This is a genomic window from Maricaulis sp. (assembly GCF_034670125.1).
In the GTDB taxonomy this organism is placed as follows: Bacteria; Pseudomonadota; Alphaproteobacteria; order Caulobacterales; family Maricaulaceae; genus Maricaulis.
Map to the genome: position 1 here is coordinate 1 of NZ_JAXMOC010000004.1, position 227,444 is coordinate 227,444.

At 63.7% G+C, this 227,444-nt stretch carries 218 protein-coding genes, 2 tRNA genes and 1 riboswitch (1 of these 221 running past the window's edge); of the genes, 114 read left to right on the forward strand and 106 right to left on the reverse strand.

The features are described 5' to 3' along the window. Positions 1-643: 643 nt before the first annotated feature. From VOI18_RS08655 to rpmH, 7 genes are all read right to left on the reverse strand, one after another. A complete protein-coding gene (locus VOI18_RS08655; protein WP_323762002.1) occupies positions 644-2,020 on the reverse strand; it encodes a serine hydrolase domain-containing protein in 1,377 nt (458 codons plus the stop codon). 147 nt (positions 2,021-2,167) lie between these two features. Beyond that, positions 2,168-2,875: a pyrimidine 5'-nucleotidase gene (locus tag VOI18_RS08660; protein ID WP_323762003.1), complete on the reverse strand. Its 708-nt coding sequence runs from the start codon at positions 2,873-2,875 to the stop codon at positions 2,168-2,170. Position 2,876: 1 nt separating this feature from the next. Continuing rightward, a complete protein-coding gene (locus tag VOI18_RS08665) occupies positions 2,877-3,872 on the reverse strand; it encodes a DUF1036 domain-containing protein (protein WP_323762004.1) in 996 nt (331 codons plus the stop codon). A 6-nt stretch (positions 3,873-3,878) separates the two neighbouring features. After that, the gene (yihA, locus tag VOI18_RS08670; RefSeq protein ID WP_323762005.1) at positions 3,879-4,454 is read right to left on the reverse strand and encodes a ribosome biogenesis GTP-binding protein YihA/YsxC; all 576 of its coding nucleotides are present in this window, start codon (positions 4,452-4,454) and stop codon (positions 3,879-3,881) included. Positions 4,455-4,528: 74 nt separating this feature from the next. Further along, positions 4,529-6,307 (reverse strand): membrane protein insertase YidC, encoded by a 1,779-nt coding sequence (gene yidC / locus VOI18_RS08675; RefSeq protein ID WP_323762006.1) that lies wholly within the window; start codon positions 6,305-6,307, stop codon positions 4,529-4,531. A 6-nt stretch (positions 6,308-6,313) separates the two neighbouring features. Further along, a complete protein-coding gene (locus VOI18_RS08680) occupies positions 6,314-6,730 on the reverse strand; it encodes a ribonuclease P protein component (RefSeq protein WP_323762007.1) in 417 nt (138 codons plus the stop codon). 5 nt (positions 6,731-6,735) lie between these two features. Next, positions 6,736-6,870, reverse strand: coding sequence for a 50S ribosomal protein L34 (gene rpmH, locus VOI18_RS08685; protein ID WP_041636704.1), 135 nt, complete (start codon positions 6,868-6,870; stop codon positions 6,736-6,738). Between the two features lie 99 nt (positions 6,871-6,969). Between rpmH and VOI18_RS08690 the strand changes: the two genes are divergently transcribed. After that, positions 6,970-7,746, forward strand: coding sequence for a TVP38/TMEM64 family protein (locus tag VOI18_RS08690; protein WP_323762008.1), 777 nt, complete (start codon positions 6,970-6,972; stop codon positions 7,744-7,746). A gap of 17 nt (positions 7,747-7,763) precedes the next feature. Then, a complete protein-coding gene (locus VOI18_RS08695; RefSeq protein ID WP_323762009.1) occupies positions 7,764-9,242 on the forward strand; it encodes a HAMP domain-containing sensor histidine kinase in 1,479 nt (492 codons plus the stop codon). Here VOI18_RS08695 and ggt read toward each other — a convergent pair. Continuing rightward, complete coding sequence (gene ggt / locus VOI18_RS08700) at positions 9,233-10,948, reverse strand: gamma-glutamyltransferase (protein ID WP_323762010.1); 1,716 nt, start codon at positions 10,946-10,948, stop codon at positions 9,233-9,235. The two genes, VOI18_RS08695 and ggt, sit on opposite strands and share 10 nt — an antisense overlap. Before the next feature lie 64 nt (positions 10,949-11,012). Between ggt and VOI18_RS08705 the strand changes: the two genes are divergently transcribed. Both VOI18_RS08705 and VOI18_RS08710 read left to right on the forward strand, forming a co-directional pair. Further along, positions 11,013-12,008, forward strand: a complete 996-nt coding sequence (locus VOI18_RS08705) for a P1 family peptidase (RefSeq protein ID WP_323762011.1) — start codon at positions 11,013-11,015, stop codon at positions 12,006-12,008. Between the two features lie 111 nt (positions 12,009-12,119). After that, positions 12,120-12,196: transfer RNA gene (locus VOI18_RS08710), tRNA-Arg, on the forward strand. Between the two features lie 259 nt (positions 12,197-12,455). Here the strand turns inward: VOI18_RS08710 and VOI18_RS08715 are convergent. From VOI18_RS08715 to VOI18_RS08725, 3 genes are all read right to left on the reverse strand, one after another. Then, positions 12,456-12,944, reverse strand: coding sequence for a DJ-1/PfpI family protein (locus VOI18_RS08715; RefSeq protein WP_323762012.1), 489 nt, complete (start codon positions 12,942-12,944; stop codon positions 12,456-12,458). A gap of 317 nt (positions 12,945-13,261) precedes the next feature. Next, complete coding sequence (locus VOI18_RS08720) at positions 13,262-14,584, reverse strand: MFS transporter (RefSeq protein WP_323762013.1); 1,323 nt, start codon at positions 14,582-14,584, stop codon at positions 13,262-13,264. A gap of 114 nt (positions 14,585-14,698) precedes the next feature. Further along, the gene (locus tag VOI18_RS08725) at positions 14,699-15,154 is read right to left on the reverse strand and encodes an Lrp/AsnC family transcriptional regulator (RefSeq protein ID WP_323762014.1); all 456 of its coding nucleotides are present in this window, start codon (positions 15,152-15,154) and stop codon (positions 14,699-14,701) included. A 115-nt stretch (positions 15,155-15,269) separates the two neighbouring features. Between VOI18_RS08725 and VOI18_RS08730 the strand changes: the two genes are divergently transcribed. Next, positions 15,270-16,925: an aminotransferase class V-fold PLP-dependent enzyme gene (locus VOI18_RS08730; RefSeq protein ID WP_323762015.1), complete on the forward strand. Its 1,656-nt coding sequence runs from the start codon at positions 15,270-15,272 to the stop codon at positions 16,923-16,925. Between the two features lie 10 nt (positions 16,926-16,935). Here the strand turns inward: VOI18_RS08730 and VOI18_RS08735 are convergent, their stop codons facing one another. The 8 genes from VOI18_RS08735 to VOI18_RS08770 form a co-directional block, all read right to left on the reverse strand. Then, positions 16,936-17,535: a hypothetical protein gene (locus tag VOI18_RS08735; RefSeq protein ID WP_323762016.1), complete on the reverse strand. Its 600-nt coding sequence runs from the start codon at positions 17,533-17,535 to the stop codon at positions 16,936-16,938. Positions 17,536-17,628: 93 nt separating this feature from the next. Continuing rightward, positions 17,629-18,615 carry a hypothetical protein gene (locus tag VOI18_RS08740; protein ID WP_323762017.1) on the reverse strand — a complete coding sequence of 329 codons (987 nt, stop codon included), beginning with the start codon at positions 18,613-18,615 and terminating at the stop codon, positions 17,629-17,631. Positions 18,616-18,765: 150 nt separating this feature from the next. Further along, positions 18,766-20,034: a DUF819 domain-containing protein gene (locus VOI18_RS08745; protein WP_323762018.1), complete on the reverse strand. Its 1,269-nt coding sequence runs from the start codon at positions 20,032-20,034 to the stop codon at positions 18,766-18,768. Positions 20,035-20,152: 118 nt separating this feature from the next. Further along, a complete protein-coding gene (locus tag VOI18_RS08750) occupies positions 20,153-22,279 on the reverse strand; it encodes a M13 family metallopeptidase (protein WP_323762019.1) in 2,127 nt (708 codons plus the stop codon). A 145-nt stretch (positions 22,280-22,424) separates the two neighbouring features. Next, the gene (locus VOI18_RS08755) at positions 22,425-24,488 is read right to left on the reverse strand and encodes a M13 family metallopeptidase (protein ID WP_323762020.1); all 2,064 of its coding nucleotides are present in this window, start codon (positions 24,486-24,488) and stop codon (positions 22,425-22,427) included. A 77-nt stretch (positions 24,489-24,565) separates the two neighbouring features. Further along, positions 24,566-27,784, reverse strand: a complete 3,219-nt coding sequence (locus tag VOI18_RS08760; protein ID WP_323762021.1) for an efflux RND transporter permease subunit — start codon at positions 27,782-27,784, stop codon at positions 24,566-24,568. Between the two features lie 29 nt (positions 27,785-27,813). After that, positions 27,814-29,082, reverse strand: coding sequence for an efflux RND transporter periplasmic adaptor subunit (locus VOI18_RS08765; RefSeq protein WP_323762022.1), 1,269 nt, complete (start codon positions 29,080-29,082; stop codon positions 27,814-27,816). 2 nt (positions 29,083-29,084) lie between these two features. Next, complete coding sequence (locus VOI18_RS08770; protein ID WP_323762023.1) at positions 29,085-30,500, reverse strand: efflux transporter outer membrane subunit; 1,416 nt, start codon at positions 30,498-30,500, stop codon at positions 29,085-29,087. Positions 30,501-30,773: 273 nt separating this feature from the next. On the opposite strand from VOI18_RS08770, the gene VOI18_RS08775 reads away from it, so the two are divergent. The 6 genes from VOI18_RS08775 to phoB all read left to right on the forward strand — a co-directional run bounded on the left by VOI18_RS08775 (position 30,774) and on the right by phoB (position 37,987). After that, a complete protein-coding gene (locus VOI18_RS08775) occupies positions 30,774-32,171 on the forward strand; it encodes an ATP-binding protein (protein WP_323762024.1) in 1,398 nt (465 codons plus the stop codon). A gap of 147 nt (positions 32,172-32,318) precedes the next feature. Beyond that, positions 32,319-34,019 (forward strand): phosphate ABC transporter permease subunit PstC, encoded by a 1,701-nt coding sequence (pstC, locus tag VOI18_RS08780; protein WP_323762025.1) that lies wholly within the window; start codon positions 32,319-32,321, stop codon positions 34,017-34,019. Next, entirely contained in the window at positions 34,012-35,754 is a 1,743-nt protein-coding gene (gene pstA / locus VOI18_RS08785) for a phosphate ABC transporter permease PstA (protein ID WP_323762026.1), read from the forward strand. The genes pstC and pstA overlap by 8 nt, the downstream gene beginning before the upstream one ends. Before the next feature lie 4 nt (positions 35,755-35,758). Further along, positions 35,759-36,550 carry a phosphate ABC transporter ATP-binding protein PstB gene (gene pstB, locus VOI18_RS08790; protein WP_323762027.1) on the forward strand — a complete coding sequence of 264 codons (792 nt, stop codon included), beginning with the start codon at positions 35,759-35,761 and terminating at the stop codon, positions 36,548-36,550. Between the two features lie 31 nt (positions 36,551-36,581). Then, positions 36,582-37,265, forward strand: a complete 684-nt coding sequence (phoU, locus tag VOI18_RS08795) for a phosphate signaling complex protein PhoU (RefSeq protein WP_323762028.1) — start codon at positions 36,582-36,584, stop codon at positions 37,263-37,265. A 32-nt stretch (positions 37,266-37,297) separates the two neighbouring features. Continuing rightward, complete coding sequence (gene phoB, locus VOI18_RS08800; protein WP_323762029.1) at positions 37,298-37,987, forward strand: phosphate regulon transcriptional regulator PhoB; 690 nt, start codon at positions 37,298-37,300, stop codon at positions 37,985-37,987. Positions 37,988-38,029: 42 nt separating this feature from the next. Here phoB and VOI18_RS08805 read toward each other — a convergent pair whose 3' ends face one another. Beyond that, positions 38,030-38,941, reverse strand: coding sequence for a hydrogen peroxide-inducible genes activator (locus VOI18_RS08805; protein WP_323762030.1), 912 nt, complete (start codon positions 38,939-38,941; stop codon positions 38,030-38,032). 188 nt (positions 38,942-39,129) lie between these two features. Here VOI18_RS08805 and VOI18_RS08810 point away from each other — a divergent pair, with 188 nt between their 5' ends. Beyond that, positions 39,130-40,116: a sodium-dependent bicarbonate transport family permease gene (locus VOI18_RS08810; RefSeq protein ID WP_323762031.1), complete on the forward strand. Its 987-nt coding sequence runs from the start codon at positions 39,130-39,132 to the stop codon at positions 40,114-40,116. A 2-nt stretch (positions 40,117-40,118) separates the two neighbouring features. Continuing rightward, the gene (locus VOI18_RS08815) at positions 40,119-40,436 is read left to right on the forward strand and encodes a hypothetical protein (RefSeq protein ID WP_323762032.1); all 318 of its coding nucleotides are present in this window, start codon (positions 40,119-40,121) and stop codon (positions 40,434-40,436) included. 76 nt (positions 40,437-40,512) lie between these two features. Here VOI18_RS08815 and VOI18_RS08820 read toward each other — a convergent pair whose 3' ends face one another. Both VOI18_RS08820 and VOI18_RS08825 read right to left on the reverse strand, forming a co-directional pair. Beyond that, positions 40,513-41,250, reverse strand: a complete 738-nt coding sequence (locus tag VOI18_RS08820) for a carbonic anhydrase family protein (RefSeq protein WP_323762033.1) — start codon at positions 41,248-41,250, stop codon at positions 40,513-40,515. A 189-nt stretch (positions 41,251-41,439) separates the two neighbouring features. Continuing rightward, positions 41,440-41,973: a GcrA family cell cycle regulator gene (locus VOI18_RS08825; protein ID WP_323762034.1), complete on the reverse strand. Its 534-nt coding sequence runs from the start codon at positions 41,971-41,973 to the stop codon at positions 41,440-41,442. Between the two features lie 204 nt (positions 41,974-42,177). Between VOI18_RS08825 and VOI18_RS08830 the strand changes: the two genes are divergently transcribed. From VOI18_RS08830 to VOI18_RS08845, 4 genes are all read left to right on the forward strand, one after another. Further along, the gene (locus VOI18_RS08830; protein ID WP_323762035.1) at positions 42,178-42,990 is read left to right on the forward strand and encodes an ABC transporter permease; all 813 of its coding nucleotides are present in this window, start codon (positions 42,178-42,180) and stop codon (positions 42,988-42,990) included. Positions 42,991-43,072: 82 nt separating this feature from the next. Further along, on the forward strand, positions 43,073-44,260 hold the full coding sequence (locus VOI18_RS08835) for an aspartate aminotransferase family protein (RefSeq protein WP_323762036.1): 1,188 nt from the start codon (positions 43,073-43,075) through the stop codon (positions 44,258-44,260). Between the two features lie 28 nt (positions 44,261-44,288). After that, positions 44,289-45,218 (forward strand): Hsp33 family molecular chaperone, encoded by a 930-nt coding sequence (locus tag VOI18_RS08840; protein ID WP_323762037.1) that lies wholly within the window; start codon positions 44,289-44,291, stop codon positions 45,216-45,218. A 143-nt stretch (positions 45,219-45,361) separates the two neighbouring features. After that, positions 45,362-46,516 (forward strand): GGDEF domain-containing protein, encoded by a 1,155-nt coding sequence (locus VOI18_RS08845; RefSeq protein ID WP_323762038.1) that lies wholly within the window; start codon positions 45,362-45,364, stop codon positions 46,514-46,516. Here VOI18_RS08845 and VOI18_RS08850 read toward each other — a convergent pair. Both VOI18_RS08850 and apaG read right to left on the reverse strand, forming a co-directional pair. Continuing rightward, the gene (locus VOI18_RS08850) at positions 46,513-47,970 is read right to left on the reverse strand and encodes a TrkH family potassium uptake protein (protein ID WP_323762039.1); all 1,458 of its coding nucleotides are present in this window, start codon (positions 47,968-47,970) and stop codon (positions 46,513-46,515) included. The genes VOI18_RS08845 and VOI18_RS08850 overlap by 4 nt on opposite strands. 50 nt (positions 47,971-48,020) lie before the next feature. Continuing rightward, complete coding sequence (apaG, locus tag VOI18_RS08855) at positions 48,021-48,413, reverse strand: Co2+/Mg2+ efflux protein ApaG (RefSeq protein ID WP_323762040.1); 393 nt, start codon at positions 48,411-48,413, stop codon at positions 48,021-48,023. Positions 48,414-48,577: 164 nt separating this feature from the next. Between apaG and VOI18_RS08860 the strand changes: the two genes are divergently transcribed. From VOI18_RS08860 to VOI18_RS08875, 4 genes are all read left to right on the forward strand, one after another. Beyond that, the gene (locus tag VOI18_RS08860) at positions 48,578-49,597 is read left to right on the forward strand and encodes a 2'-deoxycytidine 5'-triphosphate deaminase (RefSeq protein ID WP_323762041.1); all 1,020 of its coding nucleotides are present in this window, start codon (positions 48,578-48,580) and stop codon (positions 49,595-49,597) included. Positions 49,598-49,693: 96 nt separating this feature from the next. Further along, on the forward strand, positions 49,694-51,682 hold the full coding sequence (locus VOI18_RS08865) for a S9 family peptidase (protein WP_323762042.1): 1,989 nt from the start codon (positions 49,694-49,696) through the stop codon (positions 51,680-51,682). Between the two features lie 141 nt (positions 51,683-51,823). Further along, positions 51,824-51,897 (forward strand) — tRNA-Gly (locus VOI18_RS08870). Between the two features lie 109 nt (positions 51,898-52,006). After that, positions 52,007-54,091, forward strand: a complete 2,085-nt coding sequence (locus tag VOI18_RS08875) for an alpha/beta hydrolase family protein (protein ID WP_323762043.1) — start codon at positions 52,007-52,009, stop codon at positions 54,089-54,091. A 197-nt stretch (positions 54,092-54,288) separates the two neighbouring features. On the opposite strand, the gene VOI18_RS08880 is transcribed toward VOI18_RS08875, so the two are convergent. Then, positions 54,289-55,914 (reverse strand): glycosyltransferase family 2 protein, encoded by a 1,626-nt coding sequence (locus VOI18_RS08880; RefSeq protein ID WP_323762044.1) that lies wholly within the window; start codon positions 55,912-55,914, stop codon positions 54,289-54,291. A 70-nt stretch (positions 55,915-55,984) separates the two neighbouring features. Then, a complete protein-coding gene (locus VOI18_RS08885; protein WP_323762045.1) occupies positions 55,985-56,473 on the reverse strand; it encodes a SixA phosphatase family protein in 489 nt (162 codons plus the stop codon). Positions 56,474-56,609: 136 nt separating this feature from the next. Here VOI18_RS08885 and VOI18_RS08890 point away from each other — a divergent pair, with 136 nt between their 5' ends. The 4 genes from VOI18_RS08890 (at position 56,610) to VOI18_RS08905 (ending at position 58,275) form a co-directional block, all read left to right on the forward strand. Then, entirely contained in the window at positions 56,610-57,263 is a 654-nt protein-coding gene (locus tag VOI18_RS08890) for a peroxiredoxin (RefSeq protein ID WP_323762046.1), read from the forward strand. A 141-nt stretch (positions 57,264-57,404) separates the two neighbouring features. After that, positions 57,405-57,671: a hypothetical protein gene (locus tag VOI18_RS08895; protein WP_323762047.1), complete on the forward strand. Its 267-nt coding sequence runs from the start codon at positions 57,405-57,407 to the stop codon at positions 57,669-57,671. Continuing rightward, positions 57,668-58,078 carry a hypothetical protein gene (locus VOI18_RS08900; protein WP_323762048.1) on the forward strand — a complete coding sequence of 137 codons (411 nt, stop codon included), beginning with the start codon at positions 57,668-57,670 and terminating at the stop codon, positions 58,076-58,078. The genes VOI18_RS08895 and VOI18_RS08900 overlap by 4 nt, the downstream gene beginning before the upstream one ends. Beyond that, positions 58,075-58,275: a helix-turn-helix transcriptional regulator gene (locus VOI18_RS08905; protein WP_323762049.1), complete on the forward strand. Its 201-nt coding sequence runs from the start codon at positions 58,075-58,077 to the stop codon at positions 58,273-58,275. The genes VOI18_RS08900 and VOI18_RS08905 overlap by 4 nt, the downstream gene beginning before the upstream one ends. Here VOI18_RS08905 and VOI18_RS08910 read toward each other — a convergent pair. Genes VOI18_RS08910 through VOI18_RS08925 form a run of 4 tightly spaced genes read right to left on the reverse strand, consistent with a single transcriptional unit; the run spans position 58,272 to position 61,883 of the window. Continuing rightward, entirely contained in the window at positions 58,272-59,378 is a 1,107-nt protein-coding gene (locus VOI18_RS08910; RefSeq protein ID WP_323762050.1) for an ABC transporter permease, read from the reverse strand. The genes VOI18_RS08905 and VOI18_RS08910 overlap by 4 nt on opposite strands. After that, positions 59,375-60,301 (reverse strand): ABC transporter ATP-binding protein, encoded by a 927-nt coding sequence (locus tag VOI18_RS08915; protein ID WP_323762051.1) that lies wholly within the window; start codon positions 60,299-60,301, stop codon positions 59,375-59,377. The genes VOI18_RS08910 and VOI18_RS08915 overlap by 4 nt, the downstream gene beginning before the upstream one ends. Then, positions 60,298-61,248, reverse strand: coding sequence for an HlyD family secretion protein (locus VOI18_RS08920; RefSeq protein WP_323762052.1), 951 nt, complete (start codon positions 61,246-61,248; stop codon positions 60,298-60,300). Before VOI18_RS08920 ends, VOI18_RS08915 begins: the two co-directional genes overlap by 4 nt. After that, complete coding sequence (locus VOI18_RS08925) at positions 61,245-61,883, reverse strand: TetR/AcrR family transcriptional regulator (protein WP_323762053.1); 639 nt, start codon at positions 61,881-61,883, stop codon at positions 61,245-61,247. Before VOI18_RS08925 ends, VOI18_RS08920 begins: the two co-directional genes overlap by 4 nt. Before the next feature lie 128 nt (positions 61,884-62,011). Between VOI18_RS08925 and VOI18_RS08930 the strand changes: the two genes are divergently transcribed. Then, positions 62,012-62,467, forward strand: coding sequence for an ABA4-like family protein (locus VOI18_RS08930; protein WP_323762054.1), 456 nt, complete (start codon positions 62,012-62,014; stop codon positions 62,465-62,467). Positions 62,468-62,519: 52 nt separating this feature from the next. Here VOI18_RS08930 and VOI18_RS08935 read toward each other — a convergent pair whose 3' ends face one another. Then, complete coding sequence (locus tag VOI18_RS08935) at positions 62,520-63,731, reverse strand: RtcB family protein (RefSeq protein ID WP_323762055.1); 1,212 nt, start codon at positions 63,729-63,731, stop codon at positions 62,520-62,522. Between the two features lie 687 nt (positions 63,732-64,418). On the opposite strand from VOI18_RS08935, the gene VOI18_RS08940 reads away from it, so the two are divergent. The 5 genes from VOI18_RS08940 to VOI18_RS08960 all read left to right on the forward strand — a co-directional run bounded on the left by VOI18_RS08940 (position 64,419) and on the right by VOI18_RS08960 (position 69,524). Next, a complete protein-coding gene (locus VOI18_RS08940) occupies positions 64,419-66,008 on the forward strand; it encodes a lysine--tRNA ligase (protein ID WP_323762056.1) in 1,590 nt (529 codons plus the stop codon). A 130-nt stretch (positions 66,009-66,138) separates the two neighbouring features. Next, positions 66,139-66,573: a hypothetical protein gene (locus tag VOI18_RS08945; RefSeq protein WP_323762057.1), complete on the forward strand. Its 435-nt coding sequence runs from the start codon at positions 66,139-66,141 to the stop codon at positions 66,571-66,573. Further along, positions 66,573-67,007, forward strand: a complete 435-nt coding sequence (locus tag VOI18_RS08950) for a hypothetical protein (RefSeq protein ID WP_323762058.1) — start codon at positions 66,573-66,575, stop codon at positions 67,005-67,007. The genes VOI18_RS08945 and VOI18_RS08950 overlap by 1 nt, the downstream gene beginning before the upstream one ends. Positions 67,008-67,009: 2 nt before the next feature. Beyond that, entirely contained in the window at positions 67,010-67,228 is a 219-nt protein-coding gene (locus VOI18_RS08955) for a helix-turn-helix transcriptional regulator (protein WP_323762059.1), read from the forward strand. Positions 67,229-67,340: 112 nt separating this feature from the next. Further along, positions 67,341-69,524 (forward strand): TonB-dependent receptor plug domain-containing protein, encoded by a 2,184-nt coding sequence (locus VOI18_RS08960; RefSeq protein WP_323762060.1) that lies wholly within the window; start codon positions 67,341-67,343, stop codon positions 69,522-69,524. Here the strand turns inward: VOI18_RS08960 and VOI18_RS08965 are convergent. Next, positions 69,521-70,894, reverse strand: coding sequence for a cytochrome P450 (locus VOI18_RS08965; protein WP_323762061.1), 1,374 nt, complete (start codon positions 70,892-70,894; stop codon positions 69,521-69,523). The genes VOI18_RS08960 and VOI18_RS08965 overlap by 4 nt on opposite strands. A gap of 110 nt (positions 70,895-71,004) precedes the next feature. Here VOI18_RS08965 and VOI18_RS08970 point away from each other — a divergent pair, with 110 nt between their 5' ends. Beyond that, on the forward strand, positions 71,005-71,763 hold the full coding sequence (locus VOI18_RS08970) for a hypothetical protein (protein WP_323762062.1): 759 nt from the start codon (positions 71,005-71,007) through the stop codon (positions 71,761-71,763). 2 nt (positions 71,764-71,765) lie between these two features. Here VOI18_RS08970 and VOI18_RS08975 read toward each other — a convergent pair whose 3' ends face one another. Then, positions 71,766-72,392: a helix-turn-helix transcriptional regulator gene (locus VOI18_RS08975; protein ID WP_323762063.1), complete on the reverse strand. Its 627-nt coding sequence runs from the start codon at positions 72,390-72,392 to the stop codon at positions 71,766-71,768. Between the two features lie 80 nt (positions 72,393-72,472). Between VOI18_RS08975 and VOI18_RS08980 the strand changes: the two genes are divergently transcribed. Together VOI18_RS08980 and VOI18_RS08985 are read left to right on the forward strand one after the other, a co-directional pair. Continuing rightward, positions 72,473-72,832 (forward strand): DUF952 domain-containing protein, encoded by a 360-nt coding sequence (locus tag VOI18_RS08980; RefSeq protein ID WP_323762064.1) that lies wholly within the window; start codon positions 72,473-72,475, stop codon positions 72,830-72,832. Further along, positions 72,829-73,860, forward strand: a complete 1,032-nt coding sequence (locus VOI18_RS08985) for a quinone-dependent dihydroorotate dehydrogenase (protein WP_323762065.1) — start codon at positions 72,829-72,831, stop codon at positions 73,858-73,860. The genes VOI18_RS08980 and VOI18_RS08985 overlap by 4 nt, the downstream gene beginning before the upstream one ends. Here VOI18_RS08985 and VOI18_RS08990 read toward each other — a convergent pair. The 11 genes from VOI18_RS08990 to VOI18_RS09040 all read right to left on the reverse strand — a co-directional run bounded on the left by VOI18_RS08990 (position 73,812) and on the right by VOI18_RS09040 (position 81,631). Further along, on the reverse strand, positions 73,812-75,179 hold the full coding sequence (locus VOI18_RS08990) for an MATE family efflux transporter (protein WP_323762066.1): 1,368 nt from the start codon (positions 75,177-75,179) through the stop codon (positions 73,812-73,814). The two genes, VOI18_RS08985 and VOI18_RS08990, sit on opposite strands and share 49 nt — an antisense overlap. A 47-nt stretch (positions 75,180-75,226) precedes the next feature. After that, the gene (locus VOI18_RS08995; RefSeq protein ID WP_323762067.1) at positions 75,227-75,583 is read right to left on the reverse strand and encodes a UrcA family protein; all 357 of its coding nucleotides are present in this window, start codon (positions 75,581-75,583) and stop codon (positions 75,227-75,229) included. A 137-nt stretch (positions 75,584-75,720) separates the two neighbouring features. Beyond that, a complete protein-coding gene (locus VOI18_RS09000) occupies positions 75,721-76,092 on the reverse strand; it encodes a thiol-disulfide oxidoreductase DCC family protein (protein ID WP_323762068.1) in 372 nt (123 codons plus the stop codon). A 102-nt stretch (positions 76,093-76,194) separates the two neighbouring features. Beyond that, complete coding sequence (locus VOI18_RS09005; RefSeq protein WP_323762069.1) at positions 76,195-76,518, reverse strand: UrcA family protein; 324 nt, start codon at positions 76,516-76,518, stop codon at positions 76,195-76,197. A 177-nt stretch (positions 76,519-76,695) separates the two neighbouring features. Then, positions 76,696-77,121 (reverse strand): PaaI family thioesterase, encoded by a 426-nt coding sequence (locus tag VOI18_RS09010; protein WP_323762070.1) that lies wholly within the window; start codon positions 77,119-77,121, stop codon positions 76,696-76,698. Beyond that, positions 77,118-77,606 carry a PaaI family thioesterase gene (locus VOI18_RS09015; protein WP_323762071.1) on the reverse strand — a complete coding sequence of 163 codons (489 nt, stop codon included), beginning with the start codon at positions 77,604-77,606 and terminating at the stop codon, positions 77,118-77,120. Before VOI18_RS09015 ends, VOI18_RS09010 begins: the two co-directional genes overlap by 4 nt. A gap of 61 nt (positions 77,607-77,667) precedes the next feature. Further along, entirely contained in the window at positions 77,668-78,420 is a 753-nt protein-coding gene (locus VOI18_RS09020) for a response regulator (RefSeq protein WP_323762072.1), read from the reverse strand. 165 nt (positions 78,421-78,585) lie between these two features. Further along, positions 78,586-78,906, reverse strand: a complete 321-nt coding sequence (locus VOI18_RS09025) for a DUF6460 domain-containing protein (RefSeq protein ID WP_323762073.1) — start codon at positions 78,904-78,906, stop codon at positions 78,586-78,588. 60 nt (positions 78,907-78,966) lie between these two features. After that, positions 78,967-79,797: a mechanosensitive ion channel family protein gene (locus VOI18_RS09030; protein ID WP_323762074.1), complete on the reverse strand. Its 831-nt coding sequence runs from the start codon at positions 79,795-79,797 to the stop codon at positions 78,967-78,969. A 74-nt stretch (positions 79,798-79,871) separates the two neighbouring features. Continuing rightward, positions 79,872-80,606 (reverse strand): hypothetical protein, encoded by a 735-nt coding sequence (locus VOI18_RS09035; RefSeq protein ID WP_323762075.1) that lies wholly within the window; start codon positions 80,604-80,606, stop codon positions 79,872-79,874. Between the two features lie 77 nt (positions 80,607-80,683). Then, positions 80,684-81,631, reverse strand: a complete 948-nt coding sequence (locus tag VOI18_RS09040) for a hypothetical protein (RefSeq protein WP_323762076.1) — start codon at positions 81,629-81,631, stop codon at positions 80,684-80,686. A gap of 136 nt (positions 81,632-81,767) precedes the next feature. Between VOI18_RS09040 and VOI18_RS09045 the strand changes: the two genes are divergently transcribed. Together VOI18_RS09045 and pdeM are read left to right on the forward strand one after the other, a co-directional pair. Next, positions 81,768-84,245, forward strand: a complete 2,478-nt coding sequence (locus tag VOI18_RS09045; RefSeq protein ID WP_323762077.1) for a ligase-associated DNA damage response DEXH box helicase — start codon at positions 81,768-81,770, stop codon at positions 84,243-84,245. Next, a complete protein-coding gene (gene pdeM, locus VOI18_RS09050) occupies positions 84,238-84,942 on the forward strand; it encodes a ligase-associated DNA damage response endonuclease PdeM (RefSeq protein ID WP_323762078.1) in 705 nt (234 codons plus the stop codon). The genes VOI18_RS09045 and pdeM overlap by 8 nt, the downstream gene beginning before the upstream one ends. A gap of 42 nt (positions 84,943-84,984) precedes the next feature. On the opposite strand, the gene VOI18_RS09055 is transcribed toward pdeM, so the two are convergent. The 5 genes from VOI18_RS09055 to VOI18_RS09075 all read right to left on the reverse strand — a co-directional run bounded on the left by VOI18_RS09055 (position 84,985) and on the right by VOI18_RS09075 (position 92,322). Further along, the gene (locus tag VOI18_RS09055) at positions 84,985-85,452 is read right to left on the reverse strand and encodes a DUF3429 domain-containing protein (protein WP_323762079.1); all 468 of its coding nucleotides are present in this window, start codon (positions 85,450-85,452) and stop codon (positions 84,985-84,987) included. Between the two features lie 37 nt (positions 85,453-85,489). Then, entirely contained in the window at positions 85,490-86,248 is a 759-nt protein-coding gene (locus tag VOI18_RS09060) for a TIGR02186 family protein (RefSeq protein ID WP_323762080.1), read from the reverse strand. Then, positions 86,249-87,181: a sulfite exporter TauE/SafE family protein gene (locus tag VOI18_RS09065; protein WP_323762081.1), complete on the reverse strand. Its 933-nt coding sequence runs from the start codon at positions 87,179-87,181 to the stop codon at positions 86,249-86,251. A 6-nt stretch (positions 87,182-87,187) separates the two neighbouring features. Continuing rightward, complete coding sequence (locus tag VOI18_RS09070; RefSeq protein WP_323762082.1) at positions 87,188-90,388, reverse strand: peptidoglycan-binding protein; 3,201 nt, start codon at positions 90,386-90,388, stop codon at positions 87,188-87,190. A gap of 284 nt (positions 90,389-90,672) precedes the next feature. After that, the gene (locus VOI18_RS09075; protein WP_323762083.1) at positions 90,673-92,322 is read right to left on the reverse strand and encodes a hypothetical protein; all 1,650 of its coding nucleotides are present in this window, start codon (positions 92,320-92,322) and stop codon (positions 90,673-90,675) included. A gap of 190 nt (positions 92,323-92,512) precedes the next feature. On the opposite strand from VOI18_RS09075, the gene VOI18_RS09080 reads away from it, so the two are divergent. The 10 genes from VOI18_RS09080 (at position 92,513) to VOI18_RS09125 (ending at position 102,089) form a co-directional block, all read left to right on the forward strand. Next, the gene (locus VOI18_RS09080; RefSeq protein WP_323762084.1) at positions 92,513-92,995 is read left to right on the forward strand and encodes a MerR family DNA-binding transcriptional regulator; all 483 of its coding nucleotides are present in this window, start codon (positions 92,513-92,515) and stop codon (positions 92,993-92,995) included. A gap of 71 nt (positions 92,996-93,066) precedes the next feature. Next, positions 93,067-94,857, forward strand: a complete 1,791-nt coding sequence (locus VOI18_RS09085; RefSeq protein ID WP_323762085.1) for an acyl-CoA dehydrogenase C-terminal domain-containing protein — start codon at positions 93,067-93,069, stop codon at positions 94,855-94,857. 135 nt (positions 94,858-94,992) lie between these two features. After that, entirely contained in the window at positions 94,993-96,159 is a 1,167-nt protein-coding gene (locus VOI18_RS09090) for an acyl-CoA dehydrogenase family protein (RefSeq protein ID WP_323762086.1), read from the forward strand. Between the two features lie 4 nt (positions 96,160-96,163). Further along, positions 96,164-96,634, forward strand: a complete 471-nt coding sequence (locus VOI18_RS09095) for a hypothetical protein (RefSeq protein ID WP_323762087.1) — start codon at positions 96,164-96,166, stop codon at positions 96,632-96,634. Further along, positions 96,631-97,056 carry a hypothetical protein gene (locus VOI18_RS09100; RefSeq protein ID WP_323762088.1) on the forward strand — a complete coding sequence of 142 codons (426 nt, stop codon included), beginning with the start codon at positions 96,631-96,633 and terminating at the stop codon, positions 97,054-97,056. Before VOI18_RS09095 ends, VOI18_RS09100 begins: the two co-directional genes overlap by 4 nt. Then, complete coding sequence (locus tag VOI18_RS09105) at positions 97,056-97,661, forward strand: FMN-binding negative transcriptional regulator (RefSeq protein ID WP_323762089.1); 606 nt, start codon at positions 97,056-97,058, stop codon at positions 97,659-97,661. The genes VOI18_RS09100 and VOI18_RS09105 overlap by 1 nt, the downstream gene beginning before the upstream one ends. 72 nt (positions 97,662-97,733) lie before the next feature. After that, the gene (locus VOI18_RS09110; protein ID WP_011642482.1) at positions 97,734-98,939 is read left to right on the forward strand and encodes an acetyl-CoA C-acetyltransferase; all 1,206 of its coding nucleotides are present in this window, start codon (positions 97,734-97,736) and stop codon (positions 98,937-98,939) included. Between the two features lie 149 nt (positions 98,940-99,088). Beyond that, positions 99,089-99,337 (forward strand): hypothetical protein, encoded by a 249-nt coding sequence (locus VOI18_RS09115; RefSeq protein ID WP_323762090.1) that lies wholly within the window; start codon positions 99,089-99,091, stop codon positions 99,335-99,337. A gap of 13 nt (positions 99,338-99,350) precedes the next feature. After that, positions 99,351-101,561 (forward strand): 3-hydroxyacyl-CoA dehydrogenase NAD-binding domain-containing protein, encoded by a 2,211-nt coding sequence (locus VOI18_RS09120; RefSeq protein WP_323762091.1) that lies wholly within the window; start codon positions 99,351-99,353, stop codon positions 101,559-101,561. A gap of 117 nt (positions 101,562-101,678) precedes the next feature. After that, on the forward strand, positions 101,679-102,089 hold the full coding sequence (locus tag VOI18_RS09125; protein ID WP_323762092.1) for a hypothetical protein: 411 nt from the start codon (positions 101,679-101,681) through the stop codon (positions 102,087-102,089). Positions 102,090-102,665: 576 nt separating this feature from the next. Here VOI18_RS09125 and VOI18_RS09130 read toward each other — a convergent pair. After that, complete coding sequence (locus VOI18_RS09130; RefSeq protein WP_323762093.1) at positions 102,666-102,956, reverse strand: hypothetical protein; 291 nt, start codon at positions 102,954-102,956, stop codon at positions 102,666-102,668. 608 nt (positions 102,957-103,564) lie between these two features. Between VOI18_RS09130 and VOI18_RS09135 the strand changes: the two genes are divergently transcribed. The 7 genes from VOI18_RS09135 to thiD all read left to right on the forward strand — a co-directional run bounded on the left by VOI18_RS09135 (position 103,565) and on the right by thiD (position 109,859). After that, a complete protein-coding gene (locus VOI18_RS09135) occupies positions 103,565-103,702 on the forward strand; it encodes a hypothetical protein (RefSeq protein ID WP_323762094.1) in 138 nt (45 codons plus the stop codon). Positions 103,703-103,810: 108 nt separating this feature from the next. After that, a complete protein-coding gene (locus VOI18_RS09140; RefSeq protein WP_323762095.1) occupies positions 103,811-104,926 on the forward strand; it encodes a glutathione S-transferase in 1,116 nt (371 codons plus the stop codon). A gap of 69 nt (positions 104,927-104,995) precedes the next feature. Beyond that, positions 104,996-106,036 (forward strand): ankyrin repeat domain-containing protein, encoded by a 1,041-nt coding sequence (locus VOI18_RS09145; protein WP_323762096.1) that lies wholly within the window; start codon positions 104,996-104,998, stop codon positions 106,034-106,036. Positions 106,037-106,129: 93 nt separating this feature from the next. Beyond that, positions 106,130-107,020, forward strand: coding sequence for a LysR family transcriptional regulator (locus tag VOI18_RS09150; RefSeq protein ID WP_323762097.1), 891 nt, complete (start codon positions 106,130-106,132; stop codon positions 107,018-107,020). 147 nt (positions 107,021-107,167) lie between these two features. Beyond that, positions 107,168-108,025, forward strand: a complete 858-nt coding sequence (locus VOI18_RS09155) for a hypothetical protein (RefSeq protein WP_323762098.1) — start codon at positions 107,168-107,170, stop codon at positions 108,023-108,025. 48 nt (positions 108,026-108,073) lie between these two features. Continuing rightward, positions 108,074-109,018 carry a tetratricopeptide repeat protein gene (locus VOI18_RS09160; RefSeq protein WP_323762099.1) on the forward strand — a complete coding sequence of 315 codons (945 nt, stop codon included), beginning with the start codon at positions 108,074-108,076 and terminating at the stop codon, positions 109,016-109,018. 31 nt (positions 109,019-109,049) lie between these two features. After that, complete coding sequence (gene thiD / locus VOI18_RS09165; RefSeq protein WP_323762100.1) at positions 109,050-109,859, forward strand: bifunctional hydroxymethylpyrimidine kinase/phosphomethylpyrimidine kinase; 810 nt, start codon at positions 109,050-109,052, stop codon at positions 109,857-109,859. Here the strand turns inward: thiD and VOI18_RS09170 are convergent. The 3 genes from VOI18_RS09170 to VOI18_RS09180 form a co-directional block, all read right to left on the reverse strand. Beyond that, the gene (locus tag VOI18_RS09170; protein ID WP_323762101.1) at positions 109,856-111,349 is read right to left on the reverse strand and encodes a hypothetical protein; all 1,494 of its coding nucleotides are present in this window, start codon (positions 111,347-111,349) and stop codon (positions 109,856-109,858) included. The genes thiD and VOI18_RS09170 overlap by 4 nt on opposite strands. Positions 111,350-111,431: 82 nt before the next feature. After that, a complete protein-coding gene (locus VOI18_RS09175) occupies positions 111,432-112,346 on the reverse strand; it encodes a DMT family transporter (RefSeq protein ID WP_323762102.1) in 915 nt (304 codons plus the stop codon). Beyond that, positions 112,343-113,491 (reverse strand): aminotransferase class V-fold PLP-dependent enzyme, encoded by a 1,149-nt coding sequence (locus tag VOI18_RS09180; protein WP_323762103.1) that lies wholly within the window; start codon positions 113,489-113,491, stop codon positions 112,343-112,345. The genes VOI18_RS09175 and VOI18_RS09180 overlap by 4 nt, the downstream gene beginning before the upstream one ends. Before the next feature lie 89 nt (positions 113,492-113,580). Between VOI18_RS09180 and VOI18_RS09185 the strand changes: the two genes are divergently transcribed. After that, positions 113,581-114,774: a phosphoserine transaminase gene (locus tag VOI18_RS09185; protein WP_323762104.1), complete on the forward strand. Its 1,194-nt coding sequence runs from the start codon at positions 113,581-113,583 to the stop codon at positions 114,772-114,774. A 64-nt stretch (positions 114,775-114,838) separates the two neighbouring features. After that, entirely contained in the window at positions 114,839-115,408 is a 570-nt protein-coding gene (locus VOI18_RS09190; RefSeq protein WP_323762105.1) for an acyloxyacyl hydrolase, read from the forward strand. Between the two features lie 194 nt (positions 115,409-115,602). Here VOI18_RS09190 and VOI18_RS09195 read toward each other — a convergent pair whose 3' ends face one another. Next, positions 115,603-116,184, reverse strand: a complete 582-nt coding sequence (locus tag VOI18_RS09195) for a hypothetical protein (protein ID WP_323762106.1) — start codon at positions 116,182-116,184, stop codon at positions 115,603-115,605. A 165-nt stretch (positions 116,185-116,349) separates the two neighbouring features. Here VOI18_RS09195 and VOI18_RS09200 point away from each other — a divergent pair, with 165 nt between their 5' ends. Then, on the forward strand, positions 116,350-117,639 hold the full coding sequence (locus tag VOI18_RS09200; protein WP_323762107.1) for an adenylosuccinate synthase: 1,290 nt from the start codon (positions 116,350-116,352) through the stop codon (positions 117,637-117,639). A gap of 30 nt (positions 117,640-117,669) precedes the next feature. Here the strand turns inward: VOI18_RS09200 and VOI18_RS09205 are convergent, their stop codons facing one another. After that, a complete protein-coding gene (locus tag VOI18_RS09205) occupies positions 117,670-119,190 on the reverse strand; it encodes a UbiD family decarboxylase (RefSeq protein WP_323762108.1) in 1,521 nt (506 codons plus the stop codon). A gap of 205 nt (positions 119,191-119,395) precedes the next feature. Between VOI18_RS09205 and VOI18_RS09210 the strand changes: the two genes are divergently transcribed. Continuing rightward, complete coding sequence (locus VOI18_RS09210) at positions 119,396-119,833, forward strand: BLUF domain-containing protein (protein ID WP_323762109.1); 438 nt, start codon at positions 119,396-119,398, stop codon at positions 119,831-119,833. A gap of 6 nt (positions 119,834-119,839) precedes the next feature. Here the strand turns inward: VOI18_RS09210 and VOI18_RS09215 are convergent, their stop codons facing one another. The 4 genes from VOI18_RS09215 to VOI18_RS09230 form a co-directional block, all read right to left on the reverse strand. Beyond that, positions 119,840-121,255, reverse strand: a complete 1,416-nt coding sequence (locus VOI18_RS09215) for a serine hydrolase (RefSeq protein WP_323762110.1) — start codon at positions 121,253-121,255, stop codon at positions 119,840-119,842. A 34-nt stretch (positions 121,256-121,289) separates the two neighbouring features. Continuing rightward, a complete protein-coding gene (locus VOI18_RS09220; RefSeq protein WP_323762111.1) occupies positions 121,290-122,069 on the reverse strand; it encodes an enoyl-CoA hydratase in 780 nt (259 codons plus the stop codon). Positions 122,070-122,196: 127 nt separating this feature from the next. Then, entirely contained in the window at positions 122,197-122,628 is a 432-nt protein-coding gene (locus VOI18_RS09225; RefSeq protein WP_323762112.1) for a MarR family winged helix-turn-helix transcriptional regulator, read from the reverse strand. Positions 122,629-122,667: 39 nt separating this feature from the next. Next, complete coding sequence (locus tag VOI18_RS09230; protein WP_323762113.1) at positions 122,668-123,327, reverse strand: methyltransferase; 660 nt, start codon at positions 123,325-123,327, stop codon at positions 122,668-122,670. Positions 123,328-123,389: 62 nt separating this feature from the next. Between VOI18_RS09230 and VOI18_RS09235 the strand changes: the two genes are divergently transcribed. Further along, positions 123,390-123,758: a VOC family protein gene (locus tag VOI18_RS09235; RefSeq protein WP_323762114.1), complete on the forward strand. Its 369-nt coding sequence runs from the start codon at positions 123,390-123,392 to the stop codon at positions 123,756-123,758. Between the two features lie 27 nt (positions 123,759-123,785). Here the strand turns inward: VOI18_RS09235 and VOI18_RS09240 are convergent, their stop codons facing one another. The 4 genes from VOI18_RS09240 to ubiA form a co-directional block, all read right to left on the reverse strand. Beyond that, a complete protein-coding gene (locus tag VOI18_RS09240) occupies positions 123,786-124,427 on the reverse strand; it encodes a hypothetical protein (RefSeq protein ID WP_323762115.1) in 642 nt (213 codons plus the stop codon). Between the two features lie 74 nt (positions 124,428-124,501). After that, positions 124,502-125,941, reverse strand: coding sequence for a pitrilysin family protein (locus VOI18_RS09245; protein ID WP_323762116.1), 1,440 nt, complete (start codon positions 125,939-125,941; stop codon positions 124,502-124,504). After that, positions 125,938-127,344: a pitrilysin family protein gene (locus VOI18_RS09250; RefSeq protein ID WP_323762117.1), complete on the reverse strand. Its 1,407-nt coding sequence runs from the start codon at positions 127,342-127,344 to the stop codon at positions 125,938-125,940. Before VOI18_RS09250 ends, VOI18_RS09245 begins: the two co-directional genes overlap by 4 nt. 120 nt (positions 127,345-127,464) lie before the next feature. Further along, entirely contained in the window at positions 127,465-128,391 is a 927-nt protein-coding gene (ubiA, locus tag VOI18_RS09255) for a 4-hydroxybenzoate octaprenyltransferase (RefSeq protein ID WP_323762118.1), read from the reverse strand. 98 nt (positions 128,392-128,489) lie between these two features. Here ubiA and VOI18_RS09260 point away from each other — a divergent pair, with 98 nt between their 5' ends. The 3 genes from VOI18_RS09260 to VOI18_RS09270 all read left to right on the forward strand — a co-directional run bounded on the left by VOI18_RS09260 (position 128,490) and on the right by VOI18_RS09270 (position 133,034). Next, a complete protein-coding gene (locus VOI18_RS09260) occupies positions 128,490-129,254 on the forward strand; it encodes a 16S rRNA (uracil(1498)-N(3))-methyltransferase (protein WP_323762119.1) in 765 nt (254 codons plus the stop codon). Between the two features lie 108 nt (positions 129,255-129,362). Then, positions 129,363-130,736: a glutamate--cysteine ligase gene (locus VOI18_RS09265; protein WP_323762120.1), complete on the forward strand. Its 1,374-nt coding sequence runs from the start codon at positions 129,363-129,365 to the stop codon at positions 130,734-130,736. 159 nt (positions 130,737-130,895) lie between these two features. Continuing rightward, positions 130,896-133,034 carry a peptide MFS transporter gene (locus tag VOI18_RS09270; protein WP_323762121.1) on the forward strand — a complete coding sequence of 713 codons (2,139 nt, stop codon included), beginning with the start codon at positions 130,896-130,898 and terminating at the stop codon, positions 133,032-133,034. 77 nt (positions 133,035-133,111) lie between these two features. On the opposite strand, the gene VOI18_RS09275 is transcribed toward VOI18_RS09270, so the two are convergent. From VOI18_RS09275 to VOI18_RS09290, 4 genes are all read right to left on the reverse strand, one after another. Further along, complete coding sequence (locus VOI18_RS09275; RefSeq protein ID WP_323762122.1) at positions 133,112-134,062, reverse strand: retroviral-like aspartic protease family protein; 951 nt, start codon at positions 134,060-134,062, stop codon at positions 133,112-133,114. A gap of 229 nt (positions 134,063-134,291) precedes the next feature. Then, entirely contained in the window at positions 134,292-136,412 is a 2,121-nt protein-coding gene (locus VOI18_RS09280; RefSeq protein WP_323762123.1) for a TonB-dependent receptor plug domain-containing protein, read from the reverse strand. Between the two features lie 252 nt (positions 136,413-136,664). Next, the gene (tldD, locus tag VOI18_RS09285) at positions 136,665-138,080 is read right to left on the reverse strand and encodes a metalloprotease TldD (RefSeq protein ID WP_323762124.1); all 1,416 of its coding nucleotides are present in this window, start codon (positions 138,078-138,080) and stop codon (positions 136,665-136,667) included. Between the two features lie 117 nt (positions 138,081-138,197). After that, positions 138,198-138,713, reverse strand: a complete 516-nt coding sequence (locus VOI18_RS09290; RefSeq protein WP_323762125.1) for a hypothetical protein — start codon at positions 138,711-138,713, stop codon at positions 138,198-138,200. A gap of 288 nt (positions 138,714-139,001) precedes the next feature. Between VOI18_RS09290 and coxB the strand changes: the two genes are divergently transcribed. The 10 genes from coxB (at position 139,002) to VOI18_RS09340 (ending at position 147,062) form a co-directional block, all read left to right on the forward strand. Next, positions 139,002-139,853, forward strand: coding sequence for a cytochrome c oxidase subunit II (gene coxB, locus VOI18_RS09295; protein WP_323762126.1), 852 nt, complete (start codon positions 139,002-139,004; stop codon positions 139,851-139,853). Positions 139,854-139,867: 14 nt separating this feature from the next. Next, the gene (gene ctaD, locus VOI18_RS09300) at positions 139,868-141,502 is read left to right on the forward strand and encodes a cytochrome c oxidase subunit I (RefSeq protein ID WP_323762127.1); all 1,635 of its coding nucleotides are present in this window, start codon (positions 139,868-139,870) and stop codon (positions 141,500-141,502) included. A 9-nt stretch (positions 141,503-141,511) separates the two neighbouring features. Further along, positions 141,512-142,504, forward strand: coding sequence for a heme o synthase (locus VOI18_RS09305; RefSeq protein ID WP_416374871.1), 993 nt, complete (start codon positions 141,512-141,514; stop codon positions 142,502-142,504). Next, positions 142,501-142,701, forward strand: a complete 201-nt coding sequence (locus VOI18_RS09310) for a protoheme IX farnesyltransferase (RefSeq protein ID WP_323762129.1) — start codon at positions 142,501-142,503, stop codon at positions 142,699-142,701. The genes VOI18_RS09305 and VOI18_RS09310 overlap by 4 nt, the downstream gene beginning before the upstream one ends. Further along, on the forward strand, positions 142,698-143,264 hold the full coding sequence (locus VOI18_RS09315; RefSeq protein ID WP_323762130.1) for a cytochrome c oxidase assembly protein: 567 nt from the start codon (positions 142,698-142,700) through the stop codon (positions 143,262-143,264). The genes VOI18_RS09310 and VOI18_RS09315 overlap by 4 nt, the downstream gene beginning before the upstream one ends. Positions 143,265-143,334: 70 nt before the next feature. Next, entirely contained in the window at positions 143,335-144,189 is an 855-nt protein-coding gene (locus tag VOI18_RS09320; protein ID WP_323762131.1) for a cytochrome c oxidase subunit 3, read from the forward strand. Positions 144,190-144,263: 74 nt separating this feature from the next. After that, on the forward strand, positions 144,264-144,557 hold the full coding sequence (locus tag VOI18_RS09325) for a DUF983 domain-containing protein (protein WP_323762132.1): 294 nt from the start codon (positions 144,264-144,266) through the stop codon (positions 144,555-144,557). 50 nt (positions 144,558-144,607) lie between these two features. Further along, complete coding sequence (locus VOI18_RS09330; RefSeq protein ID WP_323762133.1) at positions 144,608-145,321, forward strand: SURF1 family protein; 714 nt, start codon at positions 144,608-144,610, stop codon at positions 145,319-145,321. Positions 145,322-145,347: 26 nt separating this feature from the next. Then, positions 145,348-145,926: a GNAT family protein gene (locus VOI18_RS09335; protein WP_323762134.1), complete on the forward strand. Its 579-nt coding sequence runs from the start codon at positions 145,348-145,350 to the stop codon at positions 145,924-145,926. Continuing rightward, positions 145,923-147,062 (forward strand): EAL domain-containing protein, encoded by a 1,140-nt coding sequence (locus VOI18_RS09340; RefSeq protein WP_323762135.1) that lies wholly within the window; start codon positions 145,923-145,925, stop codon positions 147,060-147,062. The genes VOI18_RS09335 and VOI18_RS09340 overlap by 4 nt, the downstream gene beginning before the upstream one ends. A 27-nt stretch (positions 147,063-147,089) precedes the next feature. On the opposite strand, the gene VOI18_RS09345 is transcribed toward VOI18_RS09340, so the two are convergent. Then, a complete protein-coding gene (locus VOI18_RS09345) occupies positions 147,090-147,512 on the reverse strand; it encodes a PaaI family thioesterase (protein ID WP_323762136.1) in 423 nt (140 codons plus the stop codon). A 24-nt stretch (positions 147,513-147,536) separates the two neighbouring features. Beyond that, entirely contained in the window at positions 147,537-148,124 is a 588-nt protein-coding gene (locus tag VOI18_RS09350; RefSeq protein ID WP_323762137.1) for a YqgE/AlgH family protein, read from the reverse strand. A 98-nt stretch (positions 148,125-148,222) separates the two neighbouring features. Here VOI18_RS09350 and VOI18_RS09355 point away from each other — a divergent pair, with 98 nt between their 5' ends. From VOI18_RS09355 to VOI18_RS09375, 5 genes are all read left to right on the forward strand, one after another. Next, positions 148,223-148,705: a peroxiredoxin gene (locus VOI18_RS09355; protein WP_011644159.1), complete on the forward strand. Its 483-nt coding sequence runs from the start codon at positions 148,223-148,225 to the stop codon at positions 148,703-148,705. Positions 148,706-148,753: 48 nt separating this feature from the next. Next, positions 148,754-149,692 carry an SPFH domain-containing protein gene (locus tag VOI18_RS09360; RefSeq protein WP_323762138.1) on the forward strand — a complete coding sequence of 313 codons (939 nt, stop codon included), beginning with the start codon at positions 148,754-148,756 and terminating at the stop codon, positions 149,690-149,692. Between the two features lie 27 nt (positions 149,693-149,719). Further along, the gene (locus VOI18_RS09365; protein WP_323762139.1) at positions 149,720-150,184 is read left to right on the forward strand and encodes an NfeD family protein; all 465 of its coding nucleotides are present in this window, start codon (positions 149,720-149,722) and stop codon (positions 150,182-150,184) included. A gap of 136 nt (positions 150,185-150,320) precedes the next feature. Continuing rightward, positions 150,321-150,668: an energy transducer TonB gene (locus VOI18_RS09370; protein ID WP_323762140.1), complete on the forward strand. Its 348-nt coding sequence runs from the start codon at positions 150,321-150,323 to the stop codon at positions 150,666-150,668. 123 nt (positions 150,669-150,791) lie between these two features. Continuing rightward, positions 150,792-154,004, forward strand: coding sequence for a PAS domain S-box protein (locus VOI18_RS09375; RefSeq protein ID WP_323762141.1), 3,213 nt, complete (start codon positions 150,792-150,794; stop codon positions 154,002-154,004). Here VOI18_RS09375 and rnhA read toward each other — a convergent pair. From rnhA to ispH, 3 genes are read right to left on the reverse strand one after another with little or no spacing between them, the layout of a single operon-like run. Further along, positions 154,001-154,444: a ribonuclease HI gene (gene rnhA / locus VOI18_RS09380; RefSeq protein ID WP_323762142.1), complete on the reverse strand. Its 444-nt coding sequence runs from the start codon at positions 154,442-154,444 to the stop codon at positions 154,001-154,003. The genes VOI18_RS09375 and rnhA overlap by 4 nt on opposite strands. Further along, the gene (locus VOI18_RS09385; RefSeq protein ID WP_323762143.1) at positions 154,441-154,860 is read right to left on the reverse strand and encodes a DUF1801 domain-containing protein; all 420 of its coding nucleotides are present in this window, start codon (positions 154,858-154,860) and stop codon (positions 154,441-154,443) included. Before VOI18_RS09385 ends, rnhA begins: the two co-directional genes overlap by 4 nt. Positions 154,861-154,871: 11 nt before the next feature. After that, positions 154,872-155,822: a 4-hydroxy-3-methylbut-2-enyl diphosphate reductase gene (gene ispH / locus VOI18_RS09390; RefSeq protein WP_323762144.1), complete on the reverse strand. Its 951-nt coding sequence runs from the start codon at positions 155,820-155,822 to the stop codon at positions 154,872-154,874. Between the two features lie 119 nt (positions 155,823-155,941). Between ispH and VOI18_RS09395 the strand changes: the two genes are divergently transcribed. From VOI18_RS09395 to VOI18_RS09430, 8 genes are all read left to right on the forward strand, one after another. Further along, positions 155,942-156,520, forward strand: coding sequence for a hypothetical protein (locus tag VOI18_RS09395; protein ID WP_323762145.1), 579 nt, complete (start codon positions 155,942-155,944; stop codon positions 156,518-156,520). Between the two features lie 4 nt (positions 156,521-156,524). Further along, complete coding sequence (gene argS, locus VOI18_RS09400) at positions 156,525-158,291, forward strand: arginine--tRNA ligase (protein ID WP_323762146.1); 1,767 nt, start codon at positions 156,525-156,527, stop codon at positions 158,289-158,291. 185 nt (positions 158,292-158,476) lie between these two features. Further along, on the forward strand, positions 158,477-158,863 hold the full coding sequence (locus VOI18_RS09405) for a hypothetical protein (RefSeq protein ID WP_323762147.1): 387 nt from the start codon (positions 158,477-158,479) through the stop codon (positions 158,861-158,863). Positions 158,864-158,959: 96 nt separating this feature from the next. Next, positions 158,960-159,049: riboswitch (glycine riboswitch) on the forward strand. Positions 159,050-159,230: 181 nt separating this feature from the next. Continuing rightward, the gene (gcvT, locus tag VOI18_RS09410; protein ID WP_323762148.1) at positions 159,231-160,328 is read left to right on the forward strand and encodes a glycine cleavage system aminomethyltransferase GcvT; all 1,098 of its coding nucleotides are present in this window, start codon (positions 159,231-159,233) and stop codon (positions 160,326-160,328) included. Positions 160,329-160,364: 36 nt separating this feature from the next. Further along, on the forward strand, positions 160,365-160,730 hold the full coding sequence (gene gcvH / locus VOI18_RS09415; RefSeq protein ID WP_323762149.1) for a glycine cleavage system protein GcvH: 366 nt from the start codon (positions 160,365-160,367) through the stop codon (positions 160,728-160,730). A 13-nt stretch (positions 160,731-160,743) separates the two neighbouring features. Further along, a complete protein-coding gene (gene gcvPA / locus VOI18_RS09420) occupies positions 160,744-162,087 on the forward strand; it encodes an aminomethyl-transferring glycine dehydrogenase subunit GcvPA (RefSeq protein WP_323762150.1) in 1,344 nt (447 codons plus the stop codon). Positions 162,088-162,089: 2 nt separating this feature from the next. Then, positions 162,090-163,670, forward strand: a complete 1,581-nt coding sequence (gene gcvPB, locus VOI18_RS09425) for an aminomethyl-transferring glycine dehydrogenase subunit GcvPB (RefSeq protein WP_323762151.1) — start codon at positions 162,090-162,092, stop codon at positions 163,668-163,670. Between the two features lie 316 nt (positions 163,671-163,986). Then, positions 163,987-164,292 (forward strand): hypothetical protein, encoded by a 306-nt coding sequence (locus VOI18_RS09430; protein ID WP_323762152.1) that lies wholly within the window; start codon positions 163,987-163,989, stop codon positions 164,290-164,292. An 11-nt stretch (positions 164,293-164,303) separates the two neighbouring features. Here the strand turns inward: VOI18_RS09430 and VOI18_RS09435 are convergent, their stop codons facing one another. The 11 genes from VOI18_RS09435 to VOI18_RS09485 all read right to left on the reverse strand — a co-directional run bounded on the left by VOI18_RS09435 (position 164,304) and on the right by VOI18_RS09485 (position 174,564). Beyond that, entirely contained in the window at positions 164,304-165,608 is a 1,305-nt protein-coding gene (locus tag VOI18_RS09435) for a type II toxin-antitoxin system HipA family toxin (protein ID WP_323762153.1), read from the reverse strand. Continuing rightward, positions 165,605-165,964, reverse strand: coding sequence for a helix-turn-helix transcriptional regulator (locus VOI18_RS09440; RefSeq protein WP_323762154.1), 360 nt, complete (start codon positions 165,962-165,964; stop codon positions 165,605-165,607). The genes VOI18_RS09435 and VOI18_RS09440 overlap by 4 nt, the downstream gene beginning before the upstream one ends. A gap of 197 nt (positions 165,965-166,161) precedes the next feature. Beyond that, on the reverse strand, positions 166,162-166,713 hold the full coding sequence (locus VOI18_RS09445) for a F0F1 ATP synthase subunit B (RefSeq protein ID WP_323762155.1): 552 nt from the start codon (positions 166,711-166,713) through the stop codon (positions 166,162-166,164). A 3-nt stretch (positions 166,714-166,716) separates the two neighbouring features. Next, entirely contained in the window at positions 166,717-167,286 is a 570-nt protein-coding gene (locus VOI18_RS09450; RefSeq protein ID WP_323762156.1) for a F0F1 ATP synthase subunit B', read from the reverse strand. A gap of 74 nt (positions 167,287-167,360) precedes the next feature. Then, complete coding sequence (locus VOI18_RS09455; RefSeq protein ID WP_323762157.1) at positions 167,361-167,585, reverse strand: F0F1 ATP synthase subunit C; 225 nt, start codon at positions 167,583-167,585, stop codon at positions 167,361-167,363. A gap of 58 nt (positions 167,586-167,643) precedes the next feature. Beyond that, positions 167,644-168,438 (reverse strand): F0F1 ATP synthase subunit A, encoded by a 795-nt coding sequence (locus tag VOI18_RS09460; protein ID WP_323762158.1) that lies wholly within the window; start codon positions 168,436-168,438, stop codon positions 167,644-167,646. Between the two features lie 53 nt (positions 168,439-168,491). Then, on the reverse strand, positions 168,492-168,818 hold the full coding sequence (locus VOI18_RS09465) for an AtpZ/AtpI family protein (protein ID WP_323762159.1): 327 nt from the start codon (positions 168,816-168,818) through the stop codon (positions 168,492-168,494). A gap of 124 nt (positions 168,819-168,942) precedes the next feature. After that, positions 168,943-172,389: a chromosome segregation protein SMC gene (gene smc / locus VOI18_RS09470; RefSeq protein WP_323762160.1), complete on the reverse strand. Its 3,447-nt coding sequence runs from the start codon at positions 172,387-172,389 to the stop codon at positions 168,943-168,945. Between the two features lie 66 nt (positions 172,390-172,455). After that, positions 172,456-173,214: a thioredoxin domain-containing protein gene (locus tag VOI18_RS09475; protein WP_323762161.1), complete on the reverse strand. Its 759-nt coding sequence runs from the start codon at positions 173,212-173,214 to the stop codon at positions 172,456-172,458. A gap of 8 nt (positions 173,215-173,222) precedes the next feature. Continuing rightward, the gene (locus VOI18_RS09480) at positions 173,223-174,002 is read right to left on the reverse strand and encodes a thioredoxin domain-containing protein (RefSeq protein ID WP_323762162.1); all 780 of its coding nucleotides are present in this window, start codon (positions 174,000-174,002) and stop codon (positions 173,223-173,225) included. 22 nt (positions 174,003-174,024) lie between these two features. Further along, on the reverse strand, positions 174,025-174,564 hold the full coding sequence (locus VOI18_RS09485; protein ID WP_323762163.1) for a DUF721 domain-containing protein: 540 nt from the start codon (positions 174,562-174,564) through the stop codon (positions 174,025-174,027). Between the two features lie 57 nt (positions 174,565-174,621). On the opposite strand from VOI18_RS09485, the gene mutY reads away from it, so the two are divergent. After that, a complete protein-coding gene (gene mutY, locus VOI18_RS09490; RefSeq protein WP_323762164.1) occupies positions 174,622-175,674 on the forward strand; it encodes an A/G-specific adenine glycosylase in 1,053 nt (350 codons plus the stop codon). Here mutY and VOI18_RS09495 read toward each other — a convergent pair. The 3 genes from VOI18_RS09495 to VOI18_RS09505 all read right to left on the reverse strand — a co-directional run bounded on the left by VOI18_RS09495 (position 175,671) and on the right by VOI18_RS09505 (position 180,071). Next, entirely contained in the window at positions 175,671-178,247 is a 2,577-nt protein-coding gene (locus VOI18_RS09495) for an ATP-binding protein (protein WP_323762165.1), read from the reverse strand. The genes mutY and VOI18_RS09495 overlap by 4 nt on opposite strands. 10 nt (positions 178,248-178,257) lie before the next feature. After that, entirely contained in the window at positions 178,258-179,337 is a 1,080-nt protein-coding gene (locus VOI18_RS09500) for a site-specific DNA-methyltransferase (protein ID WP_323762166.1), read from the reverse strand. Positions 179,338-179,414: 77 nt separating this feature from the next. Beyond that, positions 179,415-180,071, reverse strand: a complete 657-nt coding sequence (locus tag VOI18_RS09505; protein WP_323762167.1) for a ribonuclease HII — start codon at positions 180,069-180,071, stop codon at positions 179,415-179,417. Between the two features lie 22 nt (positions 180,072-180,093). Between VOI18_RS09505 and VOI18_RS09510 the strand changes: the two genes are divergently transcribed. Then, positions 180,094-182,523, forward strand: a complete 2,430-nt coding sequence (locus tag VOI18_RS09510; RefSeq protein WP_323762168.1) for an EAL domain-containing protein — start codon at positions 180,094-180,096, stop codon at positions 182,521-182,523. Here the strand turns inward: VOI18_RS09510 and VOI18_RS09515 are convergent. From VOI18_RS09515 to VOI18_RS09525, 3 genes are all read right to left on the reverse strand, one after another. Continuing rightward, positions 182,520-183,371 (reverse strand): hypothetical protein, encoded by an 852-nt coding sequence (locus tag VOI18_RS09515; protein WP_323762169.1) that lies wholly within the window; start codon positions 183,369-183,371, stop codon positions 182,520-182,522. The genes VOI18_RS09510 and VOI18_RS09515 overlap by 4 nt on opposite strands. Positions 183,372-183,440: 69 nt before the next feature. Then, positions 183,441-184,562, reverse strand: a complete 1,122-nt coding sequence (locus tag VOI18_RS09520) for a PA0069 family radical SAM protein (protein ID WP_323762170.1) — start codon at positions 184,560-184,562, stop codon at positions 183,441-183,443. 87 nt (positions 184,563-184,649) lie between these two features. Further along, positions 184,650-185,504, reverse strand: a complete 855-nt coding sequence (locus VOI18_RS09525) for a uracil-DNA glycosylase (protein ID WP_323762171.1) — start codon at positions 185,502-185,504, stop codon at positions 184,650-184,652. Between the two features lie 148 nt (positions 185,505-185,652). Between VOI18_RS09525 and VOI18_RS09530 the strand changes: the two genes are divergently transcribed. From VOI18_RS09530 to VOI18_RS09545, 4 genes are read left to right on the forward strand one after another with little or no spacing between them, the layout of a single operon-like run. Then, positions 185,653-187,326, forward strand: a complete 1,674-nt coding sequence (locus VOI18_RS09530; RefSeq protein WP_323762172.1) for an electron transfer flavoprotein-ubiquinone oxidoreductase — start codon at positions 185,653-185,655, stop codon at positions 187,324-187,326. Between the two features lie 54 nt (positions 187,327-187,380). Then, the gene (locus VOI18_RS09535; protein ID WP_323762173.1) at positions 187,381-189,129 is read left to right on the forward strand and encodes a tetratricopeptide repeat protein; all 1,749 of its coding nucleotides are present in this window, start codon (positions 187,381-187,383) and stop codon (positions 189,127-189,129) included. After that, complete coding sequence (locus VOI18_RS09540) at positions 189,126-189,980, forward strand: 4-(cytidine 5'-diphospho)-2-C-methyl-D-erythritol kinase (RefSeq protein ID WP_323762174.1); 855 nt, start codon at positions 189,126-189,128, stop codon at positions 189,978-189,980. The genes VOI18_RS09535 and VOI18_RS09540 overlap by 4 nt, the downstream gene beginning before the upstream one ends. After that, positions 189,977-190,990, forward strand: coding sequence for a hypothetical protein (locus VOI18_RS09545; protein WP_323762175.1), 1,014 nt, complete (start codon positions 189,977-189,979; stop codon positions 190,988-190,990). Before VOI18_RS09540 ends, VOI18_RS09545 begins: the two co-directional genes overlap by 4 nt. A gap of 19 nt (positions 190,991-191,009) precedes the next feature. On the opposite strand, the gene VOI18_RS09550 is transcribed toward VOI18_RS09545, so the two are convergent. Beyond that, positions 191,010-192,032 carry a polyprenyl synthetase family protein gene (locus VOI18_RS09550; protein ID WP_323762176.1) on the reverse strand — a complete coding sequence of 341 codons (1,023 nt, stop codon included), beginning with the start codon at positions 192,030-192,032 and terminating at the stop codon, positions 191,010-191,012. A gap of 164 nt (positions 192,033-192,196) precedes the next feature. Between VOI18_RS09550 and VOI18_RS09555 the strand changes: the two genes are divergently transcribed. The 8 genes from VOI18_RS09555 to VOI18_RS09590 all read left to right on the forward strand — a co-directional run bounded on the left by VOI18_RS09555 (position 192,197) and on the right by VOI18_RS09590 (position 200,960). Next, positions 192,197-192,412: a DUF2007 domain-containing protein gene (locus VOI18_RS09555; RefSeq protein ID WP_323762177.1), complete on the forward strand. Its 216-nt coding sequence runs from the start codon at positions 192,197-192,199 to the stop codon at positions 192,410-192,412. Continuing rightward, the gene (locus VOI18_RS09560) at positions 192,409-193,137 is read left to right on the forward strand and encodes a tRNA1(Val) (adenine(37)-N6)-methyltransferase (protein WP_323762178.1); all 729 of its coding nucleotides are present in this window, start codon (positions 192,409-192,411) and stop codon (positions 193,135-193,137) included. Before VOI18_RS09555 ends, VOI18_RS09560 begins: the two co-directional genes overlap by 4 nt. Continuing rightward, positions 193,134-193,310, forward strand: a complete 177-nt coding sequence (locus VOI18_RS09565; RefSeq protein WP_323762179.1) for a hypothetical protein — start codon at positions 193,134-193,136, stop codon at positions 193,308-193,310. The genes VOI18_RS09560 and VOI18_RS09565 overlap by 4 nt, the downstream gene beginning before the upstream one ends. A gap of 70 nt (positions 193,311-193,380) precedes the next feature. After that, a complete protein-coding gene (locus VOI18_RS09570; RefSeq protein WP_323762180.1) occupies positions 193,381-194,271 on the forward strand; it encodes a glycine--tRNA ligase subunit alpha in 891 nt (296 codons plus the stop codon). Between the two features lie 223 nt (positions 194,272-194,494). Beyond that, positions 194,495-194,953 (forward strand): GFA family protein, encoded by a 459-nt coding sequence (locus tag VOI18_RS09575; protein ID WP_323762181.1) that lies wholly within the window; start codon positions 194,495-194,497, stop codon positions 194,951-194,953. A 24-nt stretch (positions 194,954-194,977) separates the two neighbouring features. Then, the gene (glyS, locus tag VOI18_RS09580; RefSeq protein WP_323762182.1) at positions 194,978-197,074 is read left to right on the forward strand and encodes a glycine--tRNA ligase subunit beta; all 2,097 of its coding nucleotides are present in this window, start codon (positions 194,978-194,980) and stop codon (positions 197,072-197,074) included. A gap of 221 nt (positions 197,075-197,295) precedes the next feature. Further along, on the forward strand, positions 197,296-199,968 hold the full coding sequence (gene ppdK, locus VOI18_RS09585; protein ID WP_323762183.1) for a pyruvate, phosphate dikinase: 2,673 nt from the start codon (positions 197,296-197,298) through the stop codon (positions 199,966-199,968). Positions 199,969-200,192: 224 nt separating this feature from the next. After that, positions 200,193-200,960 (forward strand): cell wall hydrolase, encoded by a 768-nt coding sequence (locus VOI18_RS09590; protein WP_323762184.1) that lies wholly within the window; start codon positions 200,193-200,195, stop codon positions 200,958-200,960. Positions 200,961-200,998: 38 nt separating this feature from the next. Here the strand turns inward: VOI18_RS09590 and VOI18_RS09595 are convergent, their stop codons facing one another. Beyond that, on the reverse strand, positions 200,999-201,625 hold the full coding sequence (locus VOI18_RS09595) for a glutathione S-transferase family protein (protein WP_323762185.1): 627 nt from the start codon (positions 201,623-201,625) through the stop codon (positions 200,999-201,001). A 192-nt stretch (positions 201,626-201,817) separates the two neighbouring features. On the opposite strand from VOI18_RS09595, the gene VOI18_RS09600 reads away from it, so the two are divergent. From VOI18_RS09600 to VOI18_RS09625, 6 genes are all read left to right on the forward strand, one after another. After that, positions 201,818-202,711: a hypothetical protein gene (locus VOI18_RS09600; RefSeq protein ID WP_323762186.1), complete on the forward strand. Its 894-nt coding sequence runs from the start codon at positions 201,818-201,820 to the stop codon at positions 202,709-202,711. 109 nt (positions 202,712-202,820) lie between these two features. Then, positions 202,821-203,489 carry a hypothetical protein gene (locus tag VOI18_RS09605; protein ID WP_323762187.1) on the forward strand — a complete coding sequence of 223 codons (669 nt, stop codon included), beginning with the start codon at positions 202,821-202,823 and terminating at the stop codon, positions 203,487-203,489. Positions 203,490-203,704: 215 nt separating this feature from the next. Next, positions 203,705-204,217 (forward strand): curlin-associated protein, encoded by a 513-nt coding sequence (locus tag VOI18_RS09610; RefSeq protein ID WP_323762188.1) that lies wholly within the window; start codon positions 203,705-203,707, stop codon positions 204,215-204,217. Positions 204,218-204,288: 71 nt separating this feature from the next. After that, a complete protein-coding gene (csgH, locus tag VOI18_RS09615; RefSeq protein WP_323762189.1) occupies positions 204,289-204,678 on the forward strand; it encodes a curli-like amyloid fiber formation chaperone CsgH in 390 nt (129 codons plus the stop codon). 177 nt (positions 204,679-204,855) lie between these two features. Beyond that, positions 204,856-205,371 (forward strand): DUF1993 domain-containing protein, encoded by a 516-nt coding sequence (locus VOI18_RS09620; RefSeq protein ID WP_323762190.1) that lies wholly within the window; start codon positions 204,856-204,858, stop codon positions 205,369-205,371. A gap of 104 nt (positions 205,372-205,475) precedes the next feature. Beyond that, positions 205,476-206,111, forward strand: a complete 636-nt coding sequence (locus VOI18_RS09625; RefSeq protein WP_323762191.1) for an LON peptidase substrate-binding domain-containing protein — start codon at positions 205,476-205,478, stop codon at positions 206,109-206,111. A 22-nt stretch (positions 206,112-206,133) separates the two neighbouring features. Here VOI18_RS09625 and VOI18_RS09630 read toward each other — a convergent pair whose 3' ends face one another. From VOI18_RS09630 to VOI18_RS09645, 4 genes are all read right to left on the reverse strand, one after another. Beyond that, positions 206,134-206,532: a hypothetical protein gene (locus tag VOI18_RS09630; RefSeq protein WP_323762192.1), complete on the reverse strand. Its 399-nt coding sequence runs from the start codon at positions 206,530-206,532 to the stop codon at positions 206,134-206,136. Between the two features lie 116 nt (positions 206,533-206,648). Next, a complete protein-coding gene (locus VOI18_RS09635) occupies positions 206,649-207,431 on the reverse strand; it encodes a class I SAM-dependent methyltransferase (RefSeq protein ID WP_323762193.1) in 783 nt (260 codons plus the stop codon). Between the two features lie 54 nt (positions 207,432-207,485). Beyond that, positions 207,486-207,989, reverse strand: a complete 504-nt coding sequence (locus VOI18_RS09640) for a hypothetical protein (RefSeq protein ID WP_323762194.1) — start codon at positions 207,987-207,989, stop codon at positions 207,486-207,488. A 20-nt stretch (positions 207,990-208,009) separates the two neighbouring features. After that, positions 208,010-208,939 (reverse strand): ParA family protein, encoded by a 930-nt coding sequence (locus VOI18_RS09645; protein WP_323762195.1) that lies wholly within the window; start codon positions 208,937-208,939, stop codon positions 208,010-208,012. Between the two features lie 231 nt (positions 208,940-209,170). On the opposite strand from VOI18_RS09645, the gene VOI18_RS09650 reads away from it, so the two are divergent. After that, the gene (locus tag VOI18_RS09650) at positions 209,171-210,139 is read left to right on the forward strand and encodes a hypothetical protein (protein ID WP_323762196.1); all 969 of its coding nucleotides are present in this window, start codon (positions 209,171-209,173) and stop codon (positions 210,137-210,139) included. Here the strand turns inward: VOI18_RS09650 and VOI18_RS09655 are convergent. Both VOI18_RS09655 and VOI18_RS09660 read right to left on the reverse strand, forming a co-directional pair. Then, on the reverse strand, positions 210,136-210,564 hold the full coding sequence (locus VOI18_RS09655; protein ID WP_323762197.1) for a DUF6691 family protein: 429 nt from the start codon (positions 210,562-210,564) through the stop codon (positions 210,136-210,138). The genes VOI18_RS09650 and VOI18_RS09655 overlap by 4 nt on opposite strands. After that, a complete protein-coding gene (locus VOI18_RS09660; protein ID WP_323762198.1) occupies positions 210,561-211,016 on the reverse strand; it encodes a YeeE/YedE family protein in 456 nt (151 codons plus the stop codon). Before VOI18_RS09660 ends, VOI18_RS09655 begins: the two co-directional genes overlap by 4 nt. Positions 211,017-211,180: 164 nt before the next feature. Between VOI18_RS09660 and VOI18_RS09665 the strand changes: the two genes are divergently transcribed. From VOI18_RS09665 to VOI18_RS09680, 4 genes are all read left to right on the forward strand, one after another. Further along, positions 211,181-211,567, forward strand: a complete 387-nt coding sequence (locus VOI18_RS09665; protein WP_323762199.1) for a hypothetical protein — start codon at positions 211,181-211,183, stop codon at positions 211,565-211,567. A 148-nt stretch (positions 211,568-211,715) separates the two neighbouring features. After that, positions 211,716-212,267, forward strand: a complete 552-nt coding sequence (locus tag VOI18_RS09670) for a hypothetical protein (RefSeq protein WP_323762200.1) — start codon at positions 211,716-211,718, stop codon at positions 212,265-212,267. Between the two features lie 1,104 nt (positions 212,268-213,371). Beyond that, positions 213,372-214,460, forward strand: a complete 1,089-nt coding sequence (locus VOI18_RS09675) for a type I restriction endonuclease (RefSeq protein ID WP_323762201.1) — start codon at positions 213,372-213,374, stop codon at positions 214,458-214,460. Next, entirely contained in the window at positions 214,461-215,255 is a 795-nt protein-coding gene (locus tag VOI18_RS09680; protein ID WP_323762202.1) for a hypothetical protein, read from the forward strand. A 147-nt stretch (positions 215,256-215,402) separates the two neighbouring features. Here VOI18_RS09680 and uvrB read toward each other — a convergent pair whose 3' ends face one another. After that, positions 215,403-217,568, reverse strand: coding sequence for an excinuclease ABC subunit UvrB (gene uvrB, locus VOI18_RS09685; RefSeq protein ID WP_323762203.1), 2,166 nt, complete (start codon positions 217,566-217,568; stop codon positions 215,403-215,405). Positions 217,569-217,716: 148 nt separating this feature from the next. Between uvrB and VOI18_RS09690 the strand changes: the two genes are divergently transcribed. Together VOI18_RS09690 and VOI18_RS09695 are read left to right on the forward strand one after the other, a co-directional pair. Next, complete coding sequence (locus VOI18_RS09690; protein ID WP_323762204.1) at positions 217,717-218,175, forward strand: response regulator; 459 nt, start codon at positions 217,717-217,719, stop codon at positions 218,173-218,175. 3 nt (positions 218,176-218,178) lie between these two features. Then, entirely contained in the window at positions 218,179-218,628 is a 450-nt protein-coding gene (locus VOI18_RS09695; protein ID WP_323762205.1) for a response regulator, read from the forward strand. On the opposite strand, the gene VOI18_RS09700 is transcribed toward VOI18_RS09695, so the two are convergent. Both VOI18_RS09700 and VOI18_RS09705 read right to left on the reverse strand, forming a co-directional pair. Next, positions 218,629-219,207: a lipocalin family protein gene (locus VOI18_RS09700; RefSeq protein ID WP_323762206.1), complete on the reverse strand. Its 579-nt coding sequence runs from the start codon at positions 219,205-219,207 to the stop codon at positions 218,629-218,631. A 96-nt stretch (positions 219,208-219,303) separates the two neighbouring features. Next, positions 219,304-219,696, reverse strand: a complete 393-nt coding sequence (locus VOI18_RS09705; protein ID WP_323762207.1) for a DUF3775 domain-containing protein — start codon at positions 219,694-219,696, stop codon at positions 219,304-219,306. A gap of 204 nt (positions 219,697-219,900) precedes the next feature. Between VOI18_RS09705 and VOI18_RS09710 the strand changes: the two genes are divergently transcribed. The 3 genes from VOI18_RS09710 to VOI18_RS09720 all read left to right on the forward strand — a co-directional run bounded on the left by VOI18_RS09710 (position 219,901) and on the right by VOI18_RS09720 (position 222,301). Then, entirely contained in the window at positions 219,901-220,410 is a 510-nt protein-coding gene (locus VOI18_RS09710; RefSeq protein WP_323762208.1) for a response regulator, read from the forward strand. Positions 220,411-220,570: 160 nt separating this feature from the next. Further along, entirely contained in the window at positions 220,571-221,479 is a 909-nt protein-coding gene (locus VOI18_RS09715; protein WP_323762209.1) for a hypothetical protein, read from the forward strand. A 60-nt stretch (positions 221,480-221,539) separates the two neighbouring features. Next, on the forward strand, positions 221,540-222,301 hold the full coding sequence (locus tag VOI18_RS09720; RefSeq protein ID WP_323762210.1) for a hypothetical protein: 762 nt from the start codon (positions 221,540-221,542) through the stop codon (positions 222,299-222,301). A gap of 238 nt (positions 222,302-222,539) precedes the next feature. Here VOI18_RS09720 and VOI18_RS09725 read toward each other — a convergent pair whose 3' ends face one another. The 6 genes from VOI18_RS09725 to VOI18_RS09750 all read right to left on the reverse strand — a co-directional run. Next, positions 222,540-222,953, reverse strand: coding sequence for a hypothetical protein (locus VOI18_RS09725; protein ID WP_323762211.1), 414 nt, complete (start codon positions 222,951-222,953; stop codon positions 222,540-222,542). A gap of 93 nt (positions 222,954-223,046) precedes the next feature. Beyond that, positions 223,047-223,391 (reverse strand): hypothetical protein, encoded by a 345-nt coding sequence (locus tag VOI18_RS09730; protein ID WP_323762212.1) that lies wholly within the window; start codon positions 223,389-223,391, stop codon positions 223,047-223,049. Positions 223,392-223,464: 73 nt separating this feature from the next. Beyond that, positions 223,465-224,481: a threonine aldolase family protein gene (locus tag VOI18_RS09735; protein ID WP_323762213.1), complete on the reverse strand. Its 1,017-nt coding sequence runs from the start codon at positions 224,479-224,481 to the stop codon at positions 223,465-223,467. 32 nt (positions 224,482-224,513) lie between these two features. Further along, positions 224,514-225,284, reverse strand: a complete 771-nt coding sequence (locus VOI18_RS09740) for a hypothetical protein (RefSeq protein ID WP_323762214.1) — start codon at positions 225,282-225,284, stop codon at positions 224,514-224,516. Positions 225,285-225,381: 97 nt separating this feature from the next. Beyond that, the gene (locus VOI18_RS09745; RefSeq protein ID WP_323762215.1) at positions 225,382-225,975 is read right to left on the reverse strand and encodes a class GN sortase; all 594 of its coding nucleotides are present in this window, start codon (positions 225,973-225,975) and stop codon (positions 225,382-225,384) included. Continuing rightward, positions 225,972-227,444 carry the 3' portion of a marine proteobacterial sortase target protein gene (locus tag VOI18_RS09750; protein WP_323762216.1) on the reverse strand. It continues 750 nt past the right edge of the window, so the window shows 1,473 of its 2,223 coding nt (coding positions 751-2,223); its start codon lies beyond the right edge, outside the window; its stop codon occupies positions 225,972-225,974. Before VOI18_RS09750 ends, VOI18_RS09745 begins: the two co-directional genes overlap by 4 nt.

Consider the following 227,444-nt stretch of genomic DNA (forward strand, 5'->3'; position numbering starts at 1 on the left):
CACCTGTCCCCCCTAATTCACACCTGTCCCCCCTAATTCACACCTGTCCCCCCTAATTCACACCTGTCCCCCCTAATTCACACCTGTCCCCCCTAATTCCCGGGGAGACGCGCCTTGTCCCCGCCCACGCACCCCCTTCCTTCTCCCTTGGGAGAAGGTGGCCGGAGGCCGGATGAGGGGGGATTTTCCTGCTTTCACCGGGATTTACCCCTCACCCTGACCCTCTCCCCGGGGAGAGGGAAAGTTCTTCCCAGAAAAAAATTCCGAAAACTTGTCCTCCCTCCTTTCCACCAGGCGATAATGGCCTTGGTTTTCGGGACGGGAGGCACGGGCCCTGTCACTTGTGCCCGGAGACGTGCGGAGCCTGTCCGCGTGTCGGGGATGACATCCCGATGCTCCGGCAGGGCGTGCGATCAGGTCCAGGGGCACTAAACGACCGACCCTCAGTACCTGGCGCATTGGAATCGGGGTGGAGACAGCCCGGGAAATCTCCGCGAGCGGGATGTCGGCGATGTCACGTTTTTCAAATCAAACCGGTTATCGGCATTGGCCGACATCCCGTTCCCTCCCATCCCTCCGGCGCCTGGCGCGTGCGGAGACGAGAGTGCATGCGTTCCCTGGAGCCCATGTCCCCATTGGCCGCCTACCGCGTGTCCTCTTCCACCCGTGTCGCCACATGGTCCATGCCGTAGCGATAGCTGACCTGCAGGCCGTCTTCGGTGAAGGTGATCCGGGTGTCGGCGTCTTCGGCGAAGGCGAAGGTGGTTTCAGTGAGGGCGGTAAGGTCGTACCAGGTGCCGCCGCCGCGGCGGGACTGGAGGCGGTTGTCGCTGACGCGGATGACGCGCTCATCGCCCGGGCCATGCCGGTAGAGGCCGGCAAGTCGGGCGAGGCTGTCCACATCGAGCGAGACCGCTGTGTCGGACGACCCGGCCAGGTCGAGCCCGAGCGCGGCTTTCACCAGGTTTGAGGCGATTGTGCCCTCATCGCGATCGGTGGCATTGGCGAGGACGGCGACGAAGGTGTCGGTCTGGGGCACCATGATGACATAGGCACGCCAACCGCCGACATTGCCGCCATGCTCATAGGTGCTGTACTCGCCGACCCGGCCGTGGAACAGGCCCATCCCATAGCGGGTATCGCGCCCGTCCGGCAGGGTCTGGGAGCTGAGAAAGGTCTGCCGTGCGGCGGGGCTCAGGATCCGGTCACTCCACAGCGCCTGGTACCAGGCCAGCAGATCGCCGGTTGTCGCATGGATTTCGCCATCGCCATGCCCGGAAATCCCGGCGTGCGGCGCGGGATAGAAGCCGTTTTCATTATGCCAATAGGTGCTGGGCGATGCCGCCATGACCGCGTGCGGGCGTTGCAGCTGCGAGCGGGACATGCCCGCCGGCGCAAACAGCCGGGTTTCAACGAAGTTTGCGAATGTGTCGCCGGTCACCGTCTCGATGATCAGGGTGGCGAGGGCGTAGCCGGAATTGGAATAGGACCAGTCGGTGCCGACGGGAAAGTCCAGGGTCTCGTCCCGGAAATAGGTCAGGGTCCGGGCCAGGTCGATATCGGTATGGCTGATCGCTTCGTAGTCATCGTGATTGGTATAGTTGTACAGGCCGGATGTGTGGCCGAGCAGATGGCGCAGCGTGATGGTGGCGCCGTGGTCCGGGAAATCGGGCAGATAGGTGCGGATGTCGGCGTCCGGATCGAGCACCCCGTCCTCGACCAGCCGCATCACGGCGGCGCCGGTGAACTGTTTGGTGACGGAGGCAACCCGGAAGCGGTGGTCGGTGGCCATCGGCACGTCGAGTTCCAGGCTGGCCATGCCGAAGGCCTCGTGCAGGAGGACCTCGCCGTCATGGAAGACCAGGATGCTGGCACCCGGACGGTCGCCGTCATAGGCCTGCGCAGCGATGTCGTGCAGCCGCTCGCGATCTGTCCCATCGGAGTCCGATGCCGATGCCGACACGGCCGCGACGGTAGCCGCGGCAATCATCGCCCCAACAATAACAAACGACCTGAGCATTGCAGTCTCCGCGCGTACCTGAATTGGTGACACGAACACGTTGGCGTGGCTTGAACAATTTACGTTTTCGTTAGGCGACGAACGCCGCCGGGATCCGTGCGCTGCCGGGTGCCGGGTGGCCCAACGGCTGGAGAGACCCCGGCCCGGTCAGCTCTCCCTGACCCGCACGTCGCCGAGAAAGGTCGGCAGGCAGTCGATGGCGTGGTGGATGTGGTCGGGGTGTTCGTCGGCCATGGCGACATCTTCGCTGCGCGTCCCGGCCTTTGCCCGAACCAGCACCGTGGTGAACCCCATCGCGTGCGCGGTCTTCAGGTTCCGCAGGCTGTCCTCGAAGAACACCGCCTCGTGTGCCGGAAGGGCATGATGGCCGATAAAGCGGTCAAAACCGGCCTGCAGCGGCTTGGGTTGGAAGCCGGACGCCTCGACGTCGAAAATGTCGTTGAACAGATGGGTCAGTCCCATGTGATCGAGGATGTTCTCGGCGTGCTTCAGCGAGCCGTTGGTGTAGACCAGTCGCTTGCCGGGCAGCGCCGCGATATGGCGGGCCAGGTCCGGATCGGGCTTGATCACCGTGGCGTCGACATCATGCACGAAGTCGAGGAATTCATGGACGTCGATCGTGTGGTTGGCCATCAGCCCGTTCAGCGTCGTGCCATAGTCGCGCCAATAGGATTTCTGCACCACCTTCGCCTCAGTCTCGGGCAGGTCCATCAGACGGGCGACATACTGGGTCATGCGTCGCTCGACCTGAGCCATGATAGGCGCATCGGACGGGTACAGCGTATCGTCCAGGTCAAACACCCAGTGGGTGATGTGGCGCATGTCGGCGCGGCTGTCAGCGCGATCGTCCGTCATGTCACGGCCTCCGGAAATCGCCTTCGTCGAGCGTGATGCGGACCCCACCCTCGCTCGGCTCGGTGATGCGGCGGAAGTCGGCTGCGGTATAGCCCCGGTCGGCGCAATTGCTGCGACCCTCGGCGACGAAGCGGGCCGGCGCGACGCAGAAGCTTTCATTGCCAGAAAGCAGGCCGCGGCGGCTTCCGGTGTTGATCCGCTCGGCGTAGTAGAATGCATTGTTGGTCGCGAGGCGCGTGGCCAGGACCCGGGCGCATTCGCCGGCGTGAATCCGCCACCAGCCGCGCGACTGCCAGATCGACCCGACCTGGTGGCCGATAGCGACCGCGATGTCGCCGTCAGCCTCATTGCACATGGTCAGTCCGCTGGCCGCATTGCGGCTGAGCGCGCGGGCTTCAAGTGCATCAATGAGCGCGTCATCATCCGGGCGGCTCGACAGGCCCGCATCGCGCAGGAAATTGTTCACGGCGAGCCGGGTCGAGCGTCCGTCCAGCCCGTCCACGGCCGTGACCGGGTAGCCGCTTGACTGGAGCAGGCGCTGGATCCCGGCGACGGTGGCGCGGCTGGCGAAGTTAACCGGCTCGACCAATACCGTGCGTTCGCGCTCATCACCCTCGCGGATGAAAAAGTCGCGCGATGCCATGCCCAGCGACGAACATCGTGTGTTGGCAACAACCTCGAAGTCCGCTTCGTCGACGCACAGAGGGATGGTGCCGCGCCATTCGCGTACGCCGCCCAGATAGGCGATCGAGGATTTGGCGTAATAGAAAATCGGCTGGTCGCCGTTCAGATCGACATCGGTGGCGACTGTCGCGCAATCGCCCGGGCGCAGCCGTAACCAGCCCTCGATGGCGACCCCGCCCTCGACCGGCCAGCCAGCGGCGGTCTGGACGATATAGCTGGTTTCGTTGCAGAGCTCCGCCGCGTCAGCGCGCGATGTGGTGACCAGGAGCAGGGCGGGCAGGGCCAGGGCGGCCAGGGCAAGACGACACAACATGCCCCGTCATCCCATGTCGGGCAGGAGGGCGACAATCTCCGCCCGCAGCTGGTCGACCCCGTCCTGCTTGGCGCTGGAGGTAGCGATGACGCGCGGGAAGGCGGCCGGACGCCTGGCGATCTTCTCGCCGGTCTCGGCGATCAGGCGTTTGACGGCCGGTGGCTTGATCTTGTCGGTCTTGGTCAGCACGACCTGATAGCTCACGGCGGCTTCGTCGAAGACATCCATGATCTTCAGGTCGACATCTTTCAGGCCGTGGCGACTGTCGATGAGCAGATAGACCCGCTTGAGATTGACCCGGCCACGCAGGAAAGCCTTGGTCAGGCGGGTCCATTTCTCGACCACCGGCTTGGGAGCTTTCGCATAGCCATAGCCGGGCAGGTCGACAATGCGCAGGTCACCGCCTTCGACATTGAAGAAATTCAGCTCGCGCGTGCGTCCCGGCTCACCGGAGGCGCGGGCCAGACCCTTCTGGTTGGTCAGGGCATTGATCAGCGATGACTTGCCGACATTCGACCGACCGGCAAAAGCGATCTCGAGCCGGTCCGGATCGGGCAGATGATCCAGCGCCACCGCTCCCATCAGGAAGGTGCAGGGGCGCGAGAAGAAGCGCCGCCCGAGGCCGATGTCGAGGTCGTCGCTACCGTCGGTCAGGGTCAGTCTCCGCTATCCCGCTTCATCAGTCGGGCAATCAGCTTGTCGACCTGGGTCTCGTTCCCGTGGCGACGCATGATGATGTATTGCTGCAGCACGGAGAGGAAGTTGTTCCAGGCCCAGTAAATCACCAGGCCGGCCGCGAACGGGGCCAGGATGAAGGTGAAGACGATCGGCAGGAAGGCGAAGATGCGCGCCTGCATCGGGTCCGGTGGCGGCGGGTTGAGCGCCTGCTGCGCGGCCATGGTGACGCCCATGATGATGGGCCAGGCGCCGATGCCGAGAATGCCGCCGATCAGCCAGATGCCGGACGGGTCGTAGGGGATCAGACCGAACAGGTTCCAGATATTGGTCGGATCGGCTGCGGACAGGTCGCGGATCCAGCCGAAGAAGGGCGCATGGCGCATTTCGATGGCATTGAACAGGGTCTGGTAGAGCGCGAAGAAGATCGGGATCTGCGGCAGGATCGGCAGACAACCGGCCAGCGGGTTGATCTTCTCGGTCTTGTACAGCTCCATCAGCGCTTGTTGCTGCTTTTGCTGATCGGCGCCGTAGCGTTCCTTGATCTCGGCCATTTTCGGCTGGACCGCCTTCATCTTCGCCATCGAGGCGTAGGCGCGGTTGGCCAGCGGGAACATCACGATCTTGACCATCAGCGTCAGCGCCAGGATGGCGAGACCGAACTGTCCCAGGGCGCCTTCCAGCATGGTCAGCAGCCACACGAAGGGGCGGGTGAGGAACCACAGCCAGCCCCAGTTGATGGCCATGTCGAAACGCTCGATGCCGACCTCGTTCTGGACCTGTTGCAGCACGTCCAGTTCCTTGGCGCCGGCAAAAATCCGGGTGGTGGAGGTCAGGCTCTCGCCAGCCGGAACCGCAATGGCCTGTTCGACATAGCTGGCCTCGAAGGCGTCGATCTCGCCGCGTTCGATGGTGCGGAAGCGGGCGGTGAAAGGCCGGTCCTGGTCGGGGACGGCTGCGGCCATCCAGTAGCGTTGGGTAATGCCGACCCAGCCGCCGGTGCCGCTGTCTTCAGTCTGGTTGCCGTCTTCCAGCTTGCCGAAACTGCTGCGCACCATGGCACCGTCGACAACCGCCAACGCGCCTTCAAAGATGGCCATGTTCTTGGTTTCTTCAGCCGGGCGTCCCTCATGACGCACCAGGCCGTAGCGGGACAGCTCGACTTCCTGGCCGGAATTGTTGGTAACCGTGTCATCGAGGGTAAAAAGGTAGTTCTCATCGACCGATATAACGCGCTCGAAATGCAGGCCGGACGGGCTGTCATAGGTCAGGGTGACCGGCGTGTCCGGCGTCAGGGTCGAGCCCGAAGCCAGCGTCCACTCGGTCGATCCACCCGGAAGGTCGGTGAATCCGGAGGTTGCCGATGTCCAGCCGTCGCGGGCGTAGAAGACATGGTCGCTGCCGATCGGATTGAGCAGGGCGATCGGCGTATCATCGTCGATGGTTTCGGTGTGGCGACGCAGGCGGATGTCGTCGAGGCGGGCGCCGGTGAGCGACAAGGAGCCCAGAACAGCCGGGGCGTCGATGGTGACGCGCTGGTTGCCGCCAAGGGCCGTCTCACGATCAACGGTGGTCGCAGCAGCCGGTTCGAGCGAGGAGGCGGGCAGATCGGGGTCCGCAATCTCCTGCGCGGCCTCGATGGCGGCCTGCTCGGCGCGGCGCTCTTCTTCGGCCGGGCCCATGACGAACATCTGGTATCCGGTCAGGATCACCAGGATCAGTCCCAGTGCGATAAACAGGTTGCGTTGATCTTCGCCCATGAAAACTCAGGCCTCTTGCGCTTTATGTTCGCGATCACCCGAAGTCCTGCCGCTTGCAAGACTCACCAAGGCGCTTTCGACATCCCCCACCAAGCGTGACCAATCCCGGGCGGGCGTTGTCGCGCGTGCGATGAATACATAGTCAATGCCGGGCTGTCCGTGGAGGGGGAGAAGCAGCCGGGCAATCTCCCGCAAACGGCGCTTGGCCCGATTGCGGACGACGGCACCGCCGATCTTGCGGGTCGCGGTGAAGCCGGCGCCGATATGTCCGGTCGGCAATTCGTCCGCCCCCAAAAGCAAAGAGCCGTCTCGCGAGCGGGCCTGAATGACCACGCCCGACCGGACGGCTTTTCTACCTTTTGCGGCTTGCAAAAATTCACGCCGCGTTTTCAACCGTTTGACGGCAGGAAGCGGCGTTGACATCGTCCTTAGGCGGACAGACGCTTGCGGCCCTTGGCCCGGCGACGAGCCAGGATAATACGTCCGGATTTCGTCGCCATACGCGCACGGAAGCCGTGCCGGCGCTTGCGGACGATCTTTGACGGCTGAAAAGTACGTTTCACGGTCGCGCTCCATCGGCGTTCAATTCGAGAGCGGCGGCAATTACGCGCTTGAAGCGGCGGCGTCAAGCGTTCATGCCCCCTGTAGCGCAGGAGAATGACATGCCGGACGTCGCAAACCAACCACCTCCGGACCCGTCTGACGGACCGAAAAGCACGCCCCGCTGGCTGCGCCCGGTCGTGGCCCTGGTCCTGCTGTGTTTTCTCGCGGCTTTGCTGCTGACCGGGACCGGACCGCAGGAGGTTCTCACCTGGCTGCGCGACAGTGGCGGCCTGACCCGTGACGTGACCCGCCAAAACATGCTGTTGGCGGCGCTGTTCTACACGCTGGTCTATGTCGGGCTCGCCAGTCTCGCCCTTCCCGGCGCGCTGTGGCTGACAATCGGGGCAGGGTTTCTGCTCGGGCCGGTCTGGGCGGTTCCCGTCTCTCTGGCGGGTCTGACCCTGGGTGCGGTGAATACAGTGCTGCTGGTCCGCTTCTTTGCTGGCGAGGACCGGCGATCCCGGCTGCGGGCGCGCTATAGAAGGATCGCCGCGGGGTTCGAGCGCGACCAGCTGAGCTATGTGATCTTGCTGAGATTGCTGCCGCTGCCCTATTTCGGTGTAAACGTGGCGGCCGGGCTGTCGACCGTGCGCCTGTGGGCCTTTGTGGCGGGCACGATGATCGGGTCCCTTCCGTCGATCATTCTCTATGCCGGTTTTGGCGCCGGCATCGGCTCGCTGTCCGAGATGGACCGCCTGCCGGGGCTGGAGGCGTTGATGCAACCGGCCGTACTCATCCCGCTTGTCATGATCGTGCCGCTCGCCGTGGCTCCGCTTGTCATGCGGCGACGGGCCCGACGGGCAAAAGCGCGAGCCTTGTCGGGCAAGTCCGGCTAGGCTATCCGCGATCATCCATGTCGACCGACCCGTCTCCTTCTGACGATGATGCCCATCGTCCTGTCAACGCGCCGCTGGCGGGCGCGCTCGCCAATTTGCGGGCGCAATTATTGATAGTGACCCTGTCGCTGATGGCCGTCGGCCTCGTCCTTGTCTATTTCCCGGCGGCTGCGAGTTTCCGCCTGCAATGGATGACCGACCGGGCTGAGGCGGCGCACCTGGCGGCCCTGGCGGCCGATGTCGCCCGCGGAGGGGCATTGGGGGAGGAAGAGGTCCGTGCCCTCCTGATGGGCGCTGACGCCGTCGCAGTGGCCCGTGTACGCGATGGCATGAACGAGCTTGTGCTGTATTCCGGCCCGATCGGTGAGGGGCTGGTTGAAAGCGACCTGCGTTCGGCGACCTGGCTGACCCATATCCGGGACACGGTGGATACGCTGAACGCGTCGGACAACCGGCTGTTGCGGATCCGCGCCCATCCGGCCGGGGCGCCCGGCGAGTTGATCGACGTGATCGTCCGCGAAGGGCCGCTGCACGAAGCACTCCGGAGTTTTTCCCGCCGCCTGCTGCTCTATGCCAGCATCGCCGCAATCGTGGTCGGTGCGGTCCTGTACTGCGCCTTGTTCTTCCTGTTCGTCCGACCGATGCGGCGGCTGGCCGGCGCGATGACCCATTTCCGGGAAGATCCGGCGGATCCGGCCCGCATGATCCGGCCCGGGGCAGCGCGCAACGAGATTGGCCAGGCCGAGCACGAGCTGGCCCGCATGCAGGCCGATGTGCGCCAGGCCCTGCTGCAGCGCGAGCGGCTGGCGGCGCTGGGCGGGGCGGTCGCCCGGATCAATCACGACCTGCGCAATGTGCTCGCCAGCGCCCAGCTCGTCTCAGACCGGTTGGCGATGGACGATGATGACAGGGTGCGGGGCATGGGGGAGCGCCTGGTTCGGGCCGTTGATCGCGGGGTGCGCCTGTGTGAGGCGACACTTCAGTTCGGTCGCGCCGAGGAAAGCGCTCCGGTCCGCCAGCCGATCAACCTGCAGACCCTGCTCGACGAGGTCGCCGGTGATGCGATCCTCGCAGAGGGAGAGGTGATCTGGAGCAATGAGGTCGGCGCGGACATCCGCATTGATGCGGACCCGGACCAGGCCCATCGCCTGCTGCTCAACCTGTGCCGCAATGCGATCCAGGCGATGCAGGTGATAGAGGGCGAGCGTCGCCTGACCGCTCGGGCCACGCCGGTCCCCCCGGTCGGCGCCGGTTCCGGACAAGGTGCTGGCGAGGTCTGGCTGGAGATATCCGATACCGGGCCGGGCGTGCCGGCCAAGGCCCGTGAGCGCTTGTTCCAGGCATTCAGCGGTTCGACCCGGCGCGGCGGCACCGGTCTTGGTCTGTCGATCGCCCGCGAGCTCGCGCGCGCCCATGGCGGTGATGTGGACCTGGTCTCGACCGGTGCGGCCGGAACCATCTTTTCCGTGAGACTGCCGGCCGCGGCTCAGGGCTGACGCGCCTGACCTTCCCGGCGCGGGTCGGCGCCGCCGATCAGGGTCCCGTCCTCCAGCCTGCGGACGATATGTAATCCGGAATTCTCACCCCGATTGGCATCGAGCGTGAAGCCGAGGCCGGAAAGCCCGGCCAGGATTGCCGGATCCATGCCATCCTCCACCCGAACCACATCGCCGCGCGCCACCACGTTCGGCAGCTCGATGGCCTGCTGGGGCGTAAGGCCCCAATCCAGCATCGCGACCAGCGTCTTGGCCGTGTAGGCGATGATTGAAGAGCCGCCGGGCGAGCCGGTCGCCAGTACGAATTCTCCATCCCGGTCGAAGACGATGGTCGGTGACATGGACGAGCGCGGTCGCTTGCCACCTGCCGGTGCGTTCGGCACGAGGGCGCCATTGGCGTCCGTTGGCGTGCGTGAAAAATCGGTCAGCTGGTTGTTGAGGAAGAAGCCCCCGGCCATGCGGTGGCTGCCAAATACGCTTTCCACCGTGGTAGTCATCGAGACCACATCGCCATCGCTGTCGACGATCACGAAGTGGCTGGTTCCGGGCGAGTCCGGGGTCGCATCGGCGCCGGGTGCGTCAATCCCGTCCGGGATGCCCGGGGTTGCTGTCGGCAGGGCGGTGGTGCGCTGGATGCTGCGAGACCGCTCGGCGATGTAGTCCGCGTCGAGCAGGCCTTCGACCGGAACGGTCACGAAATCCGCATCGGCGACATAAGCGTCGCGGTCGGCATAGGCGAGGCGGCTGGCTTCGATGAAACGGCGCCAGCCTTCCAGTGTCTCCGGTCCGGTCGCCGACATGTCATAGGGTTCCAGCAAGCCGAGTATCTCGTTGACCGTCACCCCGCCCGATGAGGGGGGCGGCGCACTGCAAACCGTCCATTCGCGATAGTCACGGCAGAGTGCATCACGGCGCACCGCTTGATAGGTGGCCAGATCGGTCAGGGTGAGGCCGCCCGGTCGCGGTTCGTCCTGCACCGCGGCGATGATCGCGGCGGCCAGCGGACCCTCGTAGAGCGCCCGCCAGTCGGCGGCGAGCGCCCGTGTGCTATCGGCATAGGCCGGATTGCGCAGCCGATGGCCGGCGGGCAGGGGGGTGCCGTCATCGGTAAAGAAATAGGCGCGGGACGCCGGCCATTCATCCAGCGGTCCTCGCGGCGCCATGCCGGCAATGAACCGGGCCAGTCGCGGCGAGATCTCGAACCCGTCCTGGGCAAGTCCGGTCGCGGCGTCAAATCCGTCCGCCCAGTCCAGCGCCCCGTGATCGGCATGGGCCATGGCCAGCATGGCGACAGCCCCGGGGACTCCGATGGAATGCCCGGAGAAAACCGATTCGCCAAAGCCCAGCGCTTGGCCGTTTGCATCGAGAAAAAGGGCCGACGTGGCGCTGGCCGGGGCGGTCTCGCGACCATCATAAACAGTCAGGTCACCGGTCTGGGCATCAAAATACAAAAGGAAGGCGCCGCCGCCGAGGCCAGAACTCTGTGGCTCCACCAGTCCCAGAACGCTTTGTACGGCGATGGCCGCATCGATGGCATCGCCGCCAGCCCGCAGCGCCTCCAGCCCGGCTTCGACCGCGTGCGGATTGGCAGCCGCCACCATGGCTGGACCGGCAACGGCGTCGTCGGGAGTCTCCTGCGCGTTCGAGCAACTGGCGAGAAACAGGCCGCCGGCGAGCGCGGTGGTGGCGAACAGGAAACGCAGCATCTAACTTGCCCCTCAGCAATGTCCGGTCAGACTGGACCGTGAAGTGACAGATAAGAGGTCGGTCATGTCAATGCCAGCACCGCGAAACAGCCTCACCGATATTGCCGGCCTGCGGGTCGGCCAGGTCCACGACGCCGTCGTGCGGACCGGCGTGACCGTCATCCTGCCGGACGAACGGGCCGTTTGTGCGGTTGATGTCCGCGGTGGCGGACCCGGTACGCGAGAGACCGATGCGCTGGCCAGCCACACCCTGGTCGACGCAGTCGATGCAATCGTCCTGTCCGGAGGCTCGTCCTACGGGCTGGCGGCAGCGGACGGTGTCGCGGCGGCGCTGGGCGCGCGCGGTGACGGGTTCGCCCTGTTCGACATGCCCGGCGTTCCGAGATCCCCGGTCGTGCCGTCGGCCATTCTCTATGACTTGGCCAATGGTGGCGACAAGGCCTGGGGCGAGGAGCCTCCCTACCGGGCCCTTGGCAAGGCTGCGCTGGCCGCCGTTACCGATACGGTCGAGCTGGGGGCGTTCGGCGCCGGTCATGGTGCTCGCGCAGGTCTCCATGCCGGTGGCACCGGCACGGCGAGCCTGGAGCTGTCCGGCGATGGCGGGCGTGTCGCGGCTTTGGTCTGCGTCAACAGTTTCGGCTCGGTCACCCTGCCGGGCGATGACGATGTCTACTGGGCCTGGCCCCATGAAATCGATGGCGAATTTGGTGGCGGACGCCCGGCCCCGGACTGGCGACCCGCCCCGGAGGACTGGGGTGCGGCGAAGATGCAGCCCGGACCTCGGGAGAACACGACGATCGCCGTTGTCGCAACCGATATCGCCCTGACGCGGGCCCAGGCCAAACGTCTCGCCATCATGGCCCAGGACGGGCTGGCCCGTGCAATCCGGCCGGTCCACACCCCGTTTGACGGGGATGTCGTTTTCGCGATCTCGACGGGGGCGCAGCCTCTGGGCGAGGGCGGTGAAGCCCGTCTCGCCCGACTCGGATCCGCCGCAGCCGACTGTCTCGCCCGGGCTGTCGCCCGCGGCGTTCACGCGGCCCGCCAGGCAGGTCGTTGAGGCGCGCTGCACAAGCGGGTGCAATTGCCGTCATCCGGGACTTGCCATCGCCAAAGGCCGGGGCTAGGTTCCGCGCCTCTTCGGGGCCAAGACCCTGGAGCCATACGGCCTGCACCGGTAGCTCAGTTGGATAGAGCACTAGACTACGAATCTAGGGGTCGGGGGTTCGAATCCTCCCCGGTGCGCCATTTTTCTTATCTCGCGACAGTCCGCTGCGCGGACGTCTCCGATGGGGCGGCCTGACCGGCCGACGCGCGGTCGCGCTTGCGAACCCATTGGGTTCGAATTGGCGCTTCTGAAGCGCGCCATTTTTCTCTTTGTTCCCGTTCGGCTCGATCCGAGCCTGATGCCAATTTCGGTGCCGGGAGCGGTGCCTTTCCTGGAAGGCTCACAAAAAGGGCCGGACAATTGCGCCCGGCCCTCTTCAGATTTGACTGACCGTCAGGATCAGGCGGCCGGTGCGGCTTCGCGTTGCAGGCGGCCGATCACGGCGTCGATGATCTTCCACTCACAATCGGCTTCGTCACTGGCGTAGAGATGGCCGTCAATCAGGGCGGCTGACGTTGCCTGCGACGGCGTATCTGTACCGGCAAGCGTGGCGATGATCGACGCGCTTCCGGAGAGCGCGATTACCGGCTTGCCCTTGCTTGCAAAAAGCTTGGCCAGTGCCGTGGCACTCTCCGCCTGGGTCGCAGCATCTTCGAGCAGCACCAGTGCGTCATACTGGCTCTCATCGATGTCGGCGACGGTTTCCGCCACGGCAAAATTGATCTCCGTTCCACCATTCTTTCCGCGCAACAGGGCCTGCTGACCGGAGACCAGGACGGCGCGCCGGTTGTGGCGGGCAAGCGCGTCATTGGCGGTTTGCAATTGCTGGACATTGACGGACTCGGCGACAAATGCAGCAACGCGGCTCGGACGGGGACCATGTTTCATCAAGCGGGTATTCTCCATTTTGCGGGCGCAGTTCATCCGGCGCCTAAGAATTATCAGGTAGACGAATAATGATCGCAGGCGGAGAATCAAGTCCGCCTTGTGTTATTAAAATATATCTACGGCCGAGACGGAAATATTCGGACGAAGAGTATAGGCAATATTCTGTTTAACAAGTTGGGCTTGGCCGGTGCGGATGCCATGTGAAGGCATTTTTGCTCAAATACTGATTTGTGCAGTTTGGCCCTGTTGGTCGGGTGGACAGCGTCGCTGGTGAGTTTGCGGACTGCAGCCAAGGTCCCGAGAGAACTTGTCCGGGTTCAGTCGCGCCAGCTCGAATCGTCGAATCCGCTGTCGAACCCGTCGTCGGGGTCTGCGCTGTCCTCGTCGGCATGTTCCATCAACTCGACAACAGAGACCGAGGTCGTCGCCGTTGGTTCGAAATCCGACTTGTCCTCATCCCGGACCGGGGCCGTTCCAGTGCGGCGCACAAGCATCATGCCGGTCAGGCTGAACAGCGCGACCGCAGCAAACAGGAACAGCCCGGCCGGGCCAATGAAGCTCATGACGGTACTGGCGGCTAGCGGTCCGATCATCGAGCCCAGGGCCCAGACCATCAGGATGCCGGACATCATGCTGGTCGCCTGGCCTTCCGGAGCCCGGTCGGCGGCATGGGCGACAGCGACACCGTAATAGGACAGCGCGCCGGCACCCCAGATGGCAGCGATGGCGAAAATCGCGATGGGGGGCAGAATGCCGCTGAACAGGGCCATGACCAGGGCCGCCGCACCCGCCGTGAACGCCAGGCCGGCAATCACCAGGCGGCGGTCCACGCGGTCCGAAAGCATGCCTGCGGGCCAGGTTGCGATGACCGATCCACCAATCATGGCCGCGTTGAACAGGGCGGCCGTCTGCGTGACGCTGCTGGCGGCGAAGTCCTGGATATAGACGGCGTAGAGTTGGAGCACGGCGCCGGAAACCATGCCGGAGATCAAGGCCGCGATAATCGCCGATGGAGCGATTTTCCAGATTTTCAACGGGCTGAACGGGGTCGTCGTCGGCGCTGCGGGTTCGGCGCGGCGGGTGGCGCAGACCGGAATGAGGCTTGCTGTCAGAAGGGCGGCGACGATCAGGAAGCCGGTCGCGGTGCCCGCCGGTGCGCCGGCCACCAGGAAGGGACCGGCCATGAAGCCAAGCTTGGATGTGACAAGATAGAAGCCAAGGATGGCGCCGCGGCTCTGGCTCGGCGCGGCGTCGGCGATCCAGCTCTCGCCCGAGGCCAGGAAGCCGGCGACCGAGACACCGATGATGAACTGAACCAGCATCCACCAGGCCATCGCGCCGCTGATGTACAGTGCCGCCGCCCCCAAGGAGGCGGCCGCCGCGAAACCGGCGATGGCCCGGATATGGCCGATCTGCATGATTTCGCGCGGTGCCAGCCGGGCTCCCAGCATGAAGCCAAGTGCGTAGGCCGATACGATCGCCCCGATCTTGAGCGGCGCGGCGCCCTGGGAAACCAGCGTCAGCGGACCGACCACGGACAGTGCCCCGGTCGCCATTTGCAGGATGGCAAGGGCAATGACGATGGCCGCGACATTGCGATAGCTGTCGGTTCCGGAGGCGAGGGTTTGGGGGCGGGTCATTTTGGCTCGTCGGCAGGAGGCGAAAGAAGAGCGGCGGGTCGCGGTCGTGGCGTGCCGGGCGATTGCTGCCGGCCAATTTCATGCAGAGCTGTCAGCCATGCAAGGTCTGTCACATCAGACCGGCAATTCCGTGGTGTTCTTGATTGCTTCCATGGCGAAACTGGCGCTGACATCGGACAGCGGCGCAATGGCGATCAGCTTCTTGTAGGCTTCGTCATAGGCGCGGACATCGGGCAGGCACAGCTTGATCAGATAGTCGATATCACCGCTGAGGCGGTAGAATTCGACGACTTCGGGCATACGCGCGACCCCGTCGGCGAAGCGTTTCAGCCATTCCGCGTCGTGATGGCTGGTGCGCACGGTGACGAAGAGCGTGGCCTGCAGGTCCAGGGCTTCCGGGTCCAACAAGGCAACGTGCTTGCGGATGATGCCCGCCTCGGCGAGGCGCTTCAGACGGCGCGCCGTCGGGGTGGCGCTAAGGCCGATCAGGTCGGCCAGTTCCTGCACCGTCCGGTCAGAATCCTTTTGCACGGCCCGCAACAGGCGTCGATCATGTTCGTCCAGAACCATGAATCTGCCCCTTCTTGGTGATTATCCCTACACCTGAACCGTACCACAGCCGAGATTTGGTGAAAATCGCCGCGTCAAAGATGGTTTCATGCCGCGATATTGATGCGAGGTGACCATGTCCGCCAGACCCAATCATGCCGACTGCCTGGCCGCTGTCCGTGACGGGCTGATCGGCGCCAACCGGATGCTGGCGACACCGTTCGGGCTGAAGCCCTTTCTTTATGCCGATTATACGGCGTCGGGCCGGGCCTTGCGGCAGATCGAGCGTCAGATTGACAAGCTGATGCTGGATTATGCCAATCCGCACAGTGAGGACAGTGCCACCGGGCGTGCGAGCAATCGCTGGATGCGCGATGCCGAAGCCGTCATACGCAAGGCCGTCAATGCCGGTCCCGGCGATTGCCTGTTGCCTTGTGCCGCCGGCGCGACGGGAGCGATCCACAAGCTTCAGGAGATCCTCGGGCTCGCCGTTGCGCCGGCCAGCCGCGATGCGCTGGGTGTGGCACCGGGCGCGGCCGTGAGGACGGTCGTGTTTGTCGGACCCTATGAGCACCACTCCAACGAGCTGAGCTGGCGCGACAGTCTCGCCGAAGTGGTCTCGATCCCGCTTGATGCGACCGGCGGGATTGATCTGCGCGCGCTTGAAGCAGCACTGTCCGAGCCTCGCTTTGAGGGCTGGCGCAAGATTGGCGCCTTCTCGGCCGCCTCAAACGTGACCGGCATTCGAACCGACATTGTCAGCCTCGCGCATCGCCTGCACGCACACGGGGCCATCCTGTGCCTCGATTGTGCGGCGAGCGCGCCCTACCAGCGCATCGACATGCATCCGGATCAGGATCCGGCGAGCGCGATCGATGCGGTCTATTTCTCGCCCCACAAATTCATCGGCGGTCCGGGGTCTTGCGGGATACTCGTCTTCAACGACCGTCTCTATCGCCGCGACCTCGCGCCCACCCAGAGTGCCGGCGGCACGGTCCGCTATGTCTGGCAGGACGGGCATGACTTTCTCGAGGGCATAGAAGCACGGGAACGGGCCGGCACGCCGGGGCTGCCGCAGCTGGTTCGCGCCGCCCTGGCCTTGCAGGTCCAGAGCGAAATCGGACCCGAGGTGATTGGAGAGCGCGAGCACGGCGCGCTCGAGCGCGCTTTCCAGCGCTGGTGCCAGCATCCGCGGATTGAAGTTCTGGGTCCGCAGGCACCGTCGCGGCGGCTGGGGATTGTTGCCTTCAACCTGCGCAAGGCCGATGGCGCGGTGGTTGAGCCAAGACTGGTCACGCTGTTGCTCAATGACCTGTTCGGTATCCAGTCCCGCGCCGGCTGTTCCTGTGCCGGACCCTATGGACATCACCTGCTCGGGATCGATGCCGATTCCACCCGTTCAATCCGGTCTCGTGTGCTGGACGGCGATGTCGGTGCCCGCCCGGGCTGGTGTCGGGTCAGTCTGCACTGGGTCATGTCCGACGACGAGATCGACTATCTGATTGACGCCGTCTGTTTCCTGGCCGACCACGCCGGGCTGTTCTCCGGTTTCTATGACCGCGACGCCCGGACCGGTAGCTGGCGTTGGGCCGGAGACCCGGTCGGCGAGGAGACCGGCTGGCCTGACAGCCTGCTGGATGGCGGCGAGGCCGGGCCGGACTGTCATGCCGGGGGGGCTGGCGGCGATGAGTCCGAGCGCTACGAAACGCCCTTCCGGGAAGCGCGGGACCTGGTTCGCGTCTTCCAGGACCCGGACCTGCATCCCGTTGACGTTCAGTTGCTGGAAAGCTGACGCAGGGGGCTCATCCCGGGCGCCGATAGCGCAATACGCCGCAATCCGCCAGGATCCGGTCAATGGTCGCGCGCTCATCCGCGTTGGCCGGAGCGCGGCGTGGATAGAGCGGAGACGGGCTGTCGCGGTCATTGATCCACGGCGCGTCCCAGAGCTCGGTTGCGGTGACGAAGTCGCGCGCCCGTGCCTCGCCGCCAGTTTCAAGGCAGCCTGTCAGGCAGGTGTCGACATAGGTCTGCGGAATCGGATGGGCGTCATCGGCCCGCACCTGTTCGCGATTGACCACAATCCAGTAACGCCCGACCGGCAGGGCTGAGCGGTCTTCACCATCCGGGTGTACCCGCGCCGGGTCCACTTCCGTGAAGACATAACCGCGTTCGCGGTGACGCAGTTCAGGGGTGATCGCGGTGGGAACAAGCGCCGCGTGCAGGCTGGGGCCGGCCGAGGGGCGCACGCCGGCATAGGTCGCCGCCTCGTCGCCATAGCGCACCGTCCAGCCACGCCGCCATCCGCTCGCAAGGACCGGACGTGCCACGGTCTCTATGCCGGAATAGGTTCGGCGGCTGTAATCGCTGAGCAGGCTGCCATAGCCGATCATGTAGTCGTTCAACAGGCGCGCTCCCGGCGAAAGTCACGAAAAAGGCGGCGCGGATGGATCCGCGCCGCCTCATTCTGGATGGCTGGGACGAAGTGTCCAGCCTGACTACTGGCGATAGCGCCGGGTCGAACGCGACGAGGACGAAGACGAGCCGCTGTAGGACGCCTGGGCGACCGGGACTTCTTCGGAATAGGCGTTGTTGTCGACCGGCATTTCGGTGCCGTACAGATAGGTGTTGCCCTGGCTGGACGGAGCCGTCTGACGCGACGCGACCGGCGGGATTTCCGAGCTCATTGGCGGGTTGTGGCCCGGCAGGTTGATCTCTTCGCAATCCACCAGACGCCACTCCCAACGCTCTTCCGAACGCAGCGAGTAACGGGTCACGGTCTGGCTCTCGGCCGGGACCACATGACTGTCGACAGTCGCGTGCTGGTCGAGAACGCGGACCTGATAGGTGTCACGCTCCTCGGCAATCGGGATTTCCTCGATGCGGGCTTCCTGGACCAGTACGTCGCGAGTGACCTGGGCATACTCGGCGGGGTGATTGACCTCGCGGATGCTGGCAGGCTGGACCACGATGTTGCGGGTCACGGTCTGGTACTCGCCGGCTTCTTCCACCAGGCACCAGACTTCACCGGTCTCGTTGTCGAAACGCGTCATCGACGCGCCCGGCACATAACCGCGGCGCCACACCATGCGCGGCTCGCGCACAAGAATGGTTTCGGTGACGGTGTCGTGCGTGGCCGGAATGACCTCGTACTCGACATAGGCCGGGCTGACCTGCACGGTTTCGGTGCGGGTCTCGTAGACCGGCTCGTGCACAATGTAGCGCATGCCGGCTTCGCGGGAGATGTACTCGCGGTACTCGTCACGCAGGCGCGGCGGCGCAACGTCGTAGCGCTCGTAGGAGTCCTGGGTGGTGACCTGCTCGGAGTAGGTGTCGTATTCCGGCGCGATGCGAACGCGCGCATAGCATTCACCGGTCGCCGCCGTGGTGGGTGGATCCGGCGGGAACCATTCGGTGTCACCGGCGAATGCGGTGGAAGCGGTGAGCAGTGCGACAGCAGTGGCGCACAGGAGTTGTTGTTTCATCGTGATTCCCCCCTTGGAAATGGCGTGAGGGCACGGTGACCCGCTTCCTCGATAACACAATGTTAACGGAAGCAAGCGGTATCGTTAAGAAATAATCGCTCCTTGATGTCGCTTTCAACCCACAGGGGATTTTCTGGTCCCGCTTTCAACTCAAGGGGTTACGCTGGCACCCATCATGAACATCATCATGTATCCGGTCATCATCGCGGCCCAGGTACCGACAATATAACCGACCACCGCCAACAGCACGCCGACCGGCGCGAGGGAGGGATGGAAGGCCGCGGCCACGACCGGCGCCGACGCCGCGCCACCGATATTGGCCTTTGATCCGACGGCAATGAAGAAGGTCGGCGCCTTGATCAGCCAGGCGACCAGCAGCAGCAGTGCGACGTGGACCGCCATCCAGATCAGGCCGATCACGAAAAACTCCGTGTTGCGGAAGATGGCAGTGATGTCCATGCGCATGCCGATCGTTGCGACCAGCACATAAATGAAGACCGAGCCGACCTTCATCGATCCGGCGCCGGACAGCTGCCGGGCCTTGGTGAAGGACAGGGCGACGCCGATGATGGTCGCCGACAGCATCAACCAGAAGAAGCCGGACCCCAGACCCAGCTCCGCCAGGTCCGGTGCGTTGGCGCTGATCCACGGGCCCATGAAATCGGCGACGATATGGGACAGGCCCATCGCACCAAGGCCGAAGCCGAGAATGATCATCAGATCCTTCAGCTCGGGAATCCGCGCATTGGTCTGTTCGAAACTCTCGGCCTTCGCGCGCAGGGCATCGACGGCGCGGGTGTCGGCGTTGAGGGCCTTGTCGATCCGCTTGGCATTGGCCACGCCGAGCAGGAGGAAGGCCATCCAGATGTTGGCGACGATGATGTCGACCGCGATCCAGGCCGAGTAGACCTCGCCGCCGACCCCGAAGAATTCATACATCGCCGCCTGGTTGGCTCCGCCACCGATCCAGGTGCCGGCAACGGTCGCCATGCCCCGCCATACGGCGTCAGGGCCGGTCACGCCGATTGCTTCGGGGAAGAGGTAACCGGCGATCAGCAAGGCGACCGGTCCGCCCAGAACAACGCCGGCGGTTCCGGTGAAGAACATGATCAGGGCTTTCGGCCCGAGCCGGAAGGTGGCTGGCAGGTCGGCCGACATGGTCAGCAGGACAAGCGCGGCTGGCAGCAGGAAGCGCGAGGCGATGAAATAGGTCCGCGATTGCTCCGGATCGACAATGTTGAACAGGGTCAGGAGCGACGGCAGGAAGTAGCACAACAACAGCGGCGGGAAGATGCGGTAAAAGCCCTTGGCCAGCTTGCTGTCGAGGCTGGAGGTCCAGAATACGGCTCCCAGCAATACGGCCAGCAGTCCCATGACGATCGCGTCATTGCTGAAAAGTGGTCCGACTTCGGCTTCCATGGATATCCCCCGGCGTTTCCCGCGCGGATAGGACGGGTTTTGCCGGGACTTGGCAAGGCGCGCCATGCAAAACGGCCCGACGTTTCCGCCGGGCCGTTTCATCAGTGTGCAGGCTGGTCTACCAGATCGAGACGCGATCTTCCGGGGCCAGATAGAGTTCATGGTCCTCGGTCACGCCGAAGGCCTCATACCAGGCGTCCTGGTTACGCAGGGCACCATTGATCCGGTACTGCGCCGGCGAGTGCGGTCCCTGACGGAGTTGCCGGACAAGCGCCTGTTCGGTGTACAGGTTGCGCCACACTTGGCCCCAGGCCATGTAGAAGCGCTGGTCGCCGGTAAAACCGTCGAGGACTGGCGCTTCACCACCATGGTCGGCGAGATAAAGCTGATAGGCCCGATGGGCCATCGACAGGCCACCGACATCGCCGATGTTCTCGCCCAGAGACAGGCGACCATTCACGAACTCACCTTCGATCGGGGAAAACTCGCTGTACTGTGCGGCCAGCTGGTCGGTCCGGGCGTCGAAATTGCCGCGGCTGAGTTCGCTCCACCAATCCCGGAGGACACCGTCGCCGTCAGAGCGGCTTCCCTGATCGTCGAAGCCGTGACCCATTTCGTGACCGATCACGGCACCAATTCCGCCGAAATTGACTGCCGGGTCCGCATAGGGGTCGAAGAACGGACCTTGCAGGATGGCCGCCGGGAAGACGATCTCGTTCGCTGTCGGGGAATAATAGGCGTTCACCGTTTGCGGAGACATGCCCCATTCCCACTCCCGGATCGGCCCGCGCAGGCGGGCACGGCTGTCAGCACGGAACCAGGCCGCGATCCGTTCGGAATTGCCGAACAGGTCATCGGCACGAATTTCGATCGAGGAATAGTCAGGCCATTGATCCGGGTAACCGATCTTCGGCGTGAAGTTTTCGAACTTGTCGATGGCGCCAGCCCGGGTTTCCTCGTCCATCCACTCCAGCGTTTCCAGGCGCTCCCGAAGCGCCATGCCGAGGTAATCGACCAGGACCTCCATCTGCGCCTTGTATTCCGGCGGGAAGTAGCGCTCGACATAGATTTGGCCAAGCGCCATGCCCATGGAACCATTGACGAACTGGATGGCCCGGGACTCAAGGGGCCGGGGTTCCTCAACACCGGACAGGGTGCGGTTGTAGAAGTCAAAGGAGCGCTCATAGAACTCCGGCGTCAGCGACCCGCGATTGCTCGAAAGGTAGCGGAAGGTCAACCAGTCTTGCCAGGTTTCCACCGGCACTTCCGAGAACAGGGTTGCAAGGGACTGGATCGCCGTATCCTGACGGATCACCACCTCGGTCTGGTCCGCGAAGTCGAGCGCCTCCATGAAGGCGGTCCAGTTGAAGCCCGGTGCGCTGGACATCAGCTCTTCGGTCGACATGAGGTTATAGGTGCGGGTCCGGTCGCGACTGTCCTGGCGCGTCCAGTGGACCTCGGCAAAGGCCGTTTCCAGATCCAGGATGCGCTGGGCGCGCTCGGCGCCGCCATCGACATCGATAAAGCCGAACGTGTCGGCGATGTATTCCAGATAGGCGTCGCGGAATGCCTGGTAGCGCTCTGTTTCTTCAAGATAATAGTCGCGGGTCGGCAGGCCGAGACCACTCTGGCTCACGCCCACGATGTAGCGGTCCGGGTTGCCCTGGTCGCGGGTCACGCCTGCGCCGAAAATCGAAGCCGTACCAGGGACGCCCATCAGCGTTGCGATATCATCATGGGACGAGGCCGCAGCGATGCGGTCGATCATCGGCTGGGCCGGGCCAAACCCACGCGCCTCCAGCGTCTCTTGGTCCATATAGGCGGCGTAAAGGTCGCCAATCTGCTGCATCGGTTCGCCAGCAGCGGCGTCCGAGGCACTGGCTTCCTCGATGATGCCGTTGATGCGCTCTTCTGAAAGAAGGAAGAGCTCGGTGAATGAGCCATAGCGCGAAAATCCTTGCGGCATCTCGACCGAGTCAAGCCAGCCACCGTTCACATAGCGGTTGAAGTCGTCACCGGGATGAACGCTTGAATCGACATGCTGGGTCTCAATGCCCCAACTGCCCAAGCGCGGGTCACCGGCCGACGGATCGCCGACAATGGTTGCAGACGCTTCGGTCGCAGGCGCCTGTGCGTCGCCCATGGCCGCCTCGGTCGAGGTGGTGTCGGTCTCAGGTGTCTCGGCTGCAGGTGAGCAGGCCGCCATCAGCGCGACGCAGGCGCTGGTCAGCAGAAGCTTCTTCATGATGTTTCCCCTCTCAATGACAAAGTTGGGCGAAACACTAGTGCGCCGGGGCCAACAGGCAATACATGCAAGCCGTCTCTTACAGCCCTGTAATGAAAACGGCCCGACGTTTCCGCCGGGCCGTGTCCTTGGAATGTCTCTCTGACTACCAGATCGAGACGCGCTCTTCCGGCGGCAGGTAGAGGTCATTGTCCTCGGTCACACCGAAGGCCTCGTACCAGACGTCCAGATTGCGGACGACGCCATTGGTCCGGTATTGCGACGGGCTGTGCGGGTCGGTTGTCAGGCGGTTGATCAGGTTCTCCTCCCGATACAGGCGGCGCCAGACCTGGGCCCAGGCGAGGAAGAAACGCTGCTCGCCGGTAAAGCCGTCGATCACCGGGGCTTCGCCGTCACAACAGGCGTCAAGATGACGCTGATAGGCCGTGTAGGCCATCTGCAGGCCACCAAGGTCGCCAATGTTCTCGCCCATGGTGAACTCACCATTCACGAAGCGGCCTTCGACCGGCTCATAGCTGTCATACTGGGCTTCCAGCATGCCGGCCCGGGCCTCGAAACGCTCATTCGTTTCTTCGCTCCACCAATCGCGGATCGACCCGTCATAGTCGAAGCGCCGACCCTGATCGTCAAAACCGTGGCCGATTTCGTGACCGATCACGGCACCGATGGCACCGTAGTTGATCGCTGCATCGGCATTCGGATCGAAGAAGGGCGCCTGCAGGATGCCGGCCGGGAAGGTGATCTGGTTCATCAGCGGGTTGTAGGACGCGTTGACGGTCTGCGGCGGGTAGGGCCAGGCATTGCGATCCACCGGACCGGCCAGATCGGCGACCTGTTCGTTCCACTGGAACTCGGTCAGGCGCACAAGATTGCCGAACAGGTCGTCGGCGCGGACTTCGAGGGCGGAATAGTCCTGCCACTCGTCCGGATAGCCGATACGAGGTTCGAAGGTCGAGAGCTTCTGGAGCGCATTGGCCCGGGTCTCGTCATCCATCCACTCGAGCGCGGCGAGGCGGCCTTCAAAGGCAGTGATCAGGTTGGCGACCAGGGCTTCCATGTCGGTTTTGGATTCCGGCGGGAAGTGGCGGTCGACATAGACCTGGCCAACGGCCTCGCCCAGCTGGCCACCGACAAGGTTGACGCCCCGGCGATCGCGCGGACGCTGGTCTTCAATGCCGTTCAGCGTCGTGCCGAACATGCCGAAATTGGCGGCGTCAAAGGCTTCCGGCAGGGCGCCGGCATTCGAGCGGATGTAGTGGAAGGTCATGTAGTCCTTCCAAACGTCGACCGGGGTCTCCTCGAAGATCGCGCCGGCGGTCTCGATGGCGCTCGGCTGGGCGACGAGATAGGTCGCAACACCGTTGAGGCCGAGCTGCTCCATGCCGGCTTCGAAGTTCAGCTGTGGTGCCAGCGCGCTCAGCTGGTCCAGCGGCATCGGGTTGTAGATCATCTGGATGTTGCGGCTGTCAGCCTGGGTCCAGTGGCTTTCGGCGATGCGCATTTCCAGATCGAAGATTGCTTGCGCCTTGCTGGCGCTGTCCTCGATGCCGGCGAGGTCGAAAATCTGTGCGATGAAGGCCAGGTAGGCGTCACGGGCGCCCTGATTGTCGTCTTCCAGGTAGTAATCACGGTCCGGCAGGCCCAGGCCTCCCTGTCCGACGAACACCGTATAGCGTGTCGTGTCGGCCGGATCGGGGATGATGCCGACGCCATAGGGCGACTGGTGGTGGATGGTCGCAAACAGGGCATTGATGTCGGCATGCGTCTCGGCGGCCGCGATTTCGTCGAGATAGGGCTGGGCCGGCGTCAGGCCGAGCTGGTCGATGGTCGAGGTGTCCATCCAGCTGCCATAAAGATCGCCAACCTTCTGTTCGATCGAGCCGTCAGCCGCGTCCATGGCGGCCAGCTCAAGGATGATCTCTTGAACCTGCTCTTCGGCTTCGATCGCCAGCTCGGTGAACATGCCGTAGTTCGAGCGGTCGGACGGGATCTCCGTCGTGTCGAGCCAGGTGCCATTGGCATAGCGATAGAAGTCGTTGCCGGCGACGACACTGGTGTCCATGCCGGACATGTCAAAGCCCCAGCTGCCGATTTCCGGGCTGGCGGTTGCGGCGGCGTGCGTCTCCGTGGTGACGGTGTCCGTTGAAGTGGCCGGCTGACAGGCAGCGGTGAGCGCCAGTACGGCAGTGCTCAGCAAGAGCTTTTTCATGCGAGGATCCCCTTGTTTTTCAATCGAAGACGCGAAACGCCCCGCGCTTGATACAACGCGGGGCGTTCCGGCGCCAATTATTCGGCAGGCGCGTGGTCGAGATGGCCGGCCTGTTCACCATGGGCGAAGTCGGTGTCGGCGTAGTGCTCGCCCAGCGATGGCTGTTTCTTGCCCGTCCACAGCATCCGGAAGAAGCGGGCGATGTCGACCCCGATGGCATACATGGCCGGAACCAGCAGCAGGGTCAGGAACAGGGCGAAGATGACGGCGAAGCCCAGGGCGACGACCATCGGTTTGAGGAATTCCGCCTGGGTCGAGCGCTCGGCCATCATCGGGAAAATCCCGAGGAAGGTGGTGACCGAGGTCAGCAGGATCGGGCGGAAACGCTGGACACCGGCATCAACCAGCGCCTGGAAAGCCCCGACACCATTGCTGCGCAGCCGGTTGACGAAGTCGATCAGGACCAGGTTGTCGTTGATCACGACGCCGGCTGCGGCCCCCACTCCGAAGTAGGAGAACAGGGCGATCGGCATGCCGAACAGGTAATGTCCGAAAATGGCGCCGGTCAGCGAGAACGGAATGGCGATCATGATGACAATCGGCTGGAAGTAGCTGCGGAAGGCGATCGCCAGCAACAGGTACATCGAGATCAGCGCGAAGAGCAGCAGGATCAGGACTTCCGACATGAATTCGCGTTCACCCTCGGCCTGGCCGATCTCGTCGCGGGAGACATGCGGGAACAGGGTTTCGAAAGTCTCCCAGTAATCCTCGTCGAGACTGTCATTGACATCGCCACGAGCGGCCGGGTCTGACAGTTCCGCGCTGACCGTGATCGTGCGCATGCCATTGCGGCGGTTGATGCGGTTGAGGCCGGGCGCGAAATCGGCTTCGGCGACCGTCTCAAGCGGCACTTCGCGACCGTCTGTGGTGCGGATCCGGATATCACGGAACGTGTCGAGGGACCGACGCGACGCCTCGTCCATGCGGATCATGACCCGCACGTCCTGGCCGTCACGCGGCAGGCGCTGGGCTTCGACACCATAGAAAGCCTGACGCACCTGGTTGGTGACGTCGGCAAGCGTCAGACCGAGGGCCTGGGCGTTCGGACGCAGACGGACCTGCAATTCCTCGGTCGAGGTCTGCATCGAGTCGACCACGTCATAGAGCGTGTCATAACTGCGCAACTGGGTCTTCAAATCGTCGGCCGCAGCGCGCAGCTCGTCGAGATTCTGACCCGACAGGGCGAAGTTCATGGAGTTGCCGCCATCATTGATGGTGGAGTCGAGGCGGATCTCCTCGGCATCCGGGATCGGACCCAGATACTCCCGGATCTGCGCCGCAACTTCGGCCGTCGGCAGTCCGCCCGGGCGATTTTCCGGATCGGCCAGGGTGATCCAGGCACGGATCCGGCCGTCGGTTGCCAGCGTGGACCGGCTTTCGATCATGTCGATCTCACCGGGATACTCGCCCCGATAATACTGCAGGGCTTGATCCTGGGCCCGGTCCAGTTGCTGGCGGACCTGCTCGGTCCGGTTCCAGGGGGTGCCTTCGGCGAGTTGGATGGTGGTCTGGATCGTCTCGTTCTCGATCTGGGGCATGAAGACCGATCCGACACGGTTGGTCATCATCAGCGCAATCGAGGCGAAAAAGATCAGGAAGAAGCCGAAGAAGGTGGCGTAGCGATTGCGGATGCACGCCTTTGCGACGGGGCGGTAAACGCCGCGGGCGAAGCTCAAAAGCGTCCCGGCAATCGCCCGCTGGACCGCGATCAGCGGCCCGAAGAAGCCGGTATTGCTCTGCGGTTTCATGTGCGAGAGGTGGGCCGGCAGGATCAGCAGGGATTCGATCAGCGAGAACGCCAGGGCGGCGATCACCACCAGAGAGATCTGTCGCGTGAACTGCACCTCGGGGCCGGTCAGCAGCATCCAGGGCGAGAACATCATGATGGTGGTGATGACGGCGAAGATCACCGGCTTGGCCACCATCTGGGTGCCGACAATCGAGGCCGTCAGGCCCGGCTCGCCGCGTTCCACCCGGTCATGGATGTTTTCCCCGACCACGATGGCATCATCGACCACGATGCCGATCACCAGAAGGAAGGCGAACAGCGACAGCATGTTCAGTGTGACACCGAGCATCGGCAGGAGCAGGAAGGCGCCGCCGAAAGCGACAAAAATTCCGACCGTGACCCAGAAAGCGACGATGGGGCGCAGGAACAGGAACAGGACGATCAGGACCAGTATGCCGCCGAACAGCGCCGAGCTGGCAATGGTTTCCATCCGGCCGGTATACATTTCCGAATTGTCCCACCACAGCGACAGGTGGGTACCGTCGGGCAGCTCGGCCCGCTTGCGCTCGATATAATCGCGAACCTGCTGCGAGGTGTCGACGACATCGATATTGGGTGAGGTCTCAACAACGACCAGCACCATGGGCTCGCCGTTATAGGTGGCTTCCAGGTTGAAATCGACGAAGCCGTCGGTCACCCGGGCCACGTCGCGGACCCGCAAGGTGCCGCCGTCCGCAGTCTGCCGGATGATGATGTCCTCGAACTCCGGTGCGGTGTCAGCGAGCTGGCGGGAGGTGATGTTCACATCGCCCAGCTCGGTACGCACGCTGCCGGCCGAGGCGTTCAGCGAAGTGGAGCGAATGGCGCGGACAATCTCGTCAAAGGTCAGGTCATAGCGACGCAGGTTTTCCTCGGACACCTCGATCGAGACTTCTTCGCCCCGGGATGCCCACATGTTGACGATCGACGCGCCCGGGAGTTGGGCCACCTCGTCCCGGATTTCGCGGGCGATCGCCTGCAGGTCACGACGGTCGGCGCTGCCATGCACGGCAAATCCGACCACCTGGTCCTGCGAGCGCCACGGGGTCACAACCGGCCGGAAGGCCGATTGGGGCAGGTTGTTGACCGAGTCGACCTCCAGCTTGATGGCGTCGATGAACTCGCCCACATCAACCGAGCGTTTGCCCTCGATATTGATGTTGCCGCCGCCTTCGCGCGCCGTCGACGTGATCGTCTCGATGCCGTCCATGTCGGACAGGGCTTCCTCGATCCGTACGATGATCTGTTCTTCGACTTCCTGCGGCGAGGCGCCGGGCCACGCCACCGAGACACTGGCGCCGTTCACGGAAATTGTCGGAAAGACTTCCCGGTTCAGTGAGTTATAGCCAAGGAAACCGCCGATGACGGCGATGATCATGACCAGGTTGGCGGCGACGGAGTTGCGCGCCCACCAGCCGACAATACCGCCCCTCGGGGCCTCTTCATGAGTGGTGTTGGGGTCGGTCATTGCCGTTTTCCTTCCTCGCAGCTGGATGCTTAGCCGTTGCTTGCGACGGCTTCGCTTTCGGCGTCGCCGGTTTCGGTTTCAGCCAGGCCTTCGGCCGGTTCGTCGTCATAGGTCGCCGAGTAGGCGGCGATCATTTCGCCGGCCGCGTCGAACGTCTGGATACGCATGCCATCGCTGGCGCCACGGATCGGCGAGGTGACAACCATTTCGCCGCCACGGACGCCGGAGGACACCACGACCCGCTCGGACGTGGAGTCGATGACCTCGACCGTCCGCACAGACAGGGTTCCACCCTCTTCAGCCACATAGACGCTGTTCTGGCCGCGCAGGGCCGAACGCGGGAGAATGTAGGCATTCTCCACGTCCCGGCCGGTTATGCTGGCGGTCACGAACAGGCCGACCGCGAGCGGGGCGCCACCCTCGGCGGCGCTGCCGTAGGGATCTGCGACTTCCGCAATCGCGTAGAGCACGCGGGTCTGCGGGTCGATGGCGCTGTCGGTCCGCGTGATGCGGCCCTGCCAGCTGTGCTGGCGACCGGCCAGGGTTGCGCTCAGTTCGACCGGCATGCCTTCGCCGCCGGCGGCATTGTAGGCAATCGGAATGCCCAACAGGCCGAGTTCATGGTCGGTCAGCGGCAGGCGAACCAGAATGGCATCGGTCGAAAACACCGTGCCCAGCTGGGTGCCCGGCGCCACATACTGGCCGAGATCGGCATTCTTGACGCGGACCCGACCGCTGAACGGGGCCGAGATGCGGGTGCGCTGCAGGTCCAGACGGGCTGATTGCAGGCTGGCATTGGCGGCGGCCAGTTGAGCGCGCGCGTCGGCCAGCTGGGGTTCGCGCAGGGTGAGGGACGAGGCTTCGCCGTCACCCAGTTCGGCCCATTCGCTGGCGGCCAGTTCAGATTCGGCCTGTTCGCGGGCAAGGGCCTGTTGCGCCTGGGCAACCTGGGCCGATGCCCGGGTCACTGCGAGGCGGTAGTCGGCGTCCTCGATCTGGATCAGGGTTTCACCAGCCTCGAAGAATCCGCCTTCGATGAAGTCGGGGTTCACGAAGGTGATCCGACCGGCGACTTGCGGAACCAGGTTGATCTGGGTGCGCGGACGCGCCTCGCCCTGCGACGTGACATGCAGGGCAATGGTGTCCAGCTGGGCCTCGTCAACGAAAACCGCGACCGGGCGCGGTGCCGCATTGGCCCGTTCCGGCTGCTGCTGTGAGGCAAACAGCATGCCGATGATGCCGACGCCCACAACGCCGACAACGGCGAAAATCAAAAAACGTCCCAAGAAACTACCCATGATTATTCTCCTGTCTGCGCGGCCGGGTCTGCGGACTGGGCCGCGGAGAAATCGCCGGCGAGGGCGAGGTAAAGGTCGACACGGTTGGTCGCCCGTTCGCGACGCGCCGAAATGTACTGGCTTTCTGCGCTGATCCGGCGCGACTGCGCGGTCAGCAATTCAAAGATGGTGGATACGCCGCGGGCGTATTCGCGGATGACCAGGTCTTCCGCTGCCGCAGCTTCCTCATAGGCCTGGCGCAGGTTTTCGACCCGCTGGGCGAGGATGGCGTCACCGTGAATGGCGTTTTCCGCTTCCTGCCAGGCCGTCAGTACCGTTGCGACATAGCTTGCCACCAGGCCTTCGGCATTGGCGTAGACCTGGTCGCGCTGGGCCAGCAGGCTGCCGCCGTCAAAGATCGGCGCGACCAGCGATGCGGTCAGGCTGGAGACCAGCGTGTCGAGGTCGAACATGTCTGCGACGTCGATCCCGCCCGTACCGGACGAACCGCGCAGCGACAGGCTCGGGATGAGGGCTTTGGCGGCGGCTTGCGACTGCAGGCCGGCGGCGTCGAGGCGATCTTCGGCGGCACGGACATCCGGGCGCCGGGTCAGCAGGTCGACCGGCGAACCGAGGCCGCCGAGCGCATCGAAGGCCGGAAAGTCGGTCTCGGGTGTCAGCGAGGCCGACGGATAGCGTCCGAGCAGTGTTTCCAGGCTGCGGGCCGACGCCGCTTCCGCGCGTTGGCGGGAGGCCAGTGCGGCTTCCGAGGAGGACAGGGCACTGCGCGCGGTCCGGACATCGGAACTGCGAACCAGGCCGCGGGCAAAGCGCCGCTCGGTGAGATCAAGCGAGCTCTGGCGCGTCGCCACGTCGCGTTCGGCAAGTTCCGTCTGCAGGCGGGCCTCGATCAGCGAGAACCACCCTTTGGCCACAAGCCCGGCAATGGACAACTGGGCAGCGCGAAGGTCTTCGGCCGCCGCATCAGCAGTGAGATGACTGGCGTTGGCATTGTCGCGCAGGGCACCCCACAAATCCGTTTCCCACGACGCCGACAGGCCGAGCCCGTAACTGTTCGAACCCGATCCGACATTGGGCTGGGTCCGTTGGTAGCTCGTACTGGCGTCGAGTTGCGGCATGTAGCGGGCATCGCTCACCCGGGCCGCAGCCTGCGCACCGTGGAAGCGGGCAAGCGACTGGGCGAGTGAGGGATTGCCGGCAAAGGCTTCGTCAATCAGCGCTGACAGGCGCTCATCCTGCATCGAGGCGACCCAGTCGCGGGCCAGCTCTGCGCCGGCCTCGCCGGTGCCGGCCGACCAGGTCACCGGTGCGGTTGGCAATGTGCCTTCGGTGCCGAACTCCCGCGTTTCAAATGCCTGCAGCGTGCTGCAGGAGGCGGTGGCCAGCGCGGTGGCGACTACTAACAAACGTTTTGCCATGCGGGGTTCCTGCACGTCTTGTTCTCGATTGGATTGGCATCCTAGAAAGGGCATAGCGAAAGTCAACATTTTTTTATCGAAAAACACTAAATGCATAGCGAATGGCATGAAAACTCTCTCGAAATTCGTGATGTCATTGGCCTGCGTACACAAGTCTGATGCCGCAGGCTCGTCATTTGGATGCAAATCGGGCTAGAAGGCTTGCAGGCGGCAGGACAATGGGCCCGGTTCGTCGGTTACATGACGCAGGGCGAGCTCAAAGGCGACTAAAACTTGAGCAATAAAAGGGACTCCGACGCACCCCACAGTCGCATCCGGCGCCGGGATACCGCGGCGGTCGCATCGATCGGCTGCATGGTGTTGGTGCTGTTCTGGCTGTTTAACGAGCTGGGTTCGCTGGAGACGCTTGTCGCGATTGCGACCATCGCTGCCCTGTCGACATTCTACTATCTGACAATCAGCACGACCCTGAAACCGTCGCCGGAGGCGCGGCCGGTGCGCGATACCGATGACGCGGACGGGATCACCAAGGCCCGCGCCAAGACCATGCTTGAGAACCTGCCTATTCCGGTCCTGCTGGTGGGTGGCGGCGGCCGTATCGAGATCGCCAACCCGGCAGCGACGGCCTTTCTGGGGCTGGGCCCGGCAACCGGTCACCTGTCCGCCGTCCTGCGCCAGCCGCAAGTGCTCGAGGCCGTCAGCGCGGCGTTGCGTGGCCAGACCGTTGACCCGGTCGAGTATTCATTGATGGCTCCCGTGGAGAGCCATGTTCGCGCCTTCGTTGCTCCTCTCGCCAGCGCGGAAGACCCGTCGCTGCCCTGGCGTGCCATGTTGGTGTTGTCGGACGAAACATCGATCAAGCGAGCCGACCGCATGCGCGCCGATTTCCTGGCCAATGCGAGTCATGAATTGCGGACCCCGCTGGCCTCTTTGGCCGGCTTCATCGAGACCGTGCGGGGCCATGCCAAGGACGACCCGGAGGCGCGGGAACGCTTTCTTGGTATCATGTTTGACCAGACCGAGCGGATGCAGCGGCTGATCAATGACCTCCTCTCCCTGTCCCGGGTCGAAATGGACGAGCATGTGCGGCCGGGCGGCCGGGCGGACCTGGCGGCGATCATCGACGATGTTGTTGATGTCCTGCGCCCGCAGATTGCCGAGAAGTCGATCGAGCTGACGCTTGAAATCGCCCCGGCCGAGGTCGTCGGCGATCGCGATCAAGTGCTGGAAGTCGTGATGAACCTGGTCGAAAACGCGATCAAATACTCTGTCGCCGGTTCGACCGTCGTCATCAGCCTGACCGGCGAGCTGTCACGTGACCAGGCCGAGCGGCCCGGGCTGATGCTGGGCGATGGGGCCAGTCGCCTGACCCTGGCGGCGCCGGCTTCGGAAGCCGGAGACCGTTTTGCCGCCGTGCGCGTCCGCGATGGCGGCAAGGGTATCGAGCGCCGCAACCTGCCCAGGCTCGCGGAACGTTTCTATCGGGTGGACGGCCAGAAAAGCGGACCGCGCGAAGGCACCGGTCTTGGCCTGGCGATCGTCAAGCATATCGTCAACCGGCACCGCGGCGGCTTCACCGTCGAGAGCCGACCCGACGCCGGATCGGTGTTCAGCGTGTTTTTCCCGATGCCGCAAGCGATGCCAAAAATGCAAGCTAAACCAAAAGGTTGAGAGAGTTCGCGAAATTTGTTTGCGGGCCGGCCGCCGGTTGTCACAAAACTGTAGCCAAGCTGTCATAAACGGAGCCCGAACCCGGCGTAAACGACGAGTCGGGGCGTAAAGGTCCGGGCCACCGATCGGCGAGCCGAGGGGAACAGCATGTCCATTATCGCCATCGTCGCCCTTGCGATCATCGTGATGCTGGCCGGCGGCTTCTATGTCGGCCGCTCCCGTGCCATCGCCTCCGTGTCCGGTGCGACGGCGGGACTGCACTCCCTGCCGAACTATCACGGCTATTACATCGCGATATGGACGGGGCTGCCGGCATTCCTGATGCTGGCGGCTTTCGGCATGTTCGGGTCCACCCTGGTTGACCGGCTCGCCGCTGCCGAACTGCGTCGTGATGCGCAGGAACTGTCCGCCAGTTTCGAAAGTGCGCTGGACCGGGACAGTCGATACCAGTCGCTGGTCGAGGCACTGGCGGTGCTGCGGGAGCGGGCCGATGCGACCAACGATGAAATCGCCGCCCTGCGCGGCGCTGACGGCGTGGATCGCGACCCGGCCCGCCTCGAGGTGCTCGGCGTGGAGCAGACCGACCTGGTCAACCAGTTGGCCACGGCCGAGGAGGCCCGTATCAATCGCCGGGCCGCACTGCGCGACGGTGTCGCGGAGGCGGCAGTCGCCGGCGGGGCCAGCGTCCAGGCTCTGGCCGGGTTCGAACTGGTTCATGCGCCGCGTGAACGCCGCCAGCTTTTCCTGTCGGATGCCCGGCGCATCGCCGATGGTGGTCTGGCCAGTCGCGCCAGCCCGGAGCTGGACGCGGCGGCCGAGGTCGTGGGCCATCACAAGACACAGCTCCGCCGTTTGGCCGCAGGCCTGGCGCTGGTATTGGCGATCGGTGGCCTGATCCGCACACGCAGCCAGGTCGCTGCCGGTTTCCGCGCTCGCAACCATGTCGAGAATCTGGTCACCGCCATGCTGTTCCTGTCGTCGGTGATCGCGATCATGACGACGGTCGGGATCGTGTTCTCATTATTGTTCGAGAGTATCCGCTTTTTCTCGACCGTGCCGCTGACCGAATTCCTGTTCGGGCTCCAATGGTCGCCGCAGATTGCCTTGCGCGCCGACCAGGTCGGGCAGTCCGGGGCCTTCGGTGCCGTGCCGCTGTTCGCCGGTACCGCCATGATCACCTTCATCGCCATGGTCGTTGCGGTCCCGATCGGCCTTCTGTCGGCCATCTACCTGTCCGAATACGCTGGTCCGCGCTTCCGCCTGACCGCCAAGCCGGTGCTGGAGATCCTCGCCGGTGTTCCGACGGTGGTCTACGGCTTCTTTGCCCTGTTGACCGTCGGTCCCGCGATCCGCGGCTTTTTTGCGATGATCGGGTTCGAGGATGTGGTCACGCAGAGCGCCTTGTCGGCCGGACTGGTGATGGGCGTGATGATCATCCCCTTCATTTCCTCGCTCAGCGACGACGTCATCAATTCTGTGCCGCAATCCCTGCGTGACGGGTCTTACGCGATGGGCGCCACAAAGTCGGAAACCATCGGCCGGGTGATCATGCCGGCGGCACTGCCGGGCATAGTCGGTGCCATCCTGCTGGCTGTGTCGCGCGCCGTGGGCGAGACCATGATCGTCGTCATGGCCGCGGGCCAGGGTGCCAACCTGACCGCAAACCCGCTGGAATCCGTCACGACCATCACGGTGCAGATCGTGATGCTGCTGACCGGCGACCAGGAATTCGACAGCCCGAAAACCCTGTCGGCCTTCGCCCTGGGTCTGGTCCTCTTTGTCATCACGCTGGTGATGAACGTCATCGCCCTGCGCGTCGTGCAACGATACCGGGAAAAATATGACTGACACGCCCGACATCTCGCCGATCCGGACCGCGGTCCGCAAGAATCTGGGTGCGCGCTATCGTGCCGAGCTGCGCTTTCGCGCGGCCGGGCTGGGCGCTGTCGCTGCTGCGGTGGGCATCCTGATCATCCTGCTCAGCTCGATCGTTTCCGGTGGCTTGCCCGCCTTTACCGCCCACGAACTCGCCCTGACCGTCGATCTCGATCGCGAAGCCGTCGACCCGATGGGCGATGGCAGCGAGGACTCGCTGCGGCGGGGCGGATACAGCCGGATCCTGCAATCCGCCATGCGGGCTGAATTTCCCGAGGTCCAGGCCCGCCGTGACCTGCGAAACCTGTTCAGCCTTTATACGGCCCTCAATGCCACGCGCTTGATGGATGATGTGCTTGAGGACCCCTCCCTGATCGGTACCCGGCATGTCTTCACCATGCCCTTGGCGGATGATCTCGACCTCTATCTGAAGGGGCATCTGGTCGATGACCGGACGCTGTCCACCAATGGACGCCTGACCCTGACCGACGAGGACAGGGACGTGTTGGTGCGATCCAGCGCGACCGATTTCCGCGATCTGGCTGCCGAAGTGTCCCGTACCCTTCGGGCCCGTGCGACGGTGCTCGAGGTGGAGGCTGACGCGCTCGAGCTTCGTGCCGAAGGGCTGACCGGCACCGAGGCCGAGGACATGCTCTACGAAGCGCAAGTCAATCGGCGTCAGGCTGCGGATATCCGCGCGACGCTGGACGCCGGTGCCGGGCCGATCGAACTGGATGGCAGCTTGCCCAGCATCATTGTCGAATCCGATCAGCGGGCTGTCTTGCTGACCAGCCTGGCCCGCGACGGCGCGACCGCGCGCGGGCGCTACCTGCTGGGCGGGGGGGAGATCGAGCCGACAGAGGCGTGGACGCTGTATGTGATCGATACGCCGGCCGAACGCCGCCGGGTGTCGGACCAGCTGATCGTGTGGACGCGTGCCCTCGAGGAGCGCGGCGCCATCCGGGCGGTCTTCAATACCTATCTTTTCGCCAATGCCGACAGTCGGGAGCCTGAACTCGCCGGTGTCAAGGGCGCGCTCTACGGCTCGATCCTGACCATGATCATCACCATCATGATCTCCGTCCCGATCGGTGTGTTCACCGCCTTGTACCTGGAAGAGTATGCGCCGAAGAACCGGTTCACGGCTTTGATCGAGGTCAATATCAACAACCTCGCCGCGGTTCCGTCGATCGTCTTCGGCCTGCTGGGTCTGGCGGTCTTTATCAACGCGTTCGGTCTACCACGCTCGGCGCCCCTGGTCGGTGGTCTGGTGTTGTCGCTGATGACGCTGCCCACCGTGATCATCGCCACCCGCGCCGCGCTTCAGGCTGTGCCTCAATCAATCCGCCAGGCGGCTCTGGCGGTCGGCGCTTCACGCACCCAGACCGTCTTCCACCATGTGCTGCCTCTGGCCGCGCCGGGCATCCTGACCGGGGCCATTATCGGCCTTGCCCAGGCGCTGGGCGAAACCGCGCCCTTGCTGATGATCGGCATGGTCGCCTTTATCGCCGATGCTCCGACTCTGGGGCTCGAGGGTTTTACCCAGCCCGCCACTGTCATGCCGGTCCAGGTCTTCCTGTGGTCGGATGGTGCCGAACGAGCCTTCCAGGCCCGGACCGGCGCCGCAATCCTGGTTCTTCTCGCGCTGATGATCGGCTTCAATGCCTTGGCCATCTATCTGCGCCGTCGCTTCGAGCGGAGATGGTAGTTTCATGACCGATACCCCTCTCAACCCCCCAGCCGACCTGCCGATCAAGGTCACCGCGCGCAATGTGGTGGTGAGCTATTCCGGCAAGCAGGCCCTGCATGATGTGTCGATCGACATTCCCGATCGCTCGGTCACGGCCTTCATCGGCCCGTCCGGCTGTGGCAAGTCGACTTTCCTGCGCTGCCTCAACCGGATGAATGACACCATTGATGGTGCGGTTGTCAGCGGGTCGCTGACGATTGACGGCCAGGAAATCAACGACAAGACAATTGACCCGGTGGTGCTCCGCGCCAGCGTCGGAATGGTGTTCCAGAAACCGAACCCGTTTCCCAAGTCGATCTACGACAATGTCGCCTATGGGCCACGTATCCACGGTCTTGCCCTGACCCGCCCGGAGCTGGACGAGATCGTCGAGAACGCCCTTCGCAAGGCCGGTTTGTGGGACGAGGTTTCTGATCGCCTCAACCATCCCGGCACCGGCCTGTCGGGCGGCCAGCAGCAGCGCCTCGTCATCGCCCGCGCCATTGCGGTCAATCCGGAAGTAATCCTGATGGACGAGCCGTGCTCGGCGCTCGACCCGATCGCCACGGCCCGGATCGAGGAGCTGATCGACGAGCTGCGCGAGAATTATTGCATCATCATCGTCACCCATTCGATGCAGCAGGCCGCCCGGGTCTCGCAGCACACGGCCTTCTTCCATATGGGCCACCTGGTCGAATACGGGTCGACCGAAGATATTTTCACCAACCCGCGCGACAAACGCACGCAGGACTACATCACAGGACGCTTCGGCTAGGCCGGGGTCTCCATCGAGAGGAGGGCCAGCCATGGCGCTTTCCAGAACGTCACACATTGTCACCGCTTATGGTGAAGAGCTGGACCAGCTTGCCGACGATCTTGCCCGGATGGGCGGACTGGTCGAGACGCAGCTGGAAAAGGCGATCGCAGCCGTGGTCCGGCGCGACGCCAGCATCAAGCCGGACATCAAGGCCCGGGAAGTCCAGGTCAACGCCCTGCAGGTCGATGTCGAAAAGCGGGTCCTGCGCCTGTTCGCGCTGCGCCAGCCTCTGGCCACCGATCTGCGCATGACCATTTCGGCGCTCAAGGTTGCGACCGACCTCGAGCGGGTGGGCGACCTGGCCAAAAACATCGCCTATCGTGCCGGCGACCTGGCCGATTATGCGCCGGTCGCCCTGACCCAGCAGGTCGAGCGTCTCGGCGCCATCGTGATCAAGCAGTTGCGTGAAGTCCTGGACGCCCTGGCCTCGGCCGACGTCGAGCCTGCTGTGCGGGTCTGGCATTCCGATGATGAGGTCGACGAGCGCTACAACACGCTGGTGCGCGAGATGCTGATGTCGATGACCGAGGATTCCGGTCTGGTGGGTCCGGGCGTGCACATCCTGTTCGTTGCCAAGAATCTCGAACGTATCGGTGATCACGCCACCAATATTGCCGAAGCCGTCCACTTCATGGTCACGGCCTCACCGCTTGTTGAAGACGCCCATTCCTGACAACGCCCGCAATCGATATCCGGAGCCGGTCGATGAATGCTCATGTTCTTGTCGTCGAAGACGAAGACGCCCTGGCCACCCTGCTGCAGTACAATCTGGAGAAGGAAGGCTACTCGGTCGCCGTGGCCCGCGATGGCGAGGACGCCCTGATGCAGGCCGAGGAATCGACGCCGGATCTGGTCCTGGTCGACTGGATGCTGCCGAAGGTCTCAGGCATCGAGGTGTGTCGCCGTCTGCGCGGACGCCAGGAAACGGCCAATGTGCCGATCATCATGCTCACCGCGCGCGGTGAGGAGACCGATCGTGTGCGCGGGCTGGATACCGGTGCTGACGACTATGTCGTGAAGCCATTCTCGATGACCGAGCTGTTTGCGCGGATTCGGGCAGTGCTGCGCCGCATCCGTCCGGGCCTGGCCGAGGATGTGATCGAGGTCGGTGATATCGCCATGGACCGGGTCGCCCATCGTGTGAAACGGGCGGATCGCGAGATCCATCTCGGCCCGACCGAGTTCCGCCTGCTGGACTATCTGATGCAGCACCCGGGACGCGTGTTCTCGCGCGAGCAATTGCTGGATGCGGTCTGGGGTTCGGACGTCTATGTCGAGGCCCGCACGGTCGATGTCCATGTCGGCCGCCTGCGCAAGGCGCTCAATAACAAGGACGAGCATGATCCGATCCGGACGGTTCGATCGGCGGGCTATTCGTTCGACGTGAACGCCTAGTCGTCGGGTCAGGGGCCGGCAGCCCCTCTGGTCGATTCGGTGTCAGGCCCCCGCCAGGGCCGATCGGGCGGCAGTCCGGAAGGTCTCCGCCAATTGGGTGAGGCCGTCCTGCAAAGGGGAGCCGTGCCGCCAGATCAGTGCAATGTCGCGCTCGGCAATCGGCGCGTCGATCCGTCGGTAGACCAGTGCGTCATCGCGCTTGGCTTCGCAGGTCACATAGAGTTGCGGCAGGATGGCGACGCCGGCGCCCAGAGCCGCCATGTGCCGGATCGCGTCCAGGCTGGTCCCTTCATAGTCGGTTGAAATGAAGGCTCCGGCCTTGTGGGCCAGTTCGCTGACGAGTGACGTCAAGCGATGGCCCATTCCCAAAGTGAGCAGCGGGCGACCGGTCAGGGCGCTCAGGGCCAGCGGCGACCGGTCGTCGGCCAGGGCGTCATCTGCAGGCACGGCGATCCAGAGGGACTCCCGGAACAAATGGACGGATTGCGATGCCGGATGGTCCTCGGGCGTTGAAATCAGGACATCCATCTGACCGTCTGCCAGCTTGTCCTGCAGCTCGACGGTCGACTCCTCCCGGATCGACAGCCGCAGGTCCGGGAAGTTCTGATGCAAGGTCGCTGTACAGCGCGGCAGCAGGTAGGGGCCGATAGTCGGCAGCACGCCGAGGCGGACCCGACCATAAAGCCCCAGTCGACCGCTCTGGGCGATGGACTGGATGTCCTCCATCTGCCGCAGCAGGTAGCGTGCCCGGCGAACGATCTCTGCGCCGATTGGCGTGACCCGGGCGCCGTGTCGCCCCCGTTCGAAGATCGTGGCGCCCAGATGTGCCTCGGCGTCGGCGATCTGGGCCGACAGGCTTGGCTGGCTGACATTCAGCTTTTCGGCGGCGTCGGAAAACCGGCCGGTCTCGGCCGTGGCGACGATATATTGCAATTGTCGAAGCGTCGGGCGCATTGATAGAGAAAACCTTTCTCGGAGATACTTTTCTTATCTTTTAGCTATTTCAAACTCTGCGTTAGTCAAGCGTCACCTGATCACTCGACCCCCGCCGTGTCAGGTATGGAAGCCGGATCACTGTCGTCTCATGGCGGCAGTGGGCCGGCTTCGGCTTGTCGAAATCTGCCAGGAACCGGGAGTTTTGCATGGATTGGATCAGCCTGGCCGGGACGACCCTCATATCACCGGCAGTCCTTTTCTTTGTTTTGGGCCTGCTGGCCGCTCTGGTGCGGTCGGATCTGGCGATCCCCGAAGCCGTCGCGAAAGGCCTGTCGCTCTACCTGGTCATGGCGATCGGCTTCAAGGGCGGGGCGGAAATGGCGAATGCCGATCCGGGCTCACTGATCCTGCTGCTGTGCGCCGGGGTAATCCTGTCGGCGGGCTTGCCATTGATCGGTTTCGGGCTGCTGCGCGCCACGACGGGTGTCGACAAGGTTGATGCCGCCTCGATTGCGGCGCACTACGGCTCGATCTCGATCGTCACCTTTATTGCCGCCAAGGACGCCGGCATTGCCCTTGGCCAGCCCGGCGGTGGCTACATGGTCGCCGTGGCGGCAGCGATGGAAGCCCCCGCAATCCTGACCGGACTGTTGTTGGCCGGCCGTGCCATGTCGGCTCAGGGCGACCCCCGGTCCGGCGTGTCAGCCTCGGTCATCCGCGAGGCCTTCACCAATGGGTCCATCATGCTGTTGCTGGGCGCTTTCGTGATCGGCTGGATCAGCGGGCCCGCCGGGATGGCGACGGTGGAGCCTTTCTTTGTCGACATCTTCCGCGGCGTCCTCTGCCTGTTCCTTCTGGATATGGGTCTGATCGCCGGCCGGGGGCTGGTCGAGCATCGCCGCCTGCTGCGCTGGCCGCTGATCGGCTACGGGCTCTACATGCCGGCCATCGGAGCTGTCATCGGGCTTGCGGTCAGCCGGTTGATCGGGCTTTCGCCTGGTGATGGAGCCTTGTTGATGACCCTGTCGGCATCGGCGTCCTACATTGCTGTCCCGGCGGCGATGCGTCTGGCGCTTCCACAGGCCAAGGCCGCCCTGTCCCTGACGCTGTCGCTGGGCGTTACATTCCCGCTCAACCTGATGTTCGGCATCCCGGCATACGCCTGGTTGGCTGGCCGGTTCCTGGAGGTATGACCATGCACAACTGGAAATCCATTTGCCGGGTGGAGATCCTGGCGGACGAGGTTCACATGACCCGCTTCGAAGCCTGTCTCGCAGAGCTTGGCATGACCCACTGGACCGTTCGACCTCTGGCCCGCGGCCGCCAGGGCGACAGCAACTGGACCCGGAGCGGTCATATTGTCGACGCCGGACGCCAGGCGGCGCTGGTCGTGTTTCTCGAACCCGAGGTGCTGGACACGGCGATGGCCCGTCTCGACCCCTTGCTTCGGTCTTATGCGGCTGATCTCTACTGTCAGTCCGACTGGAAACAAAGGCTGCCGCGGGCCGAGTAAACGCTGGCATCGGAACCGGAAATGAAAAGGGCCCGGCCAGATTGGCCGGGCCCTTCTTGCCTTAGCTGCGCTCCTGTCAGTCGGAGATCAGAACGTAGCGGCGGTGCGCAGGAAGCGGCGGCCGGGCATTGTCCTCGACAAGGTTGGTGAACGCCTCGATCTGTTCGGCGGAGGCTTCGATCGGCTCCGGGAAAACCGTCCAGCTCACGATCTCCGCACAGGGCGGCGTGGTCAGCGAGCCTTCATACCGGAAGACCGGCTGTTGGTCGGGGATGAAGCTGTCGAGCGACAGCATGTCCGGACCGGCAGCTGTCTCGCCCTCGGCCGGTATGGCGGCCCACAGGGCGTCGAGCGCCGGATGCGCGGCGCCGGCCTCGAACATCACGCCGACCACGGCAAGCGCGCCGGTCTCCGAGGCGGTCACAAAGTGGACCTCCATCGGGAAATCAGCGCCGTCGATATGGTGCTCGGACCGGGCGTGGAAGTGGAATTGCAGCAAGGTGTAATCCACGCCGCCAAGGGTCAGCCCGGCATCGACGCTTTCGGCGCTGTAGGTCACGCCGTGAGCGTCTCGGGACACCTGGACGCCGCTGATGCTGTTCAGGGCGAGTGTCGCCGCAGCCCCGCTGGCGCTGATGGCACCGGTCAGGTCAATCGGGCTTTGCTGGGTACCGGCCGAGCAGACGGCGAAGTCGTCACTCAGGGAGCCCCAGTGCTCGGGCCCGGTATCACCGACATAGCTCCAATCCTCTGCTGAGACTGAACCGAGGCCGGCTCCGGCCAGGGCGGTGGCGGCAAGAAAATGCTTGATCATGGTCACTCCGATTTGATGGGTGGCCAGGACTTGGGGGCGCGGGTGCCCAGTTTCGAATACCAAGTTTGGGTGAATTCCATAGCCATTGGCTATGATAGGAGGGCGATCCCCGGAACTGCGGTCAAAAAATTGGCCGCCTCGAGAACGAGGCGGCCATTGTCTGTCCCGGATCCTGGGTGAGGGGGCCGGTCAGAAATTGAAGCGTCGCGTCGCGGCGATGGCGTCGAGCGCGGCATTGGCGTCTGACGTGCGGCGGCGGCGTTTCTGGCTCGGCTGGTAGGCCATGTCGGAATGCGCATGGCAATAAGCGTGGCCGGTATCAGCCTTGCGACCGCAGAAGCGGAACTCGGACTGGGACGGGTCGCCGATCGGCCACTTGCACATGCTTTCGCGAAGCGTCAGCACGGTGGCAAACTCGCCGGAGGGCAGGACGGCTGGCTCCACCGGCGCCGGCGTGGCAGCCGGGGGCGCTGAGGGGGAGGGGCGCGCAACAGTGCGTGTTGCCGGCGCGGTGGAAGCCGTTGTGGTACGCGGACGGGAGGGCTTCGTGGCGCGGCGGGCTGGCCGCGACGGAGTCGCACGACCTGACAAACCAAGACGGTGAACCTTGCCAATGACGGCATTGCGGGTCACACCACCGAGCTGTTTCGCAATCTGACTCGCGCTCAGGCCTTCCGACCAGAGTTTCTTGAGTTCTTCTACGCGTTCGTCAGTCCAAGCCATCGCCCTAGTCTCCCGTTTGGGATGCGCTTGCTCACCTTGATGATGGTAAACCGCGCATTGCTCAATGCATGTTTAATTACACTAGATATTGTAGCAAGACGAACCAATGCCACAAGATGGGGTTAGGTTCATACCTGTGGAAAGCTCACTTGCACGGCCAATCGTTAACGAAGATGGTTACCGGGAAATTAAGGGTAATTCGATATGAGTAACGCTCGCTTAACTGATTTTCCACAGCCGAAAAGTTTTGGCCTTTTCAACAGTTTGGGACTTTGGACGCTGTACAAGAAAGAAGTCCGGCGATTTCTCAAGGTCGGTATGCAAACCGTGCTCGCACCGGTCGCCACCACACTGCTTTACATGACGGTGTTTGCCGTCGCGATCGGGGCCCGGCGCGGCGATGTCGGCGGGATTCCCTTCGCGGAGTTCCTCGCTCCCGGCCTGATCCTGATGGGCTTGCTCAACAACGCCTTCGCCAATTCAGGCTCATCGATCCTTGTCTCAAAGGTGCAGGGCAATACGGTGGACTTCCTGATGCCGCCCCTCTCGGCGCTGGAGCTGTTCATCGCCTTCGTTGCCGGGGCCATGACCCGCGGCGTGCTGGTCGCGGCGGTCACCGCGGTGACACTGGTGCCCTTCATGAACATGATGCCGGCCCATTGGTGGGCGGTGTTTTACTTCGGGCTGAGCGCGGCCGCCATGTTGTCGATGATCGGGGTGATTGGCGGCCTGTGGGCGGAGAAGTTCGACCACATGGCGGCCGTCACAACGTTCGTGATCACGCCGCTGACCTTCTTGTCCGGGACTTTCTACTCCATCGCCAACCTGCCTGGCCCGCTGGCAACCATCAGTCATTTCAATCCTTTCTTCTACATGATTGACGGCTTCCGGTATGGCTTTACCGGTCAGGCCGATGGCAACCTGATGATCGGGGTCGTCCTGCTCGCCGTGATCAACCTTGTGCTCGGTGTCCTCAGCTATGCGTTGTTGCATGCAGGCTGGCGCTTGAAGAGCTGAACGGCCCGGCCTAGAGGAGAAGAAAGGCCCGCGCCGAGACGGGGCCAAACATGCCGATCCGGCAATCCAGGAGGAAATGAAAATGCCCGCACCGATGATGGATACCTACGCGCCGCCGGATCTGGTCTTTGACCACGGTAAGGGGCCGCGACTGTTCACGGCAGCGGGAGACGGGTATCTCGACTTCATTTCGGGCATCGCGGTGAATTGCCTGGGGCACGCCCATCCCAAGGCGGTGGCTGCGCTCAACGAGCAGGCCGGCAAGCTGTGGCACCTGTCCAACATGTTCCGGGTCCCGGCCGGTGTCGAACTGGCCGAGAAGCTGACCAAGGCGACCTTCGCCGACCGCGTCTTCTTCACAAATTCAGGCGCTGAAGCGATGGAATGCGCGCTCAAGACCGCCCGTCGCTACCACTATGTAAACGGCAATCCGCAGCGCTACCGCATCATCACCTTCACCGGCGCCTTCCACGGCCGCACCTATGGCGCGATCAATGCCGGCGGAAATCCGAAATACCTCGAGGGCTTCGGTCCGGCGATGGAAGGGTTTGACCAGGTCGAATTCGGCGATCATGACGCCCTCAAGGCGGCGATATCGGACGAGACGGCGGCCATCTGCGTCGAGCCGGTCCAGGGTGAGGGGGGCGTGCGAGCCATTCCCGAGCAATGCCTGCGCGGTCTGCGCCAGTTGTGCGACGAGCACGGCCTGATGCTGATCTATGATGAAGTCCAGTCGGGTGCCGGTCGGACCGGCAAGCTGTTTGCCCACCAGTGGGTCGACGGCGCCGAGCCGGACATCATGGCTGTTGCCAAGGGTATTGGCGGCGGCTTTCCGATGGGCGCCTGCCTGGCCACTGAAGCGGCAGCCGAGGGCATGGTCGTCGGCACGCATGGTTCGACCTATGGCGGCGGCCCGCTGGCGATGGCGGTCGGCAATGTCGTGTTTGACGAGCTGACGTCCGACGGTTTTCTCGATCACGTGGTCGAGGTCTCCAACTATCTCACCCAACAACTCCACGGCCTGATGGACCGCCATGCGGACAAGGTCGAGGAAGTGCGGGGCAAGGGGCTGCTCATCGGCATGAAGCTGAAGCCGGGTTTTGACCCCAAGAAGCTTGCAGGCCTGGCCCGCGATCGCCATCTGTTGATCGGCGCCGCGGGAGACAATGTCTCGCGTCTGGCGCCGCCGCTGGTGATCACCAAGGACGACGCCAGCGAGGCCGTCGCGGTTCTGGATGAAGCGCTCGCAGCGCTGGAAGCCACAGCCTGACCCGCTTTGCCAACCCGCAGTGACAAGGATGACGACCGTGAGTGACCCGCTCGGACAACACGACAATATTGTTGCCGGCTTTCAGATTGAAGGCCGGACCGTGCGTGGGCGGGTCACCCGGATCGGCTCGGTGCTCGACGAAATCCTGTCGGCACATGACTACCCCGAGCCGGTGGCGCGGCTGCTCGGCGAGGCGGTTCTCGTCACGACACTTGTCGGCGACGCGCTGAAGTTTGACGGTCGTCTGATCGTCCAGGCCCAGGGCGATGGCCCGGTGCGCTTCCTGGTGGCAGAATATGTCACCGGGGAAGGCGTACGCGGGTTTGCCTCGATGGACCGCGAGGCGGTTGAGGCGGCCCTGGCCAGCGAGATCGCGCCGGAGATGATGATGCCGACCCTGCTCGGACGCGGATCTTTCGCCATGACGATCGATCACGGGCCCGACATGGATCAGTATCAGGGTGTGGTGGCGCTGGAAGGGGCATCGTTGAGCGAGGTCGCCGAGACTTATTTCCGCCAGTCCGAACAGACCCCGACGCGCCTGCGTTGTGCCATCGGCGAAATCTGGACCGGTGACGAGGCCCGCCAGTGGCGAGGCGGTGGTGCGCTGCTGCAATCGGTCGCCGGAGATGATGCGCGCGGATCGGCCGAGGACGACTGGGATCATGCCCGCGCCCTGTTCGAGACGGTCGAGGATGGTGAATTGCTAGACCCGGACCTGTCCGCCGGAGAGCTTCTTTATCGGCTTTACAATGAAGACGGCGTCCGCTTGCTGGAGCCGTCTGCCGTGACCAAGCGATGCTCGTGCGAGCGCGAACGTCTGCGTCGGATCATCGCCTCTTTCCCGGCCGACGACCAGGCCGCGATGGAAACCGATGGTGCCATCGTCATGACCTGCGAATACTGCAATCGCGACTGGCGTTTCGAGCCATCCGAAGTCGGTGCCCCAACGACCTGATCCAGCTTGGTCCAGCCGGGTTGAGCGGGGTCCGAGTGGCCCGCCCGCCGCAGTGCAGCATGAATTCTTCGGCCTCGAGAACCCGGTGGTAACGCCTCCGCGTCATTGTTCCGAGCGGACAGAGACGGTGAAGCACCCGCACTATGGACTCGAAAACACTTATCCTGGCGCTGGTACCGGTCATTCTGGCGGGCGTGCTGATCCATGCGGTCAATGCGGCCATCCAGAAGACGACGGACGGTCCGCGCTGGTGGCTGGCTGGGACGGCCGCCCATGGCATCGGTCTTGGGCTGATTTCATTGCGCGGCGTGCTGCCGGACGTGATGGGAATAATTGTTGGCGACATTCTCGCTGCGGGCGGATTCCTGATCCTGTTGGAGGGCGTCGCCCGCTTCGCCGACAAACGGGTCCCGCGCTGGCTGTTAGCCGGCCTCAGTGTGTTGGTGGCGGTCGGCTTCCCGTTCTTCACCTGGGCGATGGACAACGCCGCGATCCGCTTCGCCATTTTTGGCGTTGCCGTCATCACCCCTTGTTTGATGATGCTGCCCTACCTCAAGACGATCGGCCAACGCGACGGCCTGCCCGGTGTCCGGTTGCTGCGCTACACCATCTATTATTTTGTGGCCGCGCTTGTTGTGATCAGTTTCAGCGTCCTGGTGTTCGACCCGGACATGCCCAGTGTTCTGGCACCGAACCAGATGATGGCAGCGGGAATCCTGTCGCTTATCGTGGTCGAGACCAACCTGGTGTTCGGCTTCGTCCTGCTGTCCGCGGGCCGCTCTGCAACCGTCCTGAAACGCGCCGCCCTGACCGATCATCTGACCGGCTTGCCCAATCGCCGCGCCTTTGAAGCCCTGGTCATTGAAAGCTTCACGGCTCCTCCCGCTCCGGATGTTGCGACGGCGGTTGCCGTGTTTGATGTGGATCACTTCAAACAGGTCAATGACACCTACGGGCATGATGTCGGCGACGCCGTTCTGCAGCATGTCGCCGCGATCCTGGAATCAACCATCCGCGAGACCGATCATGTTGCCCGTCTGGGTGGCGAGGAGTTCGTGGCCCTGATCCATGCGCGCAGCGGTGCGACCGTCCAGAATGTCGCTGAACGGGTCCGCCGGGCGGTGCAGGAACACCCTTTCGTCCACAATGGTCACGAAATCACGGTGACGATCTCTGCCGGACTGGTGGAGGTGACCGATGACCACCCGACGCTGACGGCCCTGTTCAAGCGGGCTGACGAGGCGCTTTACCGGGCCAAGGACGCGGGCCGGAACCGGATCATTACCGCCGCCGCCTAGGGCCGCCAGAAGCGCGGGCTCAACAGGATCAGGACCGCCAGGACTTCCAGTCTGCCGATGAACATGTTGGCTGTCAGGACCCATTTGACCGGGTCTGACAGGGGCTCGAACGTGCCGGCCGGACCAATGACCGGTCCAAGCCCGGGGCCGACATTGGTGAGTGTTGCGGCGGCTCCGGACAGAGCCGTGATCAGGTCGAGCCCCATGGCCGACAGGATCGCCGCCGATACCGCATAAACCGCGAAGAACACGAAGAAGAAGCCCAGCACCGAGTGGAGAATGCTCTCTGAAACCGGACGGCCGTTATAGTGCATCGGGATAATGGCATTCGGGCGCAACAGGCGGGCCAGGTAACGGCGCATGGCCGTGCCGGCGATCTGGTAGCGGAAGACCTTTACCGAACAGGTGGTCGAGCCGGCGCAGCCGCCGACGAACATGAACACGAAGAAGCACGACTGGGCCAGAGGCCCCCACTGCCCGTAATCGGTCGTGGCAAAGCCGGTGCCGGTGATGATCGAGATGGCATTGAAACTCGCATGTCGCCAGGCCGGAATACCGTCCGTGAACAGGCCCTGCGCCATGATGAGCGCCGTCAGACCAAGGGTCGCCACGGCAACCACCAGCAGGAAGCCGCGCACCTGGGCATCCTTGAACAGTCCGTTGAACTTCCCGCGGGAAGCCAGCAGGAACAGGCCGAAGGGGAGTGACGCCAGGATCATGAATACGGTCGTGATCATGTCCGACCCGAGGTGGACATATTCGCCCATCGAGTTGTCCGAGGTCGAGAACCCACCGGTTGAAACCGTCGACATGGCGTGACACAGCGCCGGCAGCCACGCCATGCCGGTCCCCATGTAGGCCATGAAGCAGACAAGGGTGAGTGCCAGGTAGATGGCCGCGATCCCTGCCGCGATCTGGGTTGCTCGAGGCAGCACCTTTTCCGATGTGTCCCCGGTTTCCAGCTGAAACAACTGCATCCCGCCAATGCCCAGCATCGGCCAGAAAGCCATGGCTGTGACGATGATGCCAATGCCGCCGATCCACTGCAGGATAGCCCGCCAGAGCAGCAGCCCGGGCGGCCGTAAATCGAGCCCGGTGATCACCGTGGCACCAGTCGTGGTGAGGCCGGAAATCGCCTCGAAAATCGCGTCGGTCCAGTCGAGGCCCTGACCGGACAGTCGCAGCGGCAGGGCGGCACAAAGAGCCAGGCCCAGCCAGGCGCCGACGATCAACACGAAGGCACCACGGGCCGGCATGTCGCCGACCGGGCCGCGTGTGCTCAAGGTCACGGCTCCGCCCACAAAGACACCGATAATCGCCGACAGGATAAACGCGGTGGCGCTCTCTTGCTCGCCGGACAGGAGGTCGACCATCGCCGGAGCCAGCATCGCCGCCGCCAGCACGGTCACCATCATGCCGATCATGAACAGGACTTGCCGCAGGGCCTGGGTCACGGGTGCATGTCTTCCTGGAAGCGGGGCATCATCGGGCGCGGCTCATCCGGTCAGTGCAGCCAGAGCCGGTCGGATGGCCGGTCAAGCGAGAAACCGGGAATGGTGGCCGCGAAGCTCTCGCCATCGCCGCGCCGCATTTCGTAGCTGCCACTCATGAAACCGGACGGTGTCGGCAGCGGCGCACCCGACGTGTAGCGGAAACGCCCGCCCGGCTCGATCACGGGCTGCTCACCGATCACGCCCATGCCCTGCACGTGTTCGGTACGGCCATTGGCATCGGTGATCACCCATTTGCGGGCTATCAGCTGGACTGGGTGGTCGCCGGTATTCTCGATCTCGATCGTGTAGGCCCAGACGAAACGGCCCTCTTCCGGGGTGCTCTCATCCTCCAGATAGTCCGGATCGACACTGATCCGCACACCGCGGGTTTCGTGTTCATACATGAGATGCCCCTGCGACCGGCCCGCACCGCGCGGGTCCCAGCCTCCATAATGGCCGCATCATCAACCTGCGCGCCAAGAGGCTCAACCCCTACGGTCAGCATCGCTGGACAGCGCGCGCGGGATGTTGGACATCTTCCTGTCCCAAGACAGCCTGATCGTGACCCATGGCCGATACCGGAATCCTGCCCGACCATCACCTCGCCGCCCTGACGGGGCGTGGCGTGCTGACCATGTCTGCCCCCCTGGCCGAGGGGCAGGTCCAGCCTGCCAGTATCGATCTGCGCCTCGGCAGCAAGGCGTGGCGGCTGCGTGCCAGCTTCCTGCCGGGCCCGGGTCGGACAGTGGCCGATTGCCTCGACGATGATCTGGTAATGCATACCGTTGACCTGAAAGCCGGGGCGGTCCTGGAAACGGGCTGTGTCTATCTGGCGCCGCTGCAGGAGGGGTTGAAGCTGCCCGCCGGTCTCAGCGCTGCGATGAATCCCAAAAGCTCAACCGGGCGTATCGATGTCTTCACGCGTGTCATTACCGATCACGGTGTCGCTTTTGATCAGGCACCGGTGGGTTATGAAGGCCCGCTTTACGCCGAGATTTCGCCCTGCACCTTCTCGATCCTCGCCCGCGAAGGCGACCGGTTGAGCCAGGTGCGTTTTCGCCAGGGCGCGCACCAGGCCCTGCGCGAGGTGACGGTCAGCATTGATCTGGCCGGATTCGGTGACGGTATTGTCGGCTACCGTGCACGCCGGCATTCGGGCCTGGTGGACCTGGCCCGGATCGGTGGCCATGCGCCCGGACGGTATTGGGAACCCCTGACGGCACCCGACCGACGCCTGATCCTCGATCCCGGCGAGTTCTACATCCTGGCGTCTCGCGAAGCGGTCTCGATCGATTGCGATGAAGCGGCTGAAATGGCACCGATCGCCACCGAGATTGGTGAGTTCCGGGCTCATTATGCCGGATTCTTCGACCCCGGCTTCGGCACCCGTGAAGCGGGCGGTGTGGGCGCCCGTGCGGTGCTGGAGGTGCGCGGACGCGACGTCCCCTTCATTCTCGAGCACGGACAGCCCATCGCCCGCCTGGTTTATGAGCCGATGCTGGATCGGCCGCGCACGCCCTATGGCCAGATTGCCTCGAACTATCAGGCGCAAGGCCTCAAGCTGTCAAAGTTCTTCGCCAGCGAATAACCGCCATTGATGGGTTTTTCCCTTGATTGTCGCGTTACGAGGCTAAATCTTACGGGCAGCTTACCTGTTTGTGGGGTAGAATTTAGGGAGGGGTTCATGGTCAGACTTTCAGGCCTTCTGATGATGTTCTGCATGGCGGTTGGGGCCGCCCATGCGCAACCGCCGGTGCCGTCTGTCGACGACTACGCCGCCATGGCGAACATGTCGAACGTCAGCATTTCACCGAATGGCGAGCGTCTCGTTTTCATTTCCGGCGAGAGCCGGGCGGAACGCTCGATCGTCATCTATTCGCTGACCGGTGGCGCTCCATTCGTCATCGATGGCGGTGACGACCAGGTTCTCGCGACGGTCTCCTGGGCCAATGACGAGAACCTGTTGGTCACCTATTCGGAACGGCGGGACCTGGCGGGCGTCGGCGAGCGAGCCGATGTGTTCCGGACCTATGTCGTCCGGGCCGACGGCGGCGGAAACTGGGAACTCAACCAGTATGCGACCATGGCCAACCGCGACATCTCCGACCCGGACAGCATGCTGGTCTGGTTGGCGGTCCTTCAAGACAATCGCGGCTCCCGGGCCGGCGGCGACTCGGTGGAGCGTGCGGTCGGTCTCTACCGGCAGGAGTTCACGCGGGATCGGGCCCGGCGGCGGGTATTCATCGGCGATGGCGGCTTCACCTACTTGCTGAACGCCGACAACGAGCCGGTAGTGAGATACGCGTTCGACGATGGCGAGTTCGAGCTCTGGTCCAATCTCGACGACAGCGGCTGGGACCGGGTGTACTCGGAAAACCTCACTCGCGAGCGTTTCCGTTTCGGTGCCCGCCGGTCAGACAGCTGGGTCGGACGCATGACCAACATGGCCGGTCTGGATGCGACGGGCCAGTACGGTTATTTCAGCTCGCGGGTCAACAATGACCGGGCGGCAGTTTTCCGTTTCAATTTCGAGACCAATGAAATCGAAGGACCCGTCGTTCAGTCGGACCTCGCCGATGTCAGCAGCTTCATCCGTGACTGGCGGACAAACGCGATCATCGGTGTGCGTTGGGCTGAAGAGCGCCAGCGTGTGGAGTATTTCGACGAGACCTTCGCCAACATCCAGACCCAGCTGGAAGGCTATTTCCCGGACTCCAATGTCTCGATCTCCAGCTGGGACCAGAACTTCACCAAGGTGGTGATCAGCATCAGTGGCGGGCAGACCAGCCAGAGCTACTACCTGCTCGATCGCAATACCGGCCAGATGGCGTTCCTGTCAGGTGCGTACAGCCGAATTCCGGACGAAGCCATCGCCCCGGTTGAAGTGGTGCACTACACCGCGCGCGACGGCCTGGACCTGTTTGGCTACCTCACCACGCCGCCGGGACGTGAGGCGCGGAACCTTCCCTTGGTCATGATGCCGCACGGTGGACCGCAAGCGCGGGACTTTTATGGCTTTGACCCGTGGGCGCAATTCCTGGCCGCTCGCGGATACGCCGTGTTCCAGCCGCAATTCCGGGGCTCTGACGGGTTCGGCCGCGACTTCATCACCATGGCGCACGGCGAGTGGGGTCGCACCATGCAGGATGACGTCTCCGACGCTGTTCATCACCTGGTCGAAACCGGCGTCGTGTCCCGTGATCGGGTCTGTCTGTTCGGGTGGTCCTATGGCGGCTACGCAGCCCTGGCCGGCGCCACCCTGACGCCGGAACTCTATCGCTGCACGATCGCCGGCGCGCCGGTCTCGGACGTGTTCGAGATGATGGAGTACGAGACGGGTCGCTTCGGTGGTGCGTCGGTCACCTACTGGGCCGAGTATATCGGCGACTGGCGCAGCGAGACCGAGTACATCACCCGCATCTCGCCGGCGCTGAATGCCGATGATGTTCAGGCTCCGATGATGATCATCCACGGTACCGACGACCTGATCGTGCCGTTCGAACAGGCCGAGTTGATGGCGGAAGCCATGGACGCTGCCGGCAAGCCGTACGAGCTGGTCGCCATCGAGGATGGTCCGCACCAGTCCTACCGGATGACGGTGGACAATGTCCGTGAGCTCTACACCAATCTCGAACGCTTCCTGTTCGAGCACAATCCGCCGGACCCGCGCTGACACCGCCGGCAGTTGGCGAGCGACATAATGGAAAAGGGCCGGTGCAAGCCGGCCCTTTTTTTGTGCCCGGCTCTTTGTGCGGTCGTCGCTGCAGAACCGATCTTCCGCCCGGTGACTGCCTCCGTGTAAGATGGAAGCAAGGCGGGTGTAGCTCAATGGTAGAGCAGAAGCTTCCCAAGCTTACGACGAGGGTTCGATTCCCTTCACCCGCTCCAGTCTTCTCACCTGACGTCTGTTCCCGTACCGGCCCCCGCGTTGAGCGTTGCCTCCCCAAAGTCACGCGCTAAAGTGGTGCGAGGGCCTGAGAAAGTGTCGGGGGACTATATGAAAAGCGTGTTTGATTGTTGCGCGGCGGCGATATTCGCCGCCCTGCTTGGCGTTGTCGGCATGCCGGTCGGCGCCCAGGGCGCAGAGCCGTTGACGGCCGCTGACTACGCCGTGTCTGACGACATATCCAATGTGCAGATATCGCCGGACGGGACGCGAATTGCTTATATCGGACGAGGCGAGGGGAATGCCCGGACCATCGTCGTGATGACCATCGGCGATGACGCTGAGCCACTTGTCATTCGCCCGACCCAGTCGGCGTCGATGACGCATTTGCGCTTTGTGTCGGACACCCATCTCTGGCTGCAAATGGGGGAACATTTTTCGGCTGGACGAGCGTCTAGCCTGGTGAGCGCCTATGTCCTGAATACACAAACGCGACAATTCGAGTCGCTGCCACGGGGCTCGCGACTGGCGGGTCCTGGGGCAATAGATGACGGTCGAGTCCTCGTCTGGAACAACCCATTCAGCAGAAGAGTTTCGGACGGATGGTTTCGACGGGCACATTCCGGAATCGGGTTCAGATTGACAAGTATCGATCTGGATGACGCGGAGGATGCTCGCGTGGTACAGCCTGAAAGCGAGTATCGGTATGCCCTGGGCCCATCGGGCGATGCTGTTGTGCGGCTCCGCTCCGCCGAGGATCAGGGCGATACGGCCGAACTTTGGATCCGGGCGCCGGGCGAGGCGGGGCGCCGGGGTCGCGACGACGGTTGGCGCAGCCTGTTCACCGAGCAACCGACCCTGGATGGCGAGCTGCGTTTCGATGGTCGGCGATGGGATGAGTTGAGCCCGATCTTGGACCAGATCGGTGGTCTGGGCGGGGCGGGCCGCTTTCTATATTTCGCGTCCAGAACCGACGGGACGCCGCAGGGGCGACAGCCGGGGCGACGCTTGGCGGTGTTTCGGCTTGATCTTGAATCGGGTGAGGTCGAAGGCCCCGTGGTGCAGTCCGACGTCGCGGACGTTGATGAGTTCATCCTCGATTGGCGGACCAATGAAGTCGTCGGAGTAAGATGGTTTGAGCGTGGCCCGTACACCGTGTGGTTCGATCCGGACCTTGAGGCCATTCACGCGGCAGTGTCCGCCCGTTTCCCGGACCATGATGTTAGCCTGACGAGTTGGGACCGCGAGGGCGACAGGCTTGTGGTGCGTCTGGATGGAGGCGGGACCGCCGGTCGGTTCTATCTGTTTGATGCCAACAGTGGTGACCTCACGCTTCTCGGACCGGTCAGATCGGATATTTCCGACGATCGCGTCCACCCGGTCCGCACCGTGGACTACACTTCCTCGGACGGGCTTGAGCAATTTGCCTACCTGACCACCCCGATTGGTCGAGAGATGCGTGGCCTGCCTGTCGTGGTCCTGGCCCACCAAGGTCCGGGCGATCGGGACTATGGCGGTTTCGATGTGTGGGCACAGTACATAGCCTCTCGCGGCTATGCCGTGCTGCAACCCCAGTATCGGGGGTCGACCGGTTTCGGCGCAGATTATGCCCAGCTCAGCCGAGGCGCCTGGGGCGGCGGGATGTACCAGGACCTGATTGATGCGCTTGATCAGGTGATCGATGACGGGATTGTCGACCCGGAGCGGGTGTGTCTCATGGGCGCCGATCATGGCGCTCATGCTGCGGTAATGGGGGGTATCACGACCCCTGACAGGTTTCGATGCATCATCGCATTCGAACCCATTCTCGACATGTCGCGCCGGGATCGCGAAATGCGAAGCGGGCGTACTACGGAAGAGTTCAAACACGATTGGGCCGACCGGGTGGGAGGTGATGATGCTTACGGTCGCGATCAGTTGCAGGCTATTTCACCGTTTCGGCATGTCGATGCCGAAACGGCGCCAATGCTGATATTTACCGACCAGTTCAATGCGTTCCTGAGAGAGCGCGCCGCCCGGCGCATGGATCGAATGGCCGATGCGCTCGAAGACCATGGTGTTCCACATTCCGTCGTGTCGGTTGCTGGCTTGACGCACGGTCCGCGGAGCCCTGTGCAATCGCGGGCTCGCAATATCATGTCGAGAGTCGGGCGCTTTCTCGCAGAGCATAATCCCGCGGACGAAGCGGAACCCTGACGTCGACGCGCGCGACGAGGTGGCGATGCTCGTGATCGGCTCTGTATTTCCGAACCGCAGGGCCGTTTGCCGGCATTCGCGGCCATGCCGGCGTCAGCGCTACATCCGCCGCGGTCGGAACGCCGCGGGGTCCATGCCGGCCAGCTCGACCAAGTGCACCACCAGGGCCACGCACATTCCGGCCGAAATGATGGCGATCAGGATCCAGGGGATGAGGCGGGGTCCGCGTTCGGGGCGGACCGGCTGTCCGGATCGCCAGCGGGCGACAAGGAAGAGCGCAAGGAATCCGGCAAGGGCGATGAGCGTGGGGATGAGGGAGAGATACATGGCGTTTCCGTCAGGGCGCTGAGGCCGTGTTCGGTCTTCTCCCAGTGGTGCGGGTCGATGATGAGTTGGCGCAAGGCGCGGGCCGCTGCAAGGGTTTGCAGCAGCCAGTAGACCGGCATTCCCGCGAGGTCGCGGGCGCGGACCGGGAGGCGGGCCCGGCGCATGGCCACCGCCGCACAGGCAATCGCACTGGCATAGCCGGCGGCCATGAACACCATCGCCACCTGACCGCCCGCGCCTGCGGCAACACCTGATCCGGCGCCCGCTGCCAGTGCGATCAGACAGGCCAGGCTGAGCGGGGCATGCAGGAGCGCCGAGGCGACTGCACCGCCCAGAACCAGCACGCCGGGCCAGACCCGCCGCCATGGCGTGTCCCGGCGCACCGCCAGTACACCGATTGTCTGGGCATAGCCCTTGATCCACCGGGTCCGCTGCTTGATCCATGGCACCAGCCGCAGCGGTGCCTCCTCCAGTGTCGCGGGCTCGATCAGGCCACAGCGATAGCCGGCGGCGTGCAGGCGCAGGCCCAGATCGGCATCCTCGGTGACGTTCCAGGCATCCCAACCGCCAGCGCGTACAAGAGCGTCGCGGCGGAAATGATTGCTGGTACCGCCTAGTGGCAGCGGCCAGCCGAGGCGCTGGTAAAGGGGCAATAGCGCGTGGAAGTGGGCGGCATACTCCAGCGCGAACTGCCGTGTCAGCCAGGTTTCCCGTCGATTATACCAGTTGAGCGGAGCCTGGATGCAGGCCAGACGCTGACCGGCGACACGGAAGGCTTCCGCCGCCCGCCGCAATTGGCGAGGGTCCGGACGGTCCTCCGCGTCGTGGATGGTGACCAGTTCCGAGCGGCAAAGGCGCAGGGCGTAGTTGAGCGCGCGGGGCTTTGTGCGAGGTTCGCCCGGGGGTACGACGATGATCTCGAAACGATCATCGAGCGCCAGGCTGCGAGCGACGTGGATGGTTTCGCTGTCATCGGCTTCCAGCACCAGTTTGAAGGCGATCCGGTCAGCGGGATAATCGATCACGGCGAGGCCGCGTGCGAGGTCGGGCAGGATGGCCGCTTCGCGGTAGAGGGCGACCATGATGGTCGCGCTGGGCAGCTCGTCATCGGCGCAGGGCGGGGCATCAAGCCAGGCCGGTTTCAGCACCGCCGCCGCGAGCCGCAGGGCGATCAGCCCGCTAAACAGGGCACAGGTGATGACGCTGGCGGTCGCCAGTGCCGATGCCGGCATGGCGATGGTGAGCAACAGCAGCGCGGCCAGCACGGCCAGGAACCCGTGCCCCATCCGGACGGAGGTCGGACCGAATGCGCTGAGATCGGCTTGGCGGCCAGGCAGGCCAAAGGCGGCCTGTTGCGCCCATAGAGCCGCAAGGTGAGCGGGTGGCCGGGCGAGGCGGGTCGGCCTGAAGGCATGCCCGCCTCGCGGCCGCGACGTCCGTTGCCGCGGCTCATGCCCGTCCGCATGTTCGCGGATATCATGATCGATCAGCGCCATACCCAGCCTCCCGCCTCGCCTGATGCGGGCAGGTAAGCATGAATGCATCCCTAAGGCGAGTCAGTGCCGATCAAGCCTTTGGGTTGATGCAGGTGACAAAGCGCGGCTGAAGCAGGTCGGCATCGGCCAGTCCGAACACGCACGCGGTAGCTGTCGGATACCCCATGGGCAATTGCCGGCTCGCATCACACCGCTGCGCCAGCTTGTGCGCAAAGCCGCCGATACCGGGATTGTGGCCGACCAGAAGGAGGGTCCGGCTCGGACCCAGAACTTCGCGGCTGGCGCGTTCAAGCATGTCGGTCGAGGCGTGATAGAGCACCATCGGGTCGTCCAGCCGTGGAGCGCCCAGTTGCGGGACCAGTTGGTCAAAGGTCTGCCGGGTCCGCCAGGCCGGCGATACCAGGGCGATGTCAACGGTCAGGCCGAGCTCGGCCAGCGCGTCTGCCACGTCGCCGGCGTCGCTCCGGCCGCGCGGGGTCAGGCCGCGCTGGAAGTCGTCCTCGGCTTCAAGACGGTCGACCGCCTTGGCATGTCGCATCAGGATCAGGGTGGTTGTCATGGTGTCCGCGGGTTGGAGCGTGGGTCGACGGGTTCACATTTGGTTGCCACGACCGGGCCGAGGGTTGAACTCTGCCCGCTCAAGGCGCACCTACTCCTAGGCCAGTTTCAACGCGTTTTGAACCGAGGAGAAAATCATGGGTCTGTTGTTGGGTGATATCGCCCCGAATTTCCAAGCCGAGACGAATGAGGGTCCGATCAGTTTTCACGACTGGGTCGGCGACGACTGGGTGATCTTTTTCTCCCATCCGGCCGACTATACCCCGGTCTGCACGACCGAGTTGGGCTTCACCGCCAAGCTGAAGGACGAATTCGCCAAGCGCGGTGCCAAGGCGATCGCCCTGTCGGTCGACAGCGTCGAGGACCACAAGGGCTGGATCAAGGACATCGAGGAAACCCAGAATGTCCGCATGAACTTCCCGATCATTGCCGACACCGACCGCAAGGTGTCGGAGCTCTATTCGATGATCCACCCCAATGCCGACCCAAAGCTGACGGTGCGTTCGGTCTACATCATCGACCCGAACAAGAAGATCCGCGCCACCTTCACCTATCCGCCGAGCGCCGGCCGGAACTTCAACGAGGTTCTGCGCCTGATCGACAGCCTGCAGTTGACTGACGGCTACAAGGTCGCCACGCCGGTCAACTGGGCTGACGGTGACGACGTTATCGTGGTGCCGTCGATCTCGGACGCCGAAGCCGACAAGCTCTTCCCCGCCGGATACAACAAGATCAAGCCGTATCTGCGGGTGACGAAGCAGCCGAACAAGGTTGATGAGCCGGCCGAATAGGGGGGCTCACACCGATGCAGGAAAGGCGCCCGGGGCCACCGGGCGCCTTTCTTTTTGCCCCCGATTGTAAAGCTCACTTGACGACAAGTTTCCTTTACGCCATATTGTAAAGGTGGCTTTACAAGCGTGAAGGAGGTTTACATGACCATGCGTGACTGGATCAAGGATTTCGGAGAGGCCGGAGAAGCACCCAGCCTGGTGTCGCTTGCATTGTTCGCAATGGTGTTTCTGCCGGCGATCTTTTTTGCCGGCATGATCGGGCCGTCGCTCGATGTGATCCGCGATGTCATCGGCGGCCTGTCTGCCGAGATGAAAATGGCCGGGCTGACCGTATTCATCCTGGGCTTGATGGCGCTCGCCCGGATTTTCACCCTCCTGATCGGCAACCGCGACAAGGATGCAAAATGAGTATGAACACCAAAAAGGCCTCGGTCAGTCTGCGCTATTTCTGGCGCACCTCCGCCGCCATGCTGGCCTTCGCGGCCATTGTCGTGGCCATCGACAAGACGCTCGATCCGTCGCGCAATGACTGGGATGCGCTGTCGGCCTGGCCGCTTGTCGGCCTGACCTGTCTGCCGCTTTTCTTCTATGCGTATGAAATCATCCGCTACGTCCGCTCGATCGACGAGATGTTGGCCCGGATGCAGGTGCGTGCCGGTGCCATCGCGGCTCTTGTGATGTTGCTGGCGGGTGCCATTTTCGGGATTGCCGAAATCTATGGCGTCATGGAGCCACTCAACACCGCCTTGCTTCTGCCCATCGCGGCGGTGGCCCACAGCGCGGCGTCACTGGTCCAGCAGGCGCAAGTCCGATGAAAAACCGGCTCAAGGACCTGCGCGGCGAGAAGGGCTGGAGCCAGCAAGCGTTGGCCGACCATCTTGATGTGTCGCGGCAGACGGTCAACGCGCTGGAGACCGGCAAGTACGACCCGTCCCTGCCGCTGGCCTTCAAACTGGCGCGGCTGTTCGCCACGCCGATCGAGACGATTTTTGATGATGGGGAGGGACCCTAATCCAGCGTCTGGCGATAGCGCAGCATCGCGACAGTCGCGATCACGGCGAAAATGACCATCAGCGGCCAGACCTGTGGCCAGACATGCTCCATGCCGGCGCCTTTCAGCATGATGGCGCGGACCGCCCGGATGAAATGGGTGGCCGGGATGATCTGTCCCAGCGCCTGGGCCCATTGCGGCATGGCGGCGAACGGGAACATGAAGCCGGACAGGAGGATGGACGGCAGGAAGGCGAAAAAGGTCAGCTGCATCGCCTGCATCTGGCTGCGCGCCACGGTCGAGAACAGAAAGCCCAGCGCCAGATTGACCAGTATGAACAGTGAAACGGCGACCAGAAAGGCCGGCGGTGAGCCCTCAAAGGGCACGTCGAACAGGAAGCGGGCGCCCGCCAGCATGATCGCGACCTGGATGAAGCCGACCACGACATAGGGTGTGATCTTGCCGATCATGACCTCGTGTGGCCGGGTCGGGGTCGACAGCAGGGCTTCCAGCGTTCCCCGTTCGGCCTCGCGGGTCAGGGCCATCGAGGTCATCATCGCCATGGTCATGGTCAGGATGATTCCGAGCAGGCCGGGTACGATGTTGAGTGCGGTACGCCCGGCCGGATTGTAGCGCCGGTGAATGATGGTCTCGACCGGCGGGGTGATGTCGCCAAGCATCGGCTCGAGAGCCTGCTGGACGATGGTCGCAAAGGCGCTGCTACCGGCCCCGGCGGCGACCGGGTCGGTGGCATCGACATCCAGCAGGATTTGTGGGCGCTCGCCGCGCGCCAGGGCGCGTTCGAACCCCGGCGGGATGGTGACAATGAATACGGCTTGCCCGTCCCGCATCGCGTTCTCGACCGGGGCGCCGGGGGCCGAAGTTCCAATCAGGTCAAAATATTCGGATGTTTCCATCGCTTGCAGGATGGCCCGGCTCGCCGGGCCCGAATCGCCCAGCTCGACGAGGGTCGGCAGATGGCGAGGATCGGTATTGATGGCATAGCCGAACAGAAGGAGTTGCATGACCGGAATGCCGACCATCATGCCGAAGGTCAGCCGATCGCGCAGCATCTGGATGAATTCCTTGCCCAGGATCGCGAGAATGCGGGACAGGCTGTTCACCGGAAATTGTCCCTGGCGCCGGTCATCAGCCAGATGAAGGCTTCCTCGAGCCCGGTCTTGGCCGCGCTCACACACAGCCCGTCGTGGCCGTCATAGGGGCGGGCGGCAGCGGCCAGCGCTTCGGCATCGCGGCCGGAAATGTGTACGGCCGCGCCGAAGCGTGCGATCTGTTCGACGCCCCGATCCTGCTCCAGCGCGTCATAGACCGGTTGCAGGCCGGGACCCTCGATGCGGATCGTGTGCAGGCCGATCTGCGCGGGTATGTCCCCGGCCGGGGCATCGATGAGTTTTCGGCCGTAGGCGATGAAGGCGATATTGTCGCACTGCACCGCCTCATCCATGTAGTGGGTCGAGACCAGTACCGTGACGCCCTGTCTCGCCAATCGCCGGATCCGGTCCCAGAAGTCGCGCCTTGCCTTGGGATCAACCCCGGCGGTGGGTTCGTCCAGCAAGAGCAGCCCGGGCGCGTGCAGCGAGGCAGCCGCCAGCGCCAGGCGCTGTTTCCACCCACCGGACAGATTGCCGGCGAGCTGTTTCGCGCGCGGTGCCAGATCATATTCGTCGAGGGCCTGGTCCACCACGTTGCGGACCTTTGGCAGGGCATGCAGGCGCGCCATGAAGGTGAGGTTTTCGCGCACGGTCAGATCGCCATAGAGCGAAAAGCGCTGTGTCATGTAGCCGACCCGCGCCTTGATCTCCCGGCTCTCGCGGATGATGTCGAGCCCCAGCGCCGTGCCGCCACCACCATCGGGTTTGAGCAGGCCGCACATCATCCGGATCGTGGTCGTCTTTCCGGATCCGTTCGGACCGAGAAAGCCATAGATTTTGCCCGGAGGAACCTGCATGTCGAACCCGTCGACGACGCGGGTGCCGCCGAATGATTTGCTCAGTCCCTGAACATTGATGGCGAGGGCGTCACTCATTGCGACGGCTCAAGGAAGAGCGGCGTGCCCGGCGGCGGGGCATCGGACGCGAAGCGGGCCTCGGCGCGATAGACCAGACGCGCCCGCTCATTGTCGGAATAGAGGATGGGCGGTGTGAATTCGGCCGCGTCGTCAATTGTGGTGAGGGTTGCAGCAAGATCGGCCGGGCAGGCATCACAGTTCACGCGAAGCCGGGTCCCGACCGGCAGGCTGGCCAGCGAAGGTTCCGGGATGAAAAACACGGCGTGCACCGCGCCGTCGGGCAGGAGTTCATAAACCGGTGCAGCTGGGCCTGCCTGTTCCCCGGCAAAGCGCAATTGGCGGTGGACGCGCCCGTCCACCGGGGCGCTGACGGTGCGCAAGTCCAGGCGATGGCGGGCGGCGTCGCGGTCGGCCTCGGCTGCCGCAATCTCGGCTTGCAGGGCTCGCAACTGATCGGCTCGGGCTGGCAAGCGAACGATATTGAGCCGTTGGCGCATTTCATCGACCCGGGCATCCGCCGCCGTCGCGGCGGCACGGACTGTGTCGAGCCGGGCTTGCGAGATATGACCGTCGGCGAACAGGGCCTGGCTGCGTTCGAGCGATTGGGCGGCGTCGTTCTGAGTGGCGAGGGCTTGGCGCAACAGATCCCGCACCGCCTCGATTTCCGGGTCCCGGGCGCCTGCCAGCGCATCATCATAACGCGCAGTCGCTGCATCGATCCGGGCGGCGGCTGCCGCAAGGACGGCAATGTCGACGGTGGCATCCTGGCGCAGCAATTGGTCGCCACGCGCGACCCGGTCGCCTTCACGTGCGAATGTCTCGGTCACGAGGCCGGGTTGCTGAGGCGCGATGCGAATGAAGTCGCCCTCGGCATAGCCGTGCAGCTTGGCCTCTGGTTCGGCCGTGCAGGCGCCGACAAGCAGAGGCAGGGCGAGAACGCAAGCGTGGAGGGCGGAGCGTGTCATGTAGCTGGGTCTCGCGGTTTGAGGCCATGAAGCAGGATGTCGGCAATGGCATCGGCCATGTCGGCGGGGGTGTTGAGGTGGTCGGGCGGCAAGGCGAAGATCGAGGTCAGGGCCATGTGGGCGATGCCGGGACCGGCGACCGAGCGCATGAAGGCGTCGGAATCGACGTCGCGAAACGCCCCTGTCGCCACTCCGGCAGCCAGTAGCGCCCGCAATGAACGACGGGCAATTTCGATCACATGGGTACGATAGAAGGCAGCGATCTCGGGGAAGCGGGCGGCTTCCGCGAATACAAGGCGCGGCGCGGCATTGACCCCTGGATCGCCCATGGCCGTGAAAAGCATGTCCAGGAGCGCGCGGAATGCCGCCTCGGGATCCTGCGGCGCGCCCTGGGCCACAAGCTGTTCGGCGGCTTGCGCCAGTTGACCGGCTGACTGTTCCACCAAGCCGTTCAGCATCGCCTCCTTGGACGGGAAGTAGAGATAGACCGCGCCCTTCGAGAGCCCGGCCTCGCGGGCGATGTCCTCCACACGGGCGGCGGAAAACCCCTTGGCCGAAAACACGGTAAGGGCCGCGGCGAGGATTTCTTCCGGCCGCGCGTCCGGGCGGCGGCGTCGCTTGGTCTGGCGTGTCATGCCTCTATTATAACTGACCGGTCAGTCATTAACAAGCGGTTCCGATCCCGCAAAGCCGATTGCGATGGACAAGCTGGCACCCAGCGGGCATTCGGCCAGGCATCCATCAGGCGCGAAAGGCGGTCAGGATGAATTACGAAACCCTCTATTCGGTGATCAACCTGGCGGTGATGCCGGCCTGGGCCCTGCTTATCCTCGCCCCCGGCTGGGTGTGGACGCAGCGGCTGGTACACAGCGCCTTGGTGCCGCTGGCGCTGGCGGCCGTCTATCTCACATTTCTGACGCTGGGAGTCGGATTCGGACAATCCCAACCGGGCGCCGGCATGGACAGCCTCGGCGCCGTGCAAGCCCTTTTCTCCCACCCGGTCGGTCTGCTCACGGGCTGGGTCCATTTCCTAGTCTTCGACCTGTTTGTCGGGGCCTGGGTCGCACGCGATGCCCGGCGCATCGGTCTCAGCCGCTGGTTCGTCACGCCGTCACTATTACTGACATTCCTGTTCGGACCCGTAGGACTGCTGATCTATCTGATTGCCCGCAAGCTGAGCGGCAAGGCGGGGTGGTCCCTGGACGAGGCCGCCGTATAACAACCCGGATGGGCAAGTGTGGCGGGCAGGACGACCGTCCCGCCCGCCACATCTAACCTTTCACACAGACGACCTGTTTGAGGGTGTGAACCACTTCCACCAGGTCGGACTGGGCTGCCATTACCGTGTCGATGTCCTTGTAGGCCATCGGCGTTTCATCGATGACGCCGGCATCCTTCCGGCACTCCACCCCGTCCGTCGCCTTGCGGTGATCGGCGAGGGTGAAGCTCTGCTTCGCCCTGGTCCGCGACATGGTCCGCCCGGCCCCGTGCGAGCAGGAGCAGAAGCTGTCAGCCGCGCCCTTGCCGCGCACGATGAAGGATTTCGCCCCCATCGAGCCCGGAATGATGCCGAGCTCGCCGTCCCGCGCCGAAACCGCGCCCTTCCGGGTCAGCCAGACATCGGCTCCGAAATGGTGCTCCTGCTCCACATAGTTGTGGTGACAGTTCACCGCGGCCTTGTCGGTCTTGAACCGGCCCAGTGTCGAGCGTAGGGCGTGGAGGACGCGCTCCATCATCGCCTCGCGGTTCTCCCGGGCATAATCCTGGGCCCAGCCGACGGCTTCCACATAATCGTCAAACAGCGGCTCGCCCTCCATGAAGAAGGCGAGGTCCTTGTCCGGCACATGGAAGTCCAGCACCCGCCGGGCGAGTTCCTCACGGGCCCGCTCGATGAAATAGGTGCCGATCATGTTTCCGGTGCCGCGCGATCCGGAGTGCAGCATCACCCACACCGAGCCAGCCTCGTCGAGGCAAAGTTCAATGAAGTGATTGCCGCCGCCCAGCGTCCCGATCTGACCGTCCACCTTGTGGGTGCCGATCCTCTTGTGCTTGGCCTTGATCACGGCGAGCCGGTCCATCAGGCCGGACGCTTTCAGGCGCGTGTCGACCGAGGCCGGCTTGATGCGGTGGTCGCCGCCCTTGCCATTGCCGACCGGCACGGCCCGCTCAATGGCGTCGCGGGTGGCCTTCAAGCTGTCCGGCAATTGGTTCGCCGTCAGACTGGTCCGGATCGCCATCATGCCGCAGCCGATATCGACCCCGACCGCAGCCGGTATGATTGCCCCCTTGGTGGGGATGACCGAACCGACCGTAGCGCCGCGTCCGAAATGAACGTCCGGCATGGCCGCGACGTGGCTGTGCACGAAGGGCAGGCCGGCGACATTGCGCAGCTGCTCGATCGCGGCATCCTCGACCGGAACACCCTTCACCCAAGCCTTGATCAGGCCGGACGAGGTCTCGATGGCTTCAAACTGGGTCGACATGGCTGCCGTCTCCGCTACGGGCGCGGAGCCTTTCTCTCACTTTGGTCAAACATACAGGAACTAAGGGTGCCCATGCGGGAGGGAGTGCGTCGGGGGTCGCACTCCCTCCCTGGGATTTGCATTCCGGCCGCCTTTGGGGGGAGAGGGGCGGCGCAGAATACAAAAAACCCTCCTCGAGCGGGCGCTCGGGAGGGCCAACATCCGGGACTGTGGGGCCAGTCTACCGGGTGGAAGCGTCATCCTCCGCGCGCACAACCGCCGCCGGCCAGAAGACCGGGCGGGAGAGGCGATATCGGGTCTGAACTGAGTTCATGATCGTCTCTTCTTGTGCGCAGGAACCGACGGTGCGGGTCCCGGGCGGGGTTGACGGGAGGCGGCTTATGACGCCGACCGGGCTCGCGTGCAAGGCGAATTTGACACGGTTGGGTTGGATTGGAGTGAGGTGTGGCTTTTTCGTGACAGGTGTGTGGTGGAGGGGCACCGCTTCCACACCTTCTCCCCCGGGAGAAGGTGCCCGAAGGGCGGATGAGGGGGATCAGCCCACCGACACCGGGATCGCCCCCTCACCCTGCCCCTCACCCAAGGGAGAGGGAATAGGCCCCCGCCAAGCCCGGCCTGCTTGACCATCCCGTGCTTCCCCTCTACCCCGCGAGCATCTGTCCTCCTGTTTGAGAAAGTTGCCCCGGGATGTCTGTTTCCGATCTTGCCCAAAACGCGAAAGCCTGGCCGTTTGAACAAGCGCGCCTGCTCAAGAAGCGTCTGGACAAGCTGGGGCGAAAATCCGGGCCGGTCGTGTTCGAGACCGGCTATGGCCCGTCGGGGCTTCCGCACATGGGAACCTTCGGCGAGGTCGTGCGCACCACGATGGTGCTGCGCGCCTTTGATGCGCTGACCGGCGGGGCCTATGAGCCGCAGCTGATCTGTGTCTCCGATGACATGGACGGCATGCGCAAAGTGCCCGACAACCTGCCGCAGCAGGACATGCTGAACCAGCACCTGCAGGAGCCGCTGACCGTGGTGCCCGATCCGTTCGGCACGCATGAGAGCTTTGGCGCCCACATGAATGCCCGCCTGCGCGGCTTCCTCGACGGCTTCGGCTTCACCTACACCTTCAAGTCCGCGACCGAGCTCTACAGGTCCGGTGCTTTTGACGCGATGCTAAAGCGCGCGGCCGAGCGCTATGATGACATAATGGCGGTGATGCTGCCGACGCTGGGGGCCGAGCGCCAGGCGACCTATTCGCCCTTCCTGCCGATCTCGCCGAAGACGGGCCGGGTCCTCTATGTGCCGATGAAGGCTGTCGATGCCGAAGCCGGCACGATCACGTTCGACGATGAAGACGGCACCGAGACCACGCTGCCGGTCACCGGCGGTCATGTGAAGCTTCAGTGGAAGCCGGATTTCGGCATGCGCTGGGCGGCGCTGGGCGTTGATTTTGAAATGTTCGGCAAGGACCACCAGACCAATGCGCCGATTTATTCGCGCATCTGCAAGATTCTTGGTGCCGAGCCGCCGACGCAATTCGTCTATGAGCTCTTCCTGGATCAGAAGGGCGAGAAGATCTCCAAGTCCAAGGGCAATGGCCTGTCGGTCGAGGACTGGCTGACATACGCCCCGGCGGAGAGCCTGTCCTATTACAACTTCGTCAAGCCGAAGACGGCCAAGCGCTTGTATTTCGACGTCATTCCCAAGGCGGTCGATGAGTATATGCAGCATCTGGCGGCCTATGCCGGCCAGACGCCGGACAAGCAGCTGGAAAACCCGGCCTGGCATATCCATGACGGCAACCCGCCGACCGACACTTCGCCGATCTCCTTTGCCCTGATGCTCAATCTGGCCTCGGCCGCCTCGGCTCACAATACCGAGGTGATGTGGGGCTTTATCGGCCGCTATGTCGACGGCGCGACGGCGCAGAGCCATCCGCTGCTCGATCAGCTGGCCGGCTTTGCGGTGCAGTATTTCGCTGATTTCGTCGAGCCGACCAAATCCTTCCGTCTTGCGACGGACATGGAACGGGCGGCGATGGACGACCTGCTGGCGCGCCTGCGGGCGATGGATGCGGACGAGCGCGACGCCGTGAAGATCCAGGACGAGGTCTTCGCTGCCGGCAAGACGCAGGAGTTCGACAACCTGCGCGACTGGTTCCAGGCGCTCTATGAAGTCTTGCTTGGCCAGTCGCAGGGCCCGCGTTTCGGCAGTTTCGTCGCCATTTACGGCGTCGGTGAGACCATTGCGCTCATCGAGAGGGCGTTGGCGGGTGATCTCGTAACCACCTGATTTTATGAGAGAGCTCGTCGGACGGGCTTTCTTTTTCCGATTGTATGTAAGAAAAATTTGACACAAAGTCCGCTCGACTATACACCTCGAAATGTCAAAAATAACAGACTCAAAGATTGGAGAACTTGACATGAGTTTCCAAGAGAAAAGCAATATCGCCATGCTTGTGGTGACTGGTGGCACATACGCCTGGTATTTCGCCAGCTCGGCCGATGTCCTGTTGGGTGGCCGCGACAGTCCGGTCGAGGCCCTGGCACTGACCAACATGAAAATGCTGCTCACGGTTGGCATCATAATCGTCGCGTCGATTGTCGCGCATATCGCCATCGCGATCGCGGCGCCGTCCGAGGCCAATGAGGATGCGGACGAGCGCGACAAGCTGGTCGAAATGCGTGGCGACCAGCGCGGCGGTTTCGTCCTGGCCGTGTTTGCACTCGGTGCCATGGCATCGGCCATGACCGCCCAACCCTACTATCTGATCGCCAATCTGATCCTCGCCGGACTGGTTGCCAGCGAGCTGGTCAAGGGTGTGTCCAAACTGGTCGATTATCGGCGGGGCGTGTAATGCCCGGCTTCCTTGAAAAAATGAATCGCGCGGTCGCAATCGGTACGATCCTGGCTTTGGGCTGGTATCTCATCCGGGTCGTCCCCCAGGTCTTCAGTCGCCCCCTGGATGAGGTCACATGGAAAGTCGAGATGGTGATCGCGGTGGTGGTCTTCGTGGCCACCCTGATTGCCGACATCGTCCGAGCCGCGATTTCCAACCGAAAAGAGTTGGGCGAGGCCGATGTTGTCGATGACGGGCGTGACCATGCGGCCGAGCAACGCGGAGACGCCTGGGGCGGACATGCCATGCATGCCGCGGCCTTTGTCGCCCTGATGCTGCTGGTCCTGGATTTTGACCCGTTCTGGGCGGCGAACAGCTTGTTCGTCGGGGCCATGCTGGCCGGTCTCGTCAGCGCCCTTGTCAAAATGCTGACCCTTCGCGGGAGTGTTTGACCATGGCCAAGTCGACCCCCATCACCAATGAGATCCGCACGCTGCGCTTTCACGCCGGGGAAATGACCCAGGCCGAGCTGGCCCGGCAGGTTGGCGTGACCCGGCAGACCATCATCGCCATCGAACACGGCAAGTACTCGCCCTCGCTTGAGGTCGCATTCAAGATCGCTGCCGTCTTCAAGGTCGGGCTGGATGAGGTCTTCCAGTATCCGGTCGAATGACCGACATCCAGTTGCGCGAGGCGGAGACACGCTGCATTTGTTTGTGATTGGGGGTGGATTTTCCGTCAATTGGAAGCATTTCTCTAACCCGTTGCAACGAGGTTGGCTGACCATGAAATGCGGCCTGTTCATATTGTCCAACGCGGTCAGTCGTGCCGTTGCCGCCAGCTTTGCCCTGGCGGTGTCCTCCATGGCACCTGCCTGGGGCCAGGCCGCGGACGAGAATACCGGCATCGCTGTCTACCGGCCTGATGCCTTCGCGGAATTCCTGCCCCGCAATGCGCTGGACATGGTGTATCGCCTGCCCGGTTTCAGCCTGAATGGCGGCGACAATGTTCGCGGCCTGTCGGGCGCCGCCGGCAATGTCCTGATCAATGGACGCCGTCCGCCGCGCGGCAGCGGCTCGCTGGACGCCCGTATTCGTGCGATCCGGGTCGAGGATGTGCTTCGCCTGGAGCTTATTGAAGCCGGCGCCCGTGATGTCGAAATGCAGGGCTACCCGTTGCTGCTCAACATCGTGACCACGCAGACTAGCGCGACCCGCGTCGACGGGCGTATCGAGATCGAGCCGCGCGAAGATGGCGGTGAGGAATACCAGGGTGAACTGGCGGCATCGATCACCGGTGGCCGGTTCGAGCTGGAGGCGCGCCTTGACCTCTATGATGAGACGATCACCGATTACGGGTCGGTGAGAACGTCCACCGCCGACGAACCGACAGCGCGCATCTCGTCCGACGAGCTGGAAGGCTTCACTCGCCGGGACTGGCTGGCCCTGGCCCGCTACCACGCCAATCCGCGCAATGATTTCGAGTTTTCACTGTCAACCGAGCGGCGGGACAACACATCCACGCCGGTTCTGGATTCGGGCTCGCCGGCCGGTACGATCGAAGCCGGTGCGTCGGAGTCGATTGCCCGGTTCGGGTCGGCCCGGTGGCGTCATGATTTCTCCGACACAGTCGAGCTGATCGGCTTGGTCACGCGGCGGCAGGGCGAGGCTGTCGCCAGCAACAGTCTGCTCTCTTCGGGCGTGTCCAGCCAGTCGGCCTCGACCCGGGAGACCCGCGAAACAGCGGCTCGCGCCGATCTGCGCTGGAGGCCCGGCCGGTCGCTGACCCTGGAAACAGGCGTGACCTGGGCGACGAATATGCTCGAGGGTCGGTCATCGGCCTTCATCGACGGTGTCGAGCAGGCCGTCGATGGCGCTGACGCGCAGGTCGAGGAGACCCGGTCAGCACTGCTGGCCTCGGCGACCTGGATCCCGTCGCCCCGGATTTCGGCGACGATCGGGACCCGTTTCGAACAATTTTCCCTGGAGAGTTCGAACCAGGGCGGCGCCTCGCTCAGCCTGACGGACATCGCCCCTCGGGCCGATATCAACTGGTCCGTGACTGAACGCTGGACCTTGCGGCTCAGTTCCGAACGCAATGTGGGCCAGCTCGACCTTGACCAGTTCCTTGCCTCCACGGACCTCGACAACGCGCTCAATACCGCCGGCGCATCGACGCTGGAACCGCAGCGGGACTGGACCCATACGGCCACACTGGAACGACGCTCGGGAGAGCGCGACCTGTTGCGCCTGGAAGCCGTGGCACAGGAAATCGAGAACCCGATTTCCAGTATTCTGGACGGAGACGGCAGTGTCCGCCCGGCCAATGTCGGTCCGGAGAGCATCCAGTGGGTCAATGCGGAGTTTGAACTTGAGCTGGACCGCTACGGACTGCCCGGCCTGAGCGTCGAGGGCAGTGCCAATCGCCGCTGGTCGGACCGTATTGACCAATTGCAGGGGTTCGCGCGCACCACGTCCGGGCATCGCGACTACTCCATCAAGCTGGTCATCCGGAAGGAATGGTCGGACGGCCGCTATGTGGCGTCGTTCGAGGTTGAGGACCGGGCTCCGGCGATGCACTACTGGCTCACCGAGATCCGCGAGGAAAGCAACGGGGTCAGGCTTCGCCTTGATAGCGAATGGCGCCATGTGCCAGCATGGCGATCGGGCTTCTTCATGCGTTGGAATGGTGATCGCCGCGACACCATCCAGGTGTTTGATGGAGTCCGTGAACCGGGCGTCGATCCCGTTCTCGTCAATACCATCGATCGGTCCGAGGGGGTGTTTGCCTCGGTCTGGTCGGAGTGGGAGGTGCGCGAAGCGGGTTTCCTGCGCCTGTCCCTGCGCTCGGGGCGTGACAATGCCGGTGTCAGCCGTGTCGACACCCCATCCGGCGCATTTCTCGACCAGATTACCAGCCAGTCCGACAATGTGCCGTCCTTGAATGTTCGCCTTCGCTTTCAGCGCTAGCGACGGATGATCCGCATCGGCATGGGTGTATCCGGTTGCAGGGTGATGCGCATGACGGGTACCGGGTCGCGCTCGCCACAAAAATCCAGGCGCAGCCGGCGGGCCAGGCTGGCCATGACAATCACCATCTCCATCATCGCGAACCGCGCCCCGATGCAGACGCGCGGGCCGAGGCCGAACGGCAGATAGGCATCGCGTGGTATCGCATTCGCGGCGTCGCCCACAAACCGATCGGGCCGGAACTCGTCAGGATTGGCCCAGATGTCGCGTTGGCGGTGCAGCAGCCAGGTCGACACCAGAACGTCCGTGCCGGCGGGAACGGGCAGGCCGTTGACCAGTTCCCAGTCCTTTGATGTTCGCGCCAGGATCGGCGCCGAGGGATACAGACGCAGGCTTTCCTTGAGCACGGCTTCGGTGAAGGGTAGTTGCGTTGACCAGTTCGCCGGATCGGTGCCCGCCAGGTCGGCACCATCCACTTCGGTCTCCAGACGCGTCCGGGCGTCATCGTCGCGCGACAGCAGGTAGAGCGTCCAGGCCAGCGTGCGCGCGGTGGTCTCGTGGCCGGCGGCCAGAAAGGTCAGCAGATTGTCGATCACTGCCGTGTCATCGAGGCCGGCGCTCAGCAGCAGGTCCAGAAAGTCAGGTGTCCGGCCGACGGATTGTGCCGAGCCGGCGGCCCGGCGCGCGCTGGCGACGGTCCCCACCTGATCCCGCAGATCCTTGATGACCCGTCGCGACCGGCCCTGGCCCACGCGCGGTATCCAGCCGGGCAGTTGGACCAGGTCGAAGGGATGAGGAATCCCGGAGATCTCCAGCAGGTCGCAAATGCCGCGGGTGAAGCGCGCCTTGTCGAGTGCCTCATCGCCGGAAAACAGTGTCTCGATCAACACATCCAGGGTCAGTTCAACCATCAGGTCCGAGGCATCGACGGTGTCGCCCGCCCGCTCGGCCAGGTCTGACAGGGTCTGGTCGCAGACGCTGCGGATCTGCGGCGCGAACCCGTTCACGCGGCGCGGGGTGAAGACCGGTGAAACCGCTTTGCGGGCGGTCTTCCAGACGTCGCCTTCCGCGGTCAGCAGGCCGTCGCGCAGGAAGGGCCGCAGCACGGCCTGGCGGACCGGGTTCATGCCGTAATTGGCGGCGTTGGTGACAAAGCAGTGATGGATGCCGGCCGGATCACTGAGCAGCAGGCTCGAGCGCCCGAGAAACTGGAAGGGCGCCATGCGGATCGAAAAATGGTGCTCGCCCCAAACCTCCAGCGGATTGCGCTGCATGGCGCGGAAATAGGTCCAGTAATCCGACAGTGCCAGCTTGCCGATACCGCTGTATTCTGCGCAGGGCGGTTTTGGGGGCGTGAAGGCGGGTGTCATGGCAGCATCCTCTGGTCTGGTGACCCTATCGTGTTCCTTGCCCGCTGCCAGCGCGCGAAAAGTCGCGCCTGGCAGTTTGCCCGGCGACAAAGCTGTCCTACGGTCACACCATGATCAGAGCGATACTGTTTTTATGCCTGCTGGGCACGGCGCCGGCACTGGCTGACCGCGACGCCGCCATCGCTGCCTATGAGCAGGGTGCCTGGGAACTGGCTGCCTATGAGGCGCAAAGGCTCGGGACCGCCGATGGTTACGCCCTTGCCGCCGGAGCGCTTCTGGCTCGTCTGATGGTCGAGGATGTCGGAGACGACCGGCAAGCGCTGGCAGAGCGGGCCGTGGATCTGGCGGAATATGCGCTGCGGCTCGACGAGGACAATCTGGAAGCGCGGCTCCGTCTTGCTGGCGCCCTGGGTTTTCGCGGTCGCTACATGAGCGGCTGGCGCGCCTATCTGACCCGTTTGCCTCAGCGTGGACGTCGCCTGCTCGAAGAGGTGGTTGCGCGCCAGCCTGACAATGCCTGGGCGCTGGGGATGCTCGGGGCCTGGCACCTGGAAGTGGCGCGCCGTGGCGGATCGCGGGGTCTCAGCGCCCTTGATGCGTCCATTGAGACCGGCATGGGATTTTACTCGCAGGCGATCGCCCTCGACCCGCACAATCCGGCGCCGCGCTATTTCCTGGCGCTTGCCCTGGCAGCCCTCGACGAGCCGGCCTACGAAGGTCGCATCCAGGAATTGGTCGACACCGCCCGTGCCCTGCCGTCACGTGATGCCTTTGAGGCAGCCATTCTGGCCGAGCTGGACGAGTTTGCCGCCCGCTTGCCGGATCGCCGCGCCGCCAGTGCCTGGGCCGATACCCGCTTGCAGCGCTAGCCCTACTGGCTGACCCACACGATGCGGGCGAGCCAGGCAATCTGCACCAGCGGCAGGGTCTGGGTGGGTTGCAACGGATCGAACGGGGTCAGGCGCAAGGCCTGCACTGTCTTTTCGGTCAACGTCCAGGCCGACCGGCTGCCATCGCGTCGCTGGACAACCACGCGGTCACCGACACGGGTTGGCGCTTCATGCGAGACGACCAGCCGGTCGCCGGGACGGTAGACCGGTCGCATGTGGTCGTCCTGAACTGTCAGCGCGAAGGCTTCACCCGGTGCCAGTCCGGGGAAGGGGATGGCATCCCAATCCGGACCGGCCGGATACCCGGTCGCGTCAAACGGATTGTCGGCCTCTCCGTCCGCCAGCGCGCGCGATGGCAGAGCGCCCGTTTGCGGCCGCCCCGAAACCAGGCCCGCGAAATCATCAAAGTCGAGATGGGCCGCGGCCAGCGCCTTGGCGATACTTTCCGTGGATGGCCACCGCGGTTTGGAGCCGTCCGCCGAGATCCGTTTGGAGGGATTGAAGGTGGTCGAGTCGAGGCCCGCGCGCCGGGCCAGACCGGACGGGCTGGTCTGCGCGTGTCGTGCCAGGCGGTCGATCCCGCGCCAGATGTCGTCATGGGTCAGCATCGGTCTGAAACGCTATAGGAAAACTATCCCATGCGCGAGTCGCCCTTGCCCGAATCCGCGGTGGGGGTTAGGCCCTCTTCATGACGATAAAAACCGCATATCGCCTTGCCACACCCGACCGCTGGTCAGAGGTGATGGCTGCTGGGTCGTTCGCCGGCGACCCGCATGATGTGGCTGACGGTTTCATTCACCTGTCTGCCGCCGATCAGGTCGAGGGCACGCTGGTCAAGCATTACAATGAGCATGAGCGCCTGCTGCTGGTCGAGGTCGACCTGTTGGCACTGGGCGACACGGTGAAATGGGAAAAATCGCGCGGCGGCGCGTTGTTTCCGCACATCTATGGCGAAATCCCGGCCAGCGCGGTTCGCGGCATGCGCCATGTCCGCCGCAATGAGGAGGGTGACTGGGTTCTCCCCGCCGATCTGGAGAGTCGATCATGATCCACGATCTCGCGACCCGCCTGCTGCATGGCCTCGATCCGGAAACCGCGCACAGGGCGGGCATTCTCGGTCTGAAGGCCGGGTTGGGACCGCGCCAGTTCCGCCGCGACCCGGACATTCTGCGCACGCAGCTCGCGGGCCTTAACCTGCCGAACCCGGTGGGGCTGGCCGCCGGTTTTGACAAGAATGCCGAGGCCCCCGATGCGCTTTTGGCGGCAGGGTTCGGGTTTGTGGAATGCGGAGCCGTGACGCCGCGCGCTCAGGATGGCAAGCCGCGTCCGCGCATTTTCCGGCTCGATGAGGATCGGGCCGTGATCAACCGGATGGGCTTTCCCAACCAGGGGCTGGCGCTGTTCAGGACGCGCATGCAGGCCCGTGCCGGGCGGGGCGGCGTTGTCGGCGTCAATCTGGGAGCCAATCTCGATAGCGAAGACCGGGTCGCCGACTATGTCGCCTGCCTGGACTCGCTTCAGGACCTGGCCCAGTTCTTTACCGTCAATGTATCGTCGCCGAATACGCCTGGCCTGCGGACGCTGCAATCATCGGGCGCGCTCGATGACCTGCTGGCCGCTGTTGCGGCGGTTGGAGCCAGGGCTCCGGTCTTCCTGAAGATTGCGCCGGATATTGATGACGCCGAGGCCGACGTGATGGTGGATGCGATCCGGCGCCATTCGCTTGACGGCATCATCATTTCCAACACCACCATCACCCGCCCGCAAACGCTGGTCAGTGCGAATATGGGCGAGGGTGGGGGATTGTCGGGACCACCGGTCTTTGCCCGCTCAACCGAGCTGGTTCGCGCCTTTCGCAAGGCGGCGGGCCCGGAGATGGCGATCATTGGCGTTGGCGGGGTTGCCTGCGCGGACACCGCCTATGCGAAAATCCGTGCCGGTGCCAATGCCATCCAGCTCTACACGGCGATGATCTATGAAGGGCCGGGCCTGATCCAGCGGATCAAGCGTGGCCTTGCCGAGCGGCTTCATGTCGACGGGTTTGCATCGGTCGCCGACGCCGTTGGTGCCGAGTGAAGGCGACGTTCGAGTGCCGGATAGGCGCCAAGCAGGGCTCCGGCCCGCGCCAGGTAGAACACAATGAAGGCCGCCCAGACCCCGTGATTGCCATATAGCGGTGCCAGCACGGCATCGGCGGCCAGATAGATGGCGACAGCGACCAGTCCTGCATTGCGAAGGACCCGGCCACTCGTCGTGCCGATGAAGACCCCGTCCATCAGCCAGGCCGGAGCGCCCAGCAGCGGCACCGCCGCGCACCAGGGAAGATAGGTGATGGCGGCGGCCCGCGCTTCCGGGTCGTCGATAAGGGCGGTCAGGGCGGCATCACCCAGCCACCAGGTCGCCAGGGCGAATGCCGCGCCGGACAGGATCATGGGCTCGGCGGTCAATTGCACACAGCGGCGCAGGTCGCGCACCGAGCGGCGGCCAAAGGCCCGTCCGGCTTCGGTCTCGGCGATGAAGGCGAACGCGTCGAGGACAAAGGCCCAGACCGAGATGACCTGCAGCAGGACATGATTGCCGGCCAGCGCGGCGGTGCCCTGACGGGCGCCGGCATTGGCAAACCAGGTAAAGCCGATCACCAGCGACCAGGTGCGGATCATCAGGTTCACATTGACCTGGAACAATTCCCGTATCGCCGCACCGTCGAGCAAGCGGGCCCGGTCCAGCACGCCGGTCGCCCAGCCCTTCTGGTCTTTCAGCGTCATGACCAGGAAGCCGCCACCGACCAGCAGTGCCAGCCATTCGGCGATCGCCGTCGCGGCCCCGACTCCGCCCGGCCCGAAACCCAGGCCCAGGACGAACCACAGATCCAGCCCGATATTAACCAGGCTGAAGGCGACATAGATTGCCAGCGTGGCGGCGTTGCGGCCCAGCCCGATCAGCCAGCCGGACAGCGCGAAGCCGGCGAGCGCCGCCGGTGCGCCCCAGGCGCGGGCGAGCAGGTAGTCCGCCCCCTTGCTCTCGACGCGGAGTTCACCCTGCAGGATGGCGAAACCTGCCAGGGCGATCAGGTCGCGCAACAGGAAGACGAACAGGCCGAGTGCGGCCGCGATGGCGAGGGCGCGCAACAGGATCCGCTGGGTTTCGGCCCGGTCGCCAGCGCCGTCGGCCTGAGCCGTAAGCCCGGTCGTTCCCATCCGCAGGAAGTAGAAGCTCCAGTAGAAGACCGAGAACAGCGCGCTGCCCAAGGCAACACCGCCGAGATCGGCCTTGTCGCCGGACAGGCCGAGCACGAACGTGTCGGCCACACCGGCCAGCGGTACCGCGGCATTGGCGAACACGAGCGGCCAGGCGCGCTTGAGGACATCGAGCCGGGTCAGGGGCGAAACAGACATGTCCCGCACCTAGCCCGGCCCGATCAGGCAGGCAATAGACGTCGCCGTCAGGGTTGTCCGGCCGCTGTCGGATCAGTGGTTGTCGGATTGGTGGCGGCCAGTACGGTCATGCGGTGCTCCGCCAACTGATCGATGGCGCGCTGGGTGGTGTCGCGGATGCAAGATCGCATGGTCACCGGGCGCAAAAGGTCGCCGACCAGGGCCTCGCGGCAGACATCCCGTGCGGCAGTCTTGATCCGGTCCTGCAATGTGTCAAAGCGGGCTGGGTCGATCAGGTCGGCAGATTCAAAGGCAATGTCGGTCTGCGGCGCCGGCGATGACTGGGCCTGGCTGCTTGGGGGCAGGGCGATGGTAGCGGTGCCGAGTGTCAGAAGGACAAGGGCGTTCAAAAGGGCGCGTTTCATGGGGCTCTCCGGGTTGCAAAGACAATCATGCGTTTATGCATGAATGCGCCTGCTCAACTTGGGGAGCTTTGTCGGAGAGTCCAGTGGCGGCGTTCAAGTACACGTCTTTGGCGGCCATTCAAAAATGAATGATGAAGTCAATCGGCTTTGCAGGCGCCGTCATGGCAGGTCTTGCGCGGCCGCAAGGGGGCCAGCCACAGATAGATCTGATTGAGCGGTACGCGAAGGGGCGCCGGCCGTGTCAGCGCTGCCAGCCACCGCCAGTGGCGGCCCGGCATCCTGTCCCAGATCGCGATAAAGGCCAGCCATCCATTGACGACCCGCCCGTCGGGCAGCCGGACATGCAGGCTTGCCAGTGCCGCCTCGCGGTCGATGTCCTCGGGAATTTCGCCGTTGCAATCATGCAAGCGGACCAGATCGGGAGCGGCTATGGCGTAGTGCGACATTTCACTGACGCAGATCGGGCAGAGCCCGTCGAAATAGGCGGTAACAGCGTTGGCTTGGGTCATGGCCAGAAACTGGTGTTCCGGAGCCCGCCAAACAATTGGTCATAGCGCCGCAGGCGATCGTTCCAGCCCCTGAACGATCACTGCCGGCGTCGGGACGATTGGTCAGCGCGCCGTGATGACGATGGCAACCGTCCGGTTGTTGGCTTGCGCGTACTGGCGGTCCAGCTGGCCCATCGCATCGGCGAAGGCGCGGCTGTAACAGGCCTGACGGGCCCGCTGGGCATCAAGTCCGCGCAGCCCGTGCGGGCGGCAAACGCGGTTGGTGGCGCGTTGGATGCGGGCCTCGATCGACGCCCAGCCGGCGTCATTACTCAGTTCGCCGGAGCGGACATGGACGACTTCAGTCGGCGCCTCGGTGTCGGCTTGAGTGGGCAGCGGGGCCATCGTGAGGCTGGCCGTCAGTGCGGCGAGAACGGAAATGGACATTGGACTGTCTCCTCTGATGTGGCCGGTCACCCCTCTGTGACCCGTCACCACATCCGGCAGACTGCCCGCCGCGCGCTCTCCGCTGGCTGGCCGATGGTGTAAACCTTTGAGAGAAATCGTTCAGAAACTGTCGCGACCGTAAGGCAGTGGTAAACCCGCCTGCACGGCTGAGGTGGATCAGGACTGGTCGGTGTCGCTCTGATCCGGTGTGATCAGGAAATGTCCGTGCAGTGTCGCCACGGGCGCATCAATCCGGTTCTGCCAGGCCTCGACCCGGACATTCGCGACACGTCGACCCGAACGCGCCACAACGGCGCGGGCAAAGACATCCTGGGCCCGGGCCGGACGCAGATAGTCAATGGCCACATCGATCGGCTTGGGCAGGCGTTGCAGGGGCTGGCCGGCCAGCAGCGAGGCCGAGGCCACGATTTCGAGGAAGGCGCCGACAGCACCCCCGTGCAGGGCCGGGATGAGAGGGTTGCCGACCAGATGGTCGGCGAAGGGCAGGACGCCGGTCAGCTCATTGCCCTTGCGTTCCAGGCGAACGCCGAAACGGGCGACATAGGGGGCTGCCATCAAGGTGTCGATCAGGGCCTGACTCATGACATGCGCCCCTCGGTATAGGCCCGTTTGGCCCGCTCCTGCGCGGCCTTGGAAGCTTTGGTGATCATGAAGGCAGCCTGGGCGATTGCCACCGGATCATCAATGTCACCGTCATGGGCCGTGGCGCGGACGAAAGCGACCAGGCCGTGGGATTTCAGGCAGCTCGCCTCGGCGGTGACATCCAGCCCCGGTCTGGCCGGACGCAAGTAATCGATCCGCAGGTCCAGCGTTGCCGGTGTGTCCCGGGCGCCGAACCCGGCGAAGGCCGCCATGCCGCAGGCATGGTCAAGCAAGGCTGTCACCACGCCGCCATGCAGCGTGGCGGCGTCCGGATCCCCGATCAGGCTCTGGTCATATCGAGCCCCCATGACGGCGTGTCCCGGTGTCAGCGAAATCAGTGACAGGCCCAGCGCGACAGCATGAGGTGACCCATCGACGATCAAGGGAGCAATGGAATCAAGGCGGGACTGGATATCGTCGGTCATGGTGTTCCCGGTCAGACTGTAAAGCCTTGATAGGCCAGGCCGGCCCTTGCAGGAAGCGCGCTCAGCCGCGGCCCATGCGCTTGGCGACCACTTGTTCCAGGCCGGTGACGACCGGCTCGCGCAACGGATTGCCCTCTTCCGCCATCCGCAGCAATTGCGCCAGGGCAGCGCGATGCATCTCGACCACCTCGGCTTCAACCGGGGTATATTCGCTCACGGTGGTGATGAAGCGCTGGAGTGACCGTCCGACCCGGATGGCCAGCCGGTCCCCCGTCAATTGGGTCTCGTGGGCGAGCGCAACGGCGGCGGCGCGAGCGGCGGCCATCGGCGTGGTCAGTCCGGCGGATACGTCCGCCGTGCGTTTGTGCACAGGGCCCTCGGCCCGACGGGCGCGGCGGCGGCGGTCCGGTCCGTTGAAACGCGATGAGCTGACGAAGTCACGCGGTTTTTCGTCCAGCGAGCGCAACCGGTTCTGCAGGGTGACCGGGGCAATCGGGGTGATGAGAAATTCCGACACGCCGACATCGCGCGCATGTTCGATTTCCCGCCGCACCCGCGGCTGCGAAATCAGCACGATGGGTGTATCGCGAAAGGGCGCGCCATCGCTTTCCCGGATGGTTCGGACCAGTTTCAGCCGGTCTTCGTCAGGGGTGGCATTGGTATGCCAGTCGGCGATGATGACGCTGGGCGTGCGTTCGGCAATCTGGTTCAGCGCAGTGTCGCTGCGCTTGGCCACCATCACATCATTGGCACCGGCGTCGCGTAACAATCCCAGCAGCATGTTGCGAAGGAAACTGTTGGATTCGAGCAGCATCGGCGCATCACTGCAGCCGTCCAGGTGCCTGGACGGAATACCGTTCGCCGTCACGGGCAGGGTAGGTGCGCTCGCTGTCATAAGCCAGCTGTAGCAAGCCTTCCTTGCCAACCGGCAAAGGAAGTTGGTTAACAAATCACGACCGGCCAGCTGGAGGCAGTCGGGTCAGCGGCGGCGCAGGGCACCGAGGACGCGGAAGACAATCCAGATCGGGATGACGAGGATGGCACCCAGCAGGAAATACTCGATCGCCCAGCCAACCGAATGGGTCAGAAAGTCGATGAAGCGGCCCCAGGATTCGGCGATCGTGCCGAAGAAGTCGACCCACAGGCGTCGTGGATTCACGTGGAATGCCGCCAGGATGAAGCCGGCAATGACGCACAGCACCACAACCCGGATGATGTCGGTCGAGCCAACCCGGATCAGGCGCTGGACGAAGGTCCGGTCACCGGCGGATTGGTCATTCGATGTGTCTCGGTCTGTCATGACGTCAGCTTACCCCGAATTGCGGCGCAATCGGGGCCGAAACCCCGATTGCTGCCCGGCTCAAGCCTTGCGGGCGATATTGACCCGGTGTGGATAGGGAATGGAGATGCCGTTGGCATCGAAGGCTTCCTTGACGTTCTTCATGGCGTCGAAATGCACGCCCCAATAGTCGCCGGAATTGCACCAGACGCGGGTGACGATATCGACCGATGACTCGCCGTGGGCCGCGACTGCGGTGAAAATCGCCGGATCGCTGTGAACCCGTTCGTCGGCGCCGATCGTGTTCTGGATCACCTGCATGGCCTTGCCGATATCGTCGCCATAATCGATCGAGAAGGTCAGATCGACGCGGCGGGTCGGATTGGCGGAATAATTGGTGATCGTATCGCCCCAGGACTTGGAATTGGGAATGATGATCTTCTTGTTGTCGCCGGTCGCGAGCACGGTGGTGAAAAGGGTGATCTCCTTGACGACACCGGACGTGCCGGCCACTTCGACGAACTCGCCCAGGCGATAGGGACGGAACAGGATCAGCATCACGCCGGCGGCCAGATTGGACAATGTGCCCTGCAGTGCCAGACCGATGGCCAGCGAGGCGGCACCCAGGGTGGCGACGAAGCTGGTCGTGGGAATGCCGAACGTGCCAAGCATTGCGATGACGACCATCGCCATGATGCCGTAATAGGCCAGCGACCCGAAGAAGGCTCCGAGCGTGTTGTCGACCCGCTCGCTCCGGGTCACCGCATTGCGGATGGCCTTGCGGACCGAGCCGGCGATGAGAAGGCCGATGATGAGAATGATGGCAGCCAGAACCACATTCGTACTGGCGGCGATCGCGGTCTCGACGAGAGTGGCGAGCGTCTGTGGATTCATGAGATCGTCGGGATTCATGGGTTCCCCCCTGGGCGTTTGATTCTGAACCGCTCCCTAGCAGCTTTCCGCGCGCGAGGGAAAGCCGGATATGGTCAATCCGCCCTGGTGACCGGCGCAGGAGGTTGCGCCGCCCGAACGATCTCGATCTTCTGCCAGATCTTCGCCGACATGTTCGATGTCAGGCTTTCGATGTCGTTGACCGCGGCGATCACCACCGGGTCGCGGGAACTCTGCGCGTAGAGCGCGGCGACCTTGCCGGCAAGGCTGAGCGTTTCGGCGCAATAGTCGAGATAGCGGCCGAGCTCGAATTCGTTCATCGTCCGCATGGGTGAGGACGTGGTGCTCGGACCCAGCCTCAAAAGCGCAGTCGGGTCCTTGGTCAGCTGATGCATGTCGATGACATGGGCGACCGAGCGCAATTCGTGCAGGTCGTCCAGGGCCAGCGAGCGTTTGAGACGTTCCTCGACCCGGGTCAGCGTGAATATGGCGACGGCGGTGAGGATGACGATGTTGAGTCCCGCCTCTACCCCTTCGAACACCGTGAAGACATCGGCCGAGGTCCCGCTCGCCTGGGCCCAGTTGAACACACGCTCACCGACATAGAGGAGGCCGACCAATGCCAGCCCGACAGCGAGAAAAATACCGCTCCGCAGGAACAGATAGGGACGCGACAGGCGTTGGGTCCGCCGACGGTCGCGCTTCGCCAGACCGGTCAGCTCCTTGATCACATGGTTCAGGCTAGCGGTCGGGAAACGGTCACTGACCCGCTCCGCCAGGCGTTCCAGCGTGGACACGATATGATCGGAACTGAGTTGACTGAAGGGCACGCGCGCATCCCGTTCGCATCCGGCCCGGATCGGCCGTATCGAGTTCTAGCGCGAACCCCGCCGGGCGTCACGCCCGGTCAGGACGCCGCTGCGACTGCCGCCGTGGAACCGGCGACGACGGCGATGATGGCGGCTTGGGCCGCAAGGATGGCGGCCAGGTCGCGCGCCGCGGCGTGTGGTTCACTGGATCCGGTCTGGGCCTGGGTCAATCGCATGGCCAGTCGGGCGGCGACGGGTCCGGATGGCCGGGGTCGCAGTGCCCGCACCGCCTCGAAACTCGAAACGAGCATGTCGGCCGTCTCCGGCCCACGGCCTCGCGAGGCGAGCACGGCCAGCCCGGTCCGGCCAACGCCGTGACGCAGCACGGGACGTCCGCGCACGGCGGTGTTCAAACTGGTCCAGGCGGCCGCAAGTTCGCCACCATTGACCGGACGCAGACAAATCTCCTGGGCCGCCCGTTCGACATGATGGCCCGGGACACCGGCCGAGCGAAGCGCCAGGCGAGACCGGTCCAGCTTGCGCCGCGCATCTTCCGGTGTCTCACCGGTCGCCGCAAATGTCGCTGCCAGCACGTCCTCGCGGGCGGGTATCCGGTTCCACCAGGGCAAGGCGATCTCGTCGAGAATGTCGAAGAAATTGTCGGCCTGGCTGCTATCACCACCGGCAACCACCAGGGCCAGGGCGGCGCAGGATCCGCCATGGCTGAGCATGCGCGCGCCGCGCTCCTGCCGACGCTCGTTGAGCGCGCGACGGACCGCGAAAAAAGTTTCGGCCGACCGGTCGGATGCCGCCAGCGCCGCGGAGAACACCAGACGCATTGCCCGGCCGGGAGAACGCCAGGTGCCCAAGCCCTCATTCATCCGGTCGCGGATGCCAAGGCTTCGGTCGACCAGGGTTTCGGGGGTTTCATCGCCGGAAATGCAGGCGAGGGCAGAGAAGCGACCGTACAGGCGCTCACCCTTGCTGGCGCGCTCACTGAACGCGGCATCAAGCCGTTGAAACCGTTCAATGACGGCGTTGACCATGAGCCAGTTTCCCTCGCTAATGTCTAATTCGGCCACAAGCATGGCGAAACCGGGGCACAACTGGCAGGGGGACGCTTGGTGCAGTCATCCCCCCTGCAATGACAAAGCGCGCCGGGACAGGCGCCGGAAGCGAGACATGCCGACACGCCTGGCCGCCGATGCCCTTCCCGAACGCTTTGCTGACTGGTTCGCGACCCGCGGCTGGTCTGCCCGCTCACACCAGCTCGACATGATCGCGGCGGCCCGGGCAGGAGAGGATGCGCTGCTTGTAGCGCCAACCGGGGGCGGCAAGACACTGGGTGGGTTCCTGCCCAGCCTGATCGACCTGGCAGAGCGCATTGAACGGCAGGGCCCGTCGTCCCGCCCGCATGCCTTGCACACGCTGTATGTGTCGCCGCTCAAGGCGCTCTCGGTCGATGTCGCCCGCAATCTGATGATGCCGGTAGAGGAACTCGGGCTGGACGTCCGCATCGAAACGCGCACCGGCGACACCTCGGCATCCAAGCGGCAACGCCAACGGGCCAGTCCGCCTGACATATTATTGACCACGCCAGAACAGTTGGCGCTGTTTTGCGCAACCGCCAATGCCGGTGCGTTCTTCCGCGATTTGAAGCGGATCATCATAGATGAAATCCATGCGTTGGCACCGCAGAAGCGGGGCGATCTGCTGGCGCTCGACCTGGCGACTATCCAGACCTGGGCCCCGAAGGCGACCCGGGCCGGCCTGTCTGCGACCGTCGCCGATGAAGGCGGCCTTGCGCGCTGGCTGGTGACCCAACCAGTTGGTGGCGACCGGTTCGCGCGGATCATCCGGGGCGCCGCCGGTGCCCGCCCGGAAGTCGAGATCCTCGACCCGACCGACCGCATTCCGTGGGCAGGGCACTCGGGCCGGCATGCCTTGGGCGACGTGTATGCGCGCATCAAGGCGGCGAAAATGGCGCTGGTTTTCGTCAATACACGCTCCCAGGCCGAGCTGACCTTCCAGGCACTGTGGGCCCTCAACGATGCCAACCTGCCGATTGCCCTCCATCATGGATCGCTGTCGCCGGAGCAACGCCGCAAGGTGGAAAAGGCGATGGCCGAGGGGCGCCTCAAGGCGGTTGTGTGCACCTCGACGCTCGATCTGGGTATCGACTGGGGTGATGTCGATCTTGTGGTGCAGATGGGCGCGCCGAAAGGGTCATCACGGCTGATCCAGCGCCTCGGCCGTTCCAACCACCGTCTTGACGCCCCCTCCAGGGCCCTGCTGGCACCCACCAACCGGTTCGAGCATCTCGAGTGCCAGGCGGCTCGGGAGGCTGTCGCGGAGAACGCGCTCGATGGTGAGCCGCTGGGGGCCGGAACGCTGGATGTTCTTGCCCAGCACATCATGGGCCGCGGCTGCGGTGACGGCTTCCACGCCGATGCCCTGTTCGACGAAATCCGCAGCGCGACGCCCTACGCCCATCTTGATCGGGCGACCTTCGATCGTCTGCTCGACTTCACCGCGACGGGTGGCTACGCGCTCAACACCTATGAACGGTTCCGTCGCCTCGTCCGTCGCCGGGACGGGGTCTGGCAGGCGCGCACGCCGCAGATCGCCCAGCGCTACCGGATGAATGTCGGAACGATTGTCGAGGCGCCGATGCTGGACGTGGTGGTTTCGGCGCGTGGTCGCGGTGGCCACCGCCTGGGCCAGATCGAGGAATGGTTCGTCGAACAGCTCAGCCCCGGCGACACCTTTGTTTTTGCCGGCCAGGTCTTGCGCTTCGTTGGCATCGAGGAGATGCAGGCCCGGGTCACGCGCGCCGCCGATGCCGATCCGAAAATCCCGTCCTATCAGGGTGGCAAGTTTCCTTTGTCGACCTATCTCGCCGAACGGGTCCGCGACCTGGTCCAGGATCCGGAGCGCTGGGATGATTTGCCGGCACAGGTCCGCCACTGGCTGTCGCTGCAGGCGACCCGCTCGCGCTTGCCTGATGCCCACGGCCTGCTGGTCGAGACCTTCCCGCGAGCGGGGCGGCATTATCTGGTCTGCTACCCGTTCGAGGGGCGACTGGCGCACCAGACGCTGGGCATGTTGCTGACCCGCCGACTGGAGCGCATGGGCCTGCAGCCGATGGGCTTTGTCGCCAATGAATACGCCCTGTCGGTCTGGGGGCTGCGCGATCTGTCCGAGGTCGATTTTGACCGCCTGTTCGACGAAGACATGATGGGCGATGACCTCGACGCCTGGCTGGCGGAAAGCCAGTTGATGAAACGCACTTTCCGCAATTGTGCGGTCATCGCCGGCCTGATCGAGCGCCGTTTCCCCGGCCTGGAAAAAACCGGCCGCCAGGTCACCTTCTCGACCGACCTCATCTATGATGTGCTGCGCGAGCACGAGCCGGAGCATGTGCTGCTGCGCGCCGCCTGGCATGATGCGGCTTCGGGCCTGCTGGACATCCGGCGCCTGGGTGAGGCCCTGAGCCGGGTGAAGGACCGGATCAGCCATGTCTGCCTCGACCGCATTTCGCCGCTCGCCGTGCCGGTCATGCTGGAGATCGGCAAGGAAGCGGTTTATGGCGAGGGTCATGACAGTATCCTGGAAGACGCCGCCGAGGATCTCATCGCAGAGGCCGTCCGGCTTGACTGACCGGCCTGCCGATTTCGCCTTCCAGCTTGCCGGACACGCTGCCATTGCCGACGCTGACGGCGTGCTTTTCCTGCCCGGCTTTGGCGCGTTGATCGTTTCGGACCTGCATTTCGAGAAGGGATCGTCCTACGGGATGGGCGGCCAGATGCTGCCGCCCTACGACACCCGCACCACCTTGCGCCGCCTTGTTGCCGCCATCGACCGTCACGAACCGGAAACGGTCATCGCTCTGGGCGACAGTTTTCATGACACGCTCGCCGACCGCCGCATGGACGGTGACGATGCCGCACGACTGATGGCGCTGGTGGCTGATGCCGGTCGCTGGGTCTGGATAGAGGGTAATCATGATCCGGCCCCGCCGCCGCAGTTTGGTGGTGAGGTGCAGCACATGCTGGAACTGGGCCGCCTCGTCCTGCGTCACGAGCCCACCGGAGGCGCGGCACCCGGCGAAGTCGCCGGCCATCTGCACCCGGTAGCCAAGGTGCGGGGCAAGGGTCGCTCGGTACGGGCGCGATGTTTTGCGACCGATGGATCACGCCTGATCATGCCCGCCTTCGGGGCTTATACCGGAGGGCTGAACATCTGCGACCCGGCCTTTGCACGGTGTTTCGGCGAGAGTCCCGACGCCCTGGTTATGGGCCGCAACCGAGTCATTCCAGTGGCCGCGAAATCCTGCGTCCCGGACCGGCGCCGATAATCCCTGGCAAGGCATGGCATGGCGGTCGGGTCGGGCTCTGCGTCAGGTGGTCAGCGGATAAAGCACCATCATGGCAATCGCTGCGGCGCAGGCGCCAAGGGTCAGGATGCTGCGCAGGCGACCGTACCAGGCGGGCAGAACACCCTGCCGGGCCGAGCGGGCATCCCAGCGCCAATGCAGGAACAGGCTGGCCAGCACCAGGGCAAAGCCGGTCAGCGGGGCCCCGGCCCAAACCAGCAGCGTCGCGGCGAGGCCGGCCAGACTGGAGAGAATCGACAGCGTGTAGGTGGTGGCTGTGCTGTTTTCGTCGGACAGCGCCTGGCCCCATCTGACACCACCCAGAAAGCCAAGAATGATGGCGGCATAGACGAGGAACAATGCCGCCTCGGCGGCTGCACTCCGGCCGGACATTGCCGCTTGCGCGGTCAGGCCGACGGGTATCCAGAAGGGCAGCCAGCCGGCAAGGCCGAGCCACAGCGGTGTTCCGGGAAGGCGTTGGACATGCGTCATGGGGACAAAGCTAGGCGCCGAAGGCCGGCGGGAAAGGTCAGCGCCTGCTAAAGGCCAGATTGGCCGCATAACCGGCAATCATCGCGATGAAGACGCAGAACAGGCCATAGATCATCGGTCGGTCGTGGGCGAATTCATAGACGAGGCGTTCGATACCGGCTTTTTCGACGCGCAGGCTGGTCGAGCGGCTGGCGACCGGACGACCGCCTCGGAACAGGTAGACCTCGGCGACATAATCTCCGACCGGTGTCAGGGGCGGCAGGGCAATCGTGGCGCGGAACAGGCCGCCATCGAGAATTTCAACACCGCGCTGGGCCTCAGCATAAACATTGTCGCGATGTCCGGCGCGGGCAATGGCGGCCAGATAAGGGTCGAGTGGGTCGCTGCCTGGAACCGGGGCAGCCGCATCGGCATGGCTCTCCAGGGTCGCGGTCAAGCCGATGCCGCTGCCGGCGAGCTGTTCGGGCGTGGCGATATCCGTCAATGGCAAGGAGGTCGCGATCGCATAGTAGCTGGGAATGTCGGCAAATTCTCGCGGGGCGGAGTTGATCCAGATGCCGAAACTGCGGGCCTTTTCCATCACCCGCAATTCGCGACCCGGGCCGCGCAGCACCACCACCACCTCATCCTGGATCGTCATGCCTCGGGTGGCGCCATAGAGCACCAGCTCCATGCCGGCGAAATCCTCACGGATCTCAACGGTTTCATGGGTCAGGGCGGCGACAATTCCGGGCGCCTCGGTTGTAATCTGGGGCTGGACCTGCAGGGCCAGGCCGAGGATCAGGCCGGTCAGCATCTAATGTCCCTCCCCACCGCGCGGCAGAACCACGAACAGGTCGGACGGCTGGGCAACCAGGTCCCAGCCCAGCTTCAGGCAGACGGCGAGGACCATCATCGCCAGCAGGGCCCGAAGCTCTTCCGCCTTCACGTTGCGACCGGCGCGGGCGCCCAGCTGAGCCCCGATCACGCCACCAATGATGAGCAGCACGGCGAGCACAATGTCGACGGTCTGGTTTTGTGTCGCCTGCAGGAAAGTGGTCAGCGCCGTGACAAACAGGATCTGGAACAGCGAGGTGCCGACCACGACATTGGTCGGCATGCGCAGGATGTAGATCATCGCCGGCACCATGACGAAGCCGCCACCGACGCCCATGATCGCCGCGAGTGTGCCGACAAAGAAGCCGATCAGGACCGGCGGGATGACAGAGATGTACAGACCCGATGCCGGAAAGCGCATCTTGAATGGAAGTTTGTCGATCCAGCCGCGCTTGCGGTGTCCGGTCCGGGCCCGCGAGGCCGTTGGGTCATTGCGCTTGAGAATGGAACGGGCGCTTTCCACGAACATCAGCCCGCCGACAATGCCGAGGAAGCTGACATAGCTCAGCGAAATGATGAGGTCGATCTGGCCCAGGCTCCGCAGGAAGGCGAACAACTGGACGCCGAATATCGAGCCCGCCGAGCCTCCCACAAGCAGCAGCAGGCCCATCTTGATATCGAGGGTCCTGCGTTTCCAGTGAGCGAGTGCGCCGGAGGCCGAGGAGGCGACGATCTGGTTGGCTTCCGTCGACACGGCGACAGCCGGCGGCACGCCGATGAAGAAGAGCAGCGGCGTCATCAGGAAACCGCCGCCGACCCCGAACATGCCTGACAGAAAGCCGACGCCGAGGCCCAGCCCAAGCAATAGGAATATGTTGACTGAAATTTCCGCGATCGGGAGGTAGATCTGCACCGCCGATCAACCCGCAGCGGCGCGCTCGAGCCGTTCAACGAGAACAGCATCGACACGTCCGGTGCGGGGCAGGCCCTGGTCTGCCTCGAACTGCATGATGGCGTCGCGGGTGCGGCCGCCGATTTCTCCGTCGATCGGTCCGGGACCATACCCCAACACCGAGAGGAAACCCTGGGCCCGGCGGACTGTCGCCATGTCCGTCGTCGCAACGCGCTCCCAAGGAAGCCCGGAGTAAAGTCCGTTCGCTTCAGCGTCGATCGGGCGGGGGGTGAAGCCCGCTGCAGTCGCGCGAGCGGCTTGGAGGGCTGCCGGCTCGATCATTTCGGCGAGCGTTGCAGCACGTTCGCTGGCGGTCGGGTCGCTGTCGCTGGCGGCAATCGTGAACCAGGCGTAGGCGTCGGGCAGGCTCAGCGGCACGCCGTCGCCGGTCTCATAGAGCAGCGCCAGATTGAACTGGGAATCGCGCAGACCGAGCAGGGCAGCCTCCTGGAACCAGCGCGCCGCGGTTTCCATGTTTTGTGCGGCGCCGCTGCCATAATAGTACATCACACCGAGATTGTGCATGGCCCGACGGTGACCGGCATTGGCGGCGCGTTCGGTCCAGCGGCGCGCATCTTCGAGATTGATCTCGGTTCCTTCGCCGGTCTCCAGCAATTTGCCGTAGCGGTATTGGGCGGCGGGTACGCCCTGTTCGGCGGCGCGGCGCAGGAGAATGGCGGCGGTTTCGGCGTCGCCGGCATCGAGCGCTCGGACTCCGAGCTGATAGCGGGCGACCGGATTGCCGTCGGCGGCGGCACTTTCCAGCGTCGTACGGGCCGGGCCGGTGCGGGTGTCGGGCGTGGAATTGCGAGGGGCGGCGTCCGGCGAGCGGGGCGATGTTGCAGGGGCGGTGGCCTCGCGCCCTGTCGATGATGCCGGAAGGCTGCTGCCACTGGCATCGGCGACCTGGTTGGCTGGCGCCCGGGTCGCGCCGGCCTCTGGTGAGGCTTGGGCCAAGCGGCTTTCGGCCGGCGCCGACGACCGGCCGGGGTCAACCGGAGGCGACGCGGTAGCTGTGTCAGCTGGGTCCGGTGTGCCCGAGGGCTCCGGTGTGGTGGCGGGGCTGGTGGTCGTTGCGGCGTCCGTTCCCGAAAGGTCGGCTTCAACCTGGGCGACGAAGCTGCGTTCGGCTGCAGCATCGGCAGCGACGCGCTCGCCATCTCCCTGCCAGGCTTCCCAGATCAACAAGGCGCCGGCTCCGGACAGCATGACCAGGGCGACAACCGGGAGCGCGTAAAGCAAGGATCGACCGAGACCGGATTGTGATGATCGGCGGGTCCCGTCGTCGGACGGATGGCCTTGCATTCCGACGCGGGTGCGTTCTCGGGCGGCAGCAAGGAAATCGGCATCGGCCGTCGCGCCCGGGCGCTGGGGGCGGACCGGCTGGGCGGGAGGCTGGATCGGACCGCGCGCCAGAGCGGCCGCCTGGGTTGGCGCCGGTGCCGCAACCGGGGCGGGTCGCGGTTCGGTCTGTTCACGCAGGATCGGTGCGGCTGCCGCCACCGCGGCCTGGGCGGCAGGTTTGCTGGCCAGCGGTGCAGCGGGGCTGGCCTCGGCCAGGAAAGGGTCGTCACCGTCAATCTGGAAGCCGCCTGACGGGGTTTCCGCTTGCGGCGGCGGAGAGAGCGGAGTGTCGAAATCAATCTCGTCTGCCGCAGCGGCGGCAGCGGCCGGTGTTGCCTTCGGTGCGGTCGGCGTGTCGACTTTGCCCTTTGTGTCGCCCTCGGCCTTGGCACCGGCCTCCTTGCCGCGCTCCTCAATGGCCTCGAGTCGATCGGCCAGGGCCGACATGGCGCGTTGGACCGGTGACAGGGCCTGTTCTGTTTCTGCCCGGACCGCACTCATCCGGTCCTTGACGCCGGTCAGTGCGTCTTCGATGCGCTGCGCCGTACGCTCCTCGGACTGTCGGAGGCGGTCGTCCAGGGTGTCTTCCCGGTCGGACTGCTCCAGCCGATCCATCATCTGGGCCATGCGGTCGGTCGCGGTTTCGACAACGGCGCTGGCGCGTTGTTCGGACTTCACGATGCGATCACCGAGCGCGCGGCCGAGGCGGGTGACCTCCTCGCCCATGCGCTTCATGGAGTCCTTGTGTTCCTGTCGGACTTCGTCGAGGCGGCGGTCGAGTTTCTGCTCGGACTGGTTTTCGCGAAGGGCCTGGGTCGAGCGGCGCTCGCTCTCGGTCAGGCGGCGGTCTATGGCGCCGGCGAGCTTGGTGATCTCCTCGCCGAGGCGGGCCATGTTGTCGCCCTGGCGGCGTTCGGCGGTGTCGATCCGGTCGAGCGCCTTGGCCAGCGCGTCCTCGAGCCGGTCGACGCGCGGCTCGGCGGCGGCCTTGTTGAGGGCTTGGCTGACCTGGTTGCGGGTGTCGGCGATGGTGCGAGCGACATCATCGGTCAGGCGCTCGAAGCGGCGTTCCAGTTCGACGGTGTCGGAGGAGTTACGGGTCTCGAGCTGGCGCAAGCGGTCGTCGAGGCGGGTAAAGGATGTCTCCAGCAGGCGGGCCGCATCATTGGTGACCCGCTCGGAGCCCTCGATCCGGGCCTTGAGCATCTCGGTGGAGGTGTGCAGGCCGGCCAGGGTTTCGCTGGTGCGGTCTTCGCGTTTCTTGTTGAGATCGCTGAAATCCTCGGCCCGGTTCTCCAGGCGGGCGAGGCGAGTCTCGAGGCCTTCCGCGAGGCGCTTGGTGTCGTCGCCAACCTCATGAACGCGAGCAGCGGTGTCATTCTCGTGTTCATACAGTCGCCGGGCCAGCTTCATGATGGTGGTCTCGACCGCCTTCACCGTTTCTGGTGAGGCACCCCGTCCGCCGGACGTCTCGATCGAGTGAACGCGTTCGCCGAGCGCATCCTGGGCCTTCTTGACCCGGTCAATGCTCTCGCGTGCGGTTTCCAGCTGGGACGTGGTCCGTTCGCTGGTCCGGGTGATCTTCTCGGCCAGTTGGGTGATCGCCTTGTCGATGCCGCCGAGCGTGCGTGCCGACATCTGTTCGCTGCTTTCGACGCGTTCCGACAGGCGATTGACCATGGCGCGCAGCAGACGGTCCTCGTCCTCGCTCAGGCCAGGCTCGCTGCCAAAGCCGGGAAAGGCTTCCAGCGCGTCGTCCCATTGCGGCGAGGAGGGATCATTGTCTTCCAGGATGACGCGGTTGAGCCATTCGCCGAGGGTCATGCCCTCCTTGCGCGCGGCCGTCTTGGCTCTCGCCCGGGCGCGGGGATCAATCCCTTTCACGCTCCAAGGGTTACCCATAGACGACATTTGATTCGCTCGCTCAGCCTAACCTGCGGAAGGCTATTCCGTGGTTAATATTGTGTAAACCAAGGGTGGGGACCCAATATGTAGTGTTTCCACACCAAATCTCAGATCAGCGCGCGCAGGCGCCAAAACCTGAGTCTGAACAAGGCTCTGACTCGGTTAATGGCGGGTAAAATCTGTGGATAAGCCGGTGTCCGGACTCAGTTTTCGTCGGTGTTGGTGTCCGCGTCCACATTGGCGTCGGCTTCCTCAACCGCGGGTGCGTCCACCGGGGCGTCCCCGACCCGGACGAAGAAGCCGGGCGCCAGTGTTTCCAGCTGTTCACTCATCGCCGTGGTTTCGAGCGACGGCGGCAGCGATCGGGAGGCGGGTAGCGCGCGGGCGATGTCAAACAGCAGCCAAGCCGTCTCGACATCACCCCGGCTCGCAACATAGCGACCGCCATGCCAGAAGGTCATCGGTGCGAAGGGGTCATTGCGGGCGCTGGTCGCGAACAGGGCGGGCAGGTTCAGGTCCGGCAGCACCTCGGGCTGGGAATTGCGCAGGACCGCGAGTGCCTGGGCGGCGAGCAGGTTGGCCGCCGCGCCCTCCAGCCCGTCACGATGTAGGTGCTCACTCAAGATGGTCACCGCAGACACCCGGTCGGCCTGCATCTGGCTGATACCCGTCATCAGGGTCTCAAAGGCGGTGTTGCCGATCCCGGCTGCGGTGACCTGGCTCATCCGGTTGCAGACCGGCGAGGGGGTGTCGCTGCCGCACGGGCCCTGATGGTGGGATGTCTGATAAAGGGCGAGATAAGCTCCGGCCGGATCGGCGCGGCGTTGCGCGGCATCGGCGGCCGCCAGGAACTCAGCCTCGGTCGGGGCCGCGGAAGGTTGGGCGGCGGCATCGAGGCCGGTCTGCAGCAAGAGGCGGATGGCCGGATCGTCAATCTGGTAGCTGTCGGCGCGGGCCGGTGCCAGGCCATCCGGCCAGGGGAAGCTGGCCTCGTCTTCATGGCTGCTCAGCCGGGTCCAGGTCTCGCGCCGGCCGTCCGGGCTGGACGGGCTGTAGACCAGGAAGCTGAAGCGTTCGGGCAAGCCTGCCGCGTCGGTCAGCGTGGCGAGGGCGTCGGGGTGAACTGGAACCGTGTGTTGAAGCCAGCCGCGGAAGAGCGCGGCCTGTCGCCCCGCGCCCAGCCCGTCGTCGAGATGGCTGAAGACCGGCTCGCCGTCGGCGGACCGGCGCAATTCCACGGTGCCGTCCTCGGCCGTGGTGGCGACCAGGCCGGCTTCGGCCAGTCGCACGCCCATCGCGGCCTCGATCCAGAAGCGGTCAAAGGATGTGCCGCCCGGTCCGGTCACCGCGTCCAGTGTGCCGCCCTCGGTGTAGTAGGCGAATGTGTTCATCTGCCGGTGCACGTGGGAGACGAAGGGTTCGTTGCGCATGACCGGCCCGTCGAGCGCCGGTGTGCGGGTCAGGGTGCGCGAGGTGGCGAAGTCCTGGATCACCCGTTCGGCGGTGCCGGTTTCGGTGACATAGCCGTCGCCAATCACGATCTCGCGCTGTTCGCTGCCCAGCACTGTTCCGTCCAGTGTCGTGCGTTCAATCCGCCAGCGGGTTCGCAACACACGGCTATCCTCACTGCCGCGCAGTGCCAGATAGGCGTCGCGGGTCAGGTGAGGGCCGATGACGGTGTAGTCCTCGTTGCGGGTGTCAGGGCCACTGTCTTGCGGCATCGGTTCGGTAATGCCGGTCGGTTGAGCGAGGATGGAGAAGCCCGGATCGGGCTCTCCCGCCTGAATCATCGCGTGAGCAGGCAGGCCGGGAAGGGCGAGGGCGAGGGCGGGCAAAACAAGGTGGCGCAACATGAGCCGGACTGTGCCGCGTCGGCCGGAACAAGTGAAGGGGTAAAGGCGGTGTGGCCGGCGCCGGTCCGGATTTCCTCTCGGCGGTACCGGCAGGCGTGGCCTCATCGGGTCCACCTGTTGTGGGTCCTGTATTGCGGGCGTCATATCTTTGACGTTGACGTTCGCGTCACTTCGTGAGCACTCTTCGCCCATGATCAAGCCTGTCGCACCCGATGCCGAATTCACCATTCGCGAGCTCGCCCACGAGTTCGAGATCACGCCTCGAACCCTGCGTTTCTACGAACAGAAGGGCATGATCCATCCGCTGCGCCGCGGTGCGGCGCGGGTCTATACCGCCGAAGACCGGGCCCGGATCGAGCTGATCCTGCGCGGCAAGCGGGTCGGGTTCGCCCTCGACGAGATCAAGGAAATCCTTGATCTGCAGGCCATCGACCGCGGCGGTCGCGAACGGCTGGAGCCTGCGATCAAGCGCTTCGAACATCGCATCACAGTGTTGCAGCAGCAGCGTGAAGACGTGGCCCGCGCCCTGGCCGAGCTCGAGGCTGGCCTCGACTGGATGCGCGAGCGCCTGGAAGACCGGACCCCGCCGGACGATGTCCGTCGTCGCGCCCGCGCCTTCGAGGCCCTGGCCAGTGCCCGACTCGAAGACTGGAGCGGCCTGTCGCCGGGCTGAGCCCCGACGCGCCGTTTCTGACCCGAATCCAAAACACACTCATTCCACATCCCGCTCCCCGGAGATTCATCATGACCACCCCGTATCGCGCCCCGGTTCGTGACCAGCGTTTTGTCCTGCATGACGTGCTCAATATCGCCCAGTATGGCGATCTGCCCGGTTTCGCCGATGCCGATGCCGACACGGTCGACGCCATTCTCGAGGAAGGTGCCAAATTCTGTGAGGGCGTGCTCGCCCCGATCTCCAAGGTCGGCGATGAAGAAGGCTGTACGCGCGACGCCGATGGCAATGTGAAGACGCCGACCGGCTGGAAGGATGCCTTCAAGCAAATGTCGGAAGGCGGCTGGACGGCGCTGTCCTCGGACCCGACCTATGGCGGCCAGGGCCTGCCGCATGTGCTCAACCTTGCCTTCAACGAGATGGTGTCCTCGGCCAACATGGCGTTCGGCATGTATCCGGGTCTGACGCTAGGTGCTGCGGCCGCACTGGCGACCGGCGGGTCGGACGAGCAGAAGGCGCTTTATCTGCCCAAGATGATTTCCTGCCAGTGGGGCGGGACAATGAACCTGACCGAGCCGCATTGCGGCACCGATCTCGGCCTCTTGCGTACGAAAGCCGTGCCGCAGGCCGACGGGTCCTACAAGATCACCGGCCAGAAGATCTGGATCTCCTCCGGCGAGCACGACATGGCGGAGAACATCATCCACCTCGTCCTCGCTCGTATCGAGGGTGCGCCGGAAGGCGTGAAGGGTATCTCGCTATTCGTCGTGCCCAAGCACATTCCCGACGAAAATGGCGACCCGGGCGTCCGCAATTCCCTCAAATGTGGCGGCCTCGAGCACAAGATGGGCATCCACGGAAATGCCACCTGCGTCATGGACTATGACGAGGCGACCGGCTGGCTCGTCGGTGACGAGAACAAGGGCCTCAAGATCATGTTTATCATGATGAATGAGGCCCGTCTGGGTGTCGGCCTGCAGGGCTATGCCCTGGCCGAGGCCGCTTATCAGCAATCGCTCGGCTTCGCGAAGGACCGCCTGCAGGGTCGCTCGCTGACCGGACCGAAGAACCAGGACGGCCCGGCCGATCCGATCATCGTCCACCCGGACGTGCGCCGCATGTTGATGGACCAGAAGTCCTTCGTCGAGGCGGCCCGTTGCTTTGCCCTGTGGACCGCCCTGCAAGGCGACCTCGAGGAAAAGGCCTCCGACCCGGCGATGCGCGAGAAGGCCGGCGACTACATGGCGCTGCTGACCCCGATCGTGAAGGGTTATCTGACCGGCAAGGGCTATGACATGGTCTCGTCCGGCCTGCAGATCCATGGCGGCTCCGGCTTCACCGAGGAGTGGGGCGCCTCCCAGCTCCTGCGTGATGCCCGCATCACCCTGATCTATGAAGGCACCAATGGCATCCAGGCGCTCGACCTGGTCGGCCGCAAGCTGGCGATGAATGGCATGCGTCCGATCACCACCTTCTTTGCCGAGCTGGACGCTTTTGTCGCCGAGGGCGGCAATGACGAAACCCAGCCCTTCGTGCAGGCCGTCGCCGACACCAAGGCCAAGCTCAAGCAGGCCACCGACTGGCTGATGAACAATGCGCTGGAAAACTTCGACCATGCCGGCGCCGGCAGCCACGACTACCTCAGCCTCTTCGGCCTGACCTCGCTGACCTATATGTGGGCCAAGATGGCCAAGGTTGCCTCGGCCAAGATTGCCGCCGGCGAGACCGATCCGATCTATGCCAACAAGCTGACGACGGGCCGCTATTTTCTCGACCGCTGGGTCCCGGAAGCGGCGATGCACCTGGCCAAGGTCGAGGCCGGTGCGGACTCGATGATGGCGCTGGAAGCGGAGGCTTTCTAGGCACAGACTGACGACGAATTTGGCGGGACCGTTCCGGAGAATGAGAACGGCCCGCCACACTATTCCGGTTGATAAGGGGCGCCCGCAATCTCGCGGTCTGGCCCATCCACGAGATACGTCTGGGGAGGACGTTTCATGTTCCAGGATCCACTCAACGTGCCACGCCCGGCCTTCCTCGAACGCGAGGACGTCCGCATGTTCGAGGACACCGTCCGCGCCTTCATGGCGAAGGAATGCGTGCCCAATGCCGCCAAATGGGAAAAGCAGGGCATGGTCGATCGCGAGATCTGGACCAAGGCCGGTGAAGCGGGGATCCTTTGTCCCTCCGTTCCGGAAGAATTCGGCGGAGCCGGCGGCGATTGGGGCCATGAATACGTCTTCCACACCGCCGGTGCCGAGATCGGCGCCGCCGGCTGGGGCGTCGGCCTGCACAATTCCATCATCGCGCCTTACGTGACGCATTACGGCTCGGACGAGCAGCGCAAGTCCGTCCTGCCGCGGATGATTTCCGGCGAGCTGATCGGCGCCATCGCCATGTCGGAGCCGGGCACCGGCTCGGACCTGCAGAGCGTCAAGACGACGGCGATCAAGGACGGCAATGGCTATCGCATCAACGGCCAGAAGACCTTCATCACCAATGGCGGCTCGGCCAATTTTATCATCGTTGTGGCCAAGACCGACCCGGAGAAGGGCTATGACGGCGTCTCCCTCCTGATGGTCGAGACCGACAAGGTCGAGGGTTTCCGTCGCGGTCGCCTCCTCGACAAGGTCGGCATGAAGGCCCAGGACACGGCCGAGCTCTTTTTCGAGGATGTCTGGGTTCCCGCTGACGCGCTTCTTGGTCAGGAAGAGGGTCAGGGCTTCATCCAGCTTATGCAGCAATTGCCCCAGGAACGCCTGCAGATCGCCGTCCAGGGTGTCGGCGCCATGAAACGTGCCCTGCACGAGACCATCAACTACACCAAGGAGCGCGAGGCCTTTGGCCGTCCGATCCTGAAATTCCAGAACACCCAGTTCAAGCTCGCCGAGTGCAAGACCAAGGCGACCCTGGCCGAGGTCTTCACCCATCATTGCTCGGAACGCCTGATGAAGGGCGAGCTCGACGCCGCCACCGCCTCGATGGCCAAATACTGGGTCTCTGAAGCCCAGAACGAGGTCATGGACGAATGCGTCCAGCTGCATGGCGGCTATGGCTATATGAGCGAATACCCGATCGCCCGCATGTGGACCGACAGCCGCGTCCAGCGGATCTATGGCGGGACAAACGAGATCATGAAGCTGCTGATCGCGAGGACGCTTTAGGTTGATGAGTGAGCGAGCAACATCTGCCGGGCCAGTCGATAACCGCCCCAAAGCGCTGTCTGTCCTCGCGGGCATGGCGCCTTTGCTGGCCTATGACCTGGCGTCGGGTGTTCTCAGCTCGTTTGTGAATTTTCTGCCCGCGGATTTCATGTCCGAGCCGCGTACAATGCAGGCCCTCATGGACGCGCAGTTTGCTGTCAGCGGGATTTTGGTTGCCTTAGCGTGCCTGTTGGTCGGCGCGCTTTTGAAGCGCAGCGGGACCGTTGTCTGGGGCATCTCGGGCCTGATTGTCGTCTTCGTCTTGCAAGTCATTGGCTACATTGGAGCCATGCTGCCGCACTGGATCAGCGCCGCTCCGGATAGTGCTTTCGGTGCTGTGATGTTCTCGTTCGGAGAGACAGGGCTGAGCGTGCTGTTGCTGATTGGGCTGATCGTGCTGGGAAGCTGGCTGTCTAAATTCCGGAGACGCGCATGACCGCCGCCCGCGACAATTCCCTGCGCTCCCTCCTCATCGCCGCTCTCGCTGGCGGTGCCGGTACCGTGCTGGCGGCGCGGCTGGGCTCGGGCATCTGGTTCGGGGCGAGTTTCGCGCTGGAGAGCTATCCGCACTGGCTGGGTCTGGCCCTGCCACCGGTGATCGCGACCCTGTTTGCGCTGGGAGTGTCGTTTCTGCTTGGCTCGCGGCTACGCGTATTGGCGGCGTTGATCGGCTATTGGGTGATCGCCACCGCGCCGATCCTGATCTCCATCCCGGCCCATCTCCTGATGGGCGGGGAAAATCCGGCCGAATTTGCGCAATTGCGGCTCTATTCGCTGGTGCCGATGGTGCTGACCCTGCTGGCGCCCAGCGTCGCTTTTCTTGTCGCCCTCATCTTCGTTTCCGGGAAACGCGCCTGATGTACACGCCCACCCATTTCAAGATGGACGACGAGAGCGAGATGCGGGCGGTGATGCGCTCGTATGATTTCGGGCTGCTTCTCATCCCGGGCGAGCCTGATCTGGCCGCCACGCATATCCCTTTCAAGCTGGCTGATGAGCGCCTGGTCCTGATCGGCCATGTCGCCATGGCCAATCCGGCATCCGAGGCCATCAAGGCGGGCAGGGAGGCGATGGTGGTGTTTACCGGTCCGCATGCCTATGTCTCACCAACCTGGTATTCGCGGCCGGACGAGAATGTGCCGACCTGGAATTATGTCGCCGTGCACGCCTTTGGCTCGCTGGTGCCGCTCGAGGGTGTTGAGGCCGAGCGGGCGCTGTCCTCCCAGATCGCCGACTTTGAAAGCGAGTGGCGGATCACCAATCTGGAAGAGAAACGCCGGGCCATGCTGGAACTGGCCATCCAGCCTTTCGAGTTCGAGATTGACCGCCTGGAGGGCAAGGCCAAGCTCTCGCAGAACAAGCCATTGGAGGAACGCCTGCGCATCGCCCAGGCCCTCAATGAGCGCGGCGAACACGCCGTCGCCTACCACATGATCGAAGACGAGGCGGAAGAGGATGACTAGTCCCGTGCCGCGTCTTCATCCGAGTTTTGAGTCGATAAAGGGAACCACCCCGCCAAGGGAAAGGAACTGACCATGACAGAAGCCTATATCTTCGACGCCACGCGAACGCCGCGCGGCAAGAAAAAGAACGGAGCGCTCAACGAGATCACCGCGCTGCAGCTGGCCACCCAGCAGCTCGCCGCGATCCGTGACCGCAATAATCTCGACACCGCGCTCGTCGATGACGTGATCATGGGTGTCGTCTCGCCGGTCGGCGAGCAGGGCGCCAATATCGCGCGCTCCGCCGTGATCAATGCCGGCTATGCCGAGACCACGGGCGGCTACCAGCTCAATCGTTTCTGCGCCTCGGGCCTGGAAGCGGTCAATGTCGCGGCGGCCAAGGTGATGTCCGGCGAGGCCGACTTTGCCATTGGCGGCGGCGTGGAAGCGATGTCGCGCGTGCCGATGGGATCCGATGGCGGTGCCATGGGCGTCGACCCGGAAATCTCCTTCGACAATTACATCGTGCCGCAGGGCGTCTCGGCCGACCTGATCGCCACCAAATACGGCTTCTCGCGCGATGACGTCGACGCCTATGCGATGGAAAGCCAGAAGCGCGCCGCGCGCGCCTGGGAAGAGGGGCGTTTCGCCAAGTCGGTCGTCGCCGTAAAGGACCAGCTGGGCACCACCATCCTCGCCCATGACGAGCACATGCGTCCGGGTACCGACATGCAGGGCCTCGGCTCGCTGAAGTCGGCCTTCAAGGACATGTCGGACTTCGTCGGCTTCGAGGCCGTCGCCACCCAGCGCTATCCCGAGATCGAGTATCTCAACTGGGTCCACACGGGCGGCAATTCCTCGGGTATCGTTGATGGCTCGGCCATGGTTCTCGTCGGCTCGAAAGAGGCAGGCGAGCGCGCCGGTCTCAAGCCGCGGGCGCGTATCCGCTCGATGGCCTCGGTCGGTTCCGAGCCGACCATCATGCTGACGGGTCCGGTTCCGGTCACCGCCAAGGCCCTGAAAAAGGCCGGCATGGAAGCGGGCGATATCGACCTGTGGGAGCTCAACGAGGCCTTCGCCGCTGTCGTGCTTCGCCTGATGCAGGCCTATGAGATCGACCATGACATCATGAATGTGAATGGTGGCTCGATCGCCATGGGTCACCCGCTGGGCGCGACCGGTGCGATGATCCTGGGCACCGTCCTCGACGAGCTGGAGCGCACGGGCAAGCAAACTGCCCTGACCACGCTCTGCGTCGGCGGCGGCATGGGCACCGCGACCATTATCGAGCGGGTTTAAGCTTGCGAATTGTGCTCGGGATATTGCTCGCCTCTCTGGCTGGTTGTTCGTCGTCGGACGAGGTGCCTCTACCTCGTCTTTCGGCGCCAGGAGGCGCTGAGGTTTCCGAATCTCGGATCGTTGCGCAAAGAGCCAGATACGAAAGGTTGATGGCCGAAGCGAACGGTTTGCCCGAAGGCGTCATTTGGCAGGACATTGCATCGTCATGGCGGGTGGATCTTGACCGGTCTCTATCCGCCGATGAGCTGACGCTCATTGAACAATGCGTGTGGAGCCATCGTGCCTCGGAGCAAGATCCCGAGCTGTATCTCGTCTTGTGCAACACCCGAATACCGATCGTCCATGTATTTGAATACTGCCCCGCGACAGGTCGTTCTGACTGCGACGTCGCGGACTGAGGAGAGAGCTCCAATGAAAAACTTCACACTCGAAATCGATACCGACGGCATTGCCCTGGTCACTTTTGACAGCCCGGGCAAGTCGATGAATGTCATCTCGGCCGAGGTCATGGATGACTTCGACGCGCTGACCGACAAGATCATCAGTGACGATGCCATCAAGGGCGTGGTCATCACCTCGGGCAAGGCGGCGTTCTGCGCCGGGGCCGATTTGTCGGAATTGGGCAGCTCCTCCTCCGAGCTGGCCAAGCTGCCGGAAGAGGAAATGAAGACGAAGCTGTTCGAGCAATGCTTCCGTCTCAACAAGACCTTCCGCGCCCTGGAAACCTGCGGCAAGCCGATCGCCGCGGCGATCAATGGTCTCGCCCTGGGCGGCGGCTTCGAGATTGCCCTGGCCTGCCATTACCGGGTCATGCCGTCGGACAATCCCAAGGCCAAGCTCGGCCTGCCGGAAGCCATGGTCGGCGTTCTGCCGGGCGGTGGCGGCACCCAGCGCCTGCCGCGCCTGGTCGGCCTGATGAATGCCGCGCCGATCCTCTTGCAGGGCAAGCAGCTCGACGCCGCGACCGCCCAGCAGCAAGGCATTGTTGATGCCCTGGCCCCGCTCGACGAGCTGGTCGCCAAGGCCAAGGGCCTGGTCAAGGAAGACCCCAAGGGTGCCAAACAGCCCTGGGATGGCGACAAGTTCCGCTTCCCGGGCGGTGGTCCCTACCACCCCGCCGGTGGCCAGATGTTCGGGGCTGCCTCGCCGATGCTGCGCAAGACCAGCTATGGCAATTACCCGGCCCAGCGCTACATCCTGTCATGCGTCTATGAAGGCAGCCAGGTGGGCATGGACGCCGCGATCCGCATCGAGAGCCGGTATTTCACCAAGCTTTTGCTGCGCCCGGAAAGCCGCAACATGATCCGCTCGATCTTCCTGTCCAAGCAGGACCTGGACAAGGGCGGACGTCGTCCGGCCGGTCAGGACAAGGGCGAGATCAACAAGATCGCCATCATCGGTGCCGGTTTCATGGGTGCGGGCATTGCCACGGTATCGGCCCAGGCCGGGATCGAGATTGTTCTCATCGACGCCACACAAGAGGGCGCCGACAAGGGCAAGAAGCATTGCACCGACCACTTCGCCAAGGGCGTCGCCCGCGGCAAGCTGAGCGAAGAGAAGGCTGACAAGCTGGGCGGTCTGATCACGCCGACCACCGATTACACCCTGATCAAGGATGTCGATCTGGTCGTCGAGGCCGTGTTCGAGAATTCCGAACTCAAGGCCAAGATCACCAAGATGGCGGAAGAGCAGATCGGCACTACGGCCGTGTTCGGCTCTAACACCTCCTCCATCCCGATCACCGACCTGGCCAAGGCCTCGGAACGTCCGGACAATTTCATCGGCATCCACTTCTTCTCGCCGGTCGAGAAGATGAACCTGGTCGAGATCATCATGGGCGAGAAGACGGGCGATTATGCCCTCTCGCGCACGATCGATTTTGTCACCAAGATCAAGAAGACGCCGATCGTCGTCTCCGATACGCGGGGCTTCTACGCCAACCGTTGCGTCATGCGTTATATCGGTGAGGGCATGAACCTGCTCGCCGAGGGCGTGAAGCCGGCCCTGATCGAAAATGCCGCCAGGATGGCCGGCATGCCGGTCGGCCCGCTGTCTCTTCAGGACGAGGTGGCGCTGGATCTCGGCGTGAAGCTGATCAAGCAGACCAAGGCCGATCTGGGTGACGCGCACAAGCCGTCCAAGACCGAGCCGATCCTGTTCAAGATGGTCGAGGAATATGAGCGCTTTGGCCGCAAGAACGCCAAGGGCTTCTACGACTATCCGGCCGAGAAGGGCCAGCCCAAGCGCCTCTGGCCCGAGCTGGAGCAGTTTGCGCCCGGCGGCAAATACGCCGACGAGCAGCCGACAGCCGACGAGATCAAGGACCGCATCCTCTACGCCCAGGCGCTGGAAGCGGCGCGTTGCATGGGTGAGGACATCGTCCAGGATCCACGCGAGGCCGATGTCGGCTCGATCCTCGGATGGGGTTTCGCGCCCTATACCGGCGGCACGCTGTCCTACATCGACACCATCGGCGCCAAGGCCTTCGTGGCCCGCGCCAAAGAGCTGGAAGCCGCCTATGGCGACCAGTTCGCGGTGCCGGACCTCCTCGTCGAAATGGCCGAGAAGGGCGAAACCTTCTACGGACGCTTCGGCGCTCCGGCGGCCGTGGCGGCGGAGTAGTCGCTGATCTGACCAGAACGACTGCAAAGAACCGGCGCGGCACTGTCCGCGCCGGTTTTTTCTTTGGATGCTGGTAGTTGTTGTGGGTAACTGCTTACTTGGCGGGGAGAGGCGCGCATGTCACAGCTTATCGCGTTCAGCAAACCCAGATTTGACGTCGACATGTCTGGATTTGAGGTGCCTGATCTAACAAGTCTGTCGATGGAATTGATTGATGCCGTTCAGAGGGAGCTGGGCGGAGAGTCGAATGTAGTTTGGTCGGTTCGTGGCGGTCTGAGTGGCCAGCTGGATGATTGTATCCGCCGATACAATTGCGAATTGTCTCAAGGCAAGGAAGCCAGCGAGACCCAATTCGTCAAACTCTTGAAACGGGCATGTGCCCGATTCGAGCGAGTGATCCTCTGGTACGCGTCGGACTGCTCAGATTTGGATGAGTATGTCGATCAAGGAGTGTTCGTGGACCGCGTCGCCTTGTTGGCCCAAGCTGACGCTCCTGAGATTTATGCTTCGTTGAAGGCGACGCCTTGAGTGAATGTTGGCGAGTGCAGCTCGTAGACGCTGGGACGCTCCGGGACAGGCACTATTAGTGCCCTTCACGTCCCCGCGCCTGGCGCAAACCCCACCATAAACCGCTTGCCGAGATCCCGCCGCATCCGGTTCTTCAGGTCAAGGGCCGCAAGGCGGCCGCTTCGCGGTTTCACCCTTGAGCTGAAGAAGTGGATACGGCCTGCTGGCTGACAAGCGATCTATGGACAGCCCCGCGCGCGGCGCCTGGGTCACAGCTGATCTGCAGGTGACTCGGGCGTACAACATCCACCGTCATCCCCGGTGACCGCGAAGCGGACATCCGGGGGACCTCGTCACGGTAGTCGAGCGGTTGGGTGAGGTCCCCCTGACAAGCAGGGGGATGACGGACGAGGTGGGAGTGAGGGTACGTGTCCCGCGCGGACGCGTCCGTCCTTCCCATGCCTGCTGACTGACACGTGATCGAAGGGCAGCTCCGCGCGTGGTCCCGGGCCCACGTGGCGCGCCGGCCCTTGTCCCGAAACTGCAAAGAACCGGTGCGGCACTGTTCGCGCCGGTTTTTTCTTGTCCGCATCCAGGCTAATCAGGGCGTGAAAACAGGCTGTTGAAAGTTTTCACCGGCTTTTCCACAAATTTCGGAATGTTTTCCACCAAACCCGAAAACTTGTCCACGAAATCGCACTTTCCATGCGTTGCGGCGCCGGGTCCGGCCTGCTTTACTTTGGTCATCGACAGCGACCGAAGCGGTTCGAAAGGACCGGGGATCGCCGGAGAGGATGGCCCGGACAGGCAGGTTCGAAAGAACAGGTTTTGAACGGGCAGGCCGGGAAGACAGGCTCGCAAGAGCAGGGATTTCAGGTCAGGTTCCAAGGCAAAAGTCCGCAAGGGCCGGCGCTGAAGGGCTCACCGAACCGGAGAGACTGAACCGTCCGCAAGGGCGGCGACCAGGGCGCCAAGATCCAGCGCTGCCTCACCGTGGTGCTGCCCCGGACGAAAGAAAGGGGAAGCCGAAGGGAATGGTGTCAAAACCTCACCGGACGCAACACGGCCGCCCGCCTCCTGCCCCCTTGCCGGGACAGGGACGGGCGGTTGGTGCGTTTGGGGCCCATTATGGTCTGCCCGGCGCGCACCGATTGTCCTCACTGGCCTCTGCTGATCGTTCGCCTGCTGCCCGCGCCAGCCGGATGTCGGCGATTCATTCGCGTTACAGGCGAATATCGTATTCGTTCGCTGACACAGCCAGCCAGGCAAGCCCCTGAATCCATGCGTAGAAACCCGTCTGGCGCGAAAACTGAACAAGATGTTAATCAAATATGAGCTGCGCCAGTCCGTTTGATGGCCAAGATTGGTGGTGACGGGCAATCCCGCCCGGATGACCACACAGGCATGCGATGTTTTCGCGAATTCCCCTTCGCTGGCCCCTGACCGCTTGGTCGGATCATGCTCGTGCAATGGCATTGGTGTGCTGGGCGGTCGCCGTGCTCATGACCGGGGTCATGGGCTGGTCGGCCTGGCGTGCTGTCGATACGGCGTCTGACAGTGTTGACCGTGTGGTGGCCCGCCATGAAGCCGGTGTCATCACCAAGGGGCGTGACCTCTTCATCGCCCGCCGATAGGGCACGGCGTCGCCCCCGCACAATCTGAAGGGCCTGCATGCAGGCATGCGGGCTGGCTGCCCGCCAAAAGCAGGATAGGCTCCGCCGGACACTGTTCGAGGAGCGCGCATGACCTACACATTGATCGGCACGCCGGTATCCCTCTACTCGGGCAAGGTTCGCGGCTATCTGCGCTGGAAGAACGTCCCGTTCACCGAGCGATTGTCGACGCGCGAAGTCTACAAGGCCGACATCCTGCCCCGGGTGGGCTGGCCGGTCATTCCGGTGGTCATCCACGACGACGGATCGCCGCACGGCAAGACATTGCAGGACACCACCGACATTATCGATCATGTCGAGGCGAGCGAGCCGGGCCCGTCAGTCTATCCGGACACACCGTGCCAGCGTCTGGCGGCGCTGATCCTGGAGATGTTCGGCGATGAGTGGCTGGTCATCCCGGCGATGCATTACCGCTGGGCCTATAATCGCGATTTCGCCCAACAGGAGTTCGGCGCCACAAGCCATCCGCATTTGAGCCGTGCCGAGCAGTTCCAAGCGGCGGACAAGGCGGTCCGATTCTTTTCCGGTACCGTCGGTGGTCTGGGCGTGAACCCGGACAGTGTCGCTGCCGTCGAGGCAGCCTATGAGGATTTTCTCGCGGTTTTTGATGCTCATCTGGGCGAGCACGACCATTTGTTTGGCTCCCGTCCGTCGATCGCCGACTACGGATTGCTTGGTCCGCTCTACGCGCATTTGCTGCGCGATCCGAAGTCGGGCGAGATGATGCGCCGGCTGGCGCCGCGTGTCGCGCGCTGGGCAGAGCGCTGTCATGCCCCGCAGCATTGTCTGACCGGAAACTTCCTGCCGGGCGACGAAATCCCGGTCGGCGTGACCCGATTGCTGCAGCGCTTTGCTGCGCAGCAATTGCCAGTGCTGTTCGACACCGCACGAGCGCTGACGACCTGGTCCGGGGACCAGCCGCCGGGCGTCGAAATTCCCCGTATACTGGGCTTCCACAAGGTATTGATCGGCCATGGAGACACCCGGGTCACGACCGACCGCGCGGTTATTCCCTATAGCCTGTGGATGTTGCAAAGGGTCACCGACTACCGCGACAGTCTGAGCGGCGAAGACCGCGCGGCGGTCGATGCAATGCTGCGCAATATCGGTGCAGCAAAATTGGTGGATTTCGTTCTGCCATCCCGTCTCCAGCGGCGCAATTACAAGATCGCCCTCGCGGACTGATCACGACATTGTTGAGCGCGACCGGTGGCCGGCCGGTCTACCGTGCAGGCCGGGAACAGGGAGGACAACATGCGACCCATCATCATCTGGCTGGCCGCGGCACTGGCCGTTACCGCACCGGCCAACGCCCAAATTCCGACATCGGTCAGCTCGGCCCTTGCCGATGGCGATGTACAGGCGCTGACAGACGCGCTTGAGGCGGGCGCTGATCCCGATGCCCGCGCCGAGGGCGGGTTGCAGGCCACCGCCCTCATGCTGGCAGCGTCCAATCCCGACCCCGCGCTGACGCGCGCCCTGATCGCCGCCGGTGCCGATATTGAGGTCCGGGACACCATGGGCGACCCGGCCATTAACTGGGCGGCCTATTACGGCCACTCGGCCGTCGTTGCCGAACTGCTTTCTGCCGGCGCCACCCCCCTCCAGGTCGGTCATGGCACGGTGTCGGAGATCGCGATCCGGCGTGGCCACCAGGCGACCCTGGCACTGGCACTGGAGGCCGATGCGTCGCGGCCCGTGCGTGACCCGCTCGACATTCTGCTCGAGACGGCCGTCATGACCGGAGATGTCGGGGTGATGACCGAAATCGGTCAGCTGCGGGATCTGTCGACAGCGACGGATTGGGCCGGTCGGCCGCTTCTGCACGCCGCGGCCCGGGCTGGACGGGCGGACAGCGCGGCCGCACTGATCGAGGCCGGAGCCGATGTGGATGCCGTCGATGCGATCGGATTCACAGCCCTGTTTGAAGCGGCCCGCGACCGGCGCGGCGAGGTGGTCGACCTGCTGATCGAGGCGGGGGCGGATGTCGATCATGTCGCGTCCGAGAATGGCATGTCGCTGACCGTGGTTCACCTCGCGGCGATTGGCGGGGATGCCGGCATTGTGAGCCGGATTGCGGCCACCGGGGCCGATCTGGACCGGCAAGGTGTCAGCGGAGCGACCGCTCTCTACTGGTCCGCGTTCGAAGGGCACCAGGACGCCGTCCTGGCGCTCCTTGAAGCGGGGGCGGATCCTGATATTGCTCCGGCAGGAACGCCCGATTTCGCGGCGGTTGCGGAGATGCTCGAATGGCCGCGCGTCGCGGCGTGGCTGGCCGACCGGGCGTCGGACTGAGTGTTCGCTCCTTGCCAATGCCGTGCGTGTCAATTTCCGCCAAATTGGTATAAATACGAGCCTTGACGGGTTTCAGTTGCTTTCGGGGAATAAATGGATCGGATCGACGCGCTGCGGCTTTTCTGTTCGGTGGCCGAACTGGGCAGCTTTACCAAGGCGGCCGAGCGGGAGGCGATGACGCCCGGCGCAGCGTCCAAACAGATCACCGCGCTGGAACAACGTCTTCAGGCGCGCCTGTTCGAGCGGACGACGCGGTCGGTACGTCTGACCGATGCGGGCGAGGCCTTGCTCGACCGGGTCCGTCCCTGGCTGGACGAGTATGATGGTCTCGAGCAGGGCGTCGCAGATGCGAGGTCGGCTCCGGCTGGCGTGTTGCGGGTGGCGGCGCCCGTCGATTTCGGCGCCCGTCGACTGATGCCCATCATCACCCAATTCATGAATGACTGGCCGGGTGTGGAAGTCCGCCTGTCGCTGGCCGACCGTATGGTCGATCTTGTCAATGAGGGGTTCGATGTCGGCATCCGGATCGGCAATCTGCCCGACAGTGCGCTGATCGCCAAACGCCTCGCCGCGGCATGCATGTCGGTTGTGGCTTCGCCGGAATATCTGGCCCGCGCCGGAACGCCGGAGCACCCGTCCGAGCTTGCCCGGCACCAGGTCATTATCGACCGCAACAAACCAACGCCGCATTTGCTCAAATTCGTGCGCGACAGTGAGGAGGTCGAGGTCCGCGTCGGTGGCCGACTGTCACTGAACGGTGCGGTGGCTGCGGTGACGGCAGCTTCGGCCGGCATCGGCGTCGCCTGTTCTCCGCGCTGGGCTGCCGAACAGGCGCTGGCCGATGGCCGGGTCGTGGAGATCCTGCCCGAATGGGATAGCGAATTGCGCTATCTGTGGGCGGTGTTCCCGTCCAATCGCTATCTCGCGCACCGGGTCAGGCTGTTCGTTGATTTCGTCGCCGGACAGTTTCCCGACCGGATCTGAGCTATCCGGTGGCGTTGGACGCTGAACGGGCGGGCCAAATTCTGTCACTCAGCTTTTGTTCATGTGTTAGGCTATTCAAAGGCACGCGTTGTTGACTTTGCGAGCAGCAACGATGCGGGATTGCGCATTGAGGGGGCGACGGGGCACATGGTTTTACGCACTTTACTTCTGGCATTGGTCGGCAGCAGCCTGGCGGCATGCGCCACAACAACGGTCACGGACAGTCGCAATGGCGGCAGTCTGGCGACGGCTGCGTTCAACTACGCGCCATCCGGCCGGGCGCCCGTGACAGGTGCCGGCTATGAGCTGGTGAGTGATGACGGATGGACCGGCCGTCTGGCCTATGTCGACGACGAAGGCGATGCCCGCGCCCGTCTGACCATGGCCTTCGACGATGGACACGCGGTCACCGCCGATCTGGATATCGCCATGCCCTATCTGGAGGGTGGGGTTCGACGTTTTCACGGAAGCGACTCCGACGGACGCCCCGTCGCGGTCGAGCTGCACGCCGGTCCCTGCCGTGAGCCGGGTGGGGCCACGCTGATCTATTCGGCCCGGTTGATGGTCGCCGGCCAGCCCGCGAGCGCCTGTGGCCGCGAAGCCGGCGGAGATCTGGATCGCTGGTCGAACTACCTGATGACCTATCTGCCGGTGATTGACATGTGCCTGGCCGAGTTTCGTGACCGGGCCCAACACGTTTCCTACGCCTACACGATGAGCGGCGGCGAGACAGGTGTACGCCTCGTCGACATTGATGCCCGCACCTGGGAATGCGCGACGCGCGAAGGCGGGGACGCGATCAATTCGGTCCGACCACTGGATGCTGCCGATGGCATGTATGGCGAGGGGGATCCGATTTTCGTTCGCGGAGCCCTGCCGGGATTCGGTGAGGGGTGTTATGTGTATGAGGTTGTCCGCGACACCGACCACAGCCTGATCGGCGCATTCGGATTTGACGCCTGTGATACCGGTGACATCGCGTCACTCGACTCCGGCGTCGGCTGATCCGGTCCGTTTACCGCGTCTTTACGCGAAGCAGAGCAAGGCTCGCGCATGCGTGCGATCATCCTGACCCTGTTGAGCAGCCTTGTCCTGACCGCGCCGGCGGCGGCCGAGATTACCGATTTGCGGGCCCGCCTTGATGGCGATGCCGGGCAGATCTGGATTGCCTTTGACGGGCAGCCAACCGGGGTTACAGGCGAAGTTACCGAGAGTGGCCTCATCATCACCATTGACGGTGTCACCGTCCGGACCCGCACGATCAGTCCGGCCTCAGATGACCTGGTCGCAGCCGTCAACGTCGAACCGGCGGGTGAGGGCGCAATTGTCCGGTTGTTTGCCAGTCGTGGCTGGCAGGGCGCACAGGCGGAGCTGCGCCGTGGCGGGGTGCTGGTCAGCATGACGGTTACCGCCCCGCCGGCGGTGCATGTTCCGGACTCGGTCTACGCGGCAGGTGCTTCACCGGCCGGCTCAGCTGGATCGGAGGGATCGGATGCGGCGCCTGCACGACGTCATGTGACCGAGGCCCATGCCGCCGGCGCGCCAGATGCGACCATGGTCGTTGACCATTCCGCCTCAGACGCTGCGGGCGCCACCGGCGCCCCGGCGGTCTCGCCCACGCCGGGCCCGACCGATCTGTTCGCCGCCAGTCCGGCAGCCCAGCAAGTCGCCACCGGCGGGTCCGTGGCGCCGCCGGGGGTTTGTGTCGAGCAGGCCCAGGCTGTTGCCGCCAGCCCTTGGGATGACGAGATGCTGCACGCCCAGGCCGCCTGCCTGGGAGCGGCAGGGCATCTGGCGCCGGCGGCCTCGATCTACGAGCAGATGCTGGCTTTCGAACCGGAGAATTACCGTGCAGCGGTAGCCCTGGCCGAAATCCGGGTGGCCGAGGGGGATACCGCTGCCGCACGTGATCTGTTTGACCAGGCCGCGTCGCATGCCATATCCGATGCGGAAGCGGCCCGTGCACGCTCTCGCCTGAGAGCATTGCGCGAGCCATAGGACCAGGCTCGGCGCACGGGATTTCAACACAATGGACGACAGCGAACCGAAGGGCCGGGTGCTCATCATTGCCGGCTCGGACAGTGGCGGCGGCGCGGGCATCCAGGCCGACATCAAGTCGGTCACGGCCATGGGCGGATATGCCGCCACCGCGATCACAGCTGTCACCGTTCAAAATACGCTCGGAGTCAGCGCCGTTCATCCGGTGCCGCTGGACATCATCAGGGGGCAAATCGAAGCCGTCCTGTCGGATATCGGCGCGGATGTGATCAAGACCGGTATGCTGGGCACGAGCGAGGTCGTCGCGCTGGTGGTCGAGTGTCTCCAGGCTTGTGATGTGCCGATCCCGCTGGTGGTCGACCCGGTGATGGTGGCGACCTCCGGCGATGCGCTGGTTGATGCCGGGGCCGAGGCCGCGATTCGCGACCGCTTGCTGCCACTGGCAAGCCTGGTCACTCCCAATATCCCCGAAGCGGAAAAACTCACCGGTCTGGTAGTCGAGGACATTGCCGGTCAGCTCGAAGCGGCCAACCGCCTGATCGAAATGGGCGCGAAGGCGGCGTTGGTCAAAGGCGGGCATCTGAAGGGGCAGGCGGTGACCGATGTGCTGGTCTCAACGCGCGGCATGGAATTGTTCGACCGGCCGCGTCTGCCCGGCCGCAATACGCATGGGACCGGCTGCACGCTGGCCTCGGCCATCGCCGGCCTGCTGGCCGATGGTGCGCCGCTGCATGATGCCGTGCGCCGGGCCGGTGACTATCTGCATGAAGCCATCGCCCGAGCGCCCGGCTTCGGAGCCGGTCATGGCCCGGTCAATCATGCCTGGGTGACGCGTCCCTAGTCGTGCATGCGGATATGTTCCAGGCGGCCGATCCGTGCGATCGCGGCCTGGACATCCGGGCGGGCGATGATCCGGTCGCGAGCCTCGCGCAAGGCTGTCTCAGCCGGAAAATACTCGGATGGATACTGGGTGTCATAGGGCTGTAGACGCATCAGAACGTCCTCGGCCTGGGCCGGATCACCCAGCCTTTCCAACAGGAAAGCGGCGGCATCCTCGTCGCGGTCCTGGCACAGGAGCAGGTCGAAATACCCGTCCCGATCAAGCGCCCTATGGTCCTCGGAAAACGCCAGTGATGGTGCCAGCTTGTCCGGTTCGCCGAGACGATGGGCGGCACAGGCGCGGGCCAGGTGAACCTGCAGCCAGCCATATTCCGACGCGCCGCGATTCTCCATCAATGACAGGCGGTCCAGTACGGCCTGGTCATCGCCGATGGCCAGATCGACATAGGCCAGATTGATCAGCTGGCTGACATTGGCACCGCCCTCTTCGACGCGACGGCTCGCGGTTTCCAGGGTGGCACGCCCGAAGGCGATCCGGCCCAGTGTCAGCTCGGCATGACCCCAACGATCGAGGAGCCAGCTGGTGTAGTCGCCCGCGTCCTCGAAGGTGTCGCCGGACTGCATGCGGCGCCAGGCGGCGGCGGCCAGCTCGCTGGCGGCGGCATGGCGGCCGAGATCGACCAGATAGCTCATCTGGTCGGTGATCGGCTCGATATGGTCGGGATGGGCCTCGCTGTCGGCGACACTGCGTGCCAGCAGGTCCAGTGTCTCGGCGCGTGGATCAGTGAGAGCGGAAAACTCCGGCTGCTGCCACAGCGGCGCGAACTGATTGAGGACCCGCAGACGGCGAGCTCCGCTGGCGCTGGTCATTTCCGGCAGCAAGGCCATGGCCGCATCGATCTCACCCGCCTGTGTGAGGTGACGGATGCGCCGGTAATGCAGGGCACCGCCATGGTCGAACGGATTGTCGGAGGTATAGCCGGCGACCATCAGTTCAAGCGCCTCGCCTTCGGCCGCGTGGTCACCGGCCCCGTGCAGACTGTCGATAATGTCGTTCAATTGCCCCGACGACAGGGCGTTACGGGCGTCGGGAAAATCAGCATCCAAGGCGCGGTAGATCGCCAGAGCCCGGGCACCGTCCTCGCGGCGGACCGCGATCGGCAGGGCCTCACTCAGAATCTCCTCGCGCGGCGTGCCCAGGGCCTCCGCCTGTGCCCAGTGCGCCTCGCTCTGCGCGTGGTCGCCGGTCGCCGCATAGGCTAACCCGACCTGAAAATGCAGGCCGGCGCGATAGCCCTCGGGCATAAAGGACACGCGGTCATGGGCCAGCAGGGTTTCGCCGGCGCTCTGGGCCTCGGTCCAGTCGGAGGCCTGCCAGGCCGAATCGAGGGCACGCACCAGGTCCATCGGATCGACGGCGTCGTCGGCATGCGCCGCCGGACAGCAGGTCAAGGCAAGGCCGACCGCCAGGGTCCACAAGACATGTTTCATCGAAAACTCCCCCCACACCAACCGCCAGACCAGCGACTTGTTGCAATATTTCCGAGAAGTCCGTCGATCTGCAAGGCCAGCTTTACACCTTGGGTTGCCGGGTCCGTTTGCCGCCGCGTGCCAGCCAGACGCCGGCCAGGATGACGACCAGTGCGAGGACCGCGGTCCAACCGACCAGCTCGCCGATGACGAGGCCGGTGACCAGGGCGGCGATCGGCGTCAGATAGTTGGCAATCGCCAGGAAATTCGGCCCGGCCGTGCGCGCCACCTGCATCAGGATTACCGATGCGAACGCGGTCGGACCCAGCGCCAACCAGGCTGCGGCGAACCAGGCGCTCGGGGCGACATCGTCAACCTGCATTAGGTCCCAGACGCCCAGCGGTGCCGCGAAGATCGTCGCCATGATCAACATGCCGGCGGCGGAGACCGAGGGCGGGGTGTCGGGCAGCAGGCGGGCCTGGATGGCGTTGATGGCGTAACAGGTCGCCGCGCCGATCACCGCCAGTTGCGCCAGCGTGTCGGCGCCGCCCAGAGCCGCCAGAGCGGAGGGGCCGAGCAAGAGGATGACACCGGCAAAGCCGACAATCAGGCCGAGCAGGGCTCGCAGCGTCATACGCTCGCCGGGCACGAAGGCATGGGCAAGGCCGACCGTGACGAGCGGCATGGTCGCCACCAGAATGCCGGCCAGCGCGCTGTCGATGTATAGCTGCGCCCAGCTGACCAGGAAGAAGGGCAGCGCATTGCCGAACAGGCCCAGCCCGGCCATCCACAGCCAGCGCCGGTCGTTCAGCGGCGGCAGACGGCGCCCGCGCATGTGGGCCCAGACAGTCAGGGCAAGAGCGGCGAGACTGAGGCGGACAAAGATCAGCGCGCCCGGCGGCAGGGTTTCGACGCTGTGCTTGATGAAGGCGAAGGCGGAACCCCAAAGCACGGTCAGCAGGAGCAGGGCAGCCCAGTCGCGCGGGCCGACCGTGTGAGGCGTGGGAGTGGATGTCAAAGCAAGGTTTCCAGTACCGATGCGAACCGCTGGAAGTCTGCCTCATCATTATAGACATGGGGTGTGATGCGCATCCGGTCGCCGCGCTGGGAGACAAATATGTTTTGGGCGGCGAGCTGTGCGGGCAGGTCGGCCGGAGCGCTGTCCGGCAGCGACAGGCTGAGATAGTGCGGCGCCCGGTCCGGTGTCGTTTCGCGCAGGCCCAGCGGTGCCAGCCGGTCGGCGAGCTGGCGATTGGCCTGACCGAGCGTGGCGGCCAGCGCCTCGCTGCCCCAGTCGAGCATGGCTGACAGGCTGGCCGAAGCGGCGGGGACGAGCTGGAAGTTCGAGCGTTCCCCCATGTCGAAACGGCGAGCACCGGGGGCATGGTCGTCGGCATAGTCGACCAGGCGGGCAAAATCCTCGGCCTTGTCGCGCACGATCCAGTTCTGCTCCAGCGGCTCACCCGACTGGTGATGCGGCGCGACATAGAGAAAGCCCATCGCATAGGGGCCGAGCAGCCATTTATAGCTGGCGGCGACGGCGAAATCGGGCTGGATGGCGGCGAGGTCGAAGGGCATCACGCCCAGCGATTGGGTCAGATCCAGCACCAGCGCCGCGCCTTGCCGCCGGGCCGCGTCGCTGATAGCGGCAAGGTCCAGCGCACCGCCATCGGCCCAGTGCACCTGCGGGCAGGCGACGATGGATGTGGCGGGCGAGATCGCGGCCAACATGGCCTCGGTCCAGCTCTGATTGTCTGACCGCGACACTGTACGGACGCGTGCGCCCTGTTCGGCCGCCAAGTCGCGCCAGACATAGACATTGGACGGGAATTGCTCGGCCAGCACCAGGATTTCGCTGTTGGCATCGGGCGCCAGATTGCGGGCTGCGGTGGCGAGGCCATAGGAGGCGGCGGGGACCAGGGAGATGTCATCGACGCTGGCGCCGAACAGGCGTGCCGCCTGCACTCGCAGGTCCTCCGGGGCGTCGAAGAAGTCTGCCTGGACTTGATACCGCCAGGGCTGCCCCTTGCGGGCATAGCTGTCCTGACCGGCGGCGACAGCCGATGTCGGCATCGGGCCCATATAGGCAGCGTTGAGATAGCAGGTCTCGCGCGGCAGATCGAAGCGGTCGCGTTGCGGCGCAATCAGGGGCGTTGAAATCATGGCGAAAGCTCTTGCCCCGCGCCGGGGAGGGCGTCAACGTGCACTGCAACATGAACCGTCCGACCCACTGCGATTCTCCGGAGACCGAATTGGCCGATACCCCCACGCAAACCGCGACCCGTACCGACAATCCCAAGCCGGTCCTTCGTCCTGCCGATCCGCGCTTTTCCTGCGGTCCGGTCAAGAAATATCCGGGCTGGTCCTGGGACGCCCTCGCCGATGCGCCGCTGTCGCGCACTCATCGGGCAGGAGCGCCGGTGGCGCGGATCAAGGAAGCGATCGAGCGGACCCATGCCCTGCTCGAGCTGCCCGAGGGTTATCGGGTGGCCATGTTGCCCGGGTCGGACACAGGCGCGATGGAAGCGGCGATGTGGTCACTGCTGGGCCAGCGCGGCGCTGACGTGTTTTCCTGGGACGTTTTCGGCAATCGCTGGACGCTGGACGCCCGGGACGAGTTGAAGCTGAAGGATTTGCGGGTCTTCCAGGAGCCGGCCGGCACGCTGCCCGATATTAGCCAGTATGACCCCAAGCGCGATGCGATCTTCACGCTCAACGGGACCGCGGCCGGTGTCTGGATTCCGGATTTCGAGTGGATCGACGCCGACCGTGAGGGCCTGACCCTGTGCGACGCGACCTCCGCCGCTTTCGCGGTCGAGATTGACTGGTCGAAGATCGATGTGCTCACCTTCTCCTGGCAGAAATGCATGGGCGGCGAGGCCCAGCACGGCATGCTTGTGATGAGCCCGCGTGCCATCGAGCGCCTCGACAACTACCGCCCCGACTGGCCGATCCCCGGGCTGTTGCAGCTTCACGCCAAGGGCAAGGCCAATATGGCGGTCTATGAAGGTTCGACCCTGAACACGCCGTCACTGATGGCGGTCGAGGACTATCTGGCGGCCTTGAAATGGGCGTCCCGCATCGGCGGTCTGCCCGCCTTGATCCGTCGTCGTGAAGAGAATTTCGAGGCGCTGGACGCCTGGGTCGCAGGTGCCGATTGGGTCGAGTATCTGTGCGAAAACCCGGCTCACCGCTCACCGGTCTCGGTGACGCTGAAATACACGGATCCATCCGTAATCGCCGCGGGTGAGGACGCACAATGGGATCTGACCAAGCGCATTTCCTCGCTGCTCGAGCGCGAGAATGCGGCGCTCGATATCACCATGCACCGGGCCTCTGTGCCGGGAATCCGCATCTGGTGCGGGCCGACCGTCGAGCGTGACGATTTGGCCGCACTCGGCCCGTGGCTCGACTGGGCCTATCGCGAAGCGCTGGACGCGGGCTGAGACACGCTTTATCCCGTTTGCAACAGCCAACAGACCGGTCGCAACGGCGGCCCGAGGGGACATCATGAAAACCATCCTGACGACGACCGCCGCCTTTGCCCTCCTCACCGGCGCGGGCCTTGCCGATGATCGCGGCATGGAATTCCGCCTCGGCGTGACCGCCCACGACCTGGCCGACCACGTCGAAGATGGCCCGAACGTGACCCTCGACCTGTTGTTTGCGTCGCCCGACTTTCTCGATCCGATCGGATCGCCGCGCCCCTACCTCTATGGCTCGTTCAACACGAACAGCCTGACCAACTTCGGCGGTACGGGCCTCGCTTGGGATTTCCGGCTTGCCGAAAATCTCAACTTCGAATTCCGTACCGGCCTGACCTATAATGACGGCGTCGAGGACATCGACCCCAACTCGCCTCCCGGCGACCCGACCCGTATCCGTCTGGCCACCACCCGCTCGCTGATGGGCAATGAGATCCTCTTCCACAACGCCATCGGTCTTGATTACGACCTCAATGAGCGCTGGTCGGTCGGCGCCTATTACGAGCACATCTCCCACGGCCAGATCCTGGCCTCCGGTCGCAACCAGGCGCTCGACAATGCCGGCATCCGCTTGGGCTACCGCTTCGGGAATTAAAGGGTGCGAGCTTTCGGGCTCACCTATCGTCGTTTGTCATCCCTGATGGACGCCCCGCGAACGCGGGGCGCAAGTCAGGGACCTATGTGATCGCAAAGAGTTAGGTCCCCGCCCTGCGTCCGGCGTGCGCCGGACATCCGGCGGGGATGACAAGCTTCGGCATTGGTCCTCGCCCTTGTTGGGTGTGGCGCCGCCTACTCCCCCCGCGCCTCTGCTGCCTCATCCGCCCGCGGATCGTCGTCTTTCGGCACATAGACGCCGACAAACACCGTCTGCCAGTTTCCTTCGGCATCGCCCTGGTCAAACTGTTGGGTGACGGTACCGTCTTCATTCGGAGTCCAGGTGCCGCGCAAGGGGGCGCGGGTCTGGGTCGGGACGGTATAGGCTTCCCCGGTCAGCACCATGGCGCCGGCCTCGTCGAGGCCGCCGGTATAGTCGATATACCAGCCATTGCTCATCCAGACCTGGCGCCAGGCCCCGATCAGCGGGTCGTGGACATTGATACTGTCGCCGGCATTGCCGCTGGCGCCGACCCAGTGTTCGGTGATCAGGCAGCCACCATTGATGCGCTCAATCCGATTGTGGCCGAGATAGGGGCCGGGCGTGTCGCCGTTGGCCGGAGCATAGACATTCCACTCACCGACCCAGAAGTCGAAGGCGTCCCAAGGTGCGCCGACACAGGCGTCGGGCGGCGATGTGGGCGTCTGCGACAAGACAGGGGCGATGCAGGTCAGGCTCAGGCTCATCGTCGCGAGAACGGATCGTGCAGAAATCATCTGATGTCCCCTTCGATCATGCACGTTGGAAGGCATGTGTGCACGAGGCTACTCAATCCACCGGTATCCTGCAAACGGGTCTGGCCCAAATAACGGCTTCGTGACAAATAATCGGCCCGCGGACAGGACTCGCGCGCGTGCGGGCCTGCAAGCGAGGAGGCTTTCATGGCCAATGTAACCGTGGTGGGTGCCCAGTGGGGCGATGAGGGCAAGGGCAAGCTGGTCGACTGGCTGTCGCACCGCGCCGATGTGGTGGCCCGTTTCCAGGGCGGTCACAATGCCGGCCATACCCTCGTTGTCGGTGAGAATGTCTACAAACTTTCCCTGCTGCCGTCCGGCGTCGTGCGCGGCAAGCTGTCGGTCATCGGCAATGGCGTGGTCGTCGATCCCTGGGCCTTCGTGGCCGAGGTTGATCGCATCGCGCAACAGGGTGTGAAGATCACTCCGGACGTGGTCAAGATTTCCGAGACCGCCGCCCTGATCCTGCCGATTCACCGTGAGCTTGATGCCTTGCGCGAGAACCGCCAGGACGGAGTGGCCATCGGCACCACCCGTCGCGGTATCGGCCCGGCCTATGAGGACAAGGTCGGACGCCGGGCTGTGCGGGTCATCGACCTGGCCGATCCGGAGGCGCTGAAGGCCCGCGTCATCGATATCCTGCACCATCACAATGCGCTGCGTCGCGGCCTTGGCCACGTGGAATACAGTGCTGATCAGCTGGTCGCCGAGCTGACCGAAATCGCACCGAAAATCCTGCCCTATGCGGCACCGGTCTGGCGGGTCCTGAAGGACGCCATCAAGTCGGACCAGAAGATCCTGTTTGAAGGGGCCCAAGGTGCCCTGCTGGACGTCGACCACGGCACCTATCCCTTCGTCACCTCCTCCAACACCGTGTCCGGTCAGGCCTCGGCCGGGACCGGCGTCGGCCCGCGCGATGTCGGCTATGTGCTGGGCATCGCCAAGGCCTATATGACCCGGGTCGGCGAGGGCCCTTTCCCGACCGAGCTGAATGACGCCGATGGCCAGATGCTGGGTGAGCGCGGACATGAGTTCGGCGTTGTCACAGGACGCAAGCGTCGCTGCGGCTGGTTTGACGCCGTGATCACCCGCCAGACCTTGCAGGTCGGTGGTGTGCATGGCGTTGCCCTGACCAAGCTGGATGTGCTCGACGGTTTCAAGACCATCAAGGTCTGCGTCGCCTATGATCTGGACGGCACGCGGCTCGACCATCTGCCAGCCGGCAAGGAAGCCCAGGCCCGGGTGACCCCGGTCTATGAGGAGTTGCAAGGCTGGGAGGGCTCCACCGCCGGTGCCCGCTCCTGGGCGGATCTTCCGGCCGAGGCCGTCAAATATGTCCGCCGCATCGAAGAACTGATCGAATGCCCGATCGCCCTGGTGTCGACCTCGCCGGAGCGCGAGGACGTGATCTTGATGCAAGACCCGTTCAGAAGCTGACCGGCTCGTTCGGACGATCAGCCTGCCGGCTCAGCGCGCCTGGCCTTCAAGGTTGATCCCCAACTCATTCCAGAGCGAATCCACGCGGGCTTTCGTGGCGTCGTCCATGTCGAGTTTTTCGCCCCACTCGCGGGTGGTTTCATGGCCGGTCTTGTTGGTCGCATCGAGCCCGATCTTCGAGCCCAGGCCGGATACGGGCGACGCAAAGTCGAGATAGTCGATGGGCGTGTTCTCGACGGTGACGATGTCGCGGGCGGGGTCCATGCGGGTCGAGACAGCCCACATCACATCCTTCCAGTCGCGTGCGTCGATGTCGTCATCCACGACGATGATCCATTTGGTATACATGAACTGGCGCAGGAAGGACCAGGCGCCCATCATCACGCGCTTGGCGTGACCGGCATAGGCCTTCTTCATCGAGATCACCGCGATGCGGTAGGAACAGCCCTCGGGCGGTAGCCAGAAATCGAGGATCTCCGGGAATTGCTGCTGTAACAGCGGAATGAAGACCTCGTTGAGGGCCTCGCCGAGAATGGCCGGCTCGTCGGGCGGGCGGCCGGTATAGGTGGTCAGATAGATCGGATCCTTGCGCATGGTGATGGCGCTGATTTCGAACACCGGGAAATGTTCGACGGAATTGTAATAGCCGGTGTGGTCGCCATAGGGGCCTTCCGGCCCGTACTCATCGAGCAGGACGTGGCCTTCCAGGATGATCTCGGCCTCTGCTGGGACTTTCAGCGGGATGGTCTTGCAGTCGACCAGCTCGGCCTTCTGGCCGCGCAGAATGCCGGCAAACTGGTATTCCGACAGCGTGTCGGGGATTGGCGTCACCGCGGCGAGGATGGTGCCGGGGTCGGCGCCGAGCACGACGGCGGCGGGCAACGGGTCCGGCTTCTTGTCTTTCCAGCGCTGATAGTGCTGGGCGCCGCCGCGATGTTTCAGCCAGCGCATGAGGGTGCGGGTTTTGGACAGTTTCTGCATCCGGTAGATGCCGAGATTGAAATCATCCTGCCTGTCATCTGACGGGCCCTTGGTGACGACCAGCGGCCACGTGATCAGCGGCGCCGGTTCGCCGGGCCAGCAGGTCTGGATCGGCAAACGGTCAAGGTCGATATCGTCGCCGGTCAGGACGACATCCTGGCAAGGCGCCTTGCTGACATTTTTGGGCCGCATCGACATAACCGTCTTGGCCAGAGGCAGCATCTCGAACGCGCCCTTGATGTCGCGCGGTGGTTCGGGCTGTCGCAGGAAGGCCAGCAGTTCGCCAACTTCGCGCAACTCCTCGCCCGTGGTGCGCGCCTGTCCGCCCAGTGTGACCGCCTGGGCGACGCGCTTCACCGTGCCGAACAGGTTGACAAGGCACGGCATCTCGCTCTTCTCACCGCGCTCGTTGATGACATTTTCAAACAGGATGGCCGGGCCGCCCGCATGGAGGGTGCGTCTGTGGATTTCGGTCATTTCGAGCTCGGTGGAAACCGGGGTCGTGACGCGGACCAGGTCGCCCTCGGCTTCCAGCTGTTCGATGAAATCACGGAGGGATTTGTAGGCCATGGCCGCTGTCCTGCTTTGTTGTGCGTCTGAAACTGCAATTTCATCGCGGAAAGTCCAGCCCGCTTTCCGTCGCAGGTTCAGAGCGATGCCGGGAAGTCTCGAAAATTTGAGGCAATATCGAGAAAAATGCCGGCCTGCCTGTTGAGCCAAGCTTCAGCTTCAGGGGTTAGAGCCCAGCCATCGATCACGCCAACCGGATGGCTTCATGCTGCACAGAATGGTTCTCGCTGCCCGCTCGACTATCGACACCGGTCCCGGTGCGCTCAACGGAGCCTTCGGGTCGGTGCTGGCATGTTGCATGCGGAGCAGCGTCGCCGAGGGCCTGACTGGTGGCCTGGTGGTTGAGGACGGATGGTTCCTGGAAGTCCTGGAAGGCGGCTTCGATGCCCTGTGCGCCTACCGCGATCGGGCTTTTGAGGATGATCGGCTGGACGACTTGCAGGTGCTGGAGGTCGTGCCGGTCTTGCAAAGGGAGTATGAAACCTGGGCCATCGCCGCCTCCAAGGCCGGTACGGCCCAGCCCGGTCTCATTCGGGCGGTCAGCGACAAGCTGTCCGGCCCCTTCGCTGTCAGCCAGCATGTGCGACGGGTGTTGATGAGAGGCGTGCTGGCCGAGACCCCGCCGCTCTGTGTGGCTGCCTGACAGGCTTTACTGTTGCGGGTCTGCAGCGTCGTCTGTCAAAGCAGCGTCTGATGGCGCAGCGGACGTTGGCTGCAATGCCGAACGGACCGCGTTGGCCAGGCGGCCGGTACGGGAGTTGACACCGGTGGTGGCGCCAAAGCGCACGATGACCAGCTCCTGCTCGGGCATGACATAGCCCCATTGCCCCTGGAAACCGCTCATCATGATGGTCTCCGGCGGCAGGGTGCTGCGCTCATTGGGCAGCCAGAATCCCATCCCGTACTCGCCATTGGAGCCCGGGGTCGGCTCGGCAACGATCGAATACCAGTCTTCCGGCAGCAGGCGCTCGCCATTGACGACACCATTGTCGAGATAGAGCTGGTTCAGCCGGGCCCAGTCATGGGCTGTGGCATACATGTAGGACGAGCCCTGAAAGACACCGTTTTCGCCCGGCTCCATGATCGCTGAATAAATACCCAGCGGTTCGAAGATGCGCTCGCGCAGGCCGGCGACCTGTTCGGGAAGGCTGTCCCCCAGCATGCGCTGCATGGTGTCGGTGGCAAGAATGGTGTTGCCGCTCATGTATTGCCAGTGCTCGCCGGGCGCATGCAGGCGTTCGCGGGTGGCGGCATAGCGCGGCATGTCCGACTGGGTGAACAGCATCTCCGAATTCGGATCCATGCCGGTATTGGTCTCGGCGATGGCGAGACCCCCGGCCATACGCAGGAGGCTTTCGACGGTGATCTCGGACAGGCGGATGTCGTCGATCTCGGCAAGGGCCGGAACGGCGCCTTCGGCCTCGATGTCGAGCCGCCCGTCATGGACCAGCGTCCCGGCGAGCGTCGTCATCGCACTCTTGGTCATCGACCAGCCGTGGAAGCGCGTCTCGCGGCTGGCACCTGGTGCATAGTGTTCAGCGACCAGGCGGCCTCTGTGCAACACGGCCACTGCGAGGGTCTGGCGGCGGTCAGCCCCGCTGTTGTCGAAGGCCCCCATCACCGCAGCGTCCAGCGCCTCGGTGTCGAACCAGGCATCGCGATGGGCTGTGTCGAGGTCCATCGGCTGGAAGTCCTCAGCCACCGGGACAGTCAGGTCCGGATCGAACCCGCCGTTTCCATGGACCAGCGTACAACCAAGACCGTCCCGCCAGACCGCCCTTTGCCGCCAGAACAGGCCGAGCACCGAGGACGTGACCGCGCGGTTGTCCTCGTCCATCTGATAGCTGATCAAGCTGGCCGCATCGCCCAGCAGCGGGTCGAGGTACAGGTCGTAGGCCTGGTCCGGATCGATACCGGACACCCAGGTCAGCGAGCACATCTGTTTGGCGACAATGCCGGTGCCGGACGGCAGGTAAATCCGCCCGATCGGGGACAGGTTGAGCGCGGTGATCCCGGCGGCGAGCAGGACGGCCAGTGTGGCCCCTGCGATATGGCGCTTCTTCATGTCGTCATGTCCCCTGATTGTGATGGTCCGGTGTTCAGCCCAGCTTGTCGAAATCCGGTGCCCGGCGTTCCAGGAAGGCCGCGGCGGCCTCTGCAAATTCCGGCGATTGCAGCTGCGAGGCAAAAATCGTGTTCTCGCGATCCATGCGGGCCTCGATGCTTTCGACCGGGGTCCGCATCAGCGCTTTCGATGCCTTGAGCGAGCTGGGTGCCTTGGCGGCGAGGATGCCGGCGACAGAGCGGGCGGTTTCGTCCAGCGTGCCGGGTTCGGTGACTCGATTGACCAGGCCGGTCTCGCGGGCCCGAGTCGCGTCCCAGGTGTCACCAAGCAGCAGGAGTTCTGCCGCGACCGCATGCCCGAAGATGCGGGGCATGAGTTGCGAGGAGGCGAATTCCGGTGCCAGGGCAAGATCGACAAAGGGCGTCTTGAAGATGGAGCGGTCTGACGCGATGACCAGATCGCAGTGCAAAAGCAGGGTCACCCCGATACCGATCGCCAGACCGTCGACAGCAGCGACAACCGGCTTTTGCGCGTTCAACAAGGCCATCATGAAACGGCGCACCGGCGGTGTGTCATGCTGTTCGTTGAAGTCCGGCGGGCGCTGGGTGAAGTCGACAAGGTCATTGCCGGCCGTGAACACCCCATCGGTGCCGGTGATGATGCTGACCCGGACCGACGGATCGGTGTCGGCGCTTTCCAGGGCTTCGGCGGCCGCGGAATACATGTCCTGGGTAAGGGCGTTTTTCTTCGCCGGACGGTTGAAACGTATCGTGCGGATACGGTCTGCAGTATCGACCAGAACCAGTTCGCTCATGCGAGCCTCCCTTATGGATTTGCCCATTCGGGCTTGTTGGGTTCGGGGCGAGACTAGAGCAAAAACGGGGCGCTTGAACACCGTTAATCAGTTGACGTAAACGTCATCCTGGTCGCTTTGCGGGCGTTCAGAAGTCGACCGCCAGACGGGTCAGTACGCGGTGCAACATGTCGGCATCGTCTTCGCCCAGCCGGCGTTCCAGCTCGGTGTTGAGATCACGCAGGACATGGTCGGCCGTATCGCCCAGCGCCCGACCCTTTTCGGTCAGTGACACGATCGCCGACCGCTTGTCTGTGGGCGAGGCCATTTTGGTGACCAGGCCCAGCGCTTCCATGCGATTGACCAGACCGGTCACGGCGGGTGGATGCAGCGACAGCATCTCGCCGATATCGCCCATGCGCCGTTCGCCACGTCTTGCCAGCAGGAACAGCACGGCGGCCTGGGCCGAGGTCACGCCCGCGACCGATTTCAGGCGCGCGTCGGCATCCCGGTTGAGTTTGCGGGCGGCAATTTCGAGCAGCAGGAATAGTCGCCGGTCAACGGCGCGAGCGCGGGCCATGGCACGGATAGTGGTTTGATTCTGCGGGCGAGGGGAGCGTCAGCGATATTTCCACACCTTGGCCTGTCGTACCTCGCGGTCTTCCAGGTCGCGGGTGACCGGCACGGTGTATTCGGCCAGCTTTTCCAGCTTGTCCTGGGGCAGGAAAGAACGCCCCGGATCGCCGATCAGCACGGTCGCGCCGCGGGCATTGAGGCCCTCCAGCCAGCCGCCAATCAGACGCGCCGGTTCGGCCTCGTAAAAGACGTCCCCGGCCAGCACAACATCCCACCCGTCATCCGTGCCGACCAGATCGCCGAGCCGTGTTGTCAGCGTCACGCCATTGGCCTGGGCATTGGTCTCGATCGCGGCGACGGCGAAACTGTCCAGCTCGCAGGCCTCGACCGAGGCGGCGCCAGCCTTCATCGCGGCAATACCGGAGACCGCCCCGCCGGCGGCAAAATCGAGAACGCGCTTGCCGGCCACGATCTCCGGATTATCGAGGCAGTAGCGCGCCAGAGCCTGACCGCCGGCCCAGGCGAAGGCCCAGAAGGGCGGTGGCAGACCCATTTCACCCAGCGCCTCCTCGGTCTGCTCCCAGATCGACACCGTCTCGACCGCCAGATGCAGCTTGACCTCGGGCACCAGTGGCGGCGCCAGCAATGCGGTGTTGGCGCGGATGAAGTCGTGGGGGTCATCGAGCCGGGGGGTGCCGGTCATGGCGCTTCCTGTCACTATGGGGCGGCACCCGGGGTATGCGCCCGGTGACGCGGGAGCAAGCCATGACCACACGCGTGACACGGTCCACTTATGTACTGGCCGTCAATGATCTGGAGACGACCGCCCGCTGGTGGGTGGAGAATCTGGGTTTCGAGCACTGGCTGCGAGCGGATGGCTGGGCCTTCCTGCGCCGCGACAACTGCTATCTGCGCATCGGCCATTGCGCCGACGCCATCCCGCCGGCCCAGCTCGGCGATCACCAGTTCTTCGCCTATGTTGAGTTCGATGACGTCAGGGCCTTCCATGACGAAATCAAGGGCCCCGGAGTCGACATCATCCACCGCCTTACCGATCAGCCCTGGGGCATGCGTGAGTTTGGCGTTCAGACGCCGGACGGTCACCGGATCCTGTTTGCGCAGGCGATCGACTAGGCGCGTTGCGGCGCGTCGGGGCCGGCGTTAGGGGCAAAGCTCGGCGGCTGAGCGGGCATCGTACCAGGTGACAATGATTTCCCGCATTTCCCGGAGGCGACGCAGGGGATAGCCCCGATTTCCACTCGCCAGAACTCCATCAACATGATCGAGCAGCGTTTCTGCCTCACCGGCTTCATCGATCTGTACGACATTGATGTCGAACGGGTAGAGTTCCTCATCCTGCAGGATGTAGCCGTTCAAAGGGAGGTCAAAGAAACTCCCCATCTCGACCGCGCGGATCAGGAAATGATCATGCATGTATCGATGCCCGTGGTTCCGACAGATGAAGAGTTCGATGTGATCGTTCCAGAACTCGGCGACGCGTGACTGGTAATTCGGCGTATCCCGATCCCAGCCATTGAAGTCGAGGATATAGGTGTCAAGGTCTTCGATTATGCCGTCAGAACCAGCTGTAGAGTGAAGAACCATCGAACTGCACATGCGGAGTGCGAGGGTCCGGATATCCTGACGTGTGAAGCCGCTCGGCAGAATTTCGGTTGGATCTTCGGCCAGTTCTCCGAGCACATCGGCAATCCGGCATTCCGGCGTTCCGGTTCCAGTCTGTGCGAACGAGGGAGACGCCAGGAGAGACAGTGCGACAAGGTGTGCGATAGCGCTATGAGTCATCAACAACCCTTCCAAACGGCCGGCGGATCACAGCCTATAGACCGCTGTCTCGCGCCGCAATCTACGAACCGGTGTCAGTCGGCGAGAGCGGCGTCGGCGGAACGTCGCACGAATTCCGCCTGCTCGAGCGCCGGCAATGCCCGCAGTCCGACCTCGAACCGGGCCAGATCGCCCACCACCACGAAGGTGAGGCGGTCATCGCGCAGATAGGCGCGGGCGACGGCGTTGACTTCGCGATCGGTGACCGACATCAGGGCCGGGACGCGCCGGTCGAGATAGTCGTGATCGAGCCTGAACGCGTCTCGCAATGCCAGGTTTTCGAGCAGGCCATAGGTCGAGCCGGTCGACATCACGAACAGGCTGGCCAGCCAGCGCCGGGTACCGTCCATGTTCCACGTCTGCTCCCGCGCCGAGGCGATCGTCTCGAAGACAGATGTCAGGGCATCGACGGTACGGGGCGTATCGATATCGTCGGTATAGGTCCACATCCCGCCGCCGCGGGTCCACTGGATGAAACTGCTGGGAGAATAGGACCAGCCGGCCTCGCGCATGCTGGCGGCCAGGGCACCGCCCAGGGCTGCATCCATCACCGACAATGCCGTGGCATCCTTCGACGTGATCGCGCCAACCGGATAGACCAGATGGATCGTTGTCTGCAGCGAGCCGGGCCGGTCGACCAAATGCACCACGGGACCCCGGGCCGGGATCGCCAACGGCGCGTTGTCTTGTTCACCGCGTGGCCAGTCCCCAAAGGCTTCCCGTACGGCGGCTTCCATGCGGACAGCGTCGAACCGGCCGGCGATATAGAGATGGGTCCGGCCGGCACCAAATTTGGCGGCGTGGAAGTCGCGGACATCATTGATCGTGAAGCCATCAACCTGACCCGGGCGCGGAAGGCCGAAATGGAAGGGATGGTCGGGCGGGAACAGCGACTGGAAGGCCGTCGTGAAGGCCAGCGAGTCGGGCTCCTGCCGACGCAGCTCGATATCGCGTGACATGCCGGCGCTGATCCGGGCGAGCGCGTCTGGCGGGAAATCGGGACGGCGCACCGCGTCGGCGATCAGGGCCAGCGCGTCTTCGCCGTGATCGGACAGCACATGCGCGCCGATCAGGGTGTGGGACTGGGTCACCGTGGTGTTGAGGGCACCACCCATGGCCGCGAAGCGCCGGCCGATCTCGGCCCGGTCCAGTCCGGCAAAACCTTCCTCGATCATCGCCGTGGTGAGGTCGGCAATCCAGGTCTGCTCGCCATCATCAATATTGCCGGCTCTCACGGAGACAACGATATCCAGGGTCGGCGTCAGCCCCCAGGGAATGAATGTCACGGTCAGGCCGTTTTCCAGCATCAGTGACTGCGACGCCGGCAGTTCAAAAGGCAGGGGCTCGCCCGGCGCCGGCGGCACCAGTCCGCGACCCGGTTGATCGGCAAGCCCCGTCGCCGTAAGCGAGGCGAGGCCGGCCAGCAGGACGAGTATCGTCCGTCCGAGGGTACGAAAGCGATCTGCCAGCATCATGGCTGCCCCCCCCTGCCAACCGGCGGAGCGGCCGGGTGACCCGTGCCGGGAACCAGTTCAAGGACCGTCCGGTTGTCGCGACGCAGCCAATCACGGGCGACGCGTTGGATCATTTGCGGGGTCACTTGGTCGAAACCGTCCTCGATCCGGTTGATACGACCCGGGTCATCGTCAAACAGGGCGAAACTGGCGAGCAGGTCGGCCACGCCGAAGCGGGTGCCATAGTCGAACTGCATGTAGAATTCGGCGAGGAACTTGCTGCGCGCGCTGGCCAGGACAGCCTCGCTGACCCGGGTCTCGCGCAGATCGTCGATCACCCGGTCAAACTCGGTCAACACTGTCTCGGGCGCGATTTCTCCGTCATGAATCAGGCTGGCGGTCCAAAGCATCGGGCCGTCATAATTGAACGCATTGCCCAGAAGGTTGATGCCGCCACCGACGCCGCTGCCATAACCCAGATCATCGATCAGGTGCTGCTGCAGCCGGGCATCGCCGCCGCGGGTCAGGATCTGGTCGATCAGGATCATCGTGAAGTATTCCGGCGTGCCGCGTTCCGGCATGTGGTAGGCGATGGCGAGACCGGGTTGGGTGGCCAGCGGATCGGTCAGCCGGGCGCGCTTCTCGGTGATTTGGCGTGGCTCGGAGACGTCAATGTCCGGCAGGTCCGGGCCAGCCGGAATATCGCCGAAATACTGCTCCACCGTGGCCAGGGTGGTGTCCGTGTCGAAGCTTCCCGCGATAACCAGAACGGCATTGCGCGGCGTATAGTACTGCTCGAAGAACGCCTGCGCGTCCGCCACCGTGGCGGCGTCGAGGTCGCTGAGATCGCCGTAGAAATTATGCGCATTGTGCCAGTTTTCATTGGCCGCGATCGGCAGGTCGACCCAGGTCCAATCGCCATAAGCGCGGTTCTGGACATTGACGAAAATCTCGTTGCGGACGACGTCGCGTTCGCGCTGGAAGACCGCTTCGTTGATTGTCGGCGCGGCCATGCGGTCAGCCTCGGCCCATAGGAAGGCATTCAAGGCATTGGCCGGTACGACGCCAAAATAGTTGGTGAAATCCAGTCGGGTCGAGCCATTGGCGATGCCGCCCAGCCCCGAAATGTAATAGTAGAAGACCGGCTCGGGCAGATTTTGCGAGCCGGAGAAAAAGATGTGCTCGAACAGGTGGGCAAAACCGGTGCGACCGCGCGGCTCGTTGCGATAGCCGACGCCATAATAGACCGCCACCGTTGCCGTGGGCACGGTATGGTCTTCGGCCAGCACCACGCGCAGCCCGTTGTCCAGGGTTTCATAGCGCAGCGGGATGTTGACACCGTGGCCGCCGGGCAGGTCTGCTGATGCGATGGGCGTGCACAGGGACAGGGTGAGCGCCGCAAAGGCCCGGACGAAAAATCGCATGAAACTCACCCTGATTGACCAATGGATGCGGCTGCGGATGTCGCCGACATCACCCTATCAAGCCCGCCGCACGGCCACGGGTCAAATGCTCAGATCAAAGCGCGAGGCGAATTGTCCGGGTCAGAGAACTGCGCCGGTCAAGAGTGTCGCGACCAGCAGCAGGCCGGTGATGCGGTTGGACTTGAACAGATTGAGGCAGCGCGCGCCGTCGCCAATGTCGAGCCGGCGGACCTGGTTGAACAGGTGGGCTGTGTAGAGGGTGAACGGGATAACGATCCACGGTTCGGCCCGGCTCAGCCAGATCGCCAGGGCGACGAGGATGGCGTTGGCACCATAAAAACCGGCCATCCAGTATTGCGAATTCTCGCCGAACAGACGGGCGGTCGATTTCACGCCGACCAGCGCATCGTCCTCGCTGTCCTGGTGAGCGTAGATGGTGTCATAGCCCAGCGTCCAGAACACAGCAGCGAGATAGAGCACGATCATCGCCGCATCGATGCGGCCGGTGGCGGCGGTATAGGCGACGGGTATGCCCCAGTTGAACGTCAGGCCCAGCCAGGCCTGTGGCCACCAGGTGATGCGCTTCATGAAGGGATAGGCGGCAACCAGCAGCAGGGCTGCAAGGCCAACCAGAATGGCGATCAGTGGCAATTGGATCAGCACGAGCAAGCCGACCAGGGCTTGTCCGGCCAGGAAGGCCCACGCCTGCTTCAGGCTCACCGTGCCCGCCGCCAGCGGTCGGTCGGCGGTGCGCGCGACACGGGCATCAAGGTCGCGGTCGATGATATCGTTATAGGTGCAACCGGCACCGCGCATCGCTACCGCACCAATCGCGAACAGGAAAGCCAGCCAGAGATCATAGGGCGCGATCCCGTCGCCGATGCGGGCCAGCATCAATCCCATCCAGCACGGCAGACCCAGCAGCCAGAAGCCGACCGGTCGGTCATAGCGGGCCAGGCGCAGGTAAGGGCGCAGCACCAGTGGCGCTTGGTCGACCCAGGATTTTGGCAGGCTGTCGGCGACTCGCCGGTCGAAATTCTGTTGCATCGAGGGTGTTTGGCAAAGGCTGACGGCCAATTCAAGGCAGGAATGCGGGTTCGGCAGCGGGACTTGACGTCCCGGGTGTGCGCGGCCAAAGCGGTGTGATGTCGACCGATCCCCGCCTTTTCATTGATGCGCCGCTGTCTGCGGGTGCTGCTATTCCGCTGGCCCGCGAGGATGCCCACTACCTGATCAACGTCATGCGACGGGGCGAGGGCGACGCGGTCCGCGTCTTCAATGGCCGGGATGGCGAATGGACGGCGCAAATCGCCCACGCCTCGCGCAAGGGCGCGGGACTGACTGTGGGTGAGCAGACACGGCCGCAACAAAGCGTGCCGGATCTATGGCTGCTGTTTGCGCCGATCCGGCGGACCAAGACCGAGCTCATCATCGAGAAGGCGACCGAGCTGGGCGTTGCCGTGATGGCCCCGGTCGTGACTGAACGGACCCAGTCCGACCGTATCAAGGTCGAACGCCTGCAGGCGATCATCAAGGAGGCGGCCGAACAGACTGAACGGCTCGACCGGCCCGAGCTGCGCGATAGCGAAAAGCTCGGTGCGCTGCTCGACAACTGGCCGGAAGACCGGGCGCTGATCTTTTGTGACGAGAGCGGCGATGAAACCGACGCGGCCTGGGGTGGGGCTCGCGGGCGTGGCCAGCCCATGGCGTCCGCGCTGGCGTCGGTTGGCGACAGGCCGGCGGCGATCCTGATCGGTCCCGAAGGTGGCTTTTCACCGGCCGAGCGGGATCGATTGCGCCGCCTGGATTGCGTCATCCCGGTGACGCTGGGGCCGCGCATCCTGCGGGCCGAGACGGCAGCAATCGCAGCCCTGACGATCTGGCAATCGACCTGTGGCGACTGGCAGTAGCGGGTTTTTGCGCGTCACAAGGCCGTGAATCTCAGAGCGAAACCCTTGTTCCCGGCGCAGTGCCCCCATATCTGTTGCGGACATTCTGAAACGGCGGGGGCGCTTGGCATGAGCGGCACGTATAATCCGGGCGGCGAAGGTGCTCCCATTGAAAGCCTGGACCAGCTGACGGCCTATTTTGCCGCCGGCGAGAAGACATCCGACAATTTTCGTATCGGGACCGAGCACGAGAAATTCGGCTTTTCCCTGGGCGATCACACGCCTCTGCCCTTCCGCGCCGAGGGGCCCAGTGTCGAGAAAATGCTTTCGGGCCTGGAGCGCTTCGGCTGGCAGCCTGTGCGTGAGGGCGGCGAGCTGATCGCCCTGAAACGCGACGGCGCTTCGATCACGCTGGAGCCGGGCGGGCAGTTCGAACTGTCCGGTGCGCCGCTGGAGACCATCCACCAGACCTGCGCCGAGGTGAACTCCCACCTCAAGGAGGTGCGCGAAGTCGCCGACGAGATCGGTGCCGGCTTCCTCGGCCTCGGCTTCTCGCCGAAATGGTCGCTCGAAGAGACGCCGATGATGCCCAAGGCCCGCTACGGGTTGATGAAGGCTTACATGCCGAAAGTCGGCACGATGGGGCATCAGATGATGTTCCGCTCGTGCACGGTCCAGACCAATCTGGATTTCTCGACCGAAGCCGACATGGCGAAGAAATTTCGCGTCTCGCTGGCCCTGCAGCCGCTGGCGACGGCGCTGTTCGCCAATTCGCCCTTCAAGGATGGCGGCCTGCACGGCTTCCTGTCCTACCGGGCCCATGTCTGGACCGACACTGACAACAATCGCACCGGCATGCTGCCCTTCGTTTTCGACGAGGGCTTCGGCTATGAGCAATACCGCGACTGGGCGCTCGACGTGCCGATGTATTTCGTCAAGCGCAAGGGCGAGTATCTCGACGCGACCGGCAAGTCCTTCCGCGACTTCCTCGACGGAAAACTCGACGTCGTGCCGGGCGAAAAGCCGGTGCTGAGCGACTGGGAAGACCATCTCTCCACCGTCTTCCCGGAGGTGCGGCTGAAGACATTCCTGGAAATGCGCGGCGCTGACTCAGGGCCGTGGAATACGCTGTGCGCCCTGCCGGCCTTCTGGGTCGGGCTGCTTTATGACAACACGGCGCTGGATGCCGCTTGGGACCTGGTCAAGGATTGGGCCGAAGCCGAGCGCGACGCCTTGCGTGTCGGAGCGGCCAAGTCCGGTCTGCATACGCCCTTCCGCGACGGCACCTTGCAGGACATCGCCCGCGAAGCCCTGGCCATTGCCCGTGTCGGCCTTCGCGCCCGCGCCCGGCAGAATGGTCATGGCGAAAGCGAGACGCTCTTCCTTGATGATCTCGACGAGATCGTCCGCACCGGACGCACCCGCGCCGAGGACCTGATCGACCGTTTCAAGGGCGAGTGGGACGGCTCGATCGAGCCCGTTTTCACCGAGTGCGCCTACTAGGCCTGACGGCGAAAATCCGTGTCCGGATGAACGCCGCACACCCAAATGTGTAGCGCTCCCATGCATCAGGCCGTCGCCGAGGCTTGAGCCTTCTCCCCGCGCGTGGTCAATTGCGCCCCTATTTAAAGCCCGCGTGGGGCGGGTACTGGGGAGATACGCGTGACGGACACGACCGCAACGCCGGGCAATGCGCCCAATCAAGAAAACAAGGACACCTCCTTCTTCGGACATCCGAAGGGGCTGGCCATCCTGTTCTTCACGGAGATGTGGGAGCGTTTCTCGTATTACGGGATGCGCGGACTGCTGATCATCTACCTGACACAGCACTTCCTGTTCTCTGACGAGCGGTCCGGAGTGATGTACGGTGCCTATACGGCGTTGGTCTATATCATGACCATCATCGGCGGCACGCTGGCCGACCGTTATCTCGGGCAGAGAAAGGCCGTCACCTTTGGCGCCATCCTGCTGGTGCTTGGTCACCTCGGCATGGCGTTCGAAGGCAATGGCTCCCGCCAGGACATCACAGTCGCTGGCGAGACGTATGAACTCGAGGCCGAAGGGCGCGGCGACCGACAGCAACTTTTCATCGACTATGAGGGTGAGGCTCGCCTGCTGGTTTTCCGCAATGACAGCGTGCTGACCCTGACCGGCGAAAACGGTGAAACCCGCACATTCCTCGGCGAGCGCTACGACGCGACCGATCAGGAAGTGGAGCGCGCTGCTGAATTCGCCATGGTCGCCGAACCGCGTGGCTTTGTTGCCAATATCTGCAACACGTTCGGCCTGTCTGATTGCGCTGGTGAGGCGCCGGCTACCACCCTGGAATTGCCGGGCGAAGGTGAATTCCCGGTCACGGTGACGTCAGTCGGAGACGATGTTTCACAAAGCGTGACAATCGGCGGGGCGCTGTATCAGCTTGCCGAGTCGGAACTGAGCTACCTCGAGATCGTCGACGATAACGGTACCCGTGACAATGACGATGACACTGTCCTCACCTCCGTTGCTGACGGTGAGTACGCCGTCGGCGAGCCGGTGCGTGAGCAGCTCTACGTGTTCATTCTCTACCTCTCGCTGGCGCTGATCATTGCTGGCGTCGGCTATCTCAAAGCGAATATTTCGACGATTGTCGGCTCGCTTTACGGGGTCGAGGACAAGCGTCGCGATTCCGGCTTCACCCTGTTCTACATGGGCATCAATCTCGGCTCTTTCCTGTCTTCCATCACGTGCGGCATACTCGGCATTGTGTATGGCTGGGCTTGGGGTTTCGGTCTGGCCGGTATCGGTATGCTGGCGGGCCTGGTCGTCTTCCTCTGGGGGCAGAAATACCTCGGTGGACGGGCCGAGCCGCCGAATCCGGAGAAGCTGAAGAAGAAGGTCCTGGGCCCGATCACGGTCGAGCAGGCCTGCTATCTGGCGGGGCTTGGCATCATCGCGGTGTCGATGTCGCTGGTCATGAATGCCCACGTCATTCCGGAATGGTTTGTCGGCATGTTGGGCGTGGCGGTCTTTGTGCTGCTGGTTCTGTACAGCATCATCAAGCTCAGCGGTGTTGAGCGCAGCCGGATGTTTGCGGCGATCTACTTTGTGCTGGCGCAGATCCCGTTCTGGGCCCTGTTCGAACAAGCCGGTTCGTCGCTGAACCTGTTTACGGACCGCCTGGTCGACAAGACCATCTTCGGTTGGTCAGTGCCGGCTCCGGTGTTCCAGTCGCTCAATGCCGGCTTCATCTTCATCTTCGCGCCCATCGTGGCGTGGATGTGGATTGCCTTGGCCAAGCGTAATCGGGAACCCTCCACGCCTGTGAAATTCGCCTTTGGCGTCTTTGGCGTCGGATTGGGCTTCCTGGCGCTTGTAGGCGGTATGCAGGCAGGTGGTTCGGCCGCGATGACAGCGGTCATCTTCATCTTCCTGATCTACTGGATCCACACCATGGCCGAGCTTCTGCTCTCGCCGGTTGGCCTGTCCGCCGTCACCAAGCTGGCGCCCGCCCGGGTCGTCGGTATGACGATGGGGGCATGGTTCCTGTATTCTGGCCTGTCCAACTATCTCGCCGGCGTGATCGCGAAGTCGACCGGGGCCGAGACCGTTGGCGGACAATTGACCAATGTGGCCGCCGCCAAGGCGACGTATGTCAGTGTGTATACTCAGGTCGGTATCATCGCCATGTTGATAGCCTTGGTGATGCTGTTGATCTCACCGATCATCAAGCGACTGATGGCTGAGGCCCAGATGACTCCCCACCCGACCGAAACCGAAGCCGGTGGGCCGTCAATGGACCGGTCGTCCGACGCTCCCTAGCGGCGACGATCCGAACCAAAAAGAAGGCCGCGGAACTTCGGTTCTGCGGCCTTTTTCTTTGCGCTTTCCTGAGCGGATCAGAGCCCGGGCATCTGCACCCGGTCGCCATTGCATTGCGTGTCCTCGGTCGTGCCGGAGATCTCGAATACGCCGGCGGCACGGTCGACCCGGATGCGGGCGTATCGGAGCGTGTCCATGCCGAGGATCATGGCCGGCTCGTCGGCCCAGCCCAGTGCGTCGAATACGTCGAGATCGGATTGCAGGGCGGGAGCCTGGTCGACACACAGGCCGCCGATCTGCAGCTGGCGGATGAGGACCGGGCGAGCCTCCTCGCCATCGGCATCCTCGATCCCGGTGACGGCAACATTGATGTTGAACTGTACGCCGGCATCAAACAGGTGCCGACGCAGTTGGCGATTGATCAGCGTGTGCGAGCTTCCGGTGTCGATGATGACATGGACCGGTGCCGAGCGGCGGCGCAGCCGGGCTTCGCCGATCAGCAGGCCGCGTCGTTCGATCTGACCGTCCGGATGGCGGGCGGCCTCGCTGTCGAGGATCAGCTGGAGCCCGTCGAAGTCGATCTCGTAGCGGTCGGCGTCGATGGCGTCGGCGCCAAGCAGGCCGGCGACCGGCAGCGGGTGGTCGGCCGGGACGGGGATGACGACGCTGTTGACGCTGACCGCGTCGAGGCCCGGCACGTAGAGATGTTCGATCGGATATCGTTCGGCGTCGAAACGCGCATTCAGCGACTGCACCAGGTCGTAGGTCTCCCATTGCGACACGAAACCGATCTGCTCGGCGACCGTCTGTGCGATGGCGGTGTGACTGGCGCCGGTGTCGAGAATGAAGAGGCGCGGTTCGCTGTCCTCCAGGGTCACCGGCAGCAGCAGGTGGCCGCTGGCGGCCCGCTCAAGCTGGACATGGGTCTGGGCGGCGGCCGTGCCGGTCAGGGCGGTGCCGGCCAGGAGCGCAGCGAGTGCCGCTGCAGCAAGTCTCCTGGAACGGGGGCGTATCGGTTGGCTCGGCATGTGCGCTCCTCGGCCTGTTCGCGGCATGAGGGGCGCCGCGATGCCGGTGCGACGGTAACCCTGCGCCGACGCAGGTTGATCAACTCGCCCGACCGCGTTTGCAGGAAGGGCAGACCGACAACCTAGCCGCAGCCCAAAAGGGCCGCCACCGGATTGCGGCCTGCTCTCCCGATTGTGATCGGCAGCGGCGGGGGGCCACCGCTGCCGTCAACATCCGCGGCATCCAGGTCTAGAAGGTGCTGCGGGCGCTGATCTGATAGGTCTGTCCCATCGTGAAGTTCCGGTAGTCGGTCCCGTTGATGATGCCGCTGGCCCGGGACCCGTCATAGAAAACGCGCTGACGGTCATCGCCGGTGTTGAAGACGCCATCGACCTGGGCCCTCAGCGTCACACCGAAGAAGCGGGTGGTCTCGACATAGATGTCCAGATCGCCATCGGTATTGTTGTGCAGCTGGTATTCGCGCGAGCGGAACACTTCGCCGTCCGTAACCCAATGATAGTCCCAACCCCAGGCCATCTGGCTCTGCGGGAAGGTCTGGCGGAAATCGAGGGACAGCTCCCACTCCCGGGTTCCCGACCAAGGACGGTCGAAACCGGTCAGCGGGTCTTCGACATTGGTGTCATACCATTCAAGGAAGACATCCAGCACGGCATTGTTGATACCCAGCGCGTCGAGCGGAGTGGTCATGTTGCCGGTCACGCGCAGATTTGTGCCGTCGCCGATATTGCCCGGCGCGTCGAACACGCCGGTCGGGGTGACGATAGAAACCCAGCCATCGAGGTCCTCGACCCAGTCATAGCCGATCTGCAGCGAGAAGGAGCCGGCATCGCCGAAACGACGTTCCCATTCGGCTTCCAACGTCCAGGTGCGTTGCGGCACATAGTCCGGATTGCCGAGGGTGGAGTTGTTGTCGGTTACGTCGACCGAGGAGGCGAACTTGCCGAACTCCAGCTGATCGACGTCGCGACGGCCGGCAAAGCGGAAGCGGTTTCGGTCATCGGCGCGGTAGTTCAGCGTCACACTGGGCTTGGGATAGGTGAAGGAGCGGGTCTGCTGGGCGTCGCCGGTCTGGACAATTTCCGAGAACTCGTAGCGCAGGCCGCTTTCCAGGCTGAAGCGGTCATTGATCTGCCAGACATGGTTGGCAAACACTTCGCTGCGGCTTTCCTCCACGCGGGTCGCGGCGACCGGCAGGGCGATTGGCGTAATGGTAACGCCGTCATTTTCGGAGAGGGCCAGATGGGTGTCGCGTGAGTTGATCGCGTGTTCGCCGCCGAATTCGAGCGAGTGGCGTTCGTTCGGGTCCCAGGACAGGGTCTGACGGATGGCGGTCTCTTCCATTTCAGCGCCGGCGCTGACGATGACCGAGTCAGTGAAGCCAGCGATTGGATCATAGTTCTCATAGGCTTCCGGCCCGTCTTCCCAGCGGTCCCGGGTGGCCAGCAGCATGGTCTCGATCGAGATCTGGTCGGTCAGATCGCGTTGGTAGGACAGGGTACCGGAATACAGGCTGCCATGGTTTTCGGTCTCATTGTGCTCGAGCCGGTGCGGCGTCAGCGTGTCGCCAGCGACGCTGTCATACGCGGCATAGCGCACCCGATGCCAGGTCCAGACATTGGCGCGGGCGTCCATGCGCAGGCGTGAGCGGTCGTTGATATCCCAGTTCATGGACCAGCTGGGCGCGAACTCTTCGTATTGACGCTGGTCATTGTCGGATCCGCGCGAGAACTCGACGCCATTGCCATCTTGGCGCGACTCGCGGCGCTGGACCCTATTGCCGGACATGCCGGTGTCGAGGCCAAAAGTCATCTCGGTCGGGCCGACCGGCCGGGTGTAGGAGGCGATGATGCGCGGGCCGAGCCGTCCGCTGTCGGACAGCTGGATCCGGGCATCCCAGGAGCCGGACACGCCAGCCCCTTCACGCAGGACAACATTCACCAGCCGGGAATGACCGCGCATATCGTATTGCGGCAGGGCTTCCTGGATCAGTTCGATCCGTTCGACATCATCGACCGGAATGCGCTGCAGCACGGTCTGCAGGGACAGTGACTTGTTGGACGGGCGCCGCCCGTCGATCAGCAGATTGCCGAAGCTGTCACCCAGGCCGCGGCGGCTGGTATCGCCATTCGACAGTCCAAACCCCGGAACGCGCGAGACCATGTCCAGCGCCGTGACCGGGGCAAAATCCGTGAAATAGTCCGGTTGATAGGCAGCGACCCCCGGCTGCCGTTGTATCTGGGCCTGACCGGCATTGCCGGCGGCCGGAGCGGTCTGCATGGCACCCGCAGCCGTGCTTGCAAGTGCGCCGATGAAAACACCGGCCACCCCGTTCATGAAAATCCCTCGCATGATGTCCCTACGCTTTGTACCTGCCCAACTCCCCGTTGCCCTCCTGTACGGGTGACGTAGCTGCGGCGATACGTAAGCTTCCGTAACGTTGCTCACGCGGCTGTTATTTCGGCGCGTCGGGTAGCGGGGCCGGGCGGAGGCCCAGCCTTGTCATGTAACGGAAATAGGGTCCTGAACGGTCAGCGTCTGACTGCCCGGACAGGGTCTCATGAAATTTTGGTCAGATATGGAGCGAAGGCGAAATGGCGGTCTTCAACCGCCGGAACCACCGACGGTCAGGCCGGAAATCTTGAGACTGGGCTGACCAACTCCGACAGGAACGCCCTGACCGCCCTTGCCGCACATGCCGACACCGGGATCCATCTCGAAATCATCACCGATCATGGTGATCTGGGTAAGGGCGGTCGGGCCGTCACCGATCAGGGTCGCGCCCTTGACCGGGGCGACCACCTTGCCGTCCTGGACCCGATAGGCCTCGGTGCACTGGAAGACAAACTTGCCGGAGGTGATATCGACCTGACCGCCGCCGAAATTCACCGCATAGATGCCGTCCTTCAGACTCTCGACCATTTCCTCGCGCTTGTGCTCGCCGGCCAGCATGTAGGTATTGGTCATGCGCGGCAGGGGCGGGTGGGCATAGGACTGGCGGCGGCCGTTGCCGGTCGGCTTGTGGCCCATCAGGCGGGCATTCATCCGGTCCTGCATATAGCCGGTCAGGATGCCGTCCTCGATCAGCACAGAGCGTTCGGTCGGTGTGCCCTCATCGTCGATGGTCAGGGAGCCGCGGCGTTCCGGCATGGTGCCGTCGTCGATCACGGTGACGCCTTTGGCAGCGACCTGCTGGCCCATCCGGCCGGCGAAGGCGGATGAGCCCTTGCGGTTGAAATCACCTTCCAGCCCGTGACCGACCGCCTCGTGCAGAAGCACAGCCGGCCAACCCGGTCCGAGCACAACGTCGAACACGCCGGCGGGCGCGTCGACGGCATCCAGATTGACGCGGGCGATGCGCAGGGCTTCGTCGGCGAGCGGTTTCCAGGCGTCAGGCGTGATCCAGCGGTCGAACTCGGCGCGGCCACCGGCTCCCGCCGATCCGGTCTCGCGGCGACCGCCACGCTCGACGGTAACCGATACGTTCAGTCGCACCAGCGGTCGGACATCGCTTTTCAGATCGCCACCCGAGCGCAAGATTGAAACCGAGCGCTTGGCGCCGGCGATCGAAGCCGAGACCTGGACCACGCTGGCATCCCGGGTTCTGCAATAGGCATCAATCTCCTGGAGCAGCGCAGCCTTGGTCTCGAAACCGGGACGCGCGACCGGGTCGATCGCGTCGTAGAGCTTGCGATTGGTGCCGTCCGGTGGCGGTGCCAGGACACCGGCATGGCCCCGCTTGACGGCCGATGCGGCCTCGGCGGCGCGGCGTACCGCGTCCAGCGTCGGGTCTGAGGAGTGGGCGTAGCCAAAGGCATCGCCCGCAACGCAGCGCAATCCAAATCCGCGCGAGGAGTCCAGATTGGCGGCTTTCAGGCGGCCATCATCAAAGACCAGCGACTCGGAAACCTCGGTCTCCAGAAAAAGCTCGCCATCATCGGCACCGTGCAGGGCGTCATGCAGGATCGGCTGCACGCTGTCGGCATCAAAATCGAACTGGCTGATTGGATCATCGGACATGATGCGTGCACTCCCGGGGGCTTCTCGACACCATACATAGTCGAGCCGACCCCGGGCGTGAACACAAGCAGGCCTGTCGAGCACAGTCGCTCGTCGGGACGCCGGTGGAGCGGTGAACTAGCGTGACGTGATGCGAAACCGTGACAGCTCGTTTACCGGCCGGTCCCAACCCGGTCTGAGATGCCGGGCCTGACGGTAGGAGTCATAGGCCGCGGCGAGTTCGTCGAGAGCCTCAAGCGCGATGCCGCGATTGAGCCATGCGTCAGCTTCGCGGATATCATGGTCGCGAATGGCCAGGTCGGTCTGCTCGATCGCTTCGTGATATCGACCCAGTCCGATCAGGGCACAGGCCCGGTTAACGGCCAGGGCGCTGGGTGCGAACCCGCCCATTGATTCGGCGGACTCGAAATCGTCGAGTGCGTCGACATGCCGGTTCTGGTGGATCTTCAATATGCCCCGATTGACCAGTGTGGCGGCACGGTCACGCCGACTCACGCGGCCGTCGCGCAGGGCGATGTCGCAATCCTGCATCGCGCGCACATCATGGCGTTCGGCCATGGCGTGACGGTAACAGGCGGCGGCTGGGGACTGCCCCAGTACCTGCAGTTGTGCGGCTGCCGGAGTAGTACTCATACAAACCATCAGGGCAGCGAGTGAGACGAATGGACGCATCGGTCGCTCCTTTCCGTTGCTATGAACCGCTCCATACTAACCACGTGATGGAACAACGCCTGATCATAACTTCGCGAGCTGGACATGCGGCCTTTCGCAGCCGGTCATTCTCCTGTAATGCGGCGCCCAGTGTGTGAAGACACGAGAAAAAATACCGTTGATGGCCTGACAGGGCCGGAGACGCTCTCTATATTCCGCCGCCATCGGTGGGGGATTCCCGCCTTAATGCCTGACTTGTATGGGGAAGCCATGCGATTCCTGACCGCACTTGCGCTCACTTGGACGACTTTCGCTGCCACCGCGTTCGCTACGCCCGGCCAGCCGACTGACGGAGCGTTGGGCTTTCAGCCCGCCGTGACGCCGATCATGGAAGACATCGTGTCTTTCCATAATATCCTGTTGGTTATCATCACCGTCATCACGTTGTTCGTGATGGGCCTGCTGGTCTGGGTGATGATCCGCTACAACCGGAAGGCCAATCCAACGCCCTCCAAGAACAGCCACAACACGCTGCTCGAGGTCGTATGGACGGCGCTGCCGGTCCTGATCCTGATCGGTATCGCGATCCCGTCCTTCCCGCTCCTGTATTTGCAGGACGAGCTCCCGCCGGAGATTGACTTCACGCTGAAGGCGACCGGCAACCAGTGGAACTGGTCCTATGAATATCCCGACCATGAAGTCGCGGAGTATTTCTCGAACATGATCGAGGACGAGGATCTGCAGCCGGGCCAATTGCGCAACCTGTCGGTTGATTACCCGTTGGTGGTTCCGGTCAATGCGACGGTCCGTCTTCAGGTCACGGCGACCGACGTCATCCACAACTGGGCGATGCCGGCCTTTGGCACCAAGATGGATGCCATTCCCGGGCGCATCAACGAAGCCTGGTTCGAAGTGACCGAGGAAGGCGTCTATTACGGGCAGTGCTCGGAATTGTGTGGCCTGCGCCATGCCTTCATGCCGATCGAAGTCCATGCCGTGCCCCAGGACGTCTTTGACGCCTGGATCGCGGCCAAGGCCGAGGACGAATACTCCGAAGCCGCCGACGCGATCATCGCTGAATATACCGCCGCGCGGGAAACGCGCCTGGCGCAACTCGACTAGGGATGGGCTGAACCATGTCTGCTGACGCCGCTACGCACGACGATCACACCCCCAGCATGTGGGACTGGCGCCGCTGGGTGCTGTCCACCAACCACAAGGACATCGGTACGATGTACCTGGTCTTCGCGATCTTCGCGGGGATCATCGGTGGCGGCCTGTCCGGCCTGATCCGTTGGGAGTTGATGGAGCCGGGTCTCCAGGTCTTCACCGGTGAGGACACCGGCTGGGGAGCCCTGTTCGGGAACGCGCACAACTACAATGTCGTGACCACGATGCATGCGCTGATCATGATCTTCTTCATGGTCATGCCGGCGATGATCGGCGGTTTCGGCAACTGGTTCGTACCGCTGATGATCGGCGCTCCGGACATGGCCTTCCCGCGGATGAACAATATTTCGTTCTGGCTGCTGCCGGCCTCATTTGCCCTGGCGCTGATGTCGATGTTCGTGCCGGGTGCCGGTGCCGACCTGGGCTTTGGCGGTGGTTGGGTGCTCTACCCGCCGCTCTCGACTTCGGGCCATAACGGCCCGGCGATGGATCTCCTGATCCTGTCGCTGCACATTGCCGGTATCTCGTCGATCCTGGGCGCCATCAACTTCATCACCACCATCTTCAACATGCGCGCTCCGGGCATGACCATCCACAAGATGCCGCTCTTCGTCTGGTCGGTTCTGGTGACGGTCTTCCTGCTGCTGCTGTCGCTGCCGGTTCTGGCCGGCGCGCTGACCATGCTGCTGACCGACCGCAATTTCGGCACGGCCTTCTTTGATCCCGCCGGTGGTGGCGATCCGGTGATGTACCAGCATCTGTTCTGGTTCTTCGGTCACCCGGAAGTCTACATTCTCATCCTGCCCGGTTTCGGCATCATCTCGCACATCGTGTCGACCTTCTCGCGCAAGCCGATCTTCGGCTATCTCGGCATGGCCTATGCGATGGTGGCGATTGGTTTCATCGGTTTCCTCGTGTGGGCGCACCACATGTATACCGTTGGCATGCCGGTTGACTTGAAGGCCTATTTCGTCGCCGCGACGATGGTCATTGCGGTGCCCACGGGCATCAAGATCTTCTCGTGGATCGCCACCATGTGGGGCGGCTCGATGGAGTTCCGCACCCCGATGATGTGGGCGATCGGCTTCATCTTCCTGTTCACCGTCGGCGGTGTGACGGGCGTGGTGCTGGCCAATGCCGGCGTCGACCAGGCCCTCCACGACACGTATTACGTGGTGGCCCACTTCCATTACGTGCTGTCCCTGGGCGCCGTGTTCGCGATCTTTGCTGGCTGGTACTACTGGTTCGAGAAGATTTTCGGCGTGAAATACAATTCCTTCCTCGCTCGCGCCCAGTTCTTCTTCTTCTTCATTGGCGCCAATGTGATCTTCTTCCCGCAGCACTTCCTGGGTCTGCAGGGCATGCCACGCCGCTATGTCGACTACCCGGACAATTTCGAGTTCTGGAACTCGGTCTCGTCCTGGGGCTATGTGATCATGCTGGTCGGAATGGTCCTGTTCTTCGCGGTGCTGGTGGACGCCATTGTCCGTCGCCGCAAGGGCGAGGCCAATCCGTGGGGTGAGGGTGCCACGACGCTGGAGTGGACGCTGTCCTCGCCGCCGCCGTTCCACCAGTTCTCGGAACTTCCGAAGATCAAATAGGGCGGACTCTTGGACACCACCGTGACCCCAAGCGACCATCGCGCAGAGGGCGAGGCTGTTTCGACAGCCTCGCCCCGCGACTATTTTGACCTGATGAAACCGCGGGTGATGACGCTGGTCGTCTTCACCGCCTTTGCCGGTCTCATCGCGGCGCCGGTCGATGCGGATCCGTTCCTGGCCTTCATGTCGATTTTCTGTCTGGCGGTCGGTGCCGGGGCCGCCGGCGCCCTGAACATGGCCTATGACGCCGATATTGACGCCACCATGCAACGCACCCGCAAGCGACCGATCCCGCGCGGCGTGGTGTCGGTCAGCAATGCCTATGGCTTCGGTGTGGTCGCAGCGGTCCTGTCAGTGCTGTTGATGGCGCTGGCAAGCAATTACCTCGCCGCCGGCCTGTTGGCCTTCTCCATCTTCTTCTATGCCGTCATCTACACGATGATCCTCAAGCGCTCGACGCCACAGAATATTGTCATTGGCGGCGCTGCCGGGGCCTTCCCGCCGATGATCGGTTGGGTCGCGGTGACCGGCGAGATTTCGCTCGATGCGGTCATCCTCTTCATGATCATCTTCCTGTGGACGCCGCCGCATTCCTGGGCCCTGGCGCTCTACAAGTCGGGTGACTATGCCGCGGCCAATGTGCCGATGATGCCGGTCGCCAAGGGTGCCAAGTCGACCCGTTTGCAGATCCTGCTCTATTCCATCGTTCTGGTCGTCTTTGCCGGTGCGCCGGTCCTGACCGGACTTGGCGGCGCGGTCTACGGGGCGACTTCGCTGGGTGGCGGCGCGCTCTTCCTGCTGTTGGCCTGGCGGATTTTCCGCTCTCGTGCCGGCGAGGCCGGATCGGCCGAGGACGGCGCTCTCTATGCCGTGCGTGCTGGTGACAAGGCGGCCCGTGACCTGTTCGCCTACTCGATCGGCTATCTGACGGTGCTATTTGCCGCATTGATTGTTGAGCACGCATTTGGTGCCTATGTGATCATTCCCGGAGTGACACCATGACCCAAGACAATGATCTGATGAGTGCCCGCGAAGGCCTGCCCACCGGCGAGACCGTCAAGCTCACGCCTGAGCAGGAAGGCGCGCGCAACAAGCGCAATATCGTGATCGCCTGGTCTCTGGTCGGCTTCATGGTCGCTGTTTTCGCGATCACAGTCGTCCGTCTCGGCCAGACAGCGGCGGCAGGAGCGGGCGCATGATGCGACTGCCTGCCAACAAGAATACCCGCGTCGCGGCCTATGCAGCGATCGGTGCGGCGGCGATGGTCGGGGCGGCCTATGCGTCAGTGCCCCTGTACAACCTGTTTTGCCAGGTGACCGGTTATGGTGGCACGACCCAGGTCGCTGTCGGCGAGGCGGGCGAAATCCTCGACCGGGAAGTCACCGTCTATTTCGACGCCAACACCAATCGCAACCTGCCCTGGACCTTTGAGCCGGCGCAGCGGTCAATGACCGTCCGCCTCGGTGAAACAGCGCTGGCCTACTACACGGCGACCAATGATTCGAGTGTGCCGGTGACCGGTGTCGCGACCTTCAATGTCGCGCCCTACAAGGCCGCGACCTATTTTTCCAAGCTGGAGTGCTTTTGCTTTACCGAGCAGACATTGCAGCCGGGCGAGAGCATCGAGATGCCGGTCCTGTTCTTCGTCGACCCGTTGATGGACGAGGAAAGACGCCTGGATGATGTTGCCGGCATCACGCTGTCCTATACGTTTTTTGAGTCCCAAGACGGGGGGTCGGCCGCCGCCGACGCCGCGCCTTAGCATTGAACCTTTCGGGTGTGCCGCGTATCAGGGGCACACTTCGCTGATTTGAGATCGCAGGAGATTCGCGATGGCTGGGCATGCTGCCAAACACGACTACCACCTGGTTGACCCGAGCCCGTGGCCGTTTGTGGGCTCTGTGGGCGCCTTTCTTCTGGCTGTCGGCGCTGTCGGCAACATGGCCGGACTGGTCCATGCCGAGCACCCGCTCGCCTTCATGCTGGCCGAGGGATCCTGGGGCGGACTGATCGTCGGCTTCGGCGTGGTCATCTGGACGATGATCGGCTGGTGGGGCGACATGATCAAGGAATCCAAGCGCGGTGACCATACCGCCGTCGTCGATATCGGCATGCGCTACGGGATGATCCTGTTCATCGCTTCGGAAGTCATGTTCTTCGTGGCTTGGTTCTGGATCTTCTTCGAGTATGCGATCTTCCCGGAAGTCCGTCTCGACCCGGCCCTCGCGACCTTCCCGCCGGCGGGTGTGGAAACCTTCGACCCGTGGCACATCCCGCTGATGAACACGCTGGTTCTGCTGCTGTCGGGTACCACGGTGACCTGGGCCCACCATGCGCTCCAGCATGATGACCGAAAGGGTGCGATTACCGGCCTTATTTTCACGGTCCTGCTGGGCATGTTCTTCACGGCCCTGCAGGTCTATGAATACTCCGAAGCCCATTTTGCCTTCTCGATGGCGGATGGCGGCAATCTCTATGGATCTGCCTTCTTCATGGCGACCGGCTTCCACGGCGCACATGTGGTCATCGGGACCATCTTCCTCGCCGTCTGCCTGTTCCGCCTTCTGGCAGGCCAAATGAGCGCGAAGAAGCATTTCGGTCTCGAGGCTGCAGCTTGGTACTGGCACTTCGTTGATGTGGTCTGGCTGTTCCTGTTTGCCTTCGTCTACGTGGTTTATCAGGGCTGATAACTGACATGGACAAGCCCTCCCCGTTTTCCACTGGCGTCCAAGGGCGCTGCCCGGAATGCGGGGAGGGGGCCATGTTTGACGGCCTCCTGAAGATCGCCCCACGCTGTGATGTCTGCGGTGCCGGTTTCGAGAGCGCCGATGTTGGCGACGGGGCCTCCGTCTTCGTGCTTTTCATCGTCGGTTTCCTGGCGATGGTTCTCTTTCTCCTGTTTGAAGCGGCCTTCCACCCGCCCTGGTGGGTGCACGCGCTTTTGCAGCTGCCTTTCGTGCCGATCGCCTGCATTGTCACATTGCGACCGATCAAGGGCCTGCTTTTTGCGCTGCAATTCCAGAACGACGCCCAGGAGGCGCGGCTGGACGATTGAGGGGCGCCGCTTCTGGCAGGCCTTCGTTTTCGGCAAGGATCAAGACCGTCATGCTCCGCTTCCGGCCGCTACCCGTCCTCACTGTTTTTGCCCTGGCCAGCTTGGTCCTGCTGGTGATGCTGGGCGGCTGGCAGATGCAGCGCATGGCGTGGAAGAGCGATCTGATCGCCGCCTATGAGGCGCGCGGCGCGGCCGTCAGCTTTCGGGAGGCGATCTGTTCACCGCAGGCAGGCGCGGTTTCACCGCCGGTAACCGGTCCGGTGCCGCTGACCGGTGAGACGCTGCGGCTCTATGCCTTGCGTGAAACCGCCGGCTGGATGCGCCTGGCGCTGATGCGCGCACCGGTCTGCGAAGCAGGCGCCGCGCCGCGCTACCTGCTGGTCGAAGTGGCCTTCGAAGACTGGGTCAGCGGCGAGCAGACGACGGTCCAGACCTGGCGTGTCGAGACACCGCCGACTGCAGGCCTGTTCACCCCCGGCAACGATCCGGACACCAATGCGTGGTATAGCCATGATGCAGAGACGATGGCGGTGGCTCTCGGGATCGACCCGGGCTCGCTGCTGGATGTCTGGGCGCGCTCTGACAATGGCATGCCCCTGTCGCTGAGCCAGACGCCGCCGGCCAAGCATCTCGGCTATGCGCTGACCTGGTATGGCCTCGCGCTCGCCCTGGTCGGGGTCTATCTCGCCCTGCATGTCAGCCGGGGGCGACTGCGACGATCAAAGCCATCGCAAGATGGCGACAAGGACAAGAAGGCGGAATAACATCCGCCCCGTGACGGAGATGGAATTTGGCAGTCTGGCGCGAAACTTCATGGGACGAAACACTGACCGGTCAGGGCATTCGCCTGCGGGCTCCGACCCTGTCGGACTATGAAGGCTGGGCCAAACTGCGCAGTGCCAGCCGCACCCACACCGAACCCTGGGAACCGGCCTGGACAAGCGATGAGCTGTCCAAGGGCGCTTTTCGCCGCCGGATCGAGCGCTACCAGGCCGACCGGGACGCCGGGTTGGGCTATCCGTTCTTCGTGGTCCGTGCCCGTGACGATGTCCTGCTGGGGGCCTGCAATCTCAACAATGTCCGACGCGGCGTGCTGCAATCGGCCGATATCGGCTACTGGATCGGCTCGCCCTATGTCCGCAAGGGACATACGGGTCGGGCAGTCCGGCGGGTGCTGGCCTTCGCCTTCGACGAACTCCGCCTGCATCGGGTCGAGGCGGCCTGTCAGCCCGCCAACAAGGCGTCACGCCAGCTTCTTGAATCGGTCGGCTTCATCCATGAGGGGCGTGCGCGCTCCTTCCTCAACATCGCCGGCGAGTGGCGTGACCATGATCGCTTCGCCATCCTTTCGAGTGATTTGCGCACATGACCGAAACCGGATTTGAAGCCGGAGTGAGGGCGGCCGGTGCTGTCGCCTTCGCCTGTGACCCGACGGCAGACCAGGTCCGGCTGACCGGTGACACCGCCGCGTTCGGGCTCGAGGCTGAGGCCATGGCCTGGCAGGATTTCCTCGATCGGCTGGGACCGGCAGACCAGTCGCGCCTCGTCGCTGCCATGGACCGAGAGCTGGTGGATCTTCGCATCCGCCTGATCGGCGCTGATGACCGACTGGTCTATGTCCGGCTTCTGGGCCGTCGCGACGCGGACGGGCGGGTTGAAGGCCTGATGACTCCGGCGGGTATTGCCCGTGAACGGTCGAGCCGGATCGGCGAGGAGCATACCCTGGCCAATGCGGTGGAGAACGGTGAGTTGCTGGCCTGGTACCAGCCGATCATCTCACTGGACAGTGGCCGCCTGGCCGGTTTCGAGGCGCTGGCGCGCTGGGATCGTCCGGGCGTGGGCGTACTGGCGCCGGATGACTTCCTGGCCATGGCCAGCGAGCTGGACCTGCTGAACCGAATATCGACGACGGTGCGCGGACATGCGGTGGCGGACCTGTCATCCTGGCGCAAGGTTCATCCGGGGGCTTCCGGTCTCTTCATTTCGGCCAATGCGACCGTCAGCGAGCTGGTCGACCCGAATTTCGTCACCGCGCTCCTGGCGAGTGTTGCGGAGGCGAGGCTTCCGGCCGGCGCGTTCAAGCTGGAAATCGCAGAAACCGAGATCATGGACGACCCGGACCTGGCCGAGAGCGCCATGCAGCGCCTGGCGGGAGGCGGCATCTCGCTGGCGCTTGACGATTTCGGCACCGGCTATTCCTCCTTGGCGCGGCTCGACATGCTGCCATTCGATGTGGTCAAGATTGATCGCTATTTCGTTCGGGCCATGGCCGGAGACGAAGCCGCCGGTACCGTGGTGCAGTCGGTGATCCAGCTGGCCACGCATTTCGGCATGAAGGTCGTCGCCGAAGGAGTCGAAAATGCCGCGGCTGCAGACCGCCTTGCAGCGATTGGCTGTCAGTATGCGCAGGGATATCGCTATGCCGGAGCACTGTCGCCCGATGCGGCCGAACAGGCCCTGATCGACGGTCTGCCCGGGCACTTCAAACCACCTCTGCCGGCCTGATCCTGCCGGCCTGCACCGGTTGGCGATTCAGCTGCGGAGACGTTTCAGTGTGCCGGAGAAATTGAGACAGGCTGCGCCGTCCCCGGTGATCAGGCCGCGCACGAATATCAGCGAACCGCCCGCCCGCAACACCTCGCCCCGGGCCTCAATCAGTGCACCTTCCTTCGCGCCCGAAATGAATTCCGAGGTAAACGCGACCGTGACGCCGTAGCCGGACGGGGCCAATGCTTCGTGGGCGATCCCGAACAGGGCAAAATCGGCGAAACTCATCAAACAGCCACCATGCACGGCGCCCATGCCGTTGAGATGCCGGCGCTCGGCCCGGAAGGCCATTTCCGGTCCGTCAGCGCCGATGCGCATGTAAAAGGGTCCGACCGTTTGTTCGAACGGGTCATCGGGCCATATGCGCCAGCCGGCGAATTCGCCGGATTCAACGATTTTGGGAGCCATGGGCAGTTTCCGGAGTGGCGTCGGTCAGGCGTGACCGGACAGGGCGGAGAGGTGTTGCGGGCTGATCCCGAGAAGTTCAAGCGCCCGCGGCCATTTGTCTGTGGCATCAGTGTCAAACACAAGGTGTTCATCCATGTCACAGACCAGCCAGGCGTTGGCCACCAGCTCATCTTCCAGCTGTCCGGCACCCCAACCCGAATACCCCAGTGCCAGCAGGCTGCGTTGTGGCGGCGAAGCCGAGATCATCGCTTCCAGAATATCCTTTGTCGCGGTCAGACCGATCCGGTCGGTAACCGGCAGCGTCGTCTCGTCCCGGGCGTAGTCGCGGGTGTGCAGCACGAAGCCGCGATCCTTGTCGACCGGGCCGCCGGCCAGAACCGCCCGGTCCGGTACGGGCAAGCTGCCTTCGACTTCCAATTGCTCGAAAAGTTCGGGCAGTTGCAGTCCGTCGGCCGGCTTGTTGATGATGATCCCCATGGCGCCTTCCGGTGTGTGGTCACAGATCAGGATAACGGATCTGTCGAACCGCGGATCGCCGATGGCGGGCGTTGCAATCAAAAGCTTGCCGCCGAGGGAGGTCTCGTCCACATGTGTCGAACTTGCTGGAGCCATGACGGACATGTTCTCCCCAAAAGGGGGACGCGTCCAGCCGGGTTCCCGCTATCTTGCCGTGCGGATAGCCGCCACCATTGATCAACAGGAGAAATGCCATGACCATCTCGGTCGGAGATCGCCTTCCCGCCGCCAGCTTCATGACCATGACAGCTGATGGCCCGAACAAGCTGAGCACGGACGATGTGTTCGCGGGCAAGACTGTTGCCCTGTTTGCAGTGCCGGGCGCCTTTACACCGACCTGCTCGGCCAAGCACCTGCCGGGCTTTGTCGAGAAGGCCGCCGAGATTCGTGGCAAGGGCGTCGACACAATTGCCTGCCTTTCGGTCAATGACGTTTTTGTCATGGACGCCTGGGGCAAGTCCCAGAATGCCGGCGATGATGTCGTCATGCTGGCAGACGGCAATGGTGAATTTGCCAAGGCGGTCGGCCTTGAAATGGATGGAACGGGCTTCGGCATGGGCGTGCGCGCCCAGCGTTTCTCGATCCTGGTCAAGGACGGCGTTGTGGCCGAGCTGAATGTTGAAGCACCAGGTGAGTTCAAGGTGTCGTCAGCCGACCACATCCTGGGCCAGCTCTAGCGCCAACCCGTTCCGGGCTGGTTTGAATCAATCAAGAAGGGGGTTCGCATGGACTTTATCACGATCGGAATTGGTGTTCTTTTCGTCCTGGCGCTGTTCATCATCGCATCGGTGATCAAGACAGTGCCGCAGGGCAAGGAGTTCACCGTCGAGCGCTTTGGACGTTTCACGCGGACCCTCAAGCCCGGACTACACTTCCTGGTGCCGTTCATCGATACGGTCGGGTACAAGATGAACATGCGAGAGCGTGTTCTCGACGTGCCCAACCAGGATGTCATCACCAAGGACAATGCGACCGTTTCGGTCGACGCCGTTGTGTTCATCCAGGTGCTGGACGCGCCGCGGGCGGCCTATGAGGTCGACAATCTCGACTTCGCCATCATCAACCTGTCGCTGACCAATGTGCGGACGGTGATCGGGTCCATGGACCTGGACGAGACCCTGTCCAAGCGTGACGAGATCAATGCCCGCCTGTTGGGTGTGATCGACGCCGCGACCAATCCCTGGGGGGCCAAGGTCACCCGGATGGAGATCCGCGACCTGTCACCGCCGGTCGACATCACCGAGGCCATGGCTCGGCAGATGAAAGCCGAGCGCCTGAAGCGGGCCGAGATTCTCGAGGCCGAGGGGGCCAAACAGTCTGCCATCCTGCGCGCCGAGGGCGAGAAGGAAGCGGCGATCCGCGAGGCTGAAGGCCGCAAGGAAAGTGCCTTCCTGGATGCCGAGGCCCGTGAACGCGAAGCCGAGGCCGAAGCCCGCGCCACCCAGATGGTGTCGGATGCCATCTCCAAGGGCGATGTGTCGGCGATCAATTACTTCCTCGGCCAGAAATACATCGAGGCGTTCGGCAAGCTGGCGACCAGCGAGCAGCAGCGCACGGTGATCATCCCGGCTGAATTCTCCAACATCCTGTCGACGATCACGGGTGTGGGTGAGCTGGGCAAGGCGGCGCACGACGCCGTTTCGGAAGCCACGCGCAAGTCATAGCGGCTGCGCGGTCGTGAAGGAGGTCTCATGATGGAAATGCTGCTGTCGGTCTTTGACCGCATGAATCTCTGGGCCTGGTGGGCCGTCTCCGGCGTGATCCTGATCGCCGAATTGCTCACCGGCACGACCTATCTCCTGTGGCCTGCGGCGGCCGCCTTCCTGACCGGCTTTGTCGCCCTGGAAGTGCTCGGGGTTGGCTGGCCGGTCCAACTGGCTGTCTTCGCCATGCTGTCCTTTGTGCTGCTGTGGGCCGGTGACCGTTGGGTGCGCCCGTCGATGATGGCGGGAGGCTCCAGCGGGTTGAATGACCGTTCGGCTCGGATGGTCGGGCAGCGGGTGACTGTGGTGGCGGACTTTGCGTCCGGTCGCGGACGGGTCAGCTATGGTGACAGCGAATGGGCTGCCGAGACGCTGGACGGGACCAATCCCGTGGCCGGATCAATCCTGAAAGTCAACGCGATCAACGGCGTCGTTCTCACTGTTGTTTCGTAAGCGAAGAATTTGGGCGTCCCTGCGTATATCATATGACAGGGTTCGCTCAAATTTTAGCGATTGCCGAAAGCCGGCGGCAACCCGGTGCGCCTAAACCCGCGCTCACAGTCGTAACCAACAACGCCGAGTGAGCGCCATGAAAAACAATATCCTCTCCGCCCTTGCATGTTTCTCCGCGATCATCGCACCGGTCGCCTTCAGCGCTCCGGCTGCTGCCAACAACGGGCCCGAGCGGGAGACCGTTGAGCTGGTCGCTCCGGAGTATCCGCGTGGCGCCCAGCGTCGTGGCATCGAAGGCACTGTTCGCATTGCCTACTCGATCGACGCCAGCGGTCATGTCGTCAATGCTGAGGTGGTGGAGGCGTCGCCGGCCGGTGTATTCGACCGGGCCGCACTCGCCGCCATCGAGAACTGGCGCTACGCACCGGCTGCGGACCAGACAGACGGTCATTCCCGCGAGCTCGAGTTCCGACTTGGCGACTGATCCACAGCTGACGCCGGATTGACTGAAGAGCCGCCCCTCTCGGGCGGCTCTTTACGTTTTCTTGCCCATTTCGGCTGATCTTCGCATCCCTGACCGTCTCAGAAGTTTCCAGCAGGCCCCATCATGTCGGACAGTCGCGAGGAAAATCGCCTTGAAGCGCTGCACGCCCTGCGATTGCTCGATACCGAAGCCGAGACCGGCTATGACGACATCACGGATCTTGTAACCGCGGTTACCGGCGCCCGGATGGCAGCCGTCTCCCTGGTGGATCGCGACAGGCAATGGTTCAAGTCCGCCGTCAACCTGCCGGCGACCGAGACGCCGCGATCCTGGGCCTTCTGTCACCACGCCATCCTACAGGACGATGTCTACGAGGTCCCGGATGCCCTCGCAGATCCGTTGTTCGCCGACAATCCCCTCGTTACCGGGGCACCGCATATCCGGGGCTATGCCGGGGTGCCGTTGCAACTTCCGTCCGGGGAGAAGCTGGGCACGCTGTGTGCAATCCATGATGCCCGGTTGGAACTGGATGACAGGGCCCGCAACCGACTCGTGTCGCTGGCCCGAATGGTCGAGGACCTGATCCGCGAGCGCGCTGTCTCACGAGAACATGAACGGCTGGCGCTGGTTGCCCGCCACACCCATGCCTCGGTCGCGATCATGGACCGGGAGGGCCGTATCGAATGGGTGAACCCGGCCCTTGAGCAGTTGACCGGCTATGCGGCTGAGGAGTTGCTGGGCCGTCGGCCCGGCGATGTACTGCATTGCGAACTCTCGGACCCGATCATCGTCAAGAAGAAGGCAGAGGCCGTCCGCGCGGGCATCGAGTATCAGGGCGAACTCGTGCTTCGGAGCAAGGACGGCGGGACCTTCACGGTGTTGATCGAGTTGACACCAATTTTCGATGCTGACGGTACGTGTTCGGGCTTTATTTCGGTTCAGACTGACATCACCGAACGCAATCGGACCGAGGAACGACTCAGCCAGGCGCTGCTCGAGACCCGGTCCTTGATGGACGTGATCCGGGAGCACACGATCTTCAGTGTCACCGACCCGGATGGCGTCATTCTGGACGTCAACGAGGCCTTTTGCCGACAAAGCGGTTACCGCACTGACGAAATCATCGGACGGACCCACCAAGCCCTGCAAAGCTCCGGCATGCACCCGGACACGTTCTGGCAAGACTTGTGGGCGACCATCCGGGCCGGCAGACCTTGGCGCGGAGAAATTTGCAACCGAAGCAAGTCTGGCGAGATGTTCTGGGTCGACTCGATCGTCGCCCCCCAGATGAACGCGGCCGGGGAGATAGAGCGCTTCATCTTCATCCGGTTTGACGTGACCAAGCGCAAGCTGACCGAAGCCGGCCTGATCGAGAGCCAGAACCGCTTGGAGTCGCTGCTGGAGCGCCTGTCCGCTGTCACCGAGCTGGGCGGGATCGGAAGCTGGGAAATCGATCTCGATACCATGACACCGATCTGGGATGACATTACCCGCCAGATCCATGACGTGGACGCGGACTATCTGCCTGACATGGAAACCGCGATCGAATTCTACGCACCGGAAGTCCGCGACCTGATTTCAGCAAAGGTCGCCCATTGCGTCGAAACGGGCGAGCCTTGGGATATTGAATTGCCGTTCATTACGGCAAAGGACCGGCGAATCTGGGTCCGGGCCGTTGGTCGCCGGGTGCTGCGCGACGGAAGACCGGTACGCCTGGTCGGTTCGTTCCAGGATGTTACCGAGCGCCGGGAGCGTGAGGAGGAGCTGCGCCTTGTCTCGACACGGCTGGAGGTGGCTCTCGAAAGTTCGGGCATCGGTGTCTGGGACGTTTGCCCCTCGACAGGGGTCTATCACTGGGATGAGGGCAGTCGCCGCCTGTTTGACATTCCTGACGATGCACCCGATCCGTCGCCGTCCGACTGGATTGCGGGCATTCATCCGGATGACCGGAAAACAATTGCCAAGGCCATTGACCGCGCCTACGCGACCAAAGGGCACCTCAAGCAGGAATATCGATATCTGCGCTCGGATGGCAGCTATCGGCATGTGCGGTCATTTGGTGTCTATCGGGAAAGGCTTGATGCGCCGCCGATCATGACCGGCGTCCACATGGATGTGACCGCTGACATCGAACAGGCCGCCGCTCTTGACCAGGCGCGTGAGCGGGCCGAAAGCGCCAGCCATGCCAAGTCGGAATTTCTGGCGAATATGAGCCATGAAATCAGGACACCGCTCAATGGCGTCCTTGGCATGACCCAGATTCTGCAATTGACAGAGCTGACCGACAAGCAGGCCCGGCACGTCGAGACAATCCGCAATTCCGGACAGGCGCTGGCGGACCTGATTGACGACATTCTCGACATTTCCAAAATTGAATCCGGCATGATCGAGCTCGAGCGTCGACCGTTCGAGATGCAGGCGCTGGTCGCAATGGTCGGCGACATCATGGAGATGCGGGCCAAGGAAAAGCAGCTCGACCTCGACGTCACGCTTTCACCGGACGTGGCCCGGTTTGTGATTGGTGATGAGAAGCGGATCCGACAGGTGCTGATCAACATTATCGGCAATGCGGTCAAGTTCACCGCCAGCGGACGGGTCCGTGTCGACATCCTGGCCGGAGACGGACACAGCGTCGGTTTTCGGGTCAGCGATACCGGACCCGGTATCGACGCGGCCCATCAAGCGACCATCTTCGACCGTTTCGCCCAAGCGGACAGCTCCATTACCCGGCAGTATGGCGGGACGGGCCTTGGACTGGCCATCAGCCACGAGCTGGTGACCTTGATGGGCGGTGATATCGGCGTGGACAGTGTCATGGGCGAGGGTTCGACTTTCTGGTTCAACCTGCCCCTGCCGGCAGATGACAGCCGCAGTGCCACCGAGGCGCCGACATTGTCATCGCAGTCGGTCACCGGTGAGGATGCCGGAAAACGGATTCTGGTGGTTGATGACGTCCCGGCCAACCTGATGGTGGTCACGGCCCTGTTGCAGCACAATCACTACGACGTCATCACGGCCGTGAATGGCCGTGAAGCGCTCGACCTGCTCGGCACACATGTCTTCGATGCCGTGCTGATGGATATCCAGATGCCGGTCATGTCCGGTGACGAGGCGATCCGCCGCATTCGCGCATCAGATGCCGCATATTCCCGGATCCCGATTTTTGCTCTGACGGCTGATGCGACCCGTTCGACCCGCGAACTGTGCACCCGCATAGGTGCGACCGGCTATTTCACCAAGCCGCTCAATCTGCCCGATGTGCTGGAAGCCCTGCGTCGCGAGACTGCGCCCGGCCCCGCGATGGCGAAATGCCGCGATCAATCGCGACAGGCCTAGCGATCACGTGCCTCGGCCAGGCCTTCCCGGGCGAGTTCGTCAGCCCTTTCATTGCCCGGGTCGCCGGCATGGCCCTTCACCCAGCGCCAGTCGATCGTGTGTGACCGGGTCAGCTCATCGAGCTGTTGCCAAAGATCGACATTCTTGACCGGCTTTTTGTCGGCGGTTTTCCACCCACGCTTTTTCCAGCCATGGATCCATTTGGTGATCCCGTCGCGCAGATAGACGCTGTCGGTGATCAGGATGACCGAACGATCGGCCTTTTTGAGCGCTTTCAGCGCCTGGATGGCGGCCATCATTTCCATCCGGTTATTGGTGGTATCGGCCTCGCCGCCCTTGAGTTCCTTGCGGTGACCATTCCATTCAAGAATGGCGCCCCAGCCTCCCGGCCCGGGATTGCCGGAGCAGGCGCCGTCAGTGTGTATGGTGATGGTGCTCAAAGTGGGTACTTCTTCGCCATGTCGTCGACGCCGGCCTGGATGATCTCTTCCAGAACAGTCATGTCGATATCGGCCAATTTATTGATGTACAAACAGGACTTCCCGATCTTGTGTTTTCCGAGCCGGGCGAGTTTGTCCGAGTAATTGCTGTACCCGGGAATGATGTAGAGCACGAGATTGGCCTTGCGGGCCGAAAATCCGGTGCGCATGAAATCGCCTTCGCGGCCGCTTTCATACTTGTAGTGATACTCGCCGAACCCGATGATTGAGGGGCCCCACATGCGTGGCTCCCAGCCGGTTATCCGTCCCATGATTTCCAACAGGGTTTCGGCATCGGCACGGCGAGTCGGGTGTTCTAAACTGGCGATGAAGTCCGCGGGTGACGTTGCGGTCGGCTGGGTCTTGTTCTCGGCCATGTTGTCTGTCCTCAGGCTACGGCGCGGGGGAGTTTGAACACCACATCCTCATCGGTCACGCGAATATCTTCCAGCCGGACATCGAATCGCGCCCGGAACGCCTCGATCAGGCCTTCCACCAGATCCTCCGGTGCCGAGGCGCCCGCCGTGATGCCGACCGTGCGGATCGATCCGAGCGTGCTCCAGTCGACATCGGTTGCGCAGGAGACCAGGGCCGCCGCTCGAGCCCCGGCGCGCTGGGCGACCTCCACCAGCCGGACCGAATTGGACGAGTTCGGCGAGCCGATCACGAACACGATGTCGCTGCGTGGCGCCATCGCCTTCACAGCGGCCTGGCGGTTGGTGGTCGCGTAGCAGATGTCTTCCTTGTGCGGTGCCTTCATGTCCGGAAACCGTTCCTGCAAGGCGCTGACGATCGCCGAGGTGTCGTCGACCGAGAGGGTGGTCTGGGTGACGAAAGCCAACCGGGCGGGATCCTTCGGTTTGAACCGTTCGACGTCGGCCATGGTCTCGACCAAGGTGATGGCGCCGTCCGGCAACTGCCCCATCGTACCAACCACCTCAGGGTGACCGGCATGGCCGATCAGGATGATTTCATCGCCGTTCGCAAAATGCCGCTCCGCCTCGACATGGACTTTCGAAACCAGCGGGCAGGTCGCGTCGACATAGACCATATCGCGGCGCTCGGCCTCGGCCGGAACAGCCTTGGCGACGCCGTGGGCGGAAAACACCACCGGACGATCTGTCGGACATTCGTCGAGTTCCTCGACGAAAACGGCACCGAGCGCTTCAAGGCGCTCCACGACATGCCGGTTGTGAACGATCTCGTGACGCACGTAGACCGGGGCCCCGAAGCGATCGATCGCACGCTCCACGATCTGGATGGCCCGGTCGACACCGGCGCAGAAGCCGCGCGGTGCCGCGCGCAGGATGGTCAGCGGGGGGCGGGGTGTCGCTATCACGCTCATCTCTCCTTCAGCGATGGCGTTGCGGAAGCGGCATCGCCATCGTATGACCGTCCTAACAAAGAGCCCGGTCCCAAGCCAGCGGCCGGGACTGTTTCCAGGACAGGTAGTACACAATGTCGTTCAAATCCGTGCGTTCTTTAGCCGCCATGGCCGCCATGGCGGGCCTGCTGACCTCCTGCCAGAGCGTACAGGAAGCCTTGTCCAACCCGGAGCCAAACGCCGGCCCGTGCCCGTCGGCCCTGTCCTTGTATGACGCGCACCGGATTGTTGAACTGCGCAATGACGAAGTGATCTACGAAAACGTCGGCTTCACCGGTGAGATCCTGGCGGTCCGTTCGCTGTGCAGCTATTACGGCGAGCGCCCGATCCTCGCAAATCTGGAAATCGATTTCGGCTTTGGCCGTGGACCGGCGGCGCAGGGCGATGCCCGGACTTATGAGTTTTTCGTCGCCGTGACCCGTCGCGACATGGCCGTGATGGCGACGGAAGTCTTTCCGGTCCAGGTCCGGTTTCCGGCTGGTCGTGATCGGGTCTATCGCACTGAAACGATCGACGCGATTTCCATCCCGCGTGCCAATGAAGGCACGTCGGGCGTCAATTTCGAAATCCTTGTCGGCTTTGAGCTGACCGAGGAGCAGATCGCCTTCAACCGCTCCGGCCAGCGTTTCCGCGTGGCAGCCGGCCAGGACTAGACACATGCCTTCGATTGCCGATCAGCTCAGCGCTGCGCTGGGCGACGCGTTTGCCTCCCTCGAGCTGCCGCGCGAGCTGGGCCGTGTCACGCCGTCCAAACAGAAGCCGGAAATCTTTCCCTTCCAGTGCAACGGCGCCATGCCGGCGGCCAAGCAGGCGAAGACCAATCCGCGTGAACTGGCGGCGAAGCTGATCGACGCCCTGCACGGAATCCCGCAAATCGGGGCGGCGGAAATCGCCGGCCCGGGCTTCATCAATTTGCGTCCGGCCGAGTATCTCTATGGCGAGCGCGCGGCCGAGATCGCCGGCGATGAGCGCGCCGGTGCTCCGCTGACCCGCTCGCCCCAGACCGTGATGATCGACTTTGGTGGCCCCAACGTCGCCAAGCCCATGCATGTCGGCCATCTGCGATCGTCGGTCCTGGGCGACAGTCTGCAGCGCCTGTTTCGCTTTCGCGGTGACACGGTCGTGTCCGACATTCACCTCGGCGATTGGGGCCTGCAGATGGGTCATCTCATAACCGAGCTGCAAGACGAACAGCCGGGCCTGATCTATTTCGACGCCGACATCACTGACGGCTATCCGTCCGAGCCGCCGGTCACGATCGAAGATCTCGCGCGACTTTATCCGCAAGCCTCTGTCAAGGCCAAGGCCGACCCCGAGCGGCTGGAAATCTCGCGCACTGCAACCGCCGAGCTGCAGGCCGGGCGCCCGGGATACCGGGCCCTGCTGCGCCATTTCATCGATGTATCGGTTGCCGCGCTGAAACGCGACTTTGGCGCGCTGGGTGTGCATTTCGACCTGTGGAAGGGCGAAAGCGATGTCGATCCCCTGATCCCGGGCCTGGTCGAGGACTTCAAGGCGCGCAATGTCGCCGAGGAGAGCGAGGGTGCGCTTATCGTTCGGGTCGCCCGTGACGGCGACAAGAAAGAGCTGGCACCGTTGATCCTGGTCTCGAAGACCGGCGCGGCGCTCTATGGCACCACCGATCTGGCCACCATTCTCGACCGCAAGCAGTCGGTCGGACCTGACCTGACGCTCTATGTCGTTGACCTGGCCCAAGGCGATCATTTCGAGCAGGTCTTCCGCGCTGCCGAGAAAGCCGGCCTTGTCGCCGAGGGCGCGTTGGAGCATGTGAAATTCGGCACGGTCAACGGCACCGACGGCAAGCGCCTGCGCACCCGGGACGGCGGCACCTTCCGCCTGGCCGACCTGATCTCCAGTGCCATCGAGCGCGCCGATGAACGCCTCAAGGAAGCGGGTCTCGCTGCCGATGTCGGCGCCGAAGAACATGCCCGTGTGGCGCGCATGGTCGGGCTCGCCGCGATCAAGTTTGCTGACCTGCAAAACTACCGGACCACCAACTACGTCTTCGATCTGGACCGTTTCACCAGCTTTGAAGGCAAGACCGGTCCTTACCTCCTTTATGCCGCCGTGCGGGTGAAGTCGTTGATGCGCCGGGCTGCCGAGGCCGGTGTGAAGCCGGGCAAGATCCTCGTCAGTGCGCCCGAAGAACGCGATCTCGTGCTCTGCCTCGATGCTTTCAGCGCCGCCCTAGACAACGCCGCCGACAACCGCGCGCCCAACGCGCTGTGCGACCACGCCTTCACCCTGGCCCAGGCCTTCTCGAAATTCTATTCGGCCTGCCCGGTCCTCGTCGCCGAAGACGACGCGGTGAAGGCCTCACGTCTGGCATTGGCACAAGCGACGCTGAAACAGCTCGATCTTTGCCTGAGCCTGCTGGGACTGGAAGCGCCGGAGCGGATGTAATCTGCACTTTTCCCTTCGCCCGGCCCTTGGCCACCGCTCCCATGGAAGAGGCTCGGCGTACGGTCTGGCTTGAATAAAGCGAACGCTTGCCCGCGGGGCCTGTCGCACATTCAGCCCCGCGAACGGGGGAAGGCAGGGTTAGGTTCATCGGTTAGACTATTTTTCATCCCGATTGGAGAATCGTCATGCTTGTTGCCTTGATCGCCAGTCTTGCCGGCTTTGCCGCGACTGAGTTTGCCGATGATCCCGATCAGTATTCGGTGTGGATGCAGCAGTCCTGCCGGATCCAGCAGGTGGGGCGTTCCGGCGGCGTGCCCGAGGATCACACGGCCTTCTGCACATGCCTCGATCGGGAGATCCGGGCGGGTGCGAGTGGCCCCGTCTATCGGGTATTCGCGTTGGGCTCGCAGGGCGCCATCCAGGACCAGGCGATGGTGGACGACTGGGCTGCCGCCCGCGATACGGCTGCTACAGAGGCGGCGATGCTGTCGCCGGACGACCAGGCCCAAATCCAGCCTGTCCTCCAGTCCGCATTGGCCGCTTGCCTGCCGCAATCCTACCAGGGCGAGTAGCGCGCTTTTACCGCCGCGCGAGATTGACTCTCGAGCCGGGTTTCCTAAAGTCCGCCCCAATTGTCAGGCCTGCGTGAAACCGGGTGTGGCGGGACCAAACTCCCCGCGGGAGAGACCGGCGAATATGCCGGCGCCGAAGGCGCAACCGCCCCGGAAACGCTCAGGCCAAGGGACCGCGGGAGAGACGAACGCTGGAAAGCGGGTGAGGGATCAAAGCCTTCACCCCACCGACGGAGCAAGTGCGACCGGTCCCGATCGGGGGGCAATAGCGGCGCGCACGGAATCTCTCAGGTTCTCGGGACAGCGGGGGCGATCAGCTTGCAGGCCTTGCCGGGCTTGCAGGATCGCACCGTTGCAAGGACCCGAGATGACCGAAACGCTTCACAAGACACCGCTCCACGCCCTCCATGTCGAGCTTGGCGGCAAGATGGTGCCGTTTGCCGGCTATGACATGCCGGTCCAATACCCGCTCGGTATCATGGGCGAGCACAAGCATTGCCGTGAACAGGCCGGCCTGTTCGACGTCTCCCATATGGGACAGGCGCGCTATGTCGGTGACGAGGCGGCGCTGGAAGCGCTTTTGACCTGCGACCTCTCCGAGATCGGGGCTGGCGAACAAAAATACACCCTGCTGCCCAATGAGCGCGGCGGTATTCGCGACGATTTGATGGTCTCGCGCCCGGATGGGAATGGTATCTATCTCGTCGTCAATGCGGCCACCAAGGACGCTGATTTCGCGCATATCGAGGCCGCGACCGCCGGCAAGGGCACGTTGACCCGCATTCCCGAGCGCGCGCTTGTGGCGCTGCAGGGACCGGCGGCGAAAGACGTCATGGCGCGGCTCTGCCCTCAGGCCAGCAAGATGGTCTTCATGCAGTGCGGCGTGTTCACGCTCGACGGTGTCGAAGTGATGATGTCACGCTCGGGCTATACCGGCGAGGACGGGTTCGAGATTTCCATTCCCGAGGCCGATGCCGACCGCATTGCGCGCCTGCTGCTGGCCCAGGACGAAGTCGCGGCCATCGGCCTTGGCGCCCGCGACAGCTTGCGCCTGGAGGCCGGTCTCTGCCTCTATGGCCACGACATGGACGAAAACCGCACGGCAGTCGAAGCCTCGCTGATCTGGGCCCTGGGCAAGACGCGCCGTGAACGCGGGGACTTCCCCGGCGCCGACGTGATCGCCAGGCAGATTGAAGACAAGACCTGCCAGAAGCGGGTCGGCCTGACGCTGTCCGGCGCTTCGGCGCGTGAAGGGGCCGAGATCGCTGACAAGTCCGGCAATATCATCGGCATCGTCACCTCCGGCGGCTTCGGCCCGACGGTGAACGGTCCGGTCGCCATGGGCTATGTGAACCGCGATTTCATGGCACCGGGCACCGAGGTCGACATTCTTGTGCGCGGCAAGCCGCGCGCCGCCACCATCACCAAACTGCCGTTCGTACCGGCGAATTTCTATCGGGGCTGAGGCCCGGTTTTCCTATCAGGGGCAGGAGATAAACCCATGACCACACGTTACACCGAAGACCATGAATGGATCACCGTTGACGGCGATATCGCCACCGTCGGCATCACCGCTTTCGCCGCCGGTCAACTCGGCGATGTCGTCTTTGTCGAACTGCCGGAAGTCGGCAAGACCCTGGCCAAGGGCGACGAGTTCGCCGTCGTCGAGTCGGTGAAGGCCGCCTCGGAAGTCTATGCCCCGGTCGATGGCGAGATCACCGCCGTCAATGACGCCCTCGAGGGCGAGCCGGCCAAGGTCAATGAAGACGCCACCGGTGAGGGCTGGTTTGTCAAGATCAAGCTGTCCGACGCCGCCCAGCTCGACGGCCTGATGGACGAAGCCGCTTACAACGCTCATACCGCATAAAAGGGCAGACCCTATGCGATACCTCCCCCACACAGACACCGACCGGAAGGCCATGCTCGATGCGATCGGCGTGGCTTCCATCGATGAGCTTTTCACCGATGTGCCGGAAGCGGCGCGACTGGATGGTCTTATCGACCTGCCGACCAAGCAGACCGAGCTGCAGGTCGAACGCGCCATGGCGGCCATGGCCTCGCGCAATGTCGCGGCCAGCCAGGCGCCGTTCTTTGTGGGAGCGGGCGCTTACAAGCATCATGTCCCGGCGACCGTGGATCATCTGATCCAGCGTTCCGAATTCCTGACGGCTTACACGCCCTACCAGCCGGAGATCTCGCAGGGGACCTTGCAGACCCTGTTTGAATTCCAGACCCAGGTGGCGCTCCTGACCGGCATGGATGTGGCCAATGCCTCCATGTATGACGGCTCCACGGCCTGCGCCGAAGCGGTCATGATGGCGGCCCGCGTGACGCGGCGGACAAAGGCCGTGATGGCCGGTTCGGTCCATCCGCACTATGTCGAAGCCTCCCAGACCCTGGCCAAGTATTCCGATGTCTCGATTTCGGTGACGGACGCGGCCCCGGCCGATCTGGACGCCGTGATTGCCGAGATCGATGACACGACAGCCTGCGTCGTCATCCAGACGCCGGACATTTTCGGTCGCCTGCACGATCTGCGGGAAGTCTCGCGGATCGCCCATGAAAAGGGTGCTCTCGTCATCGCCGTCTTCACCGAAGCTGTGTCGCTGGGGCTGGTTGAAGCGCCGGGCAATATGGGTGCGGACATCGCTGTGGGTGAGGGCCAGTCGATCGGTGTCGGCCTCAATTTTGGCGGTCCCTATGTCGGCCTGTTCGCTTGCAAGGATGATCGTCGCTTCATCCGCCAGATGCCGGGCCGCCTGGCTGGCGAGACCATCGATGCCGATGGTCGCCGCGGCTATGTGCTGACCCTGTCGACCCGCGAGCAGCATATCCGCCGCGACAAGGCGACGTCGAATATCTGCACCAATGCGGGCCTGTGCTCGCTGGCCTGGACCATCCACATGACGCTCTTGGGCGAGAAGGGTCTGACCCAGCTGGCCCGTCTCAATCACGAGACCGCCTGCGAGCTGGCCGATGCGCTGTCAGCCGTGCCGGGCGTCGAGCTGGTCAATGAGACCTTCTTCAACGAGTTCACCCTGTTGCTGCCGAAGAATGCCGACCAGGTGGTCAATGACCTGGCGCGCTTTGGTGTGCTCGGCGGTGTGCCTGCCAGCCGCCTCTATCCGGGCCGGTTCGAGAATTATCTCATCGTCGCCGCTACAGAAACCAACACGCCGGAAGACATCGCCGTCTTCGCCAAGGCTCTTGCGGGAGTGCTCTGATCATGTCGATGAACACCCAAGGACGCCCCACCCGCATGGCCGACAATATCGCCCCCGATAATCTGGCAACCGGTGGCTATGCCGACACCATCTCCGGCAGCCGCGGTCTCGACCAGGCCGAGCCGCTGATCTTCGAGCGCGGCGACATGGATCGCTGCGGTGTTGATCTGCCGGAGCCGAAGGGCCTCAAGGCCCGCCTGGGCGGTCTCCAGCGCAAGGATGCGATCGGCCTGCCCGGTCTCGCCGAGCCGGAGACGATGCGCCACTATGTGCGCTTGAGCCGGAAAAATTACGCCATCGATCTGGGCCTTTATCCGCTCGGCTCGTGCACGATGAAGCATAATCCGCGTCTCAACGAGAAAGTCGCGCGGATGCCCGGCTTTGCTGATGTCCACCCGCTGCAGCCGGCCTCGACGGTGCAGGGCGCCTATCAGGTGATGGGCGAGCTGGCCCATTGGCTGATGACGCTGACCAACATGCCCGCCGTCGCCCTGTCGCCCAAAGCCGGTGCCCATGGCGAATTCTGCGGCATGATGGCGATCCGGGCCCGTCTCGACGCCGATGGACAGACTCATCGCCGCCGCGTGTTGGTGCCGGAAAGCGCCCACGGCACCAATCCGGCAACCGCCGTTCAGTGTGGTTTCACGGTCGACGAAATCCCGGCGGACAAGACCGGCCGTGTCGACATGGAGGCCTTCAAGGCCAAGCTCGGCGATGATGTGGCCGGCATCATGCTGACCAATCCCAATACCTGCGGGCTGTTCGAGCGGGACATTCGCGAGATCGCCGACCTGATCCACGAGGCGGGCGGCTATTTCTACTGCGATGGTGCCAATTTCAACGCCATTGTCGGCCGGGTCCGCCCGGGTGATCTCGGCGTTGATGCCATGCATATCAACCTGCACAAGACCTTCTCCACCCCGCATGGCGGCGGTGGCCCGGGTTCCGGCCCGACCGTGCTGTCCGAAGCGCTGGCGCCATTTGCGCCTGTTCCCTACGTCGTCGAGACGGAGAAGGGCGGCCTCGAGCTGGTCGAGCATATGGACGACGCCGAAGGCGACCCGTTCGGCCGCATGGCGGCCTTCCACGGCCAGATGGGCATGTTCACCCGTGCGCTCACCTACATGATGAGCCATGGCTCGGATGGTCTCAAACAGGTCGCCGAGGATGCCGTCCTCAATGCCAACTACATCCAGGCGCGCCTCAACCCTGTCATGACCGTGGCTTTCGAGGGCACCTGCATGCACGAGGCCCTGTTCGATGATCGCTTCCTGAAGGGCACCGGCGTCACCACGCTCGACTTTGCCAAGGCGATGATCGATGAGGGCTATCACCCGATGACCATGTATTTCCCGCTGGTTGTCCATGGCGCCATGCTGATCGAGCCGACCGAGACCGAGTCGATGAGCGGTCTGGACCGCTTCATCGAAGTCCTCGCAGCGCTCGCCACCGCGGCCAAGGCCGGTGACACGGACCGCTTCCTGGCGGCTCCGGTCCATGCCCCGACCAAACGCCTCGACGAAACCCGCGCCGCCCGCCAGCCGGTCCTGCGCTGGACCCCGCCGGAACAAGCGGCCGAGTAACGATTCCGGCATCCGGGACCACGCACTGCGCGGTCCCGGATGACAGGGCGGCCCTAATCCGATTAATTTATGCGCACCGTCTGAGCCGCAGGAGGTTCCGACGATCAGGGTGGGGTGGATAGTCCTGTCCTGCAAAGCCGGTTCGCGAAACCGGTGCGCAGATGCAACATCTTGCCGCCGACTGATGAGCGCGCCTGAATTTCGGCGCTTTTGTCTCGCATTGGGGTGATGTTTACGCGTTTATGGTTGTCTGTCCGTCCGCGCATCCCATATCGGAGATGCGCCCCGACGGACGGGGTTGGAGATGGTCGCAGCGATGAATGAGAGCCTGAACGGTTGGGCGAGAAGCCATCCGATTGGCGCCTTCGTGGTGCTGATCATCCGTGGCATCTGCATCGCCGTCGGCTTGCTGTTGATGGTGATCTCTGTTCCCGTCGCGATACTCACGCCCTTCCCGCTGGTCCCGATCGGCGCCTTTGTCGGCCTGATGGGCCTCATCCTGGTCGCCGGTGCTTCCAAGACGTTGCACGCCAAGATCACCGACATGCTGCGCAAGGTTCCGTGGCTGTGGAAGCGTGTTCGCTGGGCCTTCGGAGAGAAAGACGTTGACCCGGCGGAATAACCGGATCGTATTCACACCCAGTCTTTGCGGAACAGTGACCAGGCTGTCGCGGCCAAACCCGCGGGGACACCAGCGGCATCAACATGTTTCCACCAGTTGTGGGTCGCAGCGAGCACACCATCCAGCATTGCCTTGAGGCGTGCCGGCTTGATGTCGGCAAACCGCCCGAACCGCACCAGATCTTCGAGCTCGAAATCATCGGTTTTTCCCGACAGTGACATCTGGTGCTCCGACGTCCAGGCGCCGGACGGATTGTAGGCGTAGACAACGTCATAGGCCGGGGCGAGGGACCATTGTCCGGCCCTGTCCATCAAAAAGGCGATATTCTTCACATGATCATCCTGGTTGCGGATGACGATATTGAGGAGGGCGCGCCGGACCATCTCCTCGCGGGCCTGGTGGCCGAGACCCAGCATGCGGATCGTCTCGATGGCCTGCTCATAGCTGTAGGCGCGTGACTGGTTGAAGTCGAAATGACGCATCGCGCCAAGGCTCTGCATGTGCAGCTTCTTGCCGTCGCTGGTCCGGTCGAAGCGACGGGTCATGAAGTGTGCCCGCCCGCCTTCTTCGTGCAGGCGGCAGTCGGTCATCACGATCCCGGCTTCGCGGGCGAGCAGGTGGCAGGCAAATTCAAGACGGCCATAGCCGAGGGGATCGGCGACTTCCTTGTCGGCATTCTCACTGACCCCGTCGAACTTCAGCAGCCAAGGCTCAAAACCTGTGGACTGGTCGAGTTGACCTGAACGAAATGCGCCGCTACCGGGATTCCAGGCGAGTACAGCCTTGGCACGGGCGCCGCCGGCTGATGTCCCGACCCGCAATATGTCTTCGAGGACCAGATGGTCATCATCGCCGGTGAGGCGTCCCTTGAGTTCGAGGCGGTCCTTGACCAGGCTGTCGGCCAGCGCGACCAGTCCGCTGATGTCCAGCGACCGCCCCACGCTCGGTGACGGGGTGCGCGCCGACGGTTCGAACTCGAGCGCGCCCATGCCGCGGCGGCCCGTATAGCAGAGACGCTCGACCGGGTTGAAACTGTCTGGCTGGCGGCCTTGTTCGGCAAGCCAGCGATTGATCAGCAGATTGCCGAACTTGTCGGGCAGGCTGTCGGCGAGGAGGCCGGGCAGGCCCTTGAAGGTACCGCGTGGCAGGTCGGGGAATTCGAACACGCCAGGCCGCAGTGGCATGGCGAGCGGGGCGGGCTGGATGCCGGAGTGGGTGAACGCCGGAACGTATTCAAAGACGCCGATATCACGGTCATCATCCCACAGGACAGCCCCGATCCGGCGGCCCCACAGGATCACGTCGGCTCGCGTCATGCTTCGTCCTCATCACCCCATTGCCAGGGACGCTTCGGGGCCTTGGCGCTGTCGCGAACGCGTTGACGGGGGTGTTTGCGAGCGCTGCGCGGGTCGAGCGGACTGAGCGCGGCATCCGGTACCAGCGCCAGAAGACGATCATCCATATCCAGTGCGCGGAGCACCCGGGCGACCGTGTCCAGCGTCCCGTTCCCGCCCGCCTCCAGACGCCGCAGGGTTCGGCTGGAAATGCCGGCCTGTTCGGCGAGATCTTCCTGTTTGATGTGACGGGCAATCCGATAGCGTTCGATCCGCGCCCCTATCTGTTTCAACAGGGCGTCAATGGGCAGGACTTCGTCTGAGTAATAATCTGCCATAATTGTCCGTTTATATCTTCAAATTGTTATTAACGGACAATTATGTCGTTTTGGAAAATTTGTCAAACCGGACGTATGCGTCCCGTTATAGGTGCTAGGTAGCCTTACCGGAATATAATGTCCGCTTATGCGACTGAAGCAGAAAAAAGCCCGCGACACACATCGCGGGCTTTCTGCAATTCCGGTTCCGGCCTGAACTAGTTCAGGCGCTCACCGACCGACTTGATATCGGCATCAACGAGTTTGTTGAGGTCGGCCTTTTTCAGCTGGGACTTGAAAATCACCTCGGCAGCCTGTGCGGCCAGTTCAGCTGCTGCCGCCTTGACGTCAGCGGCGGCCTGGGCCTCGGCTTGGGCGATCCGCTGTTCGGCCATGGCGGTGCGGCGTTCAAGGCGCTCCGTCATTTCCTTGCGGGCTTCTGCCTTCAGCGATTTGGCCTCGGTCTTGGCCTGGGCGATGATGGCGTCTGCTTCCGCCTCGGCCTCACGCTGCTTGCGCTGGTAGGAGGCCAACATCTCGGCGGCTTCCTCGCGCAGGCGCTTGGCTTCATCCAGCTCGTTGGCGATGCCCGTCGCGCGGTCGTCCAGCGTCTTGGCGATCGTCTTGTGAACGCCCATGTGCAGCAGAAGGCCAAAAAAGACCAGCAGTGCCAGGAAAGCGTAGAAGGACGGGTCGCCTGGCTGGGCGGCAAGCCATTCCAGGATGGACTGCTCTTCGCCGTGACCGGCGTCTTCAGCACGGATCATCATGGCTTAAGCCTCCTTCGCCTTGATCAGCCCGTCGACAGCCTTGCCGGCATCAGCCTCGGAGACCTCGACGCCAGCCAGCGATGCCACAACAGCGGACGTTGCCGTGGCGGCAATGCCGCGCACTTCGGCGAAAGCCTTGTCCTTGGCCTTGCGGATGGCGGCTTCCGACGCTTCCTGCTTGGCGTTCAGCTCGGCTTCGACTGCGGCCGTTTCCTTGGCAATCTCGGCGTCCAGCGTCTTGCGCGTTTTGGCGGCAAGGGCGTGAGCCTTGTTGCGGGCTTCGGCGAGCGATTTTTCATACGCTTCGCCGGCGGCCTCGGCATCAGCCTTGGCTTGGGCGGCAGCGTCCAGATCGTCGGCGATGCGGTCGCGACGGTCTTCGATCGTCGTCTTGATCTTCGGCAGGATGAGACGGTCCAGCGCGATGTACAGGATCACGAAGGCAATCGTCAGCCAGAAGAGCTGCGACGCGAAATAGGTCGGGTCGAAGGGCGGGAACACGCCCGAGTCTGCATGATCGGCAGCAGCGTCGGCGACGTGGTGGGCCACTTCTGAATGCGGTGCGTGCGTCATGGGACGCCGGCTCCTCTAGTCAGGTGGAGCGAAGAAGTGCGGCCGCGCCGGGTGGCGCGGCCATCACTGAATGATCAGGCCACGAACAGCAGGATCAGGGCGATGAGCAGCGAGAAGATGCCCAGCGCTTCGGTCACGGCGAAGCCGAAGATCAGGTTGCCGAACTGCGACTGTGCAGCCGACGGGTTGCGCATGGCACCCTGCAGGAAGGAACCAAAGATGTTGCCCACGCCGATGGCTGCGCCGAGCATGCCGAGGCAAGCGAGGCCGGCACCGATGTATTTGCCCATGTCTTCCATGTCAGAAACTCCTTTTGAGGGGCTGTATCAGTTTGTGGTTAGCGGTGACGCCTGCGGATCAGTGACCCGGATGCAGGGCGTCGTTGAGATAGATGCAAGTCAGGATCGCGAAGACGTAGGCCTGCAGGAAGGCGACCAGGAATTCCAGCGCCGTCAGGCCCAGTGTCATCGCGAAGGGGAAAATGCCGGCCAGATAGCCCGGCAGTTCGCCCATGCCCATCGAAGCCGAGCCGGCCGCCAGCATGACGATGAAGCCGGCGAACACTTTCAGCAGGATGTGCCCGGCGAGCATGTTGGCGAACAGACGCACCGAATGGCTGATCGGACGGGACACGAAGGAGATAATCTCGATCAGCGTCACGAAGGGCAGGATGAAGATCGGCACACCGGAAGGTACGAAGATCTTGAGGAACTTCGCGCCATTCTTGAACACGCCATAAACAATCACGGTCAACCAGACCAGCATCGCCAGGGCGACGGTCACGATCAGATGGCTGGTGATGGTAAAGGAGTGGGCACCCGGCGCCGGGAAGTAGGGGAACATGCCGAGCATGTTGGCGACCAGGATGAAGATGAAGAGCGTGAAGACGAAGGGGAAGAAGCGCAGGCCTTCCTGTCCGGCTGTCGAGCGGACCATGTCGGCGACAAAGCCGTAGATGATCTCGGCCACCGACTGGGCGCGATTGGGAACGAGCGCGCGGCTCGACATGGCGACCAGGAAAAGCACGATGGTCACGGCCGTCGTCAACACCATGAAATAGCTGGAGTTGGTGAAAGCCAGATTCAGACCGAATGCCTCGAAGGGGAAAACCTCGTGGACTTCGAACTGTTTGATCGGGTTGGTGTCTGCCACGCCCGGCCTCTTTCATGTCTTGCGGCTTGCGCCGTCCTGAACCCGTGAAACCGTCAGGCGTTATCGCCGTCCGACTCCGATGTTATCTCGCGTGCGGCGCGCACAACATTGAGTGTGCCCGCCGCGAAACCCAGCATGGTGCCGATAATCAGACCCCAAGGACTGATTCCGACGAGCGCGTCGAGCACATAGCCCAGTACGCCCCCGACCAGAACACCGCCGAAAAATTCCGACCCGTAGCGCATGCCCAGGGACCAAGCGGAGTTGGGCTGTCTTCCGGCCGGTTCCTCGTGCTTCGCGCGCTTCGCATCAATGCGCTGCTGCAGCTCGTCGAGATCGGCTCGTGAATTGTTGCGCTGGCTGTCGTTTTCGCCTGACATGTTTGACCGGTCTGCCCGTGGGAGAAGAGCCCCCCAGCAGGCGCGCGCACACTATCCACGGGCCTCGGCCAAGTCAAGCAAGGCTGTCCCCTGTGTAAGTCTCTGAAAAATATGTTGGTATAAGCTATTCGGCAGCGATCAGCTGTTCCGCACCGACGAGGTCGACCGAGACCAGCTGGGAAACGCCGCGCTCGGCCATCGTCACACCGTATAGACGGTCCATGCGCGACATGGTCAGCGCGTTGTGAGTGATGACCAGGAAACGGGTCTCTGTGAGGCGACGCATTTCCTTCAACATGCGGCAATAGCGATCGACATTGGCGTCATCGAGTGGCGCATCGACTTCATCGAGCACACAGACCGGTGCCGGGTTGGACAGGAAGACGGCAAAGATCAGGGCCGAGGCGGTCAGCGCCTGCTCACCACCGGACATCAGGGCCATGTTGTCGAGCTTCTTGCCTGGCGGGCAGGCGAAGATCTCGAGGCCGGCTTCAAGCGGATCGTCATGCTCGGTCAGGCGCAACTCGGCATGCCCGCCTTCGAACAGGGTCTCGAACAGGGTCTGGAAATGGTTGTTGACGATGTCGAAGGCTTCCAGAAGGCGGGCCCGGCCCTCGCGTGACAATTCGTCGACGGCCTTGCGAAGGCGGGCAATGGCCTCGACCAGGTCATCACGCTCGCGGGTCATCTCCTCGATCTTGGCCGACAGTTCCTCGGCCTCGTCATCGGCACGCAGATTGACCGCACCCAGGCGTTCGCGGGACTGGCGGGCCTCATCCAGCCGCCGTTCCAGTTCGGTCGGGCTCAGCTTGGACATCTCGTCCTCGTCGAAGCGCGTACTCAGTGTGCCCGGCGCTTCACCGGTCGCGTCCTGCAAGCGCTCGGTGGTTTCGGTCAGGCGTTCGCGGGCGGCGTTGAGCGTCGCCTCGGCGGCGGCCCGGCCCTCTCGGGCTGCGGAAGCGGCAGCCTCGGCCTGGCGGGCGGCGCTATCGGCGGATTTGACTTCGCTTTCGTTGGCAGACGCGGCCTGGCGGGCGTCTTCGGCGGCCGACCCGGCGGCCCGCAGCTTGGAGGCCAGCTCGAACAACTGGTCCTCGATCACTTCCGGGCGGGCGCGGGCGGTTTCCAGCCGGGTCTCGGCTTCGGTGCGTTCGCTGGCGATGTCCGCGAGGCGGGCCTCGGCCGATTTGCAGCGTTCGGCCCAGGCGTCATGGTCGCGCTTGAAGCCCATGCGGCGTTGGCGACGTTGTTCCCGCTCGCGCTTCAGGCTCTCGAGCGCCGCGCGGGCATCGGCCGCGGCCGCGCGCGCTGCGTCCGCGGTCTCGCGGGCGGCGTCGAGTGCGTCGGTGTCGCCTTCGGCGGTCTCCGCCTCGACCAATACGGCCCGGGCCTCATCGATGGCCTTGCGGTTTTCAGCCTGTTCGGCGGTGAGTCGGTCGAGCCGTTCCTGCAGCGCCGTGGCGCGCGCGGCGTCCTTGGCGGCGCTTTCCCGAAGGTCGGACGTGCGGGCCATCGCTTCGCGGGCCCGGCGCTCGGCCGGCGCGACATTGGAGCGGGCAGTCGCCTCGGTTTCGCGAGTGGCCCGGGCGGTCTCGCGCGCTGCCACTTCAGCCTCGCACGCCGTGTCGTGGGCAGCGAGGGTATCGTCCAGTTCGACCTGAATGGCGTCGAGCCGGTTCTTCTGTTCCAGCCGGGCCACCGCGGCTGAGGGGGCATCGGCACGCGCTACCAGCCCGTCCCAGCGCCACAAATCCCCTTCACGGGTCACAAGGCGCTGGCCGGGTTTGAGTTTGGCGGCAGCCTCAAGAGCCTTGTCGGCCTTGATGACACCAACCGCGTCCAGCCGCGCCTTCAGGGCCGGCGGTGCCTGGATGTGGTCGGACAGCGGCACACAGCCGCCCGGCAGGGCCTCGGCATGGCAGGTCGTCTGCGCCCAGTGGCGCGCCGCATTGGCATCGAGCGAGGCGTCAAGGTCATCCCCCAGGGCCGCAGCCAGCGCGTGTTCATAGCCCGGCCGGGCGCGGACGGCTTCGATGGCCGGCGACAGGGTTTCGGCTTGTGATCCGGCCAGCAATCGCTCCAGGGCCCGCATCTCGCGCTCAAGGGTTTCACGTTGGCCGGATGCTTCGCGCCAGGTATCGGCCGCGGCTTCCAGTGCCTGGGCGGCTGACTGGCGGGCCTGCTCGGCTTGTTCCAGGGCAGCGCGGACCTCTGCCAGGTCGGCCTCGGCGGAGGCGGCAGCGGTCTCGGCGGTGTCCAGTTCCGCCAGAGCCGTCGAATTTCTTACCCGATCGAGCTCGGACCGAGCGCCATCGATTTCGCGCTCGATCTGGCCGAGCCGGGCTTCGTGGCGAGACAGGTCGCGCCGGGCGCTGTCGATGGCAGCCCGCTTGTCGGCAGCCTCGCCAGCCCGGGCGTCCAAAGCGTCCTCGGCGGCCTGCCGGGCGGCCTCGGCCTGGTCTGATGTCTGCACGGCCGCGTCCAGCGCCGCCTGCTCGTCTTGGGTTTCCGTATCGATCCGGGCGATCTGCGCCTCGGCCTCGGCGCGGCTGGTGCGGGCATCCTCGGCGATGTCGGTTTCGCGCCGTGCCGCGTTGGCGAGATCGTCGAGGCGACGTTCCAGGCCGTGGATGGAGCGCTGCACGTCTTCCGCATCGCGCTGCAACCGGTCGCGCTCGCGCTCGAGCAGGCGCAAGGCGGCCGCGGCCTCGGCTTCGGCCTGTCGAGCAGGTTCGCGCGAAGCCGCGAGGACTTCGGCGCGCGTCCGCGCTTCGGCGGCGGCGAGGCTTGAGTCCTCGGTTGCGGCCCGCTTTTCAGCCAGCACACCCTCGGCAGTCTCGACAGCAGTGGCGGCCTCGCGCCAGCGATTGAGCCAGACCGCGGCTTCCAGCGCCCGGATCGAGGCGGACAGCTTGCGGTAACGCGAGGCCTGCCGCGCCTGTCTTTGCAATGAGCCAAGTCGGGCGGTGATCTCGTCGATCACTTCCTGAAGCCGGTCCAGATTGGTCTCAGCACCCTTCAACCGCAGCTCGGCCTCGTGACGGCGGGCGCGCAGTCCGGACACGCCGGCGGCCTCCTCAAGCACGCGGCGACGGTTCTGAGGCTTTGATGCGATCAGTTCGGAAATCTGGCCCTGGCGCACGAGGGCCGGTGAGTTGGCACCGGTGCCGGCATCCATGAACAGGAGTTGGACATCCTTCGCCCGCACTTCCTCGCCATTGATCTTGTAGGCGGATCCGGCGCCGCGGGTGATGCGTCGGGTGACGTCGAGCGTGTCGGCGTCGTTGAATCGGGCCGGGGCCAGCTTGTCGGCATTGTCGACGGACAGCACGACTTCGGCAAAGTTTCGGGAGGGGCGGGCGTCGGTTCCGGCGAAGATGACGTCTTCCATGCCGTCGCCGCGCAGCGATTTGGCAGATGTCGCCCCCATCACCCAGCGCAGGGCTTCGAGCAGATTCGATTTGCCGCAACCGTTGGGTCCGATCACGCCTGTCAGGCCCGGATCAATCCGCAATTCCGTCGGTTCGACGAATGACTTGAATCCGGCCAGCCTCAGCTGTGTGAACTTCACCCGGTCTCCCTTGCGCCGCGAAATACCTGTATCGCATCCAATTGCGGCGCTGGCGTGAAGGCCTGCCTAGTCAGCCGAATCGGACTCTTCAAGGAAGTGAAGGATGATTCGGCGGAAAGAGTCTCCGTCCAAACGACCCGGCACGGTGTCACCGGCAATCATCAGGGGCTCGCCGCCATGCAGGAAAATGGTCGGTCCTGCCGTTGCGTGATTGTGTCCGGCCTCGCCGTCGCCGGGGTGGCCGATGGAGAGGAGTTCACCGGCAATGATGAAGCTGGGGGTCGAGGTGACCCCGTCTTCCGATGCCTGCACCGCCAGCGCCGTCACATGCTCGTTCATCTCGGTGTTGCGGAAACAGGCCAGCAAGGTTTCGGCCGAGCCACCGGTGGCCGCTGCAATGCGATCGTAGACGGCCAGTACATCGCCGCCATCTCGGGCGGTCTGGAAAATGTTGGCCTGTTCGTGAAAGAGCAGGTCGACGGCGTCAAAATAGCGATCTTCCGGCACACATTCCGTGAGAATGACGCCGGCACCGGCGATTTGCGGCGGTGCGGTCAGCATCGGCCGGATTGAATAACGGATCAGCCCGGTCTCAACGAACTCGGTCTGGATCATTGGCCAGACCTCGGTCTGGAAATGCGCACAATGCGGGCAGGCAAAAGACGCGTATTCGATGATCAGCAAGCCCGCGTCCGGATCGCCGGTGACCCGGTCGGTCGGGCGCAGCTCTCCCGCGCCCTCCGCGAGTTGGGCCTGCGCCATTCCTGGCAGTGCCAAGGCGGCAATGAGGACGGACAGGCCGGCCAGAAGACGCGTGACTGACATCACCAGACCTATTCCTCGCCGCTTTCGGCGCCGTCATCGGCGGCGGGCATCGCAGCATCGGTGTTCTCGGCGATCAGGTGATCGAGAATCCGGCGGAAGGTCTCCGCATCGGAAAAATTCGGGACCGGCTCCCCGTCGATGATCAATTGTTCGCTGCCGAGGAAATAGGTGTAAGCGCTTTCGCCGGGGGCGCGGCGGGAGTCGAGCAGCTCGCCATTGAAAATGAAGCGCGGCGTGCCGGTGATGCCCTCTGCGCCGGCCCGATCGTTGGCGTCCAGGATATCCTGGGTGATGGTCTCGTCAGACAGGCACTGGGTAAAATCGGCTTCGCTCATACCCATCGAACGGGCGATGGCCAGGTACTGGTTGCGGGCACTGCCCTGTGTCTGCGCGGCTTGGAAAATGGCGTTTTGCTGTTGGAACAGCAAATCGACCATGTCGTAATACCGGTCTTCCGGCACGCAATGGGCCAGCGAGAAACCGGCAATGGCAAACTGGGCCGGACCGGTGATCATTTCGCGCAGGACAAAACGGACCTGCCCCGTTTCGATGTAGTCGCTCTCCAGCATCGGCCAGACTTCATTGTGGAAGGTGGCGCAATGCCCGCAGGCAACCGACGCATACTCGATCATGGTGACCGGTGCATCCGGGCTGCCGAGGCCACGATCTCCGGCCCTTTCAAAGCTGGTCTGACCAGCGGACGGGGCGTCACCACTACCGCCGCAGGCAGAAACAGCCAGAACTGCGGTCATGGCCGCGGCGGAGAAAAGTCGTCGGGTCAGGCTCATTCAGGGTCCCCCTGCCAGATGGTCACGATCCCTCACGGGCTTTGACCGCACGTTCAAAACGGTTAAGCGCGGACAATAGACGCGCCTCGGGTGTTTGCTCCACCCCTTCGTTCACTTGTGACGATGTTTTCATCGGCTTCACATCCGCTTGATCGCCGGGTTTGTTGCGCTTGAACGTGGCGCTGGCCTGACCTTGCAGGATGCGCAATCGGGTCGGGGCCCGGTCGCCGGCAAATGTCCTCACACGCTCCAGGATGCGTCTTGATTCGGCCTGCAGGATGGCGGCCGCCGCCCCGCGCGCACGTATGACAAGCGTATTGACCCCGCCCGACCGTTGCACGGTTTCCGGCTCGCTCCACTTGGCCAGGCGCTCGCCGACAATCTCGGTCCAGTGCTCGCGCAATTGCTCGACGCCGACCCCGAAGCGTCGTGCGAGGGGGCGCAGGACGCGCTCCATCGCCCGTGCAGTGGAGGGCAGGGGTCTGGCGGCGGGACGGCCGCGCCGACTGTTGATGAAGTCGGTTGCAGCCTGTTCCATCGTTGACGGGGGCGGTTTGCGCATCATGCTTCCAGTTTCGCTTCGAACGTCTTCGCCTGCAACCGGTCTGCCCTTCAACCCATGCCCCATGACATCACCCGCCTCCGCCGTGAACTGCTGGCCTGGTACGACCGTGAAGGTCGCACATTGCCATGGCGGATCAGGCCGGAAGAGCGAATTGCCGGCGGGCCCGCCGCCGATCCCTACGCTATCTGGCTGTCGGAGATCATGCTGCAACAGACCACCGTACCGCATGCGACACCCTACTGGCATCGGTTCCTGACGCTCTGGCCCACCGTTCAGGACCTCGCCAGGGCGCCGCGCGACGACGTGCTGCGGGAGTGGGCCGGACTGGGTTATTATGCCCGCGCCCGCAATCTGCATGCCTGTGCGATCCTGGTGGCGGGCCAACACGGCGGACAGTTTCCGGCCACAATGGAGGGATTGCTGTCGCTGCCGGGCATTGGTGACTACACCGCGAACGCCATCCTCGCGGCGGCTTTCGACAAGCCGGCCAGTGTGGTCGATGGCAATGTCGAGCGGGTGGTCACGCGTCTCCACCGGGTCGACACGCCGCTGCCGAAAGCCAAGACGGAGATCCGCAAGCTGGCCGCTGCGATCTCGGATCCCGACCGGTCCGGTGACTATGCCCAGGCGATCATGGACCTTGGCGCGACGGTATGTACGCCGCGCAATCCGGCCTGTGCAGCGTGTTGCTGGGCTTTTGCCTGTTCCGCGAAAGTAGCCGGCGACATGGAGCGGTATCCGGTCAAGGCCGCCAGGAAGGTCAAACCGGTCCGTCGCGGGTCTGCCTGGCTGGTGCGCCGGTCCGGGCAAGTCTGGCTGCGCAAACGCGCCGATGCGGGGCTGTTGGGCGGAATGACCGAGGTGCCGTCCTCACCGTGGCTTGAAACCGGGGATGACGGCCTTGCGCCGCCGCTCGCGGCGGATTGGACCCGCCGCGGTGAAATCCGCCATGTGTTCACCCATTTCGAGTTGCGTCTCGAGGTCCATGAAGCCGAGGCCGGTGCCGGTTGGGAGCCGGAGACCGGGTACTGGGTGGATGAGGCCGCGCTCGATGGCGAAGCCCTGCCCAGCGTCATGCGCAAGGTGCTTGCGGTGCGCCGGATCTAGTCAGGTCGCCAGGGCCGCAATTCCAAGGCCCGGCGCATGGCGGCGAACAGGCTGGACGGGTTGAGGGGTTTGGTGGTGTAGGCGTCCATGCCTGCGGCGAGGCAGATGTCTGCATCCTGCTCGGAGGCATTCGCGGTCAGGGCGACGATCGGGGTTTCACGCCAGGCGGCGTCGCTCTCGCGCAGGCGCCGGGTCGCTTCCAGCCCGTCCATGACCGGCATGCGGACATCCATCAGGACAATGTCGAACGGCTCGGCTGCCAGCGCCTCAAGTGCGGCGTGGCCATTCCCGGCCTCGGTGATAGTGACATCCAGCGGACCCAGATACGCAGCCGCAACCTGCCGGTTGATGTCATTGTCCTCGACCAGCAGGATTCGCAGTCCCCGCAGGGTCTCGAACTCGGCATCACGGGCCAGAGATGTCGGTGAACGGTCGACCGGGTCGACCTGTGCCGCGCCCGACTCGCTGGCGATGATGGTGAGGGTGAAGGTGGATCCCTGGTCCGGCTTCGATGTGGCGGTGATGTCGCCGCCCATCAGGCGGGCAAGATCGCGGGCAATCGACAAGCCCAACCCGGTACCGCCAAACTCGCCCGCGATGGCAGCGTCGCTCTGGGTAAAGGGGGCAAACAGTGTGTCGAGCTTGTCGGCCGCAATACCAATACCGGTATCGCGAACGCAGACTTCCAGCAGGCCGTCACTGCCGGTGCCGGCAATCCAGCTGGCCGAAAGGCTGACGGAGCCGGTATTGGTGAATTTGATGGCGTTCGAGAGCAGGTTTGTCAGGCACTGGCGCACGCGCAAGGGGTCGAGTAGCAGCTGATCGGGCAAGCCGGGATCGACGTCGATCCGGAAGGCGAGGTCTTTGGCTGCCGCCGCCGCTTCAAACAGGATGTGCAGGTCGCGCAGGAGCCGGGCCGGATCGGTCTCGACCGGCGCCAGACCCATCTTGCCGGCTTCAATCTTTGACATGTCGAGCACGTCGTTGAGCAGTTGGGTGAGGGTTTCGCCGCTTTCCTGGATCATTCGGGCCTGGTCCTGGCGTTGTTTCGACCGTGACGTCGTCCTCAACACCCGCGCGAGGCCGAGTATCCCGTTCAGCGGCGTGCGTATTTCGTGACTCATTGTGGCAAGGAAGGTGCTCTTGGCCTTGTTCGCCGCTTCCAGCTCGCGCGTTCGCTCGGCGACCCGGGCCTCGAGAAGATTGAGCGCATCCTCGTTCATGGCCCGTTGTTCTTCCAGCGTGCGGGCGAGTACGCCGAGCTCGTTCTGGCTGTCCAGCAATCTGCCCAGGGAGCGGTTTTCCGCGGCCGGACGCGGGCGCGTGGCACCGAAATGCCGGGTCAGGTCGACCAGTGGCTGTGCAACACGGCGGAACAGGATGAAGTAGGCGAGGATGGCCTGGATGATCACGCCCAGAATGCCAATTGAGAGCGTGATAACGAGTTGCGCGGCAATGTCCCGGCGCAGGATGGACCGGTCAACAAGCGACAGCGTCATCCAGCCGGGACCGCGAAGTCGGGAATAGGCGATCACCCAGCGGCCATCGCTGCTGGGCAGCACGCCGAAATCGCGCGTCGCGGGCTCCAGTTCCAGCCGGTCCATGATGGCACGCAAGCCATAATGTTCGTACAGCGCCTCAACGCGAGCCTCGGTGACGGTCGCACCGATCAGTTCGGGGTGAGCGATCAGATTGCCGAACTGGTCGATCAGGAGATTCTCGCCATGCGGCGGCGGCCCGGCCATGGCGGCTGCGAAATAGTCCTGCAATTGAATGGTGGTGCCAAAGGCGCCAATCGGCACGCCGTCCACGTCATAGGGTGTGAAACAGCCAGTGGTCAGGGATTGTTCTGTCCGCACGGAGATCAGTTGGGTCAGCTCGGCGCAGACAAACACCCGATCCGGATTGAGTTGCGGACTGACCAGTTCGACGAAGTCGACGGCGTTCAGGTCGAAGGTCGCGGGCGCATCCCGACGATAGAACATCAGCCGGTCTTCACGAGTGGCCGCCGAGATGACCAGTTCGTTGGTGAAATTGAAGTAGTAGATGTTGTCGATCAGCCCGGACAGGGCCTGTCCCGCCGAGTCGACGACGAGATAGGCGGAGACCAGCCGGCGGCGATCCAGGGCGGTCCAGCCGTCCGGCGGGTTGAGATAGGCTGCTACCCCGAAATGATGATTGCCCAGACTGTCGTGATACCCGTCGAACAAGCCATCTGCGCTGCGCCGCGTGCCGTCCGGCTGGAGCGGAAACAGATCGTCGAACCGGGCTTGCACATCGGTGTCGTTCAGGGCGTCCAGCCGCGCCTCGAGACGATTGATGGACGTTTGATGGGCCTGTTCGATGGTGTCGAACAGGCCGGCATTCCGGCGTCCACGCTCGTCAATATAGTTTTCAAGCTGCGCCAGCTGCTGGTTTTCGAGATCGGCGGAGAAGGCGAGGGCGGCCATGATGACGCCGGATCCGGACACGACCAGCGAGGTCGCGAGCACGATCATAAGAATCAGCCAGGCGATCGACCTGTGTCCCGAACTGGTCTGGACAGGCCTTCCGGCCGTCGGATGATCGCCCATGCAGCGCGCCTCAGTTTTCCAGCGTGGCTCTGATTTCGGCCCGCATCACATCGATCGGCGCCAGGCCCTGCTTCGTGCGGACGTGCCAGTAGGTCCAGCCATTGCAGGACGGGGCGCTTTGCAACTGGGCGCCGACCTGATGGATCGAACCGGCATTGGTTCCCGCGATCAACGTGCCATCCGCCCGGACACGGGCCGTATTGCGGCCCTTGGGGCAATAGAGCGTATCACCGGGCTTGAGCATGCCGCGTTCCACCAAGGCGCCGAACGGGATGCGCGGCTGGGCGCGTTTGGACTGGGTGACGTCGAGCGTGTCGCTGGCGCCGCGCGTGATGGCGGCAAGGCGCTTGCGGGCGACGTCCAGATAGGCGGTGTCGCGCTCAATACCGATATAGTGGCGGCCGAGGCGCTTGGCGGCGGCGCCGGTGGTGCCGGTGCCGAAAAAGGGGTCCAGCACGACATCACCCGGATTGGTGGTCGACAGCAGGACGCGATGCAACAGCGATTCCGGTTTTTGGGTCGGATGGGCCTTCTTGCCGTCCTCATCCTTCAGGCGTTCGCCGCCAGTGCAGATGGGCAGGGTCCAGTCGGATCGCATCTGGACGCCGTCATTGAGCGCCTTCATGGCCGCATAGTTGAAAGTCGGGCGGGCGTCCTTGGTCTTGGCGGCCCAGATCAGGGTCTCGTGCGCATTGGTAAAGCGCGTACCCTTGAAATTCGGCATCGGGTTCGACTTGCGCCAGATGATGTCATTGAGCACCCAGAAGCCGGCATCCTGCAAGATACCGCCGACGCGGAAGATATTGTGATAGCTGCCAATCACCCAGATGGCGCCGTTCGGCTTGAGGACGCGGCGGGCCTCCTCCATCCAGTTCCAGGTGAACAGGTCGTAGTCGTCGAAGCCGCCGATCTGGTCCCAGTCATTGTCGACGGCAGACACTTTCGAGTTGTCGGGACGATGCAGGTCGCCCCCAAGCTGGAGATTGTAGGGCGGGTCGGCAAAAACCAGGTCAACGCTCTCGTCGGGAAGTGATTTCATCACCTCCACGCATTCCCCTTCAAGGATCTGGTCGATCTTTGTCTTGGCCATCACGCGCCGCTCCACTCCCGATACAGAGGCAAGTTTTTCGGCTTTCAGGGCTAACGGGCCGTTAATCCCGCATCAAGTTATCCACAGCGATTCGCATTTGTGGAAAACCGGGATTCGAGTGCGGCGCGGACCGGTGCGTAGGTGCGGCGGTGAATGGGGCAGGCGCCGATGGCCTCCAGGGCGGCCTTGTGACTGGCGCTCGGATAGCCCTTGTGCCCCTCGAAACCATAGCCGGTGAAACGACGGGAGGCCTGCTCCATCAGATCATCCCGCACCGTTTTGGCAATGATCGAGGCTGCCCCGATGCAGGCTTCCTTGGCGTCGCCCCGGACGATGGCCTCAGCCGGGCAGGGCAGGTCTGGGGGAAGCCTGTTGCCATCCACAAGGACAAGGACAGGGTGGACCGGCAAGCGGGCGACGGCGCGACCCATTGCTGCCATCGTGGCGTGCAGGATGTTCACGCGGTCAATCTCGGCCGGCTCGGCAATCCCGATGGCCACCCAGGCATTGTCCCGGATCAGGGCAAAGAGCTCCCGCCGCCGGCGTTCGGACAGGGCCTTGGAGTCGCCCAGTCCGGCGATTGGCCGGGCGGGATCGAGGACGACCGCCGCAGCGACCACCGGACCGGCCAGCGGGCCGCGACCGGCTTCATCAACACCGGCGACGGGGCCGGTGCCGCGAAGGTCCTGTCCGTTAAGGCTATGATTGTCTTTTTGTGGGACGGTTACGCTCAAAGCAGATCCTTTGGGGCATTTGGTGTATCGCGTCTATTACTGCCTGACGGTCGAACACGATCTTGGACTTGTCGCTGTGGCGGCTCTTTTGTGTGCGCTCTCGGCGCTCGCGGCAATGTTCATTGTCCGCCGCGCAAGAGAAGCCGAAGCGGGCCGTCAGTCGGCCTGGCTGCTGTTTGCCGGCTTTGTGACCGGTACCGGCATCTGGGGCACCCATTTCGTTTCCATGCTGGCCTACGAAACCGTGGTTCCGATTTCTTTCGGCCTGGTTGAAACAATTGTCTCTCTTTGCCTTGCGATCGTCGTGTCCGCCTGCGGCTGGGCATTCGCCGTCCGTTCGGGGGGGCGCTCGGGCGCCTTGATCGGCGGCGGGTTGGTCGGCGCCGGTATTGCTGCCATGCACTTCATGGGCATCGAAGCGATGCGCGCGGGCGCGGTCATAACCTGGGATACAGGCCTCGTCATCGCTGCGCTTGTGCTGGGCGTGCAATTCACCGCCGCCGCTGCAGTTCTGGTCATGGGGCAATCCCTGAAGCGCGGACTGGTCGGCGGCACCGTGTTGCTGGTCAGCGGAGTGATCAGCCTTCACTTCATCTCGATGGGCGCGATGCAGGTTGTACCGGACATGGCTGCCGCTGCTTCCGAGTCGGGGCTGTCCCCGAAATTGCTGGCGGTCACCATCGCCCTTGGTGTGGTTTTCGTCGTCAGCGTGGGACTCGCGACCGCCGCCATCGACTTGCACCTGGGCAAGCGCCGTGTCGCCGAGAACGCCCGGATGCGGGCTCTTGCGGAAGCAACATTCGAGGGCATTGCCGTCGTCCGCGATGGCCAGATGTACGACATGAATGGTCGCTTTTGCGACATGCTCAATCTTGAGCGTGAAGACTTGGCCGGCACGCCGATCGCCAAGCTTGCCGTCGGGCCGGACGACATCGCGGTCCTGCAGGGCGACCATGATGGCGCACCGGCGACCTGCCATTTGCGCTGCCGGGACAGGGCGCCGATCACGGTGCAGGTTCGTGCCCGTGTCATGGATTTCGACGGGGAGGCGTCCCGGATTTTCACATTCAGGGACGTGTCGTCGGAAGAGCGCGCCCGCGCCCGCATCACACATCTGGCACACCATGACACGCTGACCGGGCTGCCCAACCGCCTCAAGTTTCGCGAAGCCTTCGAGGCCAAGCTGCGCGATGCGTGGGATGATGACAGTCAGGTCGCGCTGATGTTCTTTGATCTGGACCGCTTCAAGGAAGTCAATGATGTGCATGGGCACGCGACCGGTGACCGGCTTTTGGTGGCGGTATCGGAGCGGCTGCTGGATGCCTTGCCGCGCAACGCGATCGCGGCCCGTTTGAGTGGCGATGAGTTTGCCGTGGTCATGCCGGACGTGGACAGCCGAGAAGAAGCGTTGAACACGGCCCGGCGCGTCGTCAACAATGTCGGGTCGCAGCTCAGCCTCGGTTCGTTGCACCTGAAGGTGTCGGCTTCGGGCGGCGTGACCATGTTCCCGATGGACGGTGAGGATCCGGATCGCCTGATGAACCAGGCCGATCTCGCCCTTTACCGGGCCAAGGGGCAGGGTCGCAACCAGGTTTGTGACTTCGATCCAAAGCTCGGCCTGATGATGCAGGAACGGCGGATGCTGGAGGCCGATCTGGCACTGGCGATTGAAGACGATCTGCTGACCTTGAACTACCAGCCGCAGGTCCGCCTCGGCGACGGATCCATCTGCGGCTTTGAAGCGCTGGTGCGCTGGCATGATGAACGCCGCGGCGCTGTGGCGCCAACCGAGTTCGTCCAGATTGCCGAGGAAACCGGACTGATCCTGAAAATGGGCGATTGGGTTCTGGAGACGGCCTGCCGCGAAGCGGTCAACTGGCCGAATGGTCGGCGTGTCGCCGTCAATGTCAGCCCGGCCCAGTTCAAACAGGGCAATCTTGTTTATTCGGTCCAGCGCGCGCTGGCGAATTCCGGCCTCGATCCGGCCCGTCTCGAGATTGAAATCACCGAGGGTGTGCTGATCGATGACGAGGCCCGCGCACTGAAAGTGCTGCGTGGCCTCAAGGATCTTGGCGTCGGTCTGGCGATCGATGATTTCGGGACCGGCTACTCATCGTTGAGCTACCTGCGGGCCTTCCCCTTCGACAAGATCAAGATCGACCGGTCCTTCATCACCGGTCTTCAGAATGACCCGGAAGCACAGATCATTGTACGCGCAACCATCGATCTGGCCCGCGATCTGAACATCGCCGTCGTTGTCGAGGGGGTCGAGGAATTCGACGAGCTTTGCGCACTTGGCTTTCAGCCGGACCTCGTGCTGCAGGGCTATCTCCTGTCACGCCCTTTGACCCGCGGCCTGATTTCAGACTTCGACGAGGCCTCGAAAGTCATCCGGGCCGAGATGGCAACCGTTGTTGCGTCTGCCCGTCCCCTGCGACAGCGCAGCGCCTAGCGAGGCCGGACGTCTTCCCTGAAACGCCTCGTCGGGCCGCCCCGCATCACGCGCCACCAGAACAGGATGGCACCAACCGGTAGCGCAGCCTCGATGATCCAGGGATCGACGAGGCTGTCCCGCGTGACAGACGCCCCGAACAGCCGAACTGAGAACAGGTTGAGATGCACACTTGTTTCGGAGCTGGTTACGCCGGGCGCCTCCAGCCATATAGCTGTGGTTGCCCAGTCCATGGCCAGCACCGGGAAACAACCCGCGAGGATGAAGATTGTCCACAGGATCCGCCGCTTGACCCGTTTGAACCGGTAGAGGCTGATGGTGGTGATCAGGACAAAGGCGACGATCGACATGGAGAGACCGACCCACAGCAGGCGGGACAGGCCCCAGCTGTCCACGCCGTCGGGTCCTGCAGCCGACCGATCGATTTCAGTCAGGTTGAAATGGGTGATCTGCCAGGCGGCGTCGCCGGTCCGCATCAACATCAGCGACAATGACAGGTCTGTTTCCGGCCAGTGCAGCTGGTAGACGACCGTCAGGCGACTGACCGATGCCGATCCGGTCGAGGCCGACATGTTCCTGTGGGCACCGACAAGCGAAATACTGCTCAGTGGTGATGTCGGCTTGATGGTGGCGATGTTGTCGAGAAGTGTCGGGAGGCGGGACGTGTCCAGATCGGGGTGCCAATGGGCTGCGACCGGCTCGGTGTCGCCGTCAATGGCGAGAGCCTGTGCGGCGGCCAGCATGGGTCGCGCATCATCGGGAATGATCCGGTCAAGTGCCGATTGGTAAAGCTGGCACCCGCCCAGACTGAAGGCCAGCACGGTCACCAAGATCCGAATGATCGACATCGCCAAACTCCCCCATCCCCCACATTGATTGCCTTGCGGGCGGGGTAAAAACAAGCGTGCTTCCCGCCGTCAGAAAAGCCCAGGTTGCTGTGCCGAGCCAAGTGGCCGCTCGAAGCGGCTTGTGTCCAGCGCGACCCGTGGCGCATCCAGACCGTAGCGTTTGATGGCGTTTCGAAAGCGGCTGGCGACCAGTTTGGCGTAGGGACCGGTTCCGCGGCCTCGGCTGCCCCAGTTGGCGTCATAGTCCTTGCCACCCCGCATTTGCCTGATCAGTGACATGACGTGCCCGGCGGCCTCGGGGCGCTTGTCCGCGAGCCATTCCCGGAACAGGTCGCGGATTTCCAACGGCAGGCGCAGCAGAACATAGGCCGCGTTGTCGGCGCCGGCCTTTGCTGCCGCTTCGAGCAAAGGCTCGATTTCATGATCGGTCAGGGCTGGTATGACCGGTGCCATCATCACGGTGACCGGTATGCCAGCCTCTTTCAGGGCGGAGATTGTCTCCAGGCGGCGATGCGGTGCCGCGGCACGCGGTTCCATGTCGCGGGCGACTTTGCGGTCCAGCGTGGTGATCGAGATCGCGGCCTTGACCAGCCCGTCGGCGGCCATCGGTGCTAGAATGTCAAGGTCGCGACGGATCAGGGCAGACTTGGTGATGACGCTGATCGGGTGCCGGTAGCGGGCACAAACCTTGAGGATGTCGCGCGTGTGCTGCCGCTCGCGTTCCAGTGGTTGCCAGGCGTCTGTATTGGCGCCGATCATGATCGGTTTGGCTTGGTAGCCAGCCTTGTTGAAATGGGCTTCCAGCAGGTCCGGACCATTCGGCTTGGCGAAAATCACGCTCTCGAAGTCGAGGCCGGGAGAATACCCCCAATAGGCGTGACTGGGGCGCGCGTAGCAATAGATGCAGCCATGCTCGCAACCCCGATAGGGATTGATCGACTGGTCAAAAGATATGTCCGGTGACTGGTTGGTCGAAATGATCGACTTTGATGCGTCCCGCAAAACCATGGTCGCCAGTTTGGGCGCTTCGCCATCGGCCTCGGTCCAGCCATCGTCGAAGGCTTCCCGCCCTTGCGCCTCGAAGCGCCCTGATTTGTTTGACCGAGCGCCCCGACCTCTTGCTCCGGGGCGGTGGGGCAAGGAGGCCTCCTGAGGGGCATTAAGGGCGTAGCCACCAGGGCGCTCGGTCATGTCCGCATCATGACTCAGTTTCGGAACAAATCAAGAACAAATTTGACGCATTGAACAGACATGTCCGTCTCGGTCCTGGTGAGATGTTCAGTTGGAAGACGCGAGTTCGTCCTGAAGCGTCAACATGTCCTGCCAGGCGAGGCGTTTTTCACCGGGGCGGGCGAGCAGGAAACGCGGAGAGAAAATCGGCAGCGCCTTGATTGATGTTCCGGTCGGCTCTCCGGCCGGGTCACGCAGTTCATAATCCACCCAGCGCCCACGCAGACGTGTTATGGCCGTGTCGCTGCGCAACAGGGCACGCGCGCCCAGCTCGCCGGCGAGAATCAGCAGATCCGGCTTCTTCAGGGCGATGTGCCGCTCAATGAATGGCAGGCATTGGGCGATCTCGTCCTGGGTCGGGGCGCGGTTTCCGGGAGGCCGCCAATTCAGCATGTGGATCACATAGGCCTGGTCGCGGGAGATGCCGATGGCAGCCAGCATCTGGTCGAGCAGGCGACCGCTTCGACCGGCAAAAGGTTCACCACGCTCGTCCTCTTCCCGACCCGGCGCTTCTCCGACCAGCATGACGCGAGCTGCGCGATCCCCGCGGGCAAAGACTGTGTTGCGGGCCGTGCGCTTCAGGGCGCAGCCTTCAAATGACTCGATGGCTTTTTGCAGGGAATCGAGACTGTCGGCCTTGCCGGCCAGGGCCCGGGCGTCCGGCCCGGACGACGGGCTGTCACCGAACCCGGCCGCCCGTGCCGCCTGCGGGGTCGCGGCCCGTACGGGCTCGGAGGGCATCTGGCGTCTTGGGTCGGCCTGGCGGTCAGGGTTCGGCTGTACCGGAGCGCGAGGCGTCATGACCGGCTCGTCCATCTCGATGCCGGCATCCGCCCACCAAGCGATTAGCGCTCGCAGCGCTTTCTCGTCTTGTGGCGTGAGAGTGGGTCCGGGATCGGTCATGGTTGACGTGCACGTTAACGTAATAGCTTTGATCCCGACGGCGGGACGCGCTAGATGGGTGTTTGATCCTAGGGTATGACCGAAGACCTGCAAGCCGAACACCGCATTAAACAGACGCTGACCAAGAAACGGGAAGGGTGACAGCCAGATGACCGACGCCGCTATCGAACGCGAATCCATGGAATATGACGTCATCATCGTCGGAGGCGGCCCGGCCGGCCTGTCCGCGGCGATCCGGTTGAAGCAGATGGCCGCCGAGACCGGCAGCGAGATTTCCATCGCGCTGCTGGAAAAGGGGGCCGAGGTCGGTGCCCACATCCTGTCCGGCGCGGTTGTTGACCCCAAGGCCCTCAACGAACTCTTCCCGAACTGGAAGGAGCTGGGCGCGCCGCTCGAGGATGAGGTCAAGACCGACATCTTCGAGGTTCTCGGTGCCGCCGGCTCGATCAGCCTGCCGACATTGATGTTCCCGCCACTGATGAGCAATCACGGCTGCTACATTGTCTCGCTGGCCAATGTCTGTCGCTGGCTGGCCGAGCAGGCCGAGGCGCTGGGTGTCGAGATTTATCCCGGTTTCCCCGCCGCCGACCTGATCGAGGAAGATGGCGTGATCAAGGGCGTTCTGACCGGCGATTTCGGTCTGGCCCGCGATGGCGGCCACAAGGATGGCTACCAGCCCGGCATGGAGCTGCGCGGCAAGTACACGCTGATCGGCGAAGGTGCGCGTGGGTCGCTGGCCAAGAAGCTGATCAGCCGTTTCAACCTGTCCGAAGGCAAGGAACCGCAAAAATTCGGTATCGGCATTAAGGAGCTGTGGCGCGTGAAGCCGGAGAACCACAAGCCCGGCATGGTCAAACATACCATGGGGTGGCCGCTCGACGGCCAGACCGGCGGCGGGTCCTTCATGTACCATTTCGGCGATAATCTGGTCTCGGTCGGATATGTCGTCCACCTCAACTACAAAAACCCCTACCTCTCCCCGTTCGATGAGTTCCAGCGTCTGAAGACACACCCCGTCATGGAGACGGTGTTTGAAGGCGGCGAGCGCATCTCCTACGGAGCTCGCGCGATCACCGAAGGTGGCTACCAGTCGGTGCCCAAGCTGGCCTTCCCGGGTGGCGGCCTGATCGGGTGTTCGGCCGGTTTCGTGAATGTGCCGCGCATCAAGGGCAGCCATAACGCCATGAAGACCGGCATGCTGGCCGCAGAAAGCGTCTTCGCAGCCATCACCGATGGCCGACAGCATGACGAGCTGACCGAATACCAGACGGCGTACGAGAATTCCTGGGTCGCCAAGGACCTCAAGCGCGTGCGCAATGCCAAGCCGCTTTGGTCCAAGCTGGGCACGTTCTGGGGCGTCGCCTTTGGCGGGCTGGACATGTGGTGCACCACGATTTTCGGCGGCTGGTCACCTTTCGGCACGCTGGGGCATGGCAAGACGGATGCGGAAAGCCTCGAGCCGGCGGCCAAACACAAGCCGATCGATTATCCCAAGCCCGACGGTGTCCTGACTTTCGATCGCCTGTCCTCGGTCTTCATTTCGAATACCAATCACGAGGAAGACCAGCCAATCCATCTCAAACTGTCCGATGCGGAGCTGCAAAAACTGTCCGAGCTGGGCGAGTTCGCCGGGCCGTCGACACGCTATTGCCCGGCCGGGGTCTATGAATGGGTCGAAGACGAGACATCCGGCGAGCAGCGTTTCCAGATCAACGCCCAGAACTGCGTCCACTGCAAGACCTGCGACATCAAGGATCCCAACCAGAACATCAACTGGACCACGCCCGAAGGCGGCGGCGGTCCGATGTACGCGAATATGTAGCGAGAGCCGCCTCCGGCCCTTGCGCCGGACGGCCAGCGGGGCGAGCATGCGGGCATGAGTTTTCCTGTCCGCATGCTCCCCCTGATCCTTGCCGCCACGGCGCTGTCCGCCTGTATCAGCCCGCCCGTGCCGCCGGAGGATGACGAGGCCTCTGTTTACGGAGCTTTCCTTGCAGCCCGCTATGCGGGTGTGAACCGTGACGTGGCCAGCGCCGCCGCGAATTATGCCCGTGCCCTGGATCAGGCCCCCGGTGATCCAACACTGGCGGACCGCGCTTTCATCACCGCCCTGCTGGCTGGCGATCGGCACCAGTCCGCCCGCCTTGCCCAAGCGACCGTTGATGTCGGCGATCCGAGCCGTCTGGCGACGCTCTATCTCGCCGCTGACCAGATCGCCCGACGCGATTACAATGGAGCGATTTCCAGCCTCAATGCGGCGCCGGACTATGGACCATTCAACACCCTGATGCGTGACCTGCTGATGCAGTGGGCCATGATGGGTGACGGTCAGCAGCTGGCGGCGATGGACGCGGCCAATGCGACAGCGGCCCCCGAATTCCTGTCTGCACACCTGTGGCTGCACAAGGCCATGCTTGCTGATGTCGCTGGCGAGACTCAAGCCGCCGACGGGGCTTACCGGACCGCGGCCTATTCATCGGTTTTTCCGCGTCTGGCGGCGGAGATGTACGGAAATTTCCTCGAGCGTCACGGGCGTCAGGACGAGGCACGTGCGCTCTACCAGGCCAATCTCGACGCCAGTCCGGATGAGCCGTTTGCGCTGGATGCGCTGAGGCGCCTAGATGCCGGTGAACGGCCCGGGCGACGACCATCTGTGCCGGAAATGGCGTCCCGGTCCTTGTTCGGACCCGCTACGGAACTGGCTGCCCAAGCTGATATGGACCTGTCGGTCATCTATCTGCGCATGGTCGAACGGCTGGATCCTGCCTACGCGCCAACCCGGTTGAGCCTGGCCGGTACACTCGAACGAATCAGCTTGCCCGAAGCCGCGCTGGCGGAATATGCGGCGGTGGTTGAAGGCCCCTTCCGTTTTGCCGCCGACATAGACCAGATCTGGCTGCTCGGCCGACTGGCCCGGACCGAGCAGGCGACGACGCTGGCCCGGCGTCTGGTCGATGAGAGCGGCGATATCGAAGCCCGTTTGTTGCTGGCTGATTTGCTGCGGGTTCAGGGGCAATGTCCTGAAGCCATCACGCTGTACGAGCAGGTCATTGCGGACCGCGAAGCAGCCGGGCAGGGCGGCGACTGGCGCTATCATTATTACGCCGGAGCCTGTCACTACGATGCCGACAACTGGCACGATGCCGAGGCCCACTATCTCGCTGCGCTGGATCTGGCACCGCGCGAAAGCCGCATCCTCAATGATCTGGGTTATTTCTGGATCGATCGCGGCGAACGCATCGATGAAGCCTTCGAGATGATCATGTTGGCGGCGGAACTCGATCCGGAAAACGGTAATGTGATCGATAGTCTGGGTTGGGCCCATTACCGACTCGGCCAGTACGAGGCAGCCGTGCAGGCGCTGGAACGTGCGGCTGAACTTGCACCCGGCAATGCCACGGCCAATTATCATCTTGGCGATGCCTACTGGCAGGTCGGCCGCTATCTGGAGGCAGGCTTCCAGTGGCGGCGTGCGATCGATCTGGATCCTCGCCCGGAGCAACGCGACGGGTTGGAATACCGCCTGACACACGGTCGCCCGCCCTCCGGTCAGCCGGAGAGAGCGGTGACTGTCACCGAGGTGGCCCGGGATGTCGCGCCAACTGACGGTACAGGCGAGCCTTGAATAACGATCCGGTCACCGAATGCGCTGCCGCCAAGGTCAATCTGACCCTGCGAGTTGGCGCCGCGCGTCCCGACGGCTATCACCCGCTGGACAGTCTGGTCGTGTTCGCTGACTGGGGCGATACCGTCGAGGTGCGACCGGCCCAGGGCCTGCTCCTGACCATGTCGGGCGAGGCGTCACGGGCGCTCGCTGCGGACAATTCCAATCTGGTCCTGAAAGCGGCGCGGGCCCTGCAATCGGCCGCAGATACCGATGCCGGTGCCATGATCCGGCTCGACAAGCAGATACCGGTCGAAGCCGGTCTGGGGGGCGGATCGGCCGATGCCGCGGCGACCCTGCGGGCATTGAACCGCCTGTGGGGGCTGGACTGGTCGCTTGATCGCCTGGCCCAGCTTGGCCTGACACTGGGAGCAGATGTTCCGGCGTGCCTTTATTCGCGCCCCTTGCGGATGCGCGGGATTGGCGAATGGATCGACATCCTGCCGCGTTTCGGAGCATTTGAGGCGGTCATCATCAATCCGGGCATCAGCGTGCCGACCGGTCCGGTCTTCAAGGCCTTCGACCACGCCGACCCGGCGCCATTGGCTGAAGCCGAACCGATCGGCGAGGACAGGCTGGAGTGGCTGCGCGGCGAGCAGAACGCGTTGGAACCGGTGGCCTGTGACCGGCATCCGGAAATCGCAGCGACCCTGGCCTGGTTGCGGGACTGCGACGGGGTCGAGCTGGCCCGAATGTCCGGTTCCGGCGCCAGCTGCTTTGCGCTGTGCCGTGACCGCGCCACCGCCGAGCGCGTCGCTGCGGCGCATGACGGTTTCGCCCGCGCCGTGCGACTGGGCGGTTCGGGACAATGATGCCGCCGGGATTTGTCTGGCTGCTGGCCTTTGTGTCCGGCCTGGTCGTTGCGGGCCTGGTGATGCGTGCCGGAATTCTCGATCATCCCAATGCCCGGTCCAGTCATGTCCGACCGACGCCGCGCGGCGGTGGCCTGGGACTTGTCGTCGGCTTCCTGCTCGCGCTGGCGGTGACGCCGGTGGCGGCACCGGCCGACCAGGCCATTCTGGGTGGGCTGGCGCTGTGTACGGTGTTGACTGCCATTCTTGGCTTTCTCGACGATTTGGTGAGCCTGAACGGTCGGTTGAAGTTCGCGGTACTGCTGATCATCAGTCTCGCACTCGCCGGCATGACCGGCCCCGTGACGGATCTCGGTGTCGCGCTGCCCTGGATGCTCGGCTGGCTGGGTTCGGCCTTGTACGTGTTCACCTTGGCAAACACCGTGAATTTCATGGACGGGTCGGACGGATTGCTGGCCTCGACCCTGATCCCGGCGGCGCTGGCAATGGGTGTCATGGCCGACGGTCCCCTGGCCATTGCGGCGTTTTCCCTGGCCGCATCCACAGCCGGTTTTGCCGTCTGGAACGCGCCCCTGTTATCGGCAAGGGGACGCTTGTTCAGCGGTGATGTCGGCGCCCTCGGAGGTGCCGTGATCTTCGCCGGCTTGTCTCTGGCCTGGGCCTCGACCGGCCCTGCCGGGTCGGTGTGGCTGGTGCCGCTTCTGGTCCTGCCGTTGCTGGGGGATGTGTTGCTGACGATGGCCGCCCGTGTGCGGGCCGGTCGCTCCCCCTTCACTGCTCACCGGGCCCATGCCTACCAGCTGCTGATCTCGATCGGGTTGAGTCACCGGCAGGTCGCGATGATCTGGGGTGGGATGAGTCTGGGCTGTGGCGTGTTGGCGCTTGTGGCCAGCGCCCTGCCGCTGCCGGCCCAGCTGGTCAGCCTAGTCGCGGCGGTGGTGGTGTTTGCGCTGGGCCATCGCCATTGCCGCAAGCTGGCGCGCATCAAAGGCCTGGACATCCACCAGTAGCGATATTGGGCGGGCGTGATCAGTAGGCGCGGTCGACGACGAAATCGGCGAGATCTTCAAGCGCGGTCCGCCACTTGTTGGCCGGAAAGACCGTCAGGGCCTCACGGGCGCGACGGGCATGATTGCGGGCCTGGTTGACGGTCGCTGCAAGCGCACCATGGGCGTTGACCAGCCTGATCGCCCGGTCGAAATCGCCTTCGACCTGATCGCCTTGTGCGATGACCCGGTTCCAGAACCCGGCTTCCTCACTGGAGGCCGCCGCGATGGCGAGTGCGACCGGCAGGGTGACCTTGCCCTCGCGGAAATCGTCACCGGTCGATTTGCCGAGCTTGGCCGACGCGCCGCTGTAATCGAGCGCGTCGTCAACAAGCTGGAAGGCCAAGCCCAGTTCGCGGCCATAGGTTTCCAGCGCGGCCTCCTCGGCTTGCGGGCGGTCGGCGACAATGCCGGATACCTGCGCTGCAGCGGCAAACAGGGCGGCGGTCTTGGCGTCGATGATCTGCATGTAGGTCTCGACCGAAACCCCGACATCCTTGACCGCTGAGAGCTGGCGCACCTCGCCCTCGGCAATCGTGGAGGCGGCATCGGAGAGGACGCCGAGCGCTCTCATAGACCCGGCCTCGACCATCAAGGAAAAGGAGCGGGCGAACAGGAAGTCCCCGACCAGCACCGAGGAGGCATTGCCCCAGACCAGATTGGCGGCCGCCTTGCCTCGTCGCATGCCGCTCTCGTCGACGACATCATCGTGCAGCAGGGTGGCGGTGTGGATGAACTCGACGGCGGCGGCCAGCTTCAGCGGCGCGATGTCTGTGCAGCCAATCATGTTGGCGGCGGCGACCGTGATCATCGGCCGGACGCGCTTGCCGCCGGCCTCGATCAGATAGCGGGCCAGTTCCGGGATCAGCTCGACATGACTGTCCAGCCGTTCAAGAATGAGGGCGTCGACCCGGCGCATGTCGTCATGGGCCAGCGTTGCGAGCGCTTCGGCCGCATTCGGCCTGTCGGCGCTGCTTGCGACCGTTGCCGTTTTGACACTCACCATGCTGTCCACGCCAGCTGTCCTCTTGATGCAGGCCCGATTGCTTCCGACAATAGAAATCGAGCGACCGCCCGGCAAGCGCAAGGGGCGGTGACGAAACAGCACAGGTCCGGCGGGCGACCCCGACCGGTCCCATCAACGGCAATCAGCGCGGAGGCGTGTCCCAAGTGAAAGAAGTCCTGCGGACCAATGACCCGGTCAAACTCTCCTACGCCCAGTCGCTGCTGCGCGACGCCGATATTGAACCGATTGTCCTCGATCAGGGCATGTCATCGATGTATGGCGGCGGACTGCCGATGATCCGAGCGCGCATTATGGTGGTTGATGAGGATGCCTGGCGGGCGGAGCAATTGCTCGCGGATCTGCGCGAGGAGGACGCGTGAGTACCACGCTCGACCGCCTGCTGGATGGCCGGGTCGTCCTGCGGCAGGGCCGGGACGGGTATCGCGCGGGCATGGATGCCGGCCTGTTGGCTGCCGCGCTGGATGCCGATGGCGGTGAAACACTGGCTGAATTTGGCTGCGGTGCCGGCGCCGCGCTGTTGTGCGCGGCCTGGCGTCTGGATGGGGCGAACCTTGTCGGCGTTGAACGTGATCCCGCTGCGGCGGGCCTGGCCGGCGAGAATGCCGCAGCCAACGGCATGGCGGCCCGGGTGCGGGTCCAGAATGCCGACATCACCCAGTTGGGAACCTCGTTGAAGGTCGACCAGGTGTTCTTCAATCCGCCCTTCTTCGACGACCCGTCGGCGCTTCGTGCGCCGAAAGACGAAAAGCGCGCCGCCTGGCTGACCGGCGATGTGCCCTTTGCCGACTGGGTGCGCTGTGCCGCACGGGCGCTGAAGGCCAAGGGCCGGTTGACCCTGATCCATCGCGCCGACCGGCTGGCGGATATCCTGACTGCGCTCGACCGTTCCTTTGGCTCGGTGGTGATCAAGCCGGTCCATCCGCGGGCCGGTGAGGCGGCCAAACGGGTCATCGTGCGCGCGACCGTTGGCGGCAAATCGCCGCTGGTCCTGCTGGCCCCGCTGATCCTGCATGAGGGCGAGGGGCATTCCACGGAGGCGGACGCGATTTTACGCGGCAAGGCCGGCGTGGAGATGGCGCCATGATCCTGACATGCCTGCTCGTGCTGCTCGCTGTCATCCTGTGGCTGGCCTTTGCCGGTCGCGGCCGCAGGAAGCGGGACAATGCCGCCGAGGCGGCCCGACGCGCGGTTGAGGCCCGCTTTGAGCCGCGCGAGCCGGATGCTGCGTCGCACAAAGACGAGGACTCGCGTGCTTGATCAGGCGGACTGACTTGCCTAATGTCCGCGCGATTTCTTGATCTCGATTTATCCAGCGGGAATTAATGCCATGACGGTCGAAAAAGCGCCCTCCTTCCAGGAGCTGATCCTCCGTCTGCAGGCCTATTGGGCGAGCAAGGGGTGCGCCATCCTGCAGCCCTATGACGTCGAGGTCGGCGCCGGCACGCTGCATCCGGCGACCACGCTGCGCTCGCTTGGTCCGCGTCCCTGGAAAGCGGCCTACGTCCAGCCCTCGCGCCGTCCCGGCGATGGCCGCTATGGCGAGAACCCCAACCGGCTGCAGCACTACTACCAGTTCCAGGTCCTCCTCAAGCCGTGCCCGGCTGACCTGCAGGACCTCTATCTCGGCTCGCTCGACGCCATTGGCATCGACCGCGACCTGCATGATGTCCGCTTTGTCGAGGACGACTGGGAAAACCCGACCGTCGGTGCCTGGGGCCTGGGCTGGGAGGTCTGGTGTGATGGCATGGAAGTCAGCCAGTTCACCTATTTCCAGCAGGTTGGCGGTCTTGATGTCGATCTTGTCTCCGGCGAGCTGACCTACGGGCTCGAACGCCTGGCGATGTATGTCCAGGGCGTCGAGAACGTCTACGACCTCGACTTCAATGGCGCCGGCATGAGCTATGGCGATGTCTTCCTGGAAGCCGAGAAACAGTATTCGGAATTCAATTTCGAGCATGCCGATGTCGACATGCTGATCGAATGGTTTAAGGGCGCGGAAAACCAGTGCATGGCGCTGCTCAATCTCGACAAGCCGCTGCCACTGCCAGCTTATGATTTCTGCCTGAAAGCCTCCCACCTCTTCAACCTGGTCGACGCCCGCGGCGCCATCTCCGTCGCCGAACGCGCCAGCTGGATCGCGCGGGTGCGGGAACTCGCCAAGGGCTGTGCGGATGCCTGGGTGAAAAGTGAGCGCGCGCTGGTGGAGGCTGACGCGTGATTTGGCCGATCAAATCGCTTGTCATCCCGGCCGGATGCCCTGCGACAGCGGGGCGCAGAGCCGGGACCTACACGCGCGCGGCCCGGCAGAACGCACCGCAGGCTTTCGCGGCCATGCGACAGGGATCGAGCTACTGGGTCCCGGATCTTCGCCCGGCTCAGGGGCGGGCGTCCGTCCGGGATGACAAGGTGAATTTGGCCGCAAGCGGCAAGAGGGCCACACCATGAAACTCCCCCTTCGCGGTGGCTGCCAGTGCGGCGCGGTTCGCTATGAGATCAGCGAAAACCCGCTGACGCTCTATGCCTGCCATTGCACCACCTGCCAGCAGCAGACCTCATCCGCTTTCGGCCTGTCCATGCTGGTGCCGCGGGACGGGTTCAAATATCTCAAGGGCGGCGTGGCGGCCTTCTCGATTCCGACCGACAGCAAGTCGAAAAAGCTCGGCCATTTCTGCGGTGATTGTGGCACGCGCATCGCCCATGACACGGCGGGCAAGCCGGCCCTGTCGCTGAAAGCCGGTACGCTGGACGATCGCGCCAAGCTGCAGCCGGTCGGTCATATCTGGGTCAAATCAGCCCAGGACTGGATGATTTTCGATAAAGACGCGCTGATTTATGACGGCGCCCCCGATGACGGCTATTTCGCGTTGATGCAGCGCTATGCCGACCAGGAATACGCCTGACGGCGGAAATGAAAGCCCGACACGATGTCTGAACTCCTGTTTGAAATCTTCTGCGAGGAAATCCCGGCCCGCATGCAACCGCGCGCCGAGGCCGACCTGGAAAAACTGCTGGGCGACCGGCTCAAGGCGGCGGGTCTGGGGTGGACCTCGCTGAAGACCTTTGCCGGTGCGCGTCGCCTCGGCCTCGTGATCGACGGCCTGCCGGTCAAAACCGCCGATGTCAGCGAAGAGCGCAAGGGCCCGCGCGTCGGCGCGCCGGACAAGGCGGTTGAAGGTTTTCTGCGCGGGGCGGGCGTGGCGTCGCTGGACCAGTGCGAAAAGCGCGAGGACAAGAAGGGCGAATTCTGGGTCGCCCGGATCGAGAAGCCCGGCCGGGCCACGACCGAGGTGATTGCCGAGGCGATCCCCGACATGATGAAAGCCTTCCCCTGGCCCAAGTCGATGAAATTCGGCGAGGGCGAAAAGGCCCAGCGCTGGGTCCGTCCGATCCAGCGGCTGGTGTGCGTGTTTGATGGCGATGTTGTGCCGGTTGACGTGTTCGGCATCACGGCGTCGAATGTCACCGAAGGTCATCGCCGCATGGGGCGTGGGCCGTTCACGGTGTCGGATTTCGCCGGATATAAGTCAGTGCTGGAAGGCGAGGGGCATGTCCTGCTGGACCGCGCCAACCGCGAGGCACTGATCCTGGAAGGCGCACGCAAGGTCTGTGTCGATGCCGGGTTCGAACTGGTCGAAGATACCGGTCTGCTGACCGAGGTCGCCGGCCTGGTGGAATGGCCTGTGCCGGTGCTGGGTGAGATGGATCCGGACTTCCTCGACCTGCCGCCGGAAGTCATCACCCTGACCATGAAGACGCACCAGAAATACTTCGCGGTGCGTGACCCGAAGGCCGGTCAGCTGGTCTCCAAATTCGTCACCATCGCCAATCAGGTCGCGCCCGACGGCGGTGTCGCCATCGCCGCCGGCAATGCCCGCGTCCTCTCGGCCCGCCTGTCCGATGCTCGCCATTTCTGGGACAATGATCGCAAGACGCCGCTCTCGGACATGGCCGCGCAGCTGTCGAAAGTGACCTTCCACGAGAAGCTGGGCACGGTGGCCGACAAGGTCGAACGTGTCGCCGCCCTGGCCCGTGAACTGGCCCCGGTCGTCGGTGCCGATCCGGACCTGGCCGAGAAGGCCGCCCGCCTCGCCAAGGCCGATCTCGTTTCCGAAATGGTCTACGAATTCCCCGAGCTGCAGGGCGCGATGGGGCGGTATTATGCGCTCGATCAGGGCGAGGACCGGGCTGTCGCGGATGCGATCAAGGATCACTACAAGCCGCAGGGTCCGTCTGATGAAGTCCCGACTGCGCCGGTCTCGGCGGCCGTCGCACTGGCCGACAAGCTGGATACGCTGGTTGGCTTCTGGGCGATTGATGAGAAACCGACCGGGTCGAAAGACCCGTTTGCGCTGCGCCGAGCTGCGTTGGGGGTTATTCGGGCGCTGTTGGATGGCGGAATTCGCATCCCACTGAAACGTGCTATCCAGAAGGCTGATTTTGCCTTGGCCGAGTATGCGAATGCAGGCGGCGGATTCAAAGGAGGTAGTTTCGAAGACTTTGGTTCCGACCTCCTCGCCTTCTTCGCCGACCGCCTCAAAGTCCATCTCCGCGACGACGGCATCCGCCACGATGTCATCGACGCCGTCTTCGCACTCGGCGATGACGACCTCGTTCGCGTCACCCACAAGGCCCGCGCGCTGCAGGCCTTCCTCGATACCGAGGATGGTGCGGCGCTGTTGGCGGGGAACAAGCGGGCTTCGAACATTCTGGCCAAGTCGGAGGATGATCTGTCCGGTGAGCCGGATGCGGATTATCTCGCAAACGCTCCCGAAGTGGCCGAGCGTGCGCTGATCGCGGCGCTGGGGGCGGCAGGACCGGCAGCCACCAAGGCGCTGGCGGATGAGGATTTCGCCGCTGCCATGACGGCCCTCGCATCCCTCCGTGCACCAATCGATGCATTTTTCGAGCAAGTGACCGTCAATACCGACGACGACGCGTTGCGTCGCAACCGTCTTCTTTTATTGTCCGCCATTCGGACGGCCATTCGCGCCGTCGCCGATTTCGACAAGATCTCAGGCTAGGCTGGATGTATCGATGGCAGGCATGGTCGTCCCGACACACCCTCCCTCTCCCCGGGGAGAGGGATCAAGGGAGAGGGGGGAGACACCGCCATTGCCAGGATGTGTTGCCAGCGGGATTGTCCCCTCATCCGCCTATCAGGCACCTTCTCCCGGGGGAGAAGGCCGGCTTGCCCGCACATTCGCCGCACCAGGCCAGACTTTGACTTCCGGAGTTCGATAGCATGACTGCAGATACCAAGTGGGTTTACGCTTTTGGCGGTGGTGACAGTGAAGGTGAAGCCGGCATGCGCGAGCTGCTCGGTGGCAAGGGTGCCAACCTGGCCGAGATGGCCAAGCTGGGACTGCCGGTCCCGCCGGGTTTCACGCTCACCACCCAGGTCTGCACGGCGTTTTATGACAATGACCAGGCCTATCCCGACACGCTGAACGGCCAGGTCGAGGCGGCGCTGACCAAGCTTGAGGGCGCGGTCGGCAAGTCCTTTGGCGATCCGTCCAACCCGTTGCTGGTCTCGGTCCGTTCGGGCGCCCGTGCCTCGATGCCGGGCATGATGGATACGGTTCTGAACCTCGGCCTCAATGACCAGACCGCCGAAGGCCTGGCCAAGCTGTCCGGCGATCGCCGTTTTGCCTATGACAGCTATCGCCGCTTCATCCAGATGTATTCGGACGTTGTTCTGGGTGTTGATCACAGCGTGTTCGAGGACATCCTGGACGGTTTCAAGGACGATAATGACTATTCGCTCGATACCGAGCTGAGCGCCGACGACTGGGTCAATATCGTTGCCGAGTACAAGGCCGCCGCCGCGCGCGAGCTGGGCCGCGACTTCCCCGCCGATCCGCGCGAGCAGTTGTGGGGTGCCATCGGTGCTGTTTTCGGCTCGTGGATGACGGATCGCGCCAAGACCTATCGCCGCCTGCACGACATTCCGGCCAGCTGGGGCACGGCGGTCAATGTCCAGGCCATGGTGTTCGGCAACATGGGCGAGACCTCGGCCACTGGTGTCGCCTTCACCCGCGACCCATCGACCGGTGATACCGGCTATTACGGCGAGTACCTGGTCAACGCCCAAGGCGAGGACGTGGTCGCCGGCATCCGTACGCCGCAATGCCTGACCGAGGCGATGCGCGAAAAGATGGGCGACGACAATCCGTCGATGGAAAAGGCGATGCCGGAGAGTTATGCCGAGCTGGCCGCCGTCTTCGACAAGCTGGAACGCCATTATACCGACATGCAGGACATTGAGTTCACGGTCGAGCGAGGCCGCCTGTGGATGCTGCAGACCCGCAATGGCAAGCGCACCGCCAAGGCAGCGCTGAAGATTGCCGTCGACATGGCGTCCGAAGGCCTGATCTCGACCGATGAGGCGGTGATGCGGGTCGACCCGGCGCAGCTGGACCAGCTCCTTCACCCGACCCTGGATCCCAAGGCCGAGCGCGATGTGCTGACATCGGGTCTGCCAGCTTCACCCGGCGCCGCTTCCGGCACGGTGGTGTTCGACAGTGACGAGGCCGAGGAGCTGGCCAAGACGGGTCAGAAGGTCATCCTCGTGCGTATCGAAACCTCGCCGGAAGACATTCACGGCATGCACGCCGCTGAAGGCATCATCACCGCCCGTGGCGGGATGACCTCGCACGCCGCCGTGGTGGCGCGGGGCATGGGCCGTCCCTGCGTGTCCGGGGCCGGTCAGATCAAGATCGACTATGCCGCCAAGCAGTTCGCGGTCGGTCGTCGCATCGTCAAGCATGGCGAGATGGTGACAATCGATGGCGCCTCGGGTCAGGTCCTGATGGGCGAAGCGAAGATGATCAAGCCGGAACTGACCGGTGATTTCGGCAAGCTGATGGTCTGGGCCGACAAGGCCCGCCGGATGAAAATCCGCACCAATGCCGAGACGCCGGCGGATTGCGAAACGGCCGTCGAGTTCGGCGCAGAAGGTATCGGCCTTTGCCGCACCGAGCACATGTTCTTCGATGCCGACCGGATCGCCGCCGTGCGCGAGATGATCCTGTCGAACGACCAGGATGGCCGTGTCACGGCGCTCGACAAGATCCTGCCGATGCAGCGCGATGATTTCGCGCAAATTTTCCGCATCATGGGCGAGCGTCCCTGCACGATCCGCCTCCTGGATCCGCCGCTGCACGAATTCCTGCCGCACACCGAAGAAGACGTGAAAGACGTTGCCACCGCCACCGGCTTGCCGGCCGACCAGCTGATGGCGCGGGCGCGTGACCTGGCGGAAAGCAATCCGATGCTGGGCCATCGCGGTTGCCGTCTGGGCATTACCTATCCGGAAATCTACGAGATGCAGGCGCGGGCGATTTTCGAGGCCCAGGTCGCGGTCGAGAAGGAAACCGGTTTCCAGCCCCTGGCCGAAGTCATGATCCCGCTGGTCGCGGCACCTGCCGAACTGGCCATCCTCAAGGCGCGCGTCGCCGGCGTTGCCAAGGCCGTGGCCGAGGAAAGCGGTGGCAAGCCGAAATACCTGATCGGCACCATGATCGAACTGCCGCGCGCGGCCCTGATGGCCGGGCTGATCGCCGAGGATGCCGAGTTCTTCTCTTTCGGCACCAATGATCTCACCCAGACCACCTTCGGCCTGTCGCGCGACGACGCCGGCAAGTTCCTCAGCGAGTATATCGAGGCGGGAATCTTCGAGAAGGACCCCTTCGTCACACTGGATCGCGATGGTGTCGGCGACCTGGTTCGAATCGCCGCCGAACGCGGTCGGACGACCCGTCCGGACCTCAAGCTGGGCATTTGCGGCGAGCATGGCGGCGACCCGTTATCGATCGATTTCTGCGAGGAAACCGGCCTCGATTATGTGTCCTGTTCGCCATACCGCGTGCCGATTGCGCGCTTGGCAGCGGCCCAGGCCCGCTTGCGTCGTCAGTAGCATCCGATTGGAATCATGCATGAAAAACTCGCCCCTCTTGGCAGGGGCGAGTATTTTCTTATTTGTAACCAAGCGCGCGTCTTGACCGTAAAGGTGGCCTCACATAGAGAGGCGCGCTCGTTTCACGAAGGATTCAGGTCCGGCGGGTCATGATAATCTCGTCGCTGAACGGCATGATTCGTGAGAGGCCGAACTTGACGTTGGACAGGAAATACGGAGACCGAATGGATCTCGACGCGGCACGTAGCCAGCAAAAGCAGGTAGCGACAGCATTGCACATGCTGGCGACCCTGGTGCTGTGCGCGCTCACCGTCCTGCTCCTGAATTCTGCGTCTGACCGGGCCCGTGAACAGGACGAGACCCTGATCTGGCAGGCCATGGCCTCGCGCTATCTTCAGGCCGGCGATGTCGATGCGGCCTGGCAAGCGCCGGATCAGTTGCGTATTGCCTCGCTGCTGCTGCAGGCCGACAGCGATGCCGGCGTGGTGCTCACCGCCCGCCCGCTCGATGATTTGCGCACCTTTGACAGCTCCCATTTCGAGAACGCAGCCGGTATCAGCGCGCAGGTCGATTGCTTGGCCCAGGCCATTTATTACGAAGCCCGCAGCGAGGGTTTTGTCGGTCAGCTGGCCGTCGCCCAGGTTATCATGAACCGGGTCGACAGCACGCACTATCCCAACTCGATCTGTGGTGTTGTCTTTGAAGGCGCCGAGCGCCGCACCGGTTGCCAGTTCAGCTTTACCTGTGACGGGTCGATGGAACGCCAGGCCCGTGGTCGCGCCTGGCGCCGGTCGCAACTGGTGGCCCAGCATGCCTATATGGGCTTTGGCCGCGACGTCACCCGCCGCGCCACGCACTACCACACGGTGGCGGTCGATCCGTACTGGAACGATAATCTGGTCCGGACGCGTCGCATCGGCACGCACATCTTCTATCGTTTCGCCACGCGCCGCGAACGCGCGGCCGGCATTGTGCGCGAGCGCGACGCGTAGCCGTTGCTGATGGTCGGGTTTCGTTCGACCTTTATTCCTTACACCGCGTCCAGTTCGGCCGGCAGAGCGTCAGCGAACGCCTTCAACTCGCACAGCCGGGCATACCAGGCCTTGATGCGGCCACCGGTCGGGCGCCAGCCTGCGAGGCCGAGCTGAGTGATGTTCGAGCCCAAGACCAGGTCGGCGATGCTTGGCCCGGGTGTGCCGGCGATCCAGTTAGCATCCGCGAGCACCGAATCTATCAGCGGAACCAGCTCGGTCATCACGGTCTTGCCGCGCTCGATCGCGTCCAGGTCGCGATCGGCGGGTGGGGCAAATACCGAGTTGAAAACTATGTCCGCTACAGCCGGTGCCATGCGTGACTGGCCCCAGTCCGTCCATTGATCGACTATGGCGCGATGCGCCAGCTCCGTCGGGTACCAATCGTCGAGCCGGTGGCGATTGCACAGATATCGCAGGATGGCAGTGGATTCGTGGAGAACCAGGTCGCCATCGATGAGCGTCGGAACCTGATGATTGGGGTTGATAGCGAGGTAGGCATCAGACATGTGCTCGCCCTTTTCCAGCGCCACCAGGCGTGGCTGATAGGGCAGGCGACAGGCGTCCAGCAGCGCGACAACCCGGCGCGAATGCTGTGAGTAGGGATGGAAATAGAGCGTGTACATGGCGGGGCTCCGCAAGGCAGGCCGCCCAGCGCGGCCTGTTCGGTGAATGTTCTACGCCAGGGCTCCTGACAGCCTTGTGGCAGGAGTGATCGCGCTGCATCACGCTTGGCCTCGCCAAATTCATTGTTAATGTGTTGTTTCTAGTCTGCGTGTTCTGACCGAGTGCTTTTCTTGAGTTCCCGTGGAGACCGCATGGCGATCGCGCAATCCGGCAACACCCCTGACCGACTTTGGCTGTGCATGGCCGACAGCAACCGTACGCGGATTTTGTCGCGCGCGCTGGCCAAGGGCTTGGGCATGACCGTCTATTTGGGCCCGACCATGGACCAAGAGGGTCCGGTTGCGATCATCGTTGCCGATGATGCCCATGCGAGCCGGATCGCCGAAGCACGGACCAATGCTGCGCCCCGGCAGCGTTCCTTGCTGGTGACCGCCCGAACACGCCGCGCCGGTGCCGATATATTCCTCGATCATGATGCGGATGCCGGGACAGTCGCCAATGCGATCGAGGCGCTGAGTCGCTATCGTGCCAACGAGATGTTGATACCGGCCGACGCCGGCATCGGTCTGGGCGCCACACAATCACTCGAAACCGGCGAGTTTTCGATCCAGACCCGGGAACAAGCCAGCGATGTCGCCATCCTGCTGGCGCGGGCAACGCCAAGGCCCTGTGCAACAGCGGTCGGACTTTATGTCCTGCTCGCCAACGCGATCGAACACGGCAATCTGGGCTTTGATGCAACCGAGAAAGCCAAGGGATTGGCCGAGGGCAATTGGACCCGAAAACTCGCCAAGCGCATGGCCGAGGCAGAGTTTGAAAACCGGCGGGTCCGTCTGCGCTTCCAGCGCGGTGGCCGGATCCTGTCCTTCATCATCCAGGATGACGGCGACGGGATCGACGCGGACACGGCTGAAATGGCAGACCCGTCCCGGGCCGGCTATCGCGGCAAGGGGATCAAGTTGGCCAAGTCGATGGGCTTCGGTCAGGTCAATTATCTGGGCGTTGGCAATACGGTCGAGGCGGCGATCCTGTTGCCACAGGTCGTCGAGGCCGGGCAGGCGGCACGGGCGGCTGTCGCGCGTTGACGCGGTCCGCCGGAATGAACCGCATCTGAACCGGCCACTCAGGCAAGCCTCATCGTCGCCGCGCTAGTGTCAGCTCCACAACGGAAATTCATCCGGAAGGGAGCCGCACATGATCCGCCTCAAAGCCTTTGCCAGCATGCTCGCCCTGGGCGCCGCCATGGCGACCGCCCTGCCGGTCGCCGCGCAGGCGCAGAACCGCAACGGGATTGACCTTCAGCCAGGTCGCGATTGTGGTATCCAGGTCTATCTTTCCAATTCCGCCGGCATGGCCGTTCCAAAGGCCGATGTCGCCCTGAACGGATCCTATGTGTTCCGCCTCTACCAGGCGATCCCGACGAGCGATCTCAACCTGGCCCTCAGCGGGCGTTTCAGCAGCGATGGTGTTCGTGACACGGCGCTCGCACGTAACAATTTCGCCCTCGGATATGTCGTTCCGGGAGGATATCGCGGCATGGACGAGATCCGTGATGCCGAACTCGGCCAGGACGCCATGTTGCTGGGCTCGCTTCAAGTCTATGACCAGGCCGGCCGGCTGACCTGCTCGACGCAGCAGGTGGATGTCTATCCGATGAGCCTGTTCACCTTCAGCCGGCCGGTCGTTCGCCAGAACCGCAACCGTATCGCCGTTTCCGGTCCGACGCCGGCCGAACAGGCGCAGGCACGAAACGCAGCGTCGAACGCGAATCGCGCAGCCGCGCCGGCCGGGGGCAGACGCCTGACTGCTGCCCAGTGCGCCCGCCTTCGTGCCGCTCGGCCAGCCCAGTGTTCCTACGACTGACACGGACTTTTTTCTGCCCCTCGACTGGCCCGCCCTGCTTGCAGCGGCGGGCCTTTTTCTTGGGAGGTCCGGCAACATGAACAAAACCGACCGGACCATTCATCTACCTGTTCCGACAATGAATACCCCTCTCAGCATTCGCTCATCACCGCCTCGTTAAACCAGAGTCAGGCTTCGATGCATCGGGCGTCGGCCACCACAAACGGAGTAGTCACATGAAGACCCGCTTTCTCATCGCCAGCGCCCTCGCGGCAGTTTCCATCCTCGGCACGGTCGGTGCCGCAGAAGCCCAGTCGCGCAATCGCGTCTCGGTTGCCCAGCAGGGCTATCAGAACGACATCGCCGGCCGCCAGTCGGGATATCGCCAGAGCATGGTGATCAACCAGCGCGGTGAGCGCCAGTATGTCACCGTCATCCAGGACGGTGCCCGCAACGGCACCACGGTCGGCCAGAACGGTCGCTACAATGAGGCTCATGTCGACCAGTATGGCCGCAACAACGACGCAGTGGTCGGCCAGCAGGGCCGCAACAATTACGCGTCGAACATCCAGACCGGCAATCGCAACATTGTTGGCGTGTCCCAGATGGGCCGCAACAACACCGCGGTGACCAACCAGTATGGCAACAACAACGCCGCTGGTGTGATCCAGGTCGGTAACGGCAATTCCGCCAACCTTCGCCAGTCCGGTTCTGGCAACGTGACCCTGATCATCCAGGGCGACCACTAGGACGACCCCGCCTGGCGCAGCGGCACCACGCCGCTGCGCCGACCGGGCCGCCCCCAGCCAAGGAGGCTGACATGGGTATGAAGTTGATTTCCCTGAGTTCTCTGGCGGCATTTGCCAGTATCTGGTTCGCCGTTGAGGTTGACGAAGCTCCGTCCGAAGCAAGGATCGCCCAACTCGGGTCCGGTCCGGCCTGCGGGATAGACCTCACCGAGACCGTTGACGGTCTGGTTGTGACCGCGTGGAGCGCGCCGGATGCCGGTGCCAGCTGGGACATGATCATCACCCAGCGTACGGGCGGTGGCTCGTTCGACATCTACCAGGCCGGCGAGATTGGCGGGCGCGGTGACGCGGCTGTCATCCTGTCTGACATAACCCTGGACATGGAGACCGATTTCAATGCCCGGCTCTCCACCTGGAGCCCGCAAGGCGAGCTGCTTTGCCGTTGGGGGCAGAGTGCCTGACAGGCGATCGGCTGTTCGGCCTGGCCGGGCAGGTGAAACCAGTGAGACCGGGACACCGCCCTGCGGTTCCCGGTTCGCTTGTTTCCAGCTCCGGCTGTACGAGTCGGCGGTCAACGTCTTGCCCCCGCCCGGGGCACTCCCCATCTGAGCCTCACCAATCAATGGGGAGACACCAAAATGAGCCTGACCCTGTCATCCGTGGCCCGCACCCAGCTGGACCAGCTCTATCGCGCACTCGACATGATCCTCGCCAAGGGCGAGGCCCATGCACGCAGCAAGGATGTGGAGGACGACATCTGGCTGAACTGGCGTCTCGCACCCGATATGTTCCCGCTGGCCCGCCAGGTGCAGCTGGTTTCTGACTTCACGGTGCGCGGCATGTCCCGGCTTGCCGGCGTCGACCCGGTCTCGATGGCCGACGATGAAACCAGTTTTGCGGCGCTGCGGGCCCGCATCGCCAAGGCCCGCGAAGCGGTCTGGGCGCTGGATGCAGCCGCCATTGACGCCGATCCGGGCGCCGACATTACCTTCCCGGCCGGACGGGACCGGGAAATGACACTGCCGCGTCAGGCCTATCTCCAGAATTTCGTTTTGACCAACGCGCTGTTTCACGCTTCCACGGTCTACAACATCGTGCGTCAGCTCGGCGCGCCGGTGGGCAAGGCCGACATGATGGGGATGGGCAACCGCTAGCCGGCCCGGTCGCGGATGATCACAAGCCGGCCGGACAGCGCCGAGCCGCATGTCCGACCGGACCCGGCCTTGGCAAGGCGTCAGCCCGGCCCTACTTCCAAAGCATGAGCCAGACAACCGACCTTCCTGAAGAGCTGCCGCTTTTTCCCTTGCAGGGTGCCATATTGCTGCCTGGCGAGATCCTGCCGCTGAATGTGTTCGAGCCCCGCTATCTGAACATGCTTGATGATGTGCGCAGGGGGAGCCGGTATCTTGGCATCATCCAGTCGCGGTCGGGCGGCGATCCGGAGCGGCCGGAACTGGCTGGTACGGGAACGGCCGGGCGACTCAAGCAGATGCAGGAAACCGATGATGGCCGTTATCTGATCAGCCTGGTCGGTGTGTCGCGCTTTCAGCTGGCCGCCGAGCTGGACCGTCAAACACCTTACCGGATGGCGAAGGTCGACTACACGCCCTATGCCGTAGACCGCCAGCCTCGGGCTGCCCTTGAGGGCGATCGAACCCAGTTCCTGCAACAGCTCGAGGCCTGGTTCGAAGCTGAGCAACTCACGGCGGACTGGTGCAGCCTGCAAGCTGCGCCACTCGCGAAACTGGTCGATCAGCTGTCAATGTCCGCGCCGTTTCCGTCGGCTGATCGGCAAGCCCTGCTGGAAGCCCGGGACCCGGCGGAGCGGCTGCAATTGATGCAGGCTCTGCTTGAAGTGGGAACAGGCGGTCGCCCGGGCGGATCCGTGCACTAGTCGCCGGGTTGGGACTACCCGCTCAGTCCTTGACGTTTGGCGTGAGGATGGCGTCGAGCCATACCCGTGCAGCCTGGCGCGAGCGACAGGCCAGGGCGAGGCCGCCGCGGGTTTCAATTTGCTCGATGATCCGGGTGGTCTGGCTGGTCTGGTCCGGGCGACATACGATGGCGGTCGGGACATGATGACAAAGCCTTGCCAGCAGCCGGGCGCGTTCGTCCCACTCGAAATCGGTGAACTCATACTGTGCCCCGCGGACGTCGAACAGGATGCCGCCGATATCCGAATTGGCCATGAAGGACTGGAAAGAGCGCCCCGGATCGCGGCCCATGTCTGACGTGCGGGTCCCCTCGGTCCGCATCTCCAGCACATGGCCATCGATACGGATTTCAAAGCCTTCCATGGAATAGGCCTGGGCCACACGCTCTCCCTTGGTTTCGCAGAAGGGGCGGTTATCGCGACAATCATGCCAAGAATAAGGCCGTTTGGCCAATTCCGGGCAATTCCCGCTCAAAGCGGCGATGCAAATTCGGGTAGCTATCCGGTCTTTCGGGCGAGCGTCGCAAAGCTGGTCGGCATGTACGGATCAAGGCGGGTCGCGTCCGGCGACCACCGGTCTTCGTAAAAACCCCCTATGGAAAAGCCGGCATCAATCTGTCCGCCGATCTGCTCCTGCAGGCTGTGCGAGTACTCCAGCGCATCTCGGTTGTTGATGCGGGCATCACGCAATTTCGCCGGCAGGTCGCGCACGGCTTCGAAGGGCAATCTGTAGCGCACGGTCAACGGCCCCCCGGCGTCCACATCGTCGTGATCGAACAGGAAAAAGTCGGGATTCATGAAGCCTGACAACAATCGTCCGTCGGCTCTGAGCACGGCCGCGCAATTGCGCCAGACCGGCTCGAGCCGGCTGGCGAAGACATTCGAGGTGGCATGAAAGACCAGGTCATAGCCTCGGTCGACCGCGCCCGAGAAATCCGTCATGTCGGCTTCGACCGTTGTCAGCGATAAATGTTCGCGGGCTGCGACTTCGGCATCCTTGGCGAGTTGGGCCGGTGACAGGTCGACGCTGGTTACTTCGGCTCCGGCTGCAGCGAGGATGGGCGCCTGCTGGCCGCCGGCACTGGCGAGGCACAACACGCGGGCGCCGGCGATGTCGCCGAACCAGTCACGTGGTACCGCCTTGTTCGGGGTCAGGATGACCGACCAGTCGCCCGAACGGGCCGCGTCGATGGTGGCCGCGTCAACGGGTTGGCACCACTCGCTTGTTCCACTGTCGCTCTCTGCGTTCCAAGCGTCGCGGTTATGGTCATGCACATCCATGAAAGCCTCCTGCAACAGGGGCGATAACCCCCCGACGCAGGTCCGGCAAGCCGTTCAGTCGGCCTTGCGGGCCTTCAGGCAGGCGCAATCCTTCATCTCCGATGTGCACAACCGGTCCAGCCATTCGTCCAGGGCGAGGGCGAGAATGCGTTGCTGGGACCAGCTCATCTGTACGGACACCGTTCCCAGCCGGCGTTTCTGCTCCGCCGTCAGCCTCACGCTGGCCCGGAATACGAGGGGCGCGTCGGGACCGGGCAGCGGGGGCGGCGAATTGGGGGCCGCCGCCCCGCTGCAACACCCGCCCTGCGGCGAAGCGGGAGCGGGTGTGTCCATAGCCGGTTGGCCCGGCTTTTGGGGACCCGTTTTCAAGCTCGACCGCGGACTGGGCGAACCGGATTTGGGCGCGACCAGGCCGTCCCCGGAACGCGGCAGATCTGCATCGCGGCGGTGTGGACGGTCGGCGTGGGAGAGCGAACCGGCTGGCTCGGGCAGGGCCGGGCTGGCCTCTCCCTTGCGGGCCAGAAGACCGGCGTGAAGGCTCGCATATTTGGCGCTCATGGCGGTGTCCTCCGTTGGGGTCAGGCGGTATAGCGGCGACCGAAGGGTTGGTGGGGCACACGGCGGCGATCGGTTTTTCCCGGCGGTGGCCCGGCGTCGGCCTGGCGCCGTTCAGCGCCGTCCCAGTTGGAATTGGCGGACAAGTCGGGGCGCGGCTGGGGACTGGCAGCGAGCGCATAGCCAGGTTGGCTTTCCAAAGCGTCCGCGTCGTCCTCGACCTCCTGGCCGGACATGCCAGCGGTTGCCGGCGACAGGATATCAGCCTCGAAGGTCGAGCGCGGCGGGCGGTCCAACAGGTCCCGCGAGCCATCCGCCCGCATCCGCATCAAGCGGTCATCCAGATAGGCCCAGAGATTGGCAACCTCGGCGGCGGACCGGCTGGTTTCGGAGACCTCGCCGACCGTGCGGCCATCAATCATCGAGGCGGCAAAGTCGACCCGGTGATGCAGGGTGACCGGTGCGACGGTACCGTGTTGGGACAGGGCGACCGCGGTCTCGCCGGTGATCCGGGCCCGGGCCGTGGCGGAATTGATGACGAAGACCAGCGGCTTGTCCTGCATCTGCACGATATCGACTGTCGGCCCGACAGCGCGCAAATCATGCGGGCTGGGCCGGGTTGGCAGGACAACCAGATCGGCATGGGTGATCACCTCGGCAATCGTCGAGGTCACCGCCGGTGGTGTGTCGATGATGATCAGGCGGTAGCCGGCCGCTTCCAGCAGCTTGATGTCGCGACCCAGATCCGGCACCGAGATACGGGCGAAGGCCGGCACGCTGCTGGCCCGGGCATTCCACCACTTGGCCATCGAGCCCTGCGGGTCGGTGTCGACCAGGGCGACGGGTCCGGCGCCGCACAGTTCGGCCTGGACCGCCATGTGGGCGGACACGGTTGTCTTGCCCGACCCGCCCTTTTGCGACGCGAATACTACCACCTGAGCCTTGCCTGTCATGACGTGACCTCTCCCGTCCGGCCGCACCCGGGCGACCTCCAGTGCGGTCATGAAAGCAGGCATGTCTTGCCCGAGGTCTAAGTACGGTTGGGGGATTTGAGTCGAAATTTCGGTGAATTGTCCCGGTCCGCCCGCGGCGGCACCCGGCATGGGGGACGGCTCATCAACCAGTCCCGCCCGTCCCGATGGCGCGGTCATGCTAGACTGGACGCTGGCAATGGAGGCTGTGACATGACCGAGACCGCGCTGAACCGCTATATCGCCCTGTTCGAGGCGCTTGAGCGTGCCCGGCCAAAGCCGGACAGCAGCGCCCGCCCGTTTGCCGCCTCTGCGCTGGTGCGCGCACCGGCAGGGGACGGCACCGTCAATGTCCGCGCCTTGACCACCCGAACCCGCGAGATCTTTCGGATCCTGAAGGAAGAGTCTGGTGGCTGGCGCGCTCCCAGTGGCACGCTGCGCTGGATCTATGCGGCGATGATGGCGGCCCAGTCGATTGACCCGCATCGCTATTTCGCCATTCGCAACGCGTTGAAGGCGACCGCCAAACCGTCTGGCACCGGCTCGCTCTATGCGGGCGGCTCACGGGCGGCCCTGGTCCTGTCGCTGTCGGATGAGAACACCGAAACGCTTATCGCGCGCTTTTACGCCATCAAGGAAGCGATCAAGCCGCCCTGGTATCGCCGTGACATGTCGGTGACCGACATGTTTGCCGCCGCGCATGCCGCCGAAGGGGCGAGCCCGAGCGAAGTGGTCGCCCGTCGCGACCAGGCCGAGGCGGTCTTTGCCGCCGATCGCGTGCTCAAGGGGCACAAGCGTGAAGGCGCCCGTCTGTGCGCCCTGATGGGCACCAGCCCGCATCAGGTGGTGGCCGGCTTCGGCGCCTTGCGCGAGGCTGTCCGGGCCGAGCGAAAGCTGCGCCACGATCACGACAAGTCTATGCTGGTCGCCTGGTCCTGCGAAGGCCTGACCGCCGCCGATATTCCCGCCTTGGCCGATATCCGCGAAGCCTTGCCGCGCCAGTGCCGCGGTGCCGGCAATGCCCGCACCCGCCTGGCCCAGCAGGTGCTGGTCGCCGACCGACCCGCCCCGCCGGCCGGCAGCCTCTCTGCCCTGACCGCTGTCATCGCCGCCCAGGCCGCCATGATGGCCGCCGTTATCGCCGGCAGTTCGGTCGCGACGACGTCGGCTGCCAGCAGCTAGGCCGATTTTCCAGTTGGGGCAGGCAGGAAGCGGAAGGCGACCATGCCCGCCAGCATGGCAGTGCCAAAAATCCAGACCGGCGGACCGCCAATGGTCAGCACGGTCAGGGCCGGGCCCGGGCAAAGGCCGACCAGCCCCCAGCCAGCGCCAAACATCACCGCGCCTGCGGCTAGCCGGACATCGATCTGGCTGGCCGTGGGTAGGGCGAAGTCACCGCCCAGAACCGGCCCGCGGCGACGCCAGGCGAGGCGGTAGCCGATCGCGGTGACGGCGAGGGCGCTGCCCATGACCAGCGCGAGGGACGGGTCCCAGGCGCCGAAGATGTCGAGAAATGCGAGCACTTTGGCCGGGTTCGTCATCTGCGCGATGACCAGGCCCAGCCCGAAAATGAGGCCGGCCAGCCCGGCGGCGAGATTGCGCATCATGTTGCCCCTCCTGCGATCAGGCCGGCGAGGCTGCCGCGCATCAGCGTCACCGTGACCATGCCGACCGCCATGAAGACCAGCACTGAGATCAGCGACCGGGCCGACAGGCGCGACAGGCCGCACACGCCGTGCCCGCTGGTACAGCCGGAGCCCAGCCTGGTGCCGAACCCGACCAACAAGCCGCCGAGGATCAGAAGCGGCCAGCTGGCCGTGATGTCGACTGCCAGGGAGGGCCTGGCCTCTCCCGGAATGAGCAGCATGATCAAGGGAGCCGCAATCATCCCGCCGAGAAAGCAGATCCGCCAGGCCCGGTCTCCCGGCGCCCCGAACAAGGCCGTGCCCAACAGCCCGCTAATCCCGGCAACGCGCCCGTTCAATGCCATCAACAAGACGGCCGACAGCCCGATCAACGTGCCGCCGATCAGCGCCGATACCGGTGTGAAATTTTCCATGTGAACCTCCGATCAGCTCAGGTCAGGACACCTTACATCAAGGCGTCGGGGCGTTGTGAAACAGTAACCGCAAGCCTGTGCCGGACGCAGCATGTCGGGATGGCGGATAGGCGGGGTAAGTGATAGCGTTACAAGACCAGACAGAGGTAGGGGCGCTTTGCGAAATGCCGATAACGCACCGGTTTGACACGACTACGGGCATTTTATTCTCCAAGGCCAGTGGCGACATCACGCCGGAGGACGGCCTGCAATCGCATCGCGAAATTGCCGACTATCGCAGCCGCCATGCCAGTCTGAAGCTGGTTGCGGATATGCGCGACGCCGCCGTTATCGCCTCCCCGGACGAGGTGCTGGCCATCATGCAGGCCTTTTTCCACATAGTCGGGCCCGATATCCCGGTGGCGCTGATTGTGCCGGATGATGCGGCCGACCCCAACCCGTTGCTCGCCCAGACCCAGGCTTTCATCGAGGGAGGCCGAATGCGTGTTTTCCATCGCGAAAATGCGGCGACGTCCTGGCTGCTTGATGGGGCGCCCCGGTCTCGGGGCTGAGCCATACCCGTTCGCAGCGGGCGCAAAGGTCCGTCCCCGGACCCGGGAAGATGGCGCAAGGCGCAGTCTGGCCCCGTTCAGGCGGTTCGGTCATTTTCCGCTCATCTTCGCCGCGCTAGTCTCATCGGCAACAATCGGGGGAATCACCATGACGATCACGCTCAGCCAGTTGACCGCCACCAGCCTCACCGCGCTTGCCTTGCTCGCGGCACCGGCCGCCGCTTTCCAGAAAGGCAGTCCACCCGCCGCGTCGGACGATTGCGACCATGTCGCCATGGCCCATTGGGGCGGCGATCCCGACAGCGGGCTGGTCGCCGAAGCGGTCACGATCTGCGGCGAGGATGGCCGCGTCCGCGCCACGCTCACCCTGGTCGCCAGTGATGGCGAGGTCCGCTTCCAGCGCCAATACCCCACTGACGAAGTCATGCTCCTCGCCTCGCCCGCCGAGGGCGACATGCCGACCCGCCTCGACTATTGGCTCGCCGCCTTCACCGACCTCGACAACACCACCCACATCCCCGGCGAGGACGCCGAATTCCCCTTCTACCCGGCTGACGGCCTGACCGACGCCGACATCAACGCCCTGCGCGACGAGGGTCGCGACATGGCCTGCTACATCCAGGGCCTGGAAAGCGCGAACTGCCTGGTGCGCGACGGCAAGGATGTCCGCGAAATCGGGGTGTGGCTGTTCCCGGGCTAGGGTCCTTCCCCACGATCAAACCACCGTCATCCCTCGGTCGCGGCAAAGCCGCGATCCGGGGGACCGCATCCACCCTGCCGGTCGTCTTGCCTCCGCCAGCGCGCCCTGATGACCACCCGGCGAGCCGAGGTCCCCCGGATGCCCGCTGCGCGGTCCCCGTGGGATGACGGAGATTGAGGGGGTGAAGCGAGGAGCGGGAATGCCGCCACCAGGTCCTTCCCCTTGATGGGAAGGTGCCCCGAAGGGGCGGAAGGGGTGAAACGCGTGAGCGTTCCGTCACCAACCGCCCATCACCCACTCCGTCTGGCCGCTGACGCGCCCAGCCACCTCGCCCATCAAGGGCGAGGACCCACTGCCCCACCTCCCACCGTCATCCCCCGGTCGCGGCATCGCCGCGATCCGGGGGACCCCATCCACCCAGCCGGTCGTCTTGCCTCCGTCAGCGCGCCCGGATGACCACCCGGACAGCCGAGGTCCCCCGGATGCCCGCTGCGCGGTCCCCGTGGGATGACGGAGATTGAGGGTGTGAACCGAGGAGCGGGAATGCCACCACCCGGTCCTTCCCCTCGATGGGGAAGGTGGGCCGGCGCGGAGCGCCGGGTCGGAAGGGGTGAAACGCGCAGCGTTCTGTCACTGACCGCCGATCACCCACTCCGTCTCGCCCTGACGGGCGATCCACCTCGCCCATCAAGGGCGAGGACCCACTGCCCCACCTCCCACCGTCATCCCACGGTCGCGGCAAAGCCGCGATCCGGGGGACCCCAGCCACCCTGCCGGTCGTCTTGCCTCCGCCAGCGCGCCCGGATGACCACCCGGCGAGCCGAGGTCCCCCGGATGCCCGCTGCGCGGTCCCCGTGGGATGACGGAGTGTTGGGAGCCAGAGTGACGTTCTGTCCCCGCTTGCGGGGGAAGTGGCCCGGTGAAAAGCACCGGGTCGAAGGGCCGAGCAAAGCGAGGAGATGCCGAGGAAAATGGTGCGTGTCAACGGTTTCCTCAGGGTGTCCTATTTTGCAGTTTACTCCCCTCTCGCACCGGCTCTATCGTTTAAGTTGCTGAAAAGAAATTTTGATTCTAGGGTTCTTAAATTCTGAAGGAGAGGGCGGTATGAGCTTCAAGGATTCTGTGTCAGGGCTGGCCGATAGATTGGCCAAAGCAAAGTCGCAAGCCGACATATCAGAGGAGGCTACCAAACAGGCCGTGATCCTTCCTTTTCTCAAGGAATTAGGGTTCGACGTTTTCGATACGACTGAAGTCATACCCGAATACACGGCAGATGTTGGTATTAGGCGAGGAGAGAAGGTTGACTATGCCGTTGCGATCAATGGCAAGATCGAGTTCATTGTGGAAGCCAAGCCTTTGAATGCGAACTTGGGTTCAGTTCAGTATAACCAGCTGTATCGGTATTTTGGTGTGACTGAGGTACGGATCGCGATCCTGACAAATGGGGCCGACTACTGGTTTTTCACGGACATCGATGCGCCCAACAAGATGGATGAGCGACCCTTCTTTAAATTCTCTCTTGAAGCCTATGACGACGGCGACCTTCGTGAATTAGAGAAATTCTCCAAGTCAGCCTTCAATATCGACCTGGTCCAAGAAACCGCAGCGGGCCTGAAGTATTCCCGACTGGCGGGAGCCTATATTACAGAGCAGATACAGAGTCCCGACGATGAGTTTGTGAAGCTGGTTGGGCGGAGCTTCTATGAAGGCAATCTGACCGCAAAAGTGGTCGAGGCCCTGAAGCCTAATATTCGCCGCGCTTTTGATGACATCATTCGGCAGCGTGTCCGCCAACGGCTTGAAGTTGCGCTCGGCGATGACGATGGGGACGAACAGGACGAGCAGGACGAGCTGGCGAGCGCAGCGCTAGTTCCGGCAAAAGGCGGGGTTCAAACCACCGACGAGGAATGGCAAGCGTTCTTTATCATACAAGCCATAGCCGCGGAGGTGACGAGTCCGTCCAATATCACAATTCGCGATGCGAAAGCCTATTGCGCAGTTCTGTTCGGCGACAATAACCGCAAACCAATCTGCCGATTGTTCCTTGAAGGGAAAACCAAGTCGATCAGCTTTTTCGATGCAGAGAAGAACGAAGAGAGGGTTCACGTCGGGGGGCCGGGTGATCTTTACCAACACCAAGCGCGGATCAAGAACGTCGTGGCGCATTACTCAGATGCGATGGGAGGCAATTAGATGCTGCGGTTGGGGCTTAGCTTCCAAGGCGGCGACGCTGATGATCATTTAGTGCCGGCGAAAGAAGCTGGTGATGCTCTTATCGGAACTTCTAACGCGTTGAACAGGGCATTTTTTCTAATGGAGTTTGGAAAAGCTCGATTTAAAGGTCCCTACTCCGAGAATTTTCAACTGTCTATTTCCGCACCACAGAAAGGAAGTCTCGAGGTTCCGTTCCTAATTGCAATTGGTGCTGGTGCAGCAGCTAACCTTACCGCGGACGCGGTTAGGGTCGGTATCCGATACCTTTTTAATAGGGGTATTGGAACTGATAACGACGAAGAGTTGGGGCCTTTAGATAAAATTGCGCCAGGGACGCTAGAATCTGCGGTTGAATCAATCGAGTCGCCATTGCGGCAGGCGCACAAGGCAATCGGTTTCGGAGTTGAGCGAATTCGGCTGAAGTCAGGCGACGATGACTTGGTGACGTTTGATGAGCGTTCGAAGTCCTTCTTAGGCGCAACTCGATTTGATCCTATGCCTGTTTCAGCCGTGGCAAGGGTCTCAAATATCAGCGGGATTGACCGTTCAGGCCGGGTGTTCTTGCCGCACATCGGTCGCAACGTGACATTCAAGATGGATGATGCAATTACGGAGTCTAGCATTGAATTCCTAATGTGGAGTCACCGGCAGTACATATTGAGGAAGCAGAATCGGGATGTGATTATTAAGTTCAACCAAATATTGGGAGGTGACGGCAAAATAAGATACATAAGAATACTACAATGTAGCGAGATAGACGAAATGTTAATGTAGTTGTCATGTGAGGCCCAGAACATTTTTATAATGGCAACAAGGATGGGTTATTTGTATTGGGTTGATGGCTTGCGGATAAGATTCGCGCAGATGTGCTACAGGTGCCATTTTCCGACGACTTTGAATTAGACGAGACTTGTGGCCCCCTCACTCCCCCCTTAACTTCAAAACCTCATCCCGCAGCCGCGCCGCTTCCTCAAACTCCAGATCCGCCGCCGCTTCGCGCATCCGCTTCTCCAGGTCCGCAATCACCGCGACCACATTATCCCCCGCCACAAATGCCGCTTGATCGGCCTCGCGCAGGCCCTTCGGCCGGCCATCGCCCTTCTTGCGGCCCTTGGCCGCCACGCCGCGACCCTTGGCTTGGGACTCCATCACTTCTTCCAGGATGTCGCTGATCCCTCTGGTGATCGTCGTCGGGGTGATGCCGTGTTCTTCGTTGTGGGCGATCTGTTTGGTGCGGCGGCGGTTGGTTTCGTCCATGGCGCGTTGCATCGAGCCGGTGATGCGGTCGGCATAGAGGATGACCTTGCTGTCGGCGTTGCGGGCGGCGCGGCCGATGGTCTGGACCAGGCTGGTTTCTGATCTGAGGAAGCCTTCCTTGTCGGCGTCGAGAATGGCGACGAGGCCGCATTCGGGGATGTCGAGGCCCTCGCGCAACAGGTTGATGCCGATCAGCACGTCATAGACACCGAGGCGGAGATCGCGGATCAGTTCGATGCGTTCGACCGTGTCGACGTCGGAATGCATGTAGCGGACCTTCAGGCCCTGCTCGTGCATGTATTCGGTCAGGTCCTCGGCCATGCGCTTGGTCAGCGTGGTGACCAGGGTGCGCAAACCCTTTTCGGCGGTGGCGCGGGCCTCGTCGATGACGTCATCGACCTGGCTGGCGCCATCTGTGGAGACCGGGCGGATCTCGACCGGCGGGTCAATCAGGCCGGTCGGGCGGATGACCTGTTCGGTGAACACGCCGCCGGTCTGGTTCAGCTCCCACTGGCCCGGCGTTGCCGAGACCGAGATGGTCTGGGGCCGCATGGCGTCCCATTCCTCGAATTTGAGCGGGCGGTTGTCGAGACAGCTCGGCAGGCGGAAACCGTGATCGGTCAGCGTCTTCTTGCGGCTGAAATCGCCCTTGTACATGGCGCCCAGCTGCGGGATCGAGACATGGCTCTCATCGGCGAAGACGAGGGCGTCTTCCGGGATGTACTCGAACAGTGTGGGCGGCGGCTCGCCCGGCTTGCGGCCGGTCAGATAGCGGGAATAGTTCTCGATGCCGGCGCACGAACCCGTGGCGCCGAGCATTTCCAGATCGAATTCGGTGCGCTGTTGCAGGCGCTGGGCTTCCAGCAGCTGGCCATTGGCCTCCATCCAGGCGAGGCGTTCCTTCAGCTCGGCCTTGATCTTGACCACCGCCTGATTGAGCGTCGGCCGCGGCGTGACGTAGTGCGAATTGGCGTAGAATTTGACCGATTTGAGCTCGGTCATGGTCTTGCCGGTCAAGGGATCGAACTCGGTGATTTGCTCGACCTCATCGCCGAAAAAGCCGATCCGCCAGGCGCGGTCATCATAGTGGGCCGGGAAGACTTCCAGATTATCGCCGCGAATGCGGAAGGTGCCGCGGATGAAGGCGGCGTCATTGCGGGTGTATTGCAGGTCGACCAGCTGGCGCGTGATGGCGCGCGGGTCGGCGATGTCGCCGGGCTTCAGCTCGAAGGTCATCGCCGTATAGGTCTCGACCGAGCCGATGCCGTAAATGCACGACACCGAGGCGACGATGATCACGTCATCGCGCTCGAGGATGGAGCGCGTCGCGGCGTGGCGCATCCGGTCGATCGCCTCGTTGATCGAGGATTCTTTCTCGATGTACGTGTCGGTGCGCGGCACATAGGCCTCGGGCATGTAGTAGTCGTAATAGGAGACGAAATACTCGACGGCGTTGTTTGGGAAGAAGCTCTTGAACTCGCCATAGAGCTGGGCGGCGAGGGTTTTGTTGGGCGCCAGGATCAAGGCCGGGCGCTGCACCGCCTCGATGATCTTGGCCATGGTGAAAGTCTTGCCGGTACCGGTGGCGCCAAGCAAGACCTGGTCGCGCTCCTCATCCTTCAGCCCGGCGACGAGTTCCTCGATCGCCTGCGGCTGGTCGCCCTTGGGGGAATACTCTGACACGCACTGGAAGCGCTGCCCGCCCTCGGACTTTTCCGGCCGGTCCGGGCGGTGCGGCGTCCATTGATCCGCCGTCGACACGCTGGTCAGCGTGTCGAGCACGAAGTCTTCCGGGGCAGTGAGGGTGTCGTCGAGGGTCAGCTTGGCCATGGGGGGAATATGTGACGGCGCGCGGGCGAGGGCCAGTGCCGCACTGCGACCTCCCTGCCACCGTGCTGTCAGGAGGGCTCATACCGTATGAGCTGCTGTTAGGCCGGTGTTCAACCGCTTGTGTCTATTGTCAGGGCAGGAGATGACGATGATCGCCCCGCTACCGCCTTCGCCAGACCGTCTCACCGTGCTGCTCGTCGATGACAGCCGCCCGGTCCGCGCCGTCATTCGCACCTTGCTCAACGGACTCGGTTTCGCCCGCGTCTTTGAAGCCGCTGATGGAGACGAGGCGCTGGTGCTGACCCATACCTGCCGACCGGATTTCGCGCTGATCGATTATGATCTCGGCCTCGCGACCGGCCTCGACCTGGCGCGGCGCCTGCGTGCTCCGGGTACCGGAGCCGCGCCGGACCTGCCGCTATTCCTGCTCGCGGCGGACGGTTTTGCCCACCTGGCGCGCGGCGCCGCGGCTGCGGGTTTTGCTGCCGTCCTGCCCAAGCCGGTCAATCCGCAAACCCTGCTCGCGGGACTTGCCGGCTGCCTCCCGGCCCCGACAGTATTGCCTGCCGCCTCGCTCCTGGGTAGTGCGGGCGCAAGCCGGAGCTGATTGATGCCGAATGAAACGCTCGCCGGACTCACCATCCTGGTGGTCGAGGATGTCACCTCGATCCGTAGCCTGGTGGTGAAACTGCTGGAGCGATTGGGGTGCGAGGCCGTGTGCGAGGCGGCAGACGGCGAAACCGCCTGGCACCATCTCAAACGGCGCAAATTCGATGCGGTTCTGCTCGATTTTGAATTGCAGAGTGATGACGGCGTCTCGATCGCCTGGCGCATTCGCGGTGATGACGGTTTGATCAACAAGGCTGTGCCGATTGTCCTGCTGACCGCGCATGACGAAGCCCGGATCGTGGAGGCGGCCAGCAAGGCCGGCGTCGATGACTATCTGGTCAAGCCGGTGATGCCGGACCGTCTCGGGCTGCGCATTCGTGCGGCGATCGACAAGCGTCAGGACAAGCTCGACCGTCAGGCGCGCAGCACGGAAGTGTCCTGGAAGGCCTGATCAGTCAGCCCGTGGCACGGCCGTTGAGTCCGGCCACTGCTCCGGGAAAATCAGCCCCTCGGTATCAAATCCGCGGGCTTGCAGCGAGGCCAGGCGCGCGTTGATAAAGGCATCGCCCGGTTGCGGCTCTCGGGCCAGGATCCACAGATACCGGCCCTGCGCCTCGGACACGATGGCCCAGCTATAGTCATCTGCGAGATCGATGATCCAGTAATCCCCGAAGAACGGACCGAAAAAGCTCACCTCCAGTTTGGCATTGCTGTCCGGGTCGGCGATCCGGGCACGGCCCTCGGCGACATCGGCCGGACCGTCCAACCCGTCTTTCCAGCAGGAATTGAGCACCCGGATCAAGCCGTCGGGACGGCGTTCATATTCCGCGATGACACCATCGCATCCGCGTTCAAACCCATGATCGGCCCGGGCGATTTCAAACCAGCGGCCCAGATAGCGATCCAGCTCCACGGCTCCGATGGTGGCGGGTGGGGTGTCGCCCGCAAGCCGGTCAGGCGGTGGCGAGGAGCAGGCGGACAGGGTCAGCAGGGCAGTGAGGGCCGCGAGGCCGGGCAGGAAGGGGCGCATGGGGACTCCGGTTCACACGTGTCCGACAGGACATGGGCCGACCCTCGCCACGGTCAAGACGGATGACCGCGAGTCGGTGTCAGCCGCCAAGGGGCATCACGCGTCGTCGTAGACGTCGGCCTCGATCACGGCATCCAGACCCAGTTCGAGGTAATCGCCCAGCATCGGTGCGCCAAGCAGATAGTCCTCGGTCGGTCCGGTGCGGCGGCTGCGGGCTTCGCGGACGGCGCGCGGAAAGTCGGGCCCTTCAAAATCACCGCGACCGATCCAGTACAGTGCCACCAGTTCGGCCTGGGCTTCCTCGTCGAGCGAGCCCAGCCAGTCCTCTATTTCGGTGCGAATCGGGTCGGTGTCGCCGGTCAGCAGGCTGTCGACGGCGTCGGTTTCACCGCTGTCGGCATCCCGCTCGAAATCGTCGATCTGTTCTTTGCTGTCATAGGCGCGGGCCCGGTCGATCAGGGTGCGCACCATTTTCTCTGCGATGTTCATGACCATGCCTCTTCAAGCTGTCGGATTGAACGCAACGCAACGTCGAAGAGGCTAGCACATTGTAGCCTGTCTGTGACCTGTCGATCCGGACAACGGCGTGCGGCAGACTGTCACCGCCGCACTCCAGCACGGTCAAGACTTGGTTAAGGCGAGCGGTGCACAATCGCCCTGTCCGTTGATTCCCTTTCGCGATTGCGAGAATTCATGTCCGGCAGTTTCGACCGCATCCGTGTTCTCATCGTTGAGGACAATGCGCACATGTCGACCATCCTGCGCACGATCCTGCAGGGGTTCGGGGTGCGCACGATCGTGGAAGTGCGCGACGCGGCCGACGCCTTCGAGACCATGCGTGACGTCAATCCGGATTTTGCCCTGGTCGACTACATGCTGGGCGACCTGAACGGGCTGGAATTCACGCGGCTGGTGCGCACCGCCTCGGACAGTGCCAACAAATACCTGCCCATCGTCATGGTCACCGGTCACACCGACCGTTCCAAGGTGATCGAGGCGATCAATGCCGGGGTCAATGAGTACCTGGCCAAACCGGTTCGTCCGGTCGACCTGTTCCACCGCATTACCGCCCTGATCGAACGGCCGCGCCGCTTCATCAAGGCGCCCACCTATTTCGGCCCCGACCGTCGCCGCCGCCAGGACCCGCGTTTCGCGGGCCCGTGGCGCCGCGAAGGCGACGACGAGAATTCAGCCGCCAGCTGAGGCCGCTCAGGCGGGGCTTTCATCCCCGACAATCGGACGTCGAAAGACCGTGCTGTTGTGTGAAGGGCACAGTTTTTCGGAATATAGATATGCGGCTGGTTCGAAGTCGACACCTGAATATTCCTCGGCAATAAGCGGCCATCATTCTCCTGGGGATTTCATGTACAAGATTTTGAGTGCAGGCGCCGCCTTGGTCGCCATCGTTAGTGTGCCTGCTCAGGCCTATGAAGTGGCCGGCGGTGAGCTGTCCTTCAATGTCGGCACGCGGTATTCCAGCGTCAGCAATATCGCCTTCCTGCAAGGCGGCGGCGTGACCGCCGATGGCGATAACAGTTTTGCCATCAATGCCGGGGCCGGCTTCGAGCGGACGTTCGGGCAGAACGGGCGCCTGTCGCTGTCCTATGGCTGGACCTCGACCCGCTATGACGCGCAGGGCAGCCGCGACAATGAGCTGCAGAGCGCTGCAGCGGTCTATACCCACCGGGTCGGCATCGCGACGCTGGGCGTCAGCCACGCGCAAGCCTGGTATGATCTGGACGGTTCGTCCTTCCTGCAAGTGTCCAGCAGCAGCGCCTTTCTCGGCGCGCCAGGCCCGTTGGGCTCGGTGCTGGTGGGACGCTACAGCCACAGCGAAACAGAGCTGGAGGGCGGCTTTGCCTTCCGCGACGCGCAGACTGACACATTCGGCCTGACGGCGCAGCGCCAGTTCGGCGCGACCACGCTGCAGATCGGCGTTTCCGCAGCTGAGGAAGACGCGGTAGCGGTCGAGCTCGATCATGACAGTCGCACGCTGACCGCCTCGCTGTCGCAGCCCGTCCTGGTGCTGGCCCAGCCGCTGCTGGTGTCGCTGAGCGGCAGCTATGCCGAGCGTGATTATGACGCCATCAACCCGGTGATCGGCATGGCCCGCGAGGACGAGCATACCCGCCTGGCCCTGTCGGTCAGCCGCAGCTTCGCCGACGGGCTCACCCTGAGCGCCTCGGTGTCCGACCTCGCTGCCACCTCCAACCTGCCCGCCGCCGACTACGACCAGAGTGTCGTCAGCGTCGGTGTGAGCATGAATTTCTAGAGACAAGGGGCTGCAGCGCCGGTCGGAGAGACGTCCGGGCGCGCGGCGAAGGAGATACAGATGAAACGCAATTTGAAACTCGCCACGGCCAAGACGCTTTTGGCCGGCGTGCTATTGGCTGTGACCGGCTGCCAGACCGTCCCTGATAATCCCAATGGAGCGGCGTGTACGACGGGGTACGCGGCCTTGGGAGTGTCGGGCAATAGTGTGATAAACAGCAACACCGGTAACGTCAGGATTCGCGCTGCCAGTGGAATCTCTTCACTGAAGCGCGAAAACGGCAACATTGTTACCGCTGTGGGGCCGGTATCGTATGCCGTCATCGTATCGCACATCATGGGAAACCTTTCGGCGAGCTCCGCTGACGCTTACATGGCGAGTAGCCCGAACGCGAACCGTGACGCTGTCGAAAAAGCCTTCGTGTTTATACGGGCCGGCGCCGAAAACGCCCGCGCCACCGGTAACCCTCCGTGGCTGAATACCGCCATGATGGTTTGGACCTACATGGGTCGTTGTTCTGCGGACGAAAACTTTGGATCCGGAGGGCAGTCTCAGGCTCAGTCACCGGCCCTGACACCGGCGCAGATCTCCGCCTTTGGCGCCCAGGCGCCGTCCGTTACCGGAGGCCTGCCGCAGGTCACACCGCCGGCCGCCCTGAATATTCCCACAATCACCGCCCCGCAGCTCGCCGACAGCACGGCGGCGCAGGCCCGTCAGCTGGTGAATGACACGATCCGCCAGATCATCACCGAGGCGGCGACCCCGGAGCCCGCTCCGGTGTGTGATGGCATCCTCATCGACGATGTGTGCGAACCTTTTTAAGGCGGAACACAAGCTTGATCGGGTCAGCCTGGTCAGACGCCCGGCTCTCTCTTGAGGGCCGGGCGTTTTGCTGTGCGTTGGAGGACGTTCCGGCGCGCGCAGGCGGGCCGTCCTGGTCTGGCCAGATCCGGGCGCGACCGCTGTCAGCCGTGTCGCGGCGCGCGTTTATCGGCCTACCACGGGGATATGGTAACCCGGCAGGTGGACGTGTCGGCCTCCATGTCTATCAGCTCGGCAGTCACGGAAATGGATTGAAGATCTGCGTGGCCGCCGTGCAAATGGGCGGACTGCCTTCGGCCCATTCGAACGCGATCGAGACCCTGTCGCCACACGCCACCGAAAAAGTCATCGTGCCGCCCAGCGCGTCATGCGGATCGTCATTTCCATTGGTATAGGTCACGATCTGGCCGGGGTTGAGGTCTGACCCCTGCAGTGGGCGCTCGTCCCAGTTGCCACCGGTCAGTTCGGCTGAGGTGAGGATCACAGGGCTGGGCGAGGCGACCCGGATCTCGACGGCGAGGCTGCGCGCAAATTCTCCCTGCAGGCGTTTGATTTTTACAGGCTTGAGCGTGTCCGGCGCGAGTGTCTGAGCGTCAACCTGGGTGAGGGGTGTCGACATCAGCGTGGCGGCCAGGGCAAATATTGACAACATGGGCAACTCTCCCCGATTGCGGCGCCGAAGTCTGGCATGTCCGGCGCTAAGATCGTCTGAAGCCGGGCAGGCTGGCTGGCGCGTCGCGCGCCGTCAACGGCCCTCAAGCGCCGCTTGCTCGACCTCAACCCGGCGATAGACCGAATACACAATCACGGCCTCATCCGCACCGACCGCCTTGCGTTTGCGGATGATGGTCGAAAAGTCGGCATTGTTGACCAGCAGGTCAGGGCCGAGATGGGTCAACTCCTCGCGCAGGATCAGGGCGGTGTCGCAGCTCAGCGGGGCGCCGCATCCGGAGCGGCAGGCAATCGCATCGGCCTGGTCCAGCAAGCCCTGCATGCGTTGAGCCGCCGCCGTATCCCCGACCAGCACCCGCCCATAGGAATCAAAGCGGATATCTTCGAGGTGATAAAGGATTCCCCATTCGCTCTGCATGTGGCTCTCCACGCTACACGCATGAAGTGTACTTGTTTTGTTCTGCCGCTTCAAGCTGCAATTCGTGACCCGTTCAGAGGGCGGCAAGCGCGGCGCTGATCTCGGCCTCGGTCGTGCACCAACTCGTCACAAAGCGCGCCGACCCGTCCGGCCATTGGTAGAACCGGGCGCCGGCGTCGCGCAGTTGTGCGGCGCGCGTCTCGGTCAGCCGGACGAAGATCTCGTTGCCATCGACCGGGTGCAGCACGTCCGCCCCGTCCCTGGCGGCAAAGCCATCCGCCAACGCGCGCGCGCGTGCATTGGCGCTTCGCGCGAGATCAAGCCAGAGATCATCCTTGAGCCAGGCCTCGAACTGGGCCGCCATGAATCGCATCTTGGGGGCCATGTGACCGGCGCGTTTCTGGCGGGCCTGAAGTTCTTCGAAGCGATCCATGACCGACGGGAAGAGGATCACCGCCTCAGCGCCCAGGGCGCCATTCTTGGTGGCGCCAAAGCACAGCGCATCGACCCCGGCCTTCCAGGTCAGTTCGGCCGGGCTGCAGCCCAGCGTGACAAGGGCATTGGCAAAACGGGCACCATCCATGTGAACGCAGGCGGGCCGTTCCTTCACCCGGCGGGCGCGGTCTGCGACTTCAGCCGGCGTGTAGGCGGTGCCGCTCTCGCTCAGATTGGACAGGGACAGCACACGAACCGGGCTGGTATGGACAAACCCTTCGGGGATTTCCGCCAGCGCCCGTTCAAGTCCGTTCATCCCGATTTTCGCATGGTCGCCGGGCAGCGGAATCAGCTTGCCGCCGCCGGTGAAGAATTCCGGCGCGCCGCGCTCGTCACGGTGTATGTGCGCCTCGTCATGACACAGGATTGCGCCATGCGGCGGGCACAGCACCGACAGCGCCAATGCATTCGACGCCGTCCCGGAGACCGCGAACAGCACTTTCAGGTCGGTCTCGAATATGTCTTTCAGGCGCGTTTCGACCTGGGCCGACAGGGGATCGGCCCCATAGGACGCGGCAAAATCGCGATTGGCCGCGGCAATCGCGTCGATCAGGGCCGGATGGGCGGGGGCGGTGGTGTCAGAGAGAAAATTCATGAGTCGCAATGGACAGACCGTGGCGGCTGACGTCAATCGCGGAAGGCGGGGTCGGGAACCAATGGCGGCAGGGTGTCGCGCATCTGGTCAGCCGACGAAGTCGGGCGAGCGCTGGCATCGGCCATCGTCGGCTGTCCGCGCAGATCCCGCCCGGGATAGGGATTGTCGTCGAACAGGGCGCGGATCTGGTCCGCCGTCAGGTTGATCATCGCCGCGCTGGCCCGTTCCCGGTTTTCCTCGCTGGTAAATTGCAGCATCGGCAGATCGTCATTGCCGTCGGACAGCGGGCATGCGACCGCAACCCGGTTGGCGGTCGAGGTCGACTGGCAGAACACCGAACGCAGGGCGAACTCCGTATTGCTGCCGCTGTCAGGGAAGGGGATCGCCTGGCGGTCGTCATTGAACGGATTGACGTCGCTGAGGATATTGGGAGCCTCGATCGCGGGGGCGGCCGTGGTCGGCGCGCTTGCCTCTGCGACAGCTTCGGGTGCCGTGACGATCTCGGCAGGTGTCTCGGCGACGGTGTCCGGCTCGGTCTCCGGGATGGTTTCCGGCGCGATCTCGGGTTCGGCCTGCGGCACAGGTTCGGGCTCGGGCTCGATTTGTGGCTCGGCGATCGGGTCCGGCAGCGATACGAAGACGAGGTCCACGACTGTCACCTCGGGACTCTGCGGTTCGGGACGCTCCGGTTCTGGACGGGGCGCGAAAAGCAGGCCGATGATGATCAGGAAGTTTGCGGCAAGCGCAAGCGCACCGGCCGTCAGACGGCGGCGCAAGGCATCGGAAAGGGGCGTTAACAACACCACGCCCGGTTCATCCTCTCGCTCGGCCCCCGCCGTCACCCGACCTGCTTAGACCAGTGCGTCGCCGGATGCCAGAGAGATGGCGCGGGTGAACTGTTCAGAGCGTGGTCACCGGTTCGGCCCAGACAACATAGCGGTCCGGACCGGGTAGCAGGCTGCCGAACGGCCAGCAGGTGACCAGAGCCAGACGGGACGGGCCGATCGCTGGTTCGATGCCGGAGCGAGCGGCGTCAACGACTTCGGTGGTGGTGACACGATAGTGAAGGGGAGCACCTTCAGCCCGCTCTACAATCACGATGTCACCAGGGGTCAGCCGTTCGAGGAAGGCAAAATGGGTGTCACGATGGGCGGCGATGACGCTGACCCCGGCCTCGCCGGGCCGGGCGGCCGCGTAGAGCAGGGCCGGTCCGAAGGCGAGGGCCTCGCCGCCGCCATCGGACAGGACGATCGCGTGTTCGCCAAGAGACGGGACGGAGAGTCGCGCCACGGGCCGAAAATCGGCCCAGGGCCATGGTGTGGACGCGGACTCTCCGTCGATTGCGCGGGTCCAGGCCTGTGCAAGCAGAACCTGCGCAATATCAGCCTTCACCCCCAGCCAGGTCCCCTGCGCAAAGACAGTGAGACCGGTCGCCAACAGGCCGAGGGCCACAAGGCGGGAGGGAGGAAAGCGGAAGGCGGCAAAGCGGATCACCACAAGCGCTCCTCGCGCCGGGTGATCAGCCAGATCAGGGCGAGGACCATCATCAGGCCGCCCAGGATCAGGAAGATTTCGCGCGGCGTTGCCGTGGCGGGCAGGGCCAGTCCGGCGCTGCCAGCGGCGGTTCCATCGGTCATTGGCGCAGGCCGTGCGGCGAACAGTCGGGCATCGGCGGAGGCGTGGCGGACCGCGGGCGCATGCTCGCGTTCGACGGCGTTCAGGTTCCAGCCGTCCGGCACCATCGCAGGGACCTCACGGCTCGCCAACGCAGTCTCATCCGGTCGGGCCGGAGTCACATCAACCGCGACCAGGCTTGTCAGTCGGGACACCAGGCTGAAGGCGAGGGCGGTTTCCAGAACGGCCGCGTCGATGCGGTTGGCGGGGACATCCTGGAAGCGGGTCTCCTCGAGGGCGCGAATGCGATTGCGACCGAACAGGGTGGCGATTCCGTGGCCGTCCCGGGCGTCTGCCAGTGAAAGGGTCTGGCGCCACGGCGCGTCGGCGGTTTGACCTTCGATGACCATGTATCCGTCGCGGCCGGCCAGGCGGGCGGTCAGCGTGACCGGTTCCCCATGATAGAGGTCGGGCAGCGGCGCCGGCCAGATCTCGCTCAGCGATCCGTCCGGGAACAGCGCGTCCAGATCGGTCATGACCGGGCGTTCCAGCGCGGTGAACAGTTCGGCCATGCGCGCCTCGACTTCGCTGACCTGTCCGATTTGCGTGGCGGTGCCACGGCCGAGACGGGCGGCGCGGCTCATGAAATAGCCGTTCGGTGCCGATCCGATTCCGACCGGGAACAGGCGTGAGCGACCGAGCCCGGCCTCGATGGCGGCGAAAAGTTCTGCTTCATTGCCGATCGCGCCGTCGGTCAGGAAGACGATCTGGCGGACGCGGCTGTCATCATCGGGGCTGGCATCGTGCAGGGCCGCGTTGAGGGCCGGCAGCATGACCGTGCCGCCTTGCGCCTCCAGCCTGCGGGCAAAGGCGAGGGCGATGGCGACATTGCCCCGGGTGGCATCAACCGCCTGCGGGAAGACCTGCTCCATCGTGTTGTCAAAGCGGATGACATTGAAGCGGTCGCCTGGCTCCAGGCGTTGCAGGGCCGTGATCAGCGCGGCGCGGGCCTGGCGCATGGAGGCGCCGCCCATCGACCCGGAATTGTCGATCACGAAAATGGTCTCGCGAGCTCGCCGCGGCGTGTCGTTTCCCAGCTCCGCTGGCGGCAGGACCTGGGCCAGCAAATAGGTCTCGCCCTGCCACTCTTCGACAAAAAGGGCGGCGCTGGCGGCCGTCGGGTTGGCCGGGCGCCAGGTCAGGACAAAATCGTGATTGGCCGGTATCGGGCCGTCGGCAAGGGTGATGCGGGCGGAACCATCGGTTTGTCGTTCGACCAGGGTGGCATGGTAGAGGCTGGCGATATCGCCCAGCGCAAAGCCGGCGTCGAGGCGGGCGGTGATCGTGAC

Coding starts and splice junctions, on each gene's coding strand:
- VOI18_RS08655 (WP_323762002.1), bottom strand. CDS start 2,020: ATGCTCAGGTCGTTTGTTATTGTTGGGGCGATGATTGCCGCGGCTACC.
- VOI18_RS08660 (WP_323762003.1), bottom strand. CDS start 2,875: ATGACGGACGATCGCGCTGACAGCCGCGCCGACATGCGCCACATCACC.
- VOI18_RS08665 (WP_323762004.1), bottom strand. CDS start 3,872: ATGTTGTGTCGTCTTGCCCTGGCCGCCCTGGCCCTGCCCGCCCTGCTC.
- yihA (WP_323762005.1), bottom strand. CDS start 4,454: ATGGGAGCGGTGGCGCTGGATCATCTGCCCGATCCGGACCGGCTCGAG.
- yidC (WP_323762006.1), bottom strand. CDS start 6,307: ATGGGCGAAGATCAACGCAACCTGTTTATCGCACTGGGACTGATCCTG.
- VOI18_RS08680 (WP_323762007.1), bottom strand. CDS start 6,730: ATGTCAACGCCGCTTCCTGCCGTCAAACGGTTGAAAACGCGGCGTGAA.
- VOI18_RS08690 (WP_323762008.1), top strand. CDS start 6,970: ATGCCGGACGTCGCAAACCAACCACCTCCGGACCCGTCTGACGGACCG.
- VOI18_RS08695 (WP_323762009.1), top strand. CDS start 7,764: ATGTCGACCGACCCGTCTCCTTCTGACGATGATGCCCATCGTCCTGTC.
- ggt (WP_323762010.1), bottom strand. CDS start 10,948: ATGCTGCGTTTCCTGTTCGCCACCACCGCGCTCGCCGGCGGCCTGTTT.
- VOI18_RS08705 (WP_323762011.1), top strand. CDS start 11,013: ATGTCAATGCCAGCACCGCGAAACAGCCTCACCGATATTGCCGGCCTG.
- VOI18_RS08715 (WP_323762012.1), bottom strand. CDS start 12,944: ATGAAACATGGTCCCCGTCCGAGCCGCGTTGCTGCATTTGTCGCCGAG.
- VOI18_RS08720 (WP_323762013.1), bottom strand. CDS start 14,584: ATGACCCGCCCCCAAACCCTCGCCTCCGGAACCGACAGCTATCGCAAT.
- VOI18_RS08725 (WP_323762014.1), bottom strand. CDS start 15,154: ATGGTTCTGGACGAACATGATCGACGCCTGTTGCGGGCCGTGCAAAAG.
- VOI18_RS08730 (WP_323762015.1), top strand. CDS start 15,270: ATGTCCGCCAGACCCAATCATGCCGACTGCCTGGCCGCTGTCCGTGAC.
- VOI18_RS08740 (WP_323762017.1), bottom strand. CDS start 18,615: ATGAAACAACAACTCCTGTGCGCCACTGCTGTCGCACTGCTCACCGCT.
- VOI18_RS08745 (WP_323762018.1), bottom strand. CDS start 20,034: ATGGAAGCCGAAGTCGGACCACTTTTCAGCAATGACGCGATCGTCATG.
- VOI18_RS08750 (WP_323762019.1), bottom strand. CDS start 22,279: ATGAAGAAGCTTCTGCTGACCAGCGCCTGCGTCGCGCTGATGGCGGCC.
- VOI18_RS08755 (WP_323762020.1), bottom strand. CDS start 24,488: ATGAAAAAGCTCTTGCTGAGCACTGCCGTACTGGCGCTCACCGCTGCC.
- VOI18_RS08760 (WP_323762021.1), bottom strand. CDS start 27,784: ATGACCGACCCCAACACCACTCATGAAGAGGCCCCGAGGGGCGGTATT.
- VOI18_RS08765 (WP_323762022.1), bottom strand. CDS start 29,082: ATGGGTAGTTTCTTGGGACGTTTTTTGATTTTCGCCGTTGTCGGCGTT.
- VOI18_RS08770 (WP_323762023.1), bottom strand. CDS start 30,500: ATGGCAAAACGTTTGTTAGTAGTCGCCACCGCGCTGGCCACCGCCTCC.
- pstC (WP_323762025.1), top strand. CDS start 32,319: ATGTCCATTATCGCCATCGTCGCCCTTGCGATCATCGTGATGCTGGCC.
- pstA (WP_323762026.1), top strand. CDS start 34,012: ATGACTGACACGCCCGACATCTCGCCGATCCGGACCGCGGTCCGCAAG.
- pstB (WP_323762027.1), top strand. CDS start 35,759: ATGACCGATACCCCTCTCAACCCCCCAGCCGACCTGCCGATCAAGGTC.
- phoU (WP_323762028.1), top strand. CDS start 36,582: ATGGCGCTTTCCAGAACGTCACACATTGTCACCGCTTATGGTGAAGAG.
- phoB (WP_323762029.1), top strand. CDS start 37,298: ATGAATGCTCATGTTCTTGTCGTCGAAGACGAAGACGCCCTGGCCACC.
- VOI18_RS08805 (WP_323762030.1), bottom strand. CDS start 38,941: ATGCGCCCGACGCTTCGACAATTGCAATATATCGTCGCCACGGCCGAG.
- VOI18_RS08810 (WP_323762031.1), top strand. CDS start 39,130: ATGGATTGGATCAGCCTGGCCGGGACGACCCTCATATCACCGGCAGTC.
- VOI18_RS08815 (WP_323762032.1), top strand. CDS start 40,119: ATGCACAACTGGAAATCCATTTGCCGGGTGGAGATCCTGGCGGACGAG.
- VOI18_RS08820 (WP_323762033.1), bottom strand. CDS start 41,250: ATGATCAAGCATTTTCTTGCCGCCACCGCCCTGGCCGGAGCCGGCCTC.
- VOI18_RS08825 (WP_323762034.1), bottom strand. CDS start 41,973: ATGGCTTGGACTGACGAACGCGTAGAAGAACTCAAGAAACTCTGGTCG.
- VOI18_RS08830 (WP_323762035.1), top strand. CDS start 42,178: ATGAGTAACGCTCGCTTAACTGATTTTCCACAGCCGAAAAGTTTTGGC.
- VOI18_RS08835 (WP_323762036.1), top strand. CDS start 43,073: ATGCCCGCACCGATGATGGATACCTACGCGCCGCCGGATCTGGTCTTT.
- VOI18_RS08840 (WP_323762037.1), top strand. CDS start 44,289: ATGACGACCGTGAGTGACCCGCTCGGACAACACGACAATATTGTTGCC.
- VOI18_RS08845 (WP_323762038.1), top strand. CDS start 45,362: ATGGACTCGAAAACACTTATCCTGGCGCTGGTACCGGTCATTCTGGCG.
- apaG (WP_323762040.1), bottom strand. CDS start 48,413: ATGTATGAACACGAAACCCGCGGTGTGCGGATCAGTGTCGATCCGGAC.
- VOI18_RS08860 (WP_323762041.1), top strand. CDS start 48,578: ATGGCCGATACCGGAATCCTGCCCGACCATCACCTCGCCGCCCTGACG.
- VOI18_RS08865 (WP_323762042.1), top strand. CDS start 49,694: ATGGTCAGACTTTCAGGCCTTCTGATGATGTTCTGCATGGCGGTTGGG.
- VOI18_RS08875 (WP_323762043.1), top strand. CDS start 52,007: ATGAAAAGCGTGTTTGATTGTTGCGCGGCGGCGATATTCGCCGCCCTG.
- VOI18_RS08880 (WP_323762044.1), bottom strand. CDS start 55,914: ATGGCGCTGATCGATCATGATATCCGCGAACATGCGGACGGGCATGAG.
- VOI18_RS08885 (WP_323762045.1), bottom strand. CDS start 56,473: ATGACAACCACCCTGATCCTGATGCGACATGCCAAGGCGGTCGACCGT.
- VOI18_RS08890 (WP_323762046.1), top strand. CDS start 56,610: ATGGGTCTGTTGTTGGGTGATATCGCCCCGAATTTCCAAGCCGAGACG.
- VOI18_RS08895 (WP_323762047.1), top strand. CDS start 57,405: ATGACCATGCGTGACTGGATCAAGGATTTCGGAGAGGCCGGAGAAGCA.
- VOI18_RS08900 (WP_323762048.1), top strand. CDS start 57,668: ATGAGTATGAACACCAAAAAGGCCTCGGTCAGTCTGCGCTATTTCTGG.
- VOI18_RS08905 (WP_323762049.1), top strand. CDS start 58,075: ATGAAAAACCGGCTCAAGGACCTGCGCGGCGAGAAGGGCTGGAGCCAG.
- VOI18_RS08915 (WP_323762051.1), bottom strand. CDS start 60,301: ATGAGTGACGCCCTCGCCATCAATGTTCAGGGACTGAGCAAATCATTC.
- VOI18_RS08920 (WP_323762052.1), bottom strand. CDS start 61,248: ATGACACGCTCCGCCCTCCACGCTTGCGTTCTCGCCCTGCCTCTGCTT.
- VOI18_RS08925 (WP_323762053.1), bottom strand. CDS start 61,883: ATGACACGCCAGACCAAGCGACGCCGCCGCCCGGACGCGCGGCCGGAA.
- VOI18_RS08930 (WP_323762054.1), top strand. CDS start 62,012: ATGAATTACGAAACCCTCTATTCGGTGATCAACCTGGCGGTGATGCCG.
- VOI18_RS08935 (WP_323762055.1), bottom strand. CDS start 63,731: ATGTCGACCCAGTTTGAAGCCATCGAGACCTCGTCCGGCCTGATCAAG.
- VOI18_RS08940 (WP_323762056.1), top strand. CDS start 64,419: ATGTCTGTTTCCGATCTTGCCCAAAACGCGAAAGCCTGGCCGTTTGAA.
- VOI18_RS08945 (WP_323762057.1), top strand. CDS start 66,139: ATGAGTTTCCAAGAGAAAAGCAATATCGCCATGCTTGTGGTGACTGGT.
- VOI18_RS08950 (WP_323762058.1), top strand. CDS start 66,573: ATGCCCGGCTTCCTTGAAAAAATGAATCGCGCGGTCGCAATCGGTACG.
- VOI18_RS08955 (WP_323762059.1), top strand. CDS start 67,010: ATGGCCAAGTCGACCCCCATCACCAATGAGATCCGCACGCTGCGCTTT.
- VOI18_RS08960 (WP_323762060.1), top strand. CDS start 67,341: ATGAAATGCGGCCTGTTCATATTGTCCAACGCGGTCAGTCGTGCCGTT.
- VOI18_RS08965 (WP_323762061.1), bottom strand. CDS start 70,894: ATGACACCCGCCTTCACGCCCCCAAAACCGCCCTGCGCAGAATACAGC.
- VOI18_RS08970 (WP_323762062.1), top strand. CDS start 71,005: ATGATCAGAGCGATACTGTTTTTATGCCTGCTGGGCACGGCGCCGGCA.
- VOI18_RS08975 (WP_323762063.1), bottom strand. CDS start 72,392: ATGCTGACCCATGACGACATCTGGCGCGGGATCGACCGCCTGGCACGA.
- VOI18_RS08980 (WP_323762064.1), top strand. CDS start 72,473: ATGACGATAAAAACCGCATATCGCCTTGCCACACCCGACCGCTGGTCA.
- VOI18_RS08985 (WP_323762065.1), top strand. CDS start 72,829: ATGATCCACGATCTCGCGACCCGCCTGCTGCATGGCCTCGATCCGGAA.
- VOI18_RS08990 (WP_323762066.1), bottom strand. CDS start 75,179: ATGTCTGTTTCGCCCCTGACCCGGCTCGATGTCCTCAAGCGCGCCTGG.
- VOI18_RS08995 (WP_323762067.1), bottom strand. CDS start 75,583: ATGAAACGCGCCCTTTTGAACGCCCTTGTCCTTCTGACACTCGGCACC.
- VOI18_RS09000 (WP_323762068.1), bottom strand. CDS start 76,092: ATGACCCAAGCCAACGCTGTTACCGCCTATTTCGACGGGCTCTGCCCG.
- VOI18_RS09005 (WP_323762069.1), bottom strand. CDS start 76,518: ATGTCCATTTCCGTTCTCGCCGCACTGACGGCCAGCCTCACGATGGCC.
- VOI18_RS09010 (WP_323762070.1), bottom strand. CDS start 77,121: ATGAGTCAGGCCCTGATCGACACCTTGATGGCAGCCCCCTATGTCGCC.
- VOI18_RS09015 (WP_323762071.1), bottom strand. CDS start 77,606: ATGACCGACGATATCCAGTCCCGCCTTGATTCCATTGCTCCCTTGATC.
- VOI18_RS09020 (WP_323762072.1), bottom strand. CDS start 78,420: ATGCTGCTCGAATCCAACAGTTTCCTTCGCAACATGCTGCTGGGATTG.
- VOI18_RS09025 (WP_323762073.1), bottom strand. CDS start 78,906: ATGACAGACCGAGACACATCGAATGACCAATCCGCCGGTGACCGGACC.
- VOI18_RS09030 (WP_323762074.1), bottom strand. CDS start 79,797: ATGAATCCCGACGATCTCATGAATCCACAGACGCTCGCCACTCTCGTC.
- VOI18_RS09040 (WP_323762076.1), bottom strand. CDS start 81,631: ATGGTCAACGCCGTCATTGAACGGTTTCAACGGCTTGATGCCGCGTTC.
- VOI18_RS09045 (WP_323762077.1), top strand. CDS start 81,768: ATGCCGACACGCCTGGCCGCCGATGCCCTTCCCGAACGCTTTGCTGAC.
- VOI18_RS09055 (WP_323762079.1), bottom strand. CDS start 85,452: ATGACGCATGTCCAACGCCTTCCCGGAACACCGCTGTGGCTCGGCCTT.
- VOI18_RS09060 (WP_323762080.1), bottom strand. CDS start 86,248: ATGCTGACCGGCCTGATCCTCGGCCTGGCCCTGCAGGTCCAGCCCCAG.
- VOI18_RS09070 (WP_323762082.1), bottom strand. CDS start 90,388: ATGACCCTCGGCGAATGGCTCAACCGCGTCATCCTGGAAGACAATGAT.
- VOI18_RS09075 (WP_323762083.1), bottom strand. CDS start 92,322: ATGTTGCGCCACCTTGTTTTGCCCGCCCTCGCCCTCGCCCTTCCCGGC.
- VOI18_RS09080 (WP_323762084.1), top strand. CDS start 92,513: ATGATCAAGCCTGTCGCACCCGATGCCGAATTCACCATTCGCGAGCTC.
- VOI18_RS09085 (WP_323762085.1), top strand. CDS start 93,067: ATGACCACCCCGTATCGCGCCCCGGTTCGTGACCAGCGTTTTGTCCTG.
- VOI18_RS09090 (WP_323762086.1), top strand. CDS start 94,993: ATGTTCCAGGATCCACTCAACGTGCCACGCCCGGCCTTCCTCGAACGC.
- VOI18_RS09095 (WP_323762087.1), top strand. CDS start 96,164: ATGAGTGAGCGAGCAACATCTGCCGGGCCAGTCGATAACCGCCCCAAA.
- VOI18_RS09100 (WP_323762088.1), top strand. CDS start 96,631: ATGACCGCCGCCCGCGACAATTCCCTGCGCTCCCTCCTCATCGCCGCT.
- VOI18_RS09105 (WP_323762089.1), top strand. CDS start 97,056: ATGTACACGCCCACCCATTTCAAGATGGACGACGAGAGCGAGATGCGG.
- VOI18_RS09110 (WP_011642482.1), top strand. CDS start 97,734: ATGACAGAAGCCTATATCTTCGACGCCACGCGAACGCCGCGCGGCAAG.
- VOI18_RS09115 (WP_323762090.1), top strand. CDS start 99,089: ATGGCCGAAGCGAACGGTTTGCCCGAAGGCGTCATTTGGCAGGACATT.
- VOI18_RS09120 (WP_323762091.1), top strand. CDS start 99,351: ATGAAAAACTTCACACTCGAAATCGATACCGACGGCATTGCCCTGGTC.
- VOI18_RS09125 (WP_323762092.1), top strand. CDS start 101,679: ATGTCACAGCTTATCGCGTTCAGCAAACCCAGATTTGACGTCGACATG.
- VOI18_RS09140 (WP_323762095.1), top strand. CDS start 103,811: ATGACCTACACATTGATCGGCACGCCGGTATCCCTCTACTCGGGCAAG.
- VOI18_RS09145 (WP_323762096.1), top strand. CDS start 104,996: ATGCGACCCATCATCATCTGGCTGGCCGCGGCACTGGCCGTTACCGCA.
- VOI18_RS09150 (WP_323762097.1), top strand. CDS start 106,130: ATGGATCGGATCGACGCGCTGCGGCTTTTCTGTTCGGTGGCCGAACTG.
- VOI18_RS09155 (WP_323762098.1), top strand. CDS start 107,168: ATGGTTTTACGCACTTTACTTCTGGCATTGGTCGGCAGCAGCCTGGCG.
- VOI18_RS09160 (WP_323762099.1), top strand. CDS start 108,074: ATGCGTGCGATCATCCTGACCCTGTTGAGCAGCCTTGTCCTGACCGCG.
- thiD (WP_323762100.1), top strand. CDS start 109,050: ATGGACGACAGCGAACCGAAGGGCCGGGTGCTCATCATTGCCGGCTCG.
- VOI18_RS09170 (WP_323762101.1), bottom strand. CDS start 111,349: ATGAAACATGTCTTGTGGACCCTGGCGGTCGGCCTTGCCTTGACCTGC.
- VOI18_RS09180 (WP_323762103.1), bottom strand. CDS start 113,491: ATGATTTCAACGCCCCTGATTGCGCCGCAACGCGACCGCTTCGATCTG.
- VOI18_RS09190 (WP_323762105.1), top strand. CDS start 114,839: ATGAAAACCATCCTGACGACGACCGCCGCCTTTGCCCTCCTCACCGGC.
- VOI18_RS09195 (WP_323762106.1), bottom strand. CDS start 116,184: ATGATTTCTGCACGATCCGTTCTCGCGACGATGAGCCTGAGCCTGACC.
- VOI18_RS09200 (WP_323762107.1), top strand. CDS start 116,350: ATGGCCAATGTAACCGTGGTGGGTGCCCAGTGGGGCGATGAGGGCAAG.
- VOI18_RS09205 (WP_323762108.1), bottom strand. CDS start 119,190: ATGGCCTACAAATCCCTCCGTGATTTCATCGAACAGCTGGAAGCCGAG.
- VOI18_RS09210 (WP_323762109.1), top strand. CDS start 119,396: ATGCTGCACAGAATGGTTCTCGCTGCCCGCTCGACTATCGACACCGGT.
- VOI18_RS09215 (WP_323762110.1), bottom strand. CDS start 121,255: ATGAAGAAGCGCCATATCGCAGGGGCCACACTGGCCGTCCTGCTCGCC.
- VOI18_RS09220 (WP_323762111.1), bottom strand. CDS start 122,069: ATGAGCGAACTGGTTCTGGTCGATACTGCAGACCGTATCCGCACGATA.
- VOI18_RS09225 (WP_323762112.1), bottom strand. CDS start 122,628: ATGGCCCGCGCTCGCGCCGTTGACCGGCGACTATTCCTGCTGCTCGAA.
- VOI18_RS09230 (WP_323762113.1), bottom strand. CDS start 123,327: ATGACCGGCACCCCCCGGCTCGATGACCCCCACGACTTCATCCGCGCC.
- VOI18_RS09235 (WP_323762114.1), top strand. CDS start 123,390: ATGACCACACGCGTGACACGGTCCACTTATGTACTGGCCGTCAATGAT.
- VOI18_RS09240 (WP_323762115.1), bottom strand. CDS start 124,427: ATGACTCATAGCGCTATCGCACACCTTGTCGCACTGTCTCTCCTGGCG.
- VOI18_RS09245 (WP_323762116.1), bottom strand. CDS start 125,941: ATGATGCTGGCAGATCGCTTTCGTACCCTCGGACGGACGATACTCGTC.
- VOI18_RS09250 (WP_323762117.1), bottom strand. CDS start 127,344: ATGCGATTTTTCGTCCGGGCCTTTGCGGCGCTCACCCTGTCCCTGTGC.
- ubiA (WP_323762118.1), bottom strand. CDS start 128,391: ATGCAACAGAATTTCGACCGGCGAGTCGCCGACAGCCTGCCAAAATCC.
- VOI18_RS09260 (WP_323762119.1), top strand. CDS start 128,490: ATGTCGACCGATCCCCGCCTTTTCATTGATGCGCCGCTGTCTGCGGGT.
- VOI18_RS09265 (WP_323762120.1), top strand. CDS start 129,363: ATGAGCGGCACGTATAATCCGGGCGGCGAAGGTGCTCCCATTGAAAGC.
- VOI18_RS09275 (WP_323762122.1), bottom strand. CDS start 134,062: ATGCCGAGCCAACCGATACGCCCCCGTTCCAGGAGACTTGCTGCAGCG.
- VOI18_RS09280 (WP_323762123.1), bottom strand. CDS start 136,412: ATGCGAGGGATTTTCATGAACGGGGTGGCCGGTGTTTTCATCGGCGCA.
- tldD (WP_323762124.1), bottom strand. CDS start 138,080: ATGTCCGATGATCCAATCAGCCAGTTCGATTTTGATGCCGACAGCGTG.
- VOI18_RS09290 (WP_323762125.1), bottom strand. CDS start 138,713: ATGAGTACTACTCCGGCAGCCGCACAACTGCAGGTACTGGGGCAGTCC.
- coxB (WP_323762126.1), top strand. CDS start 139,002: ATGCGATTCCTGACCGCACTTGCGCTCACTTGGACGACTTTCGCTGCC.
- ctaD (WP_323762127.1), top strand. CDS start 139,868: ATGTCTGCTGACGCCGCTACGCACGACGATCACACCCCCAGCATGTGG.
- VOI18_RS09310 (WP_323762129.1), top strand. CDS start 142,501: ATGACCCAAGACAATGATCTGATGAGTGCCCGCGAAGGCCTGCCCACC.
- VOI18_RS09315 (WP_323762130.1), top strand. CDS start 142,698: ATGATGCGACTGCCTGCCAACAAGAATACCCGCGTCGCGGCCTATGCA.
- VOI18_RS09320 (WP_323762131.1), top strand. CDS start 143,335: ATGGCTGGGCATGCTGCCAAACACGACTACCACCTGGTTGACCCGAGC.
- VOI18_RS09325 (WP_323762132.1), top strand. CDS start 144,264: ATGTTTGACGGCCTCCTGAAGATCGCCCCACGCTGTGATGTCTGCGGT.
- VOI18_RS09330 (WP_323762133.1), top strand. CDS start 144,608: ATGCTCCGCTTCCGGCCGCTACCCGTCCTCACTGTTTTTGCCCTGGCC.
- VOI18_RS09340 (WP_323762135.1), top strand. CDS start 145,923: ATGACCGAAACCGGATTTGAAGCCGGAGTGAGGGCGGCCGGTGCTGTC.
- VOI18_RS09345 (WP_323762136.1), bottom strand. CDS start 147,512: ATGGCTCCCAAAATCGTTGAATCCGGCGAATTCGCCGGCTGGCGCATA.
- VOI18_RS09350 (WP_323762137.1), bottom strand. CDS start 148,124: ATGGCTCCAGCAAGTTCGACACATGTGGACGAGACCTCCCTCGGCGGC.
- VOI18_RS09355 (WP_011644159.1), top strand. CDS start 148,223: ATGACCATCTCGGTCGGAGATCGCCTTCCCGCCGCCAGCTTCATGACC.
- VOI18_RS09360 (WP_323762138.1), top strand. CDS start 148,754: ATGGACTTTATCACGATCGGAATTGGTGTTCTTTTCGTCCTGGCGCTG.
- VOI18_RS09365 (WP_323762139.1), top strand. CDS start 149,720: ATGATGGAAATGCTGCTGTCGGTCTTTGACCGCATGAATCTCTGGGCC.
- VOI18_RS09370 (WP_323762140.1), top strand. CDS start 150,321: ATGAAAAACAATATCCTCTCCGCCCTTGCATGTTTCTCCGCGATCATC.
- VOI18_RS09375 (WP_323762141.1), top strand. CDS start 150,792: ATGTCGGACAGTCGCGAGGAAAATCGCCTTGAAGCGCTGCACGCCCTG.
- VOI18_RS09385 (WP_323762143.1), bottom strand. CDS start 154,860: ATGGCCGAGAACAAGACCCAGCCGACCGCAACGTCACCCGCGGACTTC.
- VOI18_RS09395 (WP_323762145.1), top strand. CDS start 155,942: ATGTCGTTCAAATCCGTGCGTTCTTTAGCCGCCATGGCCGCCATGGCG.
- argS (WP_323762146.1), top strand. CDS start 156,525: ATGCCTTCGATTGCCGATCAGCTCAGCGCTGCGCTGGGCGACGCGTTT.
- VOI18_RS09405 (WP_323762147.1), top strand. CDS start 158,477: ATGCTTGTTGCCTTGATCGCCAGTCTTGCCGGCTTTGCCGCGACTGAG.
- gcvT (WP_323762148.1), top strand. CDS start 159,231: ATGACCGAAACGCTTCACAAGACACCGCTCCACGCCCTCCATGTCGAG.
- gcvH (WP_323762149.1), top strand. CDS start 160,365: ATGACCACACGTTACACCGAAGACCATGAATGGATCACCGTTGACGGC.
- gcvPA (WP_323762150.1), top strand. CDS start 160,744: ATGCGATACCTCCCCCACACAGACACCGACCGGAAGGCCATGCTCGAT.
- gcvPB (WP_323762151.1), top strand. CDS start 162,090: ATGTCGATGAACACCCAAGGACGCCCCACCCGCATGGCCGACAATATC.
- VOI18_RS09430 (WP_323762152.1), top strand. CDS start 163,987: ATGAATGAGAGCCTGAACGGTTGGGCGAGAAGCCATCCGATTGGCGCC.
- VOI18_RS09435 (WP_323762153.1), bottom strand. CDS start 165,608: ATGACGCGAGCCGACGTGATCCTGTGGGGCCGCCGGATCGGGGCTGTC.
- VOI18_RS09440 (WP_323762154.1), bottom strand. CDS start 165,964: ATGGCAGATTATTACTCAGACGAAGTCCTGCCCATTGACGCCCTGTTG.
- VOI18_RS09445 (WP_323762155.1), bottom strand. CDS start 166,713: ATGATGATCCGTGCTGAAGACGCCGGTCACGGCGAAGAGCAGTCCATC.
- VOI18_RS09450 (WP_323762156.1), bottom strand. CDS start 167,286: ATGACGCACGCACCGCATTCAGAAGTGGCCCACCACGTCGCCGACGCT.
- VOI18_RS09455 (WP_323762157.1), bottom strand. CDS start 167,585: ATGGAAGACATGGGCAAATACATCGGTGCCGGCCTCGCTTGCCTCGGC.
- VOI18_RS09465 (WP_323762159.1), bottom strand. CDS start 168,818: ATGTCAGGCGAAAACGACAGCCAGCGCAACAATTCACGAGCCGATCTC.
- VOI18_RS09475 (WP_323762161.1), bottom strand. CDS start 173,214: ATGTCAGTCACGCGTCTTCTGGCCGGCCTGTCCGTCCTCATTGCCGCC.
- VOI18_RS09480 (WP_323762162.1), bottom strand. CDS start 174,002: ATGAGCCTGACCCGACGACTTTTCTCCGCCGCGGCCATGACCGCAGTT.
- VOI18_RS09485 (WP_323762163.1), bottom strand. CDS start 174,564: ATGCGCAAACCGCCCCCGTCAACGATGGAACAGGCTGCAACCGACTTC.
- mutY (WP_323762164.1), top strand. CDS start 174,622: ATGCCCCATGACATCACCCGCCTCCGCCGTGAACTGCTGGCCTGGTAC.
- VOI18_RS09495 (WP_323762165.1), bottom strand. CDS start 178,247: ATGGGCGATCATCCGACGGCCGGAAGGCCTGTCCAGACCAGTTCGGGA.
- VOI18_RS09500 (WP_323762166.1), bottom strand. CDS start 179,337: ATGGCCAAGACAAAGATCGACCAGATCCTTGAAGGGGAATGCGTGGAG.
- VOI18_RS09515 (WP_323762169.1), bottom strand. CDS start 183,371: ATGTCGATCATTCGGATCTTGGTGACCGTGCTGGCCTTCAGTCTGGGC.
- VOI18_RS09520 (WP_323762170.1), bottom strand. CDS start 184,562: ATGACCGAGCGCCCTGGTGGCTACGCCCTTAATGCCCCTCAGGAGGCC.
- VOI18_RS09525 (WP_323762171.1), bottom strand. CDS start 185,504: ATGACCGATCCCGGACCCACTCTCACGCCACAAGACGAGAAAGCGCTG.
- VOI18_RS09530 (WP_323762172.1), top strand. CDS start 185,653: ATGACCGACGCCGCTATCGAACGCGAATCCATGGAATATGACGTCATC.
- VOI18_RS09535 (WP_323762173.1), top strand. CDS start 187,381: ATGAGTTTTCCTGTCCGCATGCTCCCCCTGATCCTTGCCGCCACGGCG.
- VOI18_RS09545 (WP_323762175.1), top strand. CDS start 189,977: ATGATGCCGCCGGGATTTGTCTGGCTGCTGGCCTTTGTGTCCGGCCTG.
- VOI18_RS09550 (WP_323762176.1), bottom strand. CDS start 192,032: ATGGTGAGTGTCAAAACGGCAACGGTCGCAAGCAGCGCCGACAGGCCG.
- VOI18_RS09565 (WP_323762179.1), top strand. CDS start 193,134: ATGATCCTGACATGCCTGCTCGTGCTGCTCGCTGTCATCCTGTGGCTG.
- VOI18_RS09570 (WP_323762180.1), top strand. CDS start 193,381: ATGACGGTCGAAAAAGCGCCCTCCTTCCAGGAGCTGATCCTCCGTCTG.
- VOI18_RS09575 (WP_323762181.1), top strand. CDS start 194,495: ATGAAACTCCCCCTTCGCGGTGGCTGCCAGTGCGGCGCGGTTCGCTAT.
- glyS (WP_323762182.1), top strand. CDS start 194,978: ATGTCTGAACTCCTGTTTGAAATCTTCTGCGAGGAAATCCCGGCCCGC.
- ppdK (WP_323762183.1), top strand. CDS start 197,296: ATGACTGCAGATACCAAGTGGGTTTACGCTTTTGGCGGTGGTGACAGT.
- VOI18_RS09590 (WP_323762184.1), top strand. CDS start 200,193: ATGGATCTCGACGCGGCACGTAGCCAGCAAAAGCAGGTAGCGACAGCA.
- VOI18_RS09595 (WP_323762185.1), bottom strand. CDS start 201,625: ATGTACACGCTCTATTTCCATCCCTACTCACAGCATTCGCGCCGGGTT.
- VOI18_RS09600 (WP_323762186.1), top strand. CDS start 201,818: ATGGCGATCGCGCAATCCGGCAACACCCCTGACCGACTTTGGCTGTGC.
- VOI18_RS09605 (WP_323762187.1), top strand. CDS start 202,821: ATGATCCGCCTCAAAGCCTTTGCCAGCATGCTCGCCCTGGGCGCCGCC.
- VOI18_RS09610 (WP_323762188.1), top strand. CDS start 203,705: ATGAAGACCCGCTTTCTCATCGCCAGCGCCCTCGCGGCAGTTTCCATC.
- csgH (WP_323762189.1), top strand. CDS start 204,289: ATGGGTATGAAGTTGATTTCCCTGAGTTCTCTGGCGGCATTTGCCAGT.
- VOI18_RS09620 (WP_323762190.1), top strand. CDS start 204,856: ATGAGCCTGACCCTGTCATCCGTGGCCCGCACCCAGCTGGACCAGCTC.
- VOI18_RS09625 (WP_323762191.1), top strand. CDS start 205,476: ATGAGCCAGACAACCGACCTTCCTGAAGAGCTGCCGCTTTTTCCCTTG.
- VOI18_RS09635 (WP_323762193.1), bottom strand. CDS start 207,431: ATGGATGTGCATGACCATAACCGCGACGCTTGGAACGCAGAGAGCGAC.
- VOI18_RS09640 (WP_323762194.1), bottom strand. CDS start 207,989: ATGAGCGCCAAATATGCGAGCCTTCACGCCGGTCTTCTGGCCCGCAAG.
- VOI18_RS09645 (WP_323762195.1), bottom strand. CDS start 208,939: ATGACAGGCAAGGCTCAGGTGGTAGTATTCGCGTCGCAAAAGGGCGGG.
- VOI18_RS09650 (WP_323762196.1), top strand. CDS start 209,171: ATGACCGAGACCGCGCTGAACCGCTATATCGCCCTGTTCGAGGCGCTT.
- VOI18_RS09655 (WP_323762197.1), bottom strand. CDS start 210,564: ATGATGCGCAATCTCGCCGCCGGGCTGGCCGGCCTCATTTTCGGGCTG.
- VOI18_RS09660 (WP_323762198.1), bottom strand. CDS start 211,016: ATGGAAAATTTCACACCGGTATCGGCGCTGATCGGCGGCACGTTGATC.
- VOI18_RS09665 (WP_323762199.1), top strand. CDS start 211,181: ATGCCGATAACGCACCGGTTTGACACGACTACGGGCATTTTATTCTCC.
- VOI18_RS09670 (WP_323762200.1), top strand. CDS start 211,716: ATGACGATCACGCTCAGCCAGTTGACCGCCACCAGCCTCACCGCGCTT.
- VOI18_RS09675 (WP_323762201.1), top strand. CDS start 213,372: ATGAGCTTCAAGGATTCTGTGTCAGGGCTGGCCGATAGATTGGCCAAA.
- VOI18_RS09680 (WP_323762202.1), top strand. CDS start 214,461: ATGCTGCGGTTGGGGCTTAGCTTCCAAGGCGGCGACGCTGATGATCAT.
- uvrB (WP_323762203.1), bottom strand. CDS start 217,568: ATGGCCAAGCTGACCCTCGACGACACCCTCACTGCCCCGGAAGACTTC.
- VOI18_RS09690 (WP_323762204.1), top strand. CDS start 217,717: ATGATCGCCCCGCTACCGCCTTCGCCAGACCGTCTCACCGTGCTGCTC.
- VOI18_RS09695 (WP_323762205.1), top strand. CDS start 218,179: ATGCCGAATGAAACGCTCGCCGGACTCACCATCCTGGTGGTCGAGGAT.
- VOI18_RS09700 (WP_323762206.1), bottom strand. CDS start 219,207: ATGCGCCCCTTCCTGCCCGGCCTCGCGGCCCTCACTGCCCTGCTGACC.
- VOI18_RS09705 (WP_323762207.1), bottom strand. CDS start 219,696: ATGAACATCGCAGAGAAAATGGTGCGCACCCTGATCGACCGGGCCCGC.
- VOI18_RS09710 (WP_323762208.1), top strand. CDS start 219,901: ATGTCCGGCAGTTTCGACCGCATCCGTGTTCTCATCGTTGAGGACAAT.
- VOI18_RS09715 (WP_323762209.1), top strand. CDS start 220,571: ATGTACAAGATTTTGAGTGCAGGCGCCGCCTTGGTCGCCATCGTTAGT.
- VOI18_RS09720 (WP_323762210.1), top strand. CDS start 221,540: ATGAAACGCAATTTGAAACTCGCCACGGCCAAGACGCTTTTGGCCGGC.
- VOI18_RS09725 (WP_323762211.1), bottom strand. CDS start 222,953: ATGTTGTCAATATTTGCCCTGGCCGCCACGCTGATGTCGACACCCCTC.
- VOI18_RS09730 (WP_323762212.1), bottom strand. CDS start 223,391: ATGCAGAGCGAATGGGGAATCCTTTATCACCTCGAAGATATCCGCTTT.
- VOI18_RS09735 (WP_323762213.1), bottom strand. CDS start 224,481: ATGAATTTTCTCTCTGACACCACCGCCCCCGCCCATCCGGCCCTGATC.